The organism is Streptomyces sp. NBC_01341 (assembly GCF_035946055.1).
GTDB lineage: Bacteria > Actinomycetota > Actinomycetes > Streptomycetales > Streptomycetaceae > Streptomyces.
In genome coordinates this window covers 2,923,041-3,150,217 of sequence record NZ_CP108364.1, presented here as the reverse complement: position 1 = coordinate 3,150,217, position 227,177 = coordinate 2,923,041, and the positions used below count along the sequence as shown (strand labels likewise).

General features: G+C 70.5%; 222 protein-coding genes and 4 tRNA genes (2 of these 226 cut by a window edge). 160 read left to right on the top strand and 66 right to left on the bottom strand.

The window, feature by feature from the left end; translation table 11 throughout:
• Positions 1-355 carry the beginning of a sensor histidine kinase gene (locus OG206_RS13675; protein WP_327115755.1) on the bottom strand. It extends 1,001 nt beyond the left edge of the window, so only the first 355 of its 1,356 coding nucleotides appear in the window; the start codon lies at positions 353-355; its stop codon lies beyond the left edge, outside the window.
• 193 nt (positions 356-548) lie between these two features.
• Complete coding sequence (locus OG206_RS13670) at positions 549-1,736, bottom strand: sensor histidine kinase (RefSeq protein ID WP_327115753.1); 1,188 nt, start codon at positions 1,734-1,736, stop codon at positions 549-551.
• 215 nt (positions 1,737-1,951) lie between these two features.
• Here OG206_RS13670 and OG206_RS13665 point away from each other — a divergent pair, with 215 nt between their 5' ends.
• From OG206_RS13665 to OG206_RS13600, 14 genes are all read left to right on the top strand, one after another.
• Positions 1,952-2,353 (top strand): NADH-quinone oxidoreductase subunit A, encoded by a 402-nt coding sequence (locus OG206_RS13665; RefSeq protein ID WP_053930253.1) that lies wholly within the window; start codon positions 1,952-1,954, stop codon positions 2,351-2,353.
• Positions 2,344-2,979, top strand: a complete 636-nt coding sequence (locus tag OG206_RS13660) for an NADH-quinone oxidoreductase subunit B (protein ID WP_327115749.1) — start codon at positions 2,344-2,346, stop codon at positions 2,977-2,979. The genes OG206_RS13665 and OG206_RS13660 overlap by 10 nt, the downstream gene beginning before the upstream one ends.
• Positions 2,976-4,457: an NADH-quinone oxidoreductase subunit C gene (locus OG206_RS13655; protein WP_327115747.1), complete on the top strand. Its 1,482-nt coding sequence runs from the start codon at positions 2,976-2,978 to the stop codon at positions 4,455-4,457. Before OG206_RS13660 ends, OG206_RS13655 begins: the two co-directional genes overlap by 4 nt.
• Positions 4,454-5,419, top strand: coding sequence for a complex I subunit 1/NuoH family protein (locus OG206_RS13650; protein WP_327115745.1), 966 nt, complete (start codon positions 4,454-4,456; stop codon positions 5,417-5,419). The genes OG206_RS13655 and OG206_RS13650 overlap by 4 nt, the downstream gene beginning before the upstream one ends.
• A complete protein-coding gene (locus OG206_RS13645) occupies positions 5,419-6,039 on the top strand; it encodes a NuoI/complex I 23 kDa subunit family protein (protein WP_327115743.1) in 621 nt (206 codons plus the stop codon). The genes OG206_RS13650 and OG206_RS13645 overlap by 1 nt, the downstream gene beginning before the upstream one ends.
• Positions 6,039-6,749 carry an NADH-quinone oxidoreductase subunit J family protein gene (locus OG206_RS13640; RefSeq protein WP_327115741.1) on the top strand — a complete coding sequence of 237 codons (711 nt, stop codon included), beginning with the start codon at positions 6,039-6,041 and terminating at the stop codon, positions 6,747-6,749. The genes OG206_RS13645 and OG206_RS13640 overlap by 1 nt, the downstream gene beginning before the upstream one ends.
• Positions 6,749-7,174 carry an NADH-quinone oxidoreductase subunit NuoK gene (gene nuoK / locus OG206_RS13635; RefSeq protein WP_327115739.1) on the top strand — a complete coding sequence of 142 codons (426 nt, stop codon included), beginning with the start codon at positions 6,749-6,751 and terminating at the stop codon, positions 7,172-7,174. The genes OG206_RS13640 and nuoK overlap by 1 nt, the downstream gene beginning before the upstream one ends.
• Positions 7,171-9,171, top strand: a complete 2,001-nt coding sequence (locus tag OG206_RS13630; protein WP_327115737.1) for an NADH-quinone oxidoreductase subunit 5 family protein — start codon at positions 7,171-7,173, stop codon at positions 9,169-9,171. The genes nuoK and OG206_RS13630 overlap by 4 nt, the downstream gene beginning before the upstream one ends.
• Before the next feature lie 27 nt (positions 9,172-9,198).
• The gene (locus OG206_RS13625) at positions 9,199-10,749 is read left to right on the top strand and encodes a complex I subunit 4 family protein (RefSeq protein WP_327122264.1); all 1,551 of its coding nucleotides are present in this window, start codon (positions 9,199-9,201) and stop codon (positions 10,747-10,749) included.
• Complete coding sequence (locus OG206_RS13620; RefSeq protein WP_327115735.1) at positions 10,746-12,278, top strand: NADH-quinone oxidoreductase subunit N; 1,533 nt, start codon at positions 10,746-10,748, stop codon at positions 12,276-12,278. Before OG206_RS13625 ends, OG206_RS13620 begins: the two co-directional genes overlap by 4 nt.
• Positions 12,279-12,392: 114 nt before the next feature.
• Positions 12,393-12,857 (top strand): large conductance mechanosensitive channel protein MscL, encoded by a 465-nt coding sequence (locus OG206_RS13615; RefSeq protein ID WP_327115734.1) that lies wholly within the window; start codon positions 12,393-12,395, stop codon positions 12,855-12,857.
• 217 nt (positions 12,858-13,074) lie between these two features.
• Positions 13,075-13,938, top strand: coding sequence for a zinc metalloprotease HtpX (gene htpX, locus OG206_RS13610; RefSeq protein ID WP_327115732.1), 864 nt, complete (start codon positions 13,075-13,077; stop codon positions 13,936-13,938).
• Positions 13,935-14,330 (top strand): YccF domain-containing protein, encoded by a 396-nt coding sequence (locus OG206_RS13605; protein WP_327115730.1) that lies wholly within the window; start codon positions 13,935-13,937, stop codon positions 14,328-14,330. The genes htpX and OG206_RS13605 overlap by 4 nt, the downstream gene beginning before the upstream one ends.
• A 78-nt stretch (positions 14,331-14,408) precedes the next feature.
• Complete coding sequence (locus tag OG206_RS13600) at positions 14,409-14,681, top strand: GlsB/YeaQ/YmgE family stress response membrane protein (RefSeq protein WP_327115728.1); 273 nt, start codon at positions 14,409-14,411, stop codon at positions 14,679-14,681.
• Positions 14,682-14,957: 276 nt separating this feature from the next.
• Here the strand turns inward: OG206_RS13600 and OG206_RS13595 are convergent, their stop codons facing one another.
• Positions 14,958-15,446, bottom strand: coding sequence for a YajQ family cyclic di-GMP-binding protein (locus OG206_RS13595; RefSeq protein WP_099173874.1), 489 nt, complete (start codon positions 15,444-15,446; stop codon positions 14,958-14,960).
• 162 nt (positions 15,447-15,608) lie between these two features.
• On the opposite strand from OG206_RS13595, the gene OG206_RS13590 reads away from it, so the two are divergent.
• Positions 15,609-15,690 (top strand) — tRNA-Tyr (locus tag OG206_RS13590).
• A gap of 400 nt (positions 15,691-16,090) precedes the next feature.
• Here OG206_RS13590 and OG206_RS13585 read toward each other — a convergent pair.
• Complete coding sequence (locus OG206_RS13585; protein WP_327115724.1) at positions 16,091-16,747, bottom strand: SDR family oxidoreductase; 657 nt, start codon at positions 16,745-16,747, stop codon at positions 16,091-16,093.
• Between the two features lie 34 nt (positions 16,748-16,781).
• Positions 16,782-17,996, bottom strand: coding sequence for an amidohydrolase family protein (locus tag OG206_RS13580; protein ID WP_327115722.1), 1,215 nt, complete (start codon positions 17,994-17,996; stop codon positions 16,782-16,784).
• A 296-nt stretch (positions 17,997-18,292) separates the two neighbouring features.
• Here OG206_RS13580 and OG206_RS13575 point away from each other — a divergent pair.
• The 6 genes from OG206_RS13575 to OG206_RS13550 all read left to right on the top strand — a co-directional run bounded on the left by OG206_RS13575 (position 18,293) and on the right by OG206_RS13550 (position 20,958).
• Positions 18,293-18,365: transfer RNA gene (locus tag OG206_RS13575), tRNA-Thr, on the top strand.
• A gap of 45 nt (positions 18,366-18,410) precedes the next feature.
• Positions 18,411-18,483, top strand: a tRNA-Met gene (locus OG206_RS13570).
• Positions 18,484-18,572: 89 nt separating this feature from the next.
• The gene (rpmG, locus tag OG206_RS13565) at positions 18,573-18,737 is read left to right on the top strand and encodes a 50S ribosomal protein L33 (protein WP_003956487.1); all 165 of its coding nucleotides are present in this window, start codon (positions 18,573-18,575) and stop codon (positions 18,735-18,737) included.
• A gap of 104 nt (positions 18,738-18,841) precedes the next feature.
• Positions 18,842-19,294 carry a MaoC family dehydratase N-terminal domain-containing protein gene (locus OG206_RS13560; protein WP_327115720.1) on the top strand — a complete coding sequence of 151 codons (453 nt, stop codon included), beginning with the start codon at positions 18,842-18,844 and terminating at the stop codon, positions 19,292-19,294.
• On the top strand, positions 19,294-19,722 hold the full coding sequence (locus OG206_RS13555) for a MaoC family dehydratase (RefSeq protein ID WP_327115718.1): 429 nt from the start codon (positions 19,294-19,296) through the stop codon (positions 19,720-19,722). The genes OG206_RS13560 and OG206_RS13555 overlap by 1 nt, the downstream gene beginning before the upstream one ends.
• Before the next feature lie 180 nt (positions 19,723-19,902).
• Positions 19,903-20,958 (top strand): UDP-N-acetylmuramate dehydrogenase, encoded by a 1,056-nt coding sequence (locus tag OG206_RS13550; RefSeq protein WP_442805843.1) that lies wholly within the window; start codon positions 19,903-19,905, stop codon positions 20,956-20,958.
• A gap of 87 nt (positions 20,959-21,045) precedes the next feature.
• Here OG206_RS13550 and OG206_RS13545 read toward each other — a convergent pair whose 3' ends face one another.
• On the bottom strand, positions 21,046-22,059 hold the full coding sequence (locus OG206_RS13545) for an adenosine deaminase (RefSeq protein WP_327115716.1): 1,014 nt from the start codon (positions 22,057-22,059) through the stop codon (positions 21,046-21,048).
• 123 nt (positions 22,060-22,182) lie between these two features.
• Positions 22,183-23,409, bottom strand: a complete 1,227-nt coding sequence (locus tag OG206_RS13540) for a pyridoxal phosphate-dependent aminotransferase (protein ID WP_327115714.1) — start codon at positions 23,407-23,409, stop codon at positions 22,183-22,185.
• 213 nt (positions 23,410-23,622) lie between these two features.
• On the opposite strand from OG206_RS13540, the gene OG206_RS13535 reads away from it, so the two are divergent.
• From OG206_RS13535 to tuf, 14 genes are all read left to right on the top strand, one after another.
• Positions 23,623-23,695: transfer RNA gene (locus OG206_RS13535), tRNA-Trp, on the top strand.
• Between the two features lie 106 nt (positions 23,696-23,801).
• Positions 23,802-24,089, top strand: a complete 288-nt coding sequence (gene secE / locus OG206_RS13530) for a preprotein translocase subunit SecE (protein ID WP_327115712.1) — start codon at positions 23,802-23,804, stop codon at positions 24,087-24,089.
• 73 nt (positions 24,090-24,162) lie between these two features.
• Positions 24,163-25,038, top strand: coding sequence for a transcription termination/antitermination protein NusG (nusG, locus tag OG206_RS13525; RefSeq protein ID WP_327115710.1), 876 nt, complete (start codon positions 24,163-24,165; stop codon positions 25,036-25,038).
• A gap of 175 nt (positions 25,039-25,213) precedes the next feature.
• Positions 25,214-25,648: a 50S ribosomal protein L11 gene (gene rplK, locus OG206_RS13520; RefSeq protein WP_007445924.1), complete on the top strand. Its 435-nt coding sequence runs from the start codon at positions 25,214-25,216 to the stop codon at positions 25,646-25,648.
• Positions 25,649-25,730: 82 nt separating this feature from the next.
• The gene (gene rplA, locus OG206_RS13515) at positions 25,731-26,453 is read left to right on the top strand and encodes a 50S ribosomal protein L1 (RefSeq protein ID WP_327115707.1); all 723 of its coding nucleotides are present in this window, start codon (positions 25,731-25,733) and stop codon (positions 26,451-26,453) included.
• Positions 26,454-26,597: 144 nt separating this feature from the next.
• Positions 26,598-27,506, top strand: a complete 909-nt coding sequence (locus tag OG206_RS13510) for a hypothetical protein (protein WP_327115705.1) — start codon at positions 26,598-26,600, stop codon at positions 27,504-27,506.
• A gap of 384 nt (positions 27,507-27,890) precedes the next feature.
• Complete coding sequence (gene rplJ / locus OG206_RS13505; RefSeq protein WP_327115703.1) at positions 27,891-28,448, top strand: 50S ribosomal protein L10; 558 nt, start codon at positions 27,891-27,893, stop codon at positions 28,446-28,448.
• 83 nt (positions 28,449-28,531) lie between these two features.
• Positions 28,532-28,915: a 50S ribosomal protein L7/L12 gene (gene rplL, locus OG206_RS13500; protein ID WP_327115701.1), complete on the top strand. Its 384-nt coding sequence runs from the start codon at positions 28,532-28,534 to the stop codon at positions 28,913-28,915.
• A gap of 613 nt (positions 28,916-29,528) precedes the next feature.
• Positions 29,529-33,014: a DNA-directed RNA polymerase subunit beta gene (rpoB, locus tag OG206_RS13495; protein WP_327115699.1), complete on the top strand. Its 3,486-nt coding sequence runs from the start codon at positions 29,529-29,531 to the stop codon at positions 33,012-33,014.
• Between the two features lie 129 nt (positions 33,015-33,143).
• Positions 33,144-37,043: a DNA-directed RNA polymerase subunit beta' gene (locus tag OG206_RS13490; RefSeq protein ID WP_327115697.1), complete on the top strand. Its 3,900-nt coding sequence runs from the start codon at positions 33,144-33,146 to the stop codon at positions 37,041-37,043.
• 500 nt (positions 37,044-37,543) lie between these two features.
• On the top strand, positions 37,544-37,915 hold the full coding sequence (gene rpsL / locus OG206_RS13485) for a 30S ribosomal protein S12 (protein WP_003948652.1): 372 nt from the start codon (positions 37,544-37,546) through the stop codon (positions 37,913-37,915).
• A gap of 2 nt (positions 37,916-37,917) precedes the next feature.
• Positions 37,918-38,388, top strand: a complete 471-nt coding sequence (rpsG, locus tag OG206_RS13480) for a 30S ribosomal protein S7 (RefSeq protein WP_014154599.1) — start codon at positions 37,918-37,920, stop codon at positions 38,386-38,388.
• A gap of 38 nt (positions 38,389-38,426) precedes the next feature.
• Positions 38,427-40,556 (top strand): elongation factor G, encoded by a 2,130-nt coding sequence (gene fusA / locus OG206_RS13475; RefSeq protein ID WP_327115694.1) that lies wholly within the window; start codon positions 38,427-38,429, stop codon positions 40,554-40,556.
• Between the two features lie 158 nt (positions 40,557-40,714).
• Positions 40,715-41,908, top strand: coding sequence for an elongation factor Tu (tuf, locus tag OG206_RS13470; RefSeq protein WP_327115692.1), 1,194 nt, complete (start codon positions 40,715-40,717; stop codon positions 41,906-41,908).
• A gap of 125 nt (positions 41,909-42,033) precedes the next feature.
• On the opposite strand, the gene OG206_RS13465 is transcribed toward tuf, so the two are convergent.
• Complete coding sequence (locus OG206_RS13465; protein WP_442805947.1) at positions 42,034-44,088, bottom strand: PIG-L family deacetylase; 2,055 nt, start codon at positions 44,086-44,088, stop codon at positions 42,034-42,036.
• Between the two features lie 131 nt (positions 44,089-44,219).
• Positions 44,220-45,803: a hypothetical protein gene (locus OG206_RS13460; protein WP_327115688.1), complete on the bottom strand. Its 1,584-nt coding sequence runs from the start codon at positions 45,801-45,803 to the stop codon at positions 44,220-44,222.
• A 168-nt stretch (positions 45,804-45,971) separates the two neighbouring features.
• Between OG206_RS13460 and OG206_RS13455 the strand changes: the two genes are divergently transcribed.
• Positions 45,972-46,325: a hypothetical protein gene (locus OG206_RS13455; RefSeq protein ID WP_327115686.1), complete on the top strand. Its 354-nt coding sequence runs from the start codon at positions 45,972-45,974 to the stop codon at positions 46,323-46,325.
• A gap of 21 nt (positions 46,326-46,346) precedes the next feature.
• Here OG206_RS13455 and OG206_RS13450 read toward each other — a convergent pair whose 3' ends face one another.
• Positions 46,347-47,456, bottom strand: coding sequence for a helix-turn-helix domain-containing protein (locus tag OG206_RS13450; protein WP_327115684.1), 1,110 nt, complete (start codon positions 47,454-47,456; stop codon positions 46,347-46,349).
• A gap of 279 nt (positions 47,457-47,735) precedes the next feature.
• The gene (locus OG206_RS13445) at positions 47,736-48,161 is read right to left on the bottom strand and encodes an ATP-binding protein (RefSeq protein ID WP_327115682.1); all 426 of its coding nucleotides are present in this window, start codon (positions 48,159-48,161) and stop codon (positions 47,736-47,738) included.
• Positions 48,162-48,329: 168 nt separating this feature from the next.
• Between OG206_RS13445 and OG206_RS13440 the strand changes: the two genes are divergently transcribed.
• Both OG206_RS13440 and OG206_RS13435 read left to right on the top strand, forming a co-directional pair.
• A complete protein-coding gene (locus OG206_RS13440) occupies positions 48,330-49,214 on the top strand; it encodes a helix-turn-helix domain-containing protein (protein ID WP_442805842.1) in 885 nt (294 codons plus the stop codon).
• Complete coding sequence (locus OG206_RS13435; protein WP_327115680.1) at positions 49,211-49,414, top strand: DUF397 domain-containing protein; 204 nt, start codon at positions 49,211-49,213, stop codon at positions 49,412-49,414. Before OG206_RS13440 ends, OG206_RS13435 begins: the two co-directional genes overlap by 4 nt.
• 201 nt (positions 49,415-49,615) lie before the next feature.
• On the opposite strand, the gene OG206_RS13430 is transcribed toward OG206_RS13435, so the two are convergent.
• Positions 49,616-50,500 (bottom strand): hypothetical protein, encoded by an 885-nt coding sequence (locus OG206_RS13430; RefSeq protein ID WP_327115678.1) that lies wholly within the window; start codon positions 50,498-50,500, stop codon positions 49,616-49,618.
• 519 nt (positions 50,501-51,019) lie between these two features.
• Between OG206_RS13430 and rpsJ the strand changes: the two genes are divergently transcribed.
• The 31 genes from rpsJ to truA all read left to right on the top strand — a co-directional run bounded on the left by rpsJ (position 51,020) and on the right by truA (position 68,330).
• The gene (gene rpsJ, locus OG206_RS13425; RefSeq protein ID WP_003948644.1) at positions 51,020-51,328 is read left to right on the top strand and encodes a 30S ribosomal protein S10; all 309 of its coding nucleotides are present in this window, start codon (positions 51,020-51,022) and stop codon (positions 51,326-51,328) included.
• A gap of 14 nt (positions 51,329-51,342) precedes the next feature.
• The gene (gene rplC, locus OG206_RS13420) at positions 51,343-51,987 is read left to right on the top strand and encodes a 50S ribosomal protein L3 (protein ID WP_014154591.1); all 645 of its coding nucleotides are present in this window, start codon (positions 51,343-51,345) and stop codon (positions 51,985-51,987) included.
• A gap of 4 nt (positions 51,988-51,991) precedes the next feature.
• Complete coding sequence (rplD, locus tag OG206_RS13415; RefSeq protein WP_327115676.1) at positions 51,992-52,642, top strand: 50S ribosomal protein L4; 651 nt, start codon at positions 51,992-51,994, stop codon at positions 52,640-52,642.
• Complete coding sequence (rplW, locus tag OG206_RS13410) at positions 52,642-52,980, top strand: 50S ribosomal protein L23 (protein ID WP_031096361.1); 339 nt, start codon at positions 52,642-52,644, stop codon at positions 52,978-52,980. Before rplD ends, rplW begins: the two co-directional genes overlap by 1 nt.
• A gap of 38 nt (positions 52,981-53,018) precedes the next feature.
• On the top strand, positions 53,019-53,855 hold the full coding sequence (gene rplB, locus OG206_RS13405) for a 50S ribosomal protein L2 (RefSeq protein WP_056796589.1): 837 nt from the start codon (positions 53,019-53,021) through the stop codon (positions 53,853-53,855).
• A 12-nt stretch (positions 53,856-53,867) separates the two neighbouring features.
• Positions 53,868-54,149 (top strand): 30S ribosomal protein S19, encoded by a 282-nt coding sequence (rpsS, locus tag OG206_RS13400; protein ID WP_023539342.1) that lies wholly within the window; start codon positions 53,868-53,870, stop codon positions 54,147-54,149.
• A gap of 42 nt (positions 54,150-54,191) precedes the next feature.
• A complete protein-coding gene (gene rplV / locus OG206_RS13395) occupies positions 54,192-54,539 on the top strand; it encodes a 50S ribosomal protein L22 (protein WP_026290933.1) in 348 nt (115 codons plus the stop codon).
• Entirely contained in the window at positions 54,539-55,375 is an 837-nt protein-coding gene (rpsC, locus tag OG206_RS13390) for a 30S ribosomal protein S3 (RefSeq protein ID WP_327115670.1), read from the top strand. Before rplV ends, rpsC begins: the two co-directional genes overlap by 1 nt.
• 5 nt (positions 55,376-55,380) lie before the next feature.
• Positions 55,381-55,800, top strand: coding sequence for a 50S ribosomal protein L16 (gene rplP, locus OG206_RS13385; protein ID WP_014047785.1), 420 nt, complete (start codon positions 55,381-55,383; stop codon positions 55,798-55,800).
• Complete coding sequence (gene rpmC, locus OG206_RS13380) at positions 55,800-56,024, top strand: 50S ribosomal protein L29 (RefSeq protein WP_033297602.1); 225 nt, start codon at positions 55,800-55,802, stop codon at positions 56,022-56,024. The genes rplP and rpmC overlap by 1 nt, the downstream gene beginning before the upstream one ends.
• Entirely contained in the window at positions 56,024-56,308 is a 285-nt protein-coding gene (gene rpsQ, locus OG206_RS13375; RefSeq protein ID WP_327115665.1) for a 30S ribosomal protein S17, read from the top strand. The genes rpmC and rpsQ overlap by 1 nt, the downstream gene beginning before the upstream one ends.
• A 100-nt stretch (positions 56,309-56,408) precedes the next feature.
• Entirely contained in the window at positions 56,409-56,777 is a 369-nt protein-coding gene (rplN, locus tag OG206_RS13370; RefSeq protein WP_003966950.1) for a 50S ribosomal protein L14, read from the top strand.
• 2 nt (positions 56,778-56,779) lie between these two features.
• Positions 56,780-57,103 (top strand): 50S ribosomal protein L24, encoded by a 324-nt coding sequence (rplX, locus tag OG206_RS13365; RefSeq protein WP_014047788.1) that lies wholly within the window; start codon positions 56,780-56,782, stop codon positions 57,101-57,103.
• Entirely contained in the window at positions 57,103-57,660 is a 558-nt protein-coding gene (gene rplE / locus OG206_RS13360; protein ID WP_014154585.1) for a 50S ribosomal protein L5, read from the top strand. The genes rplX and rplE overlap by 1 nt, the downstream gene beginning before the upstream one ends.
• A gap of 2 nt (positions 57,661-57,662) precedes the next feature.
• On the top strand, positions 57,663-57,848 hold the full coding sequence (locus tag OG206_RS13355) for a type Z 30S ribosomal protein S14 (RefSeq protein ID WP_003948630.1): 186 nt from the start codon (positions 57,663-57,665) through the stop codon (positions 57,846-57,848).
• Between the two features lie 222 nt (positions 57,849-58,070).
• Positions 58,071-58,469 carry a 30S ribosomal protein S8 gene (gene rpsH, locus OG206_RS13350; RefSeq protein ID WP_014154584.1) on the top strand — a complete coding sequence of 133 codons (399 nt, stop codon included), beginning with the start codon at positions 58,071-58,073 and terminating at the stop codon, positions 58,467-58,469.
• Between the two features lie 21 nt (positions 58,470-58,490).
• Complete coding sequence (rplF, locus tag OG206_RS13345) at positions 58,491-59,030, top strand: 50S ribosomal protein L6 (RefSeq protein ID WP_147959075.1); 540 nt, start codon at positions 58,491-58,493, stop codon at positions 59,028-59,030.
• A 3-nt stretch (positions 59,031-59,033) separates the two neighbouring features.
• Positions 59,034-59,417, top strand: coding sequence for a 50S ribosomal protein L18 (gene rplR / locus OG206_RS13340; RefSeq protein ID WP_069171153.1), 384 nt, complete (start codon positions 59,034-59,036; stop codon positions 59,415-59,417).
• A 47-nt stretch (positions 59,418-59,464) separates the two neighbouring features.
• Positions 59,465-60,067: a 30S ribosomal protein S5 gene (gene rpsE / locus OG206_RS13335; RefSeq protein ID WP_014047793.1), complete on the top strand. Its 603-nt coding sequence runs from the start codon at positions 59,465-59,467 to the stop codon at positions 60,065-60,067.
• On the top strand, positions 60,067-60,249 hold the full coding sequence (gene rpmD, locus OG206_RS13330; RefSeq protein WP_018550611.1) for a 50S ribosomal protein L30: 183 nt from the start codon (positions 60,067-60,069) through the stop codon (positions 60,247-60,249). The genes rpsE and rpmD overlap by 1 nt, the downstream gene beginning before the upstream one ends.
• A 1-nt stretch (position 60,250) precedes the next feature.
• Entirely contained in the window at positions 60,251-60,706 is a 456-nt protein-coding gene (gene rplO, locus OG206_RS13325; RefSeq protein WP_014047794.1) for a 50S ribosomal protein L15, read from the top strand.
• A gap of 222 nt (positions 60,707-60,928) precedes the next feature.
• On the top strand, positions 60,929-62,248 hold the full coding sequence (gene secY / locus OG206_RS13320; RefSeq protein WP_327115658.1) for a preprotein translocase subunit SecY: 1,320 nt from the start codon (positions 60,929-60,931) through the stop codon (positions 62,246-62,248).
• A complete protein-coding gene (locus tag OG206_RS13315; RefSeq protein WP_327115656.1) occupies positions 62,248-62,904 on the top strand; it encodes an adenylate kinase in 657 nt (218 codons plus the stop codon). The genes secY and OG206_RS13315 overlap by 1 nt, the downstream gene beginning before the upstream one ends.
• Before the next feature lie 125 nt (positions 62,905-63,029).
• Positions 63,030-63,866, top strand: coding sequence for a type I methionyl aminopeptidase (gene map, locus OG206_RS13310; protein ID WP_327115654.1), 837 nt, complete (start codon positions 63,030-63,032; stop codon positions 63,864-63,866).
• Positions 63,867-64,115: 249 nt separating this feature from the next.
• The gene (gene infA / locus OG206_RS13305) at positions 64,116-64,337 is read left to right on the top strand and encodes a translation initiation factor IF-1 (protein ID WP_003956442.1); all 222 of its coding nucleotides are present in this window, start codon (positions 64,116-64,118) and stop codon (positions 64,335-64,337) included.
• Positions 64,338-64,397: 60 nt separating this feature from the next.
• The gene (gene rpmJ / locus OG206_RS13300) at positions 64,398-64,511 is read left to right on the top strand and encodes a 50S ribosomal protein L36 (RefSeq protein WP_003956441.1); all 114 of its coding nucleotides are present in this window, start codon (positions 64,398-64,400) and stop codon (positions 64,509-64,511) included.
• A gap of 197 nt (positions 64,512-64,708) precedes the next feature.
• On the top strand, positions 64,709-65,089 hold the full coding sequence (gene rpsM / locus OG206_RS13295; RefSeq protein ID WP_014047799.1) for a 30S ribosomal protein S13: 381 nt from the start codon (positions 64,709-64,711) through the stop codon (positions 65,087-65,089).
• A gap of 104 nt (positions 65,090-65,193) precedes the next feature.
• Positions 65,194-65,598: a 30S ribosomal protein S11 gene (rpsK, locus tag OG206_RS13290; protein WP_003956432.1), complete on the top strand. Its 405-nt coding sequence runs from the start codon at positions 65,194-65,196 to the stop codon at positions 65,596-65,598.
• Positions 65,599-65,734: 136 nt separating this feature from the next.
• The gene (locus OG206_RS13285) at positions 65,735-66,757 is read left to right on the top strand and encodes a DNA-directed RNA polymerase subunit alpha (RefSeq protein WP_024491600.1); all 1,023 of its coding nucleotides are present in this window, start codon (positions 65,735-65,737) and stop codon (positions 66,755-66,757) included.
• Positions 66,758-66,890: 133 nt separating this feature from the next.
• Positions 66,891-67,397, top strand: coding sequence for a 50S ribosomal protein L17 (rplQ, locus tag OG206_RS13280; protein ID WP_327115651.1), 507 nt, complete (start codon positions 66,891-66,893; stop codon positions 67,395-67,397).
• Between the two features lie 78 nt (positions 67,398-67,475).
• Positions 67,476-68,330, top strand: coding sequence for a tRNA pseudouridine(38-40) synthase TruA (gene truA, locus OG206_RS13275; protein ID WP_327115649.1), 855 nt, complete (start codon positions 67,476-67,478; stop codon positions 68,328-68,330).
• Here the strand turns inward: truA and OG206_RS13270 are convergent.
• Both OG206_RS13270 and OG206_RS13265 read right to left on the bottom strand, forming a co-directional pair.
• Positions 68,299-70,188: a hypothetical protein gene (locus OG206_RS13270; protein WP_327115647.1), complete on the bottom strand. Its 1,890-nt coding sequence runs from the start codon at positions 70,186-70,188 to the stop codon at positions 68,299-68,301. The two genes, truA and OG206_RS13270, sit on opposite strands and share 32 nt — an antisense overlap.
• A gap of 61 nt (positions 70,189-70,249) precedes the next feature.
• Entirely contained in the window at positions 70,250-71,104 is an 855-nt protein-coding gene (locus OG206_RS13265) for a hypothetical protein (protein ID WP_327115645.1), read from the bottom strand.
• A gap of 67 nt (positions 71,105-71,171) precedes the next feature.
• Here OG206_RS13265 and OG206_RS13260 point away from each other — a divergent pair, with 67 nt between their 5' ends.
• From OG206_RS13260 to glmM, 4 genes are all read left to right on the top strand, one after another.
• Positions 71,172-72,791, top strand: coding sequence for an ABC-F family ATP-binding cassette domain-containing protein (locus OG206_RS13260; protein WP_327115643.1), 1,620 nt, complete (start codon positions 71,172-71,174; stop codon positions 72,789-72,791).
• Positions 72,792-73,017: 226 nt separating this feature from the next.
• Positions 73,018-73,461, top strand: a complete 444-nt coding sequence (gene rplM / locus OG206_RS13255; protein ID WP_073744271.1) for a 50S ribosomal protein L13 — start codon at positions 73,018-73,020, stop codon at positions 73,459-73,461.
• A gap of 45 nt (positions 73,462-73,506) precedes the next feature.
• A complete protein-coding gene (rpsI, locus tag OG206_RS13250) occupies positions 73,507-74,043 on the top strand; it encodes a 30S ribosomal protein S9 (RefSeq protein WP_033297615.1) in 537 nt (178 codons plus the stop codon).
• Between the two features lie 219 nt (positions 74,044-74,262).
• A complete protein-coding gene (gene glmM, locus OG206_RS13245) occupies positions 74,263-75,621 on the top strand; it encodes a phosphoglucosamine mutase (protein ID WP_327115640.1) in 1,359 nt (452 codons plus the stop codon).
• A 7-nt stretch (positions 75,622-75,628) separates the two neighbouring features.
• Here the strand turns inward: glmM and OG206_RS13240 are convergent, their stop codons facing one another.
• On the bottom strand, positions 75,629-76,588 hold the full coding sequence (locus tag OG206_RS13240) for a DUF389 domain-containing protein (protein WP_327115638.1): 960 nt from the start codon (positions 76,586-76,588) through the stop codon (positions 75,629-75,631).
• A 19-nt stretch (positions 76,589-76,607) separates the two neighbouring features.
• Entirely contained in the window at positions 76,608-77,600 is a 993-nt protein-coding gene (gene coaA / locus OG206_RS13235) for a type I pantothenate kinase (protein ID WP_327115636.1), read from the bottom strand.
• A 139-nt stretch (positions 77,601-77,739) separates the two neighbouring features.
• Between coaA and OG206_RS13230 the strand changes: the two genes are divergently transcribed.
• The 3 genes from OG206_RS13230 to OG206_RS13220 all read left to right on the top strand — a co-directional run bounded on the left by OG206_RS13230 (position 77,740) and on the right by OG206_RS13220 (position 79,338).
• Entirely contained in the window at positions 77,740-77,961 is a 222-nt protein-coding gene (locus OG206_RS13230) for a type II toxin-antitoxin system VapB family antitoxin (RefSeq protein WP_327115634.1), read from the top strand.
• The gene (locus OG206_RS13225; protein WP_327115632.1) at positions 77,958-78,368 is read left to right on the top strand and encodes a PIN domain-containing protein; all 411 of its coding nucleotides are present in this window, start codon (positions 77,958-77,960) and stop codon (positions 78,366-78,368) included. Before OG206_RS13230 ends, OG206_RS13225 begins: the two co-directional genes overlap by 4 nt.
• A gap of 154 nt (positions 78,369-78,522) precedes the next feature.
• Positions 78,523-79,338 carry a hypothetical protein gene (locus tag OG206_RS13220; protein ID WP_327115630.1) on the top strand — a complete coding sequence of 272 codons (816 nt, stop codon included), beginning with the start codon at positions 78,523-78,525 and terminating at the stop codon, positions 79,336-79,338.
• 75 nt (positions 79,339-79,413) lie between these two features.
• Here OG206_RS13220 and OG206_RS13215 read toward each other — a convergent pair whose 3' ends face one another.
• Positions 79,414-79,869, bottom strand: coding sequence for an HIT family protein (locus OG206_RS13215; RefSeq protein ID WP_327115627.1), 456 nt, complete (start codon positions 79,867-79,869; stop codon positions 79,414-79,416).
• 302 nt (positions 79,870-80,171) lie between these two features.
• Between OG206_RS13215 and glmS the strand changes: the two genes are divergently transcribed.
• The 8 genes from glmS to OG206_RS13175 all read left to right on the top strand — a co-directional run bounded on the left by glmS (position 80,172) and on the right by OG206_RS13175 (position 87,642).
• On the top strand, positions 80,172-82,019 hold the full coding sequence (gene glmS, locus OG206_RS13210; RefSeq protein ID WP_327115625.1) for a glutamine--fructose-6-phosphate transaminase (isomerizing): 1,848 nt from the start codon (positions 80,172-80,174) through the stop codon (positions 82,017-82,019).
• A 12-nt stretch (positions 82,020-82,031) separates the two neighbouring features.
• Positions 82,032-82,400 (top strand): holo-ACP synthase, encoded by a 369-nt coding sequence (locus OG206_RS13205; RefSeq protein ID WP_327122262.1) that lies wholly within the window; start codon positions 82,032-82,034, stop codon positions 82,398-82,400.
• 4 nt (positions 82,401-82,404) lie between these two features.
• Positions 82,405-83,853: an NAD(P)H-hydrate dehydratase gene (locus OG206_RS13200; protein WP_327115623.1), complete on the top strand. Its 1,449-nt coding sequence runs from the start codon at positions 82,405-82,407 to the stop codon at positions 83,851-83,853.
• 49 nt (positions 83,854-83,902) lie between these two features.
• Positions 83,903-84,277: a DUF488 domain-containing protein gene (locus OG206_RS13195; protein WP_327115621.1), complete on the top strand. Its 375-nt coding sequence runs from the start codon at positions 83,903-83,905 to the stop codon at positions 84,275-84,277.
• A 61-nt stretch (positions 84,278-84,338) separates the two neighbouring features.
• On the top strand, positions 84,339-85,493 hold the full coding sequence (gene alr / locus OG206_RS13190; RefSeq protein ID WP_327115619.1) for an alanine racemase: 1,155 nt from the start codon (positions 84,339-84,341) through the stop codon (positions 85,491-85,493).
• Positions 85,494-85,535: 42 nt separating this feature from the next.
• Entirely contained in the window at positions 85,536-86,744 is a 1,209-nt protein-coding gene (locus OG206_RS13185) for an alpha/beta fold hydrolase (RefSeq protein WP_327115617.1), read from the top strand.
• Between the two features lie 19 nt (positions 86,745-86,763).
• Entirely contained in the window at positions 86,764-87,297 is a 534-nt protein-coding gene (tsaE, locus tag OG206_RS13180) for a tRNA (adenosine(37)-N6)-threonylcarbamoyltransferase complex ATPase subunit type 1 TsaE (protein ID WP_327115615.1), read from the top strand.
• Between the two features lie 168 nt (positions 87,298-87,465).
• Complete coding sequence (locus OG206_RS13175; protein WP_327115613.1) at positions 87,466-87,642, top strand: hypothetical protein; 177 nt, start codon at positions 87,466-87,468, stop codon at positions 87,640-87,642.
• Between the two features lie 38 nt (positions 87,643-87,680).
• Here OG206_RS13175 and OG206_RS13170 read toward each other — a convergent pair whose 3' ends face one another.
• A complete protein-coding gene (locus OG206_RS13170; RefSeq protein ID WP_327115611.1) occupies positions 87,681-88,238 on the bottom strand; it encodes a hypothetical protein in 558 nt (185 codons plus the stop codon).
• A 170-nt stretch (positions 88,239-88,408) separates the two neighbouring features.
• On the opposite strand from OG206_RS13170, the gene tsaB reads away from it, so the two are divergent.
• The 6 genes from tsaB to OG206_RS13135 all read left to right on the top strand — a co-directional run bounded on the left by tsaB (position 88,409) and on the right by OG206_RS13135 (position 92,073).
• On the top strand, positions 88,409-89,047 hold the full coding sequence (gene tsaB / locus OG206_RS13165) for a tRNA (adenosine(37)-N6)-threonylcarbamoyltransferase complex dimerization subunit type 1 TsaB (RefSeq protein ID WP_327122261.1): 639 nt from the start codon (positions 88,409-88,411) through the stop codon (positions 89,045-89,047).
• A complete protein-coding gene (gene rimI, locus OG206_RS13160; RefSeq protein ID WP_327115609.1) occupies positions 89,044-89,532 on the top strand; it encodes a ribosomal protein S18-alanine N-acetyltransferase in 489 nt (162 codons plus the stop codon). Before tsaB ends, rimI begins: the two co-directional genes overlap by 4 nt.
• Entirely contained in the window at positions 89,532-90,632 is a 1,101-nt protein-coding gene (gene tsaD / locus OG206_RS13155; protein WP_327115607.1) for a tRNA (adenosine(37)-N6)-threonylcarbamoyltransferase complex transferase subunit TsaD, read from the top strand. The genes rimI and tsaD overlap by 1 nt, the downstream gene beginning before the upstream one ends.
• Positions 90,629-90,898: a hypothetical protein gene (locus OG206_RS13150; protein ID WP_327115605.1), complete on the top strand. Its 270-nt coding sequence runs from the start codon at positions 90,629-90,631 to the stop codon at positions 90,896-90,898. The genes tsaD and OG206_RS13150 overlap by 4 nt, the downstream gene beginning before the upstream one ends.
• Before the next feature lie 367 nt (positions 90,899-91,265).
• Positions 91,266-91,727, top strand: coding sequence for a VOC family protein (locus OG206_RS13140; RefSeq protein WP_327115603.1), 462 nt, complete (start codon positions 91,266-91,268; stop codon positions 91,725-91,727).
• Between the two features lie 73 nt (positions 91,728-91,800).
• Entirely contained in the window at positions 91,801-92,073 is a 273-nt protein-coding gene (locus OG206_RS13135) for a DUF1876 domain-containing protein (RefSeq protein WP_056797721.1), read from the top strand.
• Between the two features lie 57 nt (positions 92,074-92,130).
• Here OG206_RS13135 and OG206_RS13130 read toward each other — a convergent pair whose 3' ends face one another.
• Positions 92,131-93,354, bottom strand: coding sequence for a class I SAM-dependent methyltransferase (locus OG206_RS13130; protein WP_327122260.1), 1,224 nt, complete (start codon positions 93,352-93,354; stop codon positions 92,131-92,133).
• 82 nt (positions 93,355-93,436) lie between these two features.
• Between OG206_RS13130 and OG206_RS13125 the strand changes: the two genes are divergently transcribed.
• From OG206_RS13125 to groL, 3 genes are all read left to right on the top strand, one after another.
• Positions 93,437-94,375, top strand: a complete 939-nt coding sequence (locus OG206_RS13125) for a polysaccharide deacetylase family protein (RefSeq protein ID WP_327115599.1) — start codon at positions 93,437-93,439, stop codon at positions 94,373-94,375.
• A gap of 305 nt (positions 94,376-94,680) precedes the next feature.
• Positions 94,681-94,989 (top strand): co-chaperone GroES, encoded by a 309-nt coding sequence (gene groES / locus OG206_RS13120; protein WP_003966899.1) that lies wholly within the window; start codon positions 94,681-94,683, stop codon positions 94,987-94,989.
• Between the two features lie 99 nt (positions 94,990-95,088).
• Complete coding sequence (gene groL / locus OG206_RS13115; protein WP_203182029.1) at positions 95,089-96,714, top strand: chaperonin GroEL; 1,626 nt, start codon at positions 95,089-95,091, stop codon at positions 96,712-96,714.
• Positions 96,715-96,810: 96 nt separating this feature from the next.
• Here groL and OG206_RS13110 read toward each other — a convergent pair whose 3' ends face one another.
• Complete coding sequence (locus OG206_RS13110; RefSeq protein ID WP_327115594.1) at positions 96,811-97,584, bottom strand: SDR family NAD(P)-dependent oxidoreductase; 774 nt, start codon at positions 97,582-97,584, stop codon at positions 96,811-96,813.
• An 85-nt stretch (positions 97,585-97,669) separates the two neighbouring features.
• A complete protein-coding gene (locus tag OG206_RS13105; RefSeq protein WP_327115592.1) occupies positions 97,670-98,365 on the bottom strand; it encodes an MOSC domain-containing protein in 696 nt (231 codons plus the stop codon).
• Between the two features lie 81 nt (positions 98,366-98,446).
• On the opposite strand from OG206_RS13105, the gene OG206_RS13100 reads away from it, so the two are divergent.
• Positions 98,447-99,337: a LysR family transcriptional regulator gene (locus OG206_RS13100; RefSeq protein WP_327115590.1), complete on the top strand. Its 891-nt coding sequence runs from the start codon at positions 98,447-98,449 to the stop codon at positions 99,335-99,337.
• A gap of 93 nt (positions 99,338-99,430) precedes the next feature.
• Here OG206_RS13100 and OG206_RS13095 read toward each other — a convergent pair whose 3' ends face one another.
• The gene (locus OG206_RS13095) at positions 99,431-99,760 is read right to left on the bottom strand and encodes a WhiB family transcriptional regulator (RefSeq protein ID WP_327115588.1); all 330 of its coding nucleotides are present in this window, start codon (positions 99,758-99,760) and stop codon (positions 99,431-99,433) included.
• A gap of 423 nt (positions 99,761-100,183) precedes the next feature.
• Between OG206_RS13095 and OG206_RS13090 the strand changes: the two genes are divergently transcribed.
• From OG206_RS13090 to OG206_RS13075, 4 genes are all read left to right on the top strand, one after another.
• Positions 100,184-100,795 carry a response regulator transcription factor gene (locus OG206_RS13090; protein ID WP_003948568.1) on the top strand — a complete coding sequence of 204 codons (612 nt, stop codon included), beginning with the start codon at positions 100,184-100,186 and terminating at the stop codon, positions 100,793-100,795.
• A gap of 423 nt (positions 100,796-101,218) precedes the next feature.
• Positions 101,219-101,794 carry a sigma-70 family RNA polymerase sigma factor gene (locus OG206_RS13085; RefSeq protein ID WP_030123887.1) on the top strand — a complete coding sequence of 192 codons (576 nt, stop codon included), beginning with the start codon at positions 101,219-101,221 and terminating at the stop codon, positions 101,792-101,794.
• Between the two features lie 136 nt (positions 101,795-101,930).
• Positions 101,931-103,436, top strand: coding sequence for an IMP dehydrogenase (gene guaB / locus OG206_RS13080; protein WP_327115575.1), 1,506 nt, complete (start codon positions 101,931-101,933; stop codon positions 103,434-103,436).
• Between the two features lie 104 nt (positions 103,437-103,540).
• Complete coding sequence (locus OG206_RS13075; RefSeq protein ID WP_327115573.1) at positions 103,541-104,665, top strand: GuaB3 family IMP dehydrogenase-related protein; 1,125 nt, start codon at positions 103,541-103,543, stop codon at positions 104,663-104,665.
• Between the two features lie 121 nt (positions 104,666-104,786).
• Here the strand turns inward: OG206_RS13075 and OG206_RS13070 are convergent, their stop codons facing one another.
• Positions 104,787-106,049, bottom strand: a complete 1,263-nt coding sequence (locus OG206_RS13070) for a nucleotide sugar dehydrogenase (protein ID WP_327115571.1) — start codon at positions 106,047-106,049, stop codon at positions 104,787-104,789.
• Positions 106,050-106,305: 256 nt separating this feature from the next.
• On the opposite strand from OG206_RS13070, the gene OG206_RS13065 reads away from it, so the two are divergent.
• The gene (locus tag OG206_RS13065; protein ID WP_327115569.1) at positions 106,306-108,012 is read left to right on the top strand and encodes a glycerol-3-phosphate dehydrogenase/oxidase; all 1,707 of its coding nucleotides are present in this window, start codon (positions 106,306-106,308) and stop codon (positions 108,010-108,012) included.
• Positions 108,013-108,060: 48 nt separating this feature from the next.
• Here OG206_RS13065 and OG206_RS13060 read toward each other — a convergent pair whose 3' ends face one another.
• Positions 108,061-109,170 (bottom strand): serine hydrolase domain-containing protein, encoded by a 1,110-nt coding sequence (locus OG206_RS13060; RefSeq protein ID WP_327115567.1) that lies wholly within the window; start codon positions 109,168-109,170, stop codon positions 108,061-108,063.
• A gap of 119 nt (positions 109,171-109,289) precedes the next feature.
• Between OG206_RS13060 and OG206_RS13055 the strand changes: the two genes are divergently transcribed.
• The 6 genes from OG206_RS13055 (at position 109,290) to OG206_RS13030 (ending at position 121,980) form a co-directional block, all read left to right on the top strand.
• Entirely contained in the window at positions 109,290-111,293 is a 2,004-nt protein-coding gene (locus tag OG206_RS13055) for a serine/threonine-protein kinase (RefSeq protein WP_327115565.1), read from the top strand.
• Positions 111,294-111,483: 190 nt separating this feature from the next.
• Positions 111,484-114,426, top strand: coding sequence for a protein kinase (locus tag OG206_RS13050; protein WP_327115563.1), 2,943 nt, complete (start codon positions 111,484-111,486; stop codon positions 114,424-114,426).
• A gap of 117 nt (positions 114,427-114,543) precedes the next feature.
• A complete protein-coding gene (locus tag OG206_RS13045; protein WP_327115561.1) occupies positions 114,544-116,190 on the top strand; it encodes a serine/threonine-protein kinase in 1,647 nt (548 codons plus the stop codon).
• Positions 116,191-116,417: 227 nt separating this feature from the next.
• On the top strand, positions 116,418-118,046 hold the full coding sequence (locus OG206_RS13040) for a succinic semialdehyde dehydrogenase (RefSeq protein WP_327115559.1): 1,629 nt from the start codon (positions 116,418-116,420) through the stop codon (positions 118,044-118,046).
• A 46-nt stretch (positions 118,047-118,092) separates the two neighbouring features.
• Entirely contained in the window at positions 118,093-119,931 is a 1,839-nt protein-coding gene (locus tag OG206_RS13035; RefSeq protein WP_327115557.1) for a GMC family oxidoreductase, read from the top strand.
• Between the two features lie 342 nt (positions 119,932-120,273).
• On the top strand, positions 120,274-121,980 hold the full coding sequence (locus OG206_RS13030) for a peptidase (protein WP_327115555.1): 1,707 nt from the start codon (positions 120,274-120,276) through the stop codon (positions 121,978-121,980).
• A gap of 303 nt (positions 121,981-122,283) precedes the next feature.
• Here OG206_RS13030 and OG206_RS13025 read toward each other — a convergent pair whose 3' ends face one another.
• Positions 122,284-122,586 (bottom strand): chorismate mutase, encoded by a 303-nt coding sequence (locus OG206_RS13025; protein WP_327115553.1) that lies wholly within the window; start codon positions 122,584-122,586, stop codon positions 122,284-122,286.
• A gap of 313 nt (positions 122,587-122,899) precedes the next feature.
• Here OG206_RS13025 and guaA point away from each other — a divergent pair, with 313 nt between their 5' ends.
• The 4 genes from guaA (at position 122,900) to OG206_RS13005 (ending at position 127,383) form a co-directional block, all read left to right on the top strand.
• Positions 122,900-124,486, top strand: coding sequence for a glutamine-hydrolyzing GMP synthase (gene guaA / locus OG206_RS13020; protein WP_327115551.1), 1,587 nt, complete (start codon positions 122,900-122,902; stop codon positions 124,484-124,486).
• Between the two features lie 116 nt (positions 124,487-124,602).
• The gene (locus OG206_RS13015) at positions 124,603-125,211 is read left to right on the top strand and encodes a Uma2 family endonuclease (RefSeq protein ID WP_327115549.1); all 609 of its coding nucleotides are present in this window, start codon (positions 124,603-124,605) and stop codon (positions 125,209-125,211) included.
• 317 nt (positions 125,212-125,528) lie between these two features.
• Complete coding sequence (locus tag OG206_RS13010) at positions 125,529-126,797, top strand: hypothetical protein (RefSeq protein ID WP_327115547.1); 1,269 nt, start codon at positions 125,529-125,531, stop codon at positions 126,795-126,797.
• A gap of 76 nt (positions 126,798-126,873) precedes the next feature.
• The gene (locus OG206_RS13005; protein WP_327115544.1) at positions 126,874-127,383 is read left to right on the top strand and encodes a DoxX family protein; all 510 of its coding nucleotides are present in this window, start codon (positions 126,874-126,876) and stop codon (positions 127,381-127,383) included.
• Between the two features lie 156 nt (positions 127,384-127,539).
• Here the strand turns inward: OG206_RS13005 and OG206_RS12995 are convergent, their stop codons facing one another.
• Positions 127,540-128,874 (bottom strand): PspC domain-containing protein, encoded by a 1,335-nt coding sequence (locus OG206_RS12995; protein WP_327115540.1) that lies wholly within the window; start codon positions 128,872-128,874, stop codon positions 127,540-127,542.
• A 196-nt stretch (positions 128,875-129,070) separates the two neighbouring features.
• Between OG206_RS12995 and OG206_RS12990 the strand changes: the two genes are divergently transcribed.
• Both OG206_RS12990 and OG206_RS12985 read left to right on the top strand, forming a co-directional pair.
• Positions 129,071-130,357 (top strand): PspC domain-containing protein, encoded by a 1,287-nt coding sequence (locus OG206_RS12990; RefSeq protein ID WP_327115538.1) that lies wholly within the window; start codon positions 129,071-129,073, stop codon positions 130,355-130,357.
• Positions 130,354-131,049, top strand: a complete 696-nt coding sequence (locus OG206_RS12985) for a response regulator transcription factor (protein ID WP_327115536.1) — start codon at positions 130,354-130,356, stop codon at positions 131,047-131,049. The genes OG206_RS12990 and OG206_RS12985 overlap by 4 nt, the downstream gene beginning before the upstream one ends.
• A gap of 34 nt (positions 131,050-131,083) precedes the next feature.
• Here OG206_RS12985 and OG206_RS12980 read toward each other — a convergent pair whose 3' ends face one another.
• Positions 131,084-131,839, bottom strand: a complete 756-nt coding sequence (locus OG206_RS12980; RefSeq protein ID WP_327115534.1) for a GNAT family N-acetyltransferase — start codon at positions 131,837-131,839, stop codon at positions 131,084-131,086.
• A gap of 12 nt (positions 131,840-131,851) precedes the next feature.
• Positions 131,852-132,922, bottom strand: a complete 1,071-nt coding sequence (locus tag OG206_RS12975) for a C40 family peptidase (protein ID WP_327115532.1) — start codon at positions 132,920-132,922, stop codon at positions 131,852-131,854.
• 358 nt (positions 132,923-133,280) lie between these two features.
• On the opposite strand from OG206_RS12975, the gene OG206_RS12970 reads away from it, so the two are divergent.
• Entirely contained in the window at positions 133,281-133,634 is a 354-nt protein-coding gene (locus tag OG206_RS12970) for a hypothetical protein (RefSeq protein ID WP_327115530.1), read from the top strand.
• A 102-nt stretch (positions 133,635-133,736) separates the two neighbouring features.
• Here OG206_RS12970 and OG206_RS12965 read toward each other — a convergent pair whose 3' ends face one another.
• Positions 133,737-134,873 carry a C40 family peptidase gene (locus tag OG206_RS12965; protein ID WP_327115528.1) on the bottom strand — a complete coding sequence of 379 codons (1,137 nt, stop codon included), beginning with the start codon at positions 134,871-134,873 and terminating at the stop codon, positions 133,737-133,739.
• A 448-nt stretch (positions 134,874-135,321) separates the two neighbouring features.
• Here OG206_RS12965 and pcrA point away from each other — a divergent pair, with 448 nt between their 5' ends.
• On the top strand, positions 135,322-137,760 hold the full coding sequence (gene pcrA / locus OG206_RS12960) for a DNA helicase PcrA (RefSeq protein WP_327115526.1): 2,439 nt from the start codon (positions 135,322-135,324) through the stop codon (positions 137,758-137,760).
• Position 137,761: 1 nt separating this feature from the next.
• On the opposite strand, the gene OG206_RS12955 is transcribed toward pcrA, so the two are convergent.
• Together OG206_RS12955 and OG206_RS12950 are read right to left on the bottom strand one after the other, a co-directional pair.
• Positions 137,762-139,450: a M23 family metallopeptidase gene (locus tag OG206_RS12955; protein ID WP_327115524.1), complete on the bottom strand. Its 1,689-nt coding sequence runs from the start codon at positions 139,448-139,450 to the stop codon at positions 137,762-137,764.
• Positions 139,451-139,689: 239 nt separating this feature from the next.
• Positions 139,690-140,484, bottom strand: a complete 795-nt coding sequence (locus OG206_RS12950) for an esterase/lipase family protein (RefSeq protein ID WP_442805946.1) — start codon at positions 140,482-140,484, stop codon at positions 139,690-139,692.
• A 679-nt stretch (positions 140,485-141,163) separates the two neighbouring features.
• Between OG206_RS12950 and OG206_RS12945 the strand changes: the two genes are divergently transcribed.
• On the top strand, positions 141,164-141,577 hold the full coding sequence (locus tag OG206_RS12945; RefSeq protein ID WP_031096529.1) for a cobalamin B12-binding domain-containing protein: 414 nt from the start codon (positions 141,164-141,166) through the stop codon (positions 141,575-141,577).
• 294 nt (positions 141,578-141,871) lie between these two features.
• Here the strand turns inward: OG206_RS12945 and OG206_RS12940 are convergent, their stop codons facing one another.
• Complete coding sequence (locus OG206_RS12940) at positions 141,872-143,500, bottom strand: DUF5691 domain-containing protein (protein ID WP_327115516.1); 1,629 nt, start codon at positions 143,498-143,500, stop codon at positions 141,872-141,874.
• Positions 143,501-143,606: 106 nt separating this feature from the next.
• Positions 143,607-145,022, bottom strand: coding sequence for an SWIM zinc finger family protein (locus tag OG206_RS12935; protein WP_327115514.1), 1,416 nt, complete (start codon positions 145,020-145,022; stop codon positions 143,607-143,609).
• A gap of 250 nt (positions 145,023-145,272) precedes the next feature.
• On the opposite strand from OG206_RS12935, the gene OG206_RS12930 reads away from it, so the two are divergent.
• The 5 genes from OG206_RS12930 to sucD all read left to right on the top strand — a co-directional run bounded on the left by OG206_RS12930 (position 145,273) and on the right by sucD (position 152,423).
• Positions 145,273-146,385, top strand: coding sequence for an ATP-binding protein (locus tag OG206_RS12930; protein ID WP_327115512.1), 1,113 nt, complete (start codon positions 145,273-145,275; stop codon positions 146,383-146,385).
• Positions 146,382-148,715, top strand: coding sequence for a DUF5682 family protein (locus OG206_RS12925; protein ID WP_327115510.1), 2,334 nt, complete (start codon positions 146,382-146,384; stop codon positions 148,713-148,715). Before OG206_RS12930 ends, OG206_RS12925 begins: the two co-directional genes overlap by 4 nt.
• Positions 148,712-149,950, top strand: a complete 1,239-nt coding sequence (locus OG206_RS12920) for a VWA domain-containing protein (RefSeq protein WP_327115508.1) — start codon at positions 148,712-148,714, stop codon at positions 149,948-149,950. The genes OG206_RS12925 and OG206_RS12920 overlap by 4 nt, the downstream gene beginning before the upstream one ends.
• A 360-nt stretch (positions 149,951-150,310) precedes the next feature.
• Entirely contained in the window at positions 150,311-151,492 is a 1,182-nt protein-coding gene (gene sucC / locus OG206_RS12915; protein ID WP_327115506.1) for an ADP-forming succinate--CoA ligase subunit beta, read from the top strand.
• 46 nt (positions 151,493-151,538) lie between these two features.
• Positions 151,539-152,423, top strand: coding sequence for a succinate--CoA ligase subunit alpha (sucD, locus tag OG206_RS12910; protein WP_327115504.1), 885 nt, complete (start codon positions 151,539-151,541; stop codon positions 152,421-152,423).
• A gap of 141 nt (positions 152,424-152,564) precedes the next feature.
• On the opposite strand, the gene OG206_RS12905 is transcribed toward sucD, so the two are convergent.
• The gene (locus OG206_RS12905) at positions 152,565-153,914 is read right to left on the bottom strand and encodes a helix-turn-helix domain-containing protein (protein WP_327115502.1); all 1,350 of its coding nucleotides are present in this window, start codon (positions 153,912-153,914) and stop codon (positions 152,565-152,567) included.
• Between the two features lie 131 nt (positions 153,915-154,045).
• On the opposite strand from OG206_RS12905, the gene OG206_RS12900 reads away from it, so the two are divergent.
• Positions 154,046-155,896 (top strand): cell division protein PerM, encoded by a 1,851-nt coding sequence (locus tag OG206_RS12900; RefSeq protein WP_327122259.1) that lies wholly within the window; start codon positions 154,046-154,048, stop codon positions 155,894-155,896.
• Between the two features lie 52 nt (positions 155,897-155,948).
• On the opposite strand, the gene OG206_RS12895 is transcribed toward OG206_RS12900, so the two are convergent.
• A complete protein-coding gene (locus tag OG206_RS12895) occupies positions 155,949-156,914 on the bottom strand; it encodes a hypothetical protein (protein WP_327115500.1) in 966 nt (321 codons plus the stop codon).
• A 238-nt stretch (positions 156,915-157,152) separates the two neighbouring features.
• Here OG206_RS12895 and purN point away from each other — a divergent pair, with 238 nt between their 5' ends.
• From purN to OG206_RS12880, 3 genes are all read left to right on the top strand, one after another.
• Complete coding sequence (gene purN, locus OG206_RS12890) at positions 157,153-157,809, top strand: phosphoribosylglycinamide formyltransferase (protein ID WP_327115498.1); 657 nt, start codon at positions 157,153-157,155, stop codon at positions 157,807-157,809.
• The gene (gene purH, locus OG206_RS12885; protein ID WP_327115496.1) at positions 157,796-159,349 is read left to right on the top strand and encodes a bifunctional phosphoribosylaminoimidazolecarboxamide formyltransferase/IMP cyclohydrolase; all 1,554 of its coding nucleotides are present in this window, start codon (positions 157,796-157,798) and stop codon (positions 159,347-159,349) included. The genes purN and purH overlap by 14 nt, the downstream gene beginning before the upstream one ends.
• Positions 159,350-159,586: 237 nt before the next feature.
• A complete protein-coding gene (locus OG206_RS12880; RefSeq protein WP_442805841.1) occupies positions 159,587-161,047 on the top strand; it encodes a DUF2079 domain-containing protein in 1,461 nt (486 codons plus the stop codon).
• A gap of 63 nt (positions 161,048-161,110) precedes the next feature.
• Here OG206_RS12880 and OG206_RS12875 read toward each other — a convergent pair whose 3' ends face one another.
• Entirely contained in the window at positions 161,111-161,704 is a 594-nt protein-coding gene (locus tag OG206_RS12875) for a hypothetical protein (protein WP_327115493.1), read from the bottom strand.
• Between the two features lie 235 nt (positions 161,705-161,939).
• On the opposite strand from OG206_RS12875, the gene OG206_RS12870 reads away from it, so the two are divergent.
• The 4 genes from OG206_RS12870 (at position 161,940) to OG206_RS12855 (ending at position 166,442) form a co-directional block, all read left to right on the top strand.
• On the top strand, positions 161,940-162,818 hold the full coding sequence (locus OG206_RS12870) for a bifunctional methylenetetrahydrofolate dehydrogenase/methenyltetrahydrofolate cyclohydrolase (RefSeq protein ID WP_327115491.1): 879 nt from the start codon (positions 161,940-161,942) through the stop codon (positions 162,816-162,818).
• Positions 162,819-162,836: 18 nt separating this feature from the next.
• Positions 162,837-163,604: a DUF3017 domain-containing protein gene (locus OG206_RS12865; protein WP_327115489.1), complete on the top strand. Its 768-nt coding sequence runs from the start codon at positions 162,837-162,839 to the stop codon at positions 163,602-163,604.
• A 457-nt stretch (positions 163,605-164,061) separates the two neighbouring features.
• Positions 164,062-165,285, top strand: coding sequence for a helix-turn-helix domain-containing protein (locus tag OG206_RS12860; protein WP_327115487.1), 1,224 nt, complete (start codon positions 164,062-164,064; stop codon positions 165,283-165,285).
• Positions 165,286-165,452: 167 nt separating this feature from the next.
• Positions 165,453-166,442 (top strand): malate dehydrogenase, encoded by a 990-nt coding sequence (locus OG206_RS12855; RefSeq protein ID WP_327115485.1) that lies wholly within the window; start codon positions 165,453-165,455, stop codon positions 166,440-166,442.
• A 111-nt stretch (positions 166,443-166,553) separates the two neighbouring features.
• Here the strand turns inward: OG206_RS12855 and OG206_RS12850 are convergent, their stop codons facing one another.
• The gene (locus OG206_RS12850) at positions 166,554-167,060 is read right to left on the bottom strand and encodes a carboxymuconolactone decarboxylase family protein (protein ID WP_327115483.1); all 507 of its coding nucleotides are present in this window, start codon (positions 167,058-167,060) and stop codon (positions 166,554-166,556) included.
• 47 nt (positions 167,061-167,107) lie between these two features.
• Here OG206_RS12850 and pdxR point away from each other — a divergent pair, with 47 nt between their 5' ends.
• The 3 genes from pdxR to OG206_RS12835 all read left to right on the top strand — a co-directional run bounded on the left by pdxR (position 167,108) and on the right by OG206_RS12835 (position 170,149).
• Positions 167,108-168,508: a MocR-like pyridoxine biosynthesis transcription factor PdxR gene (gene pdxR, locus OG206_RS12845; protein ID WP_327115481.1), complete on the top strand. Its 1,401-nt coding sequence runs from the start codon at positions 167,108-167,110 to the stop codon at positions 168,506-168,508.
• 171 nt (positions 168,509-168,679) lie between these two features.
• Positions 168,680-168,955, top strand: coding sequence for a hypothetical protein (locus OG206_RS12840; protein WP_327115479.1), 276 nt, complete (start codon positions 168,680-168,682; stop codon positions 168,953-168,955).
• Between the two features lie 6 nt (positions 168,956-168,961).
• The gene (locus OG206_RS12835) at positions 168,962-170,149 is read left to right on the top strand and encodes a glutathionylspermidine synthase family protein (protein WP_327115477.1); all 1,188 of its coding nucleotides are present in this window, start codon (positions 168,962-168,964) and stop codon (positions 170,147-170,149) included.
• 101 nt (positions 170,150-170,250) lie between these two features.
• Here the strand turns inward: OG206_RS12835 and rocD are convergent, their stop codons facing one another.
• Positions 170,251-171,456 carry an ornithine--oxo-acid transaminase gene (gene rocD / locus OG206_RS12830; RefSeq protein ID WP_327115475.1) on the bottom strand — a complete coding sequence of 402 codons (1,206 nt, stop codon included), beginning with the start codon at positions 171,454-171,456 and terminating at the stop codon, positions 170,251-170,253.
• An 80-nt stretch (positions 171,457-171,536) separates the two neighbouring features.
• Positions 171,537-171,899, bottom strand: coding sequence for an RNA polymerase sigma factor (locus OG206_RS12825; RefSeq protein WP_327115473.1), 363 nt, complete (start codon positions 171,897-171,899; stop codon positions 171,537-171,539).
• 86 nt (positions 171,900-171,985) lie between these two features.
• Here OG206_RS12825 and trpS point away from each other — a divergent pair, with 86 nt between their 5' ends.
• Together trpS and OG206_RS12815 are read left to right on the top strand one after the other, a co-directional pair.
• Positions 171,986-172,999, top strand: coding sequence for a tryptophan--tRNA ligase (gene trpS / locus OG206_RS12820; RefSeq protein ID WP_327115471.1), 1,014 nt, complete (start codon positions 171,986-171,988; stop codon positions 172,997-172,999).
• Between the two features lie 101 nt (positions 173,000-173,100).
• Positions 173,101-173,691 carry a 2'-5' RNA ligase family protein gene (locus tag OG206_RS12815; RefSeq protein WP_327115469.1) on the top strand — a complete coding sequence of 197 codons (591 nt, stop codon included), beginning with the start codon at positions 173,101-173,103 and terminating at the stop codon, positions 173,689-173,691.
• 78 nt (positions 173,692-173,769) lie between these two features.
• Here the strand turns inward: OG206_RS12815 and OG206_RS12810 are convergent, their stop codons facing one another.
• Positions 173,770-174,528, bottom strand: coding sequence for a decaprenylphospho-beta-D-erythro-pentofuranosid-2-ulose 2-reductase (locus OG206_RS12810; protein ID WP_327115467.1), 759 nt, complete (start codon positions 174,526-174,528; stop codon positions 173,770-173,772).
• A 97-nt stretch (positions 174,529-174,625) separates the two neighbouring features.
• Entirely contained in the window at positions 174,626-175,975 is a 1,350-nt protein-coding gene (locus tag OG206_RS12805; RefSeq protein WP_327115465.1) for an FAD-binding oxidoreductase, read from the bottom strand.
• Positions 175,976-176,103: 128 nt separating this feature from the next.
• On the opposite strand from OG206_RS12805, the gene OG206_RS12800 reads away from it, so the two are divergent.
• Positions 176,104-177,033 (top strand): YihY/virulence factor BrkB family protein, encoded by a 930-nt coding sequence (locus tag OG206_RS12800; protein ID WP_327115463.1) that lies wholly within the window; start codon positions 176,104-176,106, stop codon positions 177,031-177,033.
• Here OG206_RS12800 and OG206_RS12795 read toward each other — a convergent pair.
• Positions 176,981-178,228: a D-alanyl-D-alanine carboxypeptidase family protein gene (locus tag OG206_RS12795; protein WP_327115461.1), complete on the bottom strand. Its 1,248-nt coding sequence runs from the start codon at positions 178,226-178,228 to the stop codon at positions 176,981-176,983. The two genes, OG206_RS12800 and OG206_RS12795, sit on opposite strands and share 53 nt — an antisense overlap.
• Positions 178,229-178,349: 121 nt before the next feature.
• On the opposite strand from OG206_RS12795, the gene OG206_RS12790 reads away from it, so the two are divergent.
• From OG206_RS12790 to OG206_RS12780, 3 genes are all read left to right on the top strand, one after another.
• Positions 178,350-178,595 carry an SCO4848 family membrane protein gene (locus OG206_RS12790; RefSeq protein ID WP_327115459.1) on the top strand — a complete coding sequence of 82 codons (246 nt, stop codon included), beginning with the start codon at positions 178,350-178,352 and terminating at the stop codon, positions 178,593-178,595.
• 57 nt (positions 178,596-178,652) lie between these two features.
• Entirely contained in the window at positions 178,653-180,008 is a 1,356-nt protein-coding gene (locus tag OG206_RS12785; RefSeq protein ID WP_327122258.1) for a metallophosphoesterase, read from the top strand.
• Between the two features lie 239 nt (positions 180,009-180,247).
• The gene (locus OG206_RS12780; RefSeq protein WP_327115457.1) at positions 180,248-181,801 is read left to right on the top strand and encodes an ABC transporter substrate-binding protein; all 1,554 of its coding nucleotides are present in this window, start codon (positions 180,248-180,250) and stop codon (positions 181,799-181,801) included.
• Here OG206_RS12780 and OG206_RS12775 read toward each other — a convergent pair.
• The 9 genes from OG206_RS12775 to OG206_RS12735 form a co-directional block, all read right to left on the bottom strand.
• Entirely contained in the window at positions 181,788-182,546 is a 759-nt protein-coding gene (locus OG206_RS12775) for a TetR family transcriptional regulator (protein WP_442805840.1), read from the bottom strand. The two genes, OG206_RS12780 and OG206_RS12775, sit on opposite strands and share 14 nt — an antisense overlap.
• A 10-nt stretch (positions 182,547-182,556) precedes the next feature.
• Complete coding sequence (locus tag OG206_RS12770; RefSeq protein ID WP_327115455.1) at positions 182,557-182,994, bottom strand: thiol-disulfide oxidoreductase DCC family protein; 438 nt, start codon at positions 182,992-182,994, stop codon at positions 182,557-182,559.
• 5 nt (positions 182,995-182,999) lie between these two features.
• A complete protein-coding gene (locus OG206_RS12765; RefSeq protein ID WP_327115453.1) occupies positions 183,000-183,434 on the bottom strand; it encodes a hypothetical protein in 435 nt (144 codons plus the stop codon).
• Positions 183,435-183,742: 308 nt separating this feature from the next.
• Positions 183,743-184,336 (bottom strand): hypothetical protein, encoded by a 594-nt coding sequence (locus tag OG206_RS12760; RefSeq protein WP_327115451.1) that lies wholly within the window; start codon positions 184,334-184,336, stop codon positions 183,743-183,745.
• 173 nt (positions 184,337-184,509) lie between these two features.
• The gene (locus OG206_RS12755; RefSeq protein WP_327115449.1) at positions 184,510-185,277 is read right to left on the bottom strand and encodes a succinate dehydrogenase iron-sulfur subunit; all 768 of its coding nucleotides are present in this window, start codon (positions 185,275-185,277) and stop codon (positions 184,510-184,512) included.
• Complete coding sequence (gene sdhA, locus OG206_RS12750; protein ID WP_327115447.1) at positions 185,277-187,031, bottom strand: succinate dehydrogenase flavoprotein subunit; 1,755 nt, start codon at positions 187,029-187,031, stop codon at positions 185,277-185,279. Before sdhA ends, OG206_RS12755 begins: the two co-directional genes overlap by 1 nt.
• Before the next feature lie 29 nt (positions 187,032-187,060).
• Positions 187,061-187,540, bottom strand: a complete 480-nt coding sequence (locus tag OG206_RS12745; protein WP_327115445.1) for a succinate dehydrogenase hydrophobic membrane anchor subunit — start codon at positions 187,538-187,540, stop codon at positions 187,061-187,063.
• Positions 187,541-187,545: 5 nt separating this feature from the next.
• Entirely contained in the window at positions 187,546-187,926 is a 381-nt protein-coding gene (gene sdhC, locus OG206_RS12740; RefSeq protein ID WP_073744455.1) for a succinate dehydrogenase, cytochrome b556 subunit, read from the bottom strand.
• A gap of 167 nt (positions 187,927-188,093) precedes the next feature.
• The gene (locus tag OG206_RS12735; RefSeq protein ID WP_442805945.1) at positions 188,094-188,738 is read right to left on the bottom strand and encodes a 2-oxo-4-hydroxy-4-carboxy-5-ureidoimidazoline decarboxylase; all 645 of its coding nucleotides are present in this window, start codon (positions 188,736-188,738) and stop codon (positions 188,094-188,096) included.
• Between the two features lie 290 nt (positions 188,739-189,028).
• Here OG206_RS12735 and OG206_RS12730 point away from each other — a divergent pair, with 290 nt between their 5' ends.
• The 6 genes from OG206_RS12730 (at position 189,029) to OG206_RS12705 (ending at position 194,859) form a co-directional block, all read left to right on the top strand.
• A complete protein-coding gene (locus tag OG206_RS12730; protein ID WP_327115439.1) occupies positions 189,029-190,618 on the top strand; it encodes a family 20 glycosylhydrolase in 1,590 nt (529 codons plus the stop codon).
• A 112-nt stretch (positions 190,619-190,730) separates the two neighbouring features.
• Positions 190,731-191,525: a DUF4328 domain-containing protein gene (locus tag OG206_RS12725; protein ID WP_327115437.1), complete on the top strand. Its 795-nt coding sequence runs from the start codon at positions 190,731-190,733 to the stop codon at positions 191,523-191,525.
• Positions 191,526-191,598: 73 nt separating this feature from the next.
• Entirely contained in the window at positions 191,599-192,105 is a 507-nt protein-coding gene (locus OG206_RS12720; RefSeq protein ID WP_327115435.1) for a hypothetical protein, read from the top strand.
• A 126-nt stretch (positions 192,106-192,231) separates the two neighbouring features.
• Complete coding sequence (locus OG206_RS12715; protein WP_327115433.1) at positions 192,232-192,810, top strand: hypothetical protein; 579 nt, start codon at positions 192,232-192,234, stop codon at positions 192,808-192,810.
• A gap of 313 nt (positions 192,811-193,123) precedes the next feature.
• The gene (locus tag OG206_RS12710; RefSeq protein WP_327122256.1) at positions 193,124-193,807 is read left to right on the top strand and encodes an RNA polymerase sigma factor; all 684 of its coding nucleotides are present in this window, start codon (positions 193,124-193,126) and stop codon (positions 193,805-193,807) included.
• On the top strand, positions 193,807-194,859 hold the full coding sequence (locus OG206_RS12705) for a hypothetical protein (protein WP_327115431.1): 1,053 nt from the start codon (positions 193,807-193,809) through the stop codon (positions 194,857-194,859). Before OG206_RS12710 ends, OG206_RS12705 begins: the two co-directional genes overlap by 1 nt.
• A 193-nt stretch (positions 194,860-195,052) precedes the next feature.
• Here OG206_RS12705 and OG206_RS12700 read toward each other — a convergent pair whose 3' ends face one another.
• On the bottom strand, positions 195,053-195,922 hold the full coding sequence (locus tag OG206_RS12700; RefSeq protein WP_327115429.1) for a L,D-transpeptidase family protein: 870 nt from the start codon (positions 195,920-195,922) through the stop codon (positions 195,053-195,055).
• A 234-nt stretch (positions 195,923-196,156) separates the two neighbouring features.
• On the opposite strand from OG206_RS12700, the gene OG206_RS12695 reads away from it, so the two are divergent.
• Both OG206_RS12695 and leuE read left to right on the top strand, forming a co-directional pair.
• The gene (locus OG206_RS12695) at positions 196,157-197,737 is read left to right on the top strand and encodes an acyl-CoA mutase large subunit family protein (RefSeq protein WP_327115427.1); all 1,581 of its coding nucleotides are present in this window, start codon (positions 196,157-196,159) and stop codon (positions 197,735-197,737) included.
• Positions 197,738-197,904: 167 nt separating this feature from the next.
• Positions 197,905-198,564, top strand: coding sequence for a leucine efflux protein LeuE (gene leuE, locus OG206_RS12690; protein ID WP_327115425.1), 660 nt, complete (start codon positions 197,905-197,907; stop codon positions 198,562-198,564).
• A gap of 23 nt (positions 198,565-198,587) precedes the next feature.
• On the opposite strand, the gene OG206_RS12685 is transcribed toward leuE, so the two are convergent.
• From OG206_RS12685 to OG206_RS12665, 5 genes are all read right to left on the bottom strand, one after another.
• On the bottom strand, positions 198,588-199,046 hold the full coding sequence (locus tag OG206_RS12685; protein WP_327115423.1) for a MarR family winged helix-turn-helix transcriptional regulator: 459 nt from the start codon (positions 199,044-199,046) through the stop codon (positions 198,588-198,590).
• 18 nt (positions 199,047-199,064) lie between these two features.
• Positions 199,065-199,211, bottom strand: a complete 147-nt coding sequence (locus tag OG206_RS12680) for an aromatic-ring hydroxylase C-terminal domain-containing protein (RefSeq protein WP_327115421.1) — start codon at positions 199,209-199,211, stop codon at positions 199,065-199,067.
• 8 nt (positions 199,212-199,219) lie between these two features.
• On the bottom strand, positions 199,220-200,380 hold the full coding sequence (locus tag OG206_RS12675; protein WP_327122255.1) for an acyltransferase family protein: 1,161 nt from the start codon (positions 200,378-200,380) through the stop codon (positions 199,220-199,222).
• A 65-nt stretch (positions 200,381-200,445) separates the two neighbouring features.
• Entirely contained in the window at positions 200,446-201,849 is a 1,404-nt protein-coding gene (locus tag OG206_RS12670; RefSeq protein ID WP_327115419.1) for a polysialyltransferase family glycosyltransferase, read from the bottom strand.
• The gene (locus OG206_RS12665; RefSeq protein WP_327115417.1) at positions 201,849-202,850 is read right to left on the bottom strand and encodes a glycosyltransferase family 2 protein; all 1,002 of its coding nucleotides are present in this window, start codon (positions 202,848-202,850) and stop codon (positions 201,849-201,851) included. Before OG206_RS12665 ends, OG206_RS12670 begins: the two co-directional genes overlap by 1 nt.
• A gap of 219 nt (positions 202,851-203,069) precedes the next feature.
• Here OG206_RS12665 and OG206_RS12660 point away from each other — a divergent pair, with 219 nt between their 5' ends.
• From OG206_RS12660 to OG206_RS12600, 13 genes are all read left to right on the top strand, one after another.
• Positions 203,070-204,455, top strand: coding sequence for a DUF6716 putative glycosyltransferase (locus tag OG206_RS12660; protein WP_327115415.1), 1,386 nt, complete (start codon positions 203,070-203,072; stop codon positions 204,453-204,455).
• A 20-nt stretch (positions 204,456-204,475) separates the two neighbouring features.
• Complete coding sequence (locus OG206_RS12655; RefSeq protein ID WP_327115413.1) at positions 204,476-205,714, top strand: acylneuraminate cytidylyltransferase; 1,239 nt, start codon at positions 204,476-204,478, stop codon at positions 205,712-205,714.
• 12 nt (positions 205,715-205,726) lie between these two features.
• The gene (locus tag OG206_RS12650; RefSeq protein ID WP_327115411.1) at positions 205,727-206,662 is read left to right on the top strand and encodes an N-acetylneuraminate synthase family protein; all 936 of its coding nucleotides are present in this window, start codon (positions 205,727-205,729) and stop codon (positions 206,660-206,662) included.
• Positions 206,663-206,673: 11 nt separating this feature from the next.
• Positions 206,674-207,717: a hypothetical protein gene (locus OG206_RS12645; RefSeq protein WP_327115409.1), complete on the top strand. Its 1,044-nt coding sequence runs from the start codon at positions 206,674-206,676 to the stop codon at positions 207,715-207,717.
• 400 nt (positions 207,718-208,117) lie between these two features.
• Positions 208,118-209,359, top strand: coding sequence for an amidohydrolase (locus tag OG206_RS12640; RefSeq protein ID WP_327115407.1), 1,242 nt, complete (start codon positions 208,118-208,120; stop codon positions 209,357-209,359).
• Positions 209,360-209,497: 138 nt separating this feature from the next.
• Positions 209,498-210,544, top strand: a complete 1,047-nt coding sequence (locus OG206_RS12635) for a BMP family lipoprotein (RefSeq protein ID WP_327115405.1) — start codon at positions 209,498-209,500, stop codon at positions 210,542-210,544.
• Between the two features lie 237 nt (positions 210,545-210,781).
• Positions 210,782-212,368: an ABC transporter ATP-binding protein gene (locus OG206_RS12630; RefSeq protein WP_327122254.1), complete on the top strand. Its 1,587-nt coding sequence runs from the start codon at positions 210,782-210,784 to the stop codon at positions 212,366-212,368.
• The gene (locus OG206_RS12625) at positions 212,365-213,483 is read left to right on the top strand and encodes an ABC transporter permease (RefSeq protein WP_327115403.1); all 1,119 of its coding nucleotides are present in this window, start codon (positions 212,365-212,367) and stop codon (positions 213,481-213,483) included. The genes OG206_RS12630 and OG206_RS12625 overlap by 4 nt, the downstream gene beginning before the upstream one ends.
• A complete protein-coding gene (locus OG206_RS12620) occupies positions 213,480-214,742 on the top strand; it encodes an ABC transporter permease (RefSeq protein WP_327115401.1) in 1,263 nt (420 codons plus the stop codon). The genes OG206_RS12625 and OG206_RS12620 overlap by 4 nt, the downstream gene beginning before the upstream one ends.
• Positions 214,739-215,137, top strand: coding sequence for a cytidine deaminase (locus OG206_RS12615; protein ID WP_327115399.1), 399 nt, complete (start codon positions 214,739-214,741; stop codon positions 215,135-215,137). The genes OG206_RS12620 and OG206_RS12615 overlap by 4 nt, the downstream gene beginning before the upstream one ends.
• Before the next feature lie 150 nt (positions 215,138-215,287).
• On the top strand, positions 215,288-216,565 hold the full coding sequence (locus OG206_RS12610) for a thymidine phosphorylase (protein WP_327115397.1): 1,278 nt from the start codon (positions 215,288-215,290) through the stop codon (positions 216,563-216,565).
• A gap of 98 nt (positions 216,566-216,663) precedes the next feature.
• A complete protein-coding gene (locus OG206_RS12605; RefSeq protein WP_327115395.1) occupies positions 216,664-217,254 on the top strand; it encodes a Uma2 family endonuclease in 591 nt (196 codons plus the stop codon).
• Positions 217,255-217,315: 61 nt separating this feature from the next.
• Positions 217,316-217,618, top strand: coding sequence for an STAS domain-containing protein (locus tag OG206_RS12600; protein ID WP_327115393.1), 303 nt, complete (start codon positions 217,316-217,318; stop codon positions 217,616-217,618).
• Positions 217,619-217,635: 17 nt separating this feature from the next.
• On the opposite strand, the gene OG206_RS12595 is transcribed toward OG206_RS12600, so the two are convergent.
• From OG206_RS12595 to OG206_RS12580, 4 genes are all read right to left on the bottom strand, one after another.
• A complete protein-coding gene (locus tag OG206_RS12595; RefSeq protein ID WP_327115391.1) occupies positions 217,636-217,920 on the bottom strand; it encodes a hypothetical protein in 285 nt (94 codons plus the stop codon).
• Positions 217,917-218,906: a sigma-70 family RNA polymerase sigma factor gene (locus tag OG206_RS12590; protein ID WP_327115389.1), complete on the bottom strand. Its 990-nt coding sequence runs from the start codon at positions 218,904-218,906 to the stop codon at positions 217,917-217,919. Before OG206_RS12590 ends, OG206_RS12595 begins: the two co-directional genes overlap by 4 nt.
• A 97-nt stretch (positions 218,907-219,003) precedes the next feature.
• A complete protein-coding gene (locus OG206_RS12585) occupies positions 219,004-219,720 on the bottom strand; it encodes a L,D-transpeptidase family protein (protein ID WP_327115387.1) in 717 nt (238 codons plus the stop codon).
• Between the two features lie 88 nt (positions 219,721-219,808).
• Positions 219,809-221,113 carry an MFS transporter gene (locus OG206_RS12580; RefSeq protein ID WP_327115385.1) on the bottom strand — a complete coding sequence of 435 codons (1,305 nt, stop codon included), beginning with the start codon at positions 221,111-221,113 and terminating at the stop codon, positions 219,809-219,811.
• A gap of 62 nt (positions 221,114-221,175) precedes the next feature.
• Between OG206_RS12580 and OG206_RS12575 the strand changes: the two genes are divergently transcribed.
• On the top strand, positions 221,176-222,129 hold the full coding sequence (locus tag OG206_RS12575) for a LysR family transcriptional regulator (RefSeq protein WP_327115383.1): 954 nt from the start codon (positions 221,176-221,178) through the stop codon (positions 222,127-222,129).
• A 24-nt stretch (positions 222,130-222,153) separates the two neighbouring features.
• Here OG206_RS12575 and OG206_RS12570 read toward each other — a convergent pair whose 3' ends face one another.
• On the bottom strand, positions 222,154-222,909 hold the full coding sequence (locus OG206_RS12570; protein ID WP_327115381.1) for a dienelactone hydrolase family protein: 756 nt from the start codon (positions 222,907-222,909) through the stop codon (positions 222,154-222,156).
• 103 nt (positions 222,910-223,012) lie between these two features.
• Here OG206_RS12570 and OG206_RS12565 point away from each other — a divergent pair, with 103 nt between their 5' ends.
• Complete coding sequence (locus tag OG206_RS12565) at positions 223,013-224,167, top strand: adenosine deaminase (RefSeq protein WP_327115379.1); 1,155 nt, start codon at positions 223,013-223,015, stop codon at positions 224,165-224,167.
• 134 nt (positions 224,168-224,301) lie between these two features.
• Positions 224,302-224,604 (top strand): hypothetical protein, encoded by a 303-nt coding sequence (locus OG206_RS12560; protein ID WP_327115377.1) that lies wholly within the window; start codon positions 224,302-224,304, stop codon positions 224,602-224,604.
• 78 nt (positions 224,605-224,682) lie between these two features.
• On the opposite strand, the gene OG206_RS12555 is transcribed toward OG206_RS12560, so the two are convergent.
• From OG206_RS12555 to OG206_RS12540, 4 genes are all read right to left on the bottom strand, one after another.
• Positions 224,683-224,886 (bottom strand): PspC domain-containing protein, encoded by a 204-nt coding sequence (locus tag OG206_RS12555; protein WP_327115375.1) that lies wholly within the window; start codon positions 224,884-224,886, stop codon positions 224,683-224,685.
• Positions 224,887-224,977: 91 nt separating this feature from the next.
• The gene (locus OG206_RS12550; RefSeq protein WP_327115373.1) at positions 224,978-225,553 is read right to left on the bottom strand and encodes a VanZ family protein; all 576 of its coding nucleotides are present in this window, start codon (positions 225,551-225,553) and stop codon (positions 224,978-224,980) included.
• Positions 225,554-225,648: 95 nt separating this feature from the next.
• Positions 225,649-226,302, bottom strand: a complete 654-nt coding sequence (locus tag OG206_RS12545) for a hypothetical protein (protein ID WP_327115371.1) — start codon at positions 226,300-226,302, stop codon at positions 225,649-225,651.
• Positions 226,299-227,177: the 3' portion of a HAMP domain-containing sensor histidine kinase gene (locus OG206_RS12540; RefSeq protein ID WP_327115369.1), read on the bottom strand. The gene runs 648 nt beyond the window's last position; 879 of the gene's 1,527 nt are visible here — the last part of the coding sequence; its start codon lies off the right edge, out of view; the stop codon is at positions 226,299-226,301. The genes OG206_RS12545 and OG206_RS12540 overlap by 4 nt, the downstream gene beginning before the upstream one ends.

The window sequence follows — 227,177 nt, the reverse complement described above, 5'->3', positions numbered from 1 at the left end:
CGGTACGGCCGCGCACCGGGGCCGGGTCGGCGACGTCCAGTTTCAGCAGGCCGCGCGCCCGGCCCCGTTCCATCACGCCGAAGCCGCGGCACACGACCAGGCCGACGGCGAGTACCGGAATGCCGAGGAAGGTGATCAGCAAGCCCACACCCAGCGACGTCATGGTCACCGCGAAGCTGAACAGCACCACGCTGATCGGCAGACTCAGGACCAGATAGGCCAGCTCGCGCCAGATGCGGCCCTCGAACGGGGCACGCAGCGGCGCGGGCAGGAGGTGCTTCGCCGGCGGGTCGCCCCCCGGCCCGGCGGCGGGCCTGTGACGGTCCCGCGTGTCCGGTCCGTATGCCGTGGCCATCAGTGGCGTCCGTCCGTTTCTTCTGGGCGGGGACTCCCCGCGGGCCTGTACAGCGGCTGATGTACCAAGCGGCTGATGTAGCAAGACTGCTGTGCGGAGGGACCCCGCACCATGAGGGCGCTCTCCGTATCCGACAGGTGGTTTTCCCCACCCACGGATGGTCCGGGCGGGGACACGGGACCCGACTCAGGGGTCACGGCGCGACCGGGGTGTCCGCGAGGTCGCGCCAGGGCAGCTCCGCGGTCACCGTCGTCGGGCCGCCGGCGGGGGAGTCGACGACGAACAGTCCGTCGACCGCGCCCAGCCGCTCCGCCAGCCCCGACATCCCCGTACCTCCCTCCAGCCGTGCCCCGCCGTGTCCGTTGTCGGTGACCTGGAGCATGAGGCGGTCGGTGGTGCGCCAGACGTCGACGGTGGCGCGGGTGGCGCGGGCGTGTTTGCTGACGTTCTGGAGGAGTTCGGAGACGGTGAAGTAGGCGATGCCTTCGATGGCCTGGGCGGGTCGTGTGTCGAGGTCGACGGTGACGTCGACGGGGACGGTGCAGCGGGAGGCGATGGCGGAGAGTGCCGCGTCGAGGCCGCGGTCGGTGAGGACGGCGGGGTGGATGCCGCGGGCGAGGTCGCGGAGTTCCTGGAGGGCGACCTTGACCTCTCCGTGGGCTTCGTCGACCATGCGGGCGGCGGCTTCGGGGTCGTCGGTGAGTTTTTCCTTGGCGAGGCCGAGACCCATGGCGAGGGCGACGAGGCGTGCTTGTGCGCCGTCGTGGAGGTCGCGTTCGATGCGGCGCAGGTCCGCGGCGGCGGTGTCCACGACCACCCCCCGGTCCGACTCCAGCTCCTCGATCCGGCGTTCCAGCTCGTCCGAGGGCGAGAGCAGCGCCCGGACCATGGCCCGGTCGGCGTTCGTGAGACCCCGCGCGATGTACGGGAGCACCGGCCAGAGCACGAACAGGCTCACCAGCGTCACCGTGAACGTCGCCACCCCCCACGGCAGCCTGATGAACGAATACAGCAACGCCCGCCAGGCCACCGGATCCTTCAGCACCGACCACAGCCAGCTGAAGAACCCCCGCTCCCGGCGGCCGCGCACCACCGGGCTCGGTTCCTCGATCCGCACCCCGAGCATCCCCCGAGCCCGACCGCGTTCGGTCCGGCCGATCCCCCGCGCACCCTGCAGCCCCAGTGCGAGCAACGGCAGCCCGATCACGGTGACGGACAGCCCGGCGCCCACGCCGATCAGGAAGACGGTGTAGACGAACCCGGCGATCGCCACCGGAAGATTCGCCAGGAGATAGGCGATCTCCTTCCACGTCCACCGGTCGAAAGCGAAGCGCGCGGGCGGCGGCCGGTCGTCGTCCGGCGAGGAGGAACTCATGGTCATACACCCAGCGTGCCGGGCGGGACAGCCGCACGCCATGGGGTTCGTGGGTGAGGCGCGGTAGGGAAAACCCCACCCCCCGTCCGTAGGGGCCGCTCACCGTTCGTGCGAGGGGCCCCTCACCCTTTGTACGCATGCGTTGCTTACCGTCTCTTTAACAGGGCCTAGACTCCCGTGCGTACAGACCGTCGAACAGGTTGAGGGAGCGAGGGGCGGACGTGGCGGACGTGCCGGGACCGACCGTTCTCGCGTCGGACTACTTCCAGAGCTACTCGGTGGTCGGACTGCTCGCCCTGGTCGGCGTGCTGTTCGTCGCCGTCGCCTTCGGCGCCGGCCGGCTGCTGAGGCCCGTGGTCCCGACGCCGGAGAAACTCCTCACGTACGAGTGCGGGGTGGACCCCGTGGGCGAGGGCTGGGCCCACACACAGGTCCGCTACTACGTGTACGCCTTCCTGTACGTGATCTTCGCCGTCGACTCGATCTTCCTGTTCCCGTGGGCGACGGTCTTCGCGGCACCGGGATACGGCGCGACGACGCTGGTGGAGATGTTCATCTTCCTCGGCTTCCTGGCCGTGGGACTGCTCTACGCATGGAAGAAGGGCGTCCTCGAATGGGCGTGACGAGCCGGCCGAACCCGGAACCCCCCGTTTCGCTGCCCGATCCGACGCTGCTGCCCGAGCCGAAGAAGCTCGGCGTGCTGTCCCGGCTCGCGCCCGAACCGATGAAGGTGGTCCTCAACTGGGGCCGCCGCTACAGCCTCTGGGTCTTCAACTTCGGACTCGCCTGCTGCGCCATCGAGTTCATCGCGGCCTCCATGGCACGGCACGACTTCATCAGGCTGGGCGTCATCCCCTTCGCCCCCGGCCCCCGGCAGGCCGACCTGATGATCGTGTCCGGCACCGTGACGGACAAGATGGCGCCTGCCGTCAAGCGGCTCTACGAGCAGATGCCCGAACCGAAGTACGTCATCTCCTTCGGCGCCTGTTCCAACTGCGGCGGGCCCTACTGGGATTCGTACTCCGTGACGAAGGGCGTCGACCAGATCATCCCCGTCGACGTGTACGTCCCCGGCTGCCCGCCCCGGCCCGAGGCGCTCCTGCAGGGCATCCTCAAGCTCCAGGAGAAGATCGCCCGCGAATCGCTCGCCGACCGGTACGCCGGCGAGGACACCGCCCGCCCCTCGGCCGCCGCACTGCGCAGCGGCCTCGTCGCTGCCCCCAAGACACCGGGGGAGGAGCGGACGTGACCGCCGCCGAGCTCTACGGCCGGCTGCCCGACGCCGCCGCCGACGTCTTCGGCCCGGAAGCCACCGCCGCCCGTGCCTACGACCTGCTGACGGTCGACGTCCCCGCCGCCTCCTGGATCCCCGCCCTCGAAACGGTCCGCGACGACCTTGGCTGCACCTATTTCGACTGGCTGAGCGCGGTCGACGAGCCGGGCACCGGCTTCCGTGTCTGCGCCCACGTCGCTGCGCTCGGCGACGGCACCGTCCGGCGCCTGCTGGTCCGTACGACCGTTCCGCACGAAGCGGCCACCCTGCCGAGCGCCATCGGCGTCTACGCGGGTGCGGCATGGCACGAACGTGAGACACACGAGATGTTCGGCATCGGCTTCGAGGACCACCCTCACCTGGTGCCGCTGTTGCTGCCCGAGACCTTCGAGGGCCACCCGCTGCGCAAGGACTTCGTCCTGGCCGCCCGGGTCGCCAAGGCATGGCCGGGCGCGAAGGAGCCGGGCGAGTCCGAACACGGCGGGCCCAAGCGGCGCACGATGCTGCCGCCCGGTGTCCCCGACCCGAACGAATGGGGCCCGCTCAAGGGCCAGCTCCCGCCCGCCCCGGCCCGCCCGGCCAGGGGCGCCCGCGCGGCGGGCGACCGGCCGGTGCGCCGGGCGCGTACCGCGGGCGACGGTTCGGCAGCGCAACGACAGGCCACGGCACCGGACACGGCGGGAACCCCGGGCGCACCGGCCCCGGACGCAGCGGCCCCGGACGCAGCGGCCCCGGACGCAGCGGAGACCCCGCGGACGGCGCCGCCCCGGCGCAGCCGCAGCGCTTCCCAGGGCTCTGCCAGCCAGGTCACCGGCGCGGATCCGGCACAGCAGCCGGCCGGTGAACCGGGACCGGACGCGGGTACGGGTCCGGATACGACTGCGGGGCCGGACACGGGCGCGGGTCGGGACACCGCCGCGCGCGGCGCCGGTACGGACGCGGGTACGGGCTCGGGTCCGAGCGGCCCTGAGTCCGATGCGACCGGCGCGGACACCGCACGGAACCGCGGGGAAGCGGCACGGCCCAAGGGGGCAGCCGGCAGCGCGGACGCACCCTGGCACGACGCACGCCCGGCGTTCGACACCACCCCGAAGCGGCCCGAGCGGGCGGAACGGCCCGAGGGGCCTCCGGGGCGGGAGCGCGAGGCTGCAACGTCCTCGGAGTCGGGGCCGGAGCCGGAGGCCGCAAGGTCCCCGGAGCCGGAGCGCGAGGCCGTACCGGAGGCCGAGCGAGAGCCGGAGCGCGACCCCGAGCGACCGCCCGCCCCCGAAACCGACCCCGCCCCCGAAACCGACCCCGCCCCCGGAACCGACCCCGGGTTCCGACCGGACCCGGTTCAGGACGGCGACCCGGCCCCCGAAGCTGATCCCGCGCCCGGGCCGGGCCCCGACTCCTCGTCCCGTAAAGACCGTTCCACCGGTCCCGACCGCCCCGCCGGAGGCGATACCGCGTGAACGACGTACTCGACGTCGCCCTCCGCCTCGTCATCGTCTTCGCCGTGTTCATGGTCGCCCCGCTCCTCGTGGGGCAGGCCGAGCACAAGGTGATGGCGCACATGCAGGGCCGCCTCGGTCCCATGTACGCGGGCGGGTTCCACGGCTGGGCCCAGCTTGTCGCGGACGGTGTGAAGTTCGCGCAGAAGGAAGACGTCGTACCGGCCGACGCGGACCGCCGTATCTTCCAGCTCGCGCCCGCCGTCGCCCTGCTGCCGTACCTCCTCGTGATCGTGGCCATTCCGATCGGCCCCGGCGATGGGGCGGTCGGCCAGGTCGTCGACGCGGGCATCTTCTTCGTGCTCGCGGTCCTGGGCGTCGGCGTGCTCGGCTCGCTCATGGCGGGCTGGGCCTCGGCCAACAAGTTCTCGCTCCTCGGCGGCCTCCGCACCGCCGCACAACTGCTCGCGTACGAACTGCCGATGCTGCTCGCCGCCGCGTCCGTGGCCATGGCGGCGGGCACCGTGTCGCTTCCCGGCATCCTCGACGCCTTCGAGTGGTGGTGGGTGCCCTGGCAGATCGTGGGCGCCCTGGTCTTCTTCGTGGCGGGGCTCGCCGAACTCCAGCGCCCGCCCTTCGACATGCCGGTCGCGGACTCGGAGATCATCTTCGGCGCGTACACCGAGTACACGGGCCTGCGCTTCGCCCTGTTCCTGCTCGCCGAGTACGCCGGGATCGTCGTCCTGTGCGGGCTGACGACCGTCCTCTTCCTCGGTGGGTGGCACGGGCCTTTCGCCGACGGCCTGGGCTGGGTCTGGACCCTGCTCAAGGCCGCAGTCCTCGCCTTCGTGGTCATCTGGCTCCGGGTCACCTATCCCCGCCTGCGCGAGGACCAGTTGCAGAAGCTCGCCTGGACCACGCTCATCCCCCTCGCCCTGGCGCAGATCGCGCTCACCGGCATCGTGAAGGTGGCGATCAACTAGTGCCCCCGATCCCCGGTTCAGGCCTGGCCAAGGGCCTTGCCGTCACCCTGCGGACCATGACGAAGCGGACGGTCACCGCCCAGTACCCGGACGTCCAGCCCGAACTGCCGCCCCGTACCCGCGGCGTCATCGGGCTGTTCGAGGAGAACTGCACGGTCTGCATGCTCTGCGCCCGTGAGTGCCCCGACTGGTGCATCTACATCGACTCCCACAAGGAGACGATGCCGGCCGCCGCTCCCGGCGGCCGTGAGCGCAGCCGCAACGTCCTGGACCGCTTCGCCATCGACTTCGCCCTCTGCATGTACTGCGGTATCTGTATCGAGGTGTGTCCCTTCGACGCACTGTTCTGGTCTCCCGAGTTCGAGTACGCGGAGACGGACATCCACGAACTCACCCACGAGCGCGACAAGCTCCGTGAGTGGATGTGGACCGTCCCCGAACCGCCCGCACTCGACCCGGCCGCCGAGGAGCCCAAGGAGATCGCCGCCGCACGCAAGGCGGCCGAGAAACTCCAGGCCCAGGAAGCACAGGACACACAGGCTGCCCGGGAAGCCGAGAGGGCGCAGGGCGCACCCGAGGCCCGGCCGGGCCGGGCAGCGGAACAGGAAGGGCAGGAGTGATGTTCGCCGCCACGGCCGGACACTCCGGTTTCCTCTCACCGACCGGTGTCGAGATCGCCTTCGTCCTCGTCGGCCTCGCCACCCTCGGCGCCGCGCTGATCACCGTCACGACCGAACAGCTCGTGCATGCGGCGTTGTGGCTCGTGGTCGCCCTCGGCGGTATCGCGGTGGAGTACCTGCTCCTGACGGCCGAGTTCATCGCATGGGTCCAGGTCCTGATCTACGTCGGTTCCGTCGTCGTCCTCCTCCTCTTCGGGCTGATGCTCACCAGAGCCCCCATCGGCCGTTCCCCGGACGCCGATTCGGACAACCGGTGGGTCGCGCTCGGTGTCGCCGTCGCCGCGGCCGCCGCACTCGTCTGGGTCGTCGTCGACGCCTTCCGCACCACCTGGATCGATCTGGACGGGCCCGCCCAGGGTTCCACCAAGGTCTCCGGCGAGTTCCTCTTCCGGCACTGGGTACTGCCCTTCGAGGCGCTCTCCGTCCTGCTGCTCGCGGCCCTCGTGGGCGCCATCGTCCTGTCCCGCAAGGGCCGACAGGACCCGCCTGGCCTACAGGGCCTGCAGGGCCCGCAGGGCCCGCAGGGCCCGCAGGGCCGGCAGGGCCGGCAGACAAGGCCGGCCGGGCGCGCCGGGCAGGCCACGCAGGCAGGCCAGGACCCTGAGCACCGCGGGGGCCGCAGTGACGCCCACCGGGAGGACCAGAGCTGATGCACCTCGCCTATCCGGTCGTACTCGCCGTCCTCCTCTTCTGCACCGGGCTGTACGGAGTGCTCGCCCGCCGCAACGCGATCCTCGTCCTGATGTCCGTCGAGCTCATGCTCAACGCCGTCAACCTCAACCTGGTCGCCTTCGACGTCTGGCTGCGCGACGCCCTGCACGCGGGCCAGGCCCTCACCCTCTTCACCATCGCGATCGCCGCGGCCGAGATCGGCATCGGACTCGCGATCGTCCTCGCAGTCCACCGCAACCGCGGCACCTCGGACGTCGACCGCCTCCGCGACACCGCGGAGACCGACGAGGCCGAAGCACTCCCCGACGACCCCGACGCGCAATCCGACGGGGCAGCCCCCGGCACCACTGACCAGGCCACTGCCACGGCAGGGAAGGCAAAGAAGGCTGAGGCCACCGCGTGACCACCACGACCCTCGCCGTCCTCGTCCCCCTCCTCCCGTTCCTGGGCGCCGCAGCAGGCCTTCTCCTCGGGCGGACCGCACCCGGCTTCGTCCGGCCCGTCGCCGTCCTTCCGACCCTCGTGGCCGCCGTGTGCGCCGTCGTCGTCGCCGCACGCCAGGGCGGCGGCCCCGCCATCGACGCCTCGACCCGGTACACCCCCACCGGTTCCGTGCCGATCGACCTGTCCCTGCACCTCGACGGCTTCGCCGTCCTCGTCGCCGTCCTCGTAGGGCTCGTCGCCACCTGCGTCCAGATCTACTCGACCGCGTACCTCAAGGGCGATGCCCGCTACCCCTCGTACGCGGCGCTCGTCTCCCTCTTCACCTCCGCGATGCTGCTCGTCGTCTACTCCGGCGACCTGATGGTGCTCCTCGTCGGCTGGGAGATCATGGGCATCTGCTCGTACTTCCTCGTCGGCCACTACTGGGAGACCCCCGAGGCCCGCGCCGCCTCGCTCAAGGCCTTCCTCGTCACCAAGCTCGGCGACGTGCCCTTCCTCATCGGCCTCTTCGCGCTCGCCGCCGACACCGGTACGTTCCGGATCACCGGGATCCTGGCGGCCGTCGGCAACGGGGGGCTCGACCACCCCACCCTCGTCGCGCTGCTGCTTCTCGCGGGTGTCGCCGGCAAGTCCGCCCAGTTCCCGCTGCACACCTGGCTGCCCGACGCGATGGCCGGCCCCACCCCCGTCTCCGCGCTCATCCACGCGGCGACGATGGTCGCCGCCGGTATCTACTTCGTCGCCCGCCTCCTCCCCGTCTTCGCCGCCTCGGGTGCTGCCCTGGTCGTCCTCGCCGTGATGGCGGCCGTGACGATGATCGGCTCCGGACTCGCCGCCCTCGCGCAGGACGACATCAAGCGCGTGCTCGCCTACTCGACCATCGGCCAGCTCGGCTACATGTCCGGCGCCCTGGCCGTCGGCGACCGCGGGGCGGCCGTCTTCCACCTGATGTCCCACGGTGCGTTCAAGGCAGTCCTCTTCCTGGCCGCCGGTGTGGTGATCCACGCGACGGGCACCAACTCACTCGCCGCCATGTCCCGCATGGGCGGGCTGGCCAAGCGCATCCCCGACGCCTACTGGACGATGACCGTCGCCCTCCTCGCACTGGCCGCCATCCCCCCGTTCGCCGGCTTCTTCTCCAAGGAGGCGGTCCTCGTCGCCGCCGAACACACCGCCTTCGGAGACCGTCACGTCGCACCGGCCGCGGCCGGCTGGACCGTCCTCGTCGCCGGACTCGTCGCGGCGGCCCTCACCGCCGCCTACGCCACCCGACTGTGGCTCCTGGTCTTCCGCGGACACGGCCCCGAGGCCCCGGACCACGGCAAGCAGCCCGTCGCGATGACCTCCGTGCTCTGGGTCCTCGCCGTCCCGACCATTGCCCTCGGCCTCGCCGTCGGCACGCTCACCGACTGGTTCGACGGACACAGCCTCGCCCCTTCCCTCACGACTGCCGTCCTGTCCACCGGCGTCGGACTCGTCGGCGGACTCGTCACCTACGGGGCATGGCGCCACACCACGGCCCTCGCGGGACGACCCCCGGTCGGCGCGGTCGCCGCCCACCCCGATGCCGAACCAGCGCTCGTGGAGGCCGAGGCGATGACCTCGCACACCGCGGCGTACGGCACGATCGCGGACGCCCGGGACCCGTCGGACCCCGGCCGGCTGCTGCTCGGCCCCCTCCACCGTTACGCGGTCACCGGCTTCCACCTGGACGCGCTGTACACCGCGGTGTTCGTCCGCCCCGTCCGGGCAGCGGCCCTGCTGGTCCGCTTCCTGGACCGCGAGGTCATCGACACCTACGTACGCGGCTCGGGCAGCATCGCCCGCGGACTCGGCACCCTGGTCCGCCGCGCCCAGACGGGCAACGTGCAGACCTACCTGAGTGCGCTGCTCGCCGGAACCCTCGTCCTGGCGATCGCCGCCGCCGTCCTTGCCAACGTCTACGCCGGGGCGTGAGCCGTGTTCGATATCAGCGCATCAGTGATGCAGTTCCTTCTGGCGTTCATCGTGGTCGTCCCCCTGCTGGGAGCGGTCGCCGCGCTCCTGCCCGCCCCGCCCGGGCTCAAGGGCAGGAACCCGGACCAGGCCGTGCTCCGCCACGGAGTGACCGTCACCGGGGCCGTGCTCCTCGCCGCACTGGTCCTGGCCGCGGGTTTCGACCACGACCACCCGTCGAAGATGCAGGCCACCACCGACATCAGCTGGATCCCGGCACTCGACGTCCGGATCCACCTCGGTACCGACGGCATCTCGCTCCCCCTTCTCGTGCTGACCGCGCTGCTGACCTTCCTGTGCGCGCTCTACAGCTACTTCAAGCTCCCCGCAGGCCCCTCCCCGAAGGCCTTCGTCGCGCTGGTCCTGCTCCTCGAGTCCGGCACACTCGCGACCTTCGCCGTCCTCGACCTGCTGCTGTTCTTCCTGGCCTTCGAGATGGTCCTCATCCCGATGTACTTCCTCATCGCCCGCTGGGGCGGCGACCGGAAGCAGCCCGCCGCCTGGAAATTCATCCTGTACACCCTGCTCGGATCCGTGATCATGCTGCTGGGGCTGCTCCTCGTCGGGCTGAAGAGCGGCACATTCGACATGGTGGCACTCGCCACTGACAACGGCCGCGGTCTCACCACGTCCGTGCAGGTCATCGCCGTACTGGCGATCGGGATCGGCCTCGCGGTGAAGACTCCGATGTGGCCACTGCACACCTGGCTGCCCGACGCCCACACCGCGGCCCCGACCGTGGGCTCCGTCCTGCTCGCCGGCGTCATGCTGAAGATGGGTACGTACGGGTTCGTCCGCATCCTGCTCCCCGTCGCCCCCGACGGGATGCGGACCTTCGCGCCGTACCTGGCGGCCTTCGCCGTCGTAGGGATCATCTACGGATCGCTCGCCTGCCTCGCCCTCGCCCGCCCCGGGGCAAAGGGCGACCTGAAGCGCCTGATCGCCTACTCGTCCGTGGGCCACATGGGCTTCGTGCTCCTCGGCATCGCGACGATGACCCCCACCGGCGTGAACGGCGCGCTCTTCGCCAACATCGCCCACGGGCTGATCACCGGCCTGCTGTTCTTCCTGGTCGGCGCCGTCAAGGACCGCTACGGCACGGCGGACCTCGACACCCTGGCCGGCGCCACGGGAGCCGCCCTCTACGGCCGCGCGCCCCGCCTCGGCGGCCTTCTCGCCTTCGCCGCCGTCGCCTCGCTCGGGCTCCCCGGTCTCGCCGGTTTCTGGGGCGAGATGCTCACCCTGTTCGGCGCCTTCGACCCCGCCGAGGGACTGAGCCGCCCCGCCTTCCTCACGTACATGTCCCTCGGCGCCCTCGGCACCCTCCTCACCGCGGCCTACATGCTCATCGTCGTACGCCGCGTCTGCATGGGAGAGAAGCGTGAGCGGACCGAGGCCGTCGCCGACATCCAGAGCTACGAGTTCGCCGCCTGGACCCCGCTCGCCGCACTGACCGTCCTCGCCGGACTCTGGCCCGCCGTCCTCCTCGGCCTCACCGACCCGGCCGTGCAGAAGCTCCTCGCAGGAGGCAAGTCGTGACCGTGGCAGCCGACAGCGCAACCGGGGCGGCGAGCCTCGTCCAGTCCGTCGACTGGCTCGCGATCGCACCCCCCGTCGTCACGGCGGGGGTGGCCCTCCTCGTCCTCGTCACCGACCTCTTCGTCAGCGAGCGGCGCAAACCGCTCCTCGGCTACGGGGCCGTCGCCGGGCTCGTCGTCGCGCTCGCCCTGCTCATCCCCCTGCGCGCAGGGGACCGCTCCACCTTCTGCCTCACCGACGCCGGCGCCTGCAGCTACACCGCCGACCACTTCGCGCTCGTCATCCAGGCCCTCGTACTCGGCGGAGCCCTGCTCACCGCTCTGCTCTCGGTCGGGGACACCCGCAAGCTCCCGGCGGGCGAATTCTGGTTCCTGCTGCTCTCCTCCGCCGCGGGTGCCGCGCTCCTGCCCGCCGCCCGGGACCTCGCCACGCTCGTCGTGGCCCTCGAAGTCGCCTCGCTCCCCGCGTTCGCCCTGGTCGGCATCAAGCGCGGCGACCGGCGCTCCTCGGAAGCGGCCCTGAAGTTCTTCCTCTCCTCGGTCGTCGCCACTGCCGTCATGCTCCTCGGCGTCAGCTTCGTCTACGCCACCACCGGCACCATGCACCTCACCGAGATCGCCGCCCGGCTCGACGACGTACCGGGGCAGTTCCAGACCCTCGCCGGGACCGGGGTCGTCCTCACTCTCGTCGGCTTCGCCTTCAAGACGGCCGCGGCGCCCTTCCACTTCTGGGTTCCCGACACCTACGTCGGAGCACCGCTCCCCATCGCCGCCTACCTCTCGGTCGTCGGCAAGGCGGTGGGCTTCTCCGGACTGGTGCTCGTCACGGTGATCGGCTTCCCGTCCTACGCCGACGTGTGGGGCCCCGTCCTTGCCGTCCTCGCCGCCCTCACCATGACCATCGGCAACGTCGCCGCACTCCGGCAGACGGCGACCCGTGCCCGCAGCGCCGTACGCATCCTCGCCTGGTCGTCCGTAGGACAGGCCGGATACCTCCTCGTCCCGATCGCCGCGGCCGCGTACTCCAGCGACGCCCAGATCGGCTCCACCGTGGCCTACGCGCTCATGTACGCGGTGGTGAACCTCGGCGCCTTCTCGGTGGCCGCCCTCGTCGCCCGCACCCACCCGGGCAACCGCCTGAGCGACTACCGGGGTCTGTACGCCACACGCCCCCTGGCCGCGCTCGCGATGGGCTTCTTCCTGCTCTGCCTGGCCGGTCTGCCGCCCGGGATCATCGGTCTCTTCGCCAAGGTGACGGTCTTCTCCGCAGCGGTCGACGCGGGGCTCGGCTGGCTCGCGGTCGTCATGGCCGTCAACGTGGTGATCGCGCTGTACTACTACCTGCGATGGACCGCGGAACTCTTCAGGACCCCCGGGACCGACGCCGCCACCGAAGAGACCCCGGCTGCTCCCGGGCACCGGGTCCCCGCCCCGCTCACAGCTGCGATCGCCCTCACCGCGGTAACGGGAATCACACTCTCCGGCGCTCCCCAGCTCATCCTCCGCGTCGCCGCCGTCAGCCTCTTCTGACCGCTGCCGCCCACGGCCGACCGGCTTGCCCGGCGCGCCGCGCTCAGGGCATGGTCGTGCGTGCACACGTCACCGACGAAGAGCACGCACGAAGAGCACAGAGGAGCCAGAGCGGTGCTGAACGGGTTCAAGGACTTCATCCTCCGCGGGAACGTCATCTCCATGGCCATCGGCCTCGCCGTCGGAGCCGCCTTCACCGCGGTGGTCACGGGCTTCAGCAACGCGTTCATCCTGCCGCTGATCGGGATCTTCACCCGTGGGGCAGGTGACTACAGCAAGGCCCACTACACCGTCGACGGCGTGGAATTTCCCTACGGCCTCTTCGTCAGCGCCGCCATCGCCTTCCTCATCACCGCCGCGGTCCTGTACTTCCTGGTCGTCCTCCCGATGACCAAGGTCCAGAACCGCTTCACGGCCAAGCAGGATCAGGAGAAGGCCGACATCAAGGCCGCCCTGCGCGACTGCCCCCGCTGCTTCACCGAGATCCCCGCCATCGCCAGCCGCTGCGCCCACTGCACCAGCGACGTCGAGCCCGACGCGCAGGCCCGCGCGCTCGCGGGACTGCCCGCCCAGCGCTGACGCGCATCACGGGCCCCCGGGCCCGCACGAGGACGCTTTCCACCCGTACGGCCCAGGGGCGGATCCGATCGGATCCGCCCCTTCCGCCGTTGCCCCGGCGCCCGGGCACAAGGGAACTAGCTTCCGTCGCCTGGCGTTGACCAGTGAGGGAGGCTCCACTGGAGAGTGGAGCACCACTGAGCAAGGGTCCCCCTGCCGCACCACTTGGAGGGCTACCGTGCACCGCCGGCACAACGGGCTGAAAACCGCTGTACTCCTCGGGGGCCTGTCGGCCCTCATCATCGTCATCGGCAGCTTCTTCGGACGCACCGGGCTGATCGTGGCGCTGGTCGTCGCCGTCGCCACCAACGCCTACGCGTACTGGAACAGCGACAAGCTCGCCCTGCGCGCCATGAGGGCACGCCCGGTCAGCGAGTTCGAAGCGCCGCAGCTCTACCGCACGGTCCGCGAGCTCTCGACCGCGGCCCGACAGCCCATGCCCCGGCTCTACATCTCGCCGACGCAGGCACCCAACGCCTTCGCGACAGGCCGCAACCCCCGGAACGCGGCCGTGTGCTGCACCGAGGGCATCCTGCAGATCCTCGACGAACGCGAGCTGCGCGGCGTCCTCGGACACGAGCTGAGCCACGTCTACAACCGCGACATCCTCATCTCCTCCGTCGCGGGCGCCCTCGCCTCCGTCGTCATGTTCCTCGTCAACTTCGCGTGGCTCATCCCCATAGGGCGGTCCGACGACGACGACGGCCCGGGTCTCCTCGGGATGCTCCTGGTGCTCATCCTCGGCCCCCTCGCCGCCTCGGTCATCCAGCTCGCCGTGAGCCGTTCCCGCGAGTACCAGGCAGACGCGTCCGGGGCCCAGCTCACCGGCGACCCGCTCGCTCTGGCGAGCGCCCTGCGCAAGCTGGACGCCGGCACCAAACAGCTTCCGCTCCCACCCGAACCACGGATCGAGACCGCGAGTCACATGATGATCGCGAACCCGTTCCGTCCCGGCCAGGGCCTGTCCAAAATGTTCTCCACCCACCCGCCCATGGCCGAACGCATCGCCCGACTCGAGCAGATGGCAGGGTATCGACCGTGAAGACAATCCTGAACGTCATTTGGCTGGTCCTGTGCGGATTCTGGATGTTCCTCGGCTACATCGCCGCAGGGCTCCTGCTCTGCATCACGATCATCGGCATCCCCTTCGGCCTGGCAGCGTTCCGCATCGGCGTCTACGCCCTCTGGCCCTTCGGCTACAGCGTCGTCGACCGCTACGACGCCGGAGCCCCCTCACTCATCGGCAACGTCCTCTGGGTGATCCTGGCGGGCTGGTGGCTGGCGCTCGGCCACATCTTCACCGGCATCGCGCTGTGCGTCACGATCATCGGCATCCCCCTCGGCATCGCGAACTTCAAGCTGATCCCCGTCTCGCTGATGCCCTTCGGCAAGGAGATCGTCCGCAGCGACGACCAGCCGTTCGCGGCGCGCTGAACCACATCCGACCGGCAACCGCACTCGTCATGCAGGCGTCCTGGCTTGCAGGAACAAGTGACGGGTAGGTACGCCAACATGAGCATCATCAGCTGGATCATCCTCGGGCTGCTGGCCGGCGCCATAGCCAAGCTGCTTCTGCCGGGCCGCGACCCCGGCGGCATCCTCGGCACGACCCTGATAGGCATCGTGGGCGCCTTCCTGGGCGGCTGGCTGTCGTCCCGCTTCCTCGACCGCCCCATCAGCACGGACTTCTACGACACGGCCACGTGGGTAGCGGCCATCGCCGGCTCCCTGGTGCTGCTGATCGCCTACAGGCTGCTCTTCGGCAACTCCCGCGAACGCCGCTGACCTTCACGCCTGTGCGGCTCCGTGTGCCACGCAGCGGACGCCGGACGAGGCTGCCCAGGGCGTGTCGGAGCGCGTCAGGGCGCCTCAGGGCATACGGAGGAACGCAAGGGCGCGTGTGCGTGCGCACCTTCGGGCGGACGGGCATGGGGCATGATGGCGGCGCCCCCATGCAGACACGGGCGCCCAGCGACGCCCGGGGGCACGAGAACGGGGCGGCCGCGCCGATCAGGCACACCCCGCCCCGCCCCCGCACCGCAGCACACGGCTGCGAACCGTCTACCGGTAGTTGGCGAACTGCACGGCGAAGTCGAGGTCCTTGCCCTTGATCAGCGCCTGCACCGCCTGGAGGTCGTCGCGGCTCTTGGAGCTGACGCGCAGCTCCTCGCCCTGGACCTGCGCCTTGACGCCCTTGGGGCCCTCGTCGCGAATGATCTTCGCCACCTTCTTGGCGTTCTCCTGGGAGATGCCCTCCTCGATCGAGGCGAAGATCTTGTACTCCTTGCCGGACAGCTGCGGCTCGCCCGCATCCAGCGACTTCAGGGAGATCCCGCGCTTGATCAGCTTGGACTGGAAGATGTCGAGGATCGCCTTGACGCGCTCCTCGCCGTTCGCCTCCATCAGGATCTTCTCGCCGGACCAGGAGATCGACGCGCCCGTCCCCTTGAAGTCGTAGCGCTGGGAGATCTCCTTGGCGGCCTGGTTGAGGGCGTTGTCGACCTCCTGCCGCTCGACCTTCGAGACGATGTCGAAACTGGAGTCGGCCATGACGTGTGGCTCCTTGCGTCGTATGCGTTGGGTACGGCACAAAGCCTAGCCACCCCCGCCCGCGCCCGGCGCTGATCAATCAGGTGGCGTAGCACCCCTGGGCATCGGGTATCGTTTACGTCGTCGCCAAGGAGTCCGCAAGGACTTCAACGCGTCGTTCGAGGCGGTGTGCCCGAGTGGCCAAAGGGAGCAGACTGTAAATCTGCCGGCTCAGCCTACCCAGGTTCGAACCCTGGCGCCGCCACAGGACGGGAAACCCCGTCCGACCTGCTTAAACCACAGGTCGGGCGGGGTTTCTGCATGTGTGCAGGTCGGACCATGGAGCGCGCCGACCGGCCCAGGAATCCCACCCTTGGTCAAGAGTGTCCCCCCAGTCGCCCCCGGGGATGGGCTCACTCCGGCTCGTTCCACTCCCGCAGCGCCGCGTCGCTCCGGTTGTGGGCCGCTGCTGGGTCTTGCGCTCAGGAGCTTGGCAACCAGTGGCTGACGGAGCCGAGTTGCGGGTCCCGGGCAGGACGGACGCCGCAAGTGGGCGTTGCCGCGCCGCTCAGGGCCCGTGCGCGGCCCGGTGTGCGCCGTGTTCAGGTCGCACACGGTCACACACCGGTCGTCCGCCGCGTCCCGTTCGCCGCCCAGGCCGGGCGTCAGTTCCCCGCGATGTCCTTCACCGCGACCGCCACCGGCTTGTTCCCGCTGATGAGTTCCAGCGTCAGGCCCGCCGTCGCCGGGGTGTCCAGCAGTTCCAGCAGTACCGCCGCCACGTCGTCGCGGGGGATCGGTCCACGGCCCGTCGAGGCGGCGAGCTGGACCAGGCCGGTGCCCGCGTCGTTCGTGAGCATCCCGGGGCGCAGGATCGTCCAGTCCAGACCGGACCTGGAGCGTACGTACGCGTCCGCCTCCCCCTTCGCCCGCAGGTAGAGGTCGAACACCTCGTCGCCGGGGTGGTGGGGGTCGGCTCCCATGGACGAGACGACGATGTAGCGCCGCACCCCCGCCCGCTCCGCCGCGTCCGCGAAGAGCACGGCCGCCCCGCGGTCCACCGTGTCCTTGCGCGCCGACCCGCTGTTCGGACCCGCGCCGGCTGCGAAGACCGCCGCGTCCGCTCCCCGCAGCGCCTCCGCCACCTCCTCGACGGACGCCGATTCGAGGTCGAGGACGACGGGTTCCGCCCCCGCCTCCCTCAGATCCTCGCTCTGTCGCGGGTTGCGGATGACGCCCACCGCCTCGTCACCGCGCGCGGCGAGCAGACGCTCGAGCCGCAGCGCGATCTGACCATGTCCACCTGCAATGACAATGCGCATGTTTCCGACGGTACGCCGCACCGGGCGCTCGCGCTCAAGGCCCACCGCCGTGGCCGGAATCCACCCTTCCCTGGCGAGGAAGGTCCAGTCCGGAAGCCGCCCCCGAGTCCCGGTACTCACGTACGGCGCTGGTCCGCGCCACGACGCGCCCGCGGTGCACCACGATCCGGCTGTACGCCAGCGAGAGCGCCCCTGCCAGGCCGTCCCCGCGCACGGCGAGCAGTTCCGCGGGGAAACCGGCCTCGACGCGCACCCCGGGCAGGCCCAGCGCAGCCCTGGCAGTGGCCGAGACGGCGTCGTACGCCTGCTGGGGGGTGAGGCCTTGTTGCGAGGCGAGCAGATAGGCGGCCTCCAGCGGATCGCCCCGGCCGACCGGGTTCGAGCCGTCGCGCAGGGCCCCGCTGCCTGCGGCGACCCGTACCCCCGCGGCCCGCAGCAGCCGCACGGGCGGGGTGCCGCGCGTCCGGGAGCCCGAGCACAGGCCCTGGGGGAGACAGATCACGGTCACGGAGGCGGCGGCGAGCCGGTCGGCCGCGCGGGCGGCCTCCTCGTCCGGAAGCCTCGAGAGGCCCGCGCAGGGCCCCAGGCAGACGCCGGGGCGGAGTCCGGCGGCCATGGCCGCGAGCCGGGTGAGGCCGGCGGGGTCGTCACCCTCCGTGTGCAGGTCGACCGGCAGGCCGTGCGCGGCGGCGAGGTCCAGGACCGCCTCGAGGTGGCCGGCGGGGTCCGGGTCGAGGTCGGGGCAGCCGCCGATCACGCCCGCGCCCATCTCCACGGCGTCGCGGAGCCGGGCGAGGCCGTCGGCGCCCGCGACGCCGGTGAGGATCCGGGGAACGGCCACGGCGGTCAGGTCGGTCAGGCCTCGCAGGGAGCGGCCGGCCTCCAGCACGGCTTCGAGCGCACCCGGCCCCCGGGCATCGCCCACGCGCACGTGGGCGCGCAGAGCGGTGGCGCCGTGGCTGAGCTGGAGCAGTGCCGCTTCCGTGGCTCGGCGACGGACGTCCTCCGGGCGGTGGGACGCCGGGCCGCCCGCGGTGAGTGCCGTGTCGGGGTGTGCGTGCGGTTCGGCGGGCGCGGGCAGCAGGAGGTAGCCGCGCAGGTCGAGCCGCCTCCCCACGGTGCGGAGGCTGCCCGCCGTGCCGACCGCCTCGATGCGTGGCCCGCTGATCCGTACGTCGACGGCGCGCCCGTCGGCGAGCCGCGCCCCGCTGAGCAGGAGCGCGGGCGCGTCGCTGGGGCCTTCGGACATCGTGCCGCTCCTGGGGGCAAGCAAGATCACGCAGAGAGTGCGCCGAGCCTAGGCGGGGCCGCGGCCCCGGGCGCGGAGGGCGAGTTAGTCGTACGAATGCGGTCCGCGTGGGGCGGGCGGGGCAGCGGGGGCAGCCCGGCTTGGCGGGAACCCCGCGGACGCGGTGTACGAGCTGATCAAGGCCCTGATCAGGGGGCCGATCGCACGACTCGGCGGAACGTCTCCTGAGGGGCCGGTGAGGGCGGGGGAAACGGATTTGGGCGTCGGCGACAGACCGTGTAATGTCTTCCTCGCTCGCCCCAATAGCTCAGTCGGTAGAGCGTCTCCATGGTAAGGAGAAGGTCTGCGGTTCGATTCCGCATTGGGGCTCTGGTGATCGGGTGACTCCGCTTCGGCGGGGAAACCCGTCATCAAAGCGGTGTAGCTCAGTCGGTAGAGCAAGCGGCTCATAATCGCTGTGTCACCGGTTCAAGTCCGGTCACCGCTACTAACGGTAGCCGATTGTGGGGTCGGTCCTTCGATCGGCTACTCTTTTATGCGTTCATCCGTCCATCCGTCCGTCCAAGGAGCACTCACGTGGCTGCCACCGACGTCCGCCCGAAGATCACGCTGGCCTGCGTGGAGTGCAAGGAGCGGAACTACATCACCAAGAAGAACCGGCGTAACAACCCGGACCGTCTTGAGATGAAGAAGCACTGCCCGCGCTGCAACTCGCACACTGCGCACCGCGAAACGCGCTGAAACAGGCTCGTACACGAGGCCGTCCCCACTGGGGGCGGCCTCGTGTCGTTTTATTGGGTTGTTCCTCGCCCTATTCGACTTTTTCATCAGGAGGTAGCGGGCTCATGGCGCTCGACCAGTCCTTCGTGGGGCGGACCTATCCGCCCACCCCGGCGTACGAGGTCGGCCGGGAGAAGATCCGGGAGTTCGCGGAAGCGGTGGGCGACACCAACCCCGCGTACGTCGACACGGAGGCCGCCAAGGCTCTGGGGCACCCGGATGTGATCGCACCGCCCACATTCGTGTTCTCGATCACCTTCAGAGCGGCGGGTCAGGTCATCGAGGACCCGCAGCTGGGACTGGACTACAGCCGTGTCGTGCACGGCGACCAGAAGTTCGCGTACACCCGCCCCGTGCGGGCGGGCGACCGGCTGGCCGTCACCTCGACCATCGAGGCCATCAAGTCGATGGCCGGCAACGACATCGTCGACATCCGCGGCGAGGTCCACGACGAGTCCGGTGAGCACGTCGTGACCGCGTGGACGAAGCTGGTGGCCCGTGCCGCCGAGGAGGCGTGATGACGGCGAGCATCGCCTACGGAGCGGTCGAGGTCGGTACGGAGCTGCCCGCGCAGTCCTTCCCCGTCACCCGCGCGACCCTGGTCCAGTACGCCGGTGCCTCGGGTGACTTCAACCCGATTCACTGGAACGAGAAGTTCGCACGCGAGGTCGGGCTGCCCGACGTGATCGCGCACGGCATGTTCACCATGGCCGAGGCGGTCCGCGTGGTCACGGACTGGGCCGGCGACCCGGGCGCGGTCGTCGAGTACGGGGTGCGGTTCACCAAGCCCGTCGTCGTGCCGAACGACGACACCGGGGCGCTGGTCGAGGTCAGCGGCAAGGTCGCGGCGAAGCTGGACGACAACCTCGTGCGGGTCGATCTGACCGCGATCAGCGACGGCAAGAAGGTGCTGGGCATGTCCCGCGCCGTCGTCCGCCTGGCCTGACGTACCGCCGTCCGCGTCGGCCGCGGACGCGCACAGGGCGCTCTCGTCATGAGGGCGCCCTGCGCGCGTCCGGGGCACGACCGAGGCCCCACCCGCCCGCCGCGACGCCGGCCCGGCCCAGGAGCGGCACCCCCGTGGCCCCGCCCGGCCGACGCGGCCACGGACCGTACTCTTGTCCCCGTGCACGAACTCCACGATGCCCCCCTCGCCCCCCTGACCACCTTCCGGCTCGGTGGCCCGGCCGACCGACTCCTGACGGCCACCACCGACGCGGAGGTGGTCGCCGCCGTCCGCGAAGCCGACGCGAGCGGCACCCCGCTGCTGATCATCGGCGGGGGATCCAACCTGGTCATCGGCGACAAGGGCTTCGACGGCACCGCGCTGCGCATCGCCACCGAGGGTTTCGAGCTCACCGGCACGACGCTCGAACTGGCCGCCGGTGAGGTCTGGACCGACGCCGTCGCCCGCACCGTCGAGGCCGGCCTGGCGGGCCTCGAATGTCTCGCCGGGATCCCCGGGTCCGCCGGCGCGACACCGATCCAGAACGTCGGGGCCTACGGGCAGGAGGTGTCCTCGGTGATCACCGAGGTCGTCGCCTACGACCGGCACACCCGCGAGACGGTCACCCTTTCCAACGAGGCGTGCGCCTTCTCGTACCGCCACAGCCGCTTCAAGGCCGAACCCGACCGCTTCGTCGTCCTGCGCGTCCGTTTCGGGCTGGAGGACGCGGGCGGGCTGTCCGCACCCCTGAGGTATCCGGAGACCGCCCGCGCCATGGGCGTCGAGCAGGGCGACCGGGTGCCCGCCGAGGCGGCGCGCGAGACGGTTCTGAGCCTGCGGGCGGGCAAGGGCATGGTGCTCGACCCGGAGGACCACGACACCTGGTCGGCCGGGTCCTTCTTCACCAACCCCGTCCTCGACGAGGCGGAGTACGCCGCGTTCCTCGTCCGTGCGGAGGACCGGCTGGGCGGCGACGTGACGCCGCCCGCGTTTCCCGCCGGCGAGGGACTGGTGAAGACCTCCGCCGCGTGGCTGATCGACAGGGCGGGGTTCACCAAGGGCTACGGGACGGGACCCGCGCGCATCTCCACCAAGCACACGCTCGCCCTCACCAACCGGGGCGACGCCACCACCGAGGACCTGCTGGCCCTGGCCCGCGAGGTCGTCGCAGGGGTCCACGAGGCCTTCGGGGTCACGCTCGTCAACGAACCGGTGACGGTCGGCGTCAGCCTGTAACCGCCGCCCACGCGGTCGCACGGTCCGCACGCACCAGCGCAGGGCGGCGGGCCGGCCGCAGGTCCGCCGTCACCCAGCCGGACGGCCTCAGCCGAGGAGCCAGGCGTCGATGCCGCCGAGCATCTTCTCCCGCACCTCCACGGGCGCCACGGAGCCGCGTACCGACTGCCGCGCGAGCTCGGCCAGTTCCTCGTCGGTAAAGGCGTGATGGCGGCGTACGAGGTCGTACTGCGCCGCCAGGCGCGAGCCGAACAGCAGCGGGTCGTCCGCCCCCAGCGCCATCGGCACCCCCGCGTCGAACAAAGTGCGCAGGGGTACGTCGTCGGGCTTCTCGTAGACGCCGAGCGCGACGTTGGACGCCGGGCAGACCTCGCACGTCACCCCGCGCTCCGCGAGCAGTGACATGAGCCGGGGGTCCTCGGCGGCCCGCACGCCGTGTCCGACCCGGGAGGCGTCGAGGTCGTCCAGGCAGTCCCGGACGCTGGACGGGCCCGAGAGCTCCCCGCCGTGCGGTGCGGCGATCAGCCCGCCCTCGCGGGCGATGGCGAAGGCCCGGTCGAAGTCGCGCGCCATTCCGCGCCGCTCGTCGTTGGAGAGCCCGAAGCCGACCACTCCCTGGTCGGCGTACCGCACGGCGAGCCGGGCCAGCGTGCGGGCGTCCAGCGGGTGCTTCATCCGGTTCGCCGCGATCACCACCCGGATCCCCAGCCCCGTCTCGCGGGCCGCGCGGTCCACGGCGTCCAGGATGATCTCGATGGCCGGGATGAGCCCGCCGAGCAGGGGGGCGTACGAGGTCGGGTCGACCTGGATCTCCAGCCACCCGGAGCCGTCCGCGACGTCCTCCATCGCGGTCTCGCGCACGAGCCGCTGGATGTCCTCCGGCTCGCGCAGGCAGGACCGGGCGATGTCGTAGAGACGCTGGAAGCGGAACCAGCCCCGCTCGTCCGTGGCCCGCAGCTTGGGCGGCTCGCCGCCGGTCAGCGCCTCGGGCAGGTGGACGCCGTACTTGTCCGCGAGTTCGAGCAGGGTCGTCGGCCGCATCGACCCGGTGAAGTGCAGGTGCAGATGGGCCTTGGGCAACAGCCGTACGTCACGCTCCATTGAAGGATCTTGCCGCACGCGAGGGGTGCGGCGGTAGCCGGATCCCCTTGTGAGTTACCCCTCGAACAAAAAGGTGACCCCCGACCGGAGCCGGGAGTCACCTTCGTGGGTGGGCGCTCCGCGTCAGTCGCGGGCCTCGCCCAGCAGCTTCTGGAGCCGCGAGATGCCCTCGACGAGGTCGTCGTCGCCCAGGGCGTACGACAGCCGGAGGTAGCCGGGCGTGCCGAACGCCTCACCGGGCACGACGGCGACCTCGGCCTCGTCCAGGATCAGGGCCGCGAGCTCGACGGAGTCCGCGGGGCGCTTGCCGCGGATCTCCTTGCCGAGCAGCTCCTTCACGGACGGGTAGGCGTAGAACGCGCCCTCGGGCTCGGGGCAGAGCACGCCGTCGATCTCGTTCAGCATGCGCACGATCGTCTTGCGGCGGCGGTCGAACGCGCTCCGCATCTCGGCGACGGCGTCCAGGGGGCCGGAGACCGCGGCCAGCGCGGCGGCCTGGGCGACGTTGCTGACGTTGGACGTGGCGTGCGACTGCAGGTTCGTCGCGGCCTTCACGATGTCCTTGGGGCCGATGATCCAGCCGACCCGCCAGCCGGTCATGGCGTAGGTCTTGGCGACGCCGTTGACCACGATGCACTTGTCGCGCAGCTCGGGCACGACCGCGGGGAGCGAGGTGAAGGACGTGTCGCCGTAGACGAGGTGCTCGTAGATCTCGTCCGTCATCACCCACAGCCCGTGCTCGACGGCCCAGCGGCCGATCGCCTCGGTGCCGGCCTCGTCGTACACGGCGCCGGTCGGGTTGGACGGCGACACGAACAGGACGACCTTCGTACGCTCGGTACGGGCCGCCTCCAACTGCTCGACCGAGACCCGGTACCCGGTGGTCTCGTCGGCCACGACCTCGACCGGCACACCGCCGGCGAGACGGATCGACTCGGGGTAGGTCGTCCAGTACGGCGCCGGGACGATGACCTCGTCACCCGGGTCCAGGAGCGCGGCGAACGCCTCGTAGATGGCCTGCTTGCCGCCGTTGGTCACGAGGATCTGGGAGGCGTCGACCTCGTAACCGGAGTCGCGCAGCGTCTTCGCGGCGATGGCGGCCTTGAGCTCGGGAAGTCCGCCCGCGGGGGTGTAGCGGTGGTACTTCGGGTTGCGGCACGCCTCGATCGCGGCGTCGACGATGTAACCAGGGGTCGGGAAGTCGGGCTCGCCGGCGCCGAACCCGATCACCGGACGCCCGGCGGCCTTGAGGGCCTTGGCCTTTGCGTCGACGGCGAGGGTGGCGGACTCGGAGATCGCACCGATGCGGGCCGAGACCCGGCGCTCGGACGGAGAAGTTGCAGCGCTCATGCCCCCATGCTCGCAGACCGGAAAACCCCGGAGCACAGCGGTTTCAGGGACCGGACAGCACTCGGACAGCATCCGGACAGGACCGGTCGGTTGTTGTCTGTTCGACGCGGCGCCCCTGAGCACGTACACTCACCTGTCGTTGGCCTTCATCAGCCGAACCGTCTTCCCCACCGGCCCACCGGTGAAGATGCGGTAGGTTGGTGGAATCCACAAAGGGTCGTAGCTCAATTGGTAGAGCACTGGTCTCCAAAACCAGCGGTTGGGGGTTCAAGTCCCTCCGGCCCTGCTACACACTCCTCCGCCAGGATGTGTGCGCATGTACGTACTTCAATGCACCGCCGTGCGGCTCCACCGGGCGCGGCACGGCCATGACCCGGAATCAGGTGAGTAGCGTGACGGACGCCGTGGGCTCCATCGACATGCCTGATGCCGAGGACGAAGCCCCCGAGTCGAAGAAGAAGGCCCGGAAGGGCGGCAAGCGCGGCAAGAAGGGCCCTCTGGGCCGTCTCGCGTTGTTCTACCGCCAGATCATCGCTGAGCTCCGCAAGGTCGTATGGCCGACGCGCAACCAGCTCTCGACCTATACGGCCGTGGTGATCGCATTCGTGGTCGTGATGATCGGTCTCGTCACCGTGATTGACTTCGGATTCGCGCGGGTCATCAAGTACGTCTTCGGCTGATCCCGCGGAGGGCGCCTCATCGGCGCCCCTTTCGCATGTTCCACCCATATGTATCCAGGAAGAAGCAGCCATCGTGTCTGACCCGAACCTGAACGACGACGCCGAGCCCACGGCGAGCGCCGTCGAGTCCGCCGAGGACGAGCTCGACATCGTCGAGGCGGCGGATGCCGTGGCCCCGGACCAGGTCGAAGCTGCTGACGCCGCCGAGGACGAGCAGGCCGAGTCCGCCGAGGACGACGCTGTTTCCGACGAGGACGGGTCCGACGAGGACGACGAGGACGACGAAGCGGTCGCCACCGAGGACGAGGAAGACGTCGAGGAGGCCGAACCGGTCGACCCCGTCACCGCCCTGCGCGACGAGCTCCGCGGACTTCCCGGCGAGTGGTACGTCATCCACACGTACGCCGGTTACGAGAAGCGCGTGAAGGCCAACCTGGAGCAGCGCGCCGTCTCGCTCAACGTCGAGGACTTCATCTACCAGGCCGAAGTGCCCGAGGAAGAGATCGTCCAGATCAAGAACGGCGAGCGCAAGAACGTCCGCCAGAACAAGCTCCCGGGTTACGTCCTGGTGCGCATGGACCTGACGAACGAGTCGTGGGGCGTCGTCCGCAACACGCCCGGCGTCACCGGCTTCGTCGGCAACGCCTACGACCCGTACCCGCTGACGCTGGACGAGATCGTCAAGATGCTCGCCCCCGAGGCCGAGGAGAAGGCGGCCCGCGAGGCGGCCGAGGCCGAGGGCAAGCCGGCTCCCGCCCGCAAGGTCGAGGTCCAGGTGCTGGACTTCGAGGTCGGCGACTCGGTCACCGTCACCGACGGCCCGTTCGCGACACTGCAGGCGACGATCAACGAGATCAACGCCGACTCGAAGAAGGTCAAGGGCCTCGTCGAGATCTTCGGCCGCGAGACCCCGGTCGAGCTCAGCTTCGACCAGATCCAGAAGAACTGACGCTTTCCGTCAGCTTCCGGACACATGCCTATCGAGCAGGTCAGACCGGCTTCGCAGCCTGTCTGACCTGCTCGTTTTTGGTCGCGCGACTGTACCCGTTATCGTTGTGCGGTATGCCTCCATCCGGATGACCGGAATGGCGGCGAAACACTCTCACTAGGACCCGGAGAGAGCAATGCCTCCCAAGAAGAAGAAGATCACGGGGCTTATCAAGCTCCAGATCAACGCCGGTGCGGCCAACCCGGCACCGCCGGTCGGCCCCGCACTGGGCCAGCACGGCGTCAACATCATGGAGTTCTGCAAGGCCTACAACGCCGCGACCGAGTCGCAGCGTGGCATGGTCGTGCCGGTGGAGATCACGGTCTACGAGGACCGCTCCTTCACCTTCATCACGAAGACTCCGCCGGCCGCCAAGCTGATCCTCAAGGCCGCGGGTGTGGACAAGGGCTCCGGCGAGCCGCACAAGACCAAGGTCGCCAAGCTGACGGCTGCCCAGGTCCGCGAGATCGCCACGACCAAGCTCCCCGACCTGAACGCCAACGACCTCGACGCCGCGTCGAAGATCATCGCTGGCACCGCCCGTTCCATGGGCATCACGGTCGAAGGCTGAGTCAGCCCCGTAGCCCCTCAGTGGTAGGACCAAGCGCTGGTCCGCACCACGACTCCACACTCTGAAAACCACAGGAGCAGAAGTGAAGCGCAGCAAGAACCTCCGCGCTGCGGACGCGAAGATCGACCGGGAGCGCCAGTACGCCCCGCTCGAGGCCGTCCGTATCGCCAAGGACACCGCCACCACGAAGTTCGACAGCACCGTCGAGGTCGCGTTTGCCCTGGGTGTAGACCCGCGCAAGGCCGACCAGATGGTCCGTGGCACCGTGAACCTCCCGCACGGCACCGGCAAGACCGCCCGGGTCCTGGTCTTCGCGACCGGTGACCGTGCTGCGGCCGCGGAAGCCGCGGGCGCCGACATCGTCGGCGCCGACGAGCTCATCGACGAGGTGGCGAAGGGCCGTCTGGACTTCGACGCCGTCGTCGCCACGCCGGACCTCATGGGCAAGGTCGGCCGCCTGGGCCGCGTGCTCGGTCCGCGTGGTCTGATGCCGAACCCGAAGACCGGCACCGTCACCCCCGATGTCGTCAAGGCTGTCAACGACATCAAGGGCGGAAAGATCGAGTTCCGCGTCGACAAGCACTCGAACCTGCACTTCATCATCGGAAAGACCTCTTTCGATGACACGAAGCTGGTCGAGAACTACGGCGCGGCCCTGGAGGAGATCCTCCGTCTGAAGCCGTCCGCCGCGAAGGGTCGCTTCATCAAGAAGGCGACCATGAGCACGACGATGGGCCCCGGCATCCCGCTGGACGCCAACCGCGTGCGCAACCTCCTCGTCGAGGAGGACCCGGCCGCCGTCTGAAGCTGACGGTGGTCGCGGATCGCGTGACCGAGGACCGTCCCCCCGCTGCTCTCCGGAGCGGTGGGGGGACGGTTTTTTCATGCGCGGCCTGTCAGTGGGGTGCGTTACCGTTCAACGGTTCGACAACATACATAGGGGTGGGGCATGAGTATGTCGGCATGGAGGCGGGCGGGCGTCTCGCTGACGCTGGCGGTCGTGGTCGCTGGAGTTGCAGGCTGCCAGAGCGGTGAGAAGAAGCCGGCGGCGGGTGCGGCGAAGTCGGAAGCGCCGGTGACAGAGGTGTTGACGGCCGCGTACAAGAAGACCGCGGCCGCGAAGTCGGCCAAGGTGCACATGACGGTCACCTCGCCTGCCGCCGCCGGCGGCACGATGGAGATGGACGGCACGATGGGCTGGGGACCCACCGTGATGGACATGACCATGAAGGGCGAGGCGCTCCAGGCCGCTCCGGACGCACCGGAGCAGGTCCGCATGATCATGGCGGACAACGTCATGTTCATGGACATGGGTGCCTCGGCCGCCGCCGAGATGGACGGCAAGCGCTGGATGAAGATGGACCTGGGTGCCATCGCGAAGGCATCCGGGAACGCCGCCGCGCAGAAGCAGATGACCCGTGGCCTGGAGGGGATGAACCAGGACCCGGCGCAGCAGCTGGCGCTGCTCCTGGAGTCTCCGAATCTCAAGCGCGTCGGCGCCGAGAAGATCGGTGGGGTCGCGACGCAGCACTACAAGGGCTCGCTCTCGGTCGCCGAGATGCTGTCTGCCGACAAGTCGCTCGACGTCCTGTCGGCCGAGGAGCGCAAGGCGCTGCTCGCCAACGTGAAGAAGAGCGGGATCACGGGCTACGACACCGAGGTCTGGGTCGACGAGGACGGTTACCCGAGGCGTATGAACGTCGGGGTGGACAACCCGCAGGGCGAAATCACCGTGGTCGCCGACTACTCGGACTACGGTGCCGGTGTGGCCGTCGAGGCGCCGCCCGCGGGCGAGACCTTCGATCTGATGGAGATGCTGAAGGGGGCCGGACAGGGGACGGGCCCCACGACCACCTGATCCGTCGGTGCCGTGCGAGGACGGGCCCCCGCGACCTCTTCGGAGGCTAGCGGGGCCCGTCCCCGCACGACGCGGCCCAGGAGCCGCCTGAGCCGTCCGACCGGCTCCCAAACCTCTCGCGTGGGTCGAACCGGGACGGATTTGCTCCGGATGGCCCCGGTCGCGTACGCTCCACAGGAAGCCAAAGACCGCTGGTCGTTGCCGCGCTCTCGCAAGAGGCACGGTGACCGAAGGTTCCGCTAGATCGGACGACCTGCGCAGGTGACTGTGGAACGCTCCCGGACTCTGTCCGGTCGAGCCGCGCCCTGGCACTTGTGCTGGGGCGTTTCGTCTTTCCCGGCCCCTTCTGAGCGGTCCTCATCACCCGGAAGGAGGCCGACGCTCATGGCAAGGCCCGACAAGGCTGCCGCGGTAGCCGAGCTGACGGACCAGTTCCGCAGCTCGAACGCCGCCGTGCTGACCGAGTACCGGGGTCTCACCGTGGCGCAGCTCAAGACGCTGCGTCGTTCGCTCGGTGAGAACGCCCAGTACGCCGTGGTGAAGAACACGCTGACCAAGATTGCGGCCAACGAGGCCGGGATCGACACGCTGGACGACCTCTTCGCAGGTCCGACGGCGGTTGCCTTCATCACCGGTGACCCGGTGGAGTCGGCGAAGGGTCTTCGTGACTTCGCCAAGGACAACCCCAACCTCATCATCAAGGGCGGTGTCCTTGACGGTAAGGCGCTGTCCGCCGATGAGATCAAGAAGCTCGCGGACCTCGAGTCCCGCGAGGTGCTGCTCGCCAAGCTGGCCGGCGCCATGAAGGGCAAGCAGACTCAGGCTGCGCAGCTCTTCCAGGCTCTGCCGTCGAAGTTCGTCCGCACCGCGGAAGCGCTTCGCGCCAAGAAGGCCGAGCAGGGCGGTGCCGGTACGCCGGCTCCCGCCGAGGCCGCCGAGTAATTTCGCTCAGCGGTCCAGCGGGCTCCATGTACGCCCGCCGACATATACATCCGGCACCTGCCGAATAGTGGAAGGACGCCATCATGGCGAAGCTCAGCCAGGAAGACCTGCTCGCCCAGTTCGAGGAGCTCACCCTCATCGAGCTCTCCGAGTTCGTTAAGGCGTTCGAGGAGAAGTTCGACGTCACCGCTGCCGCCGCGGTCGCCGTTGCCGGCCCCGCGGGCGTCGGCCCGGCCGCCGAGGCCGCTGAGGAGCAGGACGAGTTCGACGTCATCCTCACGGGTGCCGGCGAGAAGAAGATCCAGGTCATCAAGGTCGTGCGTGAGCTGACCTCGCTGGGTCTCAAGGAGGCCAAGGACCTCGTCGACGGCGCCCCGAAGCCCGTCCTCGAGAAGGTCGCCAAGGAGGCCGCCGAGAAGGCTGCCGAGTCCCTCAAGGGCGCCGGCGCTTCCGTCGAGGTCAAGTGACTTCGAGAGTCTCCTGACTCTCCCGAGGCCGTTCGTGTCGTAAGGCACTGAGTGACCTCACCGAAGGGCGATCACCCATCCGGGTGGTCGCCCTTCGGCATGCCCCAGGAGGCTGCCTTGATCTTCCGTCTTCGGCGAGTAGGGTGATCTTCGCCGTGCGTTTCTCCGGGGCGTGCCCTGGGGCGTCAACAGGCGTCCTCCGGGCGCAGGTGAAGATCGGCGGACGTCCGCCGGGGTCTCAGGGCCTTGACGAACCGCACGCGGCGCGCAATTCTCAGGACGCGTCGTCATCTCGATCCGCATCCGAGGCATGGATCGAGAGCGAAGAGGGCAGTAAAGAAGAGCGCACACCGCGCGAGGGCTATTCATAGGTGTTGAGAACAGCTGTTGAGAGCAACGTGGGTCTCTGAGAACCCCGACTGGACATCAGTGTGCCGCTTGGCTACACTGACCCTTTGCGCTGCCTGTTAGCTGCCTCCTGCCCGTCACCAGGGGCATGCCCACGCTCAGCACCGATGACCGGACATTCCCTGACCTTGGGATTCCTGTCTCTGTGTGCGGCTTGGGGGCCGGTACGCGCGTAGTGAGTCCGAGCCCTCGGAAGGACCCCCTCTTGGCCGCCTCGCGCAACGCCTCGACCTCGAATACGAACAACGGTGCCAGCACCGCCCCGCTGCGCATCTCTTTTGCAAAGATCAAGGAGCCCCTCGAGGTTCCGAACCTCCTCGCGCTGCAGACCGAGAGCTTTGACTGGCTCCTCGGCAACGCCGCGTGGAAGGCTCGCGTCGAGGCCGCTCTGGACAGTGGACAGGACGTCCCCACCAAGTCCGGCCTGGAGGAGATCTTCGAGGAGATCTCACCGATCGAGGACTTCTCCGGGTCGATGTCGCTGACGTTCCGCGACCACCGCTTCGAGCCCCCGAAGAACTCGATCGACGAGTGCAAGGAGCGCGACTTCACGTTCGCCGCCCCGCTCTTCGTCACGGCCGAGTTCACCAACAACGAGACCGGCGAGATCAAGTCCCAGACGGTCTTCATGGGCGACTTCCCGCTCATGACCAACAAGGGCACCTTCGTCATCAACGGCACCGAGCGTGTCGTCGTGTCGCAGCTCGTCCGCTCGCCGGGTGTCTACTTCGACTCCTCGATCGACAAGACGTCCGACAAGGACATCTTCTCCGCCAAGATCATCCCCTCCCGGGGTGCCTGGCTGGAGATGGAGATCGACAAGCGCGACATGGTCGGTGTCCGCATCGACCGGAAGCGCAAGCAGTCCGTCACCGTCCTCCTGAAGGCTCTCGGCTGGACCACCGAGCAGATCCTCGAGGAGTTCGGCGAGTACGAGTCGATGCGCGCCACCCTGGAGAAGGACCACACCCAGGGCCAGGACGACGCGCTGCTCGACATCTACCGCAAGCTGCGTCCGGGCGAGCCGCCCACCCGTGAGGCCGCTCAGACGCTGCTCGAGAACCTCTACTTCAACCCGAAGCGCTACGACCTCGCGAAGGTCGGCCGCTACAAGGTGAACAAGAAGCTCGGCGCCGACGAGCCGCTCGACGCCGGTGTGCTCACCAGCGACGACATCATCGCCACCATCAAGTACCTGGTGAAGCTCCACGCCGGTGAGCTCGAGACCGTCGGTGAGTCCGGCCGGACGATCGTCGTCGAGACCGACGACATCGACCACTTCGGCAACCGTCGTCTGCGTAACGTCGGCGAGCTGATCCAGAACCAGGTCCGTACGGGTCTCGCCCGTATGGAGCGCGTCGTGCGTGAGCGCATGACGACCCAGGACGTCGAGGCGATCACGCCGCAGACCCTGATCAACATCCGGCCGGTCGTCGCCTCCATCAAGGAGTTCTTCGGCACCAGCCAGCTGTCGCAGTTCATGGACCAGAACAACCCGCTGTCGGGTCTCACCCACAAGCGCCGTCTGTCGGCTCTTGGCCCGGGTGGTCTGTCCCGTGAGCGGGCCGGCTTCGAGGTCCGTGACGTGCACCCGTCCCACTACGGACGCATGTGCCCGATCGAGACCCCTGAAGGCCCGAACATCGGTCTGATCGGTTCGCTCGCCTCGTACGGCCGCGTCAACGCGTTCGGCTTCATCGAGACGCCGTACCGCAAGGTCGTCGACGGCCGGGTCACCGACGAGGTCGACTACATCACCGCCGACGAGGAAGACCGCTTCGTGATCGCCCAGGCGAACGCGACGCTCTCCGAGGACATGCGGTTCACCGAGCCGCGCGTCCTGGTCCGCCGTCGTGGCGGAGAGGTCGACTACATCCCCGGTGACGACGTCGACTACATGGACGTCTCGCCGCGCCAGATGGTGTCCGTCGCCACCGCGATGATCCCGTTCCTGGAGCACGACGACGCCAACCGTGCCCTCATGGGCGCGAACATGATGCGTCAGGCGGTGCCGCTCATCAAGTCCGAGGCGCCGCTCGTCGGCACGGGCATGGAGTACCGCTGCGCCACCGACGCCGGTGACGTGCTCAAGGCCGAGAAGGACGGTGTGGTCCAGGAGGTCTCCGCGGACTACATCACCGTCACCAACGACGACGGCACGTACACCACGTACCGCATCGCCAAGTTCTCGCGCTCCAACCAGGGCACCTCGGTCAACCAGAAGGTCGTCGTCTCCGAGGGCGACCGCGTCATCGAGGGCCAGGTCCTCGCCGACGGGCCGGCCACCGAGAACGGTGAGATGGCGCTGGGCAAGAACCTGCTCGTGGCGTTCATGCCGTGGGAGGGTCACAACTACGAGGACGCGATCATCCTGTCGCAGCGCCTCGTGCAGGACGACGTCCTCTCCTCGATCCACATCGAGGAGCACGAGGTCGACGCCCGTGACACCAAGCTCGGCCCGGAGGAGATCACCCGGGACATCCCGAACGTCTCCGAAGAGGTCCTCGCCGACCTCGACGAGCGCGGCATCATCCGTATCGGTGCCGAGGTCGTCGCCGGCGACATCCTCGTCGGCAAGGTCACGCCCAAGGGCGAGACCGAGCTGACCCCGGAGGAGCGTCTGCTCCGCGCGATCTTCGGTGAGAAGGCGCGTGAGGTCCGTGACACCTCGCTGAAGGTCCCGCACGGCGAGATCGGCAAGGTCATCGGCGTCCGTGTCTTCGACCGCGAAGAGGGCGACGAGCTGCCGCCGGGCGTGAACCAGCTGGTCCGCGTCTACGTCGCGCAGAAGCGCAAGATCACCGATGGTGACAAGCTCGCCGGCCGTCACGGCAACAAGGGCGTCATCTCCAAGATCCTCCCGATCGAGGACATGCCGTTCCTTGAGGACGGCACCCCGGTCGACATCATCCTCAACCCGCTGGGTGTCCCGTCCCGAATGAACCCGGGACAGGTCCTGGAGATCCACCTCGGCTGGCTCGCCAGCCGCGGATGGGACGTCTCCGGCCTCGGTGACGAGTGGGCCCAGCGCCTGCAGGCCATCGGTGCCGACCAGGTCGCCCCCGGCACCAACGTCGCGACCCCGGTCTTCGACGGTGCCCGTGAGGACGAGATCACCGGCCTCTTCAAGGCCACGATCCCGAACCGCGACGGCGACCGGCTGGTCCAGCCCTCCGGCAAGGCCCAGCTGTACGACGGCCGCTCCGGCGAGCCGTTCCCGGAGCCGGTCTCGGTCGGCTACATGTACATCCTCAAGCTGCACCACCTGGTCGACGACAAGCTCCACGCCCGTTCGACCGGACCGTACTCCATGATCACGCAGCAGCCGCTGGGTGGTAAGGCGCAGTTCGGTGGGCAGCGATTCGGTGAGATGGAGGTGTGGGCTCTTGAGGCTTACGGCGCCGCATACGCCCTCCAGGAACTGCTGACGATCAAGTCCGACGACGTCACGGGCCGCGTGAAGGTCTACGAGGCGATCGTCAAGGGCGAGAACATCCCCGAGCCGGGCATTCCCGAGTCCTTCAAGGTGCTCATCAAGGAAATGCAGTCGCTCTGCCTCAACGTGGAGGTGCTGTCCTCGGACGGCATGTCCATCGAGATGCGCGACACGGACGAGGACGTCTTCCGCGCGGCGGAGGAGCTCGGTATCGACCTGTCCCGGCGAGAGCCGAGCAGCGTCGAAGAGGTCTGACGGGTTGGCCGGCCGGATCCCAGTGATCCGGCCGGCTCTCCCCGGACCCGTTCAGACCATTGCTGAAGTGCCCCGTTTTCTCGCATCACGCGAGGGGGCTCGAACCCCCGAAAGAGGGATTGACGACAAGTGCTCGACGTCAACTTCTTCGACGAGCTGCGGATCGGCCTTGCCACCGCGGACGACATCCGGACCTGGTCCCACGGCGAAGTGAAGAAGCCGGAGACCATCAACTACCGCACGCTCAAGCCCGAAAAGGACGGACTCTTCTGCGAGAAGATCTTCGGTCCGACCCGGGACTGGGAGTGCTACTGCGGCAAGTACAAGCGTGTCCGCTTCAAGGGCATCATCTGTGAGCGCTGTGGCGTCGAGGTCACGCGCGCCAAGGTGCGCCGTGAGCGCATGGGCCACATCGAGCTTGCCGCTCCCGTCACCCACATCTGGTACTTCAAGGGTGTCCCGTCACGTCTGGGCTACCTGCTGGACCTCGCGCCGAAGGACCTCGAGAAGGTCATCTACTTCGCCGCGTACATGATCACGTTCGTCGACGAGGAGCGCCGCACGCGCGACCTCCCGTCGCTGGAGGCGCACGTCTCCGTCGAGCGTCAGCAGGTCGAGAACCGTCGCGACTCGGACCTCGAGAACCGTGCCAAGAAGCTCGAGACCGACCTGGCCGAGCTCGAGGCCGAGGGCGCCAAGGCCGACGTACGCCGCAAGGTGCGCGAAGGTGCCGAGCGTGAGATGAAGCAGCTGCGTGACCGTGCGCAGCGCGAGATCGACCGTCTCGACGAGGTGTGGAGCCGCTTCAAGAACCTCAAGGTCCAGGACCTCGAGGGCGACGAGCTGCTCTACCGCGAGCTGCGTGACCGCTTCGGCACGTACTTCGACGGCTGCATGGGCGCCGCGGCGCTGCAGAAGCGCCTGGAGTCCTTCGACCTCGACGAGGAGGCCGAGCGCCTCCGCGAGATCATCCGTACCGGCAAGGGCCAGAAGAAGACCCGTGCGCTCAAGCGCCTCAAGGTCGTCTCCGCGTTCCTGCAGACCAGCAACAAGCCCAAGGGCATGGTGCTCGACTGCGTGCCGGTCATCCCGCCGGACCTGCGTCCGATGGTGCAGCTGGACGGTGGCCGCTTCGCGACCTCCGACCTGAACGACCTGTACCGCCGTGTGATCAACCGCAACAACCGCCTCAAGCGTCTCCTTGACCTCGGTGCCCCCGAGATCATCGTGAACAACGAGAAGCGGATGCTGCAGGAGGCCGTCGACGCGCTGTTCGACAACGGCCGCCGCGGTCGCCCGGTCACCGGTCCCGGTAACCGTCCCCTGAAGTCCCTCAGCGACATGCTGAAGGGCAAGCAGGGCCGTTTCCGTCAGAACCTCCTCGGCAAGCGCGTGGACTACTCCGCGCGTTCCGTGATCGTCGTCGGTCCGCAGCTCAAGCTGCACCAGTGCGGTCTGCCGAAGGCGATGGCGCTGGAGCTCTTCAAGCCGTTCGTGATGAAGCGCCTGGTGGACCTGAACCACGCGCAGAACATCAAGTCGGCCAAGCGCATGGTCGAGCGTGGCCGCACCGTCGTGTACGACGTCCTCGAAGAGGTCATCGCCGAGCACCCGGTGCTGCTGAACCGTGCGCCCACCCTGCACCGCCTCGGCATCCAGGCCTTCGAGCCGCAGCTGGTCGAGGGCAAGGCCATCCAGATCCACCCGCTCGTCTGCACCGCGTTCAACGCGGACTTCGACGGTGACCAGATGGCCGTGCACCTGCCGCTCTCCGCGGAGGCGCAGGCCGAGGCCCGCATCCTGATGCTGTCCTCGAACAACATCCTGAAGCCGGCCGACGGTCGCCCCGTCACCATGCCGACCCAGGACATGGTGCTGGGTCTCTTCTTCCTCACCACGGACGAAGAGGGCCGCAACGTCAAGGGCACGGACCGTGCGTTCGGCTCCACGGCCGAGGCCACCATGGCCTTCGACGCCCGCGAGCTGTCGCTGCAGGCGAAGGTCGACATCCGCTTCCCGGTGGGCACCATCCCGCCGCGTGGCTGGGTGCCGCCGGTCGCCGAGGAGGGCGAGCCCGAGTACCAGCCGGGCGACACCTTCCGGCTGCGTACGAGCCTGGGCCGCGCGCTCTTCAACGAGCTGCTGCCCGAGGACTACCCGTTCGTCGACTACTCGGTGGGCAAGAAGCAGCTCTCCGAGATCGTCAACGACCTGGCGGAGCGCTACCCCAAGGTCATCGTGGCGGCGACGCTCGACAACCTGAAGGCCGCCGGCTTCCACTGGGCGACCCGTTCCGGGGTCACCGTCTCCGTTGCCGACATCGTCGTCCCCGAGGCCAAGAAGGCCATCGTCAAGGGCTACGAGGAGCAGGACGAGAAGGTCCAGAAGCAGTACGAGCGCGGTCTGATCACCAAGGACGAGCGCACGCAGGAGCTCATCGCGATCTGGACCAAGGCGACCAACGAGGTTGCCGAGGCGATGAACGCGAACTTCCCGAAGACGAACCCCATCTTCATGATGGTCGACTCGGGTGCCCGAGGAAACATGATGCAGATGCGTCAGATCGCGGGTATGCGTGGTCTGGTGTCGAACGCGAAGAACGAGACCATCCCGCGTCCGATCAAGGCGTCCTTCCGCGAGGGCCTCACCGTCCTGGAGTACTTCATCTCCACGCACGGTGCCCGTAAGGGTCTCGCGGACACCGCCCTGCGTACCGCCGACTCGGGTTACCTGACCCGTCGTCTGGTGGACGTCTCGCAGGACGTCATCATCCGCGAGGAGGACTGCGGCACCGACCGCGGCCTCAAGCTGAAGATCGCCGTCAAGGGCGCCGACGGCGTCCTGCGCAAGACGGACGACGTCGAGACCTCGGTCTACGCCCGCATGCTCGCCGAGGACGTCGTCATCGACGGCAAGGTCATCGCGCCTGCCAACGTGGACCTCGGTGACGTCCTGATCGACGCCCTCGTGGGCGCCGGCGTCGAGGAGGTCAAGACCCGTTCGGTCCTGACCTGTGAGTCCGCGGTCGGCACCTGTGCCTTCTGCTACGGACGCTCGCTCGCCACCGGCAAGCTGGTCGACATCGGTGAGGCGGTCGGCATCATCGCCGCCCAGTCCATCGGTGAGCCCGGTACCCAGCTGACGATGCGTACCTTCCACACCGGTGGTGTGGCGGGTGACGACATCACGCAGGGTCTGCCCCGTGTCGTCGAGCTCTTCGAGGCGCGTACCCCCAAGGGTGTCGCCCCGATCTCGGAGGCCAAGGGCCGGGTCCGCATCGAGGAGACCGAGAAGACCAAGAAGATCGTCGTCACGCCGGACGACGGCAGCGAGGAGACGCCGTTCCCGATCTCCAAGCGTGCCCGTCTGCTGGTCGGCGAGGGCGACGCGGTCGAGGTGGGCCAGAAGCTCACCGTCGGTGCCACGAACCCGCACGACGTGCTCCGGATCCTCGGTCAGCGCGCGGTCCAGGTCCACCTGGTCGGCGAAGTCCAGAAGGTCTACAACTCGCAGGGCGTGTCGATCCACGACAAGCACATCGAGATCATCATCCGGCAGATGCTGCGCCGTGTGACGATCATCGAGTCCGGCGACGCGGAGCTGCTGCCGGGCGAGCTCGTCGAGCGGTCGAAGTTCGAGGTCGAGAACCGTCGTGTGGTCACCGAGGGCGGTCACCCCGCCTCCGGCCGTCCGCAGCTGATGGGTATCACCAAGGCCTCGCTCGCCACCGAGTCGTGGCTGTCGGCGGCGTCCTTCCAGGAGACGACCAGGGTCCTGACCGACGCGGCGATCAACGCCAAGTCGGACTCCCTGATCGGCCTCAAGGAGAACGTCATCATCGGTAAGCTCATCCCGGCCGGTACGGGTCTCTCCCGCTACCGCAACATCCGGGTCGAGCCGACCGAGGAGGCCAAGGCCGCGATGTACTCGGCCGTCGGCTACGACGACATCGACTACTCGCCGTTCGGCACGGGCTCCGGCCAGGCCGTTCCGCTGGAGGACTACGACTACGGTCCGTACAACCAGTAAGCGAGTCGCTTGATACGACCGAAGGGCGGTCATCCCGTTGCGTACGGGGTGGCCGCCCTTCGGCGCGCCCGGTGCCCGGTGCGGTGAGGTCGGTCACCCGGGGTCACGGAGGGCCTCGGTCCCCTGCGGGCCCGAAGCTGCGGTCCGGGGCGTCGCAGGAGTCGTTTATGCTGGTCAGAGAGGCTGTGCCGGCAGTGGTGCCGAGGCCGTGGACGTTCCGGGGGCCGGGCTGGGGCACGCCTCGGGCTCCGGGGCCCGGGGGTGGACAGCATTTGTTTTGACCCAGCTCCGTGAGGTAGGTACGCTCAAGCCTTGTGCCTGGGGTGTGCCTGGGCTCGGGTGCGTGTCCTCAACCGCACGGCGAGTCCGTAAGTGGCCACCGCAATCTGTGTGTTCCCTGCGTCACCGCAGGGGCGTGCAGTATTCGACACACCCGACCGCGTGGGTCGGCGAGTGTTCCAGGTTAGTTTCACGAACGGCACACAGAAACCGGAGAAGTAGTGCCTACGATCCAGCAGCTGGTCCGGAAGGGCCGGCAGGACAAGGTCGAGAAGAACAAGACGCCCGCGCTCGAGGGTTCGCCCCAGCGTCGTGGCGTCTGCACGCGTGTCTTCACGACCACCCCGAAGAAGCCGAACTCGGCGCTCCGCAAGGTCGCACGTGTGCGTCTGACCTCTGGCATCGAGGTCACGGCCTACATCCCGGGTGAGGGGCACAACCTGCAGGAGCACTCCATCGTGCTCGTGCGTGGTGGCCGTGTGAAGGACCTGCCGGGTGTTCGTTACAAGATCATCCGTGGTTCGCTCGACACCCAGGGTGTCAAGAACCGCAAGCAGGCCCGCAGCCGCTACGGCGCCAAGAAGGAGAAGTAAGAATGCCTCGTAAGGGCCCCGCCCCGAAGCGCCCGGTCATCATCGACCCGGTCTACAGCTCTCCTCTTGTCACGTCGCTGATCAACAAGATCCTGCTCGACGGCAAGCGTTCCACCGCCGAGCGGATCGTCTACGGCGCCATGGAAGGCCTCCGCGAGAAGACCGGCGCTGACCCGGTCATCACGCTGAAGCGCGCGCTCGAGAACGTCAAGCCGTCGCTCGAGGTCAAGTCCCGCCGTGTCGGTGGCGCCACCTACCAGGTGCCGATCGAGGTCAAGCCCGGTCGTGCCGCCACCCTCTCGCTGCGCTGGATCGTGGGTTACTCCCGCGCCCGCCGTGAGAAGACCATGACCGAGCGCCTCATGAACGAGCTGCTCGACGCCTCCAACGGTCTTGGCGCTGCCGTCAAGAAGCGCGAGGACACCCACAAGATGGCCGAGTCGAACAAGGCCTTCGCGCACTACCGCTGGTAGTCGCTCACCCCATCGAGACCGAGAGAAGATTGAGCCTTATGGCCACCACTTCGCTTGACCTGGCCAAGGTCCGCAACATCGGGATCATGGCCCACATCGACGCGGGCAAGACGACCACCACTGAGCGGATCCTCTTCTACACCGGCGTTTCGTACAAGATCGGTGAAGTCCACGACGGCGCAGCCACGATGGACTGGATGGAGCAGGAGCAGGAGCGCGGCATCACCATCACGTCCGCCGCGACGACCTGTCACTGGCCGCTCAATGATGTTGACCACACCATCAACATCATCGACACCCCGGGTCACGTCGACTTCACCGTCGAGGTGGAGCGTTCGCTCCGCGTCCTCGACGGTGCCGTCACCGTGTTCGACGGTGTGGCCGGCGTCGAGCCGCAGTCCGAGACCGTCTGGCGTCAGGCGGACCGCTACGGCGTGCCGCGTATCTGCTTCGTCAACAAGCTCGACCGCACCGGCGCCGAGTTCCACCGTTGTGTCGACATGATCGTCGACCGCCTCGGTGCGGTTCCGCTCGTCATGCAGCTCCCCATCGGCGCCGAAGCCGACTTCAAGGGCGTCGTCGACCTCGTGTCGATGAAGGCCTTCGTGTGGCCCGAAGAGGCCGCCAAGGGCGAGATGTACAACACCGTCGAGATCCCCGACACGCACAAGGAGGCCGCCGAGGAATGGCGCGGCAAGCTCCTTGAGGCCGTCGCGGAGAACGACGACCAGATGATGGAGCTGTACCTCGAGGGCAACGAGCCCACCGAGGAGCAGCTGCACGAGGCGATCCGTCGGATCACCCTCGCGTCGAAGGGCTCGGCCGACTCCGTCACCGTGACCCCCGTCTTCTGTGGCACCGCGTTCAAGAACAAGGGCGTCCAGCCCCTGCTCGACGCTGTCGTCCGCTACCTGCCTTCCCCCCTGGACGTCGAGGCCATCGAGGGCCACGACGTCAAGGACCCGGAGCTGGTCATCAAGCGCAAGCCTTCGGACGACGAGCCGTTCTCCGGCCTGGCGTTCAAGATCGCGAGTGACCCGCACCTCGGCAAGCTCACCTTCGTCCGGATCTACTCCGGTCGCCTCGAGGCCGGCACCGCGGTGCTGAACTCGGTCAAGGGCAAGAAGGAGCGCATCGGCAAGATCTACCGTATGCACGCGAACAAGCGTGAGGAGATCGCGTCGGTGGGCGCCGGTGACATCGTCGCCGTCATGGGCCTGAAGCAGACCACCACGGGTGAGACGCTGTCCGACGACAAGAACCCGGTGATCCTGGAGTCCATGGACTTCCCGGCGCCGGTCATTCAGGTCGCCATCGAGCCCAAGTCCAAGGGTGACCAGGAGAAGCTGGGTGTCGCCATCCAGCGCCTCTCGGAGGAGGACCCCTCCTTCCAGGTGCACTCCGACGAGGAGACCGGCCAGACCATCATCGGTGGTATGGGCGAGCTTCACCTCGAGGTGCTCGTCGACCGCATGAAGCGCGAGTTCCGCGTCGAGGCGAACGTCGGCAAGCCCCAGGTCGCTTACCGCGAGACGATCCGCAAGACCGTCGAGCGCATCGACTACACGCACAAGAAGCAGACTGGTGGTACCGGCCAGTTCGCGAAGGTGCAGATCGCCCTCGAGCCCATCGAGGGTGGCGACGCCTCCTACGAGTTCGTCAACAAGGTCACCGGTGGCCGCATCCCCCGTGAGTACATTCCCTCGGTGGACGCGGGTGCTCAGGAAGCCATGCAGTTCGGCATCCTGGCCGGTTACGAGATGGTCGGCGTCCGCGTCACCCTTCTCGACGGTGGTTACCACGAGGTCGACTCCTCGGAGCTCGCCTTCAAGATCGCCGGTTCGCAGGCGTTCAAGGAGGGTGCCCGCAAGGCGTCCCCCGTGCTCCTCGAGCCGATGATGGCCGTCGAGGTCACCACGCCCGAGGACTACATGGGCGATGTCATCGGCGACCTCAACTCCCGCCGTGGCCAGATCCAGGCCATGGAGGAGCGCAGCGGCGCTCGCGTCGTGAAGGGCCTCGTGCCCCTCTCGGAGATGTTCGGCTACGTCGGAGACCTCCGCAGCAAGACCTCGGGTCGCGCAAGCTACTCGATGCAGTTCGACTCCTACGCCGAGGTTCCGCGGAACGTCGCCGAGGAGATCATCGCGAAGGCCAAGGGCGAGTAACTCTTCCGAGCTCACGCTTTAGGCTTGTCACCGGAGCCCGGTCGGGCATTCGTCGTGGTGCGTAAGCAACGCGGCGGGTGCCCCCGGCACCGGCATTCCAGCAAAGATCACCTGGCGCCGATGAAGCAAGGCGTACAGAACCACTCAGGAGGACCCCAGTGGCGAAGGCAAAGTTCGAGCGGACTAAGCCGCACGTCAACATCGGCACCATCGGTCACATTGACCACGGTAAGACGACCCTCACGGCCGCCATTACCAAGGTGCTGCACGACGCGTACCCGGACCTGAACGAGGCCTCGGCCTTCGACCAGATCGACAAGGCTCCTGAGGAGCGTCAGCGCGGTATCACGATCTCGATCGCGCACGTCGAGTACCAGACGGAGTCGCGTCACTACGCGCACGTCGACTGCCCGGGTCACGCCGACTACATCAAGAACATGATCACGGGTGCGGCGCAGATGGACGGCGCCATCCTCGTGGTCGCGGCCACCGACGGCCCGATGCCGCAGACCAAGGAGCACGTGCTCCTGGCCCGCCAGGTAGGCGTGCCGTACATCGTCGTCGCCCTGAACAAGGCCGACATGGTGGACGACGAGGAGATCCTGGAGCTCGTCGAGCTCGAGGTTCGTGAGCTCCTCTCCGAGTACGAGTTCCCGGGCGACGACCTTCCGGTCGTCAAGGTCTCGGCGCTCAAGGCCCTCGAGGGCGACGCCGAGTGGGGCAAGACCGTTCTCGACCTGATGAAGGCCGTCGACGAGTCCATCCCGCAGCCCGAGCGTGACGTCGAGAAGCCGTTCCTCATGCCGATCGAGGACGTCTTCACGATCACCGGTCGCGGTACGGTCGTCACCGGCCGCATCGAGCGTGGTGTCCTGAAGGTCAACGAGACCGTCGACATCGTCGGTATCAAGACCGAGAAGACCACCACCACGGTCACCGGCATCGAGATGTTCCGCAAGCTGCTCGACGAGGGCCAGGCCGGTGAGAACGTCGGTCTGCTCCTCCGTGGCATCAAGCGCGAGGACGTCGAGCGCGGCCAGGTCATCATCAAGCCGGGTTCGGTCACGCCGCACACGGAGTTCCAGGCGCAGTCCTACATCCTGTCGAAGGACGAGGGTGGCCGTCACACCCCGTTCTTCAACAACTACCGCCCGCAGTTCTACTTCCGTACCACGGACGTGACGGGCGTTGTGACCCTTCCCGAGGGCACCGAGATGGTCATGCCGGGTGACAACACCCTCATGGACGTCGCGCTGATCCAGCCGGTCGCCATGGAAGAGGGCCTGAAGTTCGCCATCCGTGAGGGTGGCCGGACCGTGGGCGCCGGCCAGGTCACCAAGATCATCAAGTAATCACTTGATCGTCTGACCTGGTTGCTCCGCACAGAGCACCAGAAGGGCCCCGCATCTCCCCCGGGAGATGTGGGGCCCTTCGTCGTACCCGGCGGTGACCGCAGGCCGATCAGGCGGGGACCAGGTCACGTGCTTACGGGACGCCAGAGCCAGGGCGCCGCGTCCGTCCCCAGCCCCGCTGCGGCCGGCCGGCCGTCCGCGCCCAGGTGGAGCGTGGCCCCGTCCAGAGCCACGGACCCGCGCGACCGCACGAAGAGCGCGTCGGCCGTACGCAGTTGGACGCGGCCCCCGGCGGTGAGCCCGAGCAGGACCGGTCCGCGCGGGGAGGCCGCCACGGTGACAGGTCCGCAGCCGTCGAAGCCGGGCAGTTCCGCCGTCTCTCCGGCGCGCAGGGTGGTCAGTCCGGGGCGGGCCTCGGCGCGGTAGAACAGCTCGACGGATCCGTCCGTCTCGGGCAGGGCTGCCGGGGGAGTGCCGGGCACCGGGCCCGCGTCGATCTGGGTACGGGCGGTCAGGCCCCCGCCGGGACCGTCCTGCGTCCAGTGGTGCACGGCGTGGTGCCCGGCTCCGTACACATGGACGAGGCCGTCACCGTCCACCGCGGTGGTGAGCCCGTCCTGGACCTCGCCGCCGCCCATGTCCTGCCAGTCGCCCCACCGGCCGTCCCTCTCGCGCACCCGGGTGCTGAGTCCCTTCTCCGCGTTGCGTACGAAGAGGTGGACCCGGCCGTCGGGTGCGGTGACGGCCACCGGTACGCCGATGCGGCGGCCCTCGTCGCGGCCGGGTGACGGGTTGCCGAGGCCGCGCCACGCACGGAACAGGCCGTCACCCGCCCGCTGTTCCAGCAGCACGACCTCGCGTTCGTTGTCACCCCCGTGACCGGCGAGTGCCGCGAAGCGCAGCCCGAACAGCAGCAGTTGCCCGCCGCCCGTGACGGCACTGCCCAGCGCCGGGGCGAGCGGCCCGCCGCCGAGGTCCTGCGGGGGTTCCCAGACGCCGCCGCCCGTCTCGGCCTCCCGCCACCGGACCAGCCGCAGGCCCAGCACGCCGTACGCGGTGAGCCGGCCCTCCCGGTCGGGGTTGAGCACCGTACGGGCACCCGGGTAGCGGAGGTGGGTGGAGCGGACCCAGCCCTTGCGGTTGGTCAGCGGCCGGTCGCCGCCGACGTTGTAGTCGCCGCATCCGGAGGGATTCCCGCAGTCCCAGTCGGGCGCACCGCCGTAGGGCACGAGGTGGGCGGCTTTGCGCCGGAGGACGCCGGGCGGGAGGTTCTTGGGCCAGTGCCGGTTGTAGTACCCGCGGTAGGCGGCCACCGCGAAGGCGGGGACCTCGTCGCCGGCGGCGGTGGCCCGGGCCACCCACCGGATCAGTGCCGCCCAGGCGAAGCAGGCCGCGGCCGTGTGGTCGGCGTGGTCCGAGTAGCCCTGCTGTTCGCTGTCCCGGCGGCGTGCGGCCTCCGTGCCGTGCTGGATGTCCGGATCGGGGTCGAGGGTGTGGACCACGGTGGGCCGGTAGTGCTCCAGCAACCGCACGAGGACGTCCACGAGCCCGTCGTACGTGTACGAGCCCGGACGGCGCACCGGTGAGCCGTCGGCCACGACGGTGCGCAGGGAGAGGCGCCGGTCCTCCCAGAGACTGGGCAGCCCGAGGCGGTGGCGGCCGGTGTGCATGGCGGTGTCGAGGAAGACCAGGTCCACCTTGCGCGGCCCGGCGCCGAGGGTGGCGGTCTCGGCACGGTGGGTCCCGCCGAGTTCCATGACGGACGTCTTCCAGGGCGTGAACGCGTCCCGTCCGAGCAGGGTCGCGTACGCCTGACGGAGTCCCTGTCGTCGCGCGGAGGAGTAGGCGGCCTTGTCGGGTGCGGGGCGAGGAGCGCCGGGAACCTTGTTGACGCCGTCGGCCTCGCCCGCCGTCAGGTACACGCAGACCACGTGTGTCCCGGCGTCGAGAGCCTGGCGCGTGTCCGGGTTCATGAAGTACAGGTCGTCGTCCGGGTGGGCGAGGAACTGCAGTACCAGCGCGGCCCGGCCGGTGCTGACGGGCCGGCCGGGTGCGGGGTCCGGAGCGGTGTCCGTCCGGCGCGGGGGCGGCACGGAGCAGGCGCTCAGGGTGCCGAGCGCGGCCGTGATCATGGCGGCGCGTCGTGGCACGCCGTTTCCAGGCAGGCCGGTCCCATCCATCACGCCGTGTGCTCCGTCCGTTCCCCCCGCAGCGGACGGGCAGGTGCCCAGGCTGCGTACCGCTGTCGTGCGAGGGGGAAGACGGGTGCCCGGGCCGCCGGGTTGCCTCCGGCGGTCCGGCGGGTCGTTGGCTAGCCCGTCACGGCCGCCGTGACCGTCGCGATGAGGGCCAGCGCGGGCTGGGCGATGTCGGCCGCCCCGGCCAGCAGTTCGCGCAGGCGCTCCGCCCGCAGCCGGAAGGCGCCCACGTCCGGCTCGCCGGAGAGCGTGGCCAGGTCGTGCACCGCCTGCGCGGCCTCGTCGCGCTCGGTGTCGGACAGCTCGGTGCTGGACAGGGTCAGTCCGAGCAGCTGCCGCAGGTCGTCGGCGCACAGGGCGGTTCCGTGCTGGTTCTGGAAGTCCTGGATGACCGTGTCCTTGGGGCGGTTGACGAACGTCGTGTTCTGCCCGTGGAAGTTGAAGTTCTCCGTCATGACGGCCCCCGAAGTGCCCGAAGTGAGAATGACCTTGCAGTTGTTGAGCTGATACCCGGTGTGGGGCGCGGGAGTCGGCCGCAGTGCGGCGCTGATGGCGTGCTGGGCCTCCGCGACCCGTGCGAACGCCTCCTCGTCCCGGTCACGGGCGCTGCGCAGCAGCAGATCCCGCAGTACAGCCGGGCCGTCGCCTCTCGCCCCGGCCCGAAGGTCGTCGTACTCCAGCTGTGCGCCCCCGGTACCGGGCTGTCCGCCCAGTGCCTCGGCGATCCGGCCGAACAGGGTGCGGAAGTACCGGGGGGTGGCCTCCTCGACCGGGAAGACGACCTTCTGTTTCCCCCAGGGCAGGTCGGCCCGCCCGTTGAACAGGACGAGGCAGGGCAGAAGCGCGGGGTCCACCTTCAGCAGCGAGGCGATCCTGTAGGCGCCCTGCGGGTCGTACGGCTGCCAGCGCAGCCATTGCATCGGCGCCAGCACCTGGTACAGCTCCGGTTCGAGGTGCCTGCGCCAGTAGCGCCGTGCGTCAGCCCACGGAGTCCGGCGCTCCATCACGAAGAGGCGGGTCGTGGGTCCGGAGAGCGCGTCGAGGTCCTCGAAGTGGGTACGGACGTACGTCGCCAGCCCGGTGTCCACGGACGTGTAGAGCAGGACGCCCCACAGCATGCCGCCGCTGTCGGGGGCGGTCCCGTGCATCGACAGTTGCATGCGTTCGAGCAGGGCGGCGGGGTTGGGGCTGCGGTCAAGCCTGTACATGCTCTCGGCCGGGCGCTCGACGCACAGGACGATCAGGTCGCCGTCGGCCAGACCGTACGAGTCGAGCGTCAGCCGGGGGTCGAGCTGCTCGTCCGTGGCGGGGTCCGCGAGCCAGGTGCGCGGCACACCGTCGTCCCAGGGGAACACCGGCTCGTACGTGCGCTCGGGCTCGGCCACCCCCCTCCGCCGGGCTTCACCGAGAGCGGCGGCCTGGCACTCCGCCACGGTCGCCGACGGCGCCACGGACATCTCGAACGCCCGGCCCAGGGCGGCTTCGTGCAGATCGTGCCACCGGGCCGAGCCGTCCACCGCCGTCCGGGACGCGGCGGCCGCTGAGAAGTGCTCCAGCCCGCGCATGCGTTGGACCGTCCCGTTTCCGTACGGCCCGTGGAATGCGGAGAAGTCGCCTCCGACCACGTCGATCAGCAGACGCACCCGGCTTCCCCCTTCGTACGCGCACACCGTCGCGGGCTCCCCGTGTGGTGGCATGCGGGCCGGACGATGGCCGACGCGGAGATCATCCCCGGTGGGGGAGCCGGCGAGTACGGGGATACCTGAGATCCCCGCCAGTCCATCACAACAGCGTCACGGAGTGTTCGTTCTGCTTGTCCTTGATTGGCCCGGCAGGCCGGGAACGTCGCCAAGGTGCGGGGGCACATGACCTTCGAGGGGGGACGGCCGGGCTCCGTGGAGGTGCACGCCGACTACACCTTCGTCTACCCGGTGGTGAAGCCGGGCGGGGACGAGGTGGCGCGCACGATCGTACGGCGGCGGCTGACGACGGTGCTGTACGACCCCGCGCGCTACCGCGTGACAACCGGCAAGCTCGCGCTCCTGCGCTTCGACTCCCGCTTCGGCAACACCGCGTGCGAGGTGTACGACGGTCTGCTGCACCCCCGCTTCGACAGCGACCCTTCGGCGCCGCACACCGCCGGCGAGCTGGTGGACCCGTACGAGCGGAGGACGTGGCCGGACCAGGAGGAGGGCTGTCCCGCGCTCAGCCGCACCTGACCGAGGCGGCCGGAGCCGTGTTCAGGCCGCCGTGCCCGTCCCGGATCCGCAGTCGCGGCAGTGGCCGGGGTGACGTGAGCGGAAGGCGCGGTCGCAGCGGTCGCAGTTCTGGAGTGGGATCACGATCGTGCCGGGGCGTACGGGGGCGAGTTCCCGAACACCCGGCAGCGGAGGCGGCAGCAGGGCGGTGATCCGGTGCCGCAGGAGCTTGGCCGGGTGCTTCAGCGGCACGGGCAGATCCGCGGTGAGCGCGTGCCGGATCGTGTCGGCATGGACGTCGCGCTCCAGCCACGCGGTGACACCCGGGGCGAGCATTCCGATGTCTCCCTCCGACAGTGTGAGCTGCGGTGACAGGCGGCGCAGGTCCGCCAGGATCGCGGTCGCCGCGCGGTTGAGCTCGGCGCAGGCCGTCTGGGGACGGGGCATCGGGGGAGACGACACCGGCCGTGCGGTGGGCGCCGGTACGGGCACGGGTGCGATCGATGGTGCCTCGACCTGGCCGGGCTCGGGTGGCGCGGGCATCGGGGCGGCCGGAGCGAGGGTGTCCGCCAGGAGAACCGGCACGCTTTCGACCGGTGCCGTCGGTCCGCTGCGCCGCCCGCTTCCCTCAGGCGCGGGGGTGGACGGAGGCGCGGGCAGGGGCTCGGCCCGCTGCGTCGGCGCGCGGTGTCTCCCGGTGCGGGGCGCCCCTGGGGGGACAGGTGCCGACGGAGTGCTGCGCCTCCCTGCTGCGGGGCGCGCGTGCGCGAGGGCAGGGGTGGTGGCTCCCGGCTGGTTATAGGACACGGTGCGCGTGACGATCCGGCCGCTCGGCATGCGTTCGCGGCTTCGTCGCAGGTAGCCGGTGGCTTCCAGTTCGCGCAGGGCGGCGGCGATGCGGACCTCGCTCTCGGGGAACCGCTCGGCGAGACGCTTGATGCCGATCCTCGCTCCGGCGGGCAGCGACTGGATGTGCACCGCGAGCCCGATCGCGAGCAGCGACAGCGCGCGATGCTGGCTGAGGTGATTGCCGATCACGGTGAAGGCCGTGGTGTGGCGCACGTTGACGTGGATGACGCCGACGGACGGCGTGAGGCCCCCGGAGACGGGGGACGGGGCGCACAGGGGCGCGCTAACCTGCTGGGTATCCATCGGGAAGGTGCTTCTTCCTCGTGGTCAGGCCCTCGCCCGGGATGCCAGTCCCGGCGGGGGCCGTCGCATGTCTGCGGTTGTCGCGGCGAGCATATGACAGCCAACCCATGGCAAATCCAGCCCAGTTGCCATATGTCACCCGCGCGAGTGACCAGGCGCGAGCAGGGGCGGGTCCGGTTGGGGTGGGTTGTTTCCCCAAGTCCTCAAAAGCCTTAGGCGTCGTGCGCCGCCGGGACGCGGTCCACCGGGTTGTGGTCCACCGCGACCCGGTGCGCACGGTCACGGTGCGAGGTCGAGTTCGGCCCAGACCGTCTTGCGCGGCACGGGTCCGGTCGTCACGCCCCAGCGGTCGGCCAGCGCCTCCACGATCAGCAGGCCACGCCCTGTTCCGGCATCTCGTGCGGGGGCCGTGGTCCGTGGCAGGGCCTCGCCGCGGGCGTCGCCGACCTCGATCCGTAGCCGCCCGTCGAGCAGGACCGTGAGGCCCAGCCGGAAGTCCCGGCCCTGCGCGCGACCGTGCAGCACGGCGTTGGACGCCAACTCCGCGACGATCTGCGCGGCCGACTCCACGGGAAGTCCCCAGGCGCCCAGGTGGGCCACGGCCAGCAGGCGTGCGAGCCGGGCACCCCGCCGGGTGGGCGAGAGCAGCACGGTGAAGGCGTGGACGGGAGCGGAACGCACGGTTCGGGTGGTTTCTCGACTCATGTCACTCAGCGTGGTCGGTTCGTGGCTACTCTCGGAAGGGATGGCGGCCGTGCGGCGAGCGCTTGTCCGGCCGCGACCCGGTGCTGTGCGGTGCTGTCCGGCCTGGGTGCCGCGCCGTAGTGGTGGCGGCCACCGTTGGGTACGAGGGCACGAAAGAGACGGGCGGGCATGGACGGGGACACAGGGGGACCGGCGCGCACCGGGGCTGACGCGGACAGCGCGCACGGTTCCCGCTGGGACAGCGGCCTGGAGGACGACTCCGGCGCGGTGATGAAGACCGTCGGCCGACAGATCAAGCTGTGGCGGGAGGCGGCCGGTCTGCGGCAGTCGGAACTGGGCGCCGCCATCGGGTACAGCGAGGAGATGGTGTCCTGCGTCGAGCGCGGCCGACGGGCCCCGAAACCGGAGTTCCTCGACAGCGCCGACAGGATCCTGGGCGCGGCAGGGAAGATCGCGGCGATGCGGGGCGACGTCGCCGAGGCCCGGTACCCCAGGAAGGTGCGTGACCTGGCCCGGGTCGAGCGGGAGGCGGTGGAGCTCGGCGCCTACGGCAACCACAACGTGCACGGCCTGCTCCAGACGGAGGAGTACGCCCGAGCGCTGTTCGAGATGAGACGGCCTGCCCTCTCGCCCGACGACCTGGACCGCTTCGTCTCCGCCCGGATGGCGCGCCAGGAGATCTTCACGCGTACGCCCCTGGTGACGCTGACCTTCGTCCAGGAGGAGGTCACGCTGCGGCGCCCGCTCGGCGGGCGGGCAGTGTTGCGCCGACAGCTCGAACGCCTCCTGGAAATAGCGCAGTTGAGGCACGTCGAGTTCCAGGTGATGCCGACGGACCGGGAGGACCATGCGGGGATGGGCGGCGAGGTGCAGGTGCTGAAGCTGCGGGACGGGTCGGCGATCGGCTTCTCCGAAGCGCAGCTCATCACGCGCACGGTGTCCGACCCGAAAGAGGTTCACGTCCTCGAACTCAGGTATGGAATCATCCGAGCGCAGGCTCTCAGTCCCCGGGAGTCTCTGGCCTTCGTCGAGAAAGCGCTGGGTGAGACATGAGCCTCAGGTCCTCCGGAAACGCCTCCGGGCCGGAGTGGTTCAAGAGCAGCTACAGCGGCAGTAACAACAACGACTGTGTCGAGGTGGCCAGGGTCTCGGGCGCGGTGAGCGTGCGCGACTCCAAGGGTGCGCCGGGCCCCGTGATCGGCATCGGCGCGCGGGCGTGGAGCCGATTCGTGGCGTTCGCAGCGGCCGGCTGACCCCCGGAGGCTCGGGACCACCGGATCACGCCCGTGGCGGGCGGACCATATATACGTCGACCGGGTCCTCGCCCTCCACGGTGAATCCGTGGCGGGCGTACAGGCCACAGGAGGCGGCGAGGCGCAGGCCCCAGCTCCGGACGGCGCTTGTCGACATGGCCCGGATTCAAGCAGCCGGGCCCGCGCCGACGCGTAGGTGTCTCAGGTCTGCTGGAACAGGTCCGTCGCAGAGGAAGCGCTGAGGGCCAGGGTCAGATAGCGGTCGAGCGCCCCGGGATCGGTGCATTCCCTGATGCGGGCGCTGATCTCACCGCTCACGGTGATCCCGCGCTGCTCCAGCACCTGCACCACGGCCTCGGCCTTGCCCTCGGCCTTGCCCTCGGCCTTGCCTTCGGCACGCAGGCGCTGTGAGGATTCCGAGCGGAAGAAAGACAGGTCCACGGCCATGAGGTCCCTCCAGATCTGAGCGGCTGGGGACGTGCCCAGCCCGAGTTCGGTGAGCTCGCCGAAGATGACCGCTGTCTCTTCGTCGAGGGTCTTCAACGCGGTGGCCAGCGCTTCGAGTATGGCAGGCGCATTCGGGTCCTTACCATGTGTAATCGCCGAGAACGTGGCGAGCGGGACATCGCGAGCTGCCACCGAGGGATCGGTCACGGCGGGCACATTGTGCGGACCCAGCACCAGCGGCCGGACCGTGAGCGAGGCCCATTCCGGCGGGCCGATGCGGATCGGCCGCGCCGCCCACAGGGCCGTGGCCTCGTCCTGGCAGACGACGAGCAGCACGGGAGCGATGCCGTACTTGGCGTTGAGATGGGCGAGACAGTAGGTCCAGCTGCTCGGCTTGGACGGGTCCTTCTTCCCCTGGGACTCGACGGCCAGCAGGTACGGCCTGCCATCGGCGGTCTCCACCCGCAGCAGGGTGTCGAGACGGCGTTCCAGAGGCTGGGTCTCGGTGAGGTCCGTCGTGAGGACCGAAACGTCGACGGTGTCGGGAAAGGGGATGCCCAGGGTCCTGAACGTCCTGGTGAAGATGCCCGGATCTTCCTGGAAGATCCGATGCATCGCCTCGTGCGATGAGTTGACCATGATCGGAAGCTATGGCCCGCCGTCCCTCTCGCCCTGCCGAAGGAGGGGACAGTTGCCGGAAGAGGTGATCCCTCGAACGGACGGCCGGACGTCCCGAACGGTGGTTCCGCAGCTCACCGATGGGTGTCCGCGTTTGACCGGTCCCTCGCAGGGGGTAAGATCCTGGACCCGATTGGCCAGGCCCACGGGCCGTATGGCACACTAGCCAGGTTGCTCGGTTGAGTGTCAATGCTGCACGCCTCCCGCCGGGAGGACCGGAAGCGAGTCCCACAGTACTCGTCGACCCCCAGGGTCGGACGTACGGGAATCTTTCGGGAAGTGTCAGTGGGGCGCCGACCAGGCACCCGGTGGGGTTTCGCCCCCGGCAGCGCGGTTTCGGCCCGCACCCCCTTGGTTGGGAAATCCTTCGGGAGATCTTCGTAGAGGGGATGCGACACGCCCGACCGCGTGGGTCGGAGGCGGAGTTAAGAGAACTACCGGGTCCCAGAGCGTTATTGAGAGACAGGACTACTAGTAGCCATGGCGGGACAGAAGATCCGCATCCGGCTCAAGGCCTACGACCACGAGGTCATCGACTCCTCGGCGAAGAAGATCGTCGAGACGGTGACCCGCACTGGTGCGTCGGTCGCAGGCCCGGTGCCGCTGCCCACTGAGAAGAACGTGTACTGCGTCATCAAGTCGCCGCACAAGTACAAGGACTCTCGCGAGCACTTCGAGATGCGCACGCACAAGCGCCTCATCGACATTCTCGACCCCACGCCGAAGACGGTTGACTCGCTGATGCGCCTCGACCTGCCGGCTGGCGTCGACATCGAGATCAAGCTCTGAGGGGACGGGCCGAGATGAGCAAGAACATCAAGGGCGTCCTGGGCGAGAAGCTCGGCATGACCCAGGTCTGGGACGAGAACAACCGGGTTGTCCCGGTGACCGTCGTCAAGGCCGGTCCGTGCGTCGTGACGCAGGTCCGCACGAACGACAGCGACGGCTACGAGTCGGTCCAGATCGCCTTCGGCGAGATCGACCCGCGCAAGGTGAACAAGCCCCTCAAGGGCCACTTCGCCAAGGCCGACGTGACCCCGCGCCGCCACCTGGTGGAGCTCCGCACCCCTGACGCCAGCGAGTACACGCTGGGCCAGGAGGTCACTGCCGAGGTGTTCGAGTCCGGCGTCAAGGTTGACGTCACGGGCAAGAGCAAGGGCAAGGGCTTCGCCGGTGTCATGAAGCGTCACAACTTCAAGGGCCTCGGCGCCGGCCACGGCGTCCAGCGCAAGCACCGTTCCCCCGGTTCGATCGGTGGCTGCGCCACCCCTGGGCGTGTCTTCAAGGGCATGCGCATGGCCGGTCGTATGGGTAACGAGCGCGTCACCACCCAGAACCTGACCATCCACGCGGTTGACGCGGAGAAGGGTCTGCTCCTCATCAAGGGCGCAGTCCCCGGTCCGAACGGCGGCCTCGTCCTGGTCCGTACCGCGGCCAAGGGGGCTTGAGGTAATGAGCACCATTGACATCCTTTCGCCGGCAGGCGACAAGGCCGGTACCGTCGAGCTCCCCGCGGAGATCTTCGACGCGAAGACCAGCGTTCCGCTGATCCACCAGGTCGTTGTCGCACAGCTGGCAGCTGCCCGTCAGGGCACGCACAAGACCAAGCGTCGCGGCGAAGTCCGTGGTGGTGGCCGCAAGCCGTACCGCCAGAAGGGCACCGGCCGCGCCCGCCAGGGTTCGACCCGCGCGCCGCAGTTCGCAGGCGGTGGCGTCGTCCACGGCCCGCAGCCGCGCGACTACTCGCAGCGCACCCCGAAGAAGATGAAGGCCGCCGCCCTGCGCGGTGCCCTCTCCGACCGGGCGCGTCACTCCCGCATCCACGTCGTCACCGGCGTGGTCGAGGGTGGAGTTTCCACGAAGGCCGCCAAGACGCTGTTCGGCAAGATCTCGGAGCGCAGCAACCTGCTCCTGGTCGTCGACCGCGCCGACGAGGCCGCGTGGCTGTCCGCTCGCAACCTGCCCCAGGTGCACATCCTGGAGCCGGGCCAGCTGAACACGTACGACGTGATCGTCTCTGACGACGTGGTCTTCACCCAGGCCGCTTTCGAGTCCTTCGTGTCTGGCCCCCAGACCGCTGAGACCGAAGGGAGCGCCGCCTGATGAGTGAGGCGACCGTTACCAGCTCGACCATCACGAGCAAGACCTACTCGGACCCGCGCGACGTTCTCGTCAAGCCCGTCGTGTCCGAGAAGAGCTACGCGCTGCTCGACGAGAACAAGTACACCTTCATCGTCGCGCCCGGCTCCAACAAGACCCAGATCAAGCAGGCCGTGGAAGCGGTCTTCTCGGTCAAGGTCACCGGGGTCAACACGATCAACCGGCAGGGCAAGCGCAAGCGGACCAAGACCGGCTTCGGCAAGCGTGCTGACACCAAGCGCGCCATCGTGACCCTCGCCGAGGGCGACCGTATCGACATCTTCGGCGGCCCGACCTCCTAGTGAGGTCGAGTCGTCCGGAATCGGACGAGGACTGAGAAATGGGTATCCGCAAGTACAAGCCGACGACCCCGGGCCGTCGTGGCTCCAGCGTCGCCGACTTTGTCGAGATCACGCGGTCCACGCCGGAGAAGTCGCTGGTCCGCCCCCTGCACAGCAAGGGCGGCCGTAACAACGCCGGTCGTGTGACCGTTCGCCACCAGGGCGGTGGCCACAAGCGCGCCTACCGAGTGATCGACTTCCGTCGTCACGACAAGGACGGCGTGCCGGCCAAGGTCGCGCACATCGAGTACGACCCGAACCGCACCGCGCGCATCGCGCTGCTGCACTACGCGGACGGCGAGAAGCGTTACATCGTCGCCCCCCGTGGTCTGTCGCAGGGTGACCGCGTCGAGAACGGTCCGACCGCAGACATCAAGCCGGGCAACAACCTGGCGCTGCGCAACATCCCGGTCGGTACGACCATCCACGCCATCGAGCTGCGGCCCGGCGGCGGCGCGAAGTTCGCCCGTTCCGCCGGTGCTTCCGTGCAGCTGCTGGCGAAGGAGGGCACGATGGCCCACCTTCGTATGCCTTCCGGAGAGATCCGGCTGGTCGACGCCCGCTGCCGCGCCACCATCGGTGAGGTCGGCAACGCCGAGCAGTCGAACATCAACTGGGGCAAGGCCGGCCGTATGCGCTGGAAGGGCGTTCGCCCGACCGTCCGCGGTGTCGCGATGAACCCGGTTGACCACCCGCACGGTGGTGGTGAAGGCAAGACCTCCGGTGGACGTCACCCGGTCTCGCCGTGGGGTCAGAAGGAGGGTCGTACTCGCTCGCCGAAGAAGGCATCGAGCAAGTACATCGTCCGCCGCCGCAAGACGAACAAGAAGCGCTAGGAGCGGGTTTAGATGCCGCGCAGTCTCAAGAAGGGGCCCTTCGTCGACGGCCACCTCATCAAGAAGGTGGACGTACAGAACGAGGCAGGCACCAAGAACGTCATCAAGACCTGGTCCCGTCGCTCGATGATCATCCCGGCCATGCTGGGTCACACCATCGCGGTGCACAACGGCAAGATCCACGTCCCGGTGTTCGTCACCGAGTCGATGGTCGGCCACAAGCTCGGCGAGTTCTCGCCGACTCGCACCTTCCGCGGCCACGTCAAGGACGACCGGAAGTCGAAGCGCCGCTAACGCGGGGTGGAAACGACTATGACTCACACCGAAGGGACAACCATGGAAGCCAGGGCCCAGGCGCGGTACATCCGCGTCACGCCCATGAAGGCCCGCCGCGTGGTGGACCTCATCCGTGGCATGGATGCCACGGAGGCTCAGGCGGTCCTGCGTTTCGCCCCGCAGGCCGCGAGCGTGCCGGTTGGCAAGGTGCTGGACAGCGCCATCGCCAACGCTGCACACAACTACGACCACCCTGACGCCTCTTCGCTGGTCATCAGCGAGGCGTACGTGGACGAGGGCCCGACCCTGAAGCGGTTCCGTCCGCGTGCTCAGGGCCGTGCCTACCGGATCCGTAAGCGGACCAGCCACATCACCGTGGTCGTCAGCAGCAAGGAAGGAACCCGGTAATGGGCCAGAAGGTTAACCCGCATGGGTTCCGACTCGGCATTACCACGGACTTCAAGTCCCGTTGGTACGCCGACAAGCTGTACAAGGACTACGTCAAGGAAGACGTCGCCATTCGTCGCATGATGACGAAGGGCATGGAGCGGGCCGGCATCTCCAAGGTGGAGATCGAGCGCACCCGTGACCGCGTCCGCGTTGACATCCACACCGCCCGCCCGGGCATCGTCATCGGCCGCCGTGGCGCCGAGGCCGACCGCATCCGTGGCGAGCTGGAGAAGCTGACCGGCAAGCAGGTCCAGCTGAACATCCTCGAGGTCAAGAACCCCGAGGTGGACGCTCAGCTGGTGGCCCAGGCCGTCGCCGAGCAGCTCTCCTCCCGCGTCTCCTTCCGTCGTGCCATGCGCAAGAGCATGCAGAGCACGATGAAGGCCGGCGCCAAGGGCATCAAGATCCAGTGCGGTGGCCGCCTCGGCGGCGCCGAGATGTCCCGCTCGGAGTTCTACCGCGAGGGCCGCGTGCCCCTGCACACGCTCCGTGCGAACGTCGACTACGGCTTCTTCGAGGCCAAGACGACCTTCGGCCGCATCGGTGTGAAGGTCTGGATCTACAAGGGCGACGTCAAGAACATCGCCGAGGTTCGCGCCGAGAACGCCGCGGCCCGCGCCGGTAACCGTCCGGCTCGTGGCGGCACTGACCGCCCGGCCGGCCGCGGTGGCCGTGGTGGCGAGCGTGGCGGCCGCGGCCGCAAGCCGCAGCAGTCCGCGCCGGCAGCCGAGGCCCCCAAGGCCGACGCTCCCGCCGCCGCTGCTCCGGCTGAGAGCACCGGAACGGAGGCCTGACCGAAATGCTGATCCCCCGTAGGGTCAAGCACCGCAAGCAGCACCACCCGAAGCGCAGCGGTATGTCCAAGGGTGGCACGCAGGTTGCGTTCGGCGAGTACGGCATCCAGGCGCTGACCCCGGCGTACGTGACGAACCGCCAGATCGAGGCAGCTCGTATCGCGATGACCCGCCACATCAAGCGTGGCGGCAAGGTCTGGATCAACATCTACCCGGACCGCCCCCTCACGAAGAAGCCTGCCGAGACCCGCATGGGTTCCGGTAAGGGTTCTCCCGAGTGGTGGATCGCGAACGTCAAGCCCGGTCGGGTGATGTTCGAGCTGTCCTACCCGAACGAGAAGATTGCTCGTGAGGCGCTCACCCGCGCTGCTCACAAGCTTCCGATGAAGTGCCGGATCGTTCGGCGCGAGGCAGGTGAGTCGTGATGTCGGCCGGTACCAAGGCGTCCGAGCTGCGCGAGCTGGGCGGCGAGGAGCTCCTCAACAAGCTCCGCGAGGCCAAGGAAGAGCTGTTCAACCTCCGCTTCCAGGCGGCGACCGGACAGCTCGAGAACCACGGTCGGCTCAAGTCCGTCCGTAAGGACATCGCCCGGATCTACACCCTGATGCGCGAGCGCGAGCTGGGCATCGAGACGGTGGAGAGCGTCTGATGAGCGAGAAGACTGTGACTGAGACGAACACCGACCGCGGTTTCCGCAAGACCCGTGAGGGTCTGGTCGTCAGCGACAAGATGGACAAGACCGTCGTCGTCGCTGTCGAGGACCGCGTCAAGCACGCGCTGTACGGCAAGGTCATCCGCCGTACCAACAAGCTCAAGGCCCACGACGAGCAGAACACCGCCGGCGTCGGCGACCGCGTTGTCATCATGGAGACGCGTCCGCTGTCCGCCACGAAGCGGTGGCGCATCGTCGAGATCCTCGAGAAGGCCAAGTAATCCCTGAGGGGGTTTCCCCTCAGGACAGTTCCGCCAGGCTCGGCGGGGGCCGCTTCACCGCGGCCCCCGCCGGGAACCGGCAGACGATCAGGAGATAGACGTGATCCAGCAGGAGTCGCGACTGCGTGTCGCCGACAACACGGGTGCGAAGGAAATTCTCACCATCCGTGTTCTCGGTGGCTCGGGTCGCCGCTACGCGGGTATCGGTGACGTCATCGTCGCCACCGTCAAGGACGCGATCCCCGGTGGCAACGTGAAGAAGGGTGACGTCGTCAAGGCCGTCATCGTTCGCACCGTCAAGGAGCGCCGTCGCCAGGATGGCTCGTACATCCGCTTCGACGAGAACGCCGCTGTCATTCTCAAGAACGACGGCGACCCCCGCGGCACCCGTATCTTCGGCCCGGTGGGCCGAGAGCTGCGCGAGAAGAAGTTCATGAAGATCATCTCGCTCGCGCCGGAGGTGCTGTAAGCATGAAGATCAAGAAGGGCGACCTGGTTCAGGTCATCACCGGTAAGGACAAGGGCAAGCAGGGCAAGGTCATCGTTGCCTTCCCCGCTCAGGACCGCGTCCTCGTCGAGGGTGTCAACCGGGTCAAGAAGCACACCAAGGCCGGTCAGACGGCTCGCGGCTCGCAGACCGGTGGCATTGTCACCACCGAGGCCCCGATTCACGTCAGCAACGTACAGCTGGTCGTGGAGAAGGACGGCAACAAGGTCGTCACCCGCGTCGGCTACCGCTTTGACGACGAGGGCAAGAAGATCCGCGTTGCCAAGCGGACCGGTGAGGACATCTGATGACGACCACCACTGCGCCGCGTCTCAAGACGCGCTACCGCGAGGAAATCGCCGGCAAGCTGCGTGAGGAGTTCTCGTACGAGAACGTCATGCAGATCCCCGGTCTGGTCAAGATCGTGGTCAACATGGGTGTGGGCGACGCCGCCCGCGACTCCAAGCTGATCGACGGTGCGGTCAAGGACCTCACCACGATCACCGGCCAGAAGCCCGCTGTCACGAAGGCCCGCAAGTCGATCGCGCAGTTCAAGCTGCGCGAGGGGCAGCCGATCGGCTGCCACGTCACCCTCCGTGGTGACCGCATGTGGGAGTTCCTGGACCGTACGCTGTCGCTCGCGCTTCCGCGTATCCGTGACTTCCGCGGCCTGTCGCCGAAGCAGTTCGACGGCCGTGGCAACTACACCTTCGGTCTCACGGAGCAGGTCATGTTCCACGAGATCGACCAGGACAAGATCGACCGGGTCCGGGGCATGGACATCACCGTGGTCACCACGGCTGCCAACGACGACGAGGGTCGTGCCCTGCTTCGTCACCTCGGCTTCCCGTTCAAGGAGAACTGACCGTGGCGAAGAAGGCTCTGATCGCTAAGGCCGCCCGTAAGCCGAAGTTCGGCGTGCGCGGGTACACCCGCTGCCAGCGCTGCGGCCGGCCCCACTCCGTTTACCGCAAGTTCGGCCTGTGCCGCGTGTGCCTTCGTGAGATGGCTCACCGTGGCGAGCTGCCGGGCGTGACCAAGAGCTCCTGGTAACCCTCCTTCGCCCCCAGGGGCTTGGAGGACCAGAAAGCTCTCGGTAAGTATCTGGTCGGCAGGAGCCCCGCTTTTCATGCCGTAGGCTTGAAGGGTTGGGCGCCTGCCGCCCTGACCGACTTACTACGCCGTAGGTCCCCGCACCGCACCCGTCCCGCCACTGAGTGGGGAGAGGGATGGCGCATACAGGAAACCCCGGCGAGAGAGGCCGAAGGCCAACTCATGACCATGACTGATCCCATCGCAGACATGCTCACGCGTCTGCGTAACGCGAACTCGGCGTATCACGACGATGTCGCAATGCCGCACAGCAAGATCAAGTCGCACATCGCGGAGATCCTCCAGCAGGAGGGCTTCATCACCGGCTGGAAGGTCGAGGACGCCGAGGTCGGCAAGAGCCTCGTTCTCGAGCTGAAGTTCGGGCCGAACCGCGAGCGTTCGATTGCCGGCATCAAGCGCATTTCGAAGCCGGGTCTGCGTGTATACGCAAAGTCCACCAATCTGCCGAAGGTTCTGGGCGGCCTGGGCGTGGCGATCATCTCCACGTCCCACGGTCTCCTGACCGGCCAGCAGGCCAGCAAGAAGGGCGTAGGTGGGGAAGTCCTCGCCTACGTCTGGTAGTCGGGAACGGAGGAACAGCTCATGTCGCGAATCGGCAAGCTCCCCATCCAGGTTCCCGCCGGTGTGGACGTCACCATCGATGGCCGCACGGTCGCGGTGAAGGGCCCCAAGGGTTCCCTCTCGCACACCGTCGCAGCGCCGATCGAGGTCACCAAGGGTGAGGACGGCGTGCTCAACGTCGTCCGCCCGAACGACGAGCGTCAGAACAAGGCCCTTCACGGCCTGTCCCGCACGCTGGTGGCGAACATGATCACCGGCGTGACCGCGGGATACAGCAAGGCGCTCGAGATCAGCGGTGTCGGTTACCGCGTCCAGGCGAAGGGCTCCAACCTGGAGTTCGCCCTGGGCTACAGCCACCCGATCCTCATCGAGGCCCCCGAGGGCATCACCTTCAAGGTCGAGTCGCCCACGAAGTTCAGTGTCGAGGGCATCGACAAGCAGAAGGTCGGCGAGGTCTCGGCGAAGATCCGCAAGCTGCGGAAGCCCGACCCGTACAAGGCCAAGGGCGTCAAGTACGCCGGCGAGGTTATCCGCCGCAAGGTCGGAAAGGCGGGTAAGTAAGCCATGGCATACGGTGTAAAGATCGCCAAGGGCGACGCCTACAAGCGTGCCGCCCTCAAGCGCCGCCACATCCGCGTGCGCAAGCACATCTCCGGTTCGCCGGAGCGGCCGCGCCTGGTTGTGACGCGTTCCAACCGCCACATGGTGGCTCAGGTCATCGACGACATCGCGGGCCACACGCTCGCGTCGGCGTCGACCCTGGACGCTTCCATCCGCGGCGGCGAGGGTGACAAGAGCACCCTGGCCAAGCAGGTCGGCGCACTTGTCGCCGAGCGCGCCAAGGCCGCAGGCGTCGAGGCCGTCGTGTTTGACCGCGGTGGTAACCAGTACGCCGGGCGGATTGCCGCTCTGGCTGACGCCGCCCGTGAAGCCGGGCTGAAGTTCTAAGCCCCGGTTCCTACGCACAGCGGACGTAACAGAGAGAGGTAAATCCAATGGCTGGACCCCAGCGCCGCGGAAGCGGTGCCGGTGGCGGCGAGCGGCGGGACCGGAAGGGCCGTGACGGTGGCGCTGCCGCCGAGAAGACCGCGTACGTCGAGCGTGTCGTCGCGATCAACCGCGTCGCCAAGGTAGTGAAGGGTGGTCGTCGCTTCAGCTTCACCGCGCTGGTCGTGGTGGGCGATGGTGACGGCACCGTCGGTGTCGGATACGGCAAGGCCAAGGAAGTTCCCGCGGCCATCGCCAAGGGCGTCGAAGAGGCCAAGAAGAGCTTCTTCAAGGTCCCGCGTATCCAGGGCACCATCCCTCACCCGATCCAGGGCGAGAAGGCTGCGGGCGTCGTCCTGCTCAAGCCTGCTTCCCCCGGTACCGGTGTGATCGCCGGTGGCCCGGTGCGCGCGGTTCTCGAGTGCGCCGGCGTCCACGACATCCTGTCGAAGTCGCTCGGTTCTTCGAACCCGATCAACATCGTGCACGCGACCGTGGCGGCCCTCCAGGGCCTGCAGCGTCCCGAGGAGATCGCGGCCCGCCGCGGTCTGCCCCTCGAGGACGTCGCCCCCGCGGCTCTGCTCCGTGCGCGTGCGGGAGCGGGTGCGTAATGGCTCGCCTCAAGATCACGCAGACGAAGTCGTACATCGGCAGCAAGCAGAACCACCGCGACACGCTGCGTTCGCTCGGGCTCAAGCGCCTGCACGACGTAGTCGTCAAGGAGGACCGCCCCGAGTTCCGCGGAATGGTTCACACCGTCCGCCACCTCGTGACGGTTGAGGAGGTTGACTGACATGGCGGAGAACAGCCCGCTGAAGGCCCACAACCTCCGGCCTGCCCCGGGCGCCAAGACCGCCAAGACCCGTGTGGGTCGTGGTGAGGCGTCCAAGGGTAAGACCGCAGGCCGTGGTACCAAGGGTACGAAGGCTCGTTACCAGGTTCCGGAGCGCTTCGAGGGTGGCCAGATGCCCCTCCACATGCGTCTCCCGAAGCTCAAGGGCTTCAAGAACCCGTTCCGCACGGAGTACCAGGTCGTGAACCTGGACAAGCTCGCGACGCTCTACCCCGAGGGTGGAGAGGTCACGGTGGCCGACCTGGTCGCCAAGGGCGCCGTGCGTAACAACCACCTCGTCAAGGTCCTCGGACAGGGCGAGATCTCCGTGGCGCTGCAGGTTTCGGTTGACGCCGTTTCCGGCTCCGCCAAGGAGAAGATCGCCGCCGCCGGCGGCACCGTCACCGAACTCGTCTGAGACAACACGGACAAGACGGTGGTCTGAACATCCGACCGGGGATGCCTCTCATATGGGGCATCCCCGGTTGGTCGTTCCTAGGGGGGCATGTCCGCCGGTAAGGTGGCGTCCACTGCTGTGGTAAGTCCTGGGCGAACGCCCGGGGTTCTTTCACTGTTTCTTATTCGTCGATCCTCAAGACCGTCACCTCTACGCTCTGCGCGGGGGGTCGCAGGAGGCACCGTGCTCACCGCGTTCGCCCGGGCGTTCAAGACGCCCGACCTGCGCAAGAAGCTGCTCTTCACGCTCGGCATCATCGTGCTCTACCGTCTCGGGGCGCACATTCCCGTACCGGGCGTGAGCTACGAAAACGTCCAGATTTGTGTTGATCAGGCCAGCAAGGGCAACAACAGCCTCTTCGGCCTGGTGAACATGTTCAGCGGTGGTGCACTGCTGCAGATCACGATCTTCGCGCTCGGAATCATGCCGTACATCACGGCCAGCATCATTCTTCAGCTGCTGACCGTCGTCATCCCCCGGCTCGAGGCCCTCAAGAAGGAGGGACAGTCGGGCACGGCCAAGATCACGCAGTACACGCGTTATCTCACCGTCGCGCTGGCGATCCTCCAGGGCACCGGACTGGTGGCAACCGCCCGTAGCGGCGCGCTGTTCAGCGGCTGCCCCGTGGCCGACCAGATCGTCCCGAACCAGTCGATCTTCACGACCGTCGTCATGGTGATCACCATGACCGCGGGAACCGCCGCCGTCATGTGGCTCGGTGAGCTCATCACGGACCGCGGCATCGGCAACGGCATGTCGATCCTCATGTTCATCTCGATCGCCGCCAGCTTCCCCGGCGCCCTGTGGGCCATCAAGCAGAGCGGCAAGCTGGCCGACGGCTGGATCGAGTTCATCACGGTCATCCTCATCGGCTTCGTGATGGTCGGGCTCGTCGTCTTCGTCGAGCAGGCTCAGCGCCGGGTCCCCGTGCAGTACGCGAAGCGCATGATCGGGCGGAGGTCGTACGGCGGTACGTCCACGTACATCCCGCTGAAGGTGAACCAGGCGGGTGTGATTCCCGTCATCTTCGCTTCTTCGCTGCTCTACATCCCTGCTCTAATCGTTCAGTTCTCCAACTCCACGGCGGGCTGGGCGACCTGGATCCAGAACCACTTCGTCAAGGGCGACCACCCGTACTACATCGCGACGTACTTCCTTCTGATCGTGTTCTTCGCCTTCTTCTACGTGGCGATCTCGTTCAACCCCGAGGAAGTCGCGGACAACATGAAGAAGTATGGTGGCTTCATCCCGGGTATCCGGGCAGGTCGACCTACTGCCGAGTATCTGAGCTACGTGCTCAACCGGATCACTTGGCCGGGCTCGCTGTACCTGGGCCTCATCGCTCTGGTGCCGACAATGGCGTTGGCAGGCTTCGGCGGTGCCAACCAGAACTTCCCGTTCGGCGGGACGAGCATCCTGATCATCGTGGGTGTGGGTCTGGAGACCGTGAAGCAGATCGAGAGTCAGCTCCAGCAGCGCAATTACGAAGGGTTCCTCCGCTGATGCGAATCGTCCTCGTCGGGCCGCCCGGTGCCGGCAAGGGAACGCAGGCTGCGTTCCTTGCCAGGAATCTCTCGATTCCGCACATCTCCACGGGCGACCTCTTCCGCGCCAACATCAGCCAGGGCACCGACCTTGGCAAGCAGGCCCGCGCCTTCATGGACGCAGGTCAGCTGGTGCCGGACGAAGTCACCATCGCCATGGCCAAGGACCGTATGTCCCAGCCGGACGCCGAGAACGGCTTCCTGCTGGACGGCTTCCCGCGCAATGTGGGCCAGGCCGTCGCGCTGGACGAGATGCTTCACGACGAGGGCGTCAAGCTGGACGCGGTTCTCGACCTCGAGGTCCCCGAGGACGAGGTGGTCAAGCGCATCGCCGGCCGCCGCATCTGCCGCAACGACAGCGCTCACGTCTTCCACGCCACGTACAACCCGCCGAAGACCGAGGGCGTCTGCGACGTCTGCGGCGGCGAGCTGTACCAGCGTGACGACGACACCGAGGAGACCGTGCGTACGCGTCTCGAGGTCTACCACACGCAGACCGAGCCGATCATCGACTACTACCGGTCCCAGGGACTGGTCGTGACGATCTCGGCGCTCGGAAAGGTCACCGAGGTGACCGACCGGGCCATGAAGGCCCTCGAGAAGTCCGAGGGCTGAGTTCCACCCCCGTTCCATCAGTGCAGTCGGCCGCGACGCCCCTCGGGCGCCGCGGCCGACTGTTTGCGCCGTATCGTGGAGTACGGCATCGGCCGTTCCCTCCGCAGGCAGAAAGGCGCCCAGCAATGGTGCAGATCAAGACCCCCGAGCAGATCGCGAAGATGCGCGAGGCGGGCCTCGTGGTCGCCGCCATTCACGCCGCGACCCGTGAGGCGGCCGTGCCCGGTGCCAGCACGAAGGACCTCGACGAGGTCGCGCGCAAGGTGATCGCCGATCACGGCGCCAAGTCGAACTTCCTCGGGTACGGCGGATTCCCCGCGACGATCTGCACCTCGGTCAACGAGGTCGTCGTGCACGGCATCCCGGACGAGAAGACCGTCCTCAAGGACGGCGACATCATCTCGATCGACGCCGGCGCGATCATCGACGGCTGGCACGGTGACGCGGCCTACACCGCCTTCGTGGGCACCGGACACGCCCCGGAGCTGATCGAGCTGTCGCGGGTGACCGAGGAGTCCATGTGGGCCGGGATCGCCGCGATGAAGGTGAACAACCGGCTCGTCGACATCTCGAAGGCCATCGAGTCCTACATCCGGCGCCAGCCCCGCCCGGCGACCGGCAAGTACGGGATCATCGAGGACTACGGCGGCCACGGCATCGGCACCGAGATGCACATGGACCCCCACCTGCTGAACTACGTGTCGCGCAAGCGCGGCAAGGGCATCAAGCTCGTCCCGGGTGTCTGCCTGGCCATCGAGCCCATGGTGTCCCTGGGGACGCCGCAGACGAAGGTCCTCGCCGACGAGTGGACGGTCCTCACGACCGACGGGACCTGGTCCTCGCACTGGGAGCACTCGATCGCGCTCACCGAACAGGGCCCGCTGGTGCTGACGGCCCCCGACTGCGGCCGCGAGAAGCTGGCCCAGTACGGCGTGGAGGCGGCGCCGGACCCGCTGGGCTGACGGGGCCTGACGGCGCGCTCCGTGCGTGCGGCTGATCGGCGTGCCGACCGGCCGGTGACCGGACCCCGCCCGCAGGACTGTCCGGCTGATCCGTGTCTAAGGATCAGGGGAAGTGGGCAAACTTGACGGATTCGTCTTTTGGAGTCCGCTGACGTAGACTGACTCGTCGGCTCTCGTGCATCAGTGTGCCCGTATGTCTGCACACGAGTGTGGAGAGCCGATCAAGGTAGCCGATTCGAAGGGCGAAGCGTGGCCAAGAAGCAAGGTGCCATCGAAATTGAGGGCACCGTGATCGAGTCCCTCCCGAACGCCATGTTCAAGGTGGAACTCCAGAACGGTCACAAGGTCCTCGCGCACATCAGCGGCAAGATGCGGATGCACTACATCCGTATCCTCCCGGATGACCGGGTCGTCGTGGAGCTGTCTCCGTACGACCTGACGCGTGGCCGGATCGTCTACCGCTACAAGTAGATCTTGTCCCCACCCCGCTTCGGCGCGGTGTGGGCACTGACCCGGAGAACCTGACATCCCATGAAGGTCAAGCCGAGCGTCAAGAAGATCTGCGACAAGTGCAAGGTGATCCGCCGTCACGGCCGGGTCATGGTCATCTGCGACAACCTGCGCCACAAGCAGCGCCAGGGCTGACGCACGACCACCTGCATCTCGCAGCTCTTCGCGCGACGCACGTAAACGTACATACGCAGAGCCCGTCCAAGCTTCGGCTGACGACACCTCCGGCGGGGGCCGGGGACCCGGGCGTACCACCTCTTCCCTCGCGGGTGAGGTCGGCGTTCGGGAGTGGCACTGCGGTAGACCCCCGACATAACAACTGGAGCCATTGAATGGCACGCGTTTCAGGTGTTGACATCCCGCGCGAAAAGCGCGTGGAGGTTGCCCTCACCTACGTCTTCGGTATCGGGCGCACCCGGTCCAAGGAGATCCTCGCCACCACCGGCGTGAACCCCAACACCCGCGTTCGTGACCTGGCCGAAGAGGACCTGGTCAAGATCCGCGAGTACGTGGACGCCAACCTCCGCACCGAGGGTGACCTTCGCCGCGAGATCCAGGGCGACATTCGCCGCAAGATCGAGATCGGCTGCTACCAGGGCATCCGGCACCGTCGCGGTCTGCCGGTCCACGGTCAGCGCACCAGCACCAACGCGCGTACCCGTAAGGGCCCGCGTCGCGCCATCGCCGGTAAGAAGAAGCCGGGCAAGAAGTAGTCCTCAGCGGACGCACTGCGGGGTTCCGGGTCACCGGACGCCGCAGCAACCAGCGGTCTTCGCTGTAGGACCGATCACCTCCCCTCTCCATCTGGAGTCAAGACATGCCCCCCAAGGGTCGTCAGGGCGCAGCCAAGAAGGTGCGTCGCAAGGAAAAGAAGAACGTCGCTCATGGGCACGCCCACATCAAGAGCACGTTCAACAACACCATCGTCTCGATCACGGACCCCTCGGGCAACGTGATCTCCTGGGCCTCCGCCGGCCACGTCGGCTTCAAGGGCTCGCGCAAGTCCACCCCCTTCGCCGCGCAGATGGCCGCCGAGTCGGCCGCCCGCCGCGCGCAGGAGCACGGCATGCGCAAGGTCGACGTCTTCGTCAAGGGTCCCGGCTCCGGCCGTGAGACCGCGATCCGCTCCCTCCAGGCCACGGGCCTCGAGGTCGGTTCGATCCAGGACGTCACCCCGACGCCGCACAACGGCTGCCGTCCGCCGAAGCGTCGCCGCGTCTGATCCGCTACGGCCGGTGACGGCCGTGCGTCAGTAGCGTGGATCCGGGCGGTATGCCCCTTCGGGGGTGTGCCGCCCGTACCCTTGTTTCATCTGTCGGGCATCAAATAGTGGGTGCCCACGACTGAAGGATCACCACATGCTTATCGCTCAGCGTCCGTCGCTGACCGAAGAGGTCGTCGACGAGTTCCGCTCCCGGTTCGTGATCGAGCCGCTGGAGCCGGGCTTCGGTTACACCCTCGGAAACTCCCTGCGCCGCACGCTCCTCTCCTCGATCCCCGGTGCCGCTGTCACCAGCATCCGGATCGACGGTGTCCTGCACGAGTTCACCACCGTGCCGGGCGTCAAGGAGGACGTCACCGACCTCATCCTCAACATCAAGCAGCTGGTCGTCTCCTCGGAGCACGACGAGCCGGTCGTGATGTACCTGCGCAAGCAGGGTCCCGGTCTGGTCACCGCCGCCGACATCGCCCCGCCGGCCGGTGTCGAGGTCCACAACCCGGACCTGGTCATGGCCACGCTGAACGGCAAGGGCAAGCTGGAGATGGAGCTGACCGTCGAGCGCGGTCGCGGCTACGTCTCCGCCGTCCAGAACAAGCAGGTGGGCCAGGAGATCGGCCGTATTCCGGTCGACTCCATCTACTCCCCGGTGCTCAAGGTCACGTACAAGGTCGAGGCGACCCGTGTCGAGCAGCGCACCGACTTCGACAAGCTGATCGTCGACGTCGAGACCAAGCAGGCCATGCGTCCCCGTGACGCCATGGCGTCGGCCGGTAAGACCCTGGTCGAGCTGTTCGGCCTGGCGCGCGAGCTCAACATCGACGCCGAGGGCATCGACATGGGCCCGTCCCCGACGGACGCCGCGCTCGCCGCCGATCTGGCGCTGCCGATCGAGGAGCTCGAGCTCACGGTCCGTTCGTACAACTGCCTCAAGCGCGAGGGCATCCACTCCGTGGGTGAGCTCGTGGCGCGCTCCGAGGCGGACCTGCTCGACATCCGCAACTTCGGCGCCAAGTCGATCGACGAGGTCAAGGCGAAGCTGGCCGGTATGGGCCTCGCGCTCAAGGACTCGCCTCCCGGCTTCGACCCGACCGCCGCCGCCGACGCCTTCGGCGCCGACGACGACGCGGACGCCGGTTTCGTGGAGACCGAGCAGTACTGATCGCCTCCGGCGGGGGTGCCCGGCGGAAGCCGGGTATGGCCGCCGCGAAGCAATGACTTCCGCGGGGCGTCCGCCTCGTGGGAACTGACACCGGTACCTGATACGGCCGGTGCAGCACACAAGGAGAAAAACCATGCCTCAGCCCGCCAAGGGTGCCCGTCTGGGCGGCAGCGCTGCGCACGAGAAGCTTCTTCTCATCAACCTCGCGAAGTCGCTGTTCGAGCACGGCCGCATCACCACGACCGAGGCCAAGGCCCGCCGCCTGCGTCCGGTCGCCGAGCGTTTCATCACCAAGGCGAAGAAGGGCGACATCCACAACCGTCGCCTGGTGCTGCAGTCGATCACGGACAAGGGCATCGTGCACACGCTCTTCACCGAGATCGCCCCGCGGTACGAGAACCGCCCCGGTGGTTACACCCGCATCACCAAGATCGGCAACCGTCGTGGCGACAACGCCCCGATGGCAGTCATCGAGCTGGTCGAGGCGCTGACCGTGGCCCAGCAGGCCACCGGCGAGGCCGAGGCCGCGACGAAGCGCGCGGTCAAGGAAGACGCCGCCAAGAAGGACGAGGCTCCGGCCGAGACCGTCGAGGACGCCAAGCCGGCTGACGCCGCTGCCGAGGACTCCAAGGACGCCTGAGCGTCCTGAGACCCCGGTACGGGCCCGCACCACCCTTCGGGGCGGTGCGGGCCCGTTCTGTTTTGAGAGGATGCGCAGGTGAGTGAAGAGGCAGAGCCCGGTTACGTACGGGTACGGCTGGACCTTTCGTACGACGGGAAGGACTTCTCCGGCTGGGCGAAGCAGACGAGCAGGCGCACCGTGCAGGGCGAGATCGAGGACGCGCTGCGCACCGTGACACGGTCCCCGGTGACGTACGACCTGACGGTCGCCGGACGCACGGACGCCGGGGTGCACGCGCGCGGCCAGGTGGCGCACGTCGACCTCCCCGCGGCGGTATGGGAGGAGCACCGGGAGAAGCTGTTGCGGCGCATGGCGGGGCGGCTGCCCCTGGACGTGCGGATCTGGCGGGCGGCCGAGGCTCCCGCCGGTTTCAACGCCCGCTTCTCCGCGCTCTGGCGCCGCTACGCCTACCGGGTGGGGGACCGGGCCGGCGGGGTGGACCCGCTCACGCGCGGCCATGTGCTGTGGCACGACCGTCCGCTGGACCTGGACGCGATGAACGAGGCAGCCGCCCTGATGGTGGGCGAGCACGACTTCGCGGCGTACTGCAAGAAGCGCGAGGGCGCCACGACCATCCGTACGCTGCAGAAGCTGCACTGGGTGCGGGACGCGGAGTCGGGTGTGCTGACGGCGACGGTGCAGGCCGACGCCTTCTGCCACAACATGGTGCGGGCGCTGATCGGCGCCGCGCTGTTCGTGGGGGACGGACGGCGGCCCGCGCGGTGGCCGGCCGAGGTGCTGGCGGCGAAGGTCCGGGACCCCGCCGTGCACGTCGTCCGGCCGCACGGGCTGACGCTCGAGGAAGTGGCCTACCCGGCGGACGGGCAGCTGGCGGCGAGGGCCCTGGAGGCCCGGAACGTCAGGACGCTGCCGGGGGCCGGCTGCTGCTGACCGGCCTGCGGCGCAGGGCGCGGACCAGCTTCGCCGCGAAGTACACCGCGACCGCGCTGGACACGGTGGAGCGGAACCAGCCGATGTCCGGGGCCCACCAGGCGTAGACCGCGGCGGCCGTGAAGAACAGCAGCGCCGCCGTGCGCAGCACCCACCAGCGCGCCGGATGCGGCTCGTCCGGGGCGGCCGCCTCCGGGTGCACGCCGTCCTTCGTGGTCATGGTGTCCCGCATCCCGGCGAGGAATCCCCGCCTGGCCAGCACACGGGCCCCCGGCAGTCCGGCCAGGATCTCCTGCTCACCGCCGTATCCCGGCGGCAGCGGGGGGAGTCCCAGGGCGGCGACGAGTTCGCCCTGGTGGCGGGCGGGGTCGCCGGTGGCCCGCAGGACGTGGGCGAGGGGGCGCGGGTCGGCCAGCCCGTAGACGCGGGCGAGCGCGGCGGCCGTCGCGCTCGCCTCGGCGTGGTCGGCGGCCGGGGCGGCGGTCTCCCAGACGTGGTCCGCCACCTGCCGGCCCCGGTGCAGGAGGGTGAAGCTGCTGCGTTCCGGGGTGCGGTGCAGGACGAGGGCGGGCCAGTCCTCGGCCGTCGTGAAGTTGTCGGCCGCCGACGTCAGCGGGTCGTGGGGGAGCAGCCCGGCCCGCTTGCCGCGCACCGGGTCCGGGACGATCTCGACGTACGTGTGACGGTCGCCGGCCGGGGCGGTGCGCAGGCTGTGGCCGCAGATCAGAGCCGCCTGGGCGACCTCGGTGGGGCCGGTGGAGGCGATGGCGACCGAGCGGGGCGCGAGCTCGCGCTCCCAGTCGGGTGTGCCGGCCGCCGGGGGAGCGGGAGACCTGCGGAAGAAGGGGACCTTCATCGCCAGCTCGACCCGGGTGTCGGAGCGGGCCTCCAGGAACTCGTCACGCGCGTCGCCGAAGTAGGTCCAGGGGAAGGTGGTGGCGTGCACCCCTATGCTGCGGAAGGCGGTGAGGGCCTCCTCGTAGCGGTTCATCGACCACAGGACCAGGGCGAGGTGATTGCGGAAGCCTGCCGCCTCCCGGTCCCCCGGCGCGTAGCTGTCCGAGAGGGCCTGGGCCCGGGTCACCGCCGCCTCGGCCCGCTGGGTGTACGGGTCGGGGCCGCCCGCCGCCACGTCGGCGATCAGGTACTCCACCACGGCCTGGAGGGGCAGGGCGTGCAGCCGGGAGCCCGGCGGCGCCTGGTCGGCGGCCCGCTCGGCGAAGTCGAACATCTCCTCGTGGGAGCCGTACCACTTGTCGCAGAGGTACTGGAGGGCCTGGATGTGGCAGCCCTCGTGGTGCGGATCGCGGTCTGCGGCCTCGGCCAGATAGGAGTCGAAGACCTCGCGGGGAGCCTGGATGCCCCGGGCCTGCGTCAGTGCGATGCGCCATGGCACCGGGTCGTCGGGGTTGAGCTCTGCGGCGGCGGAGATCACCGGCACCGCGTCCCGCAGCACCGCGTGGAACGCCCGGAACTGGTCGGCCTCCACGTGCTTGGCCCTGGCGCCCGTCCGTATCTGCCACGCCTGGTACACGTACTGGTCCGCCTTGACCAGTACGGCGTCGGGGTCCTCCGGCGATTCCTCCAGCCAGCCGTCCAGCCAGCCCGGATGGTGCAGCGAGGCCCGTGCCAGCCGGGAGACGCAGGCGTCCCTGCGTTCCCACTGGGCGTGCTCACGGGTGGCGGCGAGCAGTTCCGCGGCCGGGCCGTGGTCACCGGCCGCCGCGGCGGCGAGCGCCTCCCTCAACGAGGGATCGGGTGCGTCGAGCACCACCGCCTCGTCCGGGGGCAGGTCGGCCCCTATGGCGTCGCTGTGACGCAGGACGCGCGGGATGGTGAGGAAGGCGGGCAGACGCACGGCGGCGGTTCCTCGGTGGAGGGGAGGGACGGGAGTGGCGCGCGGAGGGGCAGCCGGCGGGTCAGGTGACCGGTGCGGCCGCCGCCGACGACGCCTGGACCACGCCGCGGTGCCGGATCTGCCGGAAGGTGAAGTCGGTCAGGTCGTCGCCGACGGCGTACACGTTCCTGTCCCCCGTGGTCACGTTCTTCCCGCTGGTGAAGCCACCTACGGTGAAGTACGCGTAACGGCCGTAGGAGTTGGCGGTGCGCCGGCAGACCGACCCGCCCCGGCAGAAGGTGGGCACGCCCGAGCCGCTGAGGGACGCCAGGCCGCCGGACGCCTGCCGGGCCGCCTTTCCGGCCTCCGCCTCGGTGCCGAAGACGGCGACCCCGACGGTGACCGCGACCCCGTTCCTGCTGTACGTGGCACGGATGACCTGGTCGCACCCGTTCGTGGTGAGGATCGAGCCGAGGGCGCCCTGGGTCGTGGCCGCGCAACTCGTCGTCCGTGCGGTGGCGCCCTTGGCGTAGACGCGGTCGCCCATGGTCAGCCTCCTGCCGGGGAAGAAGGCGTCGACGGTGACGGGCGCCTTGTCCTTCTTCTCGTCGGCTATGAAGTCCTTCGGGTCCGGCGGGGGCGGCGGGGCCACCGAGGAGAAGGACGGCTGGGGCGCGGAGCTCTCCGAGGGCAGGTCCGCGGGGGCCGGCAGCTCGCTCGCGTTCTTGTCAGCCCCGGACGTGCCGCCCTTGCCGCTGGTCGTGATGACGGCCGTGGCCACGATCGCGGCGACCGCCGCGGTGGCCAGCGCGCCACCGCCGATCAGCAGCCACTTCTTACGCCTGCCGCGTGCAGCGGACTCTTCGGCCAGCGCCGCCCAGTCCGGAGTCCGGCTGTCTCCCGGCCCCCAGGAGGGCCCCCCTTGCCCAAAGCTCATGCGGCGAATCCTAGACCGCACTTAATCCGGTTGGGCCAACGGTTCTCGGGCCGTGACAATGATGCGCATGGGACATCTTGAAGCGGGCCACCTGGAGTACTACCTACCGGACGGGCGGGTGCTGCTCGGCGACGCCTCGTTCCGGGTGGCCGACGGCGCCGTCGTCGCCCTGGTCGGAGCGAACGGGGCCGGCAAGACGACGCTCCTGCGGCTGCTCGCCGGGGAGATCCAGCCGCACGGCGGCTCCGTCTCGGTGAGCGGCGGGCTCGGTGTGATGGCCCAGTTCGTCGGCTCCGTGCGGGACGAGCGCACCGTCCGCGACCTCCTGGTGTCCGTGGCACAGCCGCGCATCAGAGAGGCGGCTAAGGCCGTCGACGCCGCCGAGGAGCGCATCCTCGCGGTGGACGACGAGGCCGCGCAGATGGCGTACGCGCAGGCGCTGAGCGACTGGGCGGAGGCGCGCGGATACGAGGCCGAGACGCTGTGGGACATGTGCACCATGGCCGCGCTCGGCGTCCCGTACGAGAAGGCGCAGTGGCGCGAGGTGCGGACGCTCAGCGGGGGCGAGCAGAAGCGCCTGGTCCTGGAGGCGCTGCTGCGGGGCCCCGACGAGGTGCTGCTCCTGGACGAGCCGGACAACTATCTGGACGTGCCGGGCAAGCGGTGGCTCGAGGAGAAGCTGAAGGAGACCCGTAAGACGGTGCTCTTCGTGTCCCACGACCGGGAACTGCTCTCCAGGGCCGCGGAGAAGATCGTGAGCGTGGAGCCCAGCGCGGCCGGCTCGGACGTGTGGGTGCACGGCGGCGGGTTCGCCACCTACCACCAGGCCCGCAAGGAGAGGTTCGCGCGCTTCGAGGAGCTCCTGCGCCGCTGGGAGGAGGAGCACGCCCGGCTGAAGGCGCTCGTCCTGCGGATGCGGCAGCAGGCGGCGAACAGCCCGGACATGGCGAACCGCTACCACGCGATGCAGACCCGCTTCAAGAAGTTCGAGGAGGCGGGCCCGCCGCCGGAGCCGCCGCGCGAGCAGGACATCAGGATGCGGCTGCGCGGCGGGCGGACCGGGGTGCGGGCGGTGACGTGCACCGGCCTGGAGCTGACCGGGCTGATGAAGCCGTTCGACCTGGAGATCTACTACGGGGAGCGGGTCGCCGTCCTCGGCTCCAACGGGTCGGGGAAGTCGCACTTCCTGCGGCTGCTGGCGGGGGAGCCGGTGGCGCACACCGGCGAGTGGAAGCTCGGGGCGCGGGTCGTGGCCGGTCACTTCGCCCAGACCCACGCCCATCCGGAGCTGCTGGGCAAGACCCTCGTCGAGATCCTGTGGACGGAGCACGCCAAGGACCGCGGCGGCGCGATGTCGGTGCTGCGGCGCTACGAGCTGGAGCGCCAGGGCGACCAGGCCTTCGAGCGGCTGTCCGGCGGACAGCAGGCGCGCTTCCAGATCCTGCTCCTGGAGCTGGCCGGCACGACCGCGCTGCTGCTGGACGAGCCGACGGACAACCTGGACCTGGAGTCCGCCGAGGCACTGCAGGACGGCCTGGAGGTGTACGACGGGACGGTGATGGCCGTCACGCACGACCGCTGGTTCGCGAAGTCCTTCGACCGGTATCTGGTCTTCGGCTCGGACGGGGTGGTGCGGGAGACCACGGAGCCGGTCTGGGACGAGCGTCGGGTGGAACGGGCCCGGTAGGGGCGGCGCGTTTTGACCCGTCCGGGGCGGGGCGGGTAGTGTCGGTGGTTGTTATACGTATTGGCTTCGTCGTTCTCACGCGAAGGGCCCTTACGTAGGTTCTCTGGAGCAGTTACCAGTGGTTCGCATACGGGCAGCGTCCCCGGCATTGTGAGCCCCAGCTGCATGATCGCTTCAGAGGTGCCATGTGTCTGGACTCATCCACTGAAGAAGCGAAGGCTAAGACGTGCGTACGTACAGCCCCAAGCCCGGCGATGTCACTCGCCAGTGGCACATCATTGACGCCGAGGACATCGTTCTCGGCCGCCTGGCCACCACGGCTGCGAACCTCCTCCGAGGCAAGCACAAGGCGATCTACGCCCCCCACATGGACATGGGCGACTTCGTCATCATCATCAACGCCGAGAAGGTTCACCTCTCCGGCAACAAGAAGACCCAGAAGATGGCGTACCGCCACTCCGGCTTCCCGGGCGGTCTCCGTTCGGTGCGCTACGACGAGCTTCTCGCGAAGAACCCGGAGAAGGCCATCGAGAAGGCCATCAAGGGCATGATCCCCAAGAACACCCTGGGTCGTCAGATGATCTCGAAGCTGAAGGTCTACGCGGGCGACCAGCACCCGCACGCTGCGCAGCAGCCGGTCCCGTTCGAGATCACCCAGGTCGCGCAGTAGTTCCGGCCTCCCCCCAAAGACGTAAAGAAAGATCTGAGGAGAATCGTGGCCGAGACCACTGTTGAGACGACCGCCGACGACGCGGCGGGCACCGAGGGCGAAGAGACCTTCGCCGAGGTGACCACCTTCGAGTCGGAGGTCCCCGTCGAGGGTGAGTACACCTCCGAGTCGCTCGCGGGCCGCTTCGGCGACCCGCAGCCCGCGGCCGGCCTTGGCCGTCGCAAGAACGCCATCGCCCGCGTCCGGATCGTTCCGGGCACCGGCAAGTGGAAGATCAACGGTCGCACCCTTGAGGACTACTTCCCCAACAAGGTGCACCAGCAGGAAGTCAACGAGCCCTTCAAGGTGCTCGAGCTCGACGGCCGTTACGACGTCATCGCCCGCATCTCGGGTGGCGGCGTCTCGGGTCAGGCCGGCGCCCTGCGCCTCGGTGTGGCCCGCGCGCTGAACGAGGCGGACGTGGACAACAACCGCGCCACGCTGAAGAAGGCCGGCTTCCTCTCCCGCGACGACCGTGCGGTCGAGCGCAAGAAGGCCGGTCTCAAGAAGGCCCGTAAGGCTCCGCAGTACAGCAAGCGCTAAATCGCCTGCTCGTCCGCTTTACCCGTTCGCCCCGGCGGCACACCTGTGCTGCTGGGGCGTTCGTTTATCAGCCCTCGCGGGCGTATAACGGCTTTAGACGCTTACACGTTTATCGGGCTGCTGGCATCGGCTGCGCTCTGTTTTGCTGTGTCGTGCCTGGCTCAGCCCTGTTTTTCTTTGCTTTGGTCTTGTGGTTCGGAGCACCTTCGGAGGACACCAGTGGGACGACTCTTCGGCACGGACGGCGTGCGCGGTGTCGCCAACGCGGATCTGACAGCCGAGCTCGCGCTCGGGCTCTCGGTCGCGGCGGCGCACGTACTGGCCGAGGCGGGAACCTTCGAGGGGCATCGGCCGACCGCCGTGGTGGGCCGCGACCCCCGCGCGTCCGGAGAGTTCCTGGAGGCCGCCGTCGTGGCGGGCCTGGCCAGCGCGGGCGTGGACGTGCTCCGGGTCGGCGTGCTGCCGACCCCCGCCGTGGCATACCTCACCGGCTCCCTGGGGGCCGACATCGGTGTCATGCTCTCCGCGAGCCACAACGCCATGCCGGACAACGGCATCAAGTTCTTCGCCCGCGGCGGGCACAAACTCGCCGACGAGCTGGAGGACCGCATCGAGACGGTCTACGAGCAGCACCGCACCGGTGAACCGTGGACCCGCCCGACCGGCGCGGGAGTGGGCCGGGTCACCGACTACACGGAGGGCTTCGACCGCTACGTCGCCCACCTCATCGGTGTCCTCCCGAACCGGCTCGACGGGCTGAAGGTCGTCCTCGACGAGGCGCACGGCGCCGCCGCCCGCGTCTCGCCCGAGGCCTTCGCCCGGGCCGGCGCCGAGGTCGTCACCATCGGTGCCGAGCCCGACGGCCTCAACATCAACGACGGCTGCGGCTCCACCCACCTGTCCCTGCTGCGCAACGCGGTGGTCGAGCACGGCGCCGACCTCGGCATCGCGCACGACGGTGACGCCGACCGCTGCCTGGCCGTGGACGCCGCGGGCGAGGAGATCGACGGCGACCAGATCCTGGCCGTGCTCGCGCTCGCCATGCGCGAGGCCGGACACCTGCGCAAGGACACCGTGGTCGGCACGGTCATGTCGAACCTCGGCTTCAAGATGGCCATGGAGCGCGAGGGCATCCGGCTCGTCCAGACCGCCGTCGGCGACCGCTACGTCCTGGAGTCGATGAAGGCCGAGGGCTTCGCGCTGGGTGGCGAGCAGTCCGGACACGTCATCGTCCTGGACCACGCCACCACGGGCGACGGCACCCTGACAGGTCTGATGCTCGCGGCCAGGGTCGCCGCCACCGGGCGTACGCTCGCCGACCTGGCCGGGGTGATGCAGCGCCTCCCGCAGGTCCTCGTCAACGTGCCGGACGTCGACAAGTCCCGTGTCGACACCTCGGCCGAGCTCGCCGCCGCGGTCACCGAGGCCGAGCGCGAACTGGGCGACACCGGAAGGGTGCTCCTGCGCAAGTCGGGCACCGAGCCCCTCGTACGGGTCATGGTCGAGGCGGCCGACCTCGAGCAGGCGCGCGCGGTGGCGGGCCGGCTGGCCGACGTCGTGAAGTCCGCGCTGGGCTGACGTGCCCTCAACTCCCGGACGGGCCCGGCCTCACGGCCGGGTCCGTCCTGCGTTGCGCGGCCCACAGCGCCCGCTGGACCAGCAGCGTGAACGTGCCCGCGAGCACGATGCCGCCCAGGTTGGCCAGCAGTTGCACGGTCGACCCCCAGGTCTGTGCGAGGTCCTGGTAGCTGAACGCGACGGCGGCGTTCGCGGCGGCGGGAACGGTCGTCACCGAGATCGCCACCCCGACCAGCGCCCCGGACTTCGCCGAGGTCAGCGAGAGCGTGCCGGCGATCCCCGCGAGGAGCGCGACCACGAAGGAGGTCCAGTCCGGGTGCCAGATGAAGCCCGTGTTGGGCCTCTCCGCCCTGATCATGGCCTCGCTGAACAGCCCGAGCGCGTCCATCAGCCACGCGAATCCCGCCGTGAGCACCATCGCCACGGCGAAGCCGCCGATCAGCGCCCACAGCGACCGTCCGGCGAGTCTGGGGGCCCGCTGTACGAGAGCCGTCGAGATGCCGGCCAGCGGGCCGAACTCCGGTCCCACCGCCATCGCCCCGACGACGAGGACCGCGCTGTCCAGGACCACCCCGCAGGCGGCGAGCATCGTGGCCAGGGAGAGGAAGGCGACGTAGGTCGCGCTGAAGGTCGACTCCTCGTGGGTCACCTCGCTGAGCTCTTCCCAGAGCACCGCGTCCGAGCCCTCGCCCGGCGCCGCCCGCTCCGCCTCGTCAGCGTGCTCGGACAGCGTCAGGTCTATGTTCTCGACGGTGATCGAGCCGGACTTGTCGATGCCCAACGTGCGCAGCCGGCCGATCAGTTCGTCGCCGGCCTCCCGGGCGACGTCACACAGGACCACGTCACCGGCAGGGCTGCGCGCGGCTCCGGCGAGTACCGCGAGGTGCGCGGTGCCCACGGTCCGCTCCAGCAACGCCACCACCTCATCGGTGCGTTCGGCGGGCACGATGAGACGCAGATGCAGCAAGGGGGCACCCTTTCCGTGGTCAGAGCTTGCGCAGCGAAAGCCTCTGGACCTTGTGGTCCGGGCCCTTGCGCAGCACCAGGGTGGCACGGCCGCGGGTGGGCGCCACGTTCTCCAGCAGGTTGGGCTTGTTGATGGTCCGCCACATGGTGCGCGCGTAGTCCAGCGCCTCCTCCTCGGAGACCTGGGTGTACTTGCGGAAGTAGGAGAACGGGTTCTGGAACGCGGTCTCGCGCAGCCGGCGGAAGCGGTTGAGGTACCAGGTCTCGATGTCCTCCGCCTTCGCGTCCACGTACACGCTGAAGTCGAAGTAGTCGGCGAGCCCCACCCTGGTCCGGCCGTCCTTGCCGGGCAGCGCCGGCTGCAGCACGTTCAGGCCCTCGACGATCAGGATGTCGGGGCGGCGGACGGTGAGCCGCTCACCCGGCACGATGTCGTAGATCAGGTGGGAGTAGACGGGAGCCGTCACCTCGTCCTTGCCGGCCTTGATGTCGGCGACGAACCGGGTCAGCGCCCGCCGGTCGTACGACTCCGGGAACCCCTTGCGCGACATCAGGCCCCGCGCCTGGAGCTCCTTCATCGGGAGCAGGAAGCCGTCCGTCGTCACGAGCTCCACCCGGGGATGTTCCGGCCAGCGCGCCAGCAGCGCCTGCAGGATGCGGGCGGAGGTGGACTTGCCCACGGCCACACTGCCGGCGACGCCTATGACGAACGGGGTCCCGCGCTGCGCCCCGTGCCCGTTGCCCGCGTCGCCCAGGAAGGTGTTCAGCGCTCCCCGCAGGCCGGAGGTCGCCTGGACGTAAAGGTTGAGGAGGCGGGAGAGCGGCAGGTAGACGTCCCGCACCTCGTCGAGGTCGATGACATCGCCGAGGCCCCTCAGCTTCTCGACCTCCTCGGCGCTGAGCGGCAGCGGGGTCTTGTCGCGCAGTGCGCTCCACTCCGCCCGGGTCAGGTCGACGTAGGGCGTCGGCGCGTGCTCGGTGCGGCGGGGGCTCCGTGCGGGCGAAGTGATCACCCACTCATTGTTGCGGGACATCCGCCGGAGTGGGGGGTGGGGTCGGTCACGTGCCGAGCGGTTCTCGGGAGCGCGGGCGCGGGCAATGTGGCTGGCATACAATTTTTTGTACATAACCAACTTCCGGCGGAGGCGTCCCATGTCAGTGACACAGATCGACATAGACGATGACGCCCTGGAGCGCACGATGGCGCTCTCCAAGGCCAGGACCAAGAAGGAAGCCGTCAATCTGGCACTCCGGTACTACGCGGATCAGCAGGACCGCGCGGCGCGGATCAGCCGCCACTTCGAACGGGCTCGTCACTGGGGTGCGGTGGAGGATGCCGGGCGTCGTCACCGTGCGGAGAAGGACGATCGGTGATCTACCTGCTCGACACGTCCGGGCTTGTCCGACTGCTCGGTGATGCCGGGCTGCAGGCCACCTGGTACGACGCCGTCTGCGCGGGCGCTGTCGGCTCCTGCTTCCCGCAACGCGCAGAGTTCCTGTACAGCGCCCGCACCGGGGGCGAGTACGACGAGATCGTGGACATGTTCAACGATCTCTATCCGGACGTCTCGGTACCGAAGAACGCCGGGCGCTGGATCGGTGTGGTGCAGCAGCGAATGGCCCGCGCAGGACAGCATCGAAGCGCCTCGGCGGTGGATCTGATGATCGCCGCCACCGCCGCCCACCACGGACTGGTGGTTCTTCACGACGACGTCGACTACCTGACCGTCGCCCGGCACGCACCGGACCTGAGGGAACACCGCATCCACGACGTCGGGTGAGCCGTACGTCCCGAAGGTGCCCCCGGTCGGTCAGTGCCCCGCGCCCGGCCGGAGGAACACGGTGGAACGGCTGGTATTCTGCCGCGCCGCCGTTCGGACGTGATCGTCACGGGCGGCGTTCTCGTATCCGTACGTTCGCAACAACGAGGTGCGCATGAAAACTGGCAGAACCGGAGCCGTCGCCGCGATCGCGGGGGCGGCCGTCGTTCTCTCCACCTTCACGGCTCCCGCGGCGCAGGCCGCGGACACGGGGATCAGCGTGTCGCGGATCGTCATCAACGGCGGCAAGTCCGTCATCGTCGGCACATCGGACGAGAAGGCCCCGTCCGTGACTTTCCGGATCACCCTTCCCGCCGGTTACAGCACCGCCGACCCCCTGGCCTACGACGCACATCCCTTCCTCTACCACGGCACCACCGCGGCCAAGGGCGCCGACGCCGGCGGCCTCTACATGGCCGGATACACCTGCTACGAGACCAGCACGAGGATCGCGGACTGCGAGGGGGAGCTGACCATCGACCCGCGCTACGACCTCGACTCGAACAGTGACGCCACGACCTGGAAGATCGGCGTCGCGGCGAAGCTGTGGAAGGCCGACGGCCAGCTCAAGGCGGGCGAGTACACCACGGCCCCCGGCGGCGTGAAGGTCAAGCGCTGGGCGAAGGCCACGGCCGACGCCTCGCCCGAACCGGTGACGAAGGGCAGGACGATCACCGTCACCGGCCGTCTCACGCGCGCCGACTGGGTGAAGCACACCTACACCGGTTACGCGGGCAAGCCGGTCAGCCTGCAATTCCGCAAGGCGGGCAGCTCCGTCTACTCCACGGTCAAGACGGCCACGTCCAGCAGCACCGGCTCGCTGAAGACCACTGTCAAGGCCACGGTGGACGGTTACTGGCGCTGGTCCTTCGGCGGCTCGTCCACCTCGGGGACGGCCGCCGCGGCGGGCGACTTCGTCGACGTGCGCTGAAGCCCGGCAGCGCTGCCGCTCCCCCGGCCCTCCCGCCCGCACCGGCGGACCAGGCCCGGGCCGCCGCGGACGGCCCTACGCGCCGCCGAGCTCCGCACGGAGTGCGAGGGCGACGCCGTCCGCCCGCCCGGCCGTCACCCGCTGCTCCTCCGGCGGTCGCAGCAGCCCGAAGACGCCGGGCCCGCGGTACTCCGGCGGCAGGTCCCCGGCGCGCGGCACGATGTGGAAGTGCACGTGGGCGAAGCCCTCGGCGTCGGCGAACTGGACGACGTACGTCTTGGCGCAGTCCGTGACCGCGCGCAGCGCCCGGGAGAGCCTGACCTGCCAGGTCCCCAGTCCCGCCGCCTCCGCGTCGGTGAGGTCGTGCACGGCCGTGACGTGGCGCCTGGGCAGCAGCACCAGCCAGCCCGGCAGTGAGGTCCCGGTCGCGTGCGCCACCCGCCAGTGCCGGTCGTACACGACGCGCTCGCGTGGCGGCAGGGCCTCGAACTGCGCTTCCATGCCGCATGTGTAGCAATCGGAAGTCGTCATGGACCAGGAGCGTAGTGACCGCCCGGCCCGGACGTGGCAGCCTCGGCGAACACGGCTCGGTGCACCGTCTCCCACGCCGTGGGTGCCGAGGCCGGTGGGCTGCCGTCCGCCGTCCGGGTGGACCGGCGGGGCCCGCGGGTGCCGTAACGGGCGGTGACCCGGAGGGCGGCGGGGCAGGGGCAAGGGCAAGTCGCAGGTCAGCAACCTGCGGTGGCAGTGGGACAGACACTTTTGGGCAGGCGGCCGGACCCGACACACCCGTGGCCCTGGGCTGCGGCAGGCAGGAGCCTTAGGGTGCCGATATGTGCGGAATCGTGGGTTACGTCGGGGTGCAGTCGGCGCAGGACGTCGTCGTCGCGGGGCTGAAACGGCTGGAGTACCGGGGGTACGACTCCGCCGGGGTCGCCGTCCTCGCGGACGGAGGGCTGGCCGCGGCGAAGAAGGCGGGCAAGCTCCTCAACCTGGAGAAGGAACTCAAGGACCGGCCGCTGCCGGCCGGGAACGCGGGGATCGGGCACACCCGTTGGGCCACGCACGGCGGGCCCACCGACACCAACGCCCACCCCCACCTCGACAACGCGGGCCGGGTCGCCGTCGTGCACAACGGGATCATCGAGAACTTCGCGTCGCTCCGCGAGGAGCTGGCCGGGCGGGGCCACGACCTCGCCTCCGAGACCGACACCGAGGTGGTGGCCCACCTGCTCGCCGAGGCGTACTCGGCGGGCGGCGACCTGGCTGACGCCATGCGGCAGGTGTGCCGGCGGCTGGAGGGAGCGTTCACCCTGGTCGCCGTGCACGCGGACGAGCCGGACACGGTCGTCGGGGCGCGGCGGAACTCGCCGCTCGTCGTGGGCGTGGGCGAGGGGGAGATGTTCCTGGCCTCCGACGTGTCCGCCTTCATCGCGCACACCCGGTCGGCGATCGAGCTGGGCCAGGACCAGGTCGTCGAGCTGCGGCGGGACGGGGTGACGGTCACCGGGTTCGACGGCCGGCCCGCCGACGTGCGCGAGTACCACGTGGACTGGGACGCGTCGGCGGCGGAGAAGGGCGGCTACGCCTCCTTCATGCTCAAGGAGATCGCCGACCAGCCCAAGGCGGTCGCCGACACGCTGCTCGGGCGCGTCGACGGCTCGGGCACGCTCCACCTCGACGAGGTGCGCATTCCCCCGGGCGTGCTCCGCGAGGTCGACAAAGTCGTCATCATCGCCTGCGGGACCGCCTTCCACGCCGGGATGATCGCCAAGTACGCCATCGAGCACTGGACCAGGCTGCCCTGCGAGACCGAGCTCGCCAGCGAGTTCCGCTACCGCGACCCGATCCTGGACCAGCGCACCCTCGTCGTCGCCATCTCGCAGTCGGGCGAGACGATGGACACCCTGATGGCGGTCCGGCACGCGCGTGAGCAGGGGGCGAAGGTCCTCGCCATCTGCAACACCAACGGCTCGACCATCCCGAGGGAGTCGGACGCCGTCCTCTACACGCACGCGGGACCCGAGGTCGCCGTCGCCTCCACCAAGGCGTTCCTGACACAGCTCGTCGCCTGCTACCTCGTCGCGCTGTACCTGGGACAGGTGCGCGGCACCAAGTGGGGCGACGAGATCCGCACCGTCGTACGCCAGCTCTCCGAGATGTCCGGCGCGGTCGAACGCGTCCTCGGGACCATGGAGCCGGTACGCGACCTGGCCCGCTCGCTGTCCGCCCACGACACCGTGCTGTTCGTCGGCCGGCACGTGGGCTACCCGGTGGCCATGGAAGGGGCGTTGAAGCTCAAGGAGCTCGCGTACATGCACGCCGAGGGGTTCGCCGCCGGAGAACTCAAGCACGGCCCCATCGCGCTGATCGAGGAGGGCCTGCCGGTCGTCGTGATCGTGCCGTCTCCACGGGGCCGCTCCGTGCTCCACGACAAGATCGTCTCGAACATCCAGGAGATCAGGGCACGCGGAGCCCGTACCGTCGTCATCGCGGAGGAGGGCGACGAGGCGGTCGTGCCGTACGCCGACCACCTCATCCGGATCCCGGCTACGCCTACGCTGCTCCAGCCGCTGGTCGCCACGGTGCCCCTGCAGGTGTTCGCCTGCGAGCTGGCGACCGCCCGGGGCAACGAGGTGGACCAGCCGCGCAATCTGGCGAAGTCCGTGACAGTCGAGTGAGTGAGTGAGCGCGTGATCATTGGGGTCGGGATCGATGTGGCGGAGATCGAGCGGTTCGGCGCCGCGCTGGGGCGCACGCCGCAGCTGGCCGAGCGGCTCTTCCTGGAGCGGGAACTGCTGCTGCCCGGCGGGGAACGGCGGGGTATCGCCTCGCTGGCCGCCAGGTTCGCCGCGAAGGAGGCCCTGGCCAAGGCGCTGGGCGCACCGGGCGGGCTGCTCTGGACCGACGCCGAGGTGTGCGTCGAGGAGAGCGGCCGGCCCCGGCTGGAGGTGCGCGGCACCGTCGCGGCACGGGCTGCCGAGCTCGGCGTGCGCAGCTGGCACGTCTCCCTCAGCCACGACGCGGGAGTGGCGTCCGCCGTGGTGATCGCGGAGGGTTGAGCGCATGCGACATGCCTACAGCGTCGAGACGGTACGGGCGGCCGAGAAGGCCCTGATGGCGCGGCTCCCGGAGGGCACGCTCATGAAGCGGGCCGCCGCGGGGCTCGCGGTGGCCTGCGGCGACCTCCTCCGGCGCAACGGCCGGGTGTACGGCTCCCGGGTGCTGCTCCTCGTCGGCAGCGGCGACAACGGCGGTGACACGCTCTACGCGGGAGCCCGGCTGGCCCGGCGGGGAGCCGGTGTGCGGGCGGTCCTTACCGCACCGGACAAGGTTCACCGGGCCGGGCTCGCCGCCCTGCTGGCCGCGGGCGGACTGGTCCTCGACGGTCCTGACCCGGGACCCTTCGGCCCGGTCGACCTCGTCGTCGACGGCATCACCGGGATCGGCGGTCGCGGCGGCCTGCGGCCCGGGGCCGCCGAGCTGGTGCGGGCGGTCACCCGGGGGCACGCGCCCGTGCTGTCCGTCGACCTGCCGAGCGGGGTCGAGGCGGACACCGGGCAGGTGCTCGGCGCGGCCGTACGGGCCGACGCGACGGTCACCTTCGGCGCGTACAAACCGGGGCTGCTCGTCGATCCGGCGGCCGAGCACGCGGGTGCGCTGCGCCTGGTGGACATCGGCCTGGGCCCGGAACTGCCCGCCCGGCCCGACCTGGAGGCCCTCCAGTACGCCGACGTGGCGGCCCTCCTGCCCATGCCCGACGCGGAGAGCGACAAGTACCGGCGCGGGGTCGTGGGCGTGGCCGCCGGGTCGGAGCGGTACCCGGGCGCGGCGGTGCTCGCGGTCGCCGGGGCGCTGCACGGCGGCGCCGGAGCCGTGCGGTTCGCGGGCCCGGGCGCCGACGCGGTGATCGCCCGCTTCCCGGAGGTCCTGGTGCACCCCGGACCGCCGTCGAAGCCCGGACGGGTCCAGGCCTGGGTCATCGGGCCGGGACTCGGGGACTCCTCGTCCGCCGCCGGAGCGGTGGCCGACGTGCTCGCCGCGGACGTCCCGGTGCTGGTCGACGCGGACGGGCTGCGGCTGATGGACGCAGGCGCCGTCCGCGCCAGGACCGCACCCACCGTCCTCACCCCGCACGCAGGCGAGGCCGCCGCGCTGCTCGGGGTGGAGCGCGAGGAGGTCGAGGCCGGACGGCTCGCCGCCGTACGGGAACTGGCCGCGCGCTACGACGCCACGGTCCTGCTCAAGGGCTCCACGACTCTCGTCGCCGAGGGGGACGCACCCGTGCGGATCAACCCGACCGGCACGTCCTGGCTGGCCACGGCGGGCAGCGGGGACGTGCTGTCCGGGCTCACGGGTTCGCTGCTCGCGGCGGGCCTCGCGCCCCGCGACGCGGCCTCCGTCGGTGCCTACCTGCACGGGCTCGCGGCGCGCAGGGCATCGGACGGGGCGCCGGTCGCCGCGCAGGACGTCGCGGACGCCGTACCGGCGGCGTGGCGGGACGTGCGGGCCTGATCCAGGCTTGTCCGGGACCGGGGACGACGGAAAGGGACGGTGATCGGCCGTGGGCAGTGCCGTACGCGTACGCAGGGTGTACGACCCGCCTGAGGACGACGACGGCACCCGGGTGCTCGTCGACCGGCTGTGGCCGCGCGGTGTCTCCAAGGAGCACGCCGCCGTCGACGTGTGGGCCAAGGACGCGACGCCCTCCCGGGAACTCCGCACCTGGTTCCACGACAACCGGGACCGCTACGACGACTTCGTGGACCGCTACCGCACCGAACTCGGCGATCCGGCCCACGCCGAGGCCGTCGACGAGCTGCTCGGCCTGCTGCGAGGGGACGTCCCGGTCACCTTCGTGACGGCGGTGAAGGACGTTCCCACCAGCCATGTCCCGGTCCTCGTCGACCATCTGGACCACGCCCTCGGGCACCGGTGACCGCCTCACCGGGCACGGGAGGTCGAGGGCACAGGCGTACGGCTCTGAGAGACTGGGCGCGATGAACGAGACAGCGACCCTGAGAGCCCGTGCCGAGATCGACCTCGCCGCACTGCGCGCCAACGTGCGCGAACTGCGCGCGCGGGCGTCCGGCGCGCAGCTCATGGCCGTGGTGAAGTCCGACGCCTACGGTCACGGGGCCGTGCCCTGCGCCAGGGCGGCGCAGGAGGCGGGCGCCGCATGGCTCGGAACCGCCACCCCTCAGGAAGCCCTCGCGCTGCGGGCCGCCGGGATCGGCGGACGGGTGATGTGCTGGCTGTGGACACCGGGCGGCCCGTGGCGCGAGGCGGTCGAGGCCGGCATCGACGTCTCCGTGAGCGGTATGTGGGCGCTCGACGAGGTCGTCGCCGCGGCCACCGCGGCGGGGATCCCGGCCCGGATCCAGCTCAAGGCCGACACGGGCCTGGGACGCAACGGCTGCCAGCCCGCCGACTGGCCGGAGCTCGTCTCCGCCGCCCGCGCCGCCGAGACCGCGGGCATTTTGCGCGTCACCGGCCTGTGGTCGCACTTCGCCTGCGCCGACGAGCCCGGGCACCCCTCGATCGCCGCGCAGCTGAACGTCTTCCGCGACATGGTGGCGTACGCGGAGAAGGAGGGTGTGGCGCCCGAGGTGCGGCACATCGCCAACTCCCCGGCGACGCTCACGGTGCCCGAGTCGCACTTCGACCTCGTGCGCACCGGGATCGCGATGTACGGCATCTCGCCCAGCCCCGAGCTGGGCACGTCGGCCGACTTCGGGCTGCGTCCCGTGATGACGCTCGCCGCGTCCGTCGCCCTGGTCAAGCAGGTGCCGCCGGGGCACGGCATCAGCTACGGGCACCACTACACGACCTCCGCCGAGACGACCCTCGCCCTGGTGCCCGTCGGTTACGCGGACGGCGTCCCGCGTCACGCCTCCGGCCGGGGGCCCGTGCTCGTCGGGGGCGCCGTCCGCAGGATCGCCGGCCGCGTCGCCATGGACCAGTTCGTGGTCGACCTGGAGGGCGACAGCCTCGAAGCGGGCGCGGAAGCGGTGCTGTTCGGGCCGGGGGACCGGGGCGAGCCGAGCGCCGAGGACTGGGCGGTCGCGGCCGACACCATCGCGTACGAGATCGTCACGCGCATCGGTGCCCGCGTCCCCCGCGTCCACCTCCACGAGGACTCCGGCCGGGGCTGATATCCCGGCCCGGCGACGACAACGACGAAGGAGCACGGCACGGTGAGCGAGACCAGCGCCGAGGACGTCATGGCGACCGCGGCCGCCGCGGCGGCCGGCTGGCGCCGGGCGGGCGTCGCCGGGGCGGCGATAGGCGTCATCGCCGCGGGTGCGGCCGCGGGCGTCGCCGTCGAGCGGCTCACGGTGGGCCGGGGCATGCGCAAGAAGGCCCGCCTCGCGCTGGACGCCTCCGGCCCGTACGGGTCCCTGCGCGGGCTGCCCGGCCGTGCCGTCGCCGACGACGGCACCGAGCTGTACTACGAGGTCGACGAGACCGAGGCGGACAGCGGCACGAGCCGGGCGAGTGCCCCCGCGGGCTCCGGATCGCGCCGGCGCAGGCTCTTCGGCCGCAAGGACCCCGCGGCCGTCACCGTCGTCTTCAGCCACGGCTACTGCCTGGGCCAGGACTCCTGGCACTTCCAGCGGGCGGCGCTGCGCGGGCTGGTCCGCACCGTCCACTGGGACCAGCGCAGCCACGGCCGCTCCGAGCGAGGCCGGGCACAGACCGAGGGCGTGCCGGTGGGGATCGACCAGCTCGGCCGTGATCTCAAGGCGGTCATCGACGCTGCGGCGCCCGAGGGCCCGCTGGTGCTGGTCGGGCACTCGATGGGCGGCATGACGATAATGGCGCTCGCAGACCGGTACCCCGAGCTGATCCGCGACCGGGTGGCCGCCGTGGCCTTCGTCGGTACGTCGAGCGGCAAGCTGGGCGAGGTGAACTTCGGCCTGCCGGTGGCGGGCGTCAACGCGGTGCGCCGGGTGCTGCCCGGCGTGCTGAAGGCGCTCGGCTCCCAGGCGGAGCTGGTGGAGCGCGGCAGGCGGGCCACCGCCGATCTGTTCGCGGGGCTGATCAAGCGCTATTCGTTCGGGTCGCGGGACGTGGACCCGGCCGTCGCGCGGTTCGCGGAGCGGCTCATCGAGTCCACCCCGATCGATGTGGTCGCCGAGTTCTACCCGGCGTTCACCGAGCACGACAAGAGCGGTGCGCTGCCGGCGTTCAGCAGTCTCCCGGTCCTGATCCTGGCCGGCGACAAGGACCTGGTCACGCCCAGTTCGCACAGCGAGGCCATCGCCGACCAGCTGCCGGACGCGGAGCTGGTCATCGTGCCGGACGCCGGTCACCTGGTCATGCTGGAGCACCCGGAGACGGTCACCGACCGGCTCGCGGACCTGCTGGTACGGATCGGAGCGGTTCCGGCCGAGGCGCGCTGATCCTCTAACGTGGGTCGGCATGGAAGCAGCGCACAACGGCCCGGGCACCGGCACCGCCGCACCGGGCACCGTCACCCTGGCTCTCGCCGTCGAGTCCCCCGAAGAGATGAAGGATCTCGGCCGCCGGATCGCCGGTGTGCTGGCCCCGGGCGACCTGGTGATGCTCACCGGCGAGCTCGGTGCGGGCAAGACCACCCTGACCCGTGGTCTCGGCGAGGGTCTCGGTGTGCGCGGTGCCGTCACCTCGCCGACCTTCGTGATCGCCCGGGTCCATCCGCCGCTGGGCGACGGACCCGCGCTGGTGCACGTCGACGCGTACCGGCTGGGCGGCGGTCTCGACGAGATGGAGGACCTGGACCTCGACGTGTCGCTGCCCGAGTCGGTCATCGTCGTGGAATGGGGCGACGGCAAGGTCGAGGACCTCTCCGAGGACCGGCTGCGCGTGGTGATCGACCGCGCGGTCGGCGACACGGACGACGAGCGCCGCACGGTGACCCTGGTCGGGATCGGGGCGCGCTGGGCGGGGCTGCACGCGGAACTGGTGGCGCGCTGAGGGCGTCCGCGGCGGCTCGCGGGTGAATCCACCGACCGGCGCGGAGATGCTTTCCGACAAGGCGTCGGTAAAATGTTGCGCGGGGGAGCCCCGGCGTGGTCACATGGGGTACAGGGATGAGTTAGGTCTACCTAACCACGTCTCTCACCGAGGCCCGAGGAGGCATCCATGCCGGCACCCGAGCGTGAAGTGCAGCCGCAGTCGCCGCAGGCGGAGCCGCCGTCACCCTCCGCGGTGTCGATGAAGGACCTGCTCGCCTCCTGCGCCGCCGCGACGGCGGTGTCCACCCCGCCGCGCGAGGACGAGGAGCCGGCGCGGCCGGGCGAGGACCGCGACGCGGCGTAGGTGCGCGACGCGGCGAAGGACCGGAGCGGACCGACGGGCTACGGGACGACGACGACCTTCGCGCCGACCGTGGCGAACGTCCACACCGCGTTCCCGTCGGGGCGCTTCATGCGCACCCCGCCCGTTCTGATGCCGGGGTCGGGGCTCCTCATCGAGTTGTCCTGAGCGGCGCTGAAGCCGATGGACACGTCGTCCACGTTCGCGAAGCGCACGACGTGCTCGATCATGACGCCGTCCGAGCCCTTGATGCTCCCGGAGCGCGAGGTCACCCGGTACACGCCGGGCAGCGGGTTCACGGCACTCGGCATGACGGCGAAGGTCCGCAGCGGCTTCTCCCGGTCGCCGACGATCCACACCCGGCGGTCCTTCAGCGCGTACACCACGCGCGCGCCGGTGTCGGAGTCCTCGGGGACGGCCAGCGGCTGCTTCGGAACGTCGGGCTTCTGGGAGGGCTGCGCGGCAGGCCCGGAGGCCTGGGCCGAGGGGGCGACGACCGAGTCGGGCGCGTTCGCCGACGCCTGGTAGGCGAGGAAACAGACCGCGGCCACCGCCGCGGCGGTGAGCCCGGCCACGATTCCCGAGCTGCTCCTTGCCACCCTGAGGTCCCCTTTCGGATGCCGTTCGTCGCATGTCGTACAAGCGTTTACGTCGTACTCAAGTATCCCCGGGCGACGCTACCAGCAGCGGAGGGGCGGACCGGGACGCCGAACGGGCTGCCGTGGCCGCGTCGGCGGAGCCGTAGGCTGTTTGTGTGCTGCTGCTCGCCATGGATACCGCCACCCCCGCCGTCACCGTCGCCCTCCACGACGGGTCCTCCGTCGTCGCCGAGACCGGCCAGGTCGACGCCCGGAGGCACGGGGAACTCCTGCTCCCCGCCGTCCACCGGGTCCTCTCCGAGGCCGGGGTGACCCTCGACGACGTCACCGACATCGCCGTCGGCGTCGGACCCGGCCCCTACACCGGGCTGCGCGTCGGGCTGGTGACCGCCGCGACGTTCGGGTCCGCGCTCTCGCTCCCGGTGCACGGAGTGTGCACGCTCGACGCCCTCGCCCACGCCTCCGGACTCGACGGCCCCTTCGCCGTCGCCACCGACGCGCGGCGCAAGGAGGTCTACTGGGCGCGCTACGACGACGTCCGCACGCGGGTGGGCGAGCCCGGGGTCGACCGCCCCGCCGACATCGCCGAGTCCCTCGCGGGCCTGCCCGTGGCCGGCGCCGGTGCGCTGCTCTACCCCGAGGCGTTCCCGGACGCCCGCGGCCCCGAGCACGTCTCCGCCGGCGCGCTCGCCTCCCTCGCCGCCGAACGCCTGGCCGCCGGTACGGGGCTGCTCCCGCCGCAGCCGCTCTACCTCCGCAGGCCCGACGCGCAGGTCCCGAAGAACTACAAGGTGGTCACCCCGAAGTGACCACCGCGACCGCTGTGCTCCGGGAGATGCGGTGGTGGGACATCGCTCCCGTCCTGGAGCTGGAGCACGAGCTGTTCCCCGACGACGCCTGGTCGGCCGGCATGTTCTGGTCGGAGCTCGCCCGGGCCCGCGGGCCCCGCGCCACCCACCGCTACGTCGTCGCCGAGGACCCCGACGGCCGGATCGTCGGCTACGCCGGCCTCGCGTCGGCCGGTGACCTCGCCGACGTCCAGACCATCGCCGTGAGCCGCACCCAGTGGGGCGGCGGCCTCGGGTCCGAACTCCTGACCGACCTTCTCCGGCACGCCACCGCCTTCGAATGCACGGCGGTGCTCCTGGAGGTCCGCGTCGACAACACCCGCGCGCAGAAGCTCTACGAACGCTTCGGCTTCGAACCCATCGGCTTCCGCCGCGGCTACTACCAGCCGGGCAACATCGACGCACTCGTCATGCGCCTGACCGTACAAGGAACTGAGACAGACTGATGGCTGACGAACCGCTCGTACTCGGCATCGAGACCTCCTGCGACGAGACCGGCGTGGGCATCGTGCGCGGGACCACACTCCTCGCCGACGCCGTCGCGTCCAGCGTCGACACCCACGCGCGCTTCGGCGGCGTCGTCCCGGAGATCGCGTCCCGCGCCCACCTGGAGTCGATGGTCCCCACCATCGAGCGCGCCCTGCGGGACGCCGGGATCAGCGCCCGCGACCTCGACGGCATCGCGGTCACGGCCGGGCCCGGGCTCGCCGGTGCCCTGCTCGTCGGCGTGTCGGCCGCCAAGGCATACGCGTACGCCCTGAACAAGCCGCTGTACGGGGTGAACCACCTCGCCTCGCACATCTGCGTCGACCAGCTGGAGCACGGCCCGCTGCCCGAGCCCACGATGGCCCTGCTGGTCAGCGGGGGGCACTCGTCGCTGCTGCTGGCCCCGGACATCACCAACGACGTACGGCCGCTCGGCGCGACCATCGACGACGCGGCCGGCGAGGCCTTCGACAAGATCGCCCGGGTGCTCGACCTCGGCTTCCCCGGCGGCCCGGTCATCGACCGGCTGGCCCGGGAGGGCGACCCCAGGGCGATCGCCTTCCCGCGCGGACTGAGCGGCTCCCGCGATCCCGCGTACGACTTCTCCTTCTCCGGGCTCAAGACGTCGGTGGCGCGCTGGATCGAGGCGAAGCGCGCGGCGGGCGAGGACGTGCCCGTACGTGACGTCGCCGCTTCCTTCCAGGAGGCCGTCGTCGACGTCCTCACCCGCAAGGCCGTCCGCGCCTGCAAGGACGAGGGAGTCGACCACCTGATGATCGGCGGCGGCGTCGCGGCCAACTCGCGGCTCCGGGCGCTCGCCGAGGAACGGTGCGAGAAGGCGGGGATCCGGCTGCGGGTCCCCAGGCCCGGCCTGTGCACCGACAACGGCGCCATGGTCGCCGCGCTCGGCGCGGAGATGGTCGCCCGCAACCGCCCGGCCTCGGACTGGGAGCTGTCCGCGGACTCCTCGCTGCCGGTCACCGAGACCCACGTGCCGGGGGCGCACAGCCACGACCACGACCACGTCCACGAGATCAGCAAGGACAACCTCTACTCATGACCGTCGCCCTGATGTGGGAGGCCCGCGCGACGGAGGGCCGGGGCGCGGAGCTGCTGGAGTGGGCCGGGGCGAGGGCAACCGAGCTGTCCCGGAAGCCGCTGCGCAGCGAACTGCTGCGCGCCCCGCAGGACCGGGTGCTCGTACTGACCTGGTGGGACGCCGGATACGACGACGAGCTCCCGGAGCTCCCGGAGCCGGACGCCGGGCTGATCACCCGCCCGGTCCACCGGTGGCGCTTCGAGTCCCTCGGCCCGGCGAACGGCTGAGCCGGCGGCGGGGGACCGGATGCCGCCCGGAAAAGACTCCTGAAGAATTCCTCCCGGACGTGTCGATCCCGGCCATCCCCGTTCGACGCATGGGCGAGAGGCGGGGAACGGCCCCGCTCGGGGGCGCTGATCGAGGAGATGACCAAGGCCGGTGTCCTGCTGGACACCGCGGGTCTCACCCCGGCTGGGGCGGGCGGAGGAGGCACGAGTCGCGTTCGTACGGGCGTCCGAACTGTCGCGTGACGCGCGGGAGCGGGAACTGCTGCTCGCACGTGCCGAGCGCGTGTCCCGATGAGTTCCGTGCCCCGCGGCGGTCTACCTTGCACGACGTCCCGAGAAGCGGCGCGGCGAGTGGAGGAGACAGACCATGCAGAAGATCAGGCCCTGTCTGTGGTTCGACGACCAGGCGGAGGAAGCGGCCGCCTTCTACGTCTCGGTATTCGGCGGTGATTCCCGCATCGAGAACGTCACCCGCTGGCCCGAGGGGACGGAGTCGGCCGGATCGGTGCTGACCGTCGACTTCGTGCTCGCCGGCCAGGAGTACCTGGGCCTCAACGGCGGCCCGCAGTTCACCTTCGACGAGGCCGTCTCCCTGAGCGTGGACTGCGCGGACCAGGAGGAGGTCGACCGGCTGTGGGCGAAGTTCACCGAAGCCGGTGAGGAGAGCCGGTGCGGATGGCTGAAGGACAAGTACGGGCTGTCCTGGCAGATCGTGCCGCGCGAGCTGCCGGAACTGCTCAGCGGCCCCGACCGGGCCCGGGCGCAAAGGGCTATGAAGGCCATGATGGGGATGCGGAAGCTGGACATCCAGGCACTCCGGGACGCCTGAGCCCTCGGCCACGCCGTGCGCGGACGGGGGAAGGGGCGCACCCTGGAGACAGGGAATCCGGGAGGTGACCGTCATGATGGAGACCACCGTCGGATGGCATATCGAGCTGGAATTCGAGGAGGACACCCACCGCACCCGCGCGGCGGCCCTCGTACGGCTCAGCGACGGGACCGAGGTACGGGCCCACGGGTACGCCAGCCGTCACCCCTCCGACGCGGAGCAGCCGCGGGTGGGCGAGGAGATCGCCGGTGCCCGCGCGCTCAACGAACTCGCGATGAAACTGCTCACCAAGGCGCACGACGAGATCGACGACGCGTCCGGCCGCACGTCGTATCCACTGACCTGACCGTCGGCGGACGGGAGTGCCGGAGCGCGACCGTGCTCGCTGACCGCGGGTGGATGGTCAGGGGCGCTTCACCGGCTGCCCGATCAGCATGGTCGGAGCCCCGGCCACCCGGGTCAGGAAGACGGTGGCCGAGTGCGGCCCCTGGAGCTTCATCTTCCGGCGCAACTCCTCCGGTTCGACCGCGGAGCCGCGCTTCTTGACGGTCAGCACGCCTACTTGACGCTCTCTCAGCAGCGCCTTGAGCTTCTTCATGTTGAAGGGCAGCTGGTCGGTGATCTCGTACGCGGCCGTGGCGTCGGACACGTACGGTACGTCGCTCGTGACGTACGCGATCGTCTCGTCGATCAGTCGGCCGCCGCACCGCTCGACGATGTCGGCCACCAGGTGCGCGCGGATGACGGCGCCGTCGGGCTCGTACAGGTACCGGCCGACGGGACCGACCGGCGGGGCGGGGAGCGGGCCGTCGGAGGTGAGCGTCACGCGTGACGGCAGCAGCGTGGCCCGGAAGGCGCCGGGGGTGAAGCCGTCGCCGAACCAGAGCACGGCCTCCTTCACGTCTCCGCCGTCCGAGATCCACTCGGCCTCGGCCTGCGGCCCGATCGCCTCGTGCGGGACCCCGGGGGCGATCTTCAGCGCCGCGCGCGGGGCCTTCAGCGCGGCTTCCGTCGCCCAGGAGAGGGGCGGCGAGTAGGCCTCCGGGTCGAAGATCCGGCCGCGGCCGCCGCGTCGCGCCGGGTCGACGAACACCGCGTCGTACGGGGAGGTGTCGATCTCCGTGACGTCGGCGCACCGCACCTCGACGAGGTCCTGGAGGCCGAGGGCCTCGGCGTTGGCGCGGGCCACCAGCGCGGTCAGCGGGTCGCGGTCCACGGCCAGCACCGTGATGCCCGCGCGGGCCATGGCGATCGCGTCACCACCGATCCCGCAGCACAGGTCGGCCACATTCCGCACGCCTCGCTCCGCGAACCGTTCCGCGCGGTAGGAGGCGACGGAGGTGCGGGTCGCCTGCTCCACGCCGTGCGGGGTGAAGAACATCCGGAACGCGTCCTCGGCCCCGAACTTCGCCACCGCGCGCTGCCGCAGCCGCGCCTGGCCGAGTGCCGCCGACACCAGGCCGGCGGGGTGGGAGCGGCGCAGCCGGGTCGCGGTCGCCAGTTCCCGGGCGGGGTCGTGGTCGCGGAGCTCCTCCAGGAGCGCCGACCCCTGCGGGGTGCGCAGGGCGGCGAAGGAGGCGAGCGGATCGGCCTGGTCGGCGGAGGGAAGGGCGTTCACGCCGTCCATTGTGAGCCAGCCGGGGGACCCGGCGGATCCGGTGGAGGTGTCGCCGGAGGCGGCAGGGGCCCTGCTGGCAGGATGCGGCGCCATGCAGCTAGTACGACAAAAAGAAGAATCTGCCGCGAAGCGGTACAGACCGGCTTGCGCCGTCCTGGCCGCTCTGCTGGCCGCCACCGTCGCCTCCGGGTGTGCGAGTACGGGCGAGAAGGCCGTGGACCACGGGAAGCCGGCCGCCGGACAGCCGGGAGCCGCCGCCCGGCCGGGGCCCGCCGCCGCGGCCGCCGCGCGTGCCGAGCGCCTGAAGCGTCAGCAGGCCGCAAGGGTCGCGGTCGCGAAGAAGTGGGGTCTGACCAAGGCTCCGCTCGTCGCCCCGGCGCCGCCGGCCCGCAAGCCGCGCATCACCACCCGCGAGGGGTTCGAGGTGGAAGGGGGCGAGTCGCTCCCCCCGGTCTTCACCACCGTGCCCACCAAGGAGCGGATCGTCTTCCTGACGATGGACGACGGGGCGGAGAAGGACCCCGAACTCCTGCGCATGATGACGGAGCTGAAGATCCCCTACAGCGCCTTCCTCAGCGACTACGTGGTCAGCGACGACTACGGCTACTTCAAGGACATGCAGGCCAGGGGCGTCACCCTCAACAACCACACGCTGAACCACCGCTATCTCCCCGGTCTCTCGAAGTCCGAGCAGCGTCGGGAGATCTGTGGCGAGCAGGACAAGATCGAGAGGTACTTCGGGAAGAGGCCCACCCTCTTCCGGCCGCCGTACGGCAACTACAACGGCGACACCCTGCGCGTCGCGAAGTCCTGCGGCATCAAGGCCGTCCCGCTGTGGGCGGCCGAAGCGTTCCCCGACCACATGGAGTGGCGCGAGTGGGACCAGGACCTGCACCCCGGCGACATCGTCCTCACCCACTTCCGCGGGCGCGAGGACTGGGAAGGCTCCATGGCCGACATGATCCGCCGCGTCATGAAGACGATCACGGACAAGGGCTACGCCGTGGCCAGGCTGGAGGACTACGTCTGACGGGGCGGGGCCGGGCCGGTGAGCGGAGGGGGGCCGGGCCGGTGGCGCGTCGCCGGAACACCGCGGCGGTCTCCCGCGTTCTCGGGGCGTGAGCGGTCCCGCGACGCCACGCGAGGGTGGTGAATTGGCACTCCGCTTGACCGAGTGCTAATCGCGGCCATAGTCTCTGTGCTGGCACTCACCGATGGAGAGTGCCAGCACAACCGCGCGACAGGACAGGTCCGGCACCCGCGACGACGGATCGGCCCGGTCGCCACCCACAGACTGTTAAACCCCGTGAGATCTCCGAAGGGGGAGACCGGATCGTGTCGACCACCAGCTCCAAGGTTGCGATCAAGCCGCTCGAGGACCGCATTGTGGTCCAGCCGCTCGACGCCGAGCAGACCACGGCTTCCGGCCTGGTCATTCCGGACACCGCCAAGGAGAAGCCCCAGGAGGGCGTCGTCCTGGCCGTGGGCCCGGGCCGCTTCGAGAACGGCGAGCGCCTTCCGCTCGACGTCAAGACCGGCGATGTCGTCCTGTACAGCAAGTACGGCGGCACCGAGGTGAAGTACAACGGCGAGGAGTACCTCGTCCTTTCGGCCCGCGACGTTCTCGCGATCGTCGAGAAGTAACTCACCTAACGTTTGCTTCCGTTCTGCGCCCCTGGCCCCCTGCGAAATAACTAGCCGGGCGGCGAGGGGCGCAGTTCGTTTGAGAGGACAGCTCAGCCCATGGCGAAGATCCTGAAGTTCGACGAGGACGCCCGTCGCGCCCTTGAGCGCGGCGTCAACAAGCTTGCCGACACGGTGAAGGTGACGATCGGCCCGAAGGGCCGCAACGTCGTCATCGACAAGAAGTTCGGCGCTCCCACCATCACCAACGACGGTGTCACCATCGCGCGCGAGGTCGAGCTCGACGACCCGTACGAGAACCTCGGTGCCCAGCTGGTGAAGGAGGTGGCGACCAAGACCAACGACGTAGCCGGTGACGGCACCACCACCGCCACCGTGCTCGCCCAGGCCCTCGTCCGCGAAGGCCTGCGCAACGTTGCCGCGGGTGCCTCCCCGGCCGCCCTGAAGAAGGGCATCGACGCCGCGGTGAAGGCCGTGTCCGAGGAGCTCCTCGCGACCGCCCGCCCGATCGACGACAAGGCCGACATCGCCGCCGTGGCCGCGCTCTCCGCGCAGGACCCGCAGGTCGGCGAGCTCATCGCGGACGCGATGGACAAGGTCGGCAAGGACGGTGTCATCACCGTCGAGGAGTCCAACACCTTCGGCCTGGACCTCGAGTTCACCGAGGGCATGGCCTTCGACAAGGGTTACCTGTCGCCGTACATGGTGACCGACCAGGAGCGTATGGAGGCTGTCCTCGACGACCCGTACATCCTGATCCACCAGGGCAAGATCGGCTCCATCCAGGAGCTGCTCCCGCTGCTGGAGAAGGTCATCCAGGCCGGTGCCTCCAAGCCGCTCCTGATCATCGCCGAGGACGTCGAGGGCGAGGCGCTCTCCACCCTCGTCGTCAACAAGATCCGTGGCACCTTCAACGCCGTCGCGGTGAAGGCCCCCGGCTTCGGTGACCGCCGCAAGGCCATGCTCGGCGACATCGCCACCCTCACCGGTGCGACCGTCATCGCCGAGGAGGTCGGCCTCAAGCTCGACCAGGCCGGTCTGGACGTGCTGGGCACCGCCCGCCGCGTCACCGTCTCCAAGGACGACACGACCATCGTCGACGGCGGCGGCGACTCCGCCGACGTCAAGGGCCGCGTCAACCAGATCAAGGCCGAGATCGAGTCCACGGACTCCGACTGGGACCGCGAGAAGCTCCAGGAGCGCCTCGCGAAGCTGGCCGGCGGCGTGTGCGTGATCCGTGTCGGTGCCGCCACCGAGGTCGAGCTCAAGGAGAAGAAGCACCGTCTGGAGGACGCCATCTCCGCGACCCGCGCCGCGGTCGAGGAGGGCATCGTCTCCGGTGGTGGCTCCGCTCTGGTCCACGCCGTCAAGGTCCTCGAGGGCAACCTCGGCAAGACCGGCGACGAGGCCACGGGTGTCGCGGTCGTGCGCCGCGCCGCAGTCGAGCCGCTCCGCTGGATCGCGGAGAACGCGGGCCTCGAGGGCTACGTGATCACCTCCAAGGTCTCCGACCTGGACAAGGGTCAGGGCTTCAACGCCGCGACCGGCGAGTACGGCGACCTGGTCAAGGCCGGCGTCATCGACCCGGTCAAGGTCACCCGCTCCGCCCTGGAGAACGCCGCGTCCATCGCGTCGCTGCTGCTCACGACCGAGACCCTGGTCGTCGAGAAGCCGGCCGAGGAAGAGGCCGACGCCGGTCACGGCGGCCACGGCCACTCGCACTAGTACGTCCCGTACACCGCCGAGGCCCGGTACCCCCGTCGCGGGGGCACCGGGCCCCGGTGCGTCTGCGTGCCGGTGACGGGCGGCGGTCCGGCCGGGTTACTCCGGGCCGTACGTGCGCCCCGCGCGGGTGGTCACGCCGCCCAGCAGGCTCCGGGGCGTCAGCTTCACCAGTCCCATCAGCGCCTTGTACCGCGGATCCGGGATGGACACCGACCTGCCCCGGGCCAGGTCGGCCAGGGCGGCGGTCACCAGCTTGTCCGCGTCGAGCCACATCCAGTCCGGGATGTTGCCCGTGCCCATCCCGGCCCGCTGGTGGAACTCGGTCCGTACGAAGCCGGGGCACAGCGCCATCAGGCGTACGCCCGAACCCGCCAGGTCCTTCGCGGCGCCCTGGGTGAACTGCACGACCCACGCCTTCGACGCCCCGTACGTCCCCCGGGGGAGGAAGGCCGCCACGGAGGCCACGTTGACGACACCGCCTCGGCCGCGCTCGCGCATGGGTCCCGCAGCGGCCGAGGTCAGGCGCAGCACCGCCTCGCAGTGGACCTTGAGCATCGTCAGCTCGTCGGCGACGGAGACGTCGAGGTAGCGGCCCTTGTTGCCGAAGCCGGCGTTGTTGACCAGAAGGTCGACCGAGCTGTGACGGTCCGTCAATCTCGCTTCGACCGCCTCGATGCCGGCGTTCGTGGACAGGTCGGCCGTCAGTACCTCCGCCTCGATGCCGTGCCGGTCGTGCAGCTCCGTGGCCTGGGTCCGCAGCCGCTCCGTGTCACGGGCCACCAGCACCAGGTTGTGTCCGTCACTCGCGAGCCGCCGTGCGAAGGCGGCCCCGATCCCCGCCGTCGCGCCCGTAATCAGTGCAGTCGTCATACGCGGCACGTTAGTGCCCCGCGTGGAAGCCCCACCGACCAGCCCGGCGCCCCCTCGGACGCAGGGCCCCCCGGGACGAGGGTCCCTAGGACATGGGGGCGCCCTCGGCGGGGGCGGGGCCGTTCTTGGCCAGGTACGCCCGCGCGGCTCGCAGCGTCTCCCCGTGCAGCGCGTCACCGGCGGCGAGCAGTCGCGGCAGCAGCGTGCGCTCCGTCGTCGTCGCCCTGAACTCCAGTGCGGCGGTGATGTCGTGGCCGGGGCGGTGCACGATCTCCACGACGTCGCCCGCCCGGATCGTTCCCGGCCTGATCACGCGCAGGTACGCGCCCGTGGCGGCCTCGTGGGTGAACCCCTTCACCCAGCCGCGTTCGCCCATGTGCCCGGCGAAGGTCCGGCACGGGATGCGACCCGACGTCACCTCCAGGACCAGCTCCTCGCCGACCCGCCAGCGCTCCCCGATCCTGGCGTGGCTGACGACGACGCCCGACGTCGTCAGGTTCTCGCCGAACGCGCCGTTGGGCAGGGGCCTGCCGAGCGTCTTCTCCCAGGCGTCGAGCTCCTCGCGTGCGTACGCGTACACCGCCTGGTCCGTACCGCCGTGGTGCCGGAGGTCGCACACGGTGTCCCCGGCGAGTCCGCTGCCGCCGCTGCCCTTGGGCCCGGGGTCGGAGACCCGCACCGGTGCGTCGGCCGGCTGTTTGCCGATTCCGGTCAGCCCCGTGGCCGAGTCGGTGTGCGACGACGGGGCGGGGCGGCCGAGGTTCACGGTGAGCACCTTCATGCCGTACACGTTAGCCGCGCGGTAATCAAAGCTGCTCGTGATTTATCGGATCATTATGCAAGTTTCGCTTATGGTGGGGGCGTGATCGAAGCTCGTCATCTCCGTGTCCTGCGCGCCGTGGCCACCAGCGGATCGTTCTCCGCCGCGGCGCGCGATCTCGGCTGCACCCAGCCCGCCGTCAGCCAGCAGATGAAGGCACTGGAGAACTCCGCCGGAACGCCCCTCCTGATCCGTACGGGGCGCGAGATGCGGCTCACCCAGGCGGGCGAGGCGCTGGTGCGCCACGCGTCGGGCATCCTCGCCGGGCTCACCGCCGCCGAGGAGGAGGTCGCCGCGATCGCCGGCCTCCGCGCCGGCCGGGTCCGGCTCGTGTCCTTTCCCAGCGGCAGCTCCACCCTGGTTCCCGGCGCCCTCGCGGCGCTGCGGGCCGCGCACCCCGGCACGCAGGTGTCGCTCGTGGAGGCCGAGCCGCCCCGCTCGGTGGAGATGCTGCGTGACGGCGACGTCGACATCGCCCTGGCCTTCCGTTACGGCACCACCGGTGGCGAATGGGACGACCTGGTCGTGCGCCCGCTGCTCACGGACCGGCTGATCGGCCTCGTTCCGGAGGGGCATCGCCTGGCCGGGGCCCGCGCGGTGGACATCGGTGAGCTGACGGAGGAGCCGTGGATCGCCGGCTGTCCCCGCTGCAGGCGACAGCTGGTCGAGGTCTGCGAGGAGGCCGGATTCACCCCCCGGATCGACTTCGCCACCGACGACTACCCGGCGGTGGTCGGCCTGGTCGGGGCGGGCCTGGGCATCGCCGTCCTGCCCGAGCTGGCCCTGGAGTCCGTACGGATCAAGGGGGCGCGCACGGTGACCGTGGAGCCGGCCGTCGAGCGGGAGATCGTCGCGCTCACGCTGCCCGACCTCGCCCGGGTCCCCGCGGTGGCGGCCACCCTGGACCAGCTGTCCGCGGCGGCCGCACGCTGACCGGCGCGCCACGATGTCCCGGCGCACGCCCGAGGAGGGGTGCACCGGGTGCGTAGAAGAAACGTTTCTGCGTTCGATTGGGCCCGCTGGGTGTCAGGTGGGGCCCGATCCTTCGGGCGGCGCCGAGTGGGCGGAGATCAACCGGTTGCGGGCGCGCCCCATGAGCTCCTCGCGCTCGTCCTCGGTCAGGCCGCCCCACACGCCGTAGGGCTCCCGTACCGCGAGGGCGTGCGCCGCGCACTCGGCGCGTACCGGGCAGCGCATGCAGACCTCTTTCGCCGAGGTCTCACGGGCGCTCCGGGCGGCTCCGCGCTCCCCCTCGGGGTGGAAGAAGAGTGAGCTGTCGACCCCGCGGCAGGCGGCCAGCAGCTGCCAGTCCCACAGATCCGCGTTGGGTCCTGGAAGGCGGGAGAAATCTGCCATTGCGTGTCCCCTCGAAACCTTGCTGAGTCGGAATCGGCATCCTCGACCGTTGGTGCTCGTCGGTGACCTGAGTCCCGACCGTACATCTACGGTGTTAGTAGATGTAAATATGACTTCTTGCGAATCTAGCCTCAGACGCCAGCAAAAGGGAAGAAAACCCGCTAAATGGGGCAGATCGACGAGTGAGGGGTCGGTCGGGGAGCGCCTGATTCCGCGTCGCTCTCCTCCGTGTACGGGCCCTCACTTAGAGTGCCGAACCGGATGCTTCGGGCCGTAACTCTTTCGAGTGACCGTCGTTGATGAAGGGGAAGCGGTTGACGGAGAACGAGCTCGGGCAGATGTCCGAGGGGGTCGACCGCTCAGGTGACGACTTGTATCAGCCTGGAGGCTCAAGGTGACGCGCATCAGCTGCGGAGGACGGTCATGACATCCGTCCTCGTCTGCGACGACTCCCCGCTTGCCCGAGAAGCGCTCCGCCGCGCGGTTGCGACCGTGCCCGGCGTCGAGCGTGTGACGACGGCGGCCAACGGCGAGGAAGTCCTCCGCCGCTGGGGGGCCGATCGTTCGGATCTGATTCTGATGGACGTACGCATGCCCGGCCTGGGGGGTGTGGAGACGGTCCGGCGGCTGCTCTCGGCCGACCCCGGTGCCCGGATCATCATGCTGACCGTCGCCGAGGACCTGGACGGTGTCGCGCTCGCGGTCGCCGCCGGCGCCCGCGGATATCTGCACAAGGACGCCTCCCGTGCCGAGCTGCGCGCGACCGTCACCCAGGCGCTGGCCGACCCGACGTGGCGGCTCGCCCCGCGCCGGCTGCGGTCCGCCGAGATGGGTGCGGCGCCGACGCTCACCGCACGGGAGATCCAGGTGCTCGAAGGCATGAGCCACGGCCGCTCCAACGCGGAGATCGGACGCGAGCTCTTCCTCTCGGAGGACACGGTGAAGACGCACGCGAGGCGTCTGTTCAAGAAGCTCGGGGCCTCGGACCGGGCGCACGCCGTCGCGCTCGGCTTCCGCTGGGGCCTGGTCCGCTGACGCCGCCGCGCGGCCGGTAGCCGTGCGATCCCGTCCGCACGCCGGCGGACGGGGCGGCGGTGGCGGCGGACCTGCGGCCGGGCCCTCCCCACCAGCGGTATGTGACGCTTCCCGGCCGATGCCGCATCCTTGAGTGTGGAGCCCCACGGGGGACATTCGGTCGAGCGGAAGGGGAGGGCGCAGGACATGACATCCGGCGCACCCGCTCAAAACGCTGGAGCACCCGCTCGCAGCGCCGACGACGCACAGACCGACGCGCGGGCCGCCCGTGCCGAGGTGCCGGCCGGAGGTGTCGATCCGCCCGTCGGCAGAGCCTCGGCCCACGACGCCGGCGGCACCCCGCCGCGCCGCGCTGATAACGCTTCGGTGCACAACTCGGGACGCGATGCATCGGACCGCACGGTGTCAAGGCACCATGGTCCGATGCGCGAGGACGGGACGACGGTGATCGGTGCTCTGGTGCACCGTGCCGTCGACGGCGACGCGCAGGCCACCCACGATCTGCTGGCGCACGTCCACCCCCTCGCCCTGCGCTACTGCAGGTCACGGCTGAACAGACTTCCCGGTGACGCCCGTCACTTCGTCGAGGACCTCGCACAGGAGGTCTGCGTCGCCGTCCTGATGGCGCTGCCGCGGTACAAAGACACAGGCAGACCCTTCGAGGCCTTCGTCTTCGCCATCGCGGGACACAAGGTCGCCGACCTCCAGCGCGCCGCGATGCGGCACCCCGGATCGACGGCCGTGCCCTCCGACGAGATGCCCGAGCGGCCCGACGACTCGCTCGGACCGGAGGAACGCGCCCTGCTCAGCAGCGATGCGGCCTGGGCCAAGAAGCTCCTCGCCAATCTTCCGGAGAACCAGCGGGAGCTGCTGGTCCTCCGGGTCGCGGTCGGGCTGACGGCGGAGGAGACCGGACAGATGCTCGGGATGTCCCCGGGCGCGGTCCGGGTCGCGCAGCACCGTGCGCTGAGCAGGCTGCGCGCACTCGCGGGCCAGTAGACCCGGTTCCGGCGCCTCCCCTTCCGATGGTGGGAAGCCACAGAACCTCGGTGTGATCTTGCTCGTGGAATGAGACACCCCGTGAGGCCGTTAGCATGGACATCCGCACCGATCAAGGCCATTTGGGGAAGGTGTCATGACTGCAAACGTCGACGGAGTGCCCGAGAAATTCGCGACGCTCGGGCTGACATACGACGACGTGCTGCTGCTGCCCGGCGCGTCCGACATGGCGCCCGATCAGATCGATACCGCCTCGCACATCTCGAAGAACGTGCGGGTGAACATCCCGCTGCTCTCGGCGGCGATGGACAAGGTCACCGAGGCGCGCATGGCCATCGCCATGGCCCGGCAGGGCGGCGCCGGTGTGCTGCACCGCAATCTCTCCATCGCCGACCAGGCGAACCAGGTCGACCTGGTGAAGCGTTCCGAGTCCGGGATGGTCACCGACCCGATCACGGTGCACCCGGACGCGACCCTCCGCGAGGCCGACGAGCTCTGCGCGAAGTTCCGCATCAGCGGCGTGCCCGTGACCGACGCGGCGGGCAAGCTGCTCGGCATCGTCACCAACCGCGACATGGCCTTCGAGTCGGACCGGTCCCGCCAGGTGCGCGAGGTCATGACGCCGATGCCGCTCGTGACGGGCAAGGTCGGCATCTCCGGCGTCGACGCCATGGAGCTGCTGCGCCGCCACAAGATCGAGAAGCTGCCGCTCGTCGACGACGCCGGGATCCTCAAGGGCCTCATCACGGTCAAGGACTTCGTCAAGGCCGAGCAGTACCCGAACGCCGCGAAGGACAAGGGTGGCCGACTGATCGTCGGCGCCGCCGTCGGTGTCGCGGGCGACGCCTTCGAGCGCGCCCAGGCGCTGGTCGAGGCGGGTGTCGACTTCATCGTCGTCGACACCGCCCACGGTCACTCCCGGCTCGTCGGCGACATGGTCGCCAAGATCAAGTCGAACGCCTCCGGTGTCGACGTCATCGGCGGCAACATCGCCACCCGTGACGGCGCCCAGGCGCTCATCGACGCCGGTGTCGACGGCATCAAGGTCGGCGTCGGCCCCGGTTCCATCTGCACCACGCGCGTGGTCGCCGGCATCGGCGTCCCCCAGGTCACCGCGATCTACGAGGCGTCGCTCGCCGCGAAGGCGGCCGGCGTCCCGGTCATCGGCGACGGCGGTCTGCAGTACTCCGGTGACATCGCCAAGGCCCTCGTGGCCGGTGCGGACACCGTGATGCTCGGCTCGCTGCTCGCGGGCTGCGAGGAGTCCCCGGGCGAGCTGCTCTTCATCAACGGCAAGCAGTTCAAGTCGTACCGGGGCATGGGCTCGCTCGCCGCCATGCAGACCCGTGGCGACCAGCGCTCGTACTCCAAGGACCGCTACTTCCAGGAGGGCGTCGCCTCCGACGAGAAGCTGGTTCCCGAGGGCATCGAGGGCCAGGTGCCCTACCGCGGCCCGCTGTCCGCGGTGGTCCACCAGCTCACCGGCGGCCTCCGGCAGTCGATGTTCTACGTCGGCGGCAGGACCGTCCCGGAGCTCCAGGCGAACGGCCGCTTCGTCCGGATCACGTCCGCGGGTCTCAAGGAGAGCCACCCGCACGACATCCAGATGACGGTCGAAGCGCCGAACTACAGCAGGAAGTAAGGCATCAGGGCAGGTGAGGGGCGGACCGGGGTTCCCGGGACCGCCCCTCACGTGTGTGTCGGGGATACTGGTCAGCGCAGACGTAGAGGAAAGGCCACATCATCGTGACTGAGATCGAGATCGGGCGCGGCAAACGCGGTCGGCGTGCATACGCGTTCGACGACATCGCCGTAGTGCCGAGCCGGCGCACCCGTGACCCGAAGGAGGTCTCGATCGCCTGGCAGATCGACGCCTACCGTTTCGAGCTGCCCTTCCTGGCCGCGCCGATGGACTCGGTGGTCTCCCCGCAGACCGCCATCCGCATCGGTGAGCTGGGCGGCCTCGGTGTCCTCAACCTGGAAGGGCTGTGGACCCGGCACGAGGACCCGCAGGCGCTCCTCGACGAGATCGCGGAGATGCCCGTCGAGACCGCCACTCCGCGGCTCCAGGAGATCTACTCCGCGCCCATCCGGGAGGAGCTGATCGGCCGGCGCATCAAGGAGGTGCGCGACTCCGGTGTCGTCACCGCCGCCGCGCTCTCGCCGCAGCGCACCGCCCAGTTCTCCAAGGCCGTCGTCGACGCGGGTGTGGACATCTTCGTCATCCGGGGCACGACGGTCTCCGCCGAGCACGTCTCGGGCGCCGCCGAGCCGCTCAACCTGAAGCAGTTCATCTACGAGCTGGACGTCCCCGTCATCGTCGGTGGCTGCGCCACCTACACCGCGGCCCTGCACCTCATGCGGACCGGCGCGGCCGGTGTCCTGGTCGGCTTCGGCGGCGGCGCCGCGCACACCACGCGCAACGTCTTCGGCATCCAGGTCCCGATGGCGACCGCGGTCGCCGACGTCGCCGGCGCACGCCGTGACTACATGGACGAGTCCGGCGGCCGGTACGTGCACGTCATCGCGGACGGCGGCGTCGGCTGGTCGGGCGACCTCCCGAAGGCCATCGCCTGCGGTGCGGACGCCGTCATGATGGGCTCCCCGCTGGCCCGTGCGACGGACGCGCCCGGCCGCGGCCGCCACTGGGGCATGGAGGCGGTCCACGAGGACGTCCCGCGGGGCAAGCTGGTCGACCTGGGTTCCGTGGGCACGACGGAGGAGGTCCTCACCGGCCCTTCGCGCAACCCCGACGGCTCGATGAACATCTTCGGCGCCCTGCGCCGGGCGATGGCGACCACGGGCTACAGCGACCTCAAGGAGTTCCAGCGGGTCGAGGTGACGGTGGCGGACTCGCAGCACAGCCGCTGACCGGAGTCCGTAATCGGGAAGGGGGCCTGGCACACCGACCGGTGTGCCAGGCCCCCTTCCCTCGTTCCCGGTGAGGGCGTAGCCGAAGATCTGGCCGGGGCAGACGCCGGCGAGAGCGGGGTTACAAGCGGTGTGCCGCTCCGGCGGGGGTGGCCCCTCGGGTGTCCAGGAGAAGTTGGGCCTTCACGGCGAGGCCCTGGAGGTCGTAGGTGCGGTGGTGCTGGAGAAGCACCGTCAGGTCCGCTCCTGCGGCGGCCTCGTAGAGCGAGTCGGCCCGTGCCACGGGCAGGTCGCGCACGCGCCAGTCCAGGACGTGCGGGTCGTGGTAACCGATCTGGGCACCCATGTCCATCAGCCGGGTCGCGATCTCGCGGGCGGGCGCGGCCTCCTGGTCGGCGAGGTCGGGCTTGTACGTGACGCCGAGCAGCAGGACCCTGGCGCCCCGGACGGACTTGCCGTGCTCGTTGAGCAGGGTCGCGCAGCGCTGGATCACGTAGCTGGGCATCCGGTCGTTGATCTCCTTGGCCAGCGAGACCATGCGCAACGGATGCCCGGGCGTGCGGCTGTTGTACGGGAAGCAGCCGGGGTCGACCGGCGCGCCGTGCCCGCCGACGCCGGGTCCGGGGCGGAACGGCTGGAATCCGAACGGCTTCGTCTCGGCACATCTGATGACGTCCCAGAGGTCGACACCCAGGTCGTGGCAGAGCACCGCCATCTCATTGACGAGCGCGATGTTGACGTGCCGGAAGTTCGTTTCGAGGACCTTGGTCATCTCCGCCTCGCGCGGCCCCCTGGCCCGTACGACCTTGTCGGTGAGCCGTCCGTAGAAGGCGGCTGCCGACTCGGTGCACGCGGGGGTGAGGCCGCCGATGACCTTCGGGGTGTGGGCGTAGACGTGGGTGCGGCTGCCCGGGTCGAGGCGGCCGGGGGAGTGCGCGAGGTGGAAGTCGCGCCCGGCACGCAGCCCGGAGCCCTCCTCCAGGAGCGGACGGACGACGTTCTCCGTGGTGCCCGGCGGCACCGCCGACTCCACCAGGACGGTGGTGTGGGGCCGCAGCCGGGCCGCGAGCGCGCGGGCCGCGTCGGTGACGGCGCCGAGGTCGAGCATGCGGTCGGGCCCGAGAGGGGTGGGGGCGCAGATAGCGGCGGTACGGACCCGGCCCAGCTCGGCCGGGTCAGCGGTGGGCCGGAAGCCGCCCGCGACCATCCTGCGGATGTCCGAGGCGCTGAGGGATCCCTCGACCGGCGTACGGCCGGCCGAGAGTTCCGTGAAGGGCCGGGGGTCCGTGTCGTAGCCGACGGTGTGGATCCCCGCCCCGACGGCCGCCTGGGCGAGGGGCAGGCCGAGATGACCGAGTCCGATGACAGCGAGGTCTGCGGGCATGGGGAGAGCCGTCCTTTCCCTAAGACCAGGAGGCGGAGAGTGCAACTGCTGGGGACAGCGCTATGTCAGACTAGGCTTAAATATGACCTATATGTCGCATTCCGTGGGTCGCGTGAGCCGGGTGTTGTCCACAGGCGGTGGCTGAAGTAGCGGACCGCGGACAGAATCGAAGGGTGGGCACGGGCGCCCGGCCCCCCGGCCGGACCCGCTTCCGTGCCGTGGCACCCCGATCCACCGGGAAAACCGGGAGGCAGCAGTGAGGACAGCGACACTGGGACCCGCGGAGCGCACCGAGGCGCTGGCCGCGATGGCCGAGCGCGAACTGGACGTGCTGGTCGTGGGAGCGGGCGTGGTCGGCGCAGGAACCGCGCTCGACGCGGCCACGAGAGGACTTTCGACCGGTCTGGTCGAGGGGCGCGACTGGGCCTCCGGCACGTCCAGCAGGTCGAGCAAGCTGATTCACGGCGGGCTGCGCTATCTGGAGATGCTGGACTTCGCGCTCGTCCGGGAGGCCCTCAAGGAGCGGGGGCTGCTGCTGGGGCGGCTGGCGCCGCACCTCGTGAAGCCCGTGCCCTTCCTCTACCCCTTGCAGCACAAGGGCTGGGAGCGGCTGTACGCAGGTTCCGGCGTCGCCCTGTACGACGCGATGTCGGTGTCCTCCGGCCACGGGCGGGGACTGCCCCTGCACCGGCACCTCACCCGCCGCCACGCGCTGCGGGTCGCCCCGGCTCTCAGGAAGGACGCCCTGGTCGGGGCCCTTCAGTACTACGACGCCCAGATGGACGACGCCCGTTTCGTCGCGACCCTGGTGCGCACGGCTGCGAGCTACGGCGCACGCGTGGCGAACGGCGCGCGGGTGACCGCGTTCCTCAAGGAGGGCGAGCGGGTCGTCGGCGCACGGGTGGAGGACGTCGAGGGCGGCGGCGAGTACGAGATCCGGGCCAAGCAGGTGGTCAACGCCACCGGGGTGTGGACCGACGACACCCAGGCCCTCATCGGGGAGCGCGGACAGTTCCACGTCCGGGCGTCGAAGGGCGTCCACCTCGTGGTCCCGAAGGACCGCATCCACTCCACGACCGGTCTCATCCTGCGGACCGAGAAGTCCGTGCTCTTCGTGATCCCCTGGGGCCGGCACTGGATCATCGGCACCACGGACACCGACTGGTCCCTCGACAAGTCCCATCCGGCCGCCTCCAGTGCCGACATCGACTACGTCCTCGAACACGTCAACTCGGTGCTGAACACCCCGCTGGGCAGGGACGACGTCGAAGGGGTCTACGCCGGACTGCGGCCGCTGCTGGCCGGTGAGTCGGACGCCACGAGCAAGCTGTCCCGCGAGCACACGGTCGCGCATCCGGCACCGGGCATCGTCGTCGTGGCGGGCGGCAAGTACACGACCTACCGGGTGATGGCCAAGGACGCCGTCGACGAGGCCGTGCACGGGCTGGACCAGCGGGTCGCGGACTGCGTCACGGAGAACATCCCGCTGCTGGGCGCCGAGGGCTACCAGGCCCTGTGGAACTCGCGTGCCAGGCTCGCGGCCCGGACGGGACTGCACGTGGTCCGGGTCGAGCACCTGCTGAACCGGTACGGTTCCATGACCGAGGAACTCCTGGAACTCGTCGCGGTGGACCCCACCCTCGGCGAACCACTGACCGGCGCCGACGACTACCTCCGGGCCGAGATCGTCTATGCCGCCTCGCACGAGGGCGCCCGGCACCTCGACGACGTCCTGACCCGGCGCACCCGGATCTCCATCGAGACGTTCGACCGGGGCACCCGGTCGGCCCGCGAGTGCGCCGACCTGATGGCCCCGGTCCTGGGCTGGGACACGGCCCAGGTCGAACGCGAGGTGGAGCACTACCAGAAGCGCGTGGAGGCCGAGCGGGAGTCGCAGCGGCAGCCGGACGACCTGACGGCGGACGCCGCGCGACTGGGCGCACCCGACATCTCGCCTCTCTAGGGGGCGAGCGGGACCGGCGGCGCGGGGCAGGAGGCTGCGCCCGGAGGGTCAGAAGAGCCTCCGGGCGCAGAACTCCGCCTCCAGGAGCGCCGTTTCGAGCGACCGGGCGGGCGGGGTGTCCGTATTGACCCGGAAGGTGAAGACGTGCCGCCCGTCGCGGGTCGCGGCTGACCGGACGTAACTACCTGTGATGCGTCCTCTGTGCCCCCAGACGGTCGTGCCGCAGGAGAGCTTCTGCGAATGGATCCCCATGCCGTACGAACCCCCGGCGGCCCTGGTGTCGAGAAGTGCGGACAACTGGGCGGGCGCCAGCAGGCGGCCGCCCAGCAGCGCCGCGTAGAAGTGGTCGAGGTCGTCCAGGGTGGAGACCAGTTCCCCGGCGGCCCCGCCGACGCGTGGGTCGAGGGACGTGACGTCGCGCAGCGTCCCGTCCCCGGCGCGGTGGTAGGCGCGCGAGTGGGGGAGGGGCAGGGTGGTGCGGGCGCCGGGCAGCGACGTACCGGTCAGCCGGAGCGGGACGATGATGCGGCGCCTGATCTCGGTGCCGTACGTGTGCCCGGTGACGCGCTGGACGACCATGCCGAGAAGGACGTAGTTGGTGCTGGAGTACGCGTACGAGCCGCGAGCCGCCGCCGGAGGGTGGGCGACGGCGGTGCGGACGGCGGCGGCGGGGCTCAGCGGCTGGGCGGACGGGCCGGCGACTCCCGTGAGGGCGGGGTCGGCGGCGGGCAGGGCAGCCGTGTAGTCGTAGAGGCCGCTGGTGTGGGTGAGCAGGGCGCGCAGGGTGATGAGGGCACCGGAGTTCCCGTGGCCGCGGACCACTCCCGGCAGGTGTTCCTCGACGCTGTCGTCCAGCCGGAGCGCACCCTCCGCGGCGAGTTGGAGGACGACCGTCGCGACGAAGGACTTCGTGATGCTGCCCGCCCGGAAACGGTCGGCGACACGGATTCCGGTCCCCTCGGAGTCGTAGAGACCGCTGTGTCCAGGGGTGTTGTGACGTGCCAGAAAGGCGGCCGCCGGGGCGCGGCCCTCGACGACGAGCCGCGGGAGGTAGGACGATGCGGGCGTGAGGTGTGGTTCGCTGGGCAGGCTGGTGGATCCCAGCGCGAGTAGGCACAACACCAGCGGGGCGACGAGCAGCGCCCTGGAAATCGGCATGGCAGGGGGTTCCCTCCTCCGGCCACATGATGGCGGACCCCGGACCCGGCACCACGACCGGTCCCGGGGTGAGGGACAATGAACGCTCTGCCAGGGCGGGTTGATCGCAGAGGGGACGCATGTCGGAGGCGGAGCAGGCACAGGAGCCCCAACGGGACAAGGACGGGCGTCTCCTCGCGGGGCGCTACCGGCTCGGGGATGTGCTCGGCCGGGGCGGCATGGGCACGGTCTGGCGGGCTGCCGACGAGACGCTGGGCCGCACGGTCGCGGTCAAGGAACTGCGGTTCCCGTCCTCCATCGACGAGGACGAGAAGCGCCGTCTGATCACGCGCACCCTGCGCGAGGCGAAGGCGATCGCGAGGATCCGCAACACCAGCGCGGTCACGGTCTACGACGTCGTCGACGAGGACGACCGGCCGTGGATCGTCATGGAACTCATCGAGGGCAAGTCCCTCGCCGAGGTGATCCGGGAGGACGGGACGCTCACCCCGAGGCGGGCGGCCGAGGTCGGCCTGGCCATCCTCGACGTGCTGCGCTCGGCGCACCGCGAGGGCATCCTGCACCGGGACGTGAAGCCGTCGAACGTGCTGATCTCCGAGGACGGCCGGGTCGTCCTGACCGACTTCGGGATCGCGCAGGTCGAGGGCGACCCCTCCGTCACCTCGACGGGCATGCTCGTCGGCGCCCCTTCCTACATCTCCCCGGAGCGTGCTCGCGGACACAAGCCGGGCCCGCCCGCCGACATGTGGTCGCTGGGTGGACTGCTGTACGCGAGCGTCGAGGGCCGTCCGCCCTACGACAAGGGCTCCGCCATCGCCACCCTGACGGCCGTGATGACCGAGCCGGTCGAACCGCCGGAGCACGCGGGCGGGCTGGAGGAGGTCATCTACGGCCTGCTCGCCAGGGACCCCGACCAGCGGCTGGACGACGCGGGCGCCCGCGTCCTGCTCAACGCGGTGATCAACGCTCCCGAGGCGCCGGTGACCCCCCCGGCCGAGCGCACACAGGTCATGGCACTGCCCGTGACCGGTGACACCAAGGGCGGCAGGAGCGGCGACAAGCGGGACAAGGGCGAAGCGGGGAGCGGCACCGGGAAGCCCGCGGCCGCCGGGGCCGCGGCGGGCAGCGGGTCTGCCGCAGGCGCCGTCGCTCCGGCGGGGCAGGCGACCGGCAACGCGGCCACGGCAGGCCTGTCCGGGACCACGGAGGGCACCCGGGACCGGCTGCGCGGCGCGCTGAAGTCCGTGCGCAACGCGAAGTCCCCGGCGCCCTCGCGTGCCACCGGCACCACAGCGGCCTCGGCCTCCGTCGCCGGTCCTGCCGGGCGGCCCGGCCAGGCCCGTGCCTCCCTCACCGACGTCGTGCCGCGCCGCACCCTGGCGATCATCGCCGGAGTCGTCGTGCTGGCCATTCTCGGAACGGTCCTCGCGCTCACCCTCGGAGACGGTGACGCGGGCGGCGACGGGGCGAAGGGCGACACCTCGGCGTCGGCCGGCGCCGCGGGCGGCAGCGGTACCGAGCCCGCGGGCGGCGGTTCGGGCAAGGACGACGCCGCCGAGGACGGCGGAAAGGACGGTCAGGGGGAGGACAAGGGACAGGCGTCCGGCGGCCCCTCACCGTCGCCCTCCCCGCAGACCGGCGAACCGGCCCCGGACCCCGACGCCCTGCCCGCCGGCTTCAAGAAGGTCACCAACAAGCAGTTCCACTTCTCCATGGCGATGCCCGGGAACTTCAGGTTCGACAAGATAGCGGGAGCCAACTCGGGCGCCATCTACAACGCCGGCGGCGGTTTCCCGCGTGTCCAGGTCGACTACAACTCCTCGCCCAGGAACGACGCGGCGGCAGCCTGGGCCGGAGCGGTCGCGAGCGCCAAGAGCCTCAGCGACGGCTACCAGCACATCGGGATAAAGAAGGTCGAGTACAAGGGCTACCCCACCGTCGCCGACTGGGAGTTCACGCGCAACCAGCAGGGGATGCGGGTCCGGGTGCTCAACCGGGGCTTCAAGGCGGACGCCACCCACGGCTTCTCGATCATGATCAGCTGCAAGGCCTCCGAGTGGGACGGCAAGGAGTGCAAGGCGCTGCGCGACACGGCGTTCGCCACGTTCGAGCCCACCGACTGACCGGCGCGGGCCCACGACGGAGCGGCCGGGTTGCGGTGACCCGGCCGCACGGCCGTGACTTGCCACGTATGGTGAGAGGCCGAGGACCGTACGCAGCCGAAAACATAGGTCAAATGCACAGCAAGTGACCGCAATTGACGGATTCATGCGGTCTCCGTGACCGGGGGACAGCGCGCTCTGGGGAGGCGTCGTGGACGACTACGCGGGTCGGGTGCTCGCCGACCGCTACCGCCTTCCGCTGCCCCCGTCCGATGCCTTCGAACTGGCCGAGACACGGGCGTTCGACACGTACAGCGGGCAGGAGGTCCTGGTCCGCCAGGTGCCGCTGCCCGAGGTCGTGGACGCGGAGGTGCTCGACGCCGACGGGCTGCCCTCGGCCGCCAGGCGTGCCACCGGGCGGGCGGTGCGCCGGCCCACGGACCCCGCGGTCAGAAGGGCGATCGAGGCAGCCCAGGCCGCCGCCCAGGTGCCGGACCATCCGCGCCTCGACCAGGTCTTCGACGTGTTCGCCGAGGCGGGATCGCTCTGGATAGTGAGCGAACTGGTCGCCGCCAGGCCACTCGCCGCGCTCCTCGCCGAACGGCCTCTCAACCCCTACCGGGCCGCCGAGATCGGCTCCGACGTGCTCACGGCGCTCGCGGTGCTGCACGCGCACGGCTGGACGCACCGCAACATCACCGTCCGCACGGTGCTGGTCTGCGACGACGGCCGCGTCGTGCTGACGGGTCTCGCGGCCGGCGCGGCCGAGGAGGCGCTGTGCGGATACGTTCCGGCGCCCCAGCCGGACGAGGAGGACGCCTACGGCCCCCCGGCGGTCGAATCGGGGCCCACCGGACCGTACGACCCGCCGGAGCTGCGCGGCCCGCACGAGCCCTCCGCCTCGTACGAACCACCCGCCCTCCGGAACCCGCAGGATGGGTCAGGGCCCTACGCGCTCCCGGAACTGCCCAGCCCCTACAGGCCGTCCGGCGCGTACGAGCGACAGGACCTCGGCGAGCCGCCCGGTGCGGACGAGCCGGGGCCGGGTGGACCGGCAGAGGGGTCCGAGCCACAGGGCCCGCCCGGCGCGGGCGTTTCCTTCGGGCCGTCGGAACAGCCCGACCCGCACGCGCCCTACAGGCGGCCGTCGCCCGACCAGGGTGCGCCGTCCGGGCCCGAGATCCTGCCCGCACCCCGGGCGTCCTCCGACGGTGTGCCCGCGCCCGGTCACCGCGCCGAGATCGAGGTGGCGCCGCCGGTCCTGCCCGCGCCGCCCGGAGCGGGGAGCCCGGCGCAGCTGCGTGCCGCCCGCGCCGGAGCCATCGCCGCCTACCGTGCGGGAGCGCGTGCCGCGGCCCGTGCGGGCGAGGAGCAGAGGCGCGCGGAGCGTGAGGCCGGTGCGGATCCGGACGGGCGCGAGGAGCCCGGCACGCAGGCCACCGGCGAACCGGAGCGCGAGGAGCCCGGCCCGGCTCAGCCCCCGCAGCTGACCGGCGGCTGGGGCGGACCGGGCGACGGGCCGTACCCGTACGACGACGAGGACGACGACGAGGACGACGACCCCGGACCCCGGCCGCCCGGCCGGCGTGTCCACCTCGCCGGCACCTGGGGCGAGGGCACGGGCCCCGGCCGCCCCGTGCCCGCGGGCGGTTCGTCGGCATCGGGCGGCTACGGCGAGGACGCACTGCGCGCCGACGCCCGGCGCCTGGGCGGCGGCCCCGTCGAGCGCCCCGACCGGCTGCCGCAGCCGGTCACCGCGCGCGCCCCCGTCGGCGGCTGGGACGAGGTCGTCGCCGGAAGCGCCAGCACCCCCGCGTACCGCGGTCCCGCCACGCCGCTCGCCGCCGAGCGGGCCCGGCAGGCCCGTATCGCGGTCGTCGGGGCCGTCACGGAGCGGTGGGCGCCCGAGCAGGCCGGTCCGGTCCACGACAACTGGCAGCTGGCTCCGCCCATCGGCCCCTCCACCGACCTGTGGGCGCTCGGCGCCCTCCTCTACCGCGCCGTGCAGGGCCATGCCCCGTATCCGGAGGAGAACGCCGCCGAGCTCGTGCAGATGGTCTGCGGTGAGCCCCCGGCCTTCGCCGAGGAGTGCGGTCCGCTGCGGCCCGTCGTCGAGTCCCTGCTGCGTCAGGACCCGACGGAACGCCCCGACTTCGAGGAGCTCCGCGGCTGGCTGCGCTCCCTCGTGCGCTCGGCCCCCGAACCCGAGGCCGGCGCCGACGTCGTCACCCTGCCTCCCGCCGACGCCACCCGCCTGCCGGTCGTACGCCGCCGGGGTGAGCTGGTGCGCAGGCGTCGTGGCCGTGGTGCGGCCCACGGTCGGCACCGGCAGGGAAGGGCGCAGCGGCAGGAGGCGCCGCCGCAGAGATACGAGAAGCCGCCCCGAGCCCCGCGCGAACCCAAGGGCCCCAAGGTGCTGCGCCAGCCGCCGCCGGGCGGGAAGGCGCCGCGCAGGCTCGGACGGCTGCTCCTCGTGCTGATCCTGCTGGTGATGGCCGCCGCCGTCGCCTACGCCGTGATGTTCATGCCCAAGCAGGGCTCGGGCACCGGCGCGGGCCCCGCACCCTCGGACTCCGCCGCGCCGCAGGACCGGGAGACCGGCGCCCCGTCCGCCGGGGCCACCGCGTCGGCGGGCGCCGGGGGTTCGTCCGGTTCGCCGGGCTCCCGGAAGCCGCAGACCAGCCGCTCGGCCGTCGCCCTCGCGTCGGGCTACGTCCTGCGGAAGGACCCCGAGGGCTTCGAGATCGGCGTGCCGAAGGGCTGGCAGCGCAGTCCCGCCAACTCCGACCGTCAGATCCTCTACGGCAGCGACGGGTTCAGTGTCCTCGTCGTGCCGGGCCGGGACACGGTCAAGGCCCACGGCGGCGATCCGCTGGACTACCAGCGGAGCGGCGAGCCCGAACTGAAGCCCTTCCGCGAGTCCAGCTGGGCGACGTCCACGGGTCTGCGCCGCGTCGACGTCGGCAAGCAGGCGATGGCGGAGGGGCAGTTCACCTGGCAGGAGAGCAGTGGACGGCAGGTCTACGTGCGCAACCTGGTCATGATCGTGGGAGGCAGGTACCACATCGTCCAGGTCATCGGCCCGGAGAACGACCGTGACGAGGTCTCCGAGATCTACGAGCAGGCCATCTCCAGTTACCGAGTGTCCTCCTGACCCGTCGTCGGCGTGACGCGACAAGCATCACAGTGCCATCTCGTGGGCGGTGCGAGGTTCCGTGCGACGGCCTCCCCTCCGTAACCTGTCGTCCCGAGGAACGGGGCGGGGACACACGTGGAACACGCGCAGGGAACGGACGCGGAGATCGTACTGGCCGGGCGGTACCGGCTGGGCGACGTCCTGGGCCGCGGCGGTATGGGCAAGGTGTGGCGAGCCCATGACGAGGTCCTCCACCGGACGGTGGCCGTCAAGGAGTTGACCGCCGGCCTGTACGCCACCGAGGCGGACCGTGTGGTGCTGCACGCCCGCACGCAGAAGGAGGCGCGCGCGGCCGCCCGGATCACCCACCCGGGAGTCGTCACCGTCCACGACGTCATCGAGTACGACAACCGCCCCTGGATCGTCATGCAGTACGTCGACGGCCCGTCGCTCGCCGACGCCACCAAGGAGACCGGCGAGGTCGAGCCCCGCGAGGCGGCGAGGATCGGTCTCCATGTCCTGAGCGCCCTGCGGGCCGCGCACACCGCCGGTGTGCTGCACCGTGACGTCAAACCGGCCAACGTGCTGCTCGCCCGGGACGGGCGGGTGCTGCTGACGGACTTCGGGATCGCGGCGATCGAGGGCGACTCGACCATCACCAGGACAGGTGAACTGGTCGGCTCCATCGACTACCTGGCCCCCGAGCGGGTGCGCGGCGGCGATCCCGGCCCCGCGTCCGACCTGTGGTCGCTGGGCGCCACGCTCTACACGGCGGTCGAGGGGACCTCGCCCTTCCGCCGTACGTCTCCGATCTCCACCATGCAGGCCGTCGTCACCGAGGAGCCGCCGCCGCCCCGGCGCGGAGGCGCGCTGGAACCGGTGATCACCGCGTTGCTGCGCAAGGACCCCGCCGACCGTCCGACGGCCGAGGAGGCCGAACGGATGCTGCTGGCCGCGATGGAGGGGCAGAGGCCCCGTGCCGCACAGGCCCATGTGCCCACGCAGCGCGTGTCCGAGGAGGAACTGCTCGCCCTCTCCACCTCGAACGGATCGACCGCACGGCTCTCCCGGCCCCCGTCACCGCCCTCCTCCACGGCCGCGGCTCCGCGCAGACGGTGGCGCACCGCTCTCCTGGTCCTGGCGGTGGCGGCCCTCCTCGGCGGCGCGGCCGGTATCGGAGCGATGAAGCTCGCGGACGGCTGGGGCCGTACCGACGGACGTTCCCAGGGACAGGCCACGAGCGGCCCGTCCGTCTCCTCGTCCCCGTCCGTCTCCTCGTCCCCGTCCGCGAGTCAGGACCCGGCGGGAGACGTGAACGGCGTACCGGACGGCTGGAAGACGGTCCACGACCCCGAGGGGTTCAGCCTCCTCGTCCCGGAGGGTTGGGAGCGGCAGGAGCAGGACGGCCAGATCGACTACACCCCGGACGGCGGTGCGCACCGCATCCGGATCAGCCTCGATCCGCATCCTGACTTCGACAACTCGTACGCGCACATGGAGAGCATCGAGAAGGACCTGGAGAAGCGGCTGCCGGCCTACGAGCGGCAGTCGTTGGAGTCGAACATCTTCCGCGACCGCCCCGGCTCACGCTGGGAGTTCACCTGGGTCGAGGCCAAGGACCACCCGGGCCCGCGTCACGGCATCGACCAGATGTACATCGCCGAGCCGGGCGGTCCCGAGTACGCGCTCTACATGACAGGGCCCGACGCGGACCGGGCCGAGAGCCTGCGGCTCTTCGAGACGATGCTGCGCAGCTGGAAACCGCCGACGCCGGCGGGCTGAAGCGCGCGGGGGCCGTCGCACCGGCGCCCGGGTGGCCGAGCGGCTGAGGATTCACGGTTTCTGACCGTCGCACCCCGCGTGGAGCAGTGGATCACCCCTGATCAGCGCTTATGCAGCCAGTGATCACTGGCTGCATGGCGAGGTGCGGCGGAATGCCCGGGCGGGGTCTGTGAAAACCTGTTACCCACGGGTACCCAAAGTGGGCGCGTGGACATACTCTCGCCCTCATGACGGACTCGCAGGCCTCCACGACCGCCCCCGCCGCCCGGGTGGGCACCAACCCGGTGGCCGCCGCCCCCGCGGGCGCGCGCACCGCCGCCGACGTGGTCACCGCGGAGGTGATCGCCCAGCTGACCCGTGGCGTCGCCGGTTCCGGCCGCACGGCCAACCACAGCCCCTTCACCGGCGAGAAGCTGGCCGACCTGCCCGAGTCCACCCCCGAGGACGTCGAAGCCGCCTTCGGCCGCGCCCGGGCCGCCCAGCCGGCGTGGGCAGCGACCCCCGTCCGGGCCAGGGCCGCCGTCCTGCTCCGCTTCCACGACCTGGTCCTCCAGCGCCAGTCCGAGGTCCTCGACCTCATCCAGCTGGAGACGGGCAAGGCCAGGCTGCACGCCCACGAAGAGGTCCTGGCCGTCGCCGTCTCGGCCCGGCACTACGGACGCAGGGCCGCCTCCTACCTGAAGCCCAAGCGGCACACCGGGGTCGTCCCGACCCTCACCAAGGTCACCGAACTGCGCCAGCCGCGCGGGGTGATCGGCCAGATCGCCCCCTGGAACTACCCGCTCGAACTCTCGGTCGGGGACGCGCTGCCCGCGTTCGTGTCCGGCAACGCCGTCGTCATGAAGCCGGACACCGAGACCGCGCTGACCGCCCTCTGGGCCCGCGACCTGCTGATCGAGGCCGGGCTGCCCGCCGAGGTGTTCCAGATCGTCATCGGGGAGGGCCCCGTCGTCGGCCCCGAGGTGGTCTCCCGCGCCGACTACGTCTCCTTCACCGGCTCCACCCGCACCGGCCGTGAGGTCGCCCAGGGCGCCGCAGCCCGGCTGGTCGGCGTCTCACTCGAACTCGGCGGCAAGAACGCCATGCTCGTCCTCGACGACGCCGACGTGGAGAAGGCCGCCCAGGGCGCCGTCCGCGCCTGCTTCTCCTCCGCCGGGCAGCTCTGCATCTCCATCGAGCGGCTCTACGTCCACGAGTCCGTCGCCGACGACTTCGTGGCCCGCTTCGCCGCACGCACGAAGGCCATGCGCCTCGGCAACTCCCTCGCGTACGGCGCCGACATGGGCTCCCTCGTCGGCGAGCGGCAGCTGGAGACCGTCAGCAGGCACGTGACCGAGGCCGTCGAGAAGGGCGCGACACTCGTCGCGGGCGGCGTCGCCCGCCCCGACATCGGCCCGCTCTTCTACGAGCCGACCATTCTCGACGGCGTCGAAGCCCCCATGGCCGTATGCGGCGAGGAGACGTTCGGCCCGGTCGTCTCCATCTACCGCTTCGGCGACGACGACGAGGCCGTCGCGCTCGCCAACGCCACCCCGTACGGCCTCAACTCCAGTGTCTGGACCCGGAACGCCGGACGCGGCCACCGCGTCGCCGCCCGGCTGCGGACCGGCACGGTCAACATCAACGAGGGGTACGCACCGGCGTACGGCAGTGTCCAGTCGCCGATGGGCGGCATGAAGGACTCCGGTCTCGGCAGGCGTCACGGCTCCGAGGGCATCCTGAAGTTCACCGAGGCCCAGACGGTCGCCCACCAGCGGCTGATGCCGCTGGCGCCCTCCTTCGGCATGGACGACGAGAAGTACGCCGCCTTCATGAGCGGCAGCCTCAAGGTGATGAAGGCCTTCCGGCTGCGCTGACCCGCCCGACGACCCCGATTCCCGCCTTTCCGTACCGAGGAGAGCCATGTCCCAGGACAGCCCTGCCCAGAACCAGGCCGGACCGGCCGCTCAGGCGGCGGACGACGACGCGTACGACTACGACGTGCTCGTCGTCGGCTCGGGCTTCGGCGGCGCGGTCTCGGCCCTCCGGCTGAGCGAGAAGGGGTACCGCGTCGGCGTCCTGGAAGCAGGTCGCCGCTTCACCCCGGCGACGCTCCCCAAGAACTCCTGGGACATCAGGAACTACCTGTGGGCACCGGCCCTCGGTCTGTTCGGAATCCAGCGTGTGCACCTGCTGGGCAAGGTGATGGTGCTGGCCGGCGCGGGCGTCGGCGGAGGCTCGCTGAACTACGCGAACACGCTCTACGTGCCGCCGGCGCCGTTCTTCGAGGACCGCCAGTGGGCCGGTATCACCGACTGGAAGGCGGAGCTCGCGCCGTACTACGACCAGGCGAAGCGGATGCTCGGCGTGCGCCTCAACCCGAGCATGACCCCGGCCGACGTCCACCTCAAGGCCGTCGCCGAGACCATGGGTGTCGGCGACAGCTTCCACCTCGCCCCGGTGGGCGTGTTCTTCGGGGACGGACAGGACGCCGACGGGTCCGTGCGCGCGAAGCCCGGGGGAGAGGTCGCCGACCCGTACTTCGGCGGCGCCGGCCCCGCCCGCAAGGCGTGCTCCGAGTGCGGCGAGTGCATGACGGGCTGCCGCCACGGCGCGAAGAACACCCTCAACGAGAACTACCTCTACCTGGCCGAGAAAGCCGGCGCGGTCATCCACCCGATGACCTCCGTCGTCGCGGTCACCGACGCCCCGGACGGCGGCTACCGGGTGTCGACCGTGCCGACGAACCGGCGCCGCAAGGCGCCGCCGACCGTGCTGCGGGCCCGCAGGGTGATCGTCGCGGCGGGGACGTACGGCACGCAGACCCTGCTGCACCGGATGAAGGACGAGGGACTGCTGCCGCGGCTCTCCGACCGGCTCGGCGAGCTCACCCGTACCAACTCCGAGGGCCTGGTGGGCGCGCAGACCAGTGACCGCCGCTACCGGCGCAAGCACGGCACCGCCAAGGCCGACTTCACCAAGGGGGTGGCCATCACCTCGTCGATCCACCCCGACGAGAACACCCACATCGAACCGGTGCGCTACGGCAAGGGCTCGAACGCCATGGGGGCGCTGACCATCCTCCAGGTTCCCTACGGCACGCACCGGGTGCTGAGCTGGTTCGGCAGTGTGGCCAGGCACCCGCTGCTGATGTTGCGCTCGCTGTCCAACCGGCGCTGGTCGGAGCGGACGATCATCGGCCTCGTCATGCAGTCGCTGGACAACTCGCTGATCGCGTACCGGAAACCCGGAGGCGTCGGCAAGGGACTGCTCACCGCCCGCCAGGGGCACGGGGCGCCCAACCCGACGCAGATAGCCGAGGCGACCCAGGGGGCGACGCTGCTCGCCCAGGAGATCAACGGCTTCGCCGGATCGAACGTGGGCGAACTCATGGGCACCCCGCTCACCGCGCACTTCCTCGGCGGCTGCGCGATCGGTGCCGGCCCCGACGAGGGCGTCATCGACCCCTACCACCGGCTGTACGGCCACCCCGGGATCTCCGTGGTCGACGGCTCCGCGGTCTCCGCGAACCTCGGCGTCAACCCGTCGCTGACCATCACCGCGCAGGCCGAGCGCGCGATGTCCTTCTGGCCCAACAAGGGGGAGGCGGACCCGCGTCCCGCACAGGGCGAGGCGTACCAGCGGCTGACGGCGGTCGAGCCGGTGGCGCCGGCCGTGCCCGAGAAGGCGTTCGGCGCGCTGAAGCTGCCGTTCCTCGCGATACCCGCCATACCGCCGAAGGCAGCTGCCGAAGAGGCGTGAGCCCGGGAACGCCAAGGGGCTGCACCCCCCTCCGAGTGCAGCCCCTGAACGTACCTACCGGTGGCGCGCGCCGTGCGACGGCGGCGCGGAACGCACGTCGTGCCCGGCCCGGAAGGAGGAAGAGCCTCCTCGCCGGCGTGCACGGGACGTGCCGGTGTGTTCGCCATGCATGACCCGCGAGTCCGGATAACGGTTGCCCCCGGCTTCACCACATCTTCATGTGGCGCTCGTCACACCCGGGGGTCGTGCTCAATTCGTGATCGTGTTCCAGGCAACTCCCGGCGGCGCGACGTGGTCGTAGTCACAGCAGTCGCACCGCTCCGCCGAGTCCAGAGGTCCGCGATGACACGCCTTTCCCCGAGAACAGCACTGCGCCGTGCGGCCGGCGGTCTCGCCGCCGCCGGACTGCTCGCGGCCGGCTCGCTCGGCGCGGGCGGCCCGGCGCGTGCCGACGGCCCGGTCTTCACTCTCGGCGGGCCGGCGCAGACGGCCCTGCACCCCTACCCGGCGAGCGGGGCGCCCCGGACGACCCCGCTCGGCCTCACGGTCGGCACACCGGACGGCGACGGCCTGCAGGGTGACGTCGTCTACACCGTCGACCTCAGCGGTGTCGTGGGGATCGCGGACGTCACCGTCGCCCGGGACAGCCGCGCCGACTGCGAGATCACCGGGAGCGCGGCCGTCTGCCGCGACGACGGGGTGCACGGGGGAGGCGGCGGGATCGCCGGCTTCGGGCTCACGGCCGCCCCGGGCAGCGAGGACGGCGCCTCGGGCGTCATCCGGGTCACGGGCGAGGCGGCGGGAGCCACCTTCACGCCGTTCACGACGGAGGTCACGGTCGGCGGCCCCGACCTCGTCATGGAGCGGCTCCCCTTCGAGCAGCGGATGGAGCCGGGCGACGTGCAGCCGGCTCCGATCACCTTCGGCAACAGGGGCACGACCGCCGCAGACGGGGTCCTGCTGACCCTGATGTACTCGCGCGGCCTCGACATCCCCGAGCGCTACGCCAACTGCGTCTACGACGACGAGGCAGGGGACGACCCGCAGAACGCCTACGCGTGGTCCACCGCGCTGTGCTCCGTCGAGGGCTCCTTCGAGCCGGGCGCCACCTACACGCTCGGAGTGCCGCTGTCCGTGGAGGCCACCGAGCGCGCCTACGACGACACCTTCGTCTACCGCATCCACGAGGACGGTGGTGCCCGGCGCCCGGCGCCCTCCGGCCGGGGCACCGGCCCCGAACTGACCGTGCGGCAGGTGAGGACGGCCGCCCTGGGCCGGGACCTCGAACCCGGTGACAACCAGCAGGAAGCCGACTTCCGCACCGAGAACACGGCCGGCTTCACGGCGTACGGGGCCGGTGCCGAGGGAGCCGCGGGCGAGACCGTGACGGCCCGGGTCGGCTTCCGCAACGACGGTCCCGCCTGGATCGGCAACCTGCGCTCGGGCGACCCCGTCGCCACTCTCGACGTCACGGTCCCCGAGGGCGCCGAGGTCACCGGGAAGCCGGAGTCCTGCCGGGGGGTGACGGCCGAAGGCCGGCACCGCGAGAAGCAACTCGGCGCGCCCCGCTACTTCTGCGACTCGTCCGCGACCGTGCGGGACGGAGCGGACATCGAGCTCCCGTTCGCGCTGCGGATCGACGAGGTGGTTCCTGACGCCTCGGGTGCGGTCACCGTGCGCGGCACCCGGCTCGACGGTCCCTCGCTGCCCTTCGACCCCGACGACTCCGACAACACCGCGCGGCTCGTGCTGAACCCGGGGGACCCGGCCGGCGGCAGCACCGGCGGCTCCCCGGAAGGCACCACCGGGGGCGCCGCGGGCGGTGAGACCCCCGGCTCCGCCACCGGCGCCCCGAGTGCCGGGGCCGCGTCGGGGCCGACCGGTACGGCGGGAGCACCAGGCGTGCCGGGTTCCGCGTCGACGGGCACGGGAGGCCTCCTCGCCTCGACCGGTACGGCGGCCCGCACGGCCGCGTCCGCGGCGGCGGGTGCGCTGCTCGCGGGCGGGGTGCTGTTCGTCCTGGCCCGGCGCCGGACCGGGCGGGGCTGACCGCCCGGCACGGAGGACGGGCACGAAAGTCGAGGGCGGCCGGGCCCGGGCGTCCCCGGGGCCGGCCGCACATCGGTGACCGGGCTGCTGTCCCCTGCCGACCGGTCACGCGCGCCGGAACGCGGTCCCACGACGCACCAGCGGTGCGTCACACGTTCCGGCGGAGCCACGTGTGGATTCCGACGACGCCGCCCCTGGCTGGCACGGACACACGGACCAACGAAGCCGCCGGGCGGCCGGTCACGCGCCGTACGGGTGAGACCGGGCCCGAACGCCGGTGCGGCCGTACAGCCCTCCCGGACGTCACACCCGGCCGCGGCACAGCTCCAGCAGCGTCATGGCGAGCGCCGTGCCCGGCTTGCCCAGGGCGTCGCTGTAGTGGCCGATGACGTCCATCTCCCGGGAGAGGTTCACCCGGCGTCCCCCCGACGTGATCCTGGCCTCCTGGATGACGGCGGATACGGCCATCCGTTCCTGGACGAGGCCGATGATCCGGTCGTCCAGTGCGTCGATGCGCGTCCGGGCGCCCCCGATCAGGGACGCGGCCTCGTCGGTGTGAGCGCCGGTGCGCTCGGCGGCCGTCTTCGTGGGTGCGGTGCTGTTCATGCGTGACTCCCGGTGGGTCCGTCGCCCCGGTTCCGCAGGCCGGGAACGCCAAGGCGCCCCGGGCCTGTGGCCCGGGGCGCCTTGGAAAGCTTGCTCGTCAGTTGCTCAAGCAGCACGACCATGGCAGCCGGCGGGCCGGGTGCCATAGGTAAAGACGAAGGTCGTGTGCTGACGCATGGCCTCAGTATGGACCCCGGCGGAGACCGGGCTCACGCCGGGCCCGGATGGTGAGACGGGAGCCCGGCGGGGCGGTGTTCCACGGCCGGTAGAATTGGGAGGACCGACCCCCTCTCCACCGCCGGAAGGCCGCCCCGTGCCAGCAGCACCCCCCGCCGCCCCCGACACCGCGACCGACGTCGTCCTGGTTGTCGACTTCGGCGCCCAGTACGCCCAGCTCATCGCCCGCCGTGTCCGTGAGGCCCGGGTCTACAGCGAGATCGTCCCGTCCACGATGCCGGTCGCGGAGATGCTGGCCAGGAACCCCCGGGCGATCATCCTGTCCGGTGGTCCGTCGTCGGTGTACGCGGAGGGCGCGCCCGGCATCGACCGCTCGCTCTTCGAGGCCGGGATCCCGGTCTTCGGCATGTGCTACGGCTTCCAGCTGATGGCCACCACCCTCGGCGGCACGGTCGACGACAACGGTGCGCGCGAGTACGGCCGCACCCCGCTGACGGTCTCCAAGGCCGGCTCCACCCTCTTCGAGGGCACGCCCGCCGAGCAGCCGGTGTGGATGTCGCACGGCGACGCCTGCTCGGCCGCCCCCGAGGGCTTCACCGTCACCGCGTCCACGGACGTCGTGCCGGTCGCCGCCTTCGAGAACGACGAGAAGAAGCTGTACGGCGTCCAGTACCACCCGGAGGTCATGCACTCGACCTACGGCCAGCAGGTGCTGGAGCACTTCCTCTACCGCGGTGCGGGCATCGAGCCGACCTGGACGACCACCAACGTCGTCGAGGAGCAGATCGCCCTGATCCGCGAGCAGGTCGGCGACAAGCGCGCCATCTGCGGCCTCTCCGGCGGTGTGGACTCCGCGGTCGCCGCGGCCCTCGTCCAGAAGGCCATCGGCTCCCAGCTCACCTGCGTGTACGTCGACCACGGCCTGATGCGCAAGGGCGAGACCGAGCAGGTCGAGAAGGACTTCGTCGCCGCGACCGGCGCGAAGCTGAAGGTCGTCGACGCGGAGAAGCGCTTCCTCGACGCCCTGGCCGGTGTGTCCGACCCGGAGCAGAAGCGGAAGATCATCGGCCGCGAGTTCATCCGCGTCTTCGAGCAGGCCCAGCTGGAGATCCTCCAGGAGGACGGCCCCGAGGTCGCCTTCCTCGTCCAGGGCACCCTGTACCCGGACGTCGTCGAGTCCGGCGGCGGCACCGGCACCGCCAACATCAAGTCCCACCACAACGTGGGCGGGCTCCCGGACGACATCGAGTTCCAGCTCGTCGAGCCGCTGCGCCAGCTGTTCAAGGACGAGGTCCGGATGGTCGGCCAGGAGCTCGGCCTGCCGGAGGAGATCGTCCAGCGGCAGCCGTTCCCCGGCCCCGGCCTCGGGATCCGTATCGTCGGTGACGTCACCAAGGAGCGGCTCGACCTGCTGCGCGAGGCCGACGCCATCGCCCGCGAGGAGCTGACCGCGGCCGGCCTGGACCGTGACATCTGGCAGTGCCCCGTGGTCCTGCTCGCGGACGTCCGGAGCGTCGGTGTCCAGGGCGACGGCCGCACCTACGGCCACCCGATCGTGCTGCGTCCGGTCTCCTCCGAGGACGCCATGACGGCCGACTGGTCGCGCCTGCCGTACGAGACGCTGGCGAAGATCTCCACCCGCATCACCAACGAGGTCGCCGAGGTCAACCGTGTGGTGCTCGACGTGACGAGCAAGCCGCCGGGGACGATCGAGTGGGAGTGACCCCCACACCCTGAGGTCAGTGCCGCTGCCGTCGCTCATTCGTTTGGGCGGCGGCAGCGTCGTACCCACTGGGTACGCTGGCCGAGGAGACGAGACTCAGCCCCATGGGAGCAATCATGAGTGCCGCACCCGACGACGAACTGACCGAGCACTACCACTACCCCGTGCCCCCGCCCCAGGGCTGGGTGGCGGAGGATCTCGATCGGCTTCCGGACCTGCCGCGGCACACCGAGCTGATTGACGGGAGTCTCGTCTTCGTGAGTCCGCAGACCACGTTTCACATGCGGACCATGCGTCTGCTGGAGAACTGTCTCCTCGACCAGGCGCCGGATGAACTCGATGTCTTTCGCGAGTTCAGCATCAGGCTGGACAGCCGGAACCGCCCCGAGCCGGACGTGCTCGTGGTCCCGGCGGACGCCGATACAGGCCCCAGGGAGACGTGCCTGCGACCGGAGGACGTCCTTCTGGCCGTGGAGGTCGTGTCGGAGGAGTCTGCGGTCAGGGACAGGGACGCCAAACCCCGGAAGTACGCTGCGGCCGGTGTCATGCACTTCTGGCGGGTCGAGCAGGGTGCCGACGGTCTGCCCGTCGTGTACGTGTACGAGCTCGATCCGGCTCTCAGGGCATACACCGCAACGGGTATTTACCACAACACCCTCAAGCTCGACGTGCCCTTTCCCCTTGATATCGACCTCACAGCCGTCCACCGGCGCCGCCCCCGCTGATTCAGTGGTAGAGCTCCGGTACCCGTGGAATGGTGCGTCCCGCGTGCGCCCCCGCCCCCGGCGTCCGCCAACCCGGGCCATCCCCTGCACGCCGGGGTGAGCGACGTCGTGGACGCCCGGCGCACCGGCTACTAAGGGGGGGGTACCGAGGCACGCCAGGTCTCGCGTACCTCGTCCTCGGCTCCTGACATTCGCACATGTGGACGACATGTACGCGCAGCCCGCCCCGATGTGGGACGGGCCCGCTCCGTACGGCACAATTCGCAGAAATCACAGGCGAGTTGGTTGTACCAGGGCGGGAAAGGGCGGCGTTCTCCGTGGCGTTGGACGAGGCGAGGGCGAGCAGCACGCACGGCGGTGGCTGTACGTGCGGCGACTGCCCGCACGGAGCGAACACAGGACACCGCCGCGCGGTGGCCGCCTTCCTCACGAAACGGGACGAACTGGCCGCAGGTCAGGGCCTGCCCGCCGGGGTCGCCCAGTCCGTCTCGGCGTCCCGCCAATGGATCTCGGACGAGCTGACCGAGTCGGCACGCGCCGTCGCCGAACGCAGTCGTGAGGCGGGCGACGCCTGGCTCCACGCACTGTGGACGCGCACGCTCGTCGTCGTCTGGGGCGGTGTCGTCCTGCTGGTCGTCGCCGAGGCCGCCACGGCCATCGGCGCCGGCTGGTCCACCGCCCGAACCGCCGGGCTGATCGCGGCCCTCGTCACCGCCGGCCTGCTCACCGGTGCTGCCCGCGTCCACCGGGCCCGCGGCGGCCTCCTGGCCCCGCTCATCGGTGAGGACAACCGGCTCTCCACCTCCCGCACGGTCGCCGCCTCCTGGGTGCTGCTCGCCGTCTTCGCCGTGCTCGTCCTCGCGCTCCAGCTCGCCGGTGCGTCCGGGCACGCCGACCGCGACGCGCTCATCGAGGGCCTGGACCTGGTCCGCTCGGCCGGTGTGCTGACCGTCCTCGCGCTGGTCTGCGCCGTCGCGGTCCTCGTGCGCCGGGTGGTGACCGTGCGGGTGCTGGCCCAGCGGCTGCAGAAGCTGCGGGCCGACCGGCCCCGCGCCGCTGATCTGCTGACGGACGACTCCGGCCGCGGCAGCTTCACCGATGTGCAGTACGTGCTGGTCAGCGCCGTCGCCGTGCTGTTCGCCGCGGTCCGGCTGGCCCGCCGCCCCGAGCAGCTGCCCGACCTCCCGTGGGGCCTCGCGGTCCTGGTGGCCGTCTCCGCGGCGACGTACTTCGCCGGGAAGTACGCCGAGGGCGGCCGGCCGGTCATCCTGTCGGTCGTCCGTGCCAGGGAGGCCGGGGACCTCGACGCCCCGATCCGCACCGGCGACGACATCGAGATCCGCGGCGCGGGGTTCGTCCCGCCCGGTGCCGGCAGCCCCGACCGGCTGGCGCGCGTGGTGGTCAGGATCGGGCGCGTCCACGTCCACGTACCGCTGATCCCGGTCACCGGCGGCTTCGCCAACCCGTCGGACACGGTGCTCACCGTGCCCGTGCCCGTGGAGGTCGAACCCGGCACCGTCGAGGTGCAGGTGATCACCGCGGCCGGCGTGGAGACCAACCCCTGCCCCATCGACGTCACGGACTGAGCCTCGGACCTGGTGAGCGGCGCCGGACCGGCGTACGTATGGTCTGTCGAAGGTCCGAACGGAAGGCGGGGCGAAGATGCACGGGTACAGGGGCGGTTCGTACGGGCTGGACGAGCCGAGGAGTCTTGGGGACCGGGCACGGCGGTACGCCCTGCTGCCCCTGAGGATCTTCCTCGGTGTCACCTTCGTCTACGCGGGACTCGACAAGCTCACCGACAGCGCCTTCCTGTCGGCGAGCGGGGCCGGGTCCATCGGCGCGACCATGGACGCCGTGCGCGGCAGCGCGGCGATTCCGGGCCTCGTCGACCTGGCCCTGAAGAGCCCCGAGGGCTTCGGCTACGCCATCGCGATCGGCGAGCTCCTCGTGGGCCTCGGCACGCTCGTAGGGCTCTGGTCCCGGCTCGCTGCCCTCGGTGGCGCCCTGATCTCGCTGAGCCTGTGGCTCACCGTCAGCTGGCAGACCGAGCCGTACTACTACGGAAACGACCTGGTCTACCTCATGGCCTGGCTGCCGCTGCTGCTCGGCGGCGCCGCCGATTTCTCCGCCGACGCCTTCCTCGCCTCGCGGCGTCGGCGCAGCCGGTAACTCACCCACGCCGCCGTGGCCGCCAGCCACAGCCCGCCGACGAACACGGGCGCGAAGAACGTCCACGGGGCGTTCCAGACGCCCGCCGCGTCCGCCGCGTAACCGCCGGCCAGAGCCAGCATGACCAGGCCGGCGACCGCGCGGCCCGGCCGGAAATCATGACGCAGCACGGGTGACCTCCAGTTGTCCGATGCCGACTCCCACGCCCAGCTCCAGGGTGCCCGCGGGCTTGCTGCCCCCGGGCGGCGCGAGGGTCCGCCGGACGTGCCGGCCGGGGGCGACGTCCACGTCCTTGCGCGGGTCGGAGGGGAACGTGATGTCGCCCAGGCCCGCCTCGGCGTCCACCCTCACGGTCACCCCGGTGGGTACGACGACGTGCGCGCGGCCCGCCCCGACCTCGATACGGGTCTCCAGGGTGTCGCCCTCCGGCACGGCGACGCCCGAGAGGTCCAGCTTCCCGACCCCGGTGCCCAGCTTGTACAACGGCCGGACCTCGGCGACCGAGGCGGGGCGCCACTCCTTGCGCACCCAGTCGGTGCCGATGTCGTGCGGCACGGCGGAGGCACCGGCCAGGAGTCCCGCCGTCACCATGGCCAGCAGGATCGTGCCGAAGCCGGTCCTGCCGAGGACGGAGGCGACGAGCAGGCCGAGACCGAACACTCCGAGCGCGGCGGCGAGCCCGATCTGCAGGCTCGGTCCGAGCGGATGGCTCTCCCAGCTCAGTCCCGTACCCAGACCGCCCGCGATCAGCGCGAGGAGGAAGACGAGACCGCTGATCGAACGCGGCCCCCGGGTCCCCGGCCCGCGGTAGGGAGCGCGGTACGGGGCATCGGGCGTCGCCCGGTACCTGCCGAGCTCCGCCGCGTCGGTCGCCGCGCTCGCCGGGCCCCACAGATAGCCGGTGCCCGCCGGGCCCGTCGTCCCGTCCTTGACGATCGGGTCCCGCCACCAGGACGGGCCGGCGGGCGTGGGCGGTGCCTTGACCTCGGGCGGTGCCCCGTGGCCCGGGGCGTGCGCGGCACCGCCGGGAGCATGCGGCGTGGCACCGGGCACGTCCTCGGGGGGAGCCGTCCTGCGGTGCTGGGTCCAGACGGCGAAGCCGATCGTGGTCACCGTCAGCATCGCGGCGAAGGCGAGCATGCCGCCGTTGTGCAGCATCGACAACAGCAGGCCGCAGCCCACCAGCGCCAGCAGCAGCGCGACCAGCGACGGGCCCTCGACCCGGCCCGACAGCAGCCGGCGCGCCTCGTTCTCGTCCTCACTCTCCAGAGGGAGCAGCAGCCACGCGAAGCCGTAGAAGATCAGGCCGATGCCGCCCGTCACCGCGAGGACGCCGAGCACGATCCGGAAGATGACCGGATCCACGTCGCAGTACCGGCCGAGCCCGCCGCACACCCCGGCCACCACCTTCTGGCGCGGGCTGCGCTCCAGGCGCGGTACCGGCGCGGGGGGCGGAGTGACGCCGGGCGGGGCGTCCTGGGGAACGGTCATGGCTCCATGGTGACGGTCCGTACGTCCCCGTGGGACCCGCGACGACCCTGGCCGGTCCCTGATATTGCGTGCCGGGGCCCCTGAGGGCCCGCCCCGGGTGACCGTGCCGTGGATCCGGACCGGCGCGAGGCAATCAGGGTCGAGTCCGGGACCGACCCTGATGCCACGACCCGCCGGGACGTGTGACGATCGGTCCATGCCAGCAGCCACGACCCGCGCCCCGGGCCCGCACGCCCCGGACCAGGAGGAGCCGGCGCCGCGCAAGCTCTACCGCAGCGCCGACGGCCGGATGCTCGGCGGCGTGGCGCGCGGGCTCGCCGGACACCTCGGCCTGCCCGTCGCCTGGGTCCGGTTCGTCTTCCTCGGACTGTTCTTCGCGGACGGCCTCGGCGCCCTGCTCTACGCCGTGTTCTGGATCGTGGTGCCGCTCGGCGTCGGCGGCGTCGAGTCCACCCGGTCCGTCTTCGAGACCGCCCCGGACGGCCGCCGCAGGCTCCGCAAGCCCGACAAGGGCCAGGTCTTCGCCTTGGTCGCGCTGCTCGTGGGCGCCGTGATCTTCGTCGGCAACGTCGACATGGGCAGCAAGGCGGACCGCTACGTCTGGCCCGCTCTGCTGATCGGCGCCGGCTCCGTCCTGGTGTGGCGCCAGGCTGACAACGCGCGGCGGGCCCGCTGGATCGAGGTAGGCCGGCGAAGCCGCGTGCTGCACCTGGCCCGGGGACTCGCGGGCGTCGCCCTGGTCGGTCTCGGCCTCGCGGTGTTCCTGGTGGTGCGCGGCTCCGCCGCCCAGCTGGGGAACGCCCTGACCGCCGCCGTCGCCGTACTCACCGGCATCGCCCTGCTCGCGGGCCCCTACCTGGCCCGCATGATGCAGGACCTCTCCGAGGAACGCCTGATGCGCATCAGGGCGCAGGAGCGTGCGGAGGTTGCAGCCCACGTCCACGACTCCGTCCTGCACACGCTCACCCTGATCCAGCGCAACGCCGACGACGCGGGCGAGGTCCGCAGACTCGCCCGCGCCCAGGAACGCGAGCTGCGCAACTGGCTGTACGACCCGTCGGGCACCGGCCGCGACGAGGACGACGAGCCCACGAACCTGGCCGAGGCGGTCAAGCGCGCGGCCGCCGAGGTCGAGGACAAGCACGGCGTCCCGCTGGAGGTCGTCGTCGTCGGCGACTGCCCGCTGGACGAGAAGCTGACGGCACAGATGCAGGCCGCACGCGAGGCGATGGTCAACGCCGCCAAGTACGGTGGCGAGGGCGGCGCCGTCCAGGTCTACGCGGAGGTCGAGGGCCGCACGGTCTTCGTCTCCGTAAGGGACAGGGGGCCGGGATTCGACCTGGACGCCGTCCCGGACGACAGGATGGGCGTACGGGAGTCGATCATCGGCCGGATGCAGCGCAACGGCGGTACGGCGCGCCTGCGTTCGGTGCCCGGCGGGGGCACGGAAGTCGAGCTGGAGATGGAGAGGGCGAGCGAATGACCGAGAACACCGAAGCGACCGGGGGTCCGGAGCGCCGGGTACGGGTCGTGCTCGTCGACGACCACCGGATGTTCCGCACCGGGGTACAGGCCGAGATCGGCCGCACCGAGGAGACCGGCGTCGAGGTCGTCGGCGAGGCCGCCGACGTCGAACAGGCGGTCACGGTGATCACCGCGACCCGCCCCGAGGTCGTCCTCCTCGACGTCCACCTCCCCGGCGGCGGGGGCGTCGAGGTGCTGCGGCGCTGCGCCCCGATGATGGGTGCGGTGGAGAACCCGGTGCGCTTCCTGGCGCTGTCGGTGTCGGACGCCGCCGAGGACGTCATCGGGGTCATCCGCGGCGGCGCCCGCGGCTACGTCACCAAGACGATCACCGGCACCGACCTGGTCGACTCCGTCTTCCGGGTCCAGGACGGTGACGCGGTGTTCTCGCCGAGGCTGGCCGGGTTCGTCCTCGACGCGTTCGCCTCGACGGACGCGCCGCCCGTCGACGAGGACCTGGACCGGCTCACCCAGCGCGAGCGCGAGGTGCTCCGGCTGATCGCCCGCGGCTATGCGTACAAGGAGATCGCGAAGCAGCTGTTCATCTCGGTGAAGACGGTCGAGTCCCACGTCTCGGCGGTGCTGCGCAAGCTCCAGCTGTCCAACCGGCACGAGCTGACCCGCTGGGCGACGGCGCGACGGCTGGTCTGACGCCGGGCAGGTCAGCACGGCGTCGCTCGGTCCCTCAGGCGGGGTCGAGCGAGATGTTGAGCTTCTCGCCGACCCTGCGGTAGCCGATGCTCGCGTAGATCCGCTCGACGTCGGGGCCGCCCGGCTCCAGCCAGACGGCGCCGAAGCCGCGGTCGAACGCCGTGCTGGTCAGCCAGGCGGAGAGCGCGGCGCCGACGCCCCGGCGGCGGAACGCGTCGGCGACGGCCAGACCGGCCAGTTCGCCGGTGCCGTCGACCGGGGCCGAGCAGCCGCCCGCACCGGCGGGCACACCCTCCACGGTGGCGAGGGCCGAGACGCCGCCGCCCTCCGAGGCCGCGCGCAGCCAGGCGATCTCGCCGTCGTCCGGGCCGCCCTCGCCGCCGAAGCCCGTGTGCTGGACGGCTGCGGCCGCGGTGAACTCGGCGTCGGTGGCGGGTTCGGAGACGCGGAGTCCGTCCACCGGTTTCGGCGCGAGCAGTTCCCCGGCGGTGCAGGCCATGACCGGAGCACGGTTCTCCACGGTGAAACCGGCTGCCAGCAGGGCCGGTTCGACGGCCGGTGCCCAGGCGGGAAGAAACTCCAGACGGGGCAGCCGGTCGCGCCCCCGGAACGCCGCGACCAGGTCGGCGATCTCACCGGCGGTGGGTTCGGCACCCTGGTTGGGGATGGCGTAGTTGGCGAACTTCAGCTCCCACCCAGGGTTGTGGCGCACCGTGAAGGGGCCCACCCGGTAGTGGTCGGGGGAGCGGAGGGTGTGTGTACGGGCGTAGTTCTGGATGGCTGTGTCCATGGGCCCGGGAGCCTATGCGACGCGCGTCGCTCCGGCGAACGGCATTTCCGAGATCGGCGCGATACGGACGGGGGCGCCCGGGCGCGGGGCGTGGATCATCTGCCCGCCGCCGATGTAGAGCCCGACATGGGTGATCCCGGAGTAGAAGAACACCAGGTCCCCCGGGGCGAGTTCGGAGCGGTCGACGCGCCGGCCCGCGTTGATCTGGGTGTACGTCGTGCGCGGCAGGGACACACCCGCGTCACGCCAGGCGGCCTGGGTGAGGCCGGAACAGTCGTAGGCGGACGGGCCGGTCGCCCCCCAGACGTACGGCTTGCCCAGGGCGCCGTAGGCGAAGTCGACGGCCTGCGCCGCGCGGGCGTTGGGGGCGTTCACGGAGCCGCGCGGGGTGCTGCGGTCCGCGCGGACGGCGCCACCGCCGTGGGAGGCGTCGGCGGAGCGCTCGTAGTCGGCGCGCTGCGCGGCGGTGAGGGTGGCGAGGAGCTTGCGGGCGTCGGACAGCTTGGTGCGGACCGCGTTCTTGTGCTTCTCCAGATCGGCCCGGCGGGAGGCGAGGACCGAGAGTTCGTCCTCCGCCTCGGCCCGCAGCTGCGCGATGTCGTTGATCTGGCGGCGCACCCCGTTGACCGCGCCGGCCTGGCGGTCTCCCGCCCGGTCCTCGAAGGAGGCGCGCTCCAGGTATTCGTCGGGGTCCGACGAGAGGGCCAGCCGGACGGCGGGGTCGATGCCGGCGCTGCGGTACTGGGCGGTGGCGAACGAACCCAGGGCGTCGCGGGCGGCGTTGAGGCGCTCGGTCCTGCGGGCCGCCTCGTCGCGCAGGGCGTCCAGGGACTTCTCCGAGTCCGCAGCCTTCTCCTTCGCGCCGTTGTACCGCTCGGTGGCGGCCTCGGCGTCGTGGTACAGCCGGTCGACCTTGCTCCTGACCTGGGCCGGGGTGAGCTGGGGATCGGCCTGGGCGGCACCTTCGAAGGCGGTGGCGGACGCCGCGCCGGCGAGTGCGAGGGTGGCGGCGGTGCGGGCAGCAGGCCCGGTGAACAGGCGCTGCTTGGGCTTGCGGTGAGCGGCAGTGCGATGGGCGGCCACGGGGGTGGTGCGTCCTTCCGTTCGACTGCCCGCCGGGGAAACCGGCGGGCCCGCCCGGGTCCGTCGGCGGGCCACCACAGGGGGGAGTGGCCCGCCGACGGATTTCCTGGCGGGGCGACCGGGGTGCCGCCCGGTACGGGGGCGGCGGTAACGAATCGGTCACCTGGGACGTGACGCTAAACCCGGGGCACGGGGAAGAGGCGTAATGACAGCTATTGGCCTCAGATGCAGTTTCGTTTCCCTGGAATGACCGGGAAATTCAACCGTAGTCCGGCAATTCGCGCAGCCCTCGTGTCAACTCATCGTTACGTCATACCTGGCCGAAGAGTGCTGATATGGACGGGGCTAGGCTGCGGCCATGGACGTACTCATCAATGTCTTCGTTGCCTTGCACATCATCGGAATCGCTTCCCTGCTGGGCGGATTCCTCACCCAGATGAAGGCCATGGGGGCGGGCACGGCCCGCTTCGTCCCCGCCATGCTGCACGGCGCTCTGACCATGCTCGTCACCGGTATCGCCCTTGTCGGACTGAACCAGGCCGACGACCAGCACGTGAACAACGTCAAGATCGGGATCAAGCTCCTGATCCTCGTCGTGATCCTCGCGCTGGTCTACGTGAAACGCGACGACGAGAAGGCCGGCAAGGGCGCCTTCGCCGCGGTCGGCGGACTCACCGTCGCCAACATCTTCATCGCCACGCTCTGGACCTGAGCGGCCCGGACGGATGCGGGAGGGGCCCGGGATCGTCCCCGGGCCCCTCCCGCGTACGCCGTCCGACGTGAGCCGTGCCCGCCGCTCACGGAGGAGCGTGCCTCAGGCCGGGCGCACGCTTCCGTAGATCGGCATGTAGTAGATCGACTCCTCGCGGACGTTCGCACCCGGCTTGGGCGCGTGGATCATCATGCCGTCGCCCTTGTAGATGCCGACGTGGCTGATGTCGTCGTAGAAGAAGACCAGGTCACCGGGTTTCAGGTTCGCCGTCGCCACCCGGGTGCCCACCTCGACCTGGTCCCACGTCGTACGGGGCAGGTCGACGCCGGCCGCCTTCCAGGCCGCCTGGGTGAGCCCGGAGCAGTCGTACGAGGACGGGCCCGTCGCTCCCCAGACGTACGGCTTGCCGATCTGGGCACGTGCGAAGGCCAGGACCTTCTCGGCCTTCGACGCGTAGCCGCTGTCGGAGCCGGTCCCCGTGTCCTGTTTTGCGGTCGCCTCGTCGGCGCGCACGGACTCCGCCTTGTCGGCGGCGGTCTGCTTCCGGGCCAGGTCCTCGGCCTTGCGCTTGGCCTCCGCCTCCTTCTTGCGCTCCAGCTCGGCGAGCCGCGCCTTCTCCTCGGCGGTCAGCTCCGACAGCAGCGAACGCGCCTCGGTGAGCTTCGTCTGCACCTGCTGCTTGCTGGTGCGCAGCGAGGCCTGCGACTCGGTCAGCGTCTCCAGGCTCTTCGTCGCCTCGACGCGCTTCGCCGCGGCTTCCTTCTGCTGCGTGCGGAACTCGGTGACCGTCTTCTGCTGCCGGCTGGTCATCCGGGCCATCAGCTGGTCCTGGTCGAAGTACGACTGCGGGTCGTCTGCCAGGAAGAACGTCGCCGTCGGGGCGACCGCGCCGCTGCGGTACTGGGCGGCTGCGTAACTGCCCAGCTCGCGGCGCGTCTCGTTCAGCTTGTCGGCCCGCCGGGCCGCCGCCTCCAGGAGCGCGTCCACCTTGGAGCGCTGCTCGGCGGACGCGGACTTCGCCTGGTTGTACTCCTGCGTCGCGGTACCGGCCTGCCGGTAGAGGGCGTCGACCCTCTTCTGCACTTCCTCGATGCTGGGCTTGGGCTTCACCGGGGCCGCCGTCGCGCTGGTGGCGGAGAGCAGGGTGACGGAGGCGAGCGCCGCCGTCGTGAGACCGACGGCAGGGGTGGTCGTGCGCACCCGGGTGCGCTGCTTGCGATGCGACGCCAAGGCCGGCATCTCCTTCCGTGGACCGCCTACCGGGTTAGTGATGGGGGTCCCCCCAGGCCGTTCAGGCACTGGGGGAGGGTTCGGGCGGAACGGAAGGCTGCCCTACGGCCCGGTGAAGACGGGCCGATTCACCCCGGTGCTGCGTGTGGGTCCCCGGTTCCGGGCTCCTCGCGGGAGTACGGATTCGGCGGGGGTGCCCGCGCGGCGTGGTTCGCCTGAAGTGGGTACGGGACACCCGTCGGAGCACGCTAACCAACCCGTGGTGCTCCTGTGAAGGTTGATGGCCGATATGCCCGATACATTTCCGTGACCTTCTGCGGGTGCAGGGCCGTCGGGCCTGTACAGGCCCGACGGAACTCACGCACCGTGGCCACTCCGTCCCCGTGAGCGCACGCTGCGGGTCCGTGTGGCCGATGCGGCCCGGGCTGTCGGTGCGGCCGCCTAGACTCGTGAAGCGATGAGCAGCCTCTTTGACGACAGTTTCCTGACCGGCCTCCAGCACGCTGAGGAAGGCCCCCCGCCGCCCCCCGAGGAGCACACGCCCGAGGCGGTGCCGGAGGGCCTGTTCAAGGACGTCTTCGACGCCCCGCCGCCGCCCCGTGAGGCGTACTACCGTGACGGCGCCCCGCGTCCCGTCGTCGACTCCGCGGCCCTGCTCGACGGGCTGAACACCGAACAGCGCGCCGCCGTCGTGCACGCCGGATCCCCGCTGCTCATCGTCGCGGGAGCCGGGTCGGGCAAGACCAGGGTGCTCACGCACCGGATCGCGCACCTGCTCGCCGAGCGCGGGGTCCACCCGGGCCAGATCCTCGCGATCACCTTCACCAACAAGGCCGCGGGCGAGATGAAGGAGCGCGTCGAGGACCTCGTCGGCCCGCGCGCGAACGCCATGTGGGTCATGACGTTCCACAGCGCGTGCGTGCGGATCCTGCGCCGCGAGTCCAAGCTCCTCGGCTTCACCTCGTCGTTCTCGATCTACGACGCCGCCGACTCCAAGCGGCTCATGGCACTGGTCTGCCGCGACCTCGACCTCGACCCGAAGCGCTACCCGCCGAAGTCGTTCACGGCGAAGGTCTCGAACCTGAAGAACGAGCTGATCGACGAGGAGACCTTCGCCGGACAGGCGGCCGACGGCTTCGAGAAGACGCTGGCCCAGGCCTACGCGCTCTACCAGGCACGGCTCCGCGAGGCCAACGCGCTGGACTTCGACGACATCATCATGACGACGGTGCACCTGCTCCAGGCGTTCCCCGACGTCGCCGAGCACTACCGCCGGCGCTTCCGCCACGTCATGGTCGACGAGTACCAGGACACCAACCACGCCCAGTACACGCTGGTCCGCGAGCTGGTCGGCCCCGCCGGTGAGGCCGACGCCCCGGGTGAGCTCTGCGTCGTGGGTGACGCGGACCAGTCGATCTACGCCTTCCGCGGCGCGACCATCCGCAACATCCTCCAGTTCGAGGAGGACTACCCGGACGCGAAGACGATCATGCTGGAGCAGAACTACCGTTCCACCCAGACGATCCTCTCCGCCGCCAACGCCGTCATCGAACGCAACGAGAGCCGCCGTCCCAAGAACCTCTGGACGAACGCCGGCGCCGGCACCCGGATCGCGGGGTACGTCGCCGACACCGAACACGACGAGGCACAGTTCGTCGCCGACGAGATCGACCGGCTGACGGACGCGGGGGAGGCGAAGGCCGGAGACGTCGCCGTCTTCTACCGCACGAACGCCCAGTCCCGTGTCTTCGAGGAGATCTTCATCCGCGTCGGGCTGCCCTACAAGGTCGTCGGCGGAGTGCGCTTCTACGAGCGCAAGGAGGTCAGGGACGTCCTGGCCTACCTCCGGGTCCTCTCCAACCCCGAGGACACCGTCCCGCTGCGCCGCATCCTCAACGTGCCCAAGCGCGGCATCGGCGACCGGGCCGAAGCGATGATCGACGCGCTGTCCATGCGCGAGAAGATCTCCTTCCCGCAGGCCCTGCGCCGGGTCGACGAGGCGTACGGAATGGCGGCGCGCTCGGCCAACGCCGTGAAGCGGTTCAACACGCTCATGGAGGAGCTCCGCACGATCGTGGAGTCCGGCGCGGGTCCGGCGGTCGTGCTGGAGGCGGTCATGGAGCGGACCGGCTACCTCGCCGAGCTCCAGGCATCCACCGACCCGCAGGACGAGACCCGCATCGAGAACCTCCAGGAGCTCGCCTCCGTCGCCCTCGAGTTCGAGCAGGAGCGTGCGGAGGACGAGGGCTCCGGGACACTCGCCGAGTTCCTGGAGAAGGTCGCGCTCGTCGCCGACGCCGACCAGATCCCCGACGAGGACGAGGACGGCTCCGGTGTCGTCACGCTGATGACGCTGCACACCGCCAAGGGCCTCGAATTCCCGGTGGTGTTCCTGACCGGCATGGAGGACGGCGTCTTCCCGCACATGCGCGCGCTGGGACAGGTGAAGGAGCTCGAGGAGGAGCGCCGCCTCGCCTACGTGGGCATCACCCGCGCGCGCGAGCGCCTGTTCCTCACCCGGGCGGCGATGCGGAGTGCCTGGGGCCAGCCCTCGTACAACCCGCCCTCGCGCTTCCTGGAGGAGATTCCCGACCAGCACCTGGAGTGGAAGCGCAAGGGGCCGATGGCCGCTCCGGCGGGACCGACGTCAGGGATCACGTCGTCGCTGTCCTCGTCGCGCTCGAAGTCCGGGCCGTCGGGGTTCGCGACCCGGCGTACGTCCGAGAAGCCCGTGGTCACCCTCGTGGCGGGGGACCGGGTCACGCACGACCAGTTCGGACTGGGCACCGTGACCGCGGTCGAGGGGTTCGGCGACCAGGCCAAGGCGACGGTCGACTTCGGCGACGAGCGGCCGAAGAAGCTCCTGCTGCGCTACGCGCCGGTCGAGAAGCTCTGACTCAGTTCGGGTTGAGGCCGTGGCTGCGGAGCCACGGCATCGGGTCGATCGCCGAGCCGCCACCGGGCCGTACCTCGAAGTGCAGGTGCGGGCCGGTGGAGTTGCCGGAGCTTCCCGAGTAGGCGATGACGTCGCCCGCCTTGACCGAACCCGACCGGATCTTGGTCGTGCTGAGGTGGCAGTACCAGGTCTCCGTGCCGTCGGCGGCGGTGACGATGGCCATGTTGCCGTAGGCGCTGTTCCACTGGGTGCGCACGGTGCCGTCGGTGGCCGCCATCACGGGCGTACCGAAGGTCACCGGGAAGTCGATGCCGGTGTGGACAGACATCCAGTTCACCCCGGCCTGGCCGTAGGTGGCGCTGAGGCCGTGCTGCGAGACGGGCAGCGCGAACTTGGGACGCAGGGCCTCGCGGCGGGCGGCCTCCTCCTCGCGCTTCTTCTTCTCGGCCGCCTGGCGCTCCTTCAGGTCGAGGCGCTCCTGGGTGCGGCTGGCGCGGTCGGCGAAGTTCTCGGCGTCGGCGTTGAGGGCGGCCAGCTGGGTGTCGAGCTCGTTGTTGGCGACGGCGGTCTTGGTGGTGGCGGTGTCGGCGGCCGCCATCGACGTGGTCTCGTCCTTGGTCTCGTCGGCCCCGCCCACGCCGCCCACGGAGGCGGCGGCGATGCCCGCGACGCTCATGACGCAGGCGGAGGGTACGGCGACGGTGAGGAGGGCGGAGCGCTTCGCGGGAGTACGACGGCGTCCCCGGCCGCCCCCGCGTGTGGCGGAGCGGGTCACGGGGCGCACGGCGGGGTACCCGGCGTCGGTGGTCAGGTCGACGACGTCCGGGATCTGCGCGGTGGCCTCCGCGCGGAGCGCCTCGTCGTGGTCTTCGGTGTGCGCGGACCCGGCGTCGTGGGCGGCGGACCGCGCGAGGTCGTCGGCGTGGGCCGTGGACACGTCGTAGGCGTCGGGCCCCGCGGGCTCCGAGCCGTACGGGTCGTCCTGCCCGCCGTGCGCCGTCGCGGTCTCGTCGTGCGATCCGGGCATGTCGTAGGAGACTGCGGTGTCGTGCGACCCGGCGACGTCGTGCGCGGCGAACTCGCCCGTCTCGTAGCAGTCGTAGGGGGACGCCTGGTGTTCGTACGAGGGATACGACGTCTGTTCGGGTGCGTACGCGGCACTCTCGGGCGTGGCGCCGGTGTTCCAGGCGGTGGCGTCGTACGTGCCGGTCTCGGGTGCCGTGTAACTCTCGTACCCCGCGGTTTCGAAGGCGGGGGCGCTGTACGTCCCGGTCGTGTAGGCCGTGCTCTCGAAGGTCGTGGTGGCGAAGGCGCCGGTGTCTCCCGCGGCCCACTGGTCCGCGGCGCCGGTGTGGTCCCAACCGGCTGTGTCCCACTGGCCCGTCGCGTCGGCGGTGCCGTACTGGGCGGGGACCGCCGCATCGGGCGTCCAGGCGGCGGTGCTGTCGTAGCCCTGCGGCGCCTGCGGATCGCCCTGGACGCCATAGGGGGCCTGTTGGTGCGTCCCGGTGTCCCAGGCGCCTGACTCGGTGCCGCCGTAGCCGCCGTCGTAGGCGGGGTAACCGCCGCCGTACGTCTCGTGACCGGCGTCGTGCGGGCCGGGCATGTTCCCGAAAAGCGGGTCGGTGTCGAAGCTGCCGGTGGGGGTGTCGTAATCGACGTACCCGGCGTGGGGGTGCTGGTCGTTCACCAACTTCTCTCTCGCCTCGGCAGCAGGACCTGTTCCGGGGGCCGGTGAGGGGACCCCGGGGTGAGCAGTGGCCGCGACTGTACCCGGCGGTACGCGAGGACGACAATCTTCGGCGGGCTCCGGCCGCTCAGGAAACGGGCAATCGGCCGTCTTTCGGCGGACCGACAGCGGATGTTTGGCCCTATGTTCGAAACTCGTTCTATTTACTGGGGGAGTTAGGGCCCTTTCGTCGCTCTCGGTCAGGCGGCGGTGGCCGTTCCCGGGGTGCTGATGGCCGTTCCGTCGGACTCCAGCGCCTGGCGGATCGCGGAAGCGACCGCCGGATGCACGGGTAGCGCCAGATGGCCGATGCCGGTGACGCGCACGTTCACGGCGTCGAGATCCGGATGGTCCACACAGGCGGTCTCCACCGGGAGGATCACCCTGTCGAGTTCACTCCAGAAGCTGACGAACCGCGTACGGCAGTCGGGAGCGGGGCGGCGCAGCTCCTCTATCAGGTCCGATCCGCTGCGCATCTGCCGCACGATGGGGTGCGCGCCGGCCAGCGGGGCGACGGCGGTGCCGCCGTGCGGCGTGCCGAGGGTGACGAGGGTGCGCACCCGCCGGTCACCGCCCAGCCGCTGCACGTAGTACCGCGCTATCAGGCCGCCGAGACTGTGGCCGACGATGTCGACCTGGTGATGCCCGGTGCGGGCGCAGATCTCCTCGACGTGGCGGTCGAGCAGCTCGGCAGCCGTACGGATGTCGCAGGTCAGCGGCGAGTAGTTGAGCGATTCCAGATGGTGCCAACCGTGCCGGGCCAGGGAGCGGCGGAGCAGCACGAACACCGAGCGGTTGTCGATGAAGCCGTGCAGAAGGACCACCGGCGGACGCTCACCGATCGTCGAGGGAAGGGTGGCTGTTCCGGCCGAACGGGTGATCCGGTCGGATGCGGGGTCGGGATCCGGTCCGCCGGTGCGCGGATCCGGAGCGGCGGCGCGGGAATCCGCGTCGGTCCCCTCATCCCTGTTGGTGCCGTCGGCCGGTCCCCGGATCGCGAGCGGGCCGTCGTCGCGGCCCGGTGCGGCGTCCGTGACGGTGGCGGTGCTCGCGCTCGGACCGGAGGTGATAGCGGTGGCGGTGCTCGGACCGGAGGTCATGGCGGTGCCGGGGGCGGAGCCGGGGGAGCGTGCGTGGCCGGAGCCCGGACCGGATCGCGCTGTGGGCGTCCTGCGCTCGGGGGTGAGCCCGGAGGGGTAGATGAGCACATGCCCGGCCAGGATCACCAGCTCCAGCGCCGTGGCTCTGACCAGTGCCGAAGACAGCCAGGCAGGGCGCGGACACAGCCTGCGTGGCAGTAGGGGTGGGAAGGACAGGACCTTCATCGGCCGACCTCCTGCACTGGCATGCGGGGGAGGCGGCTCCGTGCCCCGCACGCCCTTACGGGGACCGCGGCCGAGGCGCCCGGCGCCCCTGTGGCGGGCCCGGGGGCCGTACCACCGTGCCGTGCGGCTGACGGCGCGGTGGTACGACGACCTCGAAGCGGCTCCCCCGGCGCCGCGCCCCGCGCGGCCCGTGAGCCGCTCGATGCGCGGAACGACGCCTGGCGAACATGTCCCATGTGTGATTTCCCCCTCCCGGTCCACCGCGAAACGACGCCGTGCGGGATGCTGTGGATAACGTTCGTTCACATCCCCGGCCCTTCAGGCACGGGAGACGCATGTGGAGGCAGTGATGGGTGTGACCGGTCCGATCCGTGTGGTGGTTGCCAAGCCGGGCCTCGACGGCCATGACCGAGGCGCCAAGGTGATCGCACGGGCCCTGCGGGACGCGGGCATGGAGGTCATCTACACGGGGCTCCACCAGACCCCCGAGCAGATCGTGGACACGGCGATCCAGGAGGATGCCGACGCCATCGGGCTCTCGATCCTCTCGGGTGCGCACAACACGCTCTTCGCCAAGGTCATCGAGCTGCTGAAGGAACGTGACGCCGAGGACATCAAGGTGTTCGGCGGCGGCATCATCCCCGAGGCGGACATCGCGCCGCTGAAGGAACAGGGCGTCGCGGAGATCTTCACACCGGGTGCGACGACGACCTCGATCGTCGACTGGGTGAACGCCCACGTCCGCCAGCCCGCGGAGGCCTGATCACGCGGCCGGGCCGTGAGGACGGACCGGCGGCGCGTCACGTGGGGGACGAGGCCCGCTCGCCGAGACCGGGGCCGGTTCGCCCGAGTCTCGCGATGACCTCGTCGGGTCCCCGCACGGACTGTGCACAGACCTCGCACGACCTCGCCGCGACCGGGGCGCGGCTCCTGTCGGGTCGCCCGCGCGGGGCCGGGCGGTGCGTCTCGGTCCCGTGGCGTACTGAGGGCCGCCCCGGCCGCGTTCGGGGCGTGCACGGGTCTGCTCCGGGCATCCCGCCGAGCAGGGGCGCGAAGTTCAGTCCGCGCTCCCCGGCGCGAACTCGGCGTCCATGGCCGCGCGCAGGCGCAGCGTGGACACCAGGCGCTGGAACGCCTCCGACCAGTAGCCGCCCGCGCCCGGTGACGCGCCTTCCGGTTCGTCCGGGGTGGTGGTCAGCACTTCGAGCCGGTCCGCCTCGGCGGGGTTCAGACAGCGCTCGGCGAGGCCCATCACCCCGCTGAAGCTCCACGGGTAACTCCCCGCGTCCCGGGCTATGTCGAGCGCGTCGACCACCGAGCGGCCGAGCGGCCCGTCCCAGGGAACCGGACAGACACCGAGCAGCTGGAACGCCTCGGACAGGCCGTGCGCGGCAATGAAGTCCGCCACCCACAGCGACCGTTCGGCCGGGGGGAGGGTCGAGAGCAGGGTCGAGCGCTGGGCCAGTGATGCCGTCCCCGGACCGTTCGCCGGAGGCGTCGCAGGGGTACCGAGCAGCGCTCGCGCCCATTCCGGGTCCCGCTGCCTGACAGCCGCCCGGCACCAGGCCGCGTGCAACTCCCCGCTCCAGTCGTCCGCCACCGGGAGCGCCACGAGCTCGCGCGCCCCGCGGCCGCCGAACCTCTCGCACCAGATGCCCAGTGGGGTCGCCTCCACCAACTGTCCCAGCCACCAGGAGCGTTCGCCGCGCCCCGAGGGCGGCACCGGCACGACGCCGTCGCGTTCCATCCCCGCGTCGCACTCGTGGGGCGCCTCCACCGCTATGGACAACGCGTCCCCCGTGCGGTCGGGGTTCACGCACGTCGTGGCACGGGCGGCCATCCGACCGGCGAGTGCCGAATCGGGAAGTGCCGACAGCAGTTCCGCGGCCGTGGCGCGGACATTGCGGCTGCGGTCCGTCAAAGCCTCCTCCAGGAAGGCCTCGTCGGCACTTGAGAGGCCGGCCCGCAAGGAGTCGAGGAACATCAGCCGGTCCTCGGCCCGTTCCGTGGACCAGGTGCCCGCGAGCAGGGACCGGGCGGCACCGGGATCCCGCTCCCTGAGCGCTCCGAGCAGCGCCACCCGCTCCGCGAAGAGCCCGTCCGCCCAGAGCCGGCGCACCGCCTCCGGAGCGGTGGTGTCCGGCCGGTGCGCACCCCGGGACGTGGCGCGCAGGGCGAACCTCCACTCCGGGTTCAGGCCGGCCAGCCAGAGCCCGCGCGGTCCCGCGAACGCCAGGACATGGGGGCGCAGATCCGTGCGCGCCCGCGCCGCGTCCAGCAGCGCGGGCAGCAGTTCCGCCGGTGCCCGATAGCCGTGTGCCCCTGCCGAGGCCAGCCACTGGGGGATGAGTTCGGTGAGATCGGGAGCCGTGCCCCGCCGTCCGCCGCCCGGTGGCGCCGACCGGTCGGCGAGCAACCGGGCGAGCCGGCGCCGGGCGGCTGCGGGAAGGGGCGGCCGGGGATCGGCGGGTGCGGGAGCCGGTGGCGCGACTCCGGTGGCCGGACGAAGCGCGGCCCGGCGACGCACGGTGTGCAGGGCCGCAAGGTCCAGCAGGGCGGCCGGTCCGGCGGGGCTTCCGCCCCGCGTCGGCAGTGGGCGACGGTCGGTGCCGAGCAGCGCCGAGGTGACGAGGTCCTCCCAGGAAGCGCCGATCGGTGTACGGGGCGTCGTCTGTGTGGTGGACATCGAAGTCCCCTTCAGTCCAGTTGTCGGCGGATCGCGGATCGCGGATCGCGGTCGGGAGCGTGCGGTGCCGCGGTTCGGTTCCGGACGGGCTCGGACGGCCCGGGGATCAGAGGAGTGCCACGGGCCCCCTCGTGCCGAAGCCGTCCGAGCCGTCCGGGGGCCAGGCCGCCAGCGGCTCGAAGCCCCGGTGCCCGCACTCGCCGAAGACCGTCATCGGCCGGCCGCCGGAGAGCGACAGGAGCTTCCACAGTCCCGGCCGGGACAGTGCTGAGCCGGTGACCGGCACCGCGGCCGAGTCGGTGCCGACCAGCCGCCAGCCCTCTTCGGACGGGGCGGGTATGACGTCGCACAGCACGGAGGGCCAGGCGTCCAGCCAGGGATCGTCCCGCAGTGCCCGGCCGTACGCGGCGAGTGCGTCGGCTGTCGTGCCCCCCGGCGGAGGGGACGGATCGGCGTCCGGATCCCCGAACCGCCGCCCGAGCTCGCCCCTCAGCCGGCCGCCGCCCGGATAGGGCGTGACCTCCGCGTCGATCACGCTGCCCACCGGCAGTGTCAGGTCCGGGGCGCGTCCCGCCGCGCCGTAGGACAACAGCAGCGCAGTGCGCCCGCAGGCCCTGCCGTGCAGCCAGATGCGGCGGGTGACGATCCGGCCGTCCGGCACGTCGTACTGGGCGAGGACCAGCCAGTGGTCACGGACGGCCGGTCCCTCGGCGGAGGCCGTCAGTCCCACTCTCGTACGCACGGTCGCGGCCAGGGGTGCGGGCAGTCCGCCGAGGCCGAGCCAGGCGGTGTCCAGCAGGTGAAGCAGGGCGCACTCCTCCAGCATCCGCACGGGCCAGCCCGCCCCCGACGCGGGCACCTCACCCAACTCCCGTACCCGGTGGGCGAGTCCGGGGGCCTGGGCGTCGACCATGCGGGCCGCCGTCTCCTCCCACAGCGGGTCGGCGGGATCTTCTGCCGCCGCGAGTCCGCCGCGCAGCAGATCCGTGAGGCGCTGCTCCAGCTCCTGAGCCCCGCCCGTGATGCGCGCGGCCCTGCGGGCGGCGCGCCGCCGCGCCGCGCGTGCCCGGCCGGCGGCGCCGTCGTCCGCCGCCGGCCCCCCACCCGCCGGGGCGCCGGGGGCCCCGGCCTCTGCCGTCCCCCCACGGACGCCCGTCAGCCACTCCTCGACCCAGGCCGGCGGCTCGGCGCTCCGCCGCAGCACGGGTCGGTCGCCCGCATGGAGGAGAAGCAGCTCCAGCGCGTGCGGGCAGGGAGGTTCCGCCGGGGCGCAACTGCAGGTGTACCTGCCTTCGTTCAGGGCTGCCGCCGTGCGGTGCGTTATGCCGTCCTCCGTCGCCCGCAGCCCCCACACGACCCCGGATCCGGCGGTGCCCGCGCCGGACCACAGGCCCTCCGAGCCCGTGACGCGCACGGCGTCGCGCGACGCCTCGTCAGGAGCCAGGGCCAGCACCTCGTCCACGGTCCGGCGCGCCCCGGGCCCTGCGGTGCGCGCTGGTTCCTCCCCCTGTGAAAGCAGCATGGCACCGACGGTAGGACGCGCCACTGACAACGGGCTCCGACCTGCGCTTCTTCCATGGCGCATGGCGCATGGCCGCGTGAACGCGTCGGGGACCGTACGCGAGCTCACCGGACGGAACCGGCGGGGGCGCGGACCACGACGACCGGTCCCGGTCCGGCGAACCCGCCCCCGGCCGGCGGGGCGGGCCGATTGTCAGTGCCATGGTGCACGGTGGAAACCGCATCGGTTCGACCGATTCGGAGGGGGATCCATGACCGTGTCCGCGCAGTCCGGCGCAGCCGGCGGCCAAGTACTGAGACCGCATGCCGAGCACGACTTCGCCGACGAGCTGAAAGTGCTCGCGGCCGCCGACGACCGCCCCAGGCCCGCGCGTTGGAAGCTCTCGCCGTGGGCCGTCTCCACCTATCTGCTGGGCGGGACACTCCCCGGAGGCGCACTGATCACCCCGAAGTACGTGGGTCCGCGCCGTCTCGTCGAGGTCGCCGTGTCCACGCTCGCCACCGACCGTGCCCTGCTGCTCCTCGGAGTGCCGGGCACCGCCAAGACCTGGGTCTCCGAGCATCTCGCGGCGGCCGTCAGCGGAGACTCGACCCTGCTGGTCCAGGGCACCGCCGGCACCCCCGAGGAAGCCGTCCGCTACGGGTGGAACTACGCACAGCTGCTGGCGGGCGGGCCGAGCCGCGAGGCCCTGGTGCCGAGCCCGGTCATGCGGGCCATGGCCGAGGGAATGACCGCCAGGATCGAGGAGCTCACCCGCATCCCGGCCGACGTACAGGACGCGCTCATCACGATCCTGTCGGAGAAGACGCTTCCGGTGCCCGAACTCGGGCAGGAGGTCCAGGCCGTCCAGGGGTTCAACCTCATCGCCACGGCCAACGACCGCGACCGGGGGGTCAACGAGCTGTCCGGAGCGCTGCGACGCCGGTTCAGCACCGTCGTCCTCCCGCTGCCCGCGACCGCCGAGGCCGAGGTGGACATCGTGTCGCGGCGCGTCGCCCGGATCGGACGCTCCCTCGGACTTCCCGCGGTCCCGGACGGCATGGCCGAGATCCGGCGTGTCGTCACGGTCTTCCGCGAACTGCGCGACGGCATCACCACGGACGGCCGCACGAGGCTCAAGTCCCCTTCCGGCACGCTGTCCACCGCCGAAGCCATCTCCGTCGTGACCGGTGGCCTCGCTCTGGCGGCCCATTTCGGCGACGGCGTGCTCCGCCCCCACGACGTGGCGGCCGGGATCCTCGGCGCCGTCGTCCGTGACCCCACCGCCGACCGTGTGATCTGGCAGGAGTACGTGGAGACCGTGGTCCGGGAGCGGGACGGCTGGAAGGACTTCTACCGCGCCTGCCGGGAGGCCACGGCATGACGCCCCGCGCGCCGGTGCCGGCCGCGGCCCGGGGGCCGCTGCTCCTGGGCGTACGCCACCACGGCCCGGGGTCCGCCCGCGCGGTCCGCGCCGCCCTGGAGGCCGCGCGCCCGAGGGCGGTGCTCGTCGAGGGCCCTCCGGAGGGCGACGCGCTGCTGCCGCTCGCCGCCGACGACGGCATGCGCCCGCCCGTCGCGCTGCTCGCACACGCCGTCGACGATCCGGGGCGTGCCGCGTTCTGGCCGATGGCCGACTTCTCGCCCGAGTGGGTGGCGATCCGCTGGGCACTGGCGCACGGCGTCCCGGTGCGTTTCATGGACCTGCCGGCGTCCAACTCCCTTGCCATGAGCGGGCATCCGGAGGGCGGGCCCGACGCACCGGAGGAGCCGGACGGGGACGGACGGGGGATCGATCCCCTCGGGATCCTGGCCGGGGCCGCCGGCCACGACGACCCCGAGCGCTGGTGGGAGGACGTCGTCGAACACCGTGGGCAGGCCGGCCCGCGCGCCGATGCGTGCGCCCCGTTCGCCGCGCTCGCCGAGGCGATGACGGCGCTGCGCGAGGCGTACGGCGACGGGGGGCATCCCCAGGACGCGGTCCGGGAGGCCTGCATGCGCCTCCGGCTCCGGGCGGCCCGCAAGGAGTTCGGCGACGACATCGCGGTGGTGTGCGGTGCCTGGCACGTTCCCGCGCTCGCCGCGAGGACGACGGTCGCCGCCGACCGGTCACTCCTCAAGGGGATTCCCAAGGTCAGGACCGAGCTGACCTGGGTGCCGTGGACCCACCGCAGACTCGCCCGGCGCAGCGGATACGGCGCGGGCATCGAGTCCCCCGGCTGGTACGGGCACCTCTTCGGTTCCCCCGACCTGCCCGTCGAACGCTGGATGACGAAGGTCGCAGGCCTCCTTCGCGAAGAGGACCGGCCCGTGTCACCGGCCCATGTCATCGAGGCAGTGCGGCTCGCGGAGACACTGGCGGCCTTGCGGGACCGGCCCGCCGTGGGTCTGGCGGAAGCCACCGACGCGGTGCGGGCCGTCATGTGTGAGGGCTCCGAAGTGCCGCTCGCCCTGGTGCGGGACCGTCTGGTCGTCGGCGAGATCCTCGGCGAGGTGCCGGACGACGCCCCCGCCGTTCCGCTCCAACGGGACCTGACCGGACAGCAGCGCTCACTCAGGCTCCGGTCCGAGGCGGAGCCGCGCGACATCGAGCTCGATCTGCGCGAGGACAACGACGCGGCCCGCAGCCGGCTGCTGCACAGACTGCACCTCCTGGACGTGGCCTGGGGTGAGCCCGTCGCGGGCCGGGGCAGTACGGGCACGTTCCGGGAGACCTGGCGGCTGAGCTGGGAACCCGAGCTCTTCGTGCGGGTCGCCGAGGCCGGGGTGTGGGGCACCACCGTGCTCGCCGCCGCGACGGCGAGGGCCGAGTCGGACGCCGTGTCCGCGCCCTCGCTCGCGGCGGTCACCGCGCTCGCCGAGCGGTGCCTGCTGGCCGGGCTGCCCGGGGCACTCTCCGTCGTGATGCGGGCGCTCGCCGACCGGGCCGCCCTCGACGCCGATGTCGGCCACCTCGCCGACGCCCTGCCACCCCTGGCCCGCTCCCTGCGGTACGGGGATGTCCGGTCCACCGGCACCACGGCTCTGGCGGCGGTCGCGGCCGGAATCGCCGAGCGCGTCTGCGTGGGCCTGCCGCCCGCCTGCACCGGCCTCGCCCCGGAGGGCGCGGCGCAGGCGCACGACCGGCTGGACGCCGTGCACGGCGCGATCGGACTGCTCACCGACGTCTCCCGGACGGACGGGCTGAAGGACCGATGGACCGTGACCCTGCGCAGGCTCTCGTCGAGGGACGCGGTCGCCGGCCGGGTCCGGGGCCGTGCCGCTCGACTGCTCCTCGACGAAGGACGGGCCACCGAGGACGGGACGGCACGGCTGATGAGCCTGGCGCTGTCCCCGGGCACGCCGCCGGCCGACGCGGCGGCATGGATCGAGGGCTTCGCCGGGGGAGCGTCCGGCGGCGGCATGCTGCTGGTCCACGACGATCGGCTGCTCTCCCTCGTCGACGCCTGGCTGACGGGCATACCGACGGAGGCGTTCGTCGACGTACTCCCCCTGTTGCGCCGCACGTTCGCGGCCTACGAGCCCGCTGTGCGGCGGTCGCTGGGCGACCTCGTCCGGCGGGGGACGGACCGCGGGGGAGCGGGCGGGGAGAGCGGGGCGTTCACACCGGGTTTCGGTCACTCGGTCGACGAGGAACGGGCGGACGCCGTCACACCGGTGGTGCGACTGCTCCTCGGTCTGGACACGCCGGAGGGGCGGGTGGCGGCGGGATGACCGGACACCGCACGCGCACCGGACCGGAGGAACGAGCACAGGAACAGGGGCAGGCCACGGCAGCGGCACCGCAGGAGGACGAGAGGCTGCGGCGCTGGCGCCTGGTGCTCGGCGCGGACGGCGCCGAGGGCACGGGACACGCGCTCACGGGCCGCGACGCGGCGATGGACAGTGCGCTGACCTCGCTCTACGGCGGCGGGAGGCCCGGCGGCCGTGGCGGACCCGAGCGATCCGCGGGCCTCGCGGCGTCCGCCCCGTCCGCGGCCCGGTGGCTCGGTGACATCCGTACGTACTTCCCTGTCCCCGTCGTCCAGGTCATGCAGCGTGACGCGATCGACCGGCTCGGGCTGTCCGCCCTGCTGCTGGAACCGGAGATGCTGGAGGCCGTCGAACCCGACGTCCACCTCGTCGGCACCCTCCTCTCCCTCGGCAAGGCCATGCCCGAGACGACGAAGGAGACCGCCCGTGCGGTCGTCCGCAAGGTCACCGAGGACCTGGAGCGCCGCCTGGCCTCCAGGACGCGGGCCGCGCTCACCGGCGCGCTGGACCGCTCGGCGAGGACCCGCCGGCCGCGCCGGCCGGACATCGACTGGGACCGCACGATCCGGGCCAACCTCAAGAACTACGTGCCCCTTCCCGGGCGGGCAGGGGCCGGCACGGTGATTCCCGAGCGCCTTGTCGGATTCGCCCGCACCGGCCGGTCGGTGAAGAAGGAGGTCATCCTCTGCGTCGACCAGTCGGGTTCCATGGCGTCCTCCGTCGTCCACGCCGCCGTCTTCGGCGCGGTCCTCGCCTCCATGCGCAGCCTGGCGACGAGACTCGTCGTGTTCGACACGTCCGTCGTCGACCTCACGGACCAGCTCGACGACCCCGTCGACGTCCTGTTCGGGACGCGGCTCGGCGGCGGTACGGACATCAACCGCGCCCTCGCGTACTGCCAGTCGAGGATCAGCCGCCCCGCGGACACCGTCGTCGTCCTGATCAGCGACCTCCACGAGGGTGGAATCAAGGACGAGATGGTCCGGCGTGCCGCCGCGATGAAGGCGTCGGGGGTGCAGTTCGTGACCCTGCTCGCGCTGTCGGACGAAGGCGCGCCCTCCTACGACCACGAGCACGCGGCCGCGATGGGCGCGCTGGGTACCCCGGCCTTCGCCTGCACCCCGGACCTCTTTCCCGAGGTCATGGCCGCGGCGATCGAGAGGCGGCCGCTGCCGATACCCGGCGGCGGCGGGTGAGGCGGCCCGGAACGGGCCGTCACGGTGCACCGCTTCCGCCCGGGCCGTCATGGCACCGGCGCTTCCGACCGGCGGTGCGTCCCGGCCGCGCTCCCTCGCGCGGGGCCGTCCCGGAGGCCCTGCCGGACGAGGCGTTTTGTCCCCCGGACCCCGGTCACCAGCGCGATCTGTGACCGTTATCACCGCTCAGGTGTGATCTGCAATTTAGGGTCCGACGTGGCGCGGGGATAACCTGCCGGATGGACATGCCGCGTACTCGGTGACCGTGTGCGCCTCCCTTGTGACTGCGCAGTCACGCTGCCCTCGCGGCACGCCCACGCAGATAACGAACCGCGAGACCACTAAAAGGGACGGACGCGCGTGGACCTGTTCGAGTACCAGGCGAGGGACCTCTTCGCCAAGCACGGTGTACCGGTGCTGGCCGGTGAAGTCATCGACACGCCTGAGGCAGCCCGCGAGGCGACCGAGCGGCTGGGCGGCAAGTCCGTCGTCAAGGCGCAGGTGAAGGTCGGTGGCCGAGGCAAGGCCGGCGGCGTGAAGCTGGCCGCAGACCCGGACGAGGCGGTCGCTCGCGCGACCGACATCCTCGGCATGGACATCAAGGGCCACACGGTCCACAAGGTGATGATCGCCGAGCTGTCCCCGGAGATCGAGGCGGAGTACTACGTCTCGTACCTTCTCGACCGCACCAACCGCACCTTCCTCGCCATGGCGTCGGTGCAGGGCGGTATGGACATCGAGGAGGTCGCGGAGAAGACCCCCGAGGCCCTCGCGAAGGTCCCGGTCAACGCCGTCGACGGCGTCGACATCGAGAAGGCCCGCGAGATCGTGGCCCTGGCGAAGTTCCCGGCCGAGGTGGCCGAGGGTGTCGCCGAGGCCATGGTGACCCTGTGGGACACCTTCGTCGCCGAGGACGCGCTCCTCGTCGAGGTCAACCCGCTGGTGAAGACGAAGGACGGCCGCATCCTGGCGCTGGACGGAAAGGTGTCTCTCGACGAGAACGCCGACTTCCGTCAGCCCGGCCACGAGGCGCTCGAGGACAAGGCCGCGGCCAACCCCCTCGAGGCCGCCGCCAAGGCCAAGAACCTCAACTACGTCAAGCTCGAGGGCGAGGTCGGCATCATCGGTAACGGTGCCGGTCTGGTCATGTCGACCCTGGACGTCGTCGCGTACGCCGGTGAGAACCACGGCAACGTGAAGCCCGCCAACTTCCTGGACATCGGTGGCGGTGCCTCCGCGGAGGTCATGGCGAACGGTCTCGAGATCATCCTCGGCGACCCGGACGTCAAGTCCGTCTTCGTCAACGTCTTCGGTGGCATCACCGCGTGCGACGAGGTCGCCAACGGCATCGTCCAGGCCCTGGAGCTGCTCAAGTCCAAGGGCGAGGACGTCACCAAGCCGCTGGTCGTGCGCCTCGACGGCAACAACGCGGAGCTGGGTCGCAAGATCCTCTCCGACGCCAACCACCCGCTGGTTCAGCGCGTGGACACCATGGACGGCGCGGCCGACAAGGCCGCCGAGCTCGCCGCGGCTGCGCTGTGACGTTGCGCGTCTCCGACACGACAAGGGACTAAGGGACTCCAACACCATGGCTATCTTCCTCACCAAGGACAGCAAGGTCATCGTCCAGGGGATGACCGGCGCCACGGGCATGAAGCACACCAAGCTCATGCTGGCCGACGGCACCAACATCGTCGGTGGCGTGAACCCCCGCAAGGCGGGCACGACCGTCGACTTCGACGGCACCGAGGTACCCGTATTCGGGTCCGTCGCCGAGGCGATGGAGAAGACCGGCGCCGACGTGTCGGTCCTCTTCGTGCCGCCGGCCTTCGCGAAGGCCGCGGTCGTCGAGGCGATCGACGCCGAGATCCCGCTGGCCGTCGTGATCACCGAGGGCATCGCCGTCCACGACTCGGCCGCCTTCTGGGCGTACGCCGGCTCGAAGGGCAACAAGACCCGGATCATCGGCCCGAACTGCCCCGGCCTGATCACCCCCGGCCAGTCCAACGCCGGCATCATCCCGGGCGACATCACCAAGCCCGGCCGCATCGGTCTCGTGTCCAAGTCCGGCACGCTGACCTACCAGATGATGTACGAGCTGCGTGACATCGGCTTCTCGTCCGCCGTCGGCATCGGTGGCGACCCGGTCATCGGCACCACGCACATCGACGCCCTCGCGGCGTTCGAGGCGGACCCCGACACCGACCTCATCGTGATGATCGGCGAGATCGGCGGCGACGCCGAGGAGCGTGCCGCCGACTACATCGCGAAGAACGTCACGAAGCCGGTCGTCGGCTACGTCGCGGGCTTCACCGCCCCGGAGGGCAAGACCATGGGCCACGCCGGCGCCATCGTCTCCGGTTCCTCCGGCACCGCCGCGGCCAAGAAGGAGGCCCTCGAGGCCGCCGGCGTCAAGGTCGGCAAGACGCCGACCGAGACCGCCAAGCTGGCTCGCGAGATCCTCGGCGGCTGACCTCCCGAGGCAGCGTCACCGCTTCACCGCGGAAACGGCGAAACGGCGCGGGCCCGCACCCTGTTCTCGACAGGGTGCGGGCCCGCGCCGTTCGCTCGTGCGGCGGGCAGCCACCGTGCGCGTGTCCGGCGGACAGCGCGGTCAGGGGATCCGTGGAACCAGACGCTCCGGCCCGTGCACGAGCTTCTCCCGCAGCGCCTTCTGCAGTTTCAGGTCCTGGGGCGTCAGACGCTCCGGGCCACCCCTCGGAGGGACACCGCCCACGCGGTGGGGAGGCGAGAGCGGTTGCTCGTACTGCGTGGGGGCCGTGTGCAGCGTGAAGCCCGTCGCCCCGATGAGCAGCACGCCGAAACAGACCGCCGCCCGCGTCCAGAGTTCTGCGACGCGCTCGCTGCCCCTGCGCACCGACGGAGCGGTGGGCGGTTCCGGCACGTCCTCGGCCAGTGCGAGAGCGCCGAGCCGCTCCTGGAACAGCGCGGTCCGCCCGCCGGGATCCGTGGGTGCGGCCAGCTCGGGGAGCGACTCGGCGAGGGTGGCTCTGGCGTTCAGCAGACGGTTCGCGGCGGCGGGCGTGCTGGCCTCGGTCTCGGCCGCTGTCTCCGGCAGCCCCAGCCCGACACCGTCGTGGAGCAGCAGCGTGCGGCGGTACGAGGGCGGCAGTGCGAGCAGCGCGCCCAGCAGTGCCTTCCTGCCGGGCTCCTCGGGCAGGGCGTCGGGGCGGCGGTGGGTGCGCCGCATGCGGTGCCAGGGCGACATCGCGTACTCGTACGCCGCCGCCCGCGCCCAGCCCGCGGGATCACGGTCCCTGGCCACCTCCGGCCATCGCTGCCAGGCGGTCCGGAAAGCGTGCTCGACGGCCTCCCGGGACAACAGGCGGCGGCCCGTCAGGAGGTACATCTGGCGCGTCAGTCCGGGTGCCGTGAGGTCGTACAGGCTGTCGAACGCGGCCTCGGCCGTGAGGACCGGCCGCGCCGGTGCGGGACCGGGGACGTCGCCGTCGGGCGCGGCCGCCGCCGGGGCGGGGCCTCCGGGTGCCGGGGCGACCTGCACGGTGGCCGTCGGCAGATCCGGTCCGGCGTCCGCGGCGCCGTCCGGTCCCGGGCCGTTCGCCGGCGCCTCGCGATGCGGTGACGGTGCCTCAGGTGCTGTCGCGTCAGGCACCACGTCCGTGGCGGGATCGGCCGGGGCGCTCGCGGTGGCGCCGGGACCGGGCTCTGTCGGGGACATCGTGCTGCTCCCGGTGGCTTCGACGGCGGAGGGCTGCGGCGTGGTGCGGGGGTCGGCGGAGCCGATCAGCCGGGCGTACGCCGCCCGGCGGCGGCCCCGTGGCGTGGTGCGCCCCGTCTCCCAGGCGCGGACGGTGGCGGGCGTGACGCCCATGGCCGCCGCGACCTGCTCCTCACTCAGTGACCTGGCCTCGCGCAGCCGTCGGCGCTCCTTGGGGGAGGGCAACGGGGCGGCGCGGGACGGACCCGTGACGCTTCGAGTCATGTGCGGCCTCCGCCCCCGATGACACTGCACTGGGTGAAAAAGTACATAAACGTATATTGAGCGACACAGCGGCTATTCGCCCGTTACACGAAATAAGCGCGTGTCGTTGGCAGCATGGCCGCGTGACCCAAGTGACCGAACGCAGCCCGATGTTGCCTGCCGAGCGGAGCAGGTCCGCCGCGCTTGCCTCCGCGTGTGCGCGCGGAGCCATCGCCGCGGGGCTCGGACTCGGCTCGCTGGCCGTCCTGGTCATGGTGCTGTGGATCAGCTCGCCGTACCCCGACAGCGGACCGGACGGGGCCTTCCACGTCGCCACCGGTCTCTGGCTGCTCGCCCACGGCGCCGAACTCATCAGGACCGACACGCTCGGCGGGCACCCCGCCCCCGTGGCCACGGTGCCCCTGCTGCTCGTCGTGCTGCCCGTGTGGCTCGTGCACCGGGCGGCCCGGGACTCCGCGGAGACGGACGGGAAGGGCACGGACAGGCACTCGGCGGTCGGGGCGTTCTGCGCGGTGAGCGCCGGCTACCTGCTGGTCGTGCTCGCAGCGGCGGCCTACGGGCGGGGCGGGGGACTGCCCGTCGACCGCGCCACGCTCGCGTTTCCCGTCGTGTTCGTGGTCACCGGCTCCGCCGCCGCGGGGGTCTGGGCGGCGCGGGGGCGCCCGATGGCCTCGCTCCTGGTCTGGGCGCCGCTCCGACTCCAGGAGGCCGCGGCCCGCACCAAATTCCGGGCGGGTGGCGCGGCCGCGCTGCGCTCGGCGGCCGCAGGGATGCTGGTGCTGCTCGTCGGCGGGGCACTGCTGGTGGTCGCGGCTCTGGTGTGGAACGCGGGGGCCGCGAAGGGGTCGTTGCTGGGGCTGTCCGGCGACTGGGCCGGCAGATCCGCCCTGCTCCTGCTGGCTGTGGCGCTCATGCCGAACGCGGCCATGTGGGGTGCCTCGTACGGCATGGGACCTGGCTTCGCCCTTGGCACGGCGTCCACGGTCACACCGTTCGCCTTCGCCGGACACCCCGCACTGCCGGACTTCCCGCTGCTCGCTGCGATGCCGTCGCAGGGCCCGGGGACGGCGGTGAACTGGGTGGCGGCCGCGGTCCCGGCCGTGGCCGCCCTGGCCGTCGCCCGCCGCGTCGCGCGGAGTGCGGCCCCCTCACCCGCCGGAGACGAGGAGCCGTGGGGCCAGGGGTGGACCGCGCTGATCGCCGGGCTGGGCGCCGTGGGCTGCGGAGCAGGTGCGGCGGCGCTGGCCGCCGCTTCGGGCGGGCCGCTGGGTACCGGGGCGCTGGCCGAGTTCGGCCCGGTGTGGTGGCTGGTGGGCCCCGCTTCGCTCGTGTGGACGGCCGTGATCGGCGTACCGGCGGCGCTGTTGCTCAGGGCCTGGCGGCTGCGGGAGAACCGGTGGGGATGGCGGCGTGACGTCGCGGCCCAGGTGAAGGATGCCGGGTCGACGGCGCCCGAGCAGAAGTCGGCGAAGGGCGCCCCGGGGATGCGGCCGCCGCAGGAGAAGGGGGACACGGAGGCAGGTGCGGCGAAGGCGGACGAGGAACCGTACGACTTCCTGTCGGCCGGTTCCTGGCATGAGGACGGGGCGAGGAAGGCGCGCTGGGCAGCCCTCCGGAGAAGCTCCGGCGGGCTGATGGCGGACTTCCCCGCCGCCCCCGAAGCCGTCGCGGAGTCCACACCCGCTACACCTGGGACAGGGGTGGCGGAGCCGGGCGCGGAGGCAGCCGACCGTGCGGGTCCCGCACGTCCGGCCGCAGCCGAAGCCGGTTCCACGGCCGGCTCGGCGGACGGTCCCCCCGCCGCCGAAGGCGCTCCCGCGGCGGGGTCCGGCACCCCGTCCGCCCCCACGCAGGCTCCGACGCCCGCGGAGACGCCCGCGGGGACGCCCGCGGAGGCGCCCGTAACCGAGCCGGAGAAGCCGACCGGCCCGGGTGGGGACGCCGATCGGCATCCGGACCCGGGCCGGGAGAGCGCTCCGTAGTGGTTGTCGGAGCGGGCGGTGTACGTCTGTACGGTGCGGCGTGCCGACGCTGCTACTTCTTGACGCCGAAGAAGGGCTCCAGCGGCTCGGGCAGCTTGTCGTTGCACGCCACCGCGCCGGACTTGGTGAGCGCGTCGTTCACGCAGGTGTAGTAGTCGCGGTAGACGAGCTGAACCGTGTAGCCGGTGGCGACGATCGCCAGTGCCAGCAGGGCTGTCACCAGACCGCTCACCGCTGCCGTCGTCTGCTGGCGTCCGGTGCTCTGCGGTGCTCCCGGTGCGGCGGACGGCGGTGCCGGTGTCGTCGGTCGCTCCGGGCCGGCGCCGGTCACCACGGCGGTCCGGACGTCCGGCCCAGGGGGCTTGCGCGGGCCTCCGCGCAGGGCGCTGATCGACCAGTAGACGGCCAGGGCCCCGAGCAGGAGCGCGATCTCGGGGAGGTCGAAGAGGGCGAAGAAGAACGCCCACATACCGCCGAGCACCGCATAGCGCGCTCGTCGCTGGACGGGGTCGGTCGGGTCCCAGCGCAGTCCGCCGGGATTTCCCTCGGGCCCGCCGCCCTGACCGCTCGGGGTGTTGCCGGGGCGTCCGCCGAAGCCGCCGCTCTCCCGGCCGGGCTGGCGGTCGCTCCACTGGCTTCCCCAGACGGGGCGGTCGTCGGGCCTGCCCTCGTCGTTGCCGTCGTTCCCGTCGCCACCGTGGTTCTGCGGCCGGGACGGGTGGCGGGGCTGCCAGGGCTGGTCGGGCCTGTCCTCGGGCGGCGCGGCGAACGGATTGTCGTCCGATGACCCGGATGACGAGCCCCCGCCCGCCTGCGAGTCCGGCGTGGGACCGGAGCCGGAACCGGACGAGGAGCCGGAGCCCGAACCGGACGAGGAACCGGAGCCCGAGCCGGACGAGGAGCCGGAACCCGAGCCCGAGGAGGAGTCCGGCGAAGAGGAATGGCGTTCCCGCATCAGCATGGAGGCGGCCCGCTCGGGCAGCGGGTGGCCAAGGGCGGTGCGGAGGCGGTCCGGCATGTGGTGAACGTCTTCCCCATCTCGTCATTTCCGCCCGGGGGCGGTTCCCTGTCCCCTGACGCTACCTCCCGGTCGCGCCCCCGTCCCGTGGGGGCCGCCGGGAGTGCCGGTATCGTTGCTGACGGTCGGACCGTTCGTAGAGTTCCCCGTATCGCGGGGCGAGCTTCTTTCGTACGACCATACAAACGCTCTCCCGTACATCGCGTATCCGCACCATCACGCGAGAAAGGGCCCTGCTGTGGCCTCCCCGCCCCCCTCCGCCGCTCCGGCCCGTCTGGTCGTGCTCGTCTCCGGCTCAGGCACGAATCTGCAAGCGCTCCTCGACGCCATCGGGGACGATCCCGAGGGCTACGGCGCGCGGATCGTAGCGGTCGGCGCGGACCGCCACGGCACCCTCGGCGCCGAGCGTGCCGAGCGCGCGGGGCTGCCCACCTTCGTCTGCAAGGTCGGTGAGTACGCGAGCCGCGAGGAGTGGGACACCGCGCTCACCGCGGCCGTGGCCGAGCACCGTCCGGACCTCGTGGTCTCCGCCGGGTTCATGAAGATCGTGGGCAAGGGCTTCCTCGCCGAGTTCGGCGGCCGCGTCGTCAACACCCACCCCGCCCTGCTCCCCAGCTTTCCCGGTGCTCACGGTGTCCGCGACGCGCTCGCGTACGGCGTGAAGGTCACCGGGTGCACCGTCCACTTCGTCGACGACGGCGTCGACACCGGTCCGATCATCGCGCAGGGCGTGGTCGAGGTGACCGAAGAGGAAACGGTGGAGGGTGAAGCAGCCCTCCACGAACGCATCAAGGAAGTCGAGCGCAAGCTGCTCGTCGAGGCCGTAGGGCGGCTCGCCCGCGACGGCTATCGCATTGAGGGACGAAAGGTTCATCTCGGTCATGTCGGTGAATAAGCCCATCCGCCGCGCCCTGGTCAGTGTCTACGACAAGACAGGGCTCGAAGACCTCGCCCGCGGTCTGCACGAGGCCGGTGTCGAGCTGGTCTCCACCGGCTCCACCGCCGGGAAGATCGCCGCCGCCGGAGTGCCGGTCACGAAGGTCGAGGAGCTCACCGGCTTCCCCGAATGCCTCGACGGCCGCGTCAAGACGCTTCACCCCCGGGTGCACGCCGGCATCCTCGCCGACCTGCGTCTGGACGCCCACCGAGAGCAGCTCGCCGAGCTCGGTGTGGAGCCGTTCGACCTGGTGGTCGTGAACCTGTACCCGTTCAAGGCGACCGTCGCCTCCGGCGCCTCCGACGACGAGTGCGTCGAGCAGATCGACATCGGCGGCCCCTCGATGGTCCGCGCCGCCGCCAAGAACCACCCCTCCGTGGCCGTCGTCACCAGCCCGGAGCGCTACGCCGACGTCCTTGCCGCGGTCAAGGCGGGCGGTTTCGACCTGACCGCCCGTAAGCGGCTCGCCGCCGAGGCCTTCCAGCACACCGCCGCGTACGACGTGGCCGTGGCGTCCTGGTTCGCCGACGGCTACGCCGCCGCCGACGACTCCGGCTTCCCGGACTTCTCCGGCGCGACGTACGAGCGCAAGAACGTCCTGCGCTACGGCGAGAACCCGCACCAGCCGGCGGCGCTCTACACCTCGGGCGAGGGTGGTCTCGCCGAGGCCGAGCAGCTGCACGGCAAGGAGATGTCCTACAACAACTACACGGACACCGACGCCGCTCGCCGTGCCGCATACGACCACGCCGAGCCGTGCGTCGCGATCATCAAGCACGCCAACCCGTGCGGTATCGCGATCGCGGACGATGTCGCCGAGGCGCACCGCAACGCGCACGCCTGCGACCCGCTGTCCGCGTTCGGCGGCGTGATCGCCGTCAACCGCCCGGTGACCGTCGAGATGGCCGAGCAGGTCGCGGAGATCTTCACCGAGGTGATCGTCGCCCCGGCGTACGAGGACGGCGCGGTCGAGGTCCTCGCACGCAAGAAGAACATCCGCGTGCTCCGCTGCCCCGACGCCCCGGCCTCCGAGGTCGAGGTCAAGCCGATCGACGGCGGTGCGCTGCTCCAGGTCACCGACCGGCTCCAGGCCGACGGCGACGACCCGGCCAACTGGACCCTCGCCACCGGTGACGCCCTTTCGGCCGAGGAACTCAGGGAACTCGCCTTCGCCTGGAAGGCCTGCCGCGCGGTCAAGTCGAACGCGATCCTGCTCGCCAAGGACGGCGCCTCCGTCGGCGTCGGCATGGGCCAGGTCAACCGTGTCGACTCCGCGAAGCTCGCGGTCGAGCGGGCCGGCGAGGAGCGGGCACGCGGTGCGTACGCCGCGTCCGACGCGTTCTTCCCGTTCCCCGACGGCCTGGAGATCCTGACCGCCGCGGGCATCAGGGCCGTGGCCCAGCCGGGCGGCTCGGTCCGCGACGAGCTCGTCGTCGAGGCCGCGAAGAAGGCCGGCGTGACCATGTACTTCACGGGCACCCGCCACTTCTTCCACTGACACCACCGCGGTGACACCGCTGCTCACCGCTGTGCAGTGCACGACACCGCACGACACCGACGTCACCGCGGCCCAGTGACAGCACCGCAGGCCGCACCCGCCCGGGTGCGGCCTGCGGTGCGTCCCGGCCTACGAATTCCGGTCGCCCCTCTGTTCTAATGAATGGCTTGGCCGGCCGTGGCGGGCGGCACCGGCCCGGCCGGCAGTGATCGATGGGCAATTCGTGGCGGGGGCACCGTGCTTGATCTGAACAAGAGCGAGACCGACGCGCCGGAGAAGGCATCCGAAGGGGAAGCCGGCGAGGCCGCCGGCCCGCTCCACCCGGCACCGCTGCGCCCCTACCTGATCGCAGCCGTCCTGCTCTGCGCGGTCTACTTCCTCTACGCCTACGTCCGGTTCAGCCACTTCCAGTCGCCCTCCTGGGACCTCGGCATCTTCGAGCAGGAGGTGCGTGCGTACGCCGGTCTGCACGCCCCGGTCGTCGACATCAAGGGCCCCGGCTATCTGATCCTCGGCGATCATTTCAGCCCCGTGGTGGCGCTCCTCGTCCCGCTCTACTGGGTGTGGCCGTCGGCCGTCGCCCTGCTGTTCGCGCAGGCCGCACTGTTCGCCGTCTCCGCCGTCGTCGTCGGGCGCACGGTCCAGCAGATCCTGGGCGGCCGCGCAGGCCTCTGCGCCACCGCCGCCTACGGGCTGTCCTGGGGCCTCCAGGAAGCGGTGAAGGCCGACTTCCACGAGATAGCCTTCGCCGTACCGCTGATCGCACTCGTCTGCCGCGCCCTGCTCACGGGGCGCTGGCGGGCGGCCGTCCTGTGGGCGCTGCCCCTGGTCCTCGTCAAGGAGGACCTCGGAGTCACCGTCGCGGTCGTCGGAGGCCTGCTCGCCTTCTACGGGCGCAGGCTCCAGGGCTTCCTGCTGGCGGCCTTCGGTGTGTTCTCCTTCGCGCTGACCGTCCTGGTGCTCATACCGGCGGCCAGCAGTGCGGGGACGTACGACTACTGGAAGAAGATCGAGGAGGACGGCGGGCAGCAGGTGTCCCCGCTCGACTCCCTGCTCGGCATCCTCGACTCCTCGGTCAAGCTGGAGATGCTCGTCTTCCTGGTCGGCATCACCGCCTTCATGGCGCTGCGGTCCCCGCTGATCCTTCTCGTGCTGCCCACCCTGGGCTGGCGTCTGCTCTCGCAGGACTCCAACCACTGGGGCATGGTCTGGCACTACAGCGCGATCCTGATGCCGGTCGTGTTCCTGGCCATGGCGGACGGCATCCGGCGCAGCCGGGGCTCGAAGCGGCCCTGGCTCGTCTCGTACGCGAACGTCGCCGTCCCCGTCGCCGCCGCGATCGCCGTCGCGCTGACCCAGCACCTCCCGTTCCGTGAGCTGCTCCGTCCCGAGACCTACCGCGCGGACGCCCGCACCCACGCGGCCGAGGAAGCGCTGCGTGCCATCCCCGCCGGCGCACGGGTGGAGACCGACATCACGTTGATGGCGCACCTCACCGGCGACCGCACGGTCTACTGGATCGGCGGGGCGCCCGGCACGGCGCCCGACGTCGTCGCGATCAACCTGGACTTCGGCTGGTCGCGCCCGATCGACGATCCGGTGGAGTACGCGCAGCAGCTCCACCCCGAGGCGCGGTACCGCATCACCCGGGAGGCCGGGTCGTTCGTGGTCATGGAGCGGACGACCAAGGCGCCGTGAAACGGCCGAAGGCCGTAAGACCCGGGCTACGGGTGTTACGGCCTTCGTGCGCGCAGGCGGGGCTCAGTACTGGGGCTGCCGTCCGCGGTTGAACCAGGCACCGCCGTCGGCCTTCGCCACGAAGACGATGATCAGGACGGCGAGAACCGTGTGCACGAGGCCGATCACGAGGAAGGGGTAGAGGCCCAGGATCGCCGTGATCACGCCGAAGACGATGGTCGTGACGCGCAGTCCGTTCCCGCCCTTGCCGAACTTGGCGGCGAGGACGACGGCGAAGACGCCCCACAGCACCGCGAAGACGACGAAGCCCCACAGGGCGCCGCCCGAGTAGTCGGCCAGCTGCTGGAACTGGACGTCGTCCTTGAGGGTCGCGTCGTTCTTGGCCGCGTTCACCGCGGCGGCGGCGATCGCAAAGATGATCGCGCCGATGACCTGGAGGCCGGCTATCACGTAGAGCATCACGCGCGCGGACTTCACGCCGCCGGGCATCTCGGTCGGTGCACCCGGGAAGCCGTAACCACCCGGAACCGGCGGTGCCTGCGGGTAGCCGTAACCCTGCTGCGGGACACCCTGGGGTGTCTGCTGCGGATAGCCGTAGCCCGGCTGACCGCCCTGCTGCTGCTGGCCGTAGGGGTTGTTGGGGTCGCCGAAACTCATGGGCGGTTTCCTCCGTTGTGGAAATGTGGGGACGACCACGGCCGAGCGGAGGAACGGTGCGCAATCCGAACGGTGGTCCCCCCGACACTGTCCGCGGTGATGCGCCCCTCATCGTCGCCCTGACCATCGCTTTGTGTCCAGCCGATTGCCCGATGTGTTGTGCAAGTGCAACCTCGTGTCCACGTGGCAGGCCAGGATTGGTACGCGGGCGGGGTCATCCGCGAGGATGGGTGCCATGACTGCCCAGATTCTCGATGGCAAGGCCACCGCAGCTGCGATCAAGTCCGATCTGACCGTCCGCGTGGCGGCCCTCAAGGCGCAGGGCATCACACCCGGCCTGGGAACCCTGCTCGTCGGCGACGACCCGGGCAGCCGGTGGTACGTGAACGGCAAGCACCGCGACTGTGCCGAGGTCGGCATGGGATCCATCCAGCGCGAACTTCCCGACACGGCCACGCAGGAGGAGATCGAGGCCGTCGTACGGGAGCTCAACGACAATCCCGAGTGCACCGGTTACATCGTGCAGCTCCCCCTTCCCAAGGGCATCGACACCAACCGCATCCTCGAACTGATGGACCCGGCCAAGGACGCCGACGGGCTGCACCCGATGAGCCTGGGCAAGCTCGTCCTGAACGAGACCGGCCCGCTGCCCTGCACCCCGCAGGGTGTCGTCACCCTCCTCCGGCGCCACGGTGTGGAGATCAACGGCGCCCACGTGGTCGTCGTCGGGCGCGGCGTCACCATCGGCCGTCCCCTTCCGCTGCTGCTGACGCGCAAGTCCGAGAACGCCACCGTCACCCAGTGCCACACCGGCACGCGTGACCTCTCGGCGCACCTCAAGCAGGCCGACATCATCGTCGCGGCCGCCGGTGTGCCCCACCTGATCAAGCCCGAGGACGTGAAGCCGGGCGCGGCCGTGCTCGACGTCGGCGTGAGCCGCGACGAGAACGGCAAGATCGTCGGAGACGTCCACCCCGGTGTGGCCGAAGTGGCGGCCTGGGTCGCCCCGAACCCCGGCGGCGTGGGCCCCATGACCCGCGCCCAGCTGCTCGTCAACGTGGTCGAGGCGGCCGAACGCGCCGCCGCCGAGGCCTCCGCCGAATCCGCCGGCTGACCCGGCCGGAGGAACTCCATGGGTGCTGGTACGAGTTCTGGTACGAGTCCGGCGGGCGGTACGCACACCGACGGTCCGGCCGAGGAGGCAGTGATGTCCGAGCAGGCCGGGCCGGTCGGGGGAGCCGAGTCGCACGACGCGGACGCCGCGCCCCCGCACGCCGGTGCGCCCGCCCGGGCGGAGCGGTCCGCCGGGACGACCGCGTCCGCGGGTGAGGAGCCGTCCGCTGGTGTGGATGCGTCGTCTGCCGATGCGAATGCGGCCGCCGGTGTGGAGGGGGCTGACGGTACGGACGGGGCTCCCGGTACGGACGCGGCAGTGGACACCGACGGGACCGCAGTGGACACCGACGGGACCGCAGTGGAGGGCGGGGGCAGTGGTTCGACCTGGGCGCCCCCGCGGCGCTTCTCGTTGACCCGTGACACCGCACGCCCCGAGGGGGGCGGCCGGGCCGCGCCGGGAGACGCGCCGGCACCCGCCCGCCAGTGGCCGCTGCTCACGGTGCTCTGCACCGCCGGGATCGGGCTGCTGATCGTGGGGACCGACCCGTTCGACGAGTCCTTCCGGTACGGCTCGATGCTGGTGGGCATCGCGCTCCTCGCCGGTGCGGTGCTCCGCTGGGTGGTTCCGTCGGTGGGCATGCTGGCCGTGAGGTCCCGCTTCACCGACCTCGTCACGTACGGGCTGATGGGCACCCTGATCGTGCTGATCGCGCTGATGGCGCAGCCCAAGCCGTGGCTGAGCGTCCCGTTCCTGCAGGACGTGGTCCACTTCACGATCCGTTAGCGGAGTCGTGCCACGCGGGAAGACCCGCGCGGTGTCCGTCCCCACCCCCGAGAAGGGACGGACACCGGACCGGGCGTACCGGCACAAGAGGCGCCGGAATGAAGCGACTTGATCGGCCTTGCCCTGTCCTGATCCAAGCGTCGTGGACATGAGGTGCCGGTTCAGGAGACGGCTGGCCCCTGTGACACGGAAGTGACCATTCCGCCACCCGGTGACGGTCACGCGACGACACTGGACCGTTCGACGGGTCCTACGGCGCACAACGGATCCCACGCTCATACCGAATGCCCCGGTGCGCCTCTCCGTCCGGAACCGGCAGCCCGGATCAGGGCATCCTTCCGAGTAGCCCGAGACGCGGGACCGGCCGTTCCGGCGACAGGCCACGACCCGGTGCCGGCGCCGGAGGCGCGCCGGGTGCGTCCGGGGAATCGACTGGGGAATCGACTGGGGGAAAGCAATGCCTCGTTGGAAGCCGCTGCCGGAAGAACTCGATCCGCAGCTGCGGGAGTTCACCGGTCAGCTGCGCAGACTCGTCGACCGCGGCGGTCTGAGCCTGGCCGCCGTCGCCGACCGCACGGGCTACAGCAAGACGTCCTGGGAGCGTTATCTGAACGGCCGGCTGCTCGCCCCGCGAGGGGCGGTCATCGCGCTCGCCGAGGTGACGGGTACCCAGCAGAACCATCTGACGACCATGTGGGAACTGGCCGAGCGGGCCTGGAGCCGCTCCGAGATGCGCCACGACATGACGATGGAAGCGATCAGGATCTCCCAGGCGCGCGCGGCTCTCGGCGAGGCGGGCGTGGCCCCCGCACCCACGGGTGCCGCACGCCACGCGGCGTCCGGCACCGGTGCGTCCCCCGCCGCCGGACCGGGAGGAGAGACCCGCGACGCGTGGCGGGCGGCCTTCGTGCCCACCCAGCGCGGCACCCTTCCGCGGATTCCGCAGCAGCCGCGAGCGGGGACCGTACCCGCGCTGGGTCCCTCGACGGGCAGACCGTACGCGGACGGTGACCCGTGGGACGCAGGCCCGACGCACGGTGACCGGTCGGACGCTGTCCCGGCGGATGCGGCTCCTCCGGGTGCCGTTTCGTCGGTCGCGGTCCCGTCGGTCGCGGTCCCGTCGGTCGCGGTTCCGGCGGGCGGGGAGAAGAAGCGGGGCGGACGTCCCAGGACGGCCGCGCTCGTCGCGGGGGTGGTCGGCGCGCTCCTGCTGACAGCCGCCGCCGTGCTGCTCACCGACCGGGGCGGCGACCGAGGCGGGGAGGGCGACGCCCCCGGCTCCGTCGCCGCGGCACCCTCGACAGGGTCGTCGGCCACCACCACCAGGGCGCAGTTGCCCGCAGGGGTGGAGTGCAGCGGCGTCGCGTGCACCGGGCAGGACCCCGAAGCGATGGGCTGCGGTGGCCGGTTCGCCGGCACCGTGGCGAGGGCGACGGTCGGCGCAGGCGTCGTCGAGGTCCGCTACAGCGAGACCTGCGGGGCGGCGTGGGCCCGCATCACCCGGGGCGCCGCGGGTGACACCGTGACGATCACCGCCGGACAGGCCGAGGAGACCGGGGCCGTGGACGCCGACGCCGCTGCGGACGCGTACACCCCGATGGTCGCCGTGCGGAAGCCCTCCGACGCCAAGGCCTGCGCGACGCTCGCGTCCGGGACGACGGGGTGCACCGGGCCGGAGTAGGCGGCTTCGGTACGTAACCGGCTGTGTGCGGTCCCACAGGGGGGCGGGCGGTCGGTGCGGCGCGGGTCGGATAGCCTGATCGCCGGATATCTCTTCACGTCAAGATTCAGAGATGTCCCGCACCAGGGGCAGGGACCCCCACCGCCAGCTGTCTAACGGAGATCGCCATGACCCGCACTCCCGTGAATGTCACCGTCACCGGCGCGGCCGGCCAGATCGGCTACGCGCTGCTCTTCCGCATCGCCTCCGGCCACCTGCTCGGCCCGGACGTGCCGGTCAACCTGCGACTCCTCGAGATCCCCCAGGGTCTCAAGGCGGCCGAGGGCACTGCCATGGAGCTCGACGACTGCGCCTTCCCGCTCCTGCGCAACATCGAGATCACGGACGACGCCAACGTCGGCTTCGCCGGTGCCAACGTCGCCCTCCTCGTCGGCGCCCGCCCGCGCACGAAGGGCATGGAGCGCGGCGACCTGCTGTCCGCCAACGGCGGCATCTTCAAGCCGCAGGGCAAGGCCATCAACGACAACGCCGCGGACGACATCAAGGTGCTCGTCGTCGGCAACCCGGCCAACACCAACGCGCTCATCGCGCAGGCCGCCGCCCCGGACGTACCGGCCGAGCGCTTCACCGCGATGACCCGCCTCGACCACAACCGCGCGATCTCGCAGCTGGCCGCCAAGACCGGTGCCGCCGTCTCCGACATCAAGCGGCTGACGATCTGGGGCAACCACTCGGCGACCCAGTACCCGGACATCTTCCACGCGGAGATCGCCGGCAAGAACGCCGCCGAGGTCGTCAACGACGAGGTCTGGCTGGCCGACACCTTCATCCCGACCGTCGCCAAGCGCGGCGCCGCGATCATCGAGGCCCGTGGCGCGTCCTCGGCCGCCTCGGCGGCCAACGCCGCCATCGACCACGTGCACACGTGGATCAACGGCACCGCCGAGGGCGACTGGACCTCGATGGGCATCCCGTCGGACGGTTCCTACGGCGTCCCCGAGGGCATCATCTCCTCCTTCCCGGTCACCACGAAGGACGGGAAGTACGAGATCGTCCAGGGTCTGGACATCAACGAGTTCTCCCGTGCGCGCATCGACGCGTCCGTGCAGGAGCTCACCGAGGAGCGCGACGCGGTCCGCGAGCTCGGCCTGATCTGACGGGCTCCCGGCCACCGGCCGGACCCGGAACCGTACGGGGGCGCCCCCGGCAGCGACTGCTGCCGGGGGCGCCCCCGTACGTGCCTCTCAGCACCCCGGGAGCCGGTCGGCTCAGTGACTGCCGGGGGTGTAGTGCCCGGGGGTCAGCCGGCAGGTCACGCCGAAGCGGTTCCAGGCGTTGATCACCGTGATGGCCGCGATCAGCTGGGCGAGCTCGGCCTCCTCGAACTGCTTGGCCGCCTTCGCGTACACCTCGTCCGGGACGAATCCGTCGGTCAGGACCGTCACCGCCTCCGTCAGCTCGATCGCCGCCAGCTCCTTCTCCGTGTAGAAGTGTGAGGACTCCTGCCATGCGCTGAGCTGGACGACGCGCTCGACGGACTCTCCGGCGGCGAGGGCGTCCTTGCTGTGCATGTCCAGGCAGAACGCGCAGTGGTTGAGCTGCGAGGCGCGGATCTTGACCAGCTCCAGCAGCTTGGGCTCGACTCCCTTACGGGACGCGGCGTCCAGCCGGACCATGGCCTTGTAGACCTCGGGGGCGAGCTCGGCCCACTGCAGGCGGGCAGGGTGCTCAGGGGCGTACTCGGAGGCCGCGAGCGGCTGTGTGTTCGTCGTCATGGGTACGAGGCTACGCGCCGGATGGCGCAGCGGTATGGTCCATTTCCATGACGGATTCCTGGGCCGCTTTCGGTGCCGACCTGCACATCGAACCGCTCGGCCCGGGGCTGCGCAGCGGGCTGACGAACGCGCTGCGAGAGGCCGTCCGTACCGGCCGGCTGGCGCCCGGCACCCGGTTGCCCTCCTCGCGGACACTCGCCCGCGACCTGGGGATCGCCCGCAACACCGTCGCCGACGCCTACGCCGACCTGGTCGCGGAGGGCCGGCTCACCGCGCGGCAGGGCTCGGGGACGAGAGTCGCGCAGCGGGCCGACGCGGCCGGGCCGAAAGCGCCCCGTACCCCGTCCCGGCAGGTACGGCGGCGGCCCGTCCACAACCTGATGCCGGGATCGCCGGACGTCTCGACCTTCCCGCGCGCCGCATGGCTCAAGGCCTCGAAGCGAGCACTCACCGTCGCACCCGACGAGGCTTTCGGATACGGCGACCCGCAGGGCCGCGTCGAGCTGAGGACGGCCCTGGCCGACTATCTGGCACGGGCACGCGGGGTCTACGCCGATCCCGAACGCATCGTCATCTGCTCCGGATTCGTCCACGGACTCGCCCTGATGGGGAAAGTGCTGCGGCACCGCGGCGTGCGGGAGGCGGCCGTCGAGTCGAGCGGGCTCGACATCCACCGGAACCTGCTGACCGCAGCGGGCCTGGCCACGCCGTGCCTTCCGGTGGACGAACTGGGGGCCAGGACCGGCGATCTGGGCGGGATGCGCCGCGTGGGAGCGGCCCTGCTGACCCCGGCCCACCAGTTCCCCACCGGCGTCCCCCTGCATCCCGACCGGCGGGCGGCAGCGGTCGACTGGGCACGCTCCTCGGGCGGTCTGATCCTGGAGGACGACTACGACGGCGAGTTCCGCTACGACCGGCAGCCGGTGGGCGCACTCCAGGGGCTCGACCCGGAACGGGTCGTCTACATGGGCACGGCCGGCAAGTCCCTGGCTCCGGGCCTGAGACTCGCCTGGATGGTGCTTCCGGAGGGGCTCGTCCGGGAGGTGTGCGACGCCAAGGGAGGCCCCGAGTGGATGACCGGGGCGCTGGACCAGCTGACCCTCGCGGAGTTCATCGCGTCCGGTTCGTACGACCGGCACGTGCGTGCCATGCGCCTGCGCTACAGGCGTCGGCGGGACCAGCTCGTCGAGACCCTGGCCGAGCGGGCCCCGGGCTTCCGGGTGAGCGGCATCGCGGCCGGGCTGCACGCAGTGATCGAACTCCCCGCGGGGGCCGAGCACTCGGTGGTTCAGGCGGCCACCTGGCAGGGGCTGGCACTGGAAAGGCTCTCCCGCTTCGGACACCCGGACGCGGAAGCGCGGCGCGACGGCCTCGTCATCGGCTACGGCACCCCGTCGGACAGCGGCTGGGCGGGGGCGCTGGACGCGCTCTGCCGTGTGCTGCCCTGAGGGCGGATGTCTTGCGCGTACCCGGAAATGCGGGAGGAGTCGACGGGCCGGTTTCAGCCGAGCGGGTCCGGCATCTAATCTGACTGGCAGTTCGCAGGTGGAGACGCCGGCTTGTGGACACGACGGCTTCCGGACACGACGGCTCGCGGATACGACGGGGGAGAAGAGACCATGGACAAGCGCACACTCAGGTCCAGCACGGTGGTGCTCGGTGGCATGGGGGTCCTCGCGGCCACGCTCACGGCCTGCAGTTCGGAACCGGACGAGCGGTGCGTCGACCGAGTGACCCAGGAGATCCTGCCGAGCTACGAATGCAGTGACAGCGACGGCCACGGCTCGTACTACTACGGCGGCAGCAGCCACAACAACAGGGTCTCGGGCGGCAGTTTCAACCGATCAGCGGTCGAACGCGACGGATTCGGCTCCTCCGGCTCCAGCGGCGGCTGACCCGACATGGAACGCCGCACCACCGAGCCGCGTCCCGGCTGGCAGCAGACCGTCGAGGAACAGGGGCTGATCTACCCCCTCACGCGCTATCCGGACGGATCACTGCGCCCGTACTGGGACGAGAGCGCCTACTACGTCTTCTCGCTGCCCGAGGTCGAGGCGCTGGAGGAGGTCGTGGAGGAACTCCACGCCATGTGTCTGGCCGCCGCCGCGCACATCGTCGAGAACGACCGCTTCGCCGCTCTCGGCATCACCGACGCCCGCTTGACCGGCCTGATAGCCGAGTCCTGGCGGCGCCGCGCCGAACTCCCCTCCATCTACGGCCGTTTCGACCTCCGGTACGACGGGACCGGGCCGGCGAAGATGCTGGAGTACAACGCCGACACCCCCACGTCACTGGTCGAGGCCGCCAGCCCCCAGTGGTTCTGGATGGAGGACCGCTTCCCGGGCGCTGACCAGTGGAACTCCCTCCACGAACGCCTCGTCGAGGCGTGGAGGAAGCAGGCCCCCCTCCTTCCTCCCGGCCCCCTGCACTTCGCCCACTCCGACGGCGACGAACTGGGTGAGGACCTGATGACCGTGGCCTATCTGCGGGAGACCGCAGCCCAGGCCGGCATCGACACCCAGGCCCTCTCCGTCGAGCGGATCGGCTGGGACCGGCTGTCCGGCCGCTTCGTCGACGAACGGCTCCGCTTCATCCGCAGCTGCTTCAAGCTCTACCCCTGGGAATGGCTGGCGACGGACCACTTCGGGCCGCACGTGCTGGACACCCTCGACAACGGCGGTGGCACCGGAAGCACCTGCTGGATCGAACCCGCCTGGAAGATGCTCCTCTCCAACAAGGCGCTCCTGGCCATCCTCTGGGAGCTGTACCCCGGTCATCCCAACCTGCTCCCCGCCTACCTCGACGGTCCCCGCGAACTGGCCGGGGCCGACGGCGCGGGATACGTCGCCAAGCCTTTGCTGGGCCGTGAGGGTGCCGGGGTCACACTTCACGAGCCCGGCAGCGCACCGGTACGACGGGACGAGCCCTGCTGCTACCAGGAGCTGGCACCGCTGCCCGACTTCGCGGGCAACCGCGTGGTGCTCGGTGCCTGGGTGGTGGGTGACGAGGCCGCGGGGCTCGGCATACGGGAATCGGCAGGACCGATCACGGACGAATACGCCCGGTTCCTGCCCCACGTCATCCTCTGAGCCCGGTCGTCCCTCAGCCCCCGCCCGGACGGCGGTCTCTGCTCAGACGCTGGTCCCGGCCCGGCGGGCGAGGCCGTCTCCCGCCGGGCCGGCCGCCCGGTTCAGCCCGCCAGGACCCCCCGCAGCTGGTCCAGTCCCCAGTCCAGGTCCTCCTTGCTGATGACCAGCGGCGGGGCGATGCGAATGGTGGAGCCGTGGGTGTCCTTGACCAGAACGCCGCGGTCCATCAGCTTCTCGGAGATCTCCCGCCCTGTACCGAGGGCGGGGGAGACGTCGACGCCGGCCCAGAGACCTCGACCGCGCACGGCCTCCACCGCGCCGCCACCGGTCAGAAGCCCCAGCTCGCGGTGGAGGTGGTCACCCAGCTCCGCCGCGCGCTGCTGGAACTCGCCGGTGCGCAACATCGCGACCACCTCCAGGGCCACCGCACACGCCAGCGGGTTCCCCCCGAACGTCGACCCGTGTTCCCCCGGCTTGAACACACCCAGGATCGCGGCGGACGACACCACGGCCGAGACGGGAACGACACCACCGCCCAGTGCCTTGCCCAGCACGTACATGTCGGGCACCACACCCTCGTGCTCACATGCGAAGGTCCTGCCCGTACGGCCGAGGCCCGACTGGATCTCGTCCGCGATGAACAGCACGTTCCGCTCACGGGTCATCTCCCGCACGCCCGCCAGATAACCCGGCGGTGGCACCAGCACCCCCGCTTCGCCCTGGATCGGCTCCAGCAGCACGGCAACGGTGTTGTCGGTCATCGCCTCGGACAGAGCGGTCAGATCCCCGTACGGCACGACCTCGAACCCCGGTGTGTAGGGCCCGAAGTCCGCCCGCGCCTCGTGATCGGTGGAGAAGCTGACGATCGTGGTCGTCCTGCCGTGGAAGTTGTCAGCGGCAACGATGATCTTCGCCGTCCCCTCCAGGAGCCCCTTGACGCGGTAGCCCCATTTGCGGGCCGTCTTCACCGCCGTCTCCACCGCCTCCGCACCGGTGTTCATGGGCAGGACCATCTCCATGCCGCAGAGTTCGGCGAGCTGGGTACAGAAGTCGGCGAAACGGTCGTGGTGGAAGGCGCGGGACGTCAACGTCACGCGTTCGAGCTGGGCCTTGGCGGCATCGATCAAGCGCCGGTTGCCGTGACCGAAGTTGAGAGCGGAATAGCCCGCCAGCATGTCGAGATAGCGGCGCCCCTCCACATCGGTCATCCAGGCGCCGTCCGCCGAAGCGACGACGACGGGCAACGGGTGGTAGTTGTGCGCGCTGTGCGCCTCGGCGGAGGCGATGGCGGTTTCCGTGATCGACACGGGATCTCCGTTCGTCGTGCGGCGTGGGCGGGGGTGGTGCCCACTTTGTATCGTCGGTCGGATCGGAGACGGGGAAACATTCACTCTGCGGCGCGCCTCGCGAGCGGTGCCGGTGCGCGGTGGGCCCCGACACGGCGGAGCCGTCCGGTCACCGTCCGCGCCCTGTCCGCCGAGCGCAGCGTGTTTCTCGTCTCATTCATCACGATGCGCAGCAGCCACGGGCGGAAGGACGCCTTGTCCCGGAACCGGCCCAGGGCCTGACAGGTCTTGAAGAAGGCGGACCGCACCACGCCCTCGGCACCCGCACCACGCCCTCGGCACCCGCACCACGCCCTCGACACCCGCACCACGTCCTCGGCATCCGCACCGGCCCCGGAGGCGACCGCGGCGCGCCCGACGGCACCGCCGTCGCCCCCGTCATCGATGGCGCGGCCCCCCTCCAAGCCGGGCTGCGCAGCCCTCCCCGCGGGCTGACATCTTTCCCGCACCGGCTGCCGGAGATTGGTGCCACACCTGAGACAATGAAGGCATGGCCTCTGATCGACCCCGCGTGCTCTCCGGAATCCAGCCCACCGCAGGCTCGTTCCACCTCGGCAACTACCTCGGTGCGGTCCGCCAGTGGGTAGCGCTGCAGGAGTCCCACGACGCCTTTTACATGGTGGTGGACCTGCACGCGATCACCGTCCCGCAGGACCCCCGTGAACTCCGCGCGAACACCCGGCTCGCCGCCGCCCAGTTGCTGGCGGCCGGGCTCGACCCCGAGCGCTGCACCCTGTTCGTCCAGAGCCATGTGCCCGAACACGCCCAGCTCGGCTGGATCATGAACTGCCTCACCGGCTTCGGCGAGGCGTCCCGCATGACGCAGTTCAAGGACAAGTCCGCCAAGCAGGGGGCGGACCGGGCGACCGTGGGCCTCTTCACCTACCCGGTGCTCCAGGTCGCGGACATCCTGCTCTACCAGGCGAACCAGGTCCCGGTGGGCGAGGACCAGCGTCAGCACATCGAGCTCACGCGCGACCTGGCGGAGCGTTTCAACGGCCGATACGGCGAGACGTTCACCATCCCGGCGCCGTACATCCTCAAGGAGACGGCGAAGATCTTCGACCTGCAGGACCCGGCGGTCAAGATGAGCAAGTCGGCCTCCACGCCCAAGGGTCTGATCAATCTCCTGGACGACCCGAAGGTCACAGCCAAGAAGGTGAAGAGCGCGGTGACCGACACGGACACCGTGATCCGCTTCGACGCGGAGAAGAAGCCGGGCGTCAGCAACCTCCTCGGCATCTACTCCACGCTCACCGGCACGGCGATCGCCGATCTGGAAGCGAAGTACGAGGGCAAGGGCTACGGCGCGCTCAAGACCGACCTCGCCGAGGTCATGGTGGAGTTCGTCACCCCGTTCCGGACCCGGACCCAGGAATATCTGGACGACCCGGAGACGCTGGACTCGCTCCTGGCCAAGGGAGCGGAGAAGGCACGGGCCGTCGCCGCCGAGACGCTCGCCCAGACCTACGACCGGATGGGTCTTCTGCCCGCCAAGCACTGAGTCCAAGGACCCTGGCGAGAGGGCGGCCCCAGGGGCCACACTGACGTCGGCACGACCGAGGCATGACCGAGAACACACCATCAACGCATGAGGAGAACGATGTGGGGACCGTAACGCTTGGCGTTTCGATCGCGGTCCCGGAGCCTTACGGCAGCCTGCTCCAGGAGCGGCGCGCGAGCTTCGGGGACCCTGCCGCCTACGGCATTCCCACCCACATCACCCTTGTTCCGCCGACCGAGGCCGAGGCGGCCGACCTTCCGGCGATCGAGACCCATCTCTCCCAGATCGCCACGGCCGGCCGCCCCTTCCCGATGCGGCTGTCGGGCACGGGCACCTTCCGGCCACTCTCGCCGGTCGTCTATGTCCAGGTCGTCGAGGGCGCTTCCGCCTGCTCCTGGCTCCAGAAGCGGGTCCGGGAGGCGTCCGGACCGCTCGTACGGGATCTGCAGTTCCCCTATCACCCGCACGTGACCGTGGCGCACGGTATCGCGGAGGAGGCGATGGACCGCGCGTACGAGGAGCTGTCCTCGTACGAGGCGGCCTGGACCTGCGGTTCCTTCGCGCTGTACGAACAGGGCACCGACGGTGTGTGGCGCAAGATCAACGAGTTCCCGTTCGGAGCGGGCGGCGGCGCGCCCGCCGTACCCGCCCAGGGCGGCAGCGCGGTGGACCAGCCGTCCTTCCGTCCCTGACCGAGGGGCCAGGCCGCCCGCGCCGAGGGCCGTGACACGCGCCGGTCCGGAACGTCGGGCGTCCCCCTCCGGCGGCCTCTAGCGGACCGGCAGCCGCCGGAACAGGGGGCGGGGGACGTGCCGCAGGGCCGACATCACCACCCGCAGCGCTCCGGGCACCCACACCGTCTCCGAACGCCGCCTCAGGCCCGTCACGATCGCGTCCGCGACCGCGCCGGGGGTGGTGGCGAGCGGTGCTTCCTCGCGCCCCGCCGTCATGCGGGACCGCACGAATCCGGGACGTACGACCATCACGTGCACCCCGGTCCCGTGGAGCGCGTCGCCGAGGCCCTGGGCGAAGGCGTCCAGGCCCGCCTTGCTGGAGCCGTAGATGAAGTCCGCGCGCCGTGCGCGTTCGCCGGCCACCGACGAGAGCACCACCAGCGAGCCGTGCCCCTGCGCCTGCAGTGCGCCCGCGCACACCAGGCCGGCGGAAACCGCCCCCGTGTAGTTGGTCTGTGCCACCCGGACCGCCGAGAGCGGTTCCTCCTCGTCGCGTGCCTGGTCGCCCAGGACGCCGAAAGCCATCAGCACCATGTCGATGTCACCCTCGGTGAAGAGCTTTCCGAGCACCTCCTCGTGGGAGGCGGAGTCGAGCGCGTCGAAGCCGACGGTACGGACGTCGGCCCCCAGCTCGCGCAGGTCGGCGGCGGCCCGCTCCAGGGCGGGGGAGGGCCGTCCGGCCAGCCGCACGGTCCGGGTGCGGCTGGCGATCAGCCGCCGCGCGGTGGCCAGACCGATCTCCGAGGTGCCGCCGAGTACGAGCAGGGACTGCGGGGCACCGAAGGCGTCCTTCAAAGCGAAACTCCTAGCGGGATGACGGGTGACGAGGGAGCGCCGGCGGACGGGAGACCCGGACAGGACCCCGGTGGGGGGAGCCGGCCCACCGGACCGCTCAGAGCGCGAGCCGGCGGGACAGGTCGGAGGTGAAGGCGCCGGAAGGGTCCAGTTCCCGGCGCAGGGCCCGGAACTCGGGCAGCCGCGGGTACATCGCCTCGGTCAGCTCCGGCCTCAGCCGCGCGTCCTTGGCCAGGAAGACACGCCCGCCCGCCGCCGCGACCTCGTCGTCCAGATCGTCCAGCAGCCGGGCGAGGCCCGGCATAGCGGCGGGCAGCCCGAAGGAGAGCGTCCAGCCGGGAGCGGGGAAGGAGAGCCAGCCGGGACCGCCGTCGCCGAAGCGTTCGAGCATGCCGTGGAAGGCCGGGCACCGGCGCAGGACGAGCCGTCGGACGATGCGGTGCAGGGTCTCCTCGTGTCCGTACCCCACGGCGAACTGGTACTGGACGAAGCCGCCCGTGCCGCGGACGCGGCGCCAGTCGGGTACGGCGTCCAGGGGGTGGAGGAAGGCGGAGACGCTCCGCAGTTCCCCGGTCCGGGAGGGGAGGGTGCCGCGGTGGCGCAGCTCGTTCAGGAGGGTGTCGGCGGTCCGCCCGAACAGTCCCTCCGGGATGAGGGCGTGCGCCGCGGGACGTCTCCCGGTGCGGAGATCGAGCGGTGTGCGCCGGGCGCGCGCCGGTAGTGCGTCGAGGGGCGCGTGCTCCCCGCGTGTGACGACGGCCCGTCCCGTCGCCCTGCCACGCGCCAGGAGGTCGATCCGGGCCGTCGCATACGGCGCGGCGTCGCCCGAAGTGGCCAGCCGGGCCATCGCCTCGTCCAGGTCCGCCGTCCTCACCGTGTCGACCGTCATCAGCGACGTGCTGACGGGGCGCAGGGCCAGCGTGGCGGAAAGGATCACCCCGGTCAGGCCGAGGCCACCCGCCGTGGCGTCGAACAGATCGGTGCCCGGGAGCACCGTGCGCACGTCACCGTCAGCGGTGAGCAGCTCCAGTGCCCGCACGTGCCGGGAGAAGGAACCCGCCGTCCGGTGGTTCCTGCCGTGGACGTCCGAGCCGATGGCTCCGCCGACCGTGATCCGGCGGGTCGCGGGGGTGACCGGGAGGAACCAGCCGAGCGGGAGCACGGTCTCGATCAGGCGGTGCAGGCTCACCCCGGCGTCGCAGACGACCGCGCCCGTCGCCGGATCGACCGAGCGGATCCGGTCCAGAGCGGTCATGTCGACGACCGAGCCGCCGGCGTTCTGCGCCGCGTCGCCGTGCGCCCGGCCGAGTCCCCGGGCGACGACCCCCCGGGGGCCACGGCCCCGGACGGCGACCACGGCTTCTTCGTACGTGCGGGGGCGGAACCGCACAGCGGTCGTCGGGGCGGTGCGGCCCCAGCCGGTCAAGGACACCGTGTCGACAGACATGAACGTGACGGTATCGCCAGAGAAAACCCTTTTGAGGGATTTGTTACAGCACTCACCGAAATGGGTGATTGGCGATGCGCGGGCCCTCCGACGCCGGTTTTCCGGCCCCGGAGGGGTACGCGTAGGTCATGGACTGGCTGAAAAGACTCCCCGTCGTCGGGCCGCTCGTCGCACGGCTCATGGAGACGCACGCCTGGCGCTCCTACGAGACGCTGGAACGGGTGCACTGGGCCAGGCTCGCGGCGGCGATCACCTTCCTCAGCTTCCTCGCGCTCTTCCCGCTGATCGCGGTCGGCGCCGCGGTCGGGGCCGCTCTGCTGTCGACCGAGCAGCTGGACAGGATCGAGGACAAGCTCGCCCAGCAGGTACCGGGTATCTCCGACCAGCTCGGCATCGAGAACCTCGTGGCCCACGCGGGCACCATCGGCGTGGTCGCCGGTCTGCTGCTGCTCTTCACCGGCATCGGCTGGATCGGCTCGATGCGCGACTGCCTGCGCGCGGTGTGGGAGAAGGACGACGTCGACGAGGGCAATCCGGTCGTCCGCAAGCTCAAGGACGCCGGACTGCTGCTCGGCCTCGGCGGCGCGGCGCTCGCGACCCTCGCCGTGTCCACCGTCGCCTCGACCGCCATCGGCTGGACGGCCGACCGGCTGGGCATCCCGGAGAACGGTGCGGGCGGGATCCTGCTCCAGGTGGCCGCCGTGGCCGTGGCGGTCTGCGCCGACTTCCTGCTGCTCCTCTACCTGCTGACCCTGCTGCCGGGCGTCGAGCCCCCGCGACGCCGGCTGATCGTCGCCGGCCTGGTCGGCGCCGTCGGCTTCGAACTCCTCAAGCTGCTGCTGGGCAGCTACATCCGGGACGTGGCGTCGAAGAGCATGTACGGCGCCTTCGGCGTGCCCATCGCGCTGCTTCTGTGGATCAACTTCAGCGCCAAGTTGCTGCTCGTCTGCGCCGCCTGGACGGCGACGCCGGGCAAGGGCGGTGACGAACCGGCTCCCGAGGAGGTCAGCGACGGGGAAGACGGCGCACCAGGTCCGGCAGGGGCCAGCGCCGGTTGACGAGGAACACTCCGGCCGCCAGGACCACCAGCAGCCCGCCGACGATCGACAGGGCCGTCCAGACCCCGCTGGAGCCGGATGCGGCGGCGGCCGTGGAGGCCGCGTGCTTCTTCTCCGCCTTGCCGGCGCCGGCCGCAGGCGCGGAGTCCTTCGCGGGCCCGGTCACGGCGGACTTCGGGGGGACGAGCTCGCCGACCGGGGTCACCTTGCCGTCCGCCGCGAAGCCCCAGTCGAGCAGGTGCGCGGCCTCCTTGTAGACGGCGTGGCTCTCGTCCGCCGACGGGTTCATGACGGTGACGAGCAGGACCTTGCCGTCGCGTTCGGCGATGCCGGTGAAGGTGTTGCCCGCGTGGGTGGTGTAGCCGTTCTTGACCCCGGCGATCCCCTTGTACGGCTCCACGCCGATGTCACCCGTGATCAGCCGGTTGGTGTTCTGAATCTCGAAGGTCTCGCGCTTCTTGCCCTTCTTCCGGGCACCCGGGAAGTCCGCAGTCGCCGTCGCGGCGTACTCGCGGAAGTCCGCCTTCTGCATGCCGCTGCGGGCGAACAGCGTCAGGTCGTACGCGCTGGAGACCTGGTTCGGGGAGTCGTAGCCGTCGGGGGAGACGACCCGGGTGTCGAGGGCCTGCAGTTCCTCGGCGTGCCGCTGCATCGCGGAGACCGTGGCGGGCACGCCGCCGTACATCTCGGACAGCACGTGCACCGCGTCGTTGCCCGAACGCAGGAACACGCCGAGCCACAGGTCGTGCACCGTGTAGGCCTGGTCCTCCTTCACGCCCACCAGGCTGCTGCCCTCGCCGACCCCGGCCAGTTCGTCCGCGGTCACCATGTGGGTCAGGGACTTCGGCTGCAGGGCGGGCAGGACCGTGTCGGCGAAGAGCATCTTCAGCGTCGAGGCGGGCGGCAGCCGCCAGTGGGCGTTGTGCGCGGCGAGCACTTCCCCGTTCTCCGCGTTCGCGACGATCCACGACCGCCCGGTGAGCTTCTTCGGCAGGACCGGGGCGCCGGGGCCCAGCTGGACCTGGGTGCCCGCCTCGCCCAGCCGCTTGCCGCCCACGGTCGACATGGGACCGGTCGGCTTCGGCTGTTTGTCGTCGGTCTTGTCCTTGTCGGCCGCCCCTGCGGGACCGGCGACACATACGGACAGCAACGCGGCAGAGAGGACCGTCATTACGGTCTTTTTCAGAGCAGGCACGGTCGGAAACGTACATGGCGTTGCTGAGGATCGGGACCCGGATGCCCTGACCCGCCGTGCATTCCGCCGGGACAGCCCACCCCGGGCGACCGGCCTGGAGCGCTGCGGAGATACTGATCGTATGAAGCTCAGCCGCCCCGTGTCCTGGTTCCTGCTCGTGTTCGGGGTGTGGAGCTGGTTCATCTGGATCACCTTTGCAAAGAACCTGTGGAAGGACGGCAGCGGGCTCGCGTTCGACGACGCGGGTGGACCGACCGCCTACTTCTGGGTCCATCTCCTGCTCGCCATCGCCTCGTTTCTTCTGGGGACGGCCGTCGGAGTCATCGGGTTCCGTGGTGTCAGGGCTTTGCGTCGCGACAGCAGATGACGGGCCGGGCGCCCACCGGTGCCAGGACGGGATTTCAGCGGGGGAGCGTTCGTGGTTGTGGTCTTCGTGCTCGTGGCGGTGGCGGTCCTCGCCCTGCTCGTCCTGGTGCACCGCTACGTGTGGCGACGGCTGATCGGTGACACGACGGAACCGGGCGGTCCCGCGCGCCGCGCAGGCACCGCCGCGGCGTTCGTGCTGCCGCTGCTGTCCGTGGGCGCCCTCGTCTCGGGCCGGACCGGGTTCCCCTTCGCCGTTCAGCAGGTGCTGGCCTGGCCGGGTTACCTGTGGCTGGCCGCCCTGCTCTACCTGACGCTCGCCCTGCTGGCCGGAGAAGCCGTACGCCCCGTCCTGCGCCGTGTCCTCGCGCACCGGACGGGGACCGCCGAACCGGTTCCGGGCAGCGCCGGTACGCCGGGGCGGGTCGCCGAGGCGGTCTCCGTCACGCGTCCGGTGAACGGCACCCTCACGACCCCCGCCGACGGGCCCGGAACGCCGCCCGCGCCAAAGGCCACCGCCCATGAGGCCGCGAGGGACGTCGCCCCCGTCCCGGGCTCCCCGGAGGCCGGCGACACCCCGAAGGCCGCAGACCCCTCCCGCCGGCTGTTCGTCGCCCGAGCCGTCGGCGGGGCCGCTGCCCTCGCCGGCCTGGGCACGGTCGGATACGGCACGTACGGTGTCCTGCGCGGCCCCCGGGTCAAGCGGGTCACCGTGCCGCTGGCCGGGCTCCCGCGCTCCGCACACGGCTTCAGGATCGCCGTGGTCAGTGACATCCACCTCGGCCCGGTCCTGGGCCGTGCGCACACCCGGCGCATCGTCGACACGATCAACGCCACCGGTTCCGATCTCGTCGCGGTCGTCGGGGACCTCGTCGACGGCTCGGTCGCGGACCTCGGCTCCGCCGCCGAACCGCTCGCCGATCTGGAGGCCCGTCACGGCAGCTACTTCGTGACCGGCAACCACGAGTACTTCTCCGGCGCGGCCCAGTGGGTCGATCACGTCCGCGAACTGGGCCTGCACCCGCTGGAGAACGCCCGCGTCGAGATCGGCGGCTTCGATCTCGCGGGGGTCAACGACATCGCCGGTGAAAGCGAGGGGCAGGGACCGGACTTCGCCCGCGCCCTCGGCGACCGGGACCGCGGCCGCGCCTCCGTCCTCCTCGCGCACCAGCCCGTCGTCATCGACGACGCCGTCGAGTACGGAGTGGGACTGCAGCTCTCCGGCCACACCCACGGGGGCCAGCTCTGGCCCGGCAACCTGGTGGCCGAGCTCGCGAACCCCACGGTCGCGGGCCTCGAACGCTACGGCGACACGCAGTTGTACGTCTCCCGGGGTGCGGGCGCCTGGGGCCCGCCGGTGCGCGTCGGCGCGCCGTCCGACATCACCGTGGTGGAACTCGCCTCCCGCCAGGCCTGAGTCACCCGGACACGGAAACCACACACCGGCTTCACATTCAGCGACGAAATCGCTGTGAGAAGGCTGTGTGCAACTCAATTTGATCTCGGAACGGCACTTTTGGCGAACAAGTCACGGTCGGCATCGCTCTCGGACTTCCAGATGTGAATATCGTGTGATTGGGTGAGTGGAAAGATGCGGCGATGTGCGTGATTTCCGCACATGAGCCGACGCGGGGCTGGTAAGGGAGAGCACGGCACATGCGGTCGATCCGAATACGGATTCTCGCGATAATCGCGGTACTGGCCATCGTCGGATTCGGCGGCTGGCAGCTGCTCCCCTCGGACGAGGTGGACGAGGACCCCATCAAGGTCGGCACGTCCGACGAGGTGACCTCGCTCGACCCGGCCGGCGCCTACGACGCCGGTTCCTGGGCCATCTACAGCAACCTGTACCAGTCGCTGCTGACCTTCAGGTCCGGGGCCATCGTGCCGGAGCCGGACGCGGCCGAGAGCTGCGGGTTCGTCGGCCAGAAACTCCAGACCTACCAGTGCACGCTGCGGGACGACCTGACGTTCTCCAGCGGCCGCAAGATCACCGTCGCGGACGTGAAGTACTCCTTCGACCGCATGCTCAAGATCAAGGCGGACGTGGGTCCTTCGGTGCTCTTTCCCAATCTCGCCTCGGTCGTGACCGAGGGGCGCACCGTCACGTTCAACCTCTCGGCCCGGGACGCGACCTTCCCGCAGAAGCTCGCGACGGGTGCCGGGTCGATCGTGGACCCCAGCACCTACCCGAAGGACAAGCTCCGCACAGGGAACCAGGTCGACGGCTCGGGGCCGTACATCCTGAAGGCGTACGAGCCCGGGGTGCAGGCCGAGCTGCAGCCCAACCCCGCCTACAGGGGCGCGCTGAAGAGGACCGGCGTGGCGGTCGACATCCGTTACTTCGGGGGATCCGACCAGCTCCAGGCCGCCTGGCAGGCCGGCGAGGTCGATGTGACGCACCGCCAGCTGCCCGCCGACAAGCTCGCCCAGCTCGACCCCGGTGCCACCGAACAGCGCGTCACCGAGGCGGACAGTGCCGAGATCCGCAACCTGGTCTTCAACGTCCGCGCCGACTCGCCGCTCGCGGACAAGCGGGTCCGTCAGGCCCTCGCGTGGATCATCGACCGCGGTCCGCTGGTCGGCGACGTCTACCACAGCACCGTCGAGCCGCTCTACTCGCTGATCCCCCAGGGCTACATCGGGCACAGCACGCCCTTCTTCGACGCCTACCCGCAGCCCGACGCGAAGCGCGCCAGGGCGCTCATGCGGGAGGCGGGTGTGAAGATCCCGCTGCCCCTCGTCTTCGCCCACCGCGACGACGACGCGAACAAGGCGGAGAGCGCCGAGCTGGTCCGCCAGATGGAGAAGGACGGGCTGTTCAAGGTCACCGAGAAGGCCGTGGAGTGGCAGGCCTTCCAGAAGGGCTACGCGGCGGGCGACTACGACGCCTACACCGTCGGCTGGCTCCCCGACTTCCCCGACTCCGACACCTTCAGCCAGCCGCTCGTCGGCCGCGACAGCAGCCTCCACAACGGCTACGTCAGCGAGAAGATGGACCGGCTGATCACGTCCACGCAGCAGTACAGCGACCGCAGTCGCACGTCGTCCGACTTCAAGGAACTTCAGCAGCTGGTCGGCGAGGACGTGCCGCTGATCCCGCTGTGGCAGAAGAAGGACTACGTCGTCGCCACCCCGGAGGTGTCCGGCTCCCAGTACCTCTCGGACGGCACCGGGATCTGGCGGCTCTGGGAACTCAGCTGGATCTGACGTCCCGGGCCCCGGGCATGAACTCCACCAGCACGTCGTGAACCTGCCGCACGAGCGGTCGCAGCACCCGGAACCGGGAGAGTGCGATCGCCCGTGCGGCGAGCGGTGCGGTGCGCTCCACCAGCCGGCGGCTGCGCTCGGTGTTCTCGGTCCGGTCGTAGACCCAGAACAGCACCAGTCCCATCTGCATCAGCCACATCAGCTGCGGCAGCAGCTGGTCCAGCTCGGGGTCGCGCTTGATGTCCGAGCCGGCCAGGCAGCGCCGGTGGATCGAGATCGCGGCCTCGCGGGCGGCGACGGAGTCCTCCGAGAACGGTGAGAGCGGGCTCTCGGGGTCGGCGGCGTTCTTGAAGAACTGGGCCGCGAACCGGTGGTACTGCTGGGCCACGTCCAGCCAGCCCAGCAGCACACCCCGGATGCGGACGGCGAGATCGGCGTCTCCCTGCAGGACCGGCTGGACGGCGGTCGCGTGTTCGGCGGCGATCCGGTCGTAGAAGCCCTGGACCAGGTGTTCCTTCGAGGAGAAGTAGTAGTAGGCGTTCCCCACGGAGACGCCCGCCTCCTGGGCGATGGCCCGCATCGTGGTCCTGTCGTACCCGCGCTCCTCGAAGAGCCGGAGCGCGGTCTCCAGGATCAGTGTGCGGGTCTGCTCGCTCTTGGAGGCGTTGGACGCCTTGGAGACCCTGCCGGCCCCGGCCGGCTTCGCCGTGTTCGCGTCAGCCACGTTCTCCTCTTCCTTCACCACGGGTCCAAGGCTATCCGGGAGATCCGCCCGCTGGATCCGGCGGGCGGCAGGCAGCCCCGGCCGAGCCGCACCGCTCCGTGGTGACGGACCGGAACGTCGCCGCGGCGAGTACGGTCGCCCTCGCGAAGGGCCGTCCCGCCGGGGTGGTGAGCCAGTGGGCCTTGGGGCGGTGCTCGGCGAGGGCCCAGAGGCAGACGATCCAGGCGGAGGTCCCCCGGTAGACCTGCCCCCCGTCACCGACGACGGTGATCTCGTCGAGCGTCCCCCCGCGGTCGAGTCCGGGGAAGCGCTGACGCGCCTCCTGGGATCCGGCCGGGACGAGGTCGAGGGGCACGAGCTGACGCTGTCGGCCGAGCCACTGCCGCAGATGGACGCAGAGGGGGCACCGGTCGTCGTAGAGGACCGTGAGGCGGCCGACCGGCGGCTCCGCGGAGCGCGTACGGGCCATGTCGCTCACTTCCCGGCGGCGGGTGCGGCCCAGGGGCCCTGATTGCCGGGGCCGGCCCAGCCCTGCGGCGGCACCGGCGGTGTCTGCTCGCGTTCCATCAGGTGCCGGCGGCGGATCCTGTTGAGGGCGTAGACGTTGCCCAGGTGCATCGCGCCCAGCACGAGCAGGACGGTGCCGGTCTTCACCGACAGTGCCTCGAAGAGCTGCCTGGCGTCGGCGACCCCGCCGGCGTTCTTCAGGTAGAGGGTCACGAAGCCCAGGTTCAGCAGGTAGAAGCCGACCACCAGCAGGTGGTTCACCGCGTCGGCGAGCTTCTCGTCGCCCCGGAGCACGTCGGCGAGGAAGATCTTGCCGTTGCGGCTCAGCGTGCGGGCGACCCAGACGGTGAGCGCCACGCTGACAAGCAGGTAGATGACGTACGCGAGCACAGTGAGGTCCATGCCCCACCCTCCCTTGAACGCGTTCAAAATGATGACGCACTGACTGTAGGCCCATTGTTGAACGTGTTCAAGTCGCGTGCGTAAGGGTGGCCGGACCGCCGTACAGGGAGGTGCGCGGCGCGAGATGACCGGCCGTCAGGGTGTGCCGTCCGCACCACGGGCGGCAGGGCGGTGCGCGTGGGAAGAGCCCGGAAACAGGAAAACCGGAGACCGGTGGTGCGGTCCCCGGCGTGAACCAGGTGCGGTCAGTGGCCGCGACGCCGGCCGCGCGACCCGGTCGGCGGCCCGGTGCCGGGCCGCCCCGGAACTCAGGCGCTCATCGAACGCGCGGTGTTGACCTGAGACATGACCATCTGGAAGGTCTCGGGCCCCGTCGCCGGGATCATCGTCGAGTGGTGGCGGCCGGCGCTGGTGACGGTGACCTGGATGAAACCGGTCGTGCGCTTCTCCTTCATCAGGAGGAACAGCAGGCCGATCAGGCAGAACAGCGCGAAGACGATCGCCAGCACGATACCGACGGTGGGGATCTTCTCCTCCGTGCGCGACATGTCCGTCGCCGTCCACACCGCGCCCTTCAGCGGCATGGTGCCGGACGGCGTCACGATCCCGTCGTTCATCACCGTGATGTCACCGAACGAGAGCATGGGCACCCCGCCGGTCCCCCCGTGCTGCACCGGCAGGTTGAAGCCCGGCTGCGTCGGCTGCCCCGGTCCGGGATAGCCGTATCCGGGGCCGGGCTGCGCCGCGGAGTCGGGCAGGGGCTGCGGGTAGCCGTACGCGGGGGCGGCGCCCGGCGCCGGGTAGCCGTAACCCTGTCCGTCCGGCATCGTGGGCGGATTGCCCGGCGGCTGCGGCGGGCCCCACTTGTATGAGTCGTCCGCGTACGGATTCGGATCGCTCACAGCGTTCCCCGTTCATCGTCAAGGCATCTGCTCCCGCGCTGTGCTGCGCCGGGAGAGGCGAGCCGGTCAGGCTCCGCACGACCGTACCGCCCCGGCCCGCCCCGACGCACCAAGAGGCCCCGTTCCCCGCACGGTCGGTGCGGGGAACGGGGCCTGTGAAGGTGACGCGTGGGTCAGAAGCGACGCGTGATCAGGGCGCGCTTCACTTCCTGGATCGCCTTGGTGACCTCGATGCCACGCGGGCAGGCGTCCGTGCAGTTGAACGTCGTGCGGCAACGCCACACACCGTCACGGTCGTTGAGGATCTCGAGCCGCTGCTCGCCGCCCTCGTCACGCGAGTCGAAGATGAAGCGGTGCGCGTTGACGATGGCCGCCGGGCCGAAGTACTGGCCGTCGTTCCAGAACACCGGGCACGAGGACGTGCACGCGGCGCACAGGATGCACTTGGTGGTGTCGTCGAACCGCTCACGGTCCTCGGCGGACTGCAGGCGCTCGCGCGTCGGCTCGTTGCCCTTGGTGATGAGGAAGGGCATGACGTCGCGGTACGCCTGGAAGAAGGGGTCCATGTCGACCACGAGGTCCTTGAGGACCGTGAGGCCCTTTATGGCCTCGACCGTGATCGGCTTGTCCGGGTTGATGTCCTTGATCAGCGTCTTGCAGGCGAGCCTGTTCTTGCCGTTGATCCGCATCGCGTCGGACCCGCAGATGCCGTGCGCGCAGGAACGGCGGAAGGTCAGAGTGCCGTCCAGCTCCCACTTGATCTTGTGAAGGGCGTCGAGGACACGCTCCTTCGGGTCGATCGAGATCTGGAAGTCCTGCCACTGGACCTCGTCGGAGACCTCCGGGTTGAAGCGGCGGATCCGGAACGTGGCCGTGATGTAGGGAGAGTCGCCGAAGCCGGCCTCGGCCTTGTCGGTCTTCTCCAGGGTCGGTGTAGCCATCAGTACTTACGCTCCATCGGCTGGTAGCGGGTCGTGACGACCGGCTTGTAATCGAGCCGGATCGACTCGGTGCCGTCGTCCGCGACCTCGCGGTACGCCATGGTGTGGCGCATGAAGTTGACGTCGTCGCGGTTCGGGTAGTCCTCGCGGTAGTGACCACCGCGGGATTCCTTGCGGGCCAGGGCGGAGGCGGCCATGACCTCGGCCAGGTCGAGCAGGTTGCCCAGCTCGATGGCCTCCAGCAGGTCCGTGTTGAACCGCTTGCCCTTGTCCTGGATGGACACGTTGAGGTACCGCGCCCGCAGTTCCGCGATCTTGTCGACCGCGGTCTTGATGGTCTGCTCGGTGCGGAACACCATCACGTTGGCGTCCATGCACTCCTGCAGCTCCGTGCGGAGCGCGGCGACGCGCTCGGTGCCCGTCGAGTTGCGCAGCCGCTCGACCTGCTCCTCCACCAGCTTCGCCGGGTTCTCGGGAAGCGCGACGAAGTCGTTCTTCGCGGAGTACTCGGCGGCCGCGATGCCCGACCGGCGTCCGAAGACGTTGATGTCGAGCAGCGAGTTGGTGCCGAGGCGGTTGGCGCCGTGCACGGAGACACAGGCGACCTCGCCGGCGGCGTACAGGCCCGGGACGACGGTGGTGTTGTCGGCCAGCACCTCGCCCTCGACGTTGGTCGGGATGCCGCCCATGGCGTAGTGCGCGGTCGGCTGGATCGGGATCGGGTCCGTGTAGGGCTCGATGCCGAGGTAGGTACGCGCGAACTCCGTGATGTCCGGGAGCTTCGCGTCCAGCTGCTCCGGCGGGAGGTGCGTGAGGTCGAGGTAGACGTGGTCGCCCTCGGGACCGCAGCCGCGGCCCTCACGGATCTCCGTGTAGATGGAGCGGGACACGACGTCGCGGGACGCGAGGTCCTTCATGACGGGCGCGTACTTCTCCATGAAGCGCTCGCCGTCCTTGTTGCGGAGGATGCCGCCCTCACCACGGGCGCCCTCCGTCAGCAGGATGCCCATGCGCCAGATGCCCGTGGGGTGGAACTGGAAGAACTCCATGTCCTCCAGCGGCAGACCGCGGCGGTACGCGGCGGCCTGGCCGTCACCGGTCAGGGTGTGGGCGTTGGAGGTCACCTTGAAGAACTTGCCGGTGCCGCCGGAGGCGAAGATGATCGACTTCGCCTGGAAGACGTGGATCTCGCCGGTGGCCAGCTCGTAGGCGACGACGCCCGCGGACTTCTTGACCCCGTCCACGTCCTGGAGCAGGAGGTCGAGGACGTAGAACTCGTTGAAGAACTCCACGCCCTCCTTGACGCAGTTCTGGTACAGCGTCTGGAGGATCATGTGACCCGTGCGGTCCGAGGCGTAGCACGACCGGCGGACCGGGGCCTCGCCGTGGCTACGGGTGTGACCGCCGAAGCGGCGCTGGTCGATGCGGCCCTCGGGCGTCCGGTTGAACGGCAGGCCCATCTTCTCCAGGTCGAGGACGGCGTCGATGGCCTCCTTCGCGAGGATCTCGGCGGCGTCCTGGTCGACCAGGTAGTCGCCGCCCTTGATCGTGTCGAAGGTGTGCCACTCCCAGTTGTCCTCCTCCACGTTCGCCAGCGCGGCGGCCATGCCGCCCTGCGCGGCGCCCGTGTGGGAGCGGGTGGGGTAGAGCTTCGTCAGCACGGCGGTGCGGCTGCGCTTGGTCGACTCGATGGCCGCGCGCATGCCGGCGCCGCCGGCGCCGACGATGACGGTGTCGTACTTGTGGATCTGCATGGTTTCCTCTGGTCCCTCTGTCCCGGCGCCTAGCGGATGTTCGGGTCGAAGGTGAAGATCACCAGCGTGCCCAGCAGGACGGTGAACACCGTGGCGGTGTACAGGAGCATCTTCAGCCAGAACCGGGTGTTGTCCCGTTCGGCGTAGTCGTTGATGACCGTACGGAGGCCGTTGGCGCCGTGGAGCATGGCGAGCCACAGCATCCCCAGGTCCCAGAGCTGCCAGAACGGCGAGGCCCAGCGGCCCGCGACGAACGCGAAGCCGATCTTGGACACACCGCCGTCGAGCACCAGCTGGATGACCAGGTGGCCGATGACCAGGACGACCAGCACGATGCCCGACAGGCGCATGAAGAGCCAGGCGTACATCTCGAAGTTGGTGCGCGAGGCCTTGGGTGTCTTGCCCGTGCGCTGGCGCGGGGGCTCGATCACGGGGGCCGGGTTGTCGACGTCGAACAGGCTTACGGCCTCGACGTCGCCGATCGCCGACGAAGGAGTCTCGGTGGACATTGGCCTCAGCTCCCGAAGACTTCACGTACGGCGTGGCCGAGGACGGGGTACAGGGCCCCGACCATCAGCACGATCCAGATACCGAGGACGGTCCAGAGCATCTGCTTCTGGTAGCGCGGGCCCTTGGCCCAGAAGTCCACGGCGACGATCCGGAGACCGTTCAGCGCGTGGAACAGGATGGCGGCCACCAGGCCGTACTCGAGCAGCGCGACGAGCGGGGTCTTGTAGGTGGCCACGACCTCGTCGTACGCCTCGGGGGAGACACGCACGAGAGCGGTGTCCAGGACGTGTACGAACAGGAAGAAGAAAATGAGGACACCGGTGACTCGATGAGCCACCCAGGACCACATGCCTTCCCGGCCGCGGTACAGCGTTCCAGCCGGCACGGAAGAACCCTCCGGGAGCGGGGATTGGGGTCGGCCGGCTTGACTGTCGGTCTGACCCGGCCGGGTACGGTCCACCGGCCCCGGCCATCGTAGCGACGCTTTGTCGGTTCCATGGCGGCGGGGCCCGTCGGTGTGATCAAAGTGGCAATCAAACAGGCACGGACGGGCTACCGGGGGTCGTGCGCAACCGGGGAGGCCGGGCCGGCCGGACGCCCGGCCTCCGTCAGCAGCTCGATGATGCGGCCCCGGGCGAGTCGTCGCATCTCCTCCGCGGTCAGGGCCCGCTCCTCGTCCGGTTCGTGGGCCAGTCGGGTCCGGATGGCCGCAAGCACCTGGTCGACGTGCTGGGAGGGCCGCAGTCCGTCGAGGCAGATCACGAAGACGTGGCCGAAGCGGCTCTCGTAGGCGGCGTGCGCCGCGCGCAGCGCCAGGTGGGCCGCACGGGGCGCGGCGTGGTGCAGGCAGGGGGCGTTCTCCGTCGCGAGCGCCTCGGCGATGTCGGAGGGCGCGAGGTCGTATCCCGCCTCGTCGGAGGCGGCGAGCAGGGTGTCCAGGTCGGGGTAGGGCCGGTGGGCGGCCATCCGAAGGGCCCAGCGGCGGCTGCCGCAGCACTCCAGCAGGGCGGCCTCGGCGAGCTCGCGCGGCCAGGCGTTGAAGTGACGGATTCCGCTCGAGTGGGCATTCTTACGACCGCTCCCCGAGACTGGTTCCGGAACAGGGGCCTCCGCCGGTACCTCACTGAAGGCCGGAGCGGGGCCCCCACCCTGGACGGGTACGGCGGCCCGCCCTGCCTGCTGAGGTTGTTTCGGCAGGCCGGCGTGGGACTCGCTGGACCTGGACAGCGGGACTCCTCGGACGAAAGGCATCTGTGACCCTGCAGACGGGTCTGAGAGCGACGAGGTTGCTCAGGGGGCGGAAGTGAGGACTGGGATGTATGTGCCGCAACGCTAGCGAGACCGAGCGACCAGCAACCCAAGGATGTAAGAAATTCACCCGCACGGGAGAGTTTCGGAACGCTTGATGGACGAATTGAGCAGGGGAATTGTCCGGCTTCCTCGTCGTCTTTGAAATGTTTTTCCCCCGATCCGGAGGATTCTGACCGATGTCGCCCTCACGCGGAACCATGGTGGCCGGCGCGGCCGTCGCCGTCGCCGCCGCCGTCACACTCACCGTCGTCGTCTGGCCCGACAGCCCCGGCACGGGGACGCAGAACGGCGGCGCCGCCTCGGCCCGTACCTCGCCGTCCCCGTCCCGGAGCTATCCGCTCTCCACGACGCCGCGGACGATACCCGCGGTGCGCGCGCACACCCCCGCGCGCGGGCCGGGCTGGAAACCGGCCGGCAACAGCTCGGTCGTCGTGGCCGACCCCGAACTCGCGGACGAGGCGAAGCTGCTCGCCAAGGAACTCAAGATCAGCTACCGGGGTGAGAAGTCCGCCCGTGCGGGTGACGTCGAACTGGCGCTCTCCACCGCCGACAAGGGCAGCCCCGAGTCCTACACCCTGAAGACGGCGGGTGGCCGGGTCACCATCAGCGGTCCCGGGCAGGCGGGTGTCTTCTACGGAACCCGCACCCTCAAGCAGGCGCTGAACGCCGACGACACCGTGCCCGAGGGCGTCGTGCGGGACACCCCGGACCGCCCCCAGCGCGGGTTCAACCTCGACATAGCCCGCAAGTACTACTCCGTGGACTGGATAGAGGACCGGCTGCGCGAGATGGCCGACCTCAAGCTCAACCAGCTCGGCCTGCACTTCTCCGACGACCAGGCCTTCCGGATCGAGTCCGACACCCACCCCGAGGTCGTCTCCGACGAACACCTGAGCAAGGCCGACGTGCGCCGGATCGTGAAACTCGCACAGAGCCTGCACATCACGGTGGTCGGGGAGATCGACTCCCCCGGACACCTCGGCGCCGTCCTGCGCGCCCACCCCGACCTCCAGCTCCGCGACACCCAGGGCGTGGCCAGGCAGGGCGCCATCGACATCTCCCGGCCCGAGTCGGCGGAGATCGTCGACGATCTCCTGACCGAGTACGCCGAGCTCTTCCCCGGCAACTGGTTCCACGTGGGGGCGGACGAGTACCAGGCCCTCACGGTCAGCAGCCCGCAGGCCTCCTACCCGCAGCTCGCCGCGGCCGCGCGGGAGAAGTACGGCGCCGACGCCACGGTCCAGGACCTGGCGGAGGGCTGGCTGAACGACCGCGCCGCCGTCATCCGCAAGGCGCAGAAGATCCCCAAGGCATGGAACGACGGCTTCTTCAGCGGCGGGAGCGTCACCGCGGACAAGGGCATCGAGGTGGAGTACTGGACGGGCAAGGAGATCGGCGCCCGGCCGCCCCAGGACTACCTGGCCGAGGGCCGCAAGGTCGTCAACCTCAACGACGAGTTCCTCTACTACGTGCTCGGCGAGCCCAACGACTTCACGTACCCGACGGGCAAGCGGATCTACGAGCAGTGGACCCCGTTCGTCCTCCGCGGGACCGAGCCGGTGTCCGAGCGCTACTCGAAGCAGATCCTGGGCGGCCGGTTCGCGGTCTGGGGCGACTTCCCGAACGCGCAGACGCAGGCGCAGGTCGCCGCCGGCATCCGGATGCCGCTCAACGCCGTCTCACAGAAGCTGTGGGACCCGGGCACGCCGGAGCTGACCTGGGCCGACTTCAAGTCGCTGGCCGACGAGGTCGACGCGTCGAACTGATCGCCGACTCCGTGGACATCGCCGCGGAGAAGGGTTAGGTTCCGCTGGCCGCGCGCCCTGGGGAGGGACGCGCGGCCGACGTCCGAGAACCGGAACCCTGGGGGGTCCTTCCATGCTGTGCACGAACTGCGGTACGAGACCGGCGGCATCCGTGGAAGGGCGGTGCTCCGTCTGCGCGACGGCCGGTCCCCTGCCCGCACCGGCGGCGCCGGGACCTCACGGGCTCCGCTCGCCCGTCGCCCTGGCCAAGGCGGCCGTCGCCCTGCTCGGGGCGGTCATCGCGACCGATGTCCTCGCCCTCACGACGGAGCTGAACCTCCGGGGCGAGTTCACGAGCATCGGGGACGGGGCGGTGTACGACGCGGGCTCCGCCGACCGCGCCGAGTCCCTGTACGGGATGGCCGCGGGGCTGCAGGTGATCGCCTTTCTGGCCACCGCCGTCGTCTTCGTCATCTGGTTCCGCCGGGTGCGGCTCAACGCCGAGGTGTTCGACGCGAGTCGGCAGCCCATGCGGCCGGGCTGGGCGATCGGGGCCTGGTTCGTCCCCGTCGCCAACATGTGGCTGCCGTGGCGGGTGGCCGAGGGTATCTGGACCGCGAGCGCGCAGAGCATCACGGACGGCACCTGGCGCAAGGTGTCGAAGGCGCCGCTCAATGCCTGGTGGACGCTGTACCTCGTGTCGACGTTCTTCGCCCAGATCGCGTCCAGGAACTACGACGCGACGGAGTCCTCCCCGGGTCTGGTGGACGCCGTGACCCTGATCATGGCCGCCGACGCGCTCGACATCGCCGCGGCCGTCATGGCGATCGCCTTCGTACGCAAGCTGACCCGGATGCAGAGCGAGCGGGCCGCCCGGGGGACGTACCCGCTGTCCGCCCCGGCGCCCGGCGGTGTGCCGCACCCCTGAGCCAACGCGTTTCGCGCTCCTGCCGCGTGTCCTGCGGGCAGAATGGCAGCCCGGACCGCGGGGGGAGCGCGACGTGGGGTTCTGGGGCGTGTACCTGGTGGGCCGCAGCGGTGAACCGCTCCCGGACCACCCCGCGTTGAGGGACGCGCGTGATCTGCTGACGCTGCGTGAGTACCGTGCCGACGGCTGGCAGGTCTGGTGCCACCCCGGCGATCCGCCGCTCGGCCCCATGGCCGCGCTCGCCGATGCCGCGCGGGCGCCCGTGCTGCTCGGCTTCGTGATGGACAGTGTCTGCGTGGCCGTGGAGGCCGCGGGTCCGCACAGCGGGTCCTGGTACGCCTGCCTCGGCCGCGCGCCCATGACCGCGCATCTCGTCCGGGACGGCACGACGCTGGAGGATCTCTTCCTGCCGCCCGAGGACGCGGCGGCACGGGCGGTGCGCTGGGCGGCTGAATCCGGACGCGGTGTGCTGGAGGGCCCGCTCCTCGAACTGCTGCGCATCGAGCAGCCGGAGTGGTCCGCCGACGAACTTTTCTTCGCATTCCTGGACCGTCTGGGCATCGAGAGCATCCATGGCTGAGCCTCGACCTGTTCCTTCCCGTAGTCCTAGTGACGCTTTTCGGCCATCCGACGCTGTATGCGGTAACAGGCAGCACGGCCCTCGTCACTGAGCGCGCAGCGGCCGAGATACGAGGGGGAGTCGTCGATGACTCTGGTGGAGCAGATCGCCCGTGCCGACGAGCGGAGCCTGGCAGCGAGTGCGCTCGCCTGTCTGGACCGCTGTCTCACACCGCCGGACGCCGGGGGCGATCCCGAGCCGCTGCGCCCGCTCTGGGTGAGCTGCGACACCGGCGAGGGATGGGCGGAGCGACTCGACGCCGTGCACGCGGCGATGGAGCGGGCCGCGTCGGCTGCGGACGGCGGCACGGCCTCCCGGGTGCGCGCGATGCTCGGTGCCGCGCCGAGGGAGTTCGCCGCCGGGCCGCTGAGGTCCTGGGCGGACGCGTGCTCGCTCCTCGCGCTCGAGGTCCACCGGGAGTTCGACTTCCCGGCGGGGGACGCCGACGCGCTGGAGCTGTGCCGTACGGGCGGGGCGGCCGGCGGCGGACCGCTCGTCACCGGCGAGGTGCTGCGCCAGACCGAGATCCTGGAAGTGCTCGCGGAGAACTCCGGTACCGCCGGCGGAGGAGCGGGCCTGCGGCGGGTGCTGGACCTGTCGGCCGAAGGGCGGCGCGTCCTGCGCGCGGTGATGTCGAGGCGGGCCCGCGGCCGCGCGCGACCCTGAACAGGGAGCGCGCCGAGTCGAAGGGGCTCCCGCACATGCCCTGACCGGACGGCGGGACGACAGAAGGACGACCGGGGCCGCCACCCCCCACAGGAGAGGCCCCGGCCGTCTTTCGCGGAGCCGCAGTGCGGCCCCGTACTCATCTCAGCGCCATGCATGCGTTTTCTGTCACACCGCAGTGCGTCAGGAGACAGTTGCGGGTTGTACAAGTCATGGACGGGGCACCGTCCGAGCACGTAGCGTGCTGATTCGCGCAGGGCTGCGCGGCAGTGGTGACCAGCTGCGATCGAGATCAGCGGGGCGGGTTGAGGGAGTGCTGGGGGACGACGCGGAGCTGACCGCCGCGGTGCTCGCGGCACAGGACGGGGACGAGGACGCCTTCCGTACTGTGTACCGCGCCGTGCACCCGCGGCTGCTCGGCTACATACGGACGCTGGTCGGTGAACCGGACGCCGAGGACGTGGCGTCCGAGTCCTGGCTGCAGATAGCGCGGGACCTCGACAGTTTCAGCGGCGACGCCGACCGTTTCCGCGGCTGGGCCGCCCGGATAGCGCGCAACCGCTCGCTCGACCACGTCCGGATGCGGGGAAGGCGCCCCGCGATCGGCGGCGACGAGAGCGAACTGGCCGGAGAGGCCGCCGAGTCCGATACGGCGGGGGAGGCGCTGGAGTCCCTCGGCACCGGGCGCGCCATGTCCCTCATCGCGCAGCTGCCCCAGGACCAGGCCGAGGCAGTCGTGCTGCGCGTGGTGATCGGCCTCGACGCCAAGAGCGCGGCGAGGACACTCGGCAAGCGTCCCGGCGCGGTGCGCACCGCGGCCCACCGCGGTCTGAAGAGGCTCGCCGAGCTGGTGGGGGGCGACGGTGGCCAGGAGGACGAGATCCCGGCGGCCGGGGCGGGACTCGGCGCGGTGCCCGCGCAGCGCCCCGCCCGCAAGGGCGGAGCGGCGCCCGCCGGTGTGACGCATTCGCGTCCGTGGACGCAGAGGGACATGTGATGGCCGACGAGCAGCACGAGTGGCTTGACGCGGACACTGCGGAGAAACTGCTCCGCGGTGCGTCCGTCGAGTCCGTCGACGATCACAGCAGGACCGGGCTGCCGCGGCTGGAGGCTACGCTCCGGGCGGTGCGGACCCCCGCCCCGGCCAGAGGCGAACTCCCCGGTGAGGCCGCGGCGATGGCGGCCTTCCGTGAGGCCTCCGGCAGCGGGAGGCGGGCCGGTGCCGCACATCCCGCCACGGCCGCCGGAACCGGGGTGGCCCTGAGCACCGTACGGATAGGGGCTCCGCCTGAGGCGTCACCCCGGCGCCGGCGCTGGACCCGCCCGGTGCGCTTCGGCCTTGCCGTCTCGCTTGCCGGGTGCGCGCTCGGCGGGGTGGCCGTCGCCGGGGGCACGGGCATGCTGCCCGTGCCGTTCGGCGGCCACGGCGCACCGGTTCCGGCCGCTTCCGTCTCCGCCGCCGCGTCCCCGGAGGAGATGGGGGGAGAGGCGCCCGAGGCGGAACGCTCCGTGCCCCCGCCGTCCGCGATACCGGAGGCGCCCAGGACTCCGCCGCCCTCGGAGGAGCCCGATGGCGCCGAGGAGGAGAAGCCGGCCGACGGTGTGCCTCCGAGCGTGACGGGAGGCGTCGGCTCGCCGCCCTCCCCTCAGGACGGGAACCGGGACAGGGAGACCGGCGACGACGGTGCGCAGGGCGGTACGGACGGGCGAGAGGTGCCCGAGGGCTCTGCGGGCGGGGTGTTCGCGAAGTCCGTCCGAGCGTGCCGTGAGTACCGCGCCGACGCCCTGAGCAAGGACCAGGAGCGCAGACTCCTCGAACTGGCCGACGGTGAGGACAACCTGGACCGCTTCTGCGACCGTGTCCTCGCGGCGGACGACCGGAACGGCGGAGGCGGCGGCAAGGCCGGCGGCGGCCAGGACGACGGCGGCGACGCCGGGGGCTCCCTCCCTCCCGTCACCTTCCACACGCGGGACGCACCCGGTGACGGCACAGGGACGCGCCCCACGGCCTCCCCGGAGTCGCCGTCCACCCTGCCGGTGCGCCGCTGACCCTACCTCCGGGTAGGTCTCTGACCTGCGCGAACGCGTCGGCTGTAACGTTCTTCGCCCCCACGGCGCAGTAGTGAGTGCCGACTGGTCATCGGCCGCGCAATGAGCCGGGGTTCCCCCCGTACCTTCGGCTCGGCGCACTGGCGCGGGCGGGACACGTTCCCCCGGTCCCGCCCGCGCCCCCGATCGCCGGCTACCAGTAGACGACGACCTTGTCGCCGTTCTTCACCTGGGCGAACAGCGAGGCGATCTTCCCCTCGTCCCGTACGTTCACGCATCCGTGCGACGCGCCGCTGTAGCCGCGGGCCGCGAAATCCGGCGAGTAGTGCACCGCCTGGCCGCCGCTGAAGAACATCGCGTAGGGCATGGGGGTGTCGTAGAGCGTCGAGACGTGGTGGCGGGACTTCCAGTACACCGAGAAGGTGCCCTCACGGGTGGGTGTGTACTGGGAGCCGAACCGCACGTCCATCGCGGAGACCACCCGGCCGTCGATCATCCAGGCCAGGGTGCGGCTGTTCTTGCTGATGCACAGCACCCGGCCCGTCATGCACCGCGCGTCGGGGCGGGCGACCGGCCTGCCGGTCGGCGGGTCCAGTTCCTTCGCCGTCGGCTTCCTCGTCATCGCGAGCAGCCGCCGCCACGTCACCGTGTCTGTCCCGCCCGTGCGGGGGAGGTCCCGCTTGCCCTGGAACGAACGCACCGCCGCGGCCGTGACGTTGCCGTAGTAGCCGGTGGGGCTGCGGTCGAAGTGGCCGATCTGCCGCAGCCGGGCCTGGAGTTCCCGTACCCGCTTGCTCCGGTCGCCGACGGACATCAGCGCCGGGGGGCGGGCGCCCGGTGTCGCCGACGCCGTCGCGGTCGCCGACGGGACGGCCGGACCGCCGCTCGGCTTGGCGTCGTCCGGGGACGACGCGGCCGTTCCCGGCGGGGTGGCGGAGCTGGTGGACCCGGCCGGCGTGTCCTTGCATCCCGCCGTGAGGGCGGCCAGTACGACCACACCCACGGCCACCGCGGCCGACGCGCGCACCCCACCCGTCCGGCTGCCCGCCCGTACGCGTCTCATCATCGGCCCCCTGGCTGTCCCGCCGCCGCCCGCGTGGCGCGGATGTCTCATGAGACGGATTCCCGTCCTGCCCGGTTGCCGAATCCTGCGCATGATGGGAGTGGCCCGCCCGGGGCGTGGGCGCGCGCTGTGAGCAAGGTCCCAGCGGAGGGCCCCCGACAGGCCGGGGCGTCGCCGCTAGAGTCCGTCGCGAGATTTGTTACCGATAAGTAGCTTGAGCGGGAGGCACAGCACATGACGCGTGAGTCCGAGTCGGGACTGCCCATCGAGCCGGTGTACGGGCCGGAGTCCCTCGACGGCTGGCGGGCCGACGAGAAGCTGGGCGAGCCCGGGGCGTACCCCTTCACACGCGGTGTCTACCCCACCATGTACACGGGCCGGCCGTGGACCATGCGGCAGTACGCGGGCTTCGGCACCGCCACGGAGTCCAACGCCCGCTACAAGCAGCTGATCGCCAACGGCACGGCGGGCCTGTCCGTCGCGTTCGACCTGCCGACCCAGATGGGGCATGACTCGGACGCCCCCATCGCCTCCGGCGAGGTCGGCAAGGTCGGGGTCGCGATCGACTCGCTCGACGACATGCGCGTCCTCTTCGACGGCATCCCGCTGGGCGAGGTCTCCACCTCGATGACCATCAACGCCCCCGCGTCGCTCCTCCTGCTGCTCTACCAACTGGTCGCCGAGGAGCAGGGCGTGCCCGCCGCCCGGCTGACGGGCACCATCCAGAACGACGTGCTCAAGGAGTACATCGCCCGGGGCACCTACATCTTCCCGCCGAAGCCGTCGCTGCGGCTGATCGCCGACATCTTCAAGTACTGCCGGGCCGAGATCCCCAGGTGGAACACCATCTCGATCTCCGGCTACCACATGGCCGAGGCGGGTGCCTCGCCCGCGCAGGAGATCGCGTTCACGCTCGCGGACGGCATCGAGTACGTCCGTACCGCCGTCGCCGCTGGCATGGACGTGGACGACTTCGCGCCCCGGCTCTCCTTCTTCTTCGTCGCCCGTACGACGATCCTGGAGGAGGTCGCCAAGTTCCGTGCCGCGCGCCGGATCTGGGCGCGGGTGATGAAGGAGGAGTTCGGCGCGAGGAACCCCAAGTCCCTGATGCTGCGCTTTCACACCCAGACCGCAGGCGTCCAGCTCACCGCCCAGCAGCCCGAGGTCAACCTGGTCCGGGTCGCCGTCCAGGGCCTGGGCGCCGTCCTCGGCGGCACGCAGTCGCTGCACACCAACTCCTTCGACGAGGCGATCGCGCTGCCGACCGACAAGTCGGCCCGCCTCGCGCTGCGCACCCAGCAGGTCCTGGCGTACGAGACGGACGTGACGGCCACGGTGGACCCGTTCGCCGGCAGCTACGTCGTCGAGAGGATGACCGACGACGTGGAGGCGGCCGCCCTGGAACTGATGCTCAAGGTCGAGGACATGGGCGGCGCGGTCGAGGCCATCGAACGCGGTTTCCAGAAGGGCGAGATCGAACGCAGCGCCTACCGCGTCGCGCAGGAGACGGACAGCGGCGAGCGCGTCGTCGTCGGCGTCAACCGCTTCCGGCTGGACGAGGAGGAGCCGTACGAACCCCTCCGCGTCGACCCGGCGATCGAGGCCCAGCAGGCGGCCCGTCTGGCGAAGCTCCGGGCCGAACGCGACCAGGAGGCGGTGGACGCGGCGCTGGCGGAACTCAAGAAGGCGGCCGAGGGGACGGACAATGTGCTCTACCCGATGAAGGACGCACTCAGGGCGCGGGCCACCGTCGGCGAGGTCTGCAACGCGCTGCGGGAGATCTGGGGGGCGTATGTCCCGACGGACGCCTTCTGAGCGGTCGCACCCGTCCGCGCGAGTGATCTCCCGCCCGTCTCCCGCGCCCGTCGGCCGGAGTGGAGCGGAGCCCTCCGTGGACCGGCTGCCGGGCGGTGACGAGGAGTGATCCTCCGCGATGTGAACCACCCGGACGGAGTGTCGTACCCCCGTGCGACACTCCGTTCATGCTGGGTGTCACCGATCTTCCGACCTATCTCGCCGGCCTGGTGCTGATCATTCTGCTGCCGGGGCCGAACTCGCTGTACGTGCTCTCCGTGGCCGCCAGGCGCGGGGTGCGCACCGGCTATGTGGCCGCCGCGGGTGTGTGGACCGGGGACACCGTCCTGATGACCCTGTCCGCGCTGGGCGCCGCCTCCCTGCTGCAGACGACGCCGCTGCTGTTCGCCGTCGTCAAGTACGCGGGCGCCGGCTATCTGACGTGGATGGCGATGGGGATGATGCGGGCGGCCGTGTCGATGTGGCGTGAACGGCACCGGCGGGCCGCCGGGCTGACGGAGGAGAGCAGTGCACCGGCGGCGGGTCCGGAGCGCCCCTACCGGCGGGCGCTCGTGGTCAGCATCTTCAACCCCAAGGCCATCCTGTTCCTCATCTCCTTCTTCGTGCAGTTCGTCGATCCCGGCTACGCGTATCCCGCCCTGTCCTTCCTGCTGCTGGGCACACTGCTCCAGATCGGCAGCTTCGTCTATCTCTCGGCGCTCATATTCGGCGGCACCCGCCTCGCCGCCGTCTTCCGCCGCCGCAAGCGTCTGTCGGCGGGGGCCACCACGGCGGCGGGCGTGCTGTTCCTCGGGTTCGCGGCGAAACTGTCGCTCAGCGGGGTCTGAACCGGCCGGTCCGGCGCCGGGGCTCAGTGGTGCCAGGCATTGCCGCCCACGTTGTGGATCATCCGCTGGAGCACCTTCAGGGCGGCGACGAACTCCTCGTCCGGGATCCCGGCGTGGATCTCCGCCCGTGCCCCGCTGACCCGTTCGAACGCCTCGGCGCGCAGCGCGTGCCCTTCGGGGGTGAGCCGGAGGCGGGTTGCCGGGTCCTGGGTGACCAGGCCCTTGGCGACGAGGGCGTCGATCTCCGGCTCCAGCGCGTCGCCGACGTTCAGGTATCCGCGGAGGGCCGCGACCACCTCGGCGCGCGGACGGCCGTGTTCGTCCGCCTCGGTGAGCTGGTTGAGGACCCACCAGGGAGGCTGGGTCAGACCGTGTTCGGCCAGTGCGGCTCTGATGTGGGTCACGGTCGCTTCGTGTGCCGCCCAGCTCCAGTAGCCGATCGGCTGCCGTGCGAGCCCGGCGTCGTCATGTGAGTAGTCCATGTTGTGGACCGTAGGAGCTCAAGCGGACTTGAGGTCAAGGCCCAGCGGTCCGGCGTACTCAGCGAGCCCCGGGAGGTCGTCGCCCGCCCAGCCGACGTAACCGTCCGGCCGCACGAGGAACAAGCCCTTGCCGTACGCCTCGGCACGGACGCCGACCCGCCACACCCGCGGACCTAGCCCACCCGCTCCCGCCAGGGGATCCGCGCCGCCTGCGCGGTCATCGCCCGCTTGAGGCGGGAGCCGACCGGCTTCTCCACCAGGCGGTGCAGCAGGTGGGCCAGGAGGAGGATGGACGTCACCGAGGCGGCCAGCGTCACGTACGGGGGCAGGTGCAGCGCGCGGTTCATGACGCGGATCGCGAACCAGCCCAGGTGCTCGTGCAGCAGGTAGAAGGGGTACGTGAGCGCGCCGGCGACCGTCAGCCAACGCCAGTTCGCCCAGTCCAGCCAGCCCAGGGCCACCGCGGCGACCGCGAGGAACGCCAGGGCCACGATCGCCTGTATGACGTACGGGGAGCGGGCGAAGTCGCCGTCCATGCCCGGGTGCCAGAGCGCCGTGACGGAGTAGCGCTGGCCGAGGAGCCAGCTGGTGAGCACGATGCCCCACAGCAGCAGGTCGCTGCCGTAACGGTGGATGAGGTAGAAGGCCAGGCCGGCGATGAAGTACGGCGCGTGGTCCCGCATCACCAGGGCGTCGGTGAGCGGCGTGTGCGCGATCCGGGCGAAGACGCCCGCGAAGGTCCACGCGATGCAGAAGACCACGACCCGGCGGTACGTCACGCCCCGCCAGACCACGAAGACGGCGAACAGCAGGTAGAACCGCATCTCCACCCAGAGTGTCCAGCACACGCCGAGGACCCGGTCCACACCCATCGGCTGCTGGAGCATGGTGAGGTTGACGAAGAGCTCGTTCAGCGGCAGCGGCCGTACCACCACCGGGAGCAGGACCGCGGCGGCGGTGACGATCACGATCGCCGCCCAGTAGGCGGGATAGAGACGGGCCACCCGGGAACGGAAGAAGTCCCCCGGGCTCCTGCCCCAGCTGCTCATGCAGATCACGAAGCCGCTGATGACGAAGAAGAGCTGGACCCCGAGGCATCCGTACGTCGCGACCGACGACAGCGTGGGGAACTTCAGGCCGGGCGACTGCCCCCAGGACTCCGCGATCGTGCCGTTCTTGCCGGCGTAGTGGTAGAGGCAGACCATCAGGGCCGCAAGGATGCGCAGCCCGTCGAGGGCGCGGAGGCGGCCCCCGGCCCTGGGCGCGGCGGGCTGCTGCGGGCCGGCGGTGCCGGGAACCGTCGCCTCTGCAGGCAGTGGTGGCGCGCTCGTCACGTCGGGTGGTCCTTCCACGTCGTCCACTGTCTTCCCCCGGGGAAGACGAACGGTCACAGGGTGATTCAGCTGCCGTTGACCCGGCCGGCTCCCGGCAGGCGGCGGCTCGCCGCCCGCTGCCAGGTGCGGGCCTGCCGCGCGAAACGACGCACGGTGGGGTTGCGGGGGATGAAGTCGAACTGGGAGGGCAGAGCCCCGGGCAGGGCGAGTGCGGTCAGGCGGCGGCGCCTGAAGTAGCGGTCCCTGACGGACACGGGCTGCCCGGAGAGGAAGACCTCGGCCGCGGAGCGCAGTTCCGGGTAGATCTTCGGCTGCATCGCGAAGCCGACGGCGGTGACGAGACCGGTGAGCTCCCGTTGGACCGCCGCCTCGTCCGGCATGGTCCACGCCATGACCGCGGGCGCGTCCTCCAGGTCGGGAAGCAGCGTGTCGACGATCGTGACCGGCACCCGATTGCTGTTCTGGTACGGAGTCAGGCCACTGAGCAGCGTCTCCGTGCCCAGCCGGGCCACCGGGAGGCCGTAGAAGGCGGCCGCGGTGAGCAGGGCGGTGGAGAACGCGCCGACGACGAGGGCCGGCTTCAGTCGCTGGTAGGCCACCTCCGCGATCACCGGGGCGTCCAGCACGGTCAGTTCGGCGCCGAGACGCTCCGCCTCCTCCTCCAGGAGCCGGGACCAGCCGGCCGGTGCGGACGGGTGCGGCTTGAAGACGACCTGCCGGTGCCCGAGGGCGACGGCGCCGTGCAGCATCCGCACATGGAGGGCCTCCTCCTCGGCGGGGGTCAGCACCTCGATCGCCGACAGGTACTGACCGAGCAGCAGTGCGGGCGATCCCTCACCCCGTCCGGTGGCGAACGAAGGTGCCGCGTCCGCGAGTTCGGCGAGCACCTTGAGGAACTCGGCCGTCGGGACGACCTCCGCCTCGACGTCGAACTCGGAGAGCAGCAGGGGCCGCAGGCCCGGGACGAGGTCCAGGTGCAGCAGTCGCGCAACCCGGGTGCCGATCAGCGGATCGATCTTGCTCCGGGTGGGTCCGTAGCTCATCAGCCCGTCGGCGTAGACGTGGACGGGGCTCTCGCTGAAGATCTTCGCCACGGCGTTGGACGGGTTCGCCTGGATGGACTCACAGGCGATCTCCACCGGGCCGTCACCGAGGTCCCAGGCCAGGCGGAGGTACCGCTCCCAGAGCAGGGTGTCCTGCTCGCGGGGGAACCAGCCCGCCGGGTGGAAGGGCTGGATGAACTCGTTCCAGGAAAGCACCGTGTCGTAGTCGGGGCGCAGGCACTCGAACCCGTCCATCCGGTCGAGCGGCGTGCCCACCTCCGGGGCGTACGAGGTGTCGCTGACGACCAGGATCCGGCGGTGTTCGTCGCGCGGGCCGAACTGGCCCGCCCGGATCGCCGCGGTGACCGTGGCTGCGGCGTACTGCGAGCACGCGAAGAAGAGCTGGGTGGAACTGCGGCCGGACATCAGGCGGTTGCTCCTGTGGTGACGGAGGGAAGGGTCCCCGCGGGGACGGCACGGCGACGGAGCCGGCGGAGCCGGGCCGCCCGCTGGTCGCCCAGCGAGTCGAGGGTGTCGCTGAGGAGGTCCTGCGGAAGCCGCTGGAGCGCCGCTGCGCTCATGGAACGCAGCTTGCGCGCGACGAGCGGCTCGAACCTGTCGATGGAGTCCAGGTGGTGCGCCATGACCGCCGCGTAGGTGCGGACGGCCTTCGGCAGCAGCCTGTCCGCCTCGGGGTCCCGGGCGGTCTCCTCGATGACCTGGTCGAATGCCTTGATGAAGTCGAGCTGACGTACGTCACCGATCTGGGTCAGCGAGGAGGCGACACCGCGCCGGTAGAAGACTCCGAGCAGCCCGACGGCGGCGAAGGACTCCGCCTCCCGGTGCAGCCGCCAGATCCACGGCCGGTCCTCGGCCGTCCGCAGCCCGTGCGTGAAGTGCAGCAGCCCGCGGTCGGCGAGCCGCCGGTGGTAGATACCGGCCCAGGCGTACGGGTAGTCCACCGAGGTGGTGCGGTCGGGCGGAAGAATGGCGGCGCGGGGGCTGAACGGGACGCCCCGCAGCCCGTGCGGCACCCGGTGCACGGTCCGCGCCCTGCCGGTGACCTGCACGTGGTCGGCACGGACGAAGTCGCATCCCAGGTCCTCGGCGGCGGCGAGGAGCCGTTCGTAATAGCCGGGAGCGAGCCAGTCGTCACCGTCGAGGAAGGTGATGAACTCACCACTCGCGGCGTCCAGTCCGGTATTGCGCGCGGTTGCCAGTCCGCCATTCTGTGCGTGCCTGATGACAACCGCCCCGGGAATGGCGTCCCGCGCGCGATTCAGGATATCGGCAGTCCCATCGGTCGAACAGTCGTCGACGAGGATGAACTCGAAATCCTTGCGGGCGTTCGCACGCAGGCTTCTGAGGGTGTCGGGCGCGTATGTCTGCACGTTGTAGAACGGCACGATGACGGAGAGCTTAACCACGTCGATCAGGCTAGGTGCGGGCTTGTCATGCGGCTTGTCCCCGGAAAGGACGGGACATGAACGGACCGTGTCGGATCCGTAAACCCGCCCGGATCCGACTCCCGGACTTCGAGCGAAAACCCCGGCGGAGAGCTGGATATCCAACCGTCGGTGGGCTGTTAACCATCTGTTGCACCTGCGTTGGGCTCCACATCGAAATGCCTTTCTAGCTTCTAGGACGTGCCTTCACGTTCCTGGAATTCGGCTGATCCGGCCGACAACGCAACAGCCGCGGTCCCGGCTCTCAGGGTCGCCGTACTCGCGGACTCCGACACCCGGTGGAAATGGGGTGCGCTCACCGCGCGCCGTCTGTCCGCGGCCCCGGAGTCCGGTCCGGCGGGACGCCCCGTCGAGATCAGCGGGCTGCTGCTGCGTGGCCGGGCCACCCCGACGCCCCGGCAGCTCGCCGAGGTGGGCGAGGTCGGGGTGGACGCGGCCCGGGTGCGTGAGGTGACGGCCGTCGAGTTCCTGCACACCGTCCGGGACGAGGCGTACGACGTCGTCGTCCTGGCCCTCGTCGGCGGCGCCGTACAGGCGATGCTGCACGGCCTGGCCGCGCTGGACCTGCCCCGCAGGCCGGTCGTCGTCACGGGCTATGTCGGCGTCGTCTACGAGAAGCTCGCCGACGGGCTCCTGCTGCGTCACGGAGCCGACGTCGTGCTCGCCAACTCCCGCCACGACGCGGAGCGCTTCCGTGCGGTCTACGAGGGGGTCGGCGCCGACGCCGCGTCCGTCACCGAGGCCGCCCTGCCGTTCCTGGGCGGGGAGCCGCACCGGACGCGGGAGGGCCGCGACACCGTCGTCTTCGCCGCTCAGCCCTCCGTGCCCGCGTCCCGCGCCGAGCGCACCTACCTGCTGCGCCGGCTCGTCGAGCACGCCCGGCTGCACCCCGGCCGCGACGTCCTGCTGAAGCTGCGCTCCAAACCGGGCGAGCACACCACGCACATCGAGGAGCTGCCCTACCAGCGCCTCGCGGAGCGGATCCCCGGCGGCCTCCCGCCCAACTTCAGCCTCGTGTACGGGCACATGGGCGAAGTCCTGGACCGCACCGACCTGCTGGTCACCGTGTCCTCGACGGCCGCCCTCGAATCCCTGCACCGGCGCATCCCGACGGCGATCCTCTCCGACCTCGGTGTGCGCGAGGCGCTCGGCAACCACCACTTCATCGGCTCCGGACTGATCACGTCCTGGGACCACCTCGACGGCGGCCTGAACCCGGAGCCCGACGAGGAGTGGCTCGCGGGCCAGGGTGTCGCCGCCGACGGCACCTACGCGGCGGCCTACGACACCGCCCGCGCCCGGGTCGGCGAACTGCTCGCGGCCGGCCCGCTTCCCCGCCTCACGCCCTACTACACGCCCGCCACCGCCCCCGGTTACCTCCCCGGCATCCTCGCCCGCCACCACCTGGGCCCGGACGGCCACCCGCTGCCCGGCGCCGTCGCGCCGAAGGAGACCGGACGGGTCCGGGGCGCGGTGCGAGAAACCGTGCGCAACGCGGCGCGCGGCGCCTACCGCCACGGCGTCCAGCGGGTCGCCCCCGTGATCCGGCGGATGGGCGAGCTGTGACCACCGATTCAGGAGCCTCCATGACCCCGCCCCCCACCGTGCTCGCCGTGATCCCCGCCCGCGGCGGATCCAAGGGCGTGCCGGCCAAGAACCTCGCCCAGGTGGGCGGCGTGCCGCTCGTCGCCCGGGCCGTCCGCGCCTGCCTCGCCTCGCCCGAGGTCACGGACGTCGTCGTCACCACCGACGACCCGGCCATCGCCGAGGCCGCCCGGTCCGCCGCCGATGCGCTGGGTGAGGCTGCCCGGCTCCACTGCGTGCAGCGCCCCGCGGCCATCTCAGGGGACACCGCGACCAGCGAGGCGGCGGTCCTGCACGCCCTGGACGCGTACGAGGCGATGGGCCCCGGCCGGAAGGCCGACGTGGTGCTGCTGGTCCAGTGCACGAGCCCCTTCATCACCCGTGAGGACATCGACGGCGTCGCCGCGGCGGTCGCCCGCGACGGCGCGGACACCGCCCTCACCGTCGCTCCCTTCCACGGTTTCGTGTGGCGCGACGGCAGCGCGGCCGAGGACGGCACCTACGGCGTCAACCACGACAAGGCCGTACGCCCCCGACGTCAGGACCGGCCCCAGGACCACCTGGAGACCGGCGCCGCGTACGCCATGGACGCCACCGGCTTCCGTACCCACCGGCACCGCTTCTTCGGCCGCACCGCGCTCGTCCCGACCGACCCGGCCCGGGTCCTGGAGATCGACGACCCGCACGACCTGGCCCGCGCCCGCGCCCTCGCACCGCTCCTGGACCCCTCGCCGCTGCCCACCCGGGCGGACATCGACGCCGTCGTCCTCGACTTCGACGGCACGCAGACCGACGACCGCGTCCTCGTCGACTCCGACGGCCGCGAGACCGTGGCCGTGCACCGCGGCGACGGTCTCGGTATCGCGGCCCTGCGCAAGTCCGGCCTGCCGCTCCTGATCCTGTCCACGGAACAGAACCCGGTCGTCGCCGCCCGTGCCCGCAAGCTCCAGGTCCCCGTCCTGCACGGCATCGACCGCAAGGACCTGGCACTCAAGCAGTGGTGCGAGGAGCAGTCCATCGCTCCCGACCGCGTGCTCTACGTCGGCAACGACGTCAACGACCTGGCCTGCTTCGGACTGGCGGGCTGGCCCGTCGCCGTGGCGAGCGCCCACGACTCGGTGCGCGCCGCCGCGCGCGCCGTGACCAGTAACCCCGGTGGTTTCGGGGCCATCCGCGAGATCGCGGCCTGGCTCCTCGGCCCCACTCTCACGACCGACTCTCCCAACGCCCCCGCCAAGTAAGGAAGCACCACCATGACCAGCACCTCCCGCCTCCGCACCTTCGGCCCTCGCACCGCCGGCCCCGGCCGCCCCGTCTACATCACGGGCGAGATCGGTATCAACCACAACGGCGACCTCGACAACGCCCTCGCGCTGATCGACGTGGCCGCCGACGCCGGCTGCGACGCCGTCAAGTTCCAGAAGCGCACGCCCGAGATCTGCACCCCCCGCGACCAGTGGGACATCGAGCGCGACACCCCCTGGGGCCGGATGACCTACATCGACTACCGCCACCGCGTCGAGTTCGGCGAGGCCGAGTACACCACCATCGCCGAGCACTGCGCCAAGCGCGGCATCGACTGGTTCGCCTCCCCGTGGGACACCGAGGCCGTCGCCTTCCTGGAGAAGTTCGACGTCCCCGCCCACAAGGTCGCCTCCGCCTCCCTCACGGACGACGAGCTGCTGCGGGCGCTGCGTGCCACCGGCCGCACCGTGATCCTCTCCACCGGCATGTCGACGCCGAAGCAGATCCGTCACGCGGTCGAGGTCCTCGGCAGCGACAACATTTTGCTCTGCCACGCCACTTCGACGTACCCGGCGAAGGCCGAGGAGCTCAACCTGCGGGTCATCAACACCCTGCAGCAGGAGTACCCGAACGTGCCGATCGGCTACAGCGGCCACGAGACCGGGCTCCAGACGACCCTCGCCGCCGTCGCGCTCGGCGCCACCTTCGTCGAGCGTCACATCACCCTGGACCGCGCGATGTGGGGCTCCGACCAGGCCGCGTCCGTCGAGCCGCAGGGCCTCACGCGCCTCGTCCGCGACATCCGCACCATCGAGGCGTCCCTCGGTGACGGCGTCAAGAAGGTGTACGAGTCGGAGCTCGGCCCGATGAAGAAGCTCCGCCGGGTCGCGGGTGTCGTCTCCGAGAACGAGAGCGCGCCGGCCGCCGAGCCGGTCGCGGTCTGACGGGCCGACCGGTGAACCTCGCCTTCGTCGAGAGCCCGGTCCAGCTCCTGAACGTCCTGGAGTGGACCCACACCCGGGGAGGAACCGACGCCACCACGATCGTCGTCCTCCCCCCGGTCGACCCGATGTCGCGCGGACAGCTGCGCAGGATGGCGGAGCTGGCCCGCGACGAGGGCGTCACCGTCCGCTGGCAGGAGGCGCGCGGGGAGACCGGCGCGCCTCTCAGGGCCCTGCGGGCGCTGACCGGCCTGATCCGCAGGGCCGACCGCATCGTCATCGGGGACCCGTTCTCCCGGTACGTGCAACTGCTCCTCAGCCTGGTCCGCGCCCGCCGGATCACGGTGGTCGACGACGGCACGGCCACCATGGAGTTCGTCGCCCAGCTGGCACGCGGCGAGCGCCTCGTGCGCTGGCACCGCCGGGGGAGCGGGGGCCCGCGCGAGCTGCTGCTTGCCCCGGTCGCCTCCGCTGCCCGCCGCAGCTTCACACCGTCGGCCTCCCGTACCGTCGAGGTGTTCACCGCCATGCCCGTCCAGGCGCCCGAAGGCGTCGAGGTCACGGCGAACACGTTCACCTGGACCCGGGAACGCTTCGGACCGCCCCGCATCACCAAGGGCGCCGACCTGGTCGGCACCTCCCTGGTGGAGACGGGCGTGGTCGACCCCGTTCCTTACCAGGAAGCGGTGAGCACGCTGGCCCGCACCCACGGCGCGACCCGCTACTTCGCGCACCGTCGCGAGTCCGCCGACAAGCTCCACGCCCTGGAGGCCGCCACCGGTCTGGAGATCGTCCGTCCCGACCTCCCCCTGGAGCTCATCGCCCGCCGCGGTCCCATCGGCCACACGGTGCTGAGCTTCCCGTCCACGGTGGTGCACACGCTGCCGCTGGCCCTCGTCGGCACGGGCGTGAAGGTCGCGGTCTGCGACATAGCGCCGGAGTGGCTGCGCGACACGGCCTCCCCCCGCGCGCAGGGGTTCCTGAGCGGGGTCACGGAGACCGCCCGGGACGTGCAGCGGCTGGCTCCCTGGCGGGCCACAGCGGTGGCCGAGGGCTGAGGGGGCCGCCTGACACCGGAGAAGCCGGGCATGCGGGCCGAGTGGCCCGCATGACTGCCCGCCGGTTCACGTGCCGGTCCGGCAGACTGTGCGGAGGGATGCCTGCGCGCCCGGCCGGCGTCCGTACCGGCACACGGTGGCAGCTGCTCGATGCCTCCATGCGCCGCCGGCTCACCCGTTCGGGTGTACTCGGCGGAGCGCGCGCCGGGGACCGCGGCCCGAGCCACGCGCGACGCGTGGCTCCGTCTCGCGCCCCACTCGCACGGTGGTGGAAAATCGGGCGAGTTTACCCATCGCTCCGGTCCATCACACCCTTCGAGGCGTTTTTTGTTCCCCTGAGCGGCTGAACTTTTGGTGATCTCCAGCCAGTTGAGTGCCCTGGGGGCCTACCCTTGACTGGGTGAACCAGTTGAAGACGCGCGTGCCCCAGGCCGAAGCCCAGCCGACAGACGGAGCCGCCCTGCCGGGTTCCCTGTCCGACGAGCTGCGCGCCGAGCTGATCGCCTTCCGGCGTGACCTCCACATGCACCCCGAGCTCGGCAACCAGGAGTTCCGCACCACGGCGGCCGTCAAGGCGCGACTGGAGCGTGCCGGACTCAGGCCCAGGGTGCTCGCCTCGGGGACGGGGCTCGTCTGCGACGTGGGCGAGTGGGACGGCGTGACGCCCATGCTGGCGCTGCGCGGGGACATCGACGCCCTGCCGATCCCCGACACGAAGGCGGGCGTCTCCTACCGGTCCACCGTGCCCGACCGCGCGCACGCCTGCGGGCACGACGTCCACACCACGACGGTCCTCGGCGCCGGACTCTTGCTCACCGCCCTCGACCGGCAGGGGCTGCTGCCCCGTCCCGTGCGGCTGCTCTTCCAGCCCGCCGAGGAGGTGCTGCCCGGCGGCGCGGCGGACGCCATCGAGGCCGGGGTGCTCGACGGGGTCGGGCGGATCCTCGCCGTGCACTGCGACCCGAAGGTGGACGTGGGGAAGGTCGGACTGCGGATCGGGCCGATCACCTCCGCCTGCGACCGCCTGGAGGTCACCCTCGACGGCCCCGGCGGGCACACCGCCCGGCCGCACCTGACCACCGACCTGGTCACCGCGGCGGCCAGGGTGGCCACCGACGTCCCGGCGCTGCTCGCCCGGCGGGTCGACGCCAGGTCCGGGCTCGCCCTCACATGGGGCCGTCTGGAGACGGGGCACGCCCCCAACGTCATCCCGCAACACGCCGAGCTGTCGGGCACGGTGCGCTGTCTCGATCTGGACACCTGGCGGCAGGCTCCCGACATGGTGCACGCCGCCGTCGACGAGGTGGCGGGAATGCACCGGGCGAAGACGGTGATCAACTACATCCGCGGTGTCCCGCCGGTGGTGAACGACGCGGAATCCATCGGCCTGCTCGACGCCGCGATGACGATCCGCCGCGGATCGTATGCGATCGAGGACACCGAACAGAGTCTGGGCGGAGAGGACTTCTCCTGGTACCTGGAGCGGGTCCCGGGGGCCATGGCCAGGCTCGGAGTACGGACGCCGGGGGACACGCGCGGTCTGGACCTGCACCGCGGAAACTTCGACGTGGACGAGGAAGCGATCACGGTCGGGGTGGAGCTCTTCACCGCCGCTGCGTTGCTCGACGGCAACGGCTCGTAACCGGCCAGGACACCTCCTGTTCGCGACGATCCGATAACGGCTTCCGTACAGGTGCTTATCTGACATCTACGCGCGTTACGATCGCGGCGAAACCAGCGCCGGAAGAGGCGCTTCGGTCAGGTTTGAAGGAGCCTTCCCTTGCGCCGGATCACCAGGATTGCCACCGTGGGCGTCATGTCCGCGGCACTTGCGCTCAGCGTCAGTGCGTGTGGCGACTCGTCGTCGGACAGCGCGTCCGACTCCAAGGACAAGAAGACAGCACTCGCGTACGACATCGGTGGCCGCGGCGACCAGTCGTTCAACGACGCCGCGTACGCCGGTCTCGTCAAGGCCGAGGAGGACCTCGGCGTCAAGGGCACCGAGGCCGAGCCCTCCGAGGGTGAGTCGGACGCGGACAAGGTCCAGCGCCTCACCTCGCTGGCCCGCGCCGGAAACAACCCGGTGATCGGTGTCGGGTTCGCCTACGCCCCGGCCATCAAGAAGGTCGCGCCGAAGTTCCCGAAGATCACCTTCGGCATCATCGACGACGCCTCGGTCACCGGCGACAACATCGCCAACATCGTCTTCAACGAGGAGCAGGGCTCCTACCTCGCGGGTGTCGCCGCCGCAAAGGTCACGAAGACCAAGAAGGTCGGCTTCATCGGTGGTGTCGAGACCCCGCTGATCAAGAAGTTCGAGGCCGGCTTCATCCAGGGCGTCAAGGACACCGACTCCTCGGTCAACGTGCTCCCGCAGTACCTGACCCAGCCGCCGGACTTCTCGGGCTTCTCCAAGCCGGACCTCGGCAAGGCCGCTGCCCAGGGCCAGCTCGACAAGGGCGCCGACGTGGTCTACTCGGCGGCCGGTCTGGCCGGTTCCGGTGCCATCGAGGCCGTCTCCAAGGCCGGCAAGTGGAACATCGGCGTCGACTCCGACCAGTACAGCCAGGAAGGCCTCGCGGCCTACAAGGAGTCGATCCTGACCTCCGTCACCAAGGACGTCGAGGACTCCGTCTTCAACCTGATCAAGTCGGTCCAGGACGGCAAGCCCCAGTCCGGTGAGGTCCGCTACGGCCTCGACAAGGACGGCGTCGGCCTGGCCATGTCCAACCCGGCCTTCACCAAGATGACCGACGTCATCGCGGCCGTGGACAAGGCGAAGAAGGAAATCATCGACGGCAAGATCACCGTCAAGACCACCCCGTAACGACCCCGGTCGTCACGCTGGTTTCCCGTGGGCCCGGAGCGCGCACCTTCGCTCCGGGCCCGTGGGGTGCTTCTCGAAGAAGTTGTGCCCGTCGCAGTGCCCTGCTCGCACAGGCCCCGGACCCCGTGTTCGGGCCGTGCCGTGCGCCTACGCTTTACGATTCGGCAGCGCTACGCGTGTAGACAGGTCCCAGGCGCGATAACTTCACCCCGCCCCCCTGCCTCTGTGCTCCCGCTCCTGTCCGGTCAAGGAGAGTGCGTCATCAACGCGTCCAGCAGTCCCCCTGCCGTAGAACTGCACGGCATCACCAAGCGCTTCCCCGGCGTCGTGGCCAACCACGACATCGGCATCACCGTACGCAAGGGCACGGTCCACGCCCTCGTCGGTGAGAACGGCGCCGGGAAGTCCACCCTGATGAAGATCCTCTACGGCATGCAGAAGCCGGACGAGGGCACCATCGCGGTGGACGGCGAGCAGGTCTCGTTCAGCAACCCCGGTGACGCCATCGCGCGTGGCATCGGCATGGTCCACCAGCACTTCATGCTCGCCGACAACTTCACCGTCCTGGAGAACGTCGTCCTCGGCGGCGAGAAGCTGCACGGCATCGGATCCGCCGCGCGCAAGAAGATCAAGGAGATCTCCGACGCGTACGGGCTCGGGGTCAGGCCCGACGTGCTCGTCGAGAACCTCGGTGTCGCCGACCGGCAGCGCGTGGAGATCCTCAAGGTCCTCTACCGCGGTGCCCGCATCCTCATCCTCGACGAGCCGACCGCGGTGCTGGTCCCGCAGGAGGTGGACGCGCTCTTCGCGAACCTCCGCGAGCTGAAGGCCGAAGGCCTCACCGTCATCTTCATCTCGCACAAGCTCGGAGAGGTCCTCTCCGTCGCCGACGAGATCACGGTGATCCGGCGGGGCACGACGGTGGGCACGGCCGACCCCGCGAACACCACGACCAAGCAGCTCGCCGAGCTGATGGTCGGCAGCGAGCTCCCGTCGCCCGAGACCCGCGAGTCCACGGTGACGGACGTCCCGATGCTGCAGGTCCGGGACCTCTCCCTCAGCGTGACGGACCCGGACGGCGTCGTGCGCGACGTCCTGACCGATGTCGGTTTCACGATCCACAAGGGTGAGGTCCTCGGCATCGCCGGCGTCGAGGGCAACGGTCAGACCGAGCTGATCGAGGCGCTCATGGGCATGCGTGCCCCGGACGGCGGGGTCATCACGCTCGACGCGGACGACATCTCCCACGCCCCCACCCGCAAGCGGCGCGAGGGCGGCATCGGCTACATCCCCGAGGACCGCCACCGCCACGGCGTCCTCCTGGACGCCCCGCTCTGGGAGAACCGCATCCTCGGGCACGTCACCGAGAAGCCCAACAGCAAGGGCTGGCTGCTCGACCCGAAGGCCGCCCGCACGGACACCGAGCGGATCGTGCGCGAGTACGACGTCCGGACCCCGGGCATCGAGGTCACGGCCGCCTCCCTCTCCGGCGGCAACCAGCAGAAGCTGATCGTCGGACGCGAGATGAGCCACGCCCCGAAGCTGCTGATCGCCGCTCACCCGACCCGAGGCGTGGACGTCGGCGCCCAGGCGCAGATCTGGGACCAGATCCGCGCGGCGCGCCGTGAAGGACTCGCCGTCCTGCTCATCTCGGCGGACCTGGACGAGCTCATCGGGCTCTCCGACACCCTGCGCGTCATGTACCGCGGACAGCTCGTCGCGGACGCAGACCCCGCGACCATCACACCCGAGGAACTGGGCTCGGCCATGACCGGCGCCGCCGCCGGTCACCTCGAAGCAGCACCGGAGGACGAGGCCCGATGAAGAAATTCGACAAGGACCGGCTGATCCTGGGCTTCGCCGGCCCGGCGCTCGCCCTGGTCGTCGCGTTCGTGCTGAGCACCCTCGTGCTGCTCATCTCCAACCGAGACCCGTTCGAGCTGTACCGCCTGCTGTTCGAGCAGGTCTCGTACAGCGACGTGCAGGTCCTGATCATCAACCAGGCCGGTACGTACTACCTCGCCGCCCTCGCGGTCGCGGTCGGCTTCCGGATGAACCTCTTCAACATCGGTGTCGACGGGCAGTACCGTCTCGCGGCGATGATGGCCGCGCTGGTCGGCGCGAGTGTCAGCCTTCCCGGGCCGTTCCAGATCGCCCTCATCGTGATCGTGGCCATGCTGGTCGGCGCGTTCTGGGCCGGTATCGCGGGCATCCTCAAGGTCACCCGCGGAGTGAGCGAAGTCGTCGCGACGATCATGCTCAACTCGATCTCTACCGCGCTGATCGCCTGGCTGATCCTGCCGAAGAACTTCGGCGAACAGGCCACGGGCTCCAACAACCTCACCACGGGCGACATCCCGGAGGCCGGCTGGTTCCCGGGCGTGTCCCTGAGCGCCGACGCCGGTGAGATCTACGGCTTCACCTTCGTCGCCGCGGGCTGCGGTCTCGTCTACTGGCTCGTCCTGAACCGCACCCGGTTCGGCTTCGACCTGCGCGCCACCGGCGCGAGCGAGAGTGCCGCCCAGGCGTCCGGTGTCGACGCCAAGAAGATGATCCTGACCTCGATGCTGATCTCCGGTGCCATCGCAGGCCTCGTCGGCATGCCGACGCTGCTGGGCGACACGCACACCTACAGCCTCGACTTCCCCGTCGGCCTCGGCTTCACCGGCATCACCATCGCCCTGCTCGGCCGCAACCACCCGGTGGGCATCGCCCTCAGCGCACTGCTGATCGCGTTCCTGGACAAGGCGTCGTCCCCGCTCGACCAGTTCGGCTTCGAGAAGGAGATCGCCACGATCATCCAGGGCCTGATCGTGATCTCGGTCGTCGTCAGCTACGAACTCGTCCGGCGCTACGGGACCCGTCGCCAGCAGCAGAAGGTCGGCGAGGAACTCGCCGCCGGCCACGCTCTCACCACCGAGAAGGAGGCGGCCCTGTGAGCACCGAAGCCATCGCCGCACGCATCGCCCCGAAGCGGGGCGGCGGCCGCCGCAAGCTCTCCCTGCCCGTCGTCCTGCTGATCATCGCCGGTGGGCTGGCCCTCGTCTCGCTGGTCCGTCTCATCAGCGGTGCGGACGACGTGACGTCCGTGGGCCAGGTGAGCGGCGCGCTGGAGCTCGCCGTCCCGATCGGTCTGGCCGGACTCGGCGGCCTGTGGGCCGAGCGGGCGGGCGTCGTCAACATCGGTCTCGAGGGCATGATGATCCTCGGCACCTGGTTCGGCGCCTGGGCCGGTTACCAGTGGGGCCCCTGGGTGGGTGTCCTGTTCGGCATCCTCGGCGGCGCACTCGGCGGTCTGCTGCACGCCGTCATCACCGTCACGTTCGGCGTGAACCACATCGTCTCCGGTGTGGCCGTCAACATCCTCGCCGTCGGCGTCACCCGCTACCTGTCGAACTTCACCTTCGCCGAGGAGCCGGGCGGGTCCTCCAAGCAGTCACCGCGGCTGGAGGAGATCGACAAGATCACCATTCCAGGGCTGTCGGACTGGATGCAGGACCTGCAACAACACCACTGGTTCTTCGTCTCCGACCTCGCCGGCATCATCGGCGGCCTCGTCACCGGCCTGTCGCTGCTGACCGTCGTCGCCCTGCTGCTCATCCCCATCACGTGGTTCGTGCTGTGGCGCACGGCCTTCGGTCTGCGCCTCCGCTCCTGCGGCGAGAGCCCGGTGGCGGCCGAGACCCTCGGCGTCAACGTCTACAAGTACAAGTACATCGCCGTGACGATCTCGGGCGGTCTGGCCGGGCTCGGCGGTGCCTTCCTCTCCCTCGTCGCGACCAGCATCTACCAGGAGGGCCAGACCGGCGGCCGCGGTTACATCGGTCTCGCCGCCATGATCTTCGGTAACTGGATGCCGGGCGGCATGGCCCTGGGTGCCGGGCTGTTCGGCTTCACCGACAGCCTCAAGCTGCGCGGCGGCGCCGAGAACGTCCACGCGATGCTGCTGCTCCTGGCCATCCTGCTGGTGATCGTCGTGTTCTGGCAGCTGTACCGGAAGAAGTACCTGCCCGCGCTGATCTCGGCGGTCGTCTCGGGCCTGCTGTTCACCTGGTACGGGCTGACGGACCAGGTCCCGAGCCAGTTCGTCGACGCCGCTCCGTACGTCACCACGCTCCTGGTGCTCGCCCTGTCGGCGCAGCGGCTGCGGATGCCCAAGGCGGACGGCGTGCCGTACCGCAAGGGCGAGGGCAAGTGACCGCCCACGCTCCGGTCGACTGGGAAGTGCTGCGCGAGGCCGCCCGGGACGCCATGTCCCGGGCGTACGCCCCGTACTCGCACTATCCGGTCGGCGCGGCGGCCGTCGTCGACGACGGCCGCATGATCACGGGGTGCAACGTCGAGAACGCCTCGTACGGCATCAGCCTGTGCGCCGAGTGCGGCCTGGTGTCGCAGCTCGCCTCCACGGGTGGCGGCCGGCTGACCCACTTCACCTGTGTGGACGGTTCCGGCGCGGTGCTCGTGCCGTGCGGGCGGTGCCGTCAGCTGCTGTACGAGTTCGGCGGCCCCGAACTGGTCCTGGAGACCCCGGACGGTCTCCGCACGCTCGACGAGATGCTGCCGCAGTCGTTCGGACCGCAGCACCTGGGGTAGTGCCCCACATCGTTCCGTTCCTCCGGCGTGCCGGATCGGCCCCGCCGCACCGGCCCGCCGGGGGAACGGGACGGCGGAACGTTTCCTCTCTATGCGCGTAGAGTCAACGGGACTCGCGCCCACCCCTCCGGCCGGAAGGACTCCCCTCCCATGGACGCCATCTCCGTCATCCGCACCAAGCGGGACCGGGGCGAGCTCAGCCCCGAGCAGATCGACTGGGTCATCGACGCGTACACCCGCGGCGAGGTCGCCGACGAGCAGATGTCCGCGCTGGCCATGGCGATCCTGCTCAACGGCATGAACCGCGGCGAGATCGCCCGCTGGACCGCCGCGATGATCGCCTCCGGCGAGCGCATGGACTTCGGGGCGCTCTCCCGCCCCACCACGGACAAGCACTCCACGGGCGGGGTCGGCGACAAGATCACCCTGCCCCTGGCTCCGCTGGTCGCCGCCTGTGGCGCGGCGGTGCCCCAGCTCAGCGGCCGGGGTCTCGGCCACACCGGCGGCACGCTCGACAAGCTGGAGTCCATCCCCGGCTGGCGCGCCCACATCACCAACGCCGAGATGCTCGACGTCCTGGACACCACCGGCGCGGTCATCTGCGCGGCCGGTGACGGCCTCGCCCCCGCCGACAAGAAGCTGTACGCGCTGCGCGACGTCACCGGCACCGTCGAGGCGATCCCGCTCATCGCCAGCTCGATCATGTCCAAGAAGATCGCCGAAGGCACCGGTGCGCTGGTCCTCGACGTCAAGGTCGGCTCCGGCGCCTTCATGAAGACGATCGAGGACGCCCGCGAACTGGCCTCCACCATGGTCGCGCTGGGCACCGACAGCGGCGTACGCACCGTCGCCCTGCTCACGGACATGGCGACCCCGCTCGGTCTCACCGCGGGCAACGCCCTGGAGGTCCGCGAGTCCGTCGAGGTCCTGGCCGGCGGCGGTCCCAGGGACGTCATCGACCTGACCCTGGCGCTCGCCCGCGAGATGCTCGACGCGGCCGGACTCAAGGACGCCGACCCCGAGAAGGCGCTCGCGGACGGCTCCGCCATGGATGTGTGGCGCCGCATGATCTCCGCCCAGGGCGGCGACCCGGACGCCGAACTCCCGGTCGCGCGCGAGCAGCACGTGATCAGCGCCCCGTCCTCGGGCGTGCTGACGCGGCTGGACGCCTACGACGTCGGTGTCGCCGCCTGGCGCCTCGGCGCGGGCCGCGCGCGCAAGGAGGACCCGGTGCAGGCGGGCGCGGGCATCGAGATGCACGCCAAGCCCGGTGACATCGTGACCGAGGGCCAGCCGCTGATGACCCTGCACACGGACACCCCCGAGAAGTTCGAGTACGCCCTCAAGGCACTGCCCGGCTCCTACGACATCGCGCCGGCCGGCACCCCCTTCACCGCCGCGCCGGTGGTGCGGGAACGTATCGCCTGACCTGCGGTTTTCCCTTTCGGGTGAACGGGACCTGTGGACCTCCACCGGTCCCGTTCGGCATGCTGGACTCGGTGACGCACCGATAAGAGGAGACCGCCATGAGCGCACTCACCGTCGATCCCGGGCCGGGCCATGGCCAGGACTGGGACGACCTCGTCCGGATCTGGGAGGAGACGGACGCACCCGAGGGCTGCAAGGTGGAGATCATCGAGGGGATCGTCACCGTGTCGCCACCGCCGTCCAAGGACCACAACACCACCGCAGCACTGCTGCAGCGCAGGCTGTACGCAGTCATCCCCGAGGAATGGGAGATCTACCAGACGCTCGGGGTCTCGGTACCGGGACGCGTGGGCGTCTACACCCCCGACCTCCTCGTCGTGCCGCGCGCGGTGGCGACCGGCCCGGGGAATCGCGTGCCGGCGGAGGAGGCCCTGCTGGTCGTCGAGATCACCTCGCAGGCCAACGCCAATCACGACCGCGTCAAGAAGGCGCACGGATACGCGAAAGCGGGCGTCGAGCTCTTCCTGCTGCTCGATCCGTGGCACTCGGGCCGCCCGACGGCCACGCTCTACGGCGACCCCGACAACGGCACCTACCGCGTCCTCGACGTGGTCGAGTACGGGGGGAAACTCACCCTTCCCGAGCCGTTCAAGCTGGATCTGGACACGCGGATCTTCCCGGTCAGTTGAGGTGCGACCCTGCCCGCCGATGAGTTTTCGGCATCCCGCCGGTCTCTGTGGTGTGGATGCCATGCCCCCGAACGCCCTCGTCGTCACCGGCCGCGTCACCCGCGCCGATGTGCCGGGTCTGTGCGCCGAGCTGGAGGCCCTGCTGAGCTACCGTCCCGACGCCGCGGTGATCGACTGCGACGTCGGAGGGGTGACGCACGCGGATCTCGCGCTGGTGGAGGCGATAGCCCGGCTGGGGCTCGTCGCCCGCCGGACCGGACGAGCCCGGCTGCGCCTGCGCCACGCCTCCGCCGAACTCGGGGCGCTGCTCGACCTGGTCGGGCTGGCCGACGTGGTGCCACACCTGAGGCCCGACGAGGAGTGACCGGGCCCCCGAAGCCGCTACCGGGCCTCGCTGTAGGTGCAGAGGACCAGCAGGGCGCGCCCGTCGGCGTACTCCGCGGGTATCTCCGCACCCGGCGGAAGGTGTGCACCCGCCGAAGGCGACGGCGTCGCGCACGGGCCCTCCGGCTGAGGCCCGGGAGATACGTCCTCGGCCGGAGCGCCGGAGACAGCGGCGGGGCCGGGGCCGGCGGTGGCGGACGGCTCGCCCAGCCACAGCGTCGCCGCCCAGCCACCCGCCACCAGAAGGGCCCAGCCGATCACCACGGGCCGTGTGAACCTCATGCCTGATCCGCGTCCAGGCGGTCGGGAAGCCCGAACAGCGGGAACCAGCGCGGGGTGTCGAGGAAGCAGTGCAGCCCGGTGACGGCACCGTCCGAGATGTCGATGACCTGCACGGCCCACGGCACGAACCCCGGTCCCTCCGGATCCGGCTTGTACTGCGCGAAGGCCGGGGTCCCGTTGGCCTCGGTCGCCACCAGCCGGGAACCCGCGCAGCTCGCGCCGATGCTGAGCATGAAGCCCGTGATGTCGTCGTGCCCCCGCAGCCAGAGGTCGAACGGCGGCATGGTCATCACGGCGTCCTCGTGGAGCAGGGCCGTCAGCGCCGCCATGTCGTACCCCTCGAACGCCGCGACGTAGCGGTCGAGGAGCTTGCGCTGCTCCTCGTCCAGCGGGTTCGCCGTGTCGGGCACGGTGCCCTCCCTGTCCGACAGGGTCGCCCGGGCCCGCTGCAGGGCGCTGTTGACCGAGGCGACCGAGGTGTCGAGCAGCTCCGCGACCTCGCTCGCCTTCCAGGCCAGCACCTCGCGGAGGATCAGCACCGCGCGCTGCTTGGGCGGCAGGTGCTGGAGCGCCGCGACGAACGCGAGGCGCACCGACTCGCGGGCCACGGTGGCCTCGGCCGGGTCGGCCACCGACGGGAGGATGCGCCCGTCGGGCATCGGCTCCAGCCAGGTGTTCTCGGGAAGGGGGTTCAGCGCCGCCCGGGCGAGAGGGGTCGGTCCGGTCAGATCCACCGGTCTGGCCCGCTTGTTGCCGGCTTTCAGCATGTCCAGGCAGACGTTCGTCGCGATCCGGTAGAGCCAGGAGCGCAACGAGGAACGGCCCTCGAACTTGTCGAAGTTCCGCCAGGCACGCACCAGCGTGTCCTGGACGGCGTCCTCCGCCTCGAAGGCCGAACCGAGCATCCGGTAGCAGTAGCCGGTCAGCTCGACCCGGTGTCCCTCCAGACGGCTGTCCACGTCAGCCGTCGCCGTCAGATCACTCATCGCTCCACCCCTGTTGCGCTGTGACGCCGATCACCCGGCACTTCGGAAGCTACCGCAGGGCACTGACAACAGGGGCGGGAAGCGACGGACGCGCTGCTCAGGTGCCGGGCTTGCGCCCGTAGACGAAGACGTCGTCGCCGTTCTTCAGCAGGTTCCAGTACGACTTCGCGTCCGCCGGGCGCATGTTGACGCAGCCCGCCGAGCCCGGGTTGTTGTACATGGACTTGGTGACCGAGTGGAACGCCTGGCCGCCGTCGAAGAACTGGGCGTACGGCATGCTGACGTCGTAGAGCGTCGACCAGTGGTCGATGTTGCGCCAGTAGATCTTCTTCGAGCCGGTCCGCGTCTCCGCGCCGTTGCGTCCCGTACGCACCGGCACGGGACCGAACTTCAGCTTGGACCCGTCCTGGATCCAGCTCAGCTGCCTGGTCAGGTCGACGCAGGCGATCCGGCCCTTGTCGGTGGGGCAGTTCTTCGCCGCGTTGGGGTTCTTCCCCGCCGCCTTCTGCGCGGTGATCGTCTTCATCGTGCGCCAGGTGACCGGACCCGCGTAGCCGGCTGCCGGGGTGATGCCCTTCGACGCCTGGAACGACCGGATGGCGGTGCAGTCCGCCGTGGACTGCCGCCCGTCGACGGGCCGATTCAGATACTTCTCGACCTGCTTCTGGTACGGACCGGCCCCTGCCGAGCAGGACGCCGCCTGCGCGGCCGTCCCGGTGCCCAGGACCAGGGCCGGTGCGGCCACCAGGCCCGCGACCGACAGGACGGCTCCGCGCCGTGCCCGTATGCCGCCCGTCTTCCCCATGATTCCCATGTACGCCTGCTCCCCTTCGCGCCGTCCGCGGTAAGTGACTCCGCTTGTTGGACGTATGCAGAGGCTCTGCGGTTGTGGCCGGAAGGTCTCAGTTGTGCATAGGTGCCACGTTTTCGGTCCGGAGGCGCTCGCTCCGCGCCGCCCGGGTGCCGTACACGGTGATCGACAGGACGCCGAGGAGCGCCAGGACGCCCAGCGCGACCGTGCCGGCCCAGCCACCGGCGTGGAAGGCGACGGCGCCGAGCGCGCCTCCCACGCTGGAGCCGAGGTAGTACACGGACTGGTAGATCGCCGAGGCCTGCGCGCGGCCGGTGGTCGCCGCACGGCTCACCGACGACGAGGCGACCGCGTGCCCGGCGAAGAAGCCGGCCGTGATCAGGACGAGCCCGGCCAGGACGGCGGCGAGCTGGTCGGCGAGGGTGAGCAGCAGACCCCCGGCCGTCGTGGACAGGGCGAGGTAGAGCGCGCCCCGGCGCCCCAGACGGGCGACCAGCCTGCCGGCGCCGGCGGAGGAGAGCGTACCGACGACGTAGACCAGGAAGATCGACCCGACGACGCCCTGCGGAAGACCGAAGGGCTCATCGCTGAGCCGGTAGCCGATCACGGTGTAGACCGCGCCGAACACCGTCATGAACAGTGCGCCGATCGCGTACAGCCGTCGCAGCAGCGGGTTGGCGAGGTGGCCGCCGACGGTCCTCGCCAGGGCCCTCGGGTTGAGCGTGGCCGGGGTGAAGTGCCGGGCGGCGGGGACCATGAAGTGGAAGGCCACGGCACAGGCCAGGGCGAGCAGCCCGATCGCGCCGACCGCCACGCGCCAGCCCCACAGCTGGGTGAGCCAGCCGGAGAGCACGCGGCCGCTCATGCCGCCGATGCTGTTGCCCGCGACGAAGAGCCCGATCGCCCCCACCAGTGCCTTGGGCCGTACCTCCTCGGCCAGGTACGCCATCGCGGACGCGGGCAGTCCCGCCAGGGCCGCGCCTTGGACCGCGCGCAGGGCGATCAGCCAGCCGAGCGAGGGAGCGAAGGGCACGACGAGCCCGATCGCCACGGCGACCGCCAGCGAACCCGTCATCATCTGCCGCCGCCCGAAGCGCTCGGACAGTGCGCTCAGGGGGAGGACGCACAGGGCCAGCCCGCCAGTGGCCGCGGAGACCGTCCAGCTCGCCTGCTCGGCCGTGGCGTGGAAGGACGCCGACACGGCGGGCAGCAGGGCCTGGGTGGAGTAGAGGAGGGCGAAAGTCGCTATCCCCGCCACGAAGAGGGCGAAGCTCATGCGCCGGTAGCCGGGACCACCGGGTGCGAGGCGGTCCGGCGCGGTCGGTGAGGAGGCGGCGGAAGACGGAACGGCGGCATCCAGCACGATGGCGGACGCCCCGGTACTGGCAGGAGGCATGCGTCGAACGTAGAGCGCGAGGTTTCATGCGTCCAATGCATGAAACCCTCATAATCGTTCCCATGGCGCATCAATACAGCTCACAGCCTCGGCTGTCACCGGGCAGTTACGAAGAAGACATCCGCGCCGTGCTCGCGCCCCGCCTGGCGTACTTCGAGGCGGTGGCCCGGCACGAGCACGTCACGCGCGCCGCGCAGGAGCTCGGCGTCCCCCAGTCGACGCTGTCGCGCGCCATCGTGCGGCTCGAGGAGGACCTGGGCGTCGCCCTGTTCGCCCGGAGCGGCCGCACCGTCTCCCTCACCCCCGCCGGCCGCACCTTCCTCGGCTCCGCCGAACGCGCCCTGGCGGAGGTGGAGAAGGCGGCCGACTCGGTGCGCGCCGACGCCGACCCCACGGCGGGCAAGGTCGCCTTCGGTTTCCTGCACACGATGGGTTCCGAGACCGTTCCCGCCCTGCTCCGGGCCTTCCGCGCCGACCACCCCCGGGTCCGCTTCCAGCTGGTGCAGAACTACGGCGAGGCGATGATCGAACGGCTCCGTACGGGCGGACTGGACCTCTGCCTGACCTCACCGGTCCCGGACGAGCCGGACCTCGTCACCTGGCGCCTGGACGAGCAGCGGCTGCGCCTCGTGGTCCCCGACGACCACCGGCTCGCGAGCCGCCGTCGGGTCCGCCTCGCCGAGGCGGCCGACGAAGCGTTCGTCACCCTCGAACCCGGTTACGGGCTGCGGCGGATCACCGACGACCTCTGCGCCGAGGCCGGTTTCACCCCGCGGATCGCCTTCGAGGGTGAGGAGGCCGAGACCCTGCGCGGACTGGTCGCGGCCGGGCTCGGCGTCGCCCTGCTCCCACCGCCCGCCGTCGCCAGGCCCGGAGTGGTCGAGCTGGCGGTGACCTCGCCGCGCGCGGCCCGGGAGATCGGCGTCGCCTGGCTGGACGGACACCCCGACACGCCGCCGGTGGCCGCGTTCAAACAGTTCCTGCTGTCGCGCAGGGGAAGTCTGCTGCCGGACTGATCCGGGTGCCGCGCCCTCTCTGTCTCAGTGCCGCAGTGACCGCCCGAACCCCGCCGCGAGCGGCATCCGCAGGCCCAGCGGCGGGGGAGCGGCGAACGCGTCGGCGACCGGGCGGGCGTACGACCGGGCGAACAGCGAACCGCGTATGAAGTCCGCGGCCAGTGCCATCACCTCGGACCGGTGCTGACGCAGGGCGTGGCCGTCGGAGTGGACCTCGAACCTGCAGGTGTCCCGGTTGGCCTTCTTGGCCCGCTCGGCCAGCCGGTAGGAGAGTTCGGGACTCGACCGGGCGTCGTTCGTGCCGTGCACCATCAGCACCCGGCGCCCGGCCAGGTGCTTCACCGGCTCGGGCTCGTCCGGCTCGTCGGGGAGCCAGGGGGCCATCGCCAGCACGGAGTTGACGGCGGTGTGCCCCGCGCCGCGCAGGGCGGCCCGGCCGCCCATCCCGTGGCCGACGAGGCAGACGGGGACGTCGCCGTAGCGGCGTACGACCTCGTCCGCCGCCCACTGCGCGTCGGCCACCGGATCGGCGCCGGCGTTCCAACCGCGGCTGCGGTAGCGCACGACGTGCACGGCGAGCCCGTCCTCGCGGCCCGCCCCGGCCAGTGTCCGGGCCAGTGGCAGCTGGGCCGCGTACGACAGGGGGGAAGGGCGGCGACGGGAGTCGGTCTCGCCGTCGGGGAGCAGCAGGACCACTCCGCTGACCTCGGGTGTTGCTCCGGCCGTGTGAACGGCCCGTCCCAGCCTGGCGGCAGGCAGGGGAAGTGCGCGCTGTGCCATGACAGAACAGTGTCAGAAGCGCAGGTGTATGCCACCCGGCTTCGCGGTCACTGTTACGCATCGGCACTCGGCAATCTACGCGCGTAGGCGCTAGAGTGCCCGAATGACGAGCCAGACCCGGAATGTCCCCGGCCCCGAACAGATCCGCCGCGCACCCAAGGTGCTGCTCCACGACCATCTCGACGGCGGCCTCCGCCCCGGCACGATCGTCGAGCTGGCGCTGGCGCAGGGTTACGACGCACTCCCCGAGACCGAGCCCGACAAGCTGGGCGTCTGGTTCCGCGAGGCGGCGGACTCAGGTTCGCTGGAGCGCTACCTGGAGACCTTCGCCCACACCTGTGCCGTCATGCAGACCCGTGACGCGCTGTTCCGGGTGGCCGCGGAGTGTGCGGAGGACCTCGCGGAGGACGGAGTCGTCTACGCCGAGGTGAGGTACGCCCCGGAGCAGCACCTCACGGACGGCCTGACCCTGGAAGAGGTCGTCGAGGCGGTCAACGACGGCTTCCGCGAGGGTGAGCGCAGGGCCCGCGAGAACGGCCACCGCATCCGGGTGGGTGCTCTCCTCACCGCCATGCGGCACGCCGCGCGTGCCCTGGAGATCGCCGAACTCGCCAACCGGTACCGCGACATGGGCGTCGTCGGCTTCGACATCGCGGGCGCCGAGGCGGGCTTCCCCCCCACCCGGCACCTGGACGCGTTCGAGTACCTCAAGCGCGAGAACAACCACTTCACGATCCACGCGGGCGAGGCCTTCGGGCTGCCGTCCATCTGGCAGGCCCTGCAGTGGTGCGGCGCGGACCGGCTCGGCCACGGTGTGCGGATCATCGACGACATCGAGATCGCCGACGACGGCAGCGTGACCCTGGGCCGCCTCGCCTCCTACGTGCGCGACAAGCGCATCCCGCTGGAGCTCTGCCCGACCTCGAACCTGCAGACGGGCGCGGCCGCCTCGTACGCCGAGCACCCGATCGGGCTGCTGCGGAAGCTGCATTTCCGTGCCACCGTGAATACGGACAACCGGCTGATGAGCGGCACGAGCATGAGCCAGGAATTCGAGCGGCTGACCGAGACATTCGGATACACACTCGACGACATGCAGTGGTTCACAGTCAATGCGATGAAATCAGCGTTCATTCCTTTCGATGAACGTCTGGCGATGATCAACGACGTCGTCAAGCCCGGCTACGCGGAGCTCAAGTCCGAGTGGCTCTTCCGTCAGACGGCTGTCACCAGCGGTTCTTCCTCCTTCGCCGGCTGAGTGAAGCGAAAGGAGAACGGCCGGGATCATCGGATCCCGGCCGTTTTCCGTGTCCTGGCATGTTTGCGGGACGGGTATCGGCCTGACTAACTTGCAGAGCCGCTCACATCCCCTTCCCCAAGGATGAATTCCACATGAAGAAGTCTGCTGTCAGGACCCTCGGTGTAGCCGCTCTCGGTGCCGCTTTCGCCGCCGCCGGTGCGGGCAGTGCCTCCGCCGTCGGTGTGCCCCTCGACGCCGCGGCCGGCGCGCTGCCCGCCGACATCGCGCTCGACTCCGTGACCGACGCCCTGCCCGCCGTGCAGAAGGCGGCCGGCGGACTCCTCGACCACCAGCAGCAGCGGGGCAGCAGCAACGACCTGTCGGCCCCCGGCACGAACCTGCTCGGCGGTCTGCCCGCCGGCGGCCTGACCGGCGTCCTGCCGATCGGCCGCTGAACCACCCGTACACGCATGTGGGGCGCGCACCCGGTCAGGGTGCGCGCCCCACAGGTCGTGCCCCCGTGGTCCCGCCGGTCACCAGGCCGTCGCGGCCGGGGACTTCTCCGACGGGAGCAGGATCCACAGGGCGATGTAGAGCAGGAACTGGGGCCCGGGGAGCAGGCACGAGACCAGGAAGATGACGCGCATCGTCGCTGCGGAGGTGCCGAAGCGCCGTGCCAGCGCTGCGCACACTCCACCGATCATGCGTCCCTCGACGGGGCGGGCAAGTGCGGCCATGGTGGGCTCCTTCGTCAAAGGTTCGGGGAGCTGCGCCGTCGCGCTCCCGGTACCTCCATAGTGACTCCGCGAAGGGGTTCGAGGCGTCGCTCTACGGGGCGATCCCGACCCCGGTAATCGTCGGGGTCGATCCCTGAGGGGCCTCGCTCCGGAAGGTCCGGGTGCCGTACCCGATCCGGGACAGGTCTCCGGCGCCCGCCCGGTTGCCCCGGCGCAGCCGCAGCCGGCACAGCGGGACGACCAGCAGATGGGCCAGCGCGACCCCTACGGTGTTCAGCAGCAGCGAGTCGACGTCGACGACCTGGCCGGGCACTCCCGTCTGCCCCAGTTCGATCGCCATCGAGATCAGCGCACCGGCGGCGACGGTACGGGCCAGCGACGCCCAGGGGGAGACCAGGAGCCTGCCACCCGCCATCGGCAGCAGTACGCCCAGCGGGGCCAGCAGCAGGAGCCCCTTGCCGATGCGGCGCACGGCCTCGGCCGGGCCCATGGCCAGGTCCGCCCTGATCCCGGCGAAGGGGTGGAGGTTCGCCGCCGTCACCCAGGGCACGTCCAGCGGGCGCAGCGTCAGCCACCCGACGAACAGGAGGTGCGCGAGGAGGAGGAATACCCCCGCCGCGCGGAAGCGGATGACGGCCCGGCCGTCCGAACTGTGACGCACGTACACCGAGACGCCACGAGCGGCAGGATCGGTTCCGCCCCCGTCCGGGAAGGCTCTGTGACGGGTACCACGACCGGCCGGGCGCCACGGGCGGAGAGGCATCAAGGAAGCTCGACCGCACCCAGCGTGGGTACCTCCGCGGGTCGGGCCTTCGTCTCCGAGGTGCACAGATAGCCCCGCGGGGCGTAGTTCCCCGGCCCGCCGAGCAGCACCGAGCCGCCCGATCCCATGCCGTCACTCTCCGTGAACGTGCAGACGACCTGGGCGAGAGCCTCCGAAGGAAGGTCCTCCGGCTGCTCGCTGAGGCGCAGCGTGCCCTCCGGGTCACCCGTGCGGGGTCCCGCGGCGCGCAGCCCCACCGGGACGACGCTGGAGAAGCCCGCACGCCGCTCGTCGGCCGACGGCTCGCGCTCCAGCTCGCCCAGCAGCGCCTGGGCGACCAGCAGCCGGTCGGACCGCGACTCGTCGAGCGCGACCGTGCGCTCCACCGTCGCGAGCTGCGAGGCGCAGAGCAGATGGATCCGCACCGAGACGCTCCCCGGCGGCGGCGCGGAGGCACCGGACGCGGCGGTGCGGCACGGCATCCGTGACGGTGCCGCGCCCGCGTCGACCGGCACCGAGGTGCTGCGGATCCCACAGCCGGAGGCCAGTGCCGCGCACGCCGCCACGACGGCCAGCGCGGCGGCGGCCCGGCGCCGGCCGCCCTTCGGACGGCGCCTTCGCGGCGCACCGTACGCCCGCTCGCTGCACGTCACTTCGCGTCGCCCTTCTCGTCCCGGTCGTCGTCTCCCGGGAGGCCCGTCAGTCCTTCGGCGTCGCGCGGGAGCCGCAGCACGAACATCGCGCCCTCACCGTCCGGGAGGTTCGAGGCCGTGATGTCGCCACCGTGGATGTGCGCGTTCTCGACCGCGATGGACAGACCGAGACCGCTGCCCTCGGAGCGCGGCCGGGAGGCACTCGCCTTGTAGAAGCGGTCGAACACGTGGGGCAGTACCTCTTCGGGGATGCCCGGGCCGTGGTCGCGCACCTCGATGACCAGGTCGTCCTCGTCGGTCCGTACCGACACCCGCACCGGCGAACCGCCGTGCTTGAGGGCGTTGCCGATCAGGTTCGCCAGGATCACGTCGAGCCGCCGCGGATCGAGCCGCACCATGATGCCGCGCTCCGCGTCCAGATCGACCGCGTCGAGCCAGGCGCGGGCGTCTATGCACGCGGTCACCTGGTCGGCGACGTCGACGGTGTCCAGGACGAGGCGGGCCGTGCCCGCGTCGAAGCGCGTGACCTCCATGAGGTTCTCGACCAGGTCGTTCAGCCGCCGGGTCTCGCTCACCACCAGGTGCACGGCCGGGGCGATCATCGGGTCGAGACTGTCCGCCTCGTCCTCCAGCACCTCGGCGACCGCGGTGATCGCGGTCAGGGGCGTACGCAGCTCGTGCGACATGTCGGCGACGAATCTGCGGCTCGATTCCTCCCGCGCGCTCATGTCGGCGACCTTCTTCTCCAGGGAGCTCGCCGCCTTGTTGAACGTGCGCGACAGATCGGCGAGTTCGTCGGTTCCGGAGACCACGAGACGGGTGTCGAGCTTCCCCTCGCCGAGCTTGCGGGCCGCGTCGCCGAGCCGCTGCACCGG

Coding starts and splice junctions, on each gene's coding strand:
- OG206_RS13670 (WP_327115753.1), bottom strand. CDS start 1,736: ATGACCATGAGTTCCTCCTCGCCGGACGACGACCGGCCGCCGCCCGCG.
- OG206_RS13660 (WP_327115749.1), top strand. CDS start 2,344: ATGGGCGTGACGAGCCGGCCGAACCCGGAACCCCCCGTTTCGCTGCCC.
- OG206_RS13640 (WP_327115741.1), top strand. CDS start 6,039: ATGTTCGCCGCCACGGCCGGACACTCCGGTTTCCTCTCACCGACCGGT.
- nuoK (WP_327115739.1), top strand. CDS start 6,749: ATGCACCTCGCCTATCCGGTCGTACTCGCCGTCCTCCTCTTCTGCACC.
- OG206_RS13625 (WP_327122264.1), top strand. CDS start 9,199: ATGCAGTTCCTTCTGGCGTTCATCGTGGTCGTCCCCCTGCTGGGAGCG.
- OG206_RS13600 (WP_327115728.1), top strand. CDS start 14,409: ATGAGCATCATCAGCTGGATCATCCTCGGGCTGCTGGCCGGCGCCATA.
- OG206_RS13595 (WP_099173874.1), bottom strand. CDS start 15,446: ATGGCCGACTCCAGTTTCGACATCGTCTCGAAGGTCGAGCGGCAGGAG.
- OG206_RS13585 (WP_327115724.1), bottom strand. CDS start 16,747: ATGCGCATTGTCATTGCAGGTGGACATGGTCAGATCGCGCTGCGGCTC.
- OG206_RS13580 (WP_327115722.1), bottom strand. CDS start 17,996: ATGTCCGAAGGCCCCAGCGACGCGCCCGCGCTCCTGCTCAGCGGGGCG.
- OG206_RS13560 (WP_327115720.1), top strand. CDS start 18,842: ATGGCGCTCGACCAGTCCTTCGTGGGGCGGACCTATCCGCCCACCCCG.
- OG206_RS13555 (WP_327115718.1), top strand. CDS start 19,294: ATGACGGCGAGCATCGCCTACGGAGCGGTCGAGGTCGGTACGGAGCTG.
- OG206_RS13545 (WP_327115716.1), bottom strand. CDS start 22,059: ATGGAGCGTGACGTACGGCTGTTGCCCAAGGCCCATCTGCACCTGCAC.
- OG206_RS13540 (WP_327115714.1), bottom strand. CDS start 23,409: ATGAGCGCTGCAACTTCTCCGTCCGAGCGCCGGGTCTCGGCCCGCATC.
- rplK (WP_007445924.1), top strand. CDS start 25,214: ATGCCTCCCAAGAAGAAGAAGATCACGGGGCTTATCAAGCTCCAGATC.
- OG206_RS13510 (WP_327115705.1), top strand. CDS start 26,598: ATGAGTATGTCGGCATGGAGGCGGGCGGGCGTCTCGCTGACGCTGGCG.
- rplJ (WP_327115703.1), top strand. CDS start 27,891: ATGGCAAGGCCCGACAAGGCTGCCGCGGTAGCCGAGCTGACGGACCAG.
- rplL (WP_327115701.1), top strand. CDS start 28,532: ATGGCGAAGCTCAGCCAGGAAGACCTGCTCGCCCAGTTCGAGGAGCTC.
- rpsG (WP_014154599.1), top strand. CDS start 37,918: ATGCCTCGTAAGGGCCCCGCCCCGAAGCGCCCGGTCATCATCGACCCG.
- fusA (WP_327115694.1), top strand. CDS start 38,427: ATGGCCACCACTTCGCTTGACCTGGCCAAGGTCCGCAACATCGGGATC.
- OG206_RS13465 (WP_442805947.1), bottom strand. CDS start 44,088: ATGGATGGGACCGGCCTGCCTGGAAACGGCGTGCCACGACGCGCCGCC.
- OG206_RS13460 (WP_327115688.1), bottom strand. CDS start 45,803: ATGCCACCACACGGGGAGCCCGCGACGGTGTGCGCGTACGAAGGGGGA.
- OG206_RS13455 (WP_327115686.1), top strand. CDS start 45,972: ATGACCTTCGAGGGGGGACGGCCGGGCTCCGTGGAGGTGCACGCCGAC.
- OG206_RS13450 (WP_327115684.1), bottom strand. CDS start 47,456: ATGGATACCCAGCAGGTTAGCGCGCCCCTGTGCGCCCCGTCCCCCGTC.
- OG206_RS13445 (WP_327115682.1), bottom strand. CDS start 48,161: ATGAGTCGAGAAACCACCCGAACCGTGCGTTCCGCTCCCGTCCACGCC.
- OG206_RS13440 (WP_442805842.1), top strand. CDS start 48,330: ATGGACGGGGACACAGGGGGACCGGCGCGCACCGGGGCTGACGCGGAC.
- OG206_RS13435 (WP_327115680.1), top strand. CDS start 49,211: ATGAGCCTCAGGTCCTCCGGAAACGCCTCCGGGCCGGAGTGGTTCAAG.
- OG206_RS13430 (WP_327115678.1), bottom strand. CDS start 50,500: ATGGTCAACTCATCGCACGAGGCGATGCATCGGATCTTCCAGGAAGAT.
- rpsJ (WP_003948644.1), top strand. CDS start 51,020: ATGGCGGGACAGAAGATCCGCATCCGGCTCAAGGCCTACGACCACGAG.
- rplC (WP_014154591.1), top strand. CDS start 51,343: ATGAGCAAGAACATCAAGGGCGTCCTGGGCGAGAAGCTCGGCATGACC.
- rplD (WP_327115676.1), top strand. CDS start 51,992: ATGAGCACCATTGACATCCTTTCGCCGGCAGGCGACAAGGCCGGTACC.
- rplW (WP_031096361.1), top strand. CDS start 52,642: ATGAGTGAGGCGACCGTTACCAGCTCGACCATCACGAGCAAGACCTAC.
- rplB (WP_056796589.1), top strand. CDS start 53,019: ATGGGTATCCGCAAGTACAAGCCGACGACCCCGGGCCGTCGTGGCTCC.
- rpsS (WP_023539342.1), top strand. CDS start 53,868: ATGCCGCGCAGTCTCAAGAAGGGGCCCTTCGTCGACGGCCACCTCATC.
- rplV (WP_026290933.1), top strand. CDS start 54,192: ATGGAAGCCAGGGCCCAGGCGCGGTACATCCGCGTCACGCCCATGAAG.
- rpsC (WP_327115670.1), top strand. CDS start 54,539: ATGGGCCAGAAGGTTAACCCGCATGGGTTCCGACTCGGCATTACCACG.
- rplP (WP_014047785.1), top strand. CDS start 55,381: ATGCTGATCCCCCGTAGGGTCAAGCACCGCAAGCAGCACCACCCGAAG.
- rpmC (WP_033297602.1), top strand. CDS start 55,800: ATGTCGGCCGGTACCAAGGCGTCCGAGCTGCGCGAGCTGGGCGGCGAG.
- rpsQ (WP_327115665.1), top strand. CDS start 56,024: ATGAGCGAGAAGACTGTGACTGAGACGAACACCGACCGCGGTTTCCGC.
- rplX (WP_014047788.1), top strand. CDS start 56,780: ATGAAGATCAAGAAGGGCGACCTGGTTCAGGTCATCACCGGTAAGGAC.
- rplE (WP_014154585.1), top strand. CDS start 57,103: ATGACGACCACCACTGCGCCGCGTCTCAAGACGCGCTACCGCGAGGAA.
- rpsH (WP_014154584.1), top strand. CDS start 58,071: ATGACCATGACTGATCCCATCGCAGACATGCTCACGCGTCTGCGTAAC.
- rplF (WP_147959075.1), top strand. CDS start 58,491: ATGTCGCGAATCGGCAAGCTCCCCATCCAGGTTCCCGCCGGTGTGGAC.
- rplR (WP_069171153.1), top strand. CDS start 59,034: ATGGCATACGGTGTAAAGATCGCCAAGGGCGACGCCTACAAGCGTGCC.
- rpsE (WP_014047793.1), top strand. CDS start 59,465: ATGGCTGGACCCCAGCGCCGCGGAAGCGGTGCCGGTGGCGGCGAGCGG.
- rpmD (WP_018550611.1), top strand. CDS start 60,067: ATGGCTCGCCTCAAGATCACGCAGACGAAGTCGTACATCGGCAGCAAG.
- rplO (WP_014047794.1), top strand. CDS start 60,251: ATGGCGGAGAACAGCCCGCTGAAGGCCCACAACCTCCGGCCTGCCCCG.
- OG206_RS13315 (WP_327115656.1), top strand. CDS start 62,248: ATGCGAATCGTCCTCGTCGGGCCGCCCGGTGCCGGCAAGGGAACGCAG.
- map (WP_327115654.1), top strand. CDS start 63,030: ATGGTGCAGATCAAGACCCCCGAGCAGATCGCGAAGATGCGCGAGGCG.
- rpmJ (WP_003956441.1), top strand. CDS start 64,398: ATGAAGGTCAAGCCGAGCGTCAAGAAGATCTGCGACAAGTGCAAGGTG.
- rpsM (WP_014047799.1), top strand. CDS start 64,709: ATGGCACGCGTTTCAGGTGTTGACATCCCGCGCGAAAAGCGCGTGGAG.
- rpsK (WP_003956432.1), top strand. CDS start 65,194: ATGCCCCCCAAGGGTCGTCAGGGCGCAGCCAAGAAGGTGCGTCGCAAG.
- OG206_RS13285 (WP_024491600.1), top strand. CDS start 65,735: ATGCTTATCGCTCAGCGTCCGTCGCTGACCGAAGAGGTCGTCGACGAG.
- rplQ (WP_327115651.1), top strand. CDS start 66,891: ATGCCTCAGCCCGCCAAGGGTGCCCGTCTGGGCGGCAGCGCTGCGCAC.
- OG206_RS13265 (WP_327115645.1), bottom strand. CDS start 71,104: ATGAGCTTTGGGCAAGGGGGGCCCTCCTGGGGGCCGGGAGACAGCCGG.
- OG206_RS13260 (WP_327115643.1), top strand. CDS start 71,172: ATGGGACATCTTGAAGCGGGCCACCTGGAGTACTACCTACCGGACGGG.
- OG206_RS13230 (WP_327115634.1), top strand. CDS start 77,740: ATGTCAGTGACACAGATCGACATAGACGATGACGCCCTGGAGCGCACG.
- OG206_RS13220 (WP_327115630.1), top strand. CDS start 78,523: ATGAAAACTGGCAGAACCGGAGCCGTCGCCGCGATCGCGGGGGCGGCC.
- OG206_RS13215 (WP_327115627.1), bottom strand. CDS start 79,869: ATGACGACTTCCGATTGCTACACATGCGGCATGGAAGCGCAGTTCGAG.
- glmS (WP_327115625.1), top strand. CDS start 80,172: ATGTGCGGAATCGTGGGTTACGTCGGGGTGCAGTCGGCGCAGGACGTC.
- OG206_RS13200 (WP_327115623.1), top strand. CDS start 82,405: ATGCGACATGCCTACAGCGTCGAGACGGTACGGGCGGCCGAGAAGGCC.
- alr (WP_327115619.1), top strand. CDS start 84,339: ATGAACGAGACAGCGACCCTGAGAGCCCGTGCCGAGATCGACCTCGCC.
- tsaE (WP_327115615.1), top strand. CDS start 86,764: ATGGAAGCAGCGCACAACGGCCCGGGCACCGGCACCGCCGCACCGGGC.
- OG206_RS13175 (WP_327115613.1), top strand. CDS start 87,466: ATGCCGGCACCCGAGCGTGAAGTGCAGCCGCAGTCGCCGCAGGCGGAG.
- tsaB (WP_327122261.1), top strand. CDS start 88,409: ATGGATACCGCCACCCCCGCCGTCACCGTCGCCCTCCACGACGGGTCC.
- tsaD (WP_327115607.1), top strand. CDS start 89,532: ATGGCTGACGAACCGCTCGTACTCGGCATCGAGACCTCCTGCGACGAG.
- OG206_RS13150 (WP_327115605.1), top strand. CDS start 90,629: ATGACCGTCGCCCTGATGTGGGAGGCCCGCGCGACGGAGGGCCGGGGC.
- OG206_RS13140 (WP_327115603.1), top strand. CDS start 91,266: ATGCAGAAGATCAGGCCCTGTCTGTGGTTCGACGACCAGGCGGAGGAA.
- OG206_RS13135 (WP_056797721.1), top strand. CDS start 91,801: ATGATGGAGACCACCGTCGGATGGCATATCGAGCTGGAATTCGAGGAG.
- OG206_RS13130 (WP_327122260.1), bottom strand. CDS start 93,354: ATGGACGGCGTGAACGCCCTTCCCTCCGCCGACCAGGCCGATCCGCTC.
- OG206_RS13125 (WP_327115599.1), top strand. CDS start 93,437: ATGCAGCTAGTACGACAAAAAGAAGAATCTGCCGCGAAGCGGTACAGA.
- groL (WP_203182029.1), top strand. CDS start 95,089: ATGGCGAAGATCCTGAAGTTCGACGAGGACGCCCGTCGCGCCCTTGAG.
- OG206_RS13110 (WP_327115594.1), bottom strand. CDS start 97,584: ATGACGACTGCACTGATTACGGGCGCGACGGCGGGGATCGGGGCCGCC.
- OG206_RS13105 (WP_327115592.1), bottom strand. CDS start 98,365: ATGAAGGTGCTCACCGTGAACCTCGGCCGCCCCGCCCCGTCGTCGCAC.
- OG206_RS13095 (WP_327115588.1), bottom strand. CDS start 99,760: ATGGCAGATTTCTCCCGCCTTCCAGGACCCAACGCGGATCTGTGGGAC.
- OG206_RS13090 (WP_003948568.1), top strand. CDS start 100,184: ATGACATCCGTCCTCGTCTGCGACGACTCCCCGCTTGCCCGAGAAGCG.
- OG206_RS13085 (WP_030123887.1), top strand. CDS start 101,219: ATGCGCGAGGACGGGACGACGGTGATCGGTGCTCTGGTGCACCGTGCC.
- guaB (WP_327115575.1), top strand. CDS start 101,931: ATGACTGCAAACGTCGACGGAGTGCCCGAGAAATTCGCGACGCTCGGG.
- OG206_RS13070 (WP_327115571.1), bottom strand. CDS start 106,049: ATGCCCGCAGACCTCGCTGTCATCGGACTCGGTCATCTCGGCCTGCCC.
- OG206_RS13060 (WP_327115567.1), bottom strand. CDS start 109,170: ATGCCGATTTCCAGGGCGCTGCTCGTCGCCCCGCTGGTGTTGTGCCTA.
- OG206_RS13055 (WP_327115565.1), top strand. CDS start 109,290: ATGTCGGAGGCGGAGCAGGCACAGGAGCCCCAACGGGACAAGGACGGG.
- OG206_RS13040 (WP_327115559.1), top strand. CDS start 116,418: ATGACGGACTCGCAGGCCTCCACGACCGCCCCCGCCGCCCGGGTGGGC.
- OG206_RS13035 (WP_327115557.1), top strand. CDS start 118,093: ATGTCCCAGGACAGCCCTGCCCAGAACCAGGCCGGACCGGCCGCTCAG.
- OG206_RS13030 (WP_327115555.1), top strand. CDS start 120,274: ATGACACGCCTTTCCCCGAGAACAGCACTGCGCCGTGCGGCCGGCGGT.
- OG206_RS13025 (WP_327115553.1), bottom strand. CDS start 122,586: ATGAACAGCACCGCACCCACGAAGACGGCCGCCGAGCGCACCGGCGCT.
- OG206_RS13015 (WP_327115549.1), top strand. CDS start 124,603: ATGAGTGCCGCACCCGACGACGAACTGACCGAGCACTACCACTACCCC.
- OG206_RS13005 (WP_327115544.1), top strand. CDS start 126,874: ATGCACGGGTACAGGGGCGGTTCGTACGGGCTGGACGAGCCGAGGAGT.
- OG206_RS12995 (WP_327115540.1), bottom strand. CDS start 128,874: ATGACCGTTCCCCAGGACGCCCCGCCCGGCGTCACTCCGCCCCCCGCG.
- OG206_RS12990 (WP_327115538.1), top strand. CDS start 129,071: ATGCCAGCAGCCACGACCCGCGCCCCGGGCCCGCACGCCCCGGACCAG.
- OG206_RS12985 (WP_327115536.1), top strand. CDS start 130,354: ATGACCGAGAACACCGAAGCGACCGGGGGTCCGGAGCGCCGGGTACGG.
- OG206_RS12980 (WP_327115534.1), bottom strand. CDS start 131,839: ATGGACACAGCCATCCAGAACTACGCCCGTACACACACCCTCCGCTCC.
- OG206_RS12970 (WP_327115530.1), top strand. CDS start 133,281: ATGGACGTACTCATCAATGTCTTCGTTGCCTTGCACATCATCGGAATC.
- OG206_RS12965 (WP_327115528.1), bottom strand. CDS start 134,873: ATGCCGGCCTTGGCGTCGCATCGCAAGCAGCGCACCCGGGTGCGCACG.
- pcrA (WP_327115526.1), top strand. CDS start 135,322: ATGAGCAGCCTCTTTGACGACAGTTTCCTGACCGGCCTCCAGCACGCT.
- OG206_RS12945 (WP_031096529.1), top strand. CDS start 141,164: ATGGGTGTGACCGGTCCGATCCGTGTGGTGGTTGCCAAGCCGGGCCTC.
- OG206_RS12940 (WP_327115516.1), bottom strand. CDS start 143,500: ATGTCCACCACACAGACGACGCCCCGTACACCGATCGGCGCTTCCTGG.
- OG206_RS12935 (WP_327115514.1), bottom strand. CDS start 145,022: ATGCTGCTTTCACAGGGGGAGGAACCAGCGCGCACCGCAGGGCCCGGG.
- OG206_RS12930 (WP_327115512.1), top strand. CDS start 145,273: ATGACCGTGTCCGCGCAGTCCGGCGCAGCCGGCGGCCAAGTACTGAGA.
- OG206_RS12925 (WP_327115510.1), top strand. CDS start 146,382: ATGACGCCCCGCGCGCCGGTGCCGGCCGCGGCCCGGGGGCCGCTGCTC.
- OG206_RS12920 (WP_327115508.1), top strand. CDS start 148,712: ATGACCGGACACCGCACGCGCACCGGACCGGAGGAACGAGCACAGGAA.
- sucD (WP_327115504.1), top strand. CDS start 151,539: ATGGCTATCTTCCTCACCAAGGACAGCAAGGTCATCGTCCAGGGGATG.
- OG206_RS12905 (WP_327115502.1), bottom strand. CDS start 153,914: ATGACTCGAAGCGTCACGGGTCCGTCCCGCGCCGCCCCGTTGCCCTCC.
- OG206_RS12895 (WP_327115500.1), bottom strand. CDS start 156,914: ATGCCGGACCGCCTCCGCACCGCCCTTGGCCACCCGCTGCCCGAGCGG.
- purH (WP_327115496.1), top strand. CDS start 157,796: ATGTCGGTGAATAAGCCCATCCGCCGCGCCCTGGTCAGTGTCTACGAC.
- OG206_RS12875 (WP_327115493.1), bottom strand. CDS start 161,704: ATGAGTTTCGGCGACCCCAACAACCCCTACGGCCAGCAGCAGCAGGGC.
- OG206_RS12870 (WP_327115491.1), top strand. CDS start 161,940: ATGACTGCCCAGATTCTCGATGGCAAGGCCACCGCAGCTGCGATCAAG.
- OG206_RS12865 (WP_327115489.1), top strand. CDS start 162,837: ATGGGTGCTGGTACGAGTTCTGGTACGAGTCCGGCGGGCGGTACGCAC.
- OG206_RS12860 (WP_327115487.1), top strand. CDS start 164,062: ATGCCTCGTTGGAAGCCGCTGCCGGAAGAACTCGATCCGCAGCTGCGG.
- OG206_RS12855 (WP_327115485.1), top strand. CDS start 165,453: ATGACCCGCACTCCCGTGAATGTCACCGTCACCGGCGCGGCCGGCCAG.
- OG206_RS12850 (WP_327115483.1), bottom strand. CDS start 167,060: ATGACGACGAACACACAGCCGCTCGCGGCCTCCGAGTACGCCCCTGAG.
- pdxR (WP_327115481.1), top strand. CDS start 167,108: ATGACGGATTCCTGGGCCGCTTTCGGTGCCGACCTGCACATCGAACCG.
- OG206_RS12840 (WP_327115479.1), top strand. CDS start 168,680: ATGGACAAGCGCACACTCAGGTCCAGCACGGTGGTGCTCGGTGGCATG.
- OG206_RS12835 (WP_327115477.1), top strand. CDS start 168,962: ATGGAACGCCGCACCACCGAGCCGCGTCCCGGCTGGCAGCAGACCGTC.
- trpS (WP_327115471.1), top strand. CDS start 171,986: ATGGCCTCTGATCGACCCCGCGTGCTCTCCGGAATCCAGCCCACCGCA.
- OG206_RS12805 (WP_327115465.1), bottom strand. CDS start 175,975: ATGTCTGTCGACACGGTGTCCTTGACCGGCTGGGGCCGCACCGCCCCG.
- OG206_RS12800 (WP_327115463.1), top strand. CDS start 176,104: ATGGACTGGCTGAAAAGACTCCCCGTCGTCGGGCCGCTCGTCGCACGG.
- OG206_RS12790 (WP_327115459.1), top strand. CDS start 178,350: ATGAAGCTCAGCCGCCCCGTGTCCTGGTTCCTGCTCGTGTTCGGGGTG.
- OG206_RS12780 (WP_327115457.1), top strand. CDS start 180,248: ATGCGGTCGATCCGAATACGGATTCTCGCGATAATCGCGGTACTGGCC.
- OG206_RS12770 (WP_327115455.1), bottom strand. CDS start 182,994: ATGGCCCGTACGCGCTCCGCGGAGCCGCCGGTCGGCCGCCTCACGGTC.
- OG206_RS12765 (WP_327115453.1), bottom strand. CDS start 183,434: ATGGACCTCACTGTGCTCGCGTACGTCATCTACCTGCTTGTCAGCGTG.
- OG206_RS12755 (WP_327115449.1), bottom strand. CDS start 185,277: ATGGCTACACCGACCCTGGAGAAGACCGACAAGGCCGAGGCCGGCTTC.
- sdhA (WP_327115447.1), bottom strand. CDS start 187,031: ATGCAGATCCACAAGTACGACACCGTCATCGTCGGCGCCGGCGGCGCC.
- OG206_RS12745 (WP_327115445.1), bottom strand. CDS start 187,540: ATGTCCACCGAGACTCCTTCGTCGGCGATCGGCGACGTCGAGGCCGTA.
- OG206_RS12730 (WP_327115439.1), top strand. CDS start 189,029: ATGTCGCCCTCACGCGGAACCATGGTGGCCGGCGCGGCCGTCGCCGTC.
- OG206_RS12725 (WP_327115437.1), top strand. CDS start 190,731: ATGCTGTGCACGAACTGCGGTACGAGACCGGCGGCATCCGTGGAAGGG.
- OG206_RS12715 (WP_327115433.1), top strand. CDS start 192,232: ATGACTCTGGTGGAGCAGATCGCCCGTGCCGACGAGCGGAGCCTGGCA.
- OG206_RS12705 (WP_327115431.1), top strand. CDS start 193,807: ATGGCCGACGAGCAGCACGAGTGGCTTGACGCGGACACTGCGGAGAAA.
- OG206_RS12700 (WP_327115429.1), bottom strand. CDS start 195,922: ATGAGACGCGTACGGGCGGGCAGCCGGACGGGTGGGGTGCGCGCGTCG.
- OG206_RS12695 (WP_327115427.1), top strand. CDS start 196,157: ATGACGCGTGAGTCCGAGTCGGGACTGCCCATCGAGCCGGTGTACGGG.
- leuE (WP_327115425.1), top strand. CDS start 197,905: ATGCTGGGTGTCACCGATCTTCCGACCTATCTCGCCGGCCTGGTGCTG.
- OG206_RS12685 (WP_327115423.1), bottom strand. CDS start 199,046: ATGGACTACTCACATGACGACGCCGGGCTCGCACGGCAGCCGATCGGC.
- OG206_RS12670 (WP_327115419.1), bottom strand. CDS start 201,849: ATGTCCGGCCGCAGTTCCACCCAGCTCTTCTTCGCGTGCTCGCAGTAC.
- OG206_RS12655 (WP_327115413.1), top strand. CDS start 204,476: ATGACCCCGCCCCCCACCGTGCTCGCCGTGATCCCCGCCCGCGGCGGA.
- OG206_RS12650 (WP_327115411.1), top strand. CDS start 205,727: ATGACCAGCACCTCCCGCCTCCGCACCTTCGGCCCTCGCACCGCCGGC.
- OG206_RS12625 (WP_327115403.1), top strand. CDS start 212,365: ATGAAGAAATTCGACAAGGACCGGCTGATCCTGGGCTTCGCCGGCCCG.
- OG206_RS12610 (WP_327115397.1), top strand. CDS start 215,288: ATGGACGCCATCTCCGTCATCCGCACCAAGCGGGACCGGGGCGAGCTC.
- OG206_RS12605 (WP_327115395.1), top strand. CDS start 216,664: ATGAGCGCACTCACCGTCGATCCCGGGCCGGGCCATGGCCAGGACTGG.
- OG206_RS12600 (WP_327115393.1), top strand. CDS start 217,316: ATGCCCCCGAACGCCCTCGTCGTCACCGGCCGCGTCACCCGCGCCGAT.
- OG206_RS12595 (WP_327115391.1), bottom strand. CDS start 217,920: ATGAGGTTCACACGGCCCGTGGTGATCGGCTGGGCCCTTCTGGTGGCG.
- OG206_RS12590 (WP_327115389.1), bottom strand. CDS start 218,906: ATGAGTGATCTGACGGCGACGGCTGACGTGGACAGCCGTCTGGAGGGA.
- OG206_RS12585 (WP_327115387.1), bottom strand. CDS start 219,720: ATGGGAATCATGGGGAAGACGGGCGGCATACGGGCACGGCGCGGAGCC.
- OG206_RS12580 (WP_327115385.1), bottom strand. CDS start 221,113: ATGCCTCCTGCCAGTACCGGGGCGTCCGCCATCGTGCTGGATGCCGCC.
- OG206_RS12575 (WP_327115383.1), top strand. CDS start 221,176: ATGGCGCATCAATACAGCTCACAGCCTCGGCTGTCACCGGGCAGTTAC.
- OG206_RS12570 (WP_327115381.1), bottom strand. CDS start 222,909: ATGGCACAGCGCGCACTTCCCCTGCCTGCCGCCAGGCTGGGACGGGCC.
- OG206_RS12565 (WP_327115379.1), top strand. CDS start 223,013: ATGACGAGCCAGACCCGGAATGTCCCCGGCCCCGAACAGATCCGCCGC.
- OG206_RS12560 (WP_327115377.1), top strand. CDS start 224,302: ATGAAGAAGTCTGCTGTCAGGACCCTCGGTGTAGCCGCTCTCGGTGCC.
- OG206_RS12555 (WP_327115375.1), bottom strand. CDS start 224,886: ATGGCCGCACTTGCCCGCCCCGTCGAGGGACGCATGATCGGTGGAGTG.